The following is a 230,686-nucleotide window of genomic DNA, read 5'->3' on the forward strand; positions in this document are numbered from 1 at the left end:
TTATAAAGGGAGAATTTTCTGAAAAATCGTGATATAATGGAAGAGACTATAGATAAAGGATAGAGATTCATGACATTAGTTTATCAATCAACGCGTGATGCCAATAATACAGTAACTGCCAGCCAAGCTATTTTGCAAGGTTTGGCGACGGATGGTGGTCTGTTTACACCACTTACTTATCCAAAGGTGGATTTGGACTTTGACACATTAAAAGATGCTTCTTACCAAGAAGTGGCTAAATTAGTTTTATCAGCCTTTTTAGATGACTTTACGGCTGAGGAGTTGGACTACTGTATCAACAATGCCTACGATAGCAAGTTTGATACTCCAGCGATTGCGCCATTGGTGAAACTGGATGGGCAATACAACTTGGAATTGTTCCATGGTTCAACGATTGCCTTTAAGGATATGGCCTTGTCTATCTTGCCATACTTTATGACGACAGCCGCTAAAAAGCATGGTTTGGAGAACAAGATTGTCATTTTGACAGCAACATCTGGTGATACTGGAAAAGCTGCTATGGCAGGGTTTGCGGATGTGCCTGGAACTGAGATTATTGTCTTTTATCCAAAGGATGGTGTTAGCAAGGTACAAGAGTTGCAAATGACTACTCAGACTGGAGACAATACTCATGTTATCGCTATTGATGGAAACTTTGATGATGCGCAAACAAACGTGAAACATATGTTTAACGATGTAGCTCTTCGTGAAAAGTTAGCTTCCAATAAACTGCAATTTTCATCAGCTAACTCTATGAACATTGGTCGTTTGGTACCACAGATTGTTTATTATGTTTATGCCTACGCTCAGTTGGTCAAGTCTGGTGAAATTGTAGCTGGTGATAAGGTCAATTTCACAGTACCAACAGGAAACTTTGGAAATATTTTGGCTGCCTTTTATGCTAAACAAATCGGTCTTCCAGTTGGCAAATTAATCTGTGCTTCAAATGACAACAATGTGTTGACAGACTTCTTTAAAACCCGTGTTTACGACAAGAAACGTGAGTTTAAAGTGACAACTAGTCCATCTATGGATATCTTAGTATCTTCAAACTTGGAGCGTTTGATTTTTCATCTTTTGGGGAATAATGCGGTTAAGACAGCTGAACTCATGAATGCCTTGAGTACACAAGGACAATATGAATTGACAGACTTTGATGCAGCGATTCTGGAACTCTTTGCAGCTGAATATGCGACTGAGGAAGAAACTGCGACAGAAATTAAACGTGTTTATCAAACAGATGCCTACATCGAGGATCCACATACGGCGGTTGCCTCAGCTGTTTATAGAAAATACCAAGTGGCTACTGGGGATGCGACTAAGACAGTGATTGCTTCAACAGCTAGTCCATACAAGTTCCCAGTGGTTGCCGTAGAAGCGGTAACAGGAAAAGCAGGCTTAACTGACTTTGAAGCCTTGGCTCAATTACATGACATTTCAGGAGTGGCAGTGCCACCAGCGGTTGATGGCCTTGAAACAGCTCCAGTTCGTCATAAAACAACAGTGGCAGCTGCTGACATGCAAGCAGCGGTGGAGGCTTATCTAGGACTTTAAGACAGAGGGAGTAAACTCGGTTGGGAAACCAACTGAGTTTCTTTTCATCAGGAGGAGAGATTGTTTAAGAAAAATAAAGACATTCTTAATATTGCATTGCCAGCTATGGGTGAAAACTTTTTGCAGATGCTCATGGGAATGGTGGACAGTTACTTGGTCGCTCACTTGGGCTTAATCGCCATTTCAGGTGTTTCAGTTGCTGGCAATATTATCACCATTTACCAGGCGATTTTTATCGCTCTAGGAGCTGCTATCTCCAGTGTTATTTCAAAAAGTTTGGGGCAGAAAGATCAGTCCAAGTTGGCTTATCACGTGACAGAGGCTCTCAAGATAACCCTATTGCTGAGTGCACTTTTAGGCGCCTTATCGCTCTTTGCTGGGCAAGAGATGATAGGACTCTTGGGCACGGAGAGGGATGTAGCCGAGAGTGGTGGGCTCTACCTATCTTTGGTGGGTGGGTCGATTGTTCTCTTGGGCTTGATGACGAGTCTAGGTGCCTTGATTCGTGCAACGCATAATCCGCGTCTACCTCTCTATGTTAGTCTTTTATCCAATGCCTTGAATATTCTTTTTTCAAGTCTAGCTATTTTTCTCCTTGATATGGGCATAGCGGGTGTTGCTTGGGGGACTATCTTGTCTCGCTTAGCCGGTCTTGTGATTTTGTGGTCGCAATTAAAGCTGCCTTTTGAGAAACCGACTTTTGGTTTAGATAAGGAACTATTGACTTTGGCTTTGCCAGCGGCAGGAGAACGTCTCATGATGCGGGCTGGAGATGTAGTAATCATTGCCTTGGTTGTTTCTTTTGGGACGGAGGCAGTTGCGGGGAATGCAGTCGGAGAAGTCTTGACCCAGTTTAACTATATGCCTGCCTTTGGCGTCGCTACGGCGACGGTCATGCAGGTAGCTCGAGCAGTTGGAGAGGATAACTGGGAAAGAGTAGATGATTTGAGCAAGCAAACCTTTTGGCTTTCCCTGCTTCTCATGTTGCCCTTAACTCTCAGTATCTATGCCTTGGGGACACCATTGACTCATCTCTATACGACCAATCCTGTAGCAGTCGAAGCGAGCGTTTTGGTGGCACTGTTCTCTCTACTAGGAACCCCCATGGCGACAGGGACAGTTATATATACGGCAGTTTGGCAGGGATTGGGAAATGCTCGCCTCCCCTTTTATGCGACAAGCATTGGGATGTGGTGTATCCGCATTGGAACAGGATATCTGATGGGGGTTGTTCTTGGTTGGGGCTTACCTGGTATTTGGGCAGGGACTATCTTGGATAATGGTTTTCGCTGGTTATTTCTACGTTACCGTTACCAGCGTTATATGAGCTTGAAAGGATAGGAAATGCAAAAAACAGCATTTATTTGGGATTTAGACGGGACTTTATTGGACTCTTACGAAGCGATTTTGTCAGGGATTGAGGAGACCTTTGCTCAGTTTTCTATTCCTTATGATAAGGAGAAAGTGAGAGAGTTTATCCTCAGGTACTCTGTGCAGGATTTGCTGGAGCAGGTGACAGAAGAGAGAAACCTGGATGCGGAAGTACTCAATCAGGTGCGTGCCCAAAGTCTGGCTGAGAAAAATGCCCAGGTAGTTTTGATGCCAGGTGCGCGTGAAGTGCTAGCTTGGGCAGACGAAGTAGGGATTCAGCAGTTTGTCTATACTCATAAGGGGGACAATGCCTTTACCATTCTAAGAGACTTGGGATTGGAGTCCTATTTTACAGAGATTTTAACCAGTCAGAGCGGTTTTGAGCGGAAGCCAAGTCCACAAGCGGCTAACTATCTGTTAGACAAGTATCAGCTGGATCCTAATAATACCTATTATATAGGGGACCGGACTTTGGATGTGGAATTTGCCCAGAATAGTGGGATTCAAAGCATTAATTTTTTAGAGTCGTCTTATGAAGGGAATCACAGGATTCAAACACTGGCAAATATTCCTCGTATTTTTGAGGATTAGTGACGAGAAAATTGTGTCAGTTTTGTGACAGAAACCTAACAAACTATTTCAAGTAATCGAGTTTGTTACAAGGAATAGACAGTTCTGTTAAATAGGCCCGAGAGGGCTTTTTTTCTGCTTTTTTTGTGTTATGATAGACAGGTACTCATTTGAAAGGAACATGAACGAATGAAGAAAAGAATTATTTTAGCCTCAACAGTAGCCTTGTCTCTTGCTCCCGCATTAGGAGCTAAAGCTCAAGAAATCTCTTGGACAGCACGTAGCGTTGAGCAAATCCAAAATGACGTAACTAAAAACGAAAACAAAAACAGCTATACAGTTCAGTATGGTGATACCCTGAGCACGATTGCAGAAGCTTTGGGAGTAGATGTGACGGTTCTTGCTAATTTGAACAAAATCACTAATATGGACTTGATTTTCCCAGATACTGTCCTCACTACAACTGTCAATGAGGAAGAAGAGGTAACGGAAGTTGAAATCCAAGCTCCTCAAGCAGATGCTAGTGAAGAAGTGACGACTGCGACAGCTGATTTGACGACGAATCAAGTGACAGTCGATGAACAAACAGTTCAAGTAGAAGACCTTTCTCAACCAATTGAGGAAGCTCCAACTGCAACAGAGACTGAAAAACCAGCAGAAGTAGCGCCAAGTTCAGAAGTTTCTGAGACAGCGACAGTTGCTGAAGAGACACCATCTACAGAAACATCTGTAGCTGAAGAAACAGCTGAAACGACTCCAGCGGAAGCACCAGTAGCAGAAACAACTAGTCCAGTTGAAGAAGATCCACAAGCAGCGACTCCAGCTACCGAAGAAACGGCAGCAACAACTCCAGCAGAAGCCCCAGTAGCAGCTGCTCCAGCAACTGAAACACCTGCTGATACAACAGGATCAAGTGCAACAGAAGAAGCAGCATCAACAGCAACTTCTGACACTGCAACTTCGACTTATCAAGCAGAGCAAAGCCAAACTCCTTCAAGAACATATTCAGCTCCAGCGGCTCCTGACTATGCAGGACTTGCTGTAGCTAAGTCTGAGAATGCTGGTCTTCAACCACAAACTGCAGCCTTTAAAGAAGAAGTAGCCAACTTGTTTGGGATTACATCCTTTAGTGGCTACCGTCCTGGTGACAGTGGGGACCATGGTAAAGGTTTGGCCATCGACTTCATGGTTCCAGTGAGTTCAGCACTTGGTGATCAAATCGCGGAATATGCAGTCAAAAATATGGCTAGCCGTGGTATCAACTATATCATCTGGAAACAACGTTTCTACGCTCCATATGATAGTAAATATGGACCAGCCTATACGTGGAATCCAATGCCAGACCGTGGTAGCGTAACCGAAAACCACTATGACCACGTTCACGTTTCAATGAACTAATCATTAAAATGGAAGTTGGGAACTGATTGAGTTCTCGCTTCTTTTTTTGTGTCATTCCTTTAGGATAAAAGGGATAAATATGAGGAAGTGAGTAATATTTCAAGAGAATGTAAGCATATTACTTGATTTTTCTTTTGCCTTAGATTATACTTGATAAGTCAATAATTGATGAATCAATTTTAAAGGAGAAAGATTTATGGTAGCAATCCATGATTTACTGTATCAACTACGATTAGCAGATCAGTCTATGACACAACTATTTGAACGCCAATTGGGAATTAGTCTGACTCGTTATCAAATCTTATGTTTCTTAATCGATCAGTCTCCGTGTAATCAAATAGCAGTTCAGGATAGATTGAAGATTGATCAGGCTGCCTTGACACGGCACTTTAAAATTTTGGAAAAGGAAGGTTTGGTTAATCGACGTCGGAATCCTGAAAACCAGAGGGAGGTTTTGGTGGAAGTCACAGACTTTGCGAGAGAACAACTAATAACCAACTCTCCCCAACACCATATAAACGTAAAGAGTCAGATGGAGAGTGTACTTACACAAGGAGAGCGAGAAGAGTTCAGTCGCTTGTTAGAAAAGTTGATATCTGGCTTAGAAGAGATAAAAATTTAAGGAGAAGAATATGTCTATTTTTACAATTGTTTTAGCAACTATCGTTGCCTTGGAGCATTTTTACATTTTTTATTTGGAAAGTGTGGCTACGCAATCAGACGCTACTAGTCGAGTGTTTAATGTGTATAAGGAAGAACTGGCTCGTCCTTCAGTGAGTTCATTATTTAAAAATCAAGGAATTTATAATGCTTTGATAGGTGTGTTTCTCTTGTACGGGATTTATTTTTCGCAAAGCTTGGAAATTGTGACCATCTTTGTTTTATTTGTGCTTGGTGTAGCGACCTACGGTTCTCTAACAGCAGACAAGAAGATTATTCTGAAGCAAGGTGGGCCTGCTATTTTGACTCTGCTGAGTATGTTACTTTTGAAATAAGAAAACCAGCGTCCTGAAGACGCTGGTTTTTGTATGCTCTTATCCATTTCGACGTTTACGGGCTAGTAGGACTCTGTAAAAGAAGATGTGATTGTTTTGGATATAGGGAAGGATTGAAAAGCTAGCAATTCCAAAAGTGAGCCAGTTGAGGAAGTACCAAGGGAGTAGTTGTAGATCGAGAACAAAGCGTTGAAATTTGTAACCCTTCATCAAGAAACGGCTGGTTTTCAGGATTTGACGGGGTTTAGCCTGTCCTAAATCCAGAGTGTCGCAGAGGAGGAATTCTACCTGCGAGTAGGCATAATGTTGTGGAACGTAGAGGATGTTCCCTACAATCATCAAGATGAGACTCGCGAAAAAGTAGAGGCCAAAGGTCATAAGGAATTGTTCTGTTTCAAGGGATGAGAGGTCTAATTTTGGAAATTCAGGATGTAGGGAGACAAATCTCCGAGCCAAGAGATTGCTATAAAAGAGAAAATAAACGCCTACTAAGTTTGGAATGCTCCATAAAAAGAGGTAGAAACGTTTGAGGAGCAGAGTTAGGAAGGTTTGCGAGAAGCGCTCTTCAGCAAAGAGGGCCAGGCTTGATTTTACTGAGAGTTCTGTATCAGGATCCTTGAGGAGTCGGAGTGTCGCAAAAGCAGCACCTGCTAGAAAAATCGTGCTCATAAAAGAAACCACTAGCGGGAAGAGATAGGCTTGGAGCACTTGTGCTAGCATGCTGAAAAATGATTGCTCTAAAACACTTTCTTGGAGACGAGCCAAGGGGTTGAGAAAGCCTGATAAGATGACCAGTATACTAGGTAAGAGATAGACGAGAAAGAGGCGGGGATTTTCAGCCTGAAATTGCCTCGTCTGCAGACGAATGGTTTTTAAATCAATTTTTGGGTATTTCATTCTCTCATTATACCATAGTTCGTGACAGTTCCTAGTTTTTTTGATAAAATCATACAGTATGCCTTTGGGCACAAAGTATGAACTGGGACTGTCTTTCCCAGCTTCGGAGGTAGAAAATGTCAGATTCACCAATCAAATACCGTTTGATTAAGAAAGAGAAACACACGGGAGCTCGTCTGGGAGAAATCATCACTCCGCACGGTACCTTTCCAACGCCTATGTTTATGCCAGTTGGGACCCAAGCTACTGTCAAGACTCAGTCACCAGAGGAGTTGAAGGAGATGGGATCAGGAATTATCCTGTCTAATACTTATCATCTCTGGCTTCGCCCTGGAGATGAACTCATCGCACGCGCAGGTGGTCTCCACAAATTTATGAACTGGGACCAACCAATTTTGACAGATAGTGGTGGTTTCCAGGTCTATTCCCTAGCTGATAGCCGAAATATCACCGAAGAAGGAGTAACCTTTAAAAACCATCTCAATGGCTCCAAGATGTTCCTATCACCAGAGAAAGCCATCTCTATTCAGAACAATCTAGGCTCCGACATCATGATGTCTTTTGATGAATGTCCTCAGTTTTACCAACCCTATGACTACGTTAAGAAATCAATCGAGCGTACTAGCCGTTGGGCTGAGCGTGGTTTGAAGGCTCACCGTCGCCCACATGACCAAGGTTTGTTTGGGATTGTACAGGGAGCGGGATTTGAAGACCTTCGTCGTCAGTCAGCTCACGACCTTGTTAGCATGGACTTCCCTGGCTACTCTATCGGTGGTTTGGCAGTAGGAGAAACGCACGAAGAAATGAATGCAGTCTTGGACTTCACAACTCAACTTCTTCCTGAAAACAAACCTCGCTATTTGATGGGTGTGGGAGCGCCAGATAGCTTGATTGATGGGGTCATTCGTGGTGTGGATATGTTTGACTGTGTCTTGCCGACTCGTATCGCTCGTAACGGAACTTGTATGACCAGCCAAGGTCGTTTGGTTGTCAAGAATGCCCAATTCGCTGAAGATTTTACGCCACTGGATCCTGAGTGTGATTGCTACACATGTAAGAACTATACACGCGCCTACCTTCGTCACCTGCTCAAGGCTGATGAAACCTTCGGTATCCGCTTGACTAGTTACCACAATCTCTACTTCTTGCTTAACCTGATGAAGCAAGTGCGTCAAGCCATCATGGATGATAATCTCTTGGAATTTCGTGAGTATTTTGTAGAAAAATATGGCTACAACAAGTCAGGACGCAATTTTTAAAGTGTAAAAATAGAATGCCAAAATCCTAAGTTTTCTCTTAGGATTTTTCCTATTTTTTTGATAGAATAGGGAGTATAATGGAATGGAAATTAGGTGGTGTTTTGCTTCCTAATTTAATGGAGAATAGACTCGTATGCGTATTAAATGGTTTTCCTTGATTAGGATTACAGGTTTACTTTTGGTGCTTTTGTACCACTTCTTTCAAACGATCTTTCCTGGAGGATTCTTTGGGGTAGATGTCTTTTTCACTTTTTCAGGATTTTTGATCACCTCCCTCCTTTTAGAGGAATTTTGGAAGGCACGCCAGATTGATTTACTTGGATTTTTTAAGAGACGGTTTTATCGTATCGTACCACCTGTGGTGCTGATGGTTTTAGTGACCATGCCTTTTACTTTCTTGGTTCGTCAAGACTATGTTGCTGGAATTGGTGGCCAGATTGCTGGAGTTCTCGGTTTTATGACCAACTTCTACGAAATGTTAACAGGGGGAAGTTATGAATCCCAGTTCATTCCGCATCTCTTTGTTCACAACTGGAGTCTAGCTGTTGAGGTTCACTACTATATCCTTTGGGGCTTAGCGGTTTGGTTCTTATCGAAACGTTCAAAATCTAGTAGTCAATTGAGAGGGATGGTCTTTCTCCTTTCTGCTGGAGCTTTTATCATTAGCTTTTTCTCCATGTTTATTGGTAGTCTAATGGCGAGTTCCTATTCATCTGTCTACTTTTCAAGTTTAACCCATGTTTATCCCTTCTTTTTAGGAAGTATTTTGGCGACAGTTGTGGGGGTTCGTCAGACGAGCGATTTAGTCAAGCAGTTTGACCGGATGTGGGATCTTCGTCAGAATCTACTGGTATTTGCTGCAGGGTTTTTGGTGTTAGTGCTCTTGACTTTCTTTGTCAAGTTCACCTACCTGTTTGCGTACTTATTTGGCTTCTTGCTAGCAAGTTTAGCGGCAGTGACCATGATTTTTGCTGCGCGTGTCTTGCATGAGAAAACGCCTGAGATACAAGAACCTCGGATCATTACATTTTTAGCGGATACCAGTTATGCGGTTTATCTCTTCCACTGGCCTTTTTATATTATCTTTTCTCAGTTGATGAGTAATCTGCCTGCTGTTATTCTGACAATCATCTTTTCTTATTTCTTTGCTATCCTATCCTTCTATATTATTGAGCCATTAATTGCTGGTAAATCTAATCCTTTAATACGGAAGATTAGTCTATTGCCTCATATTAAACCAATTAGTGCTGGTGCTGCTGGCATTCTTACCCTGATTGCCTTGATTATCATAGCTGTGGCTCCTCAAGTTGGAGCTTTTGAGACAGACTTGATGGTCAATGGTTTCAAACAAGCCCAGACCAATATAGGACAAACCAAGACTCTTGCTGAACAAGCTGAACTGAGTCGTCTAGGAATTTCTGATGGAACAAGCCTAATAGGTGATTCGGTAGCCTTGCGTGCCAATACAGCCTTACAAGAGGCACTTCCTGAAGCGAATATCAATGCCCAGGTTAGTCGAACGACCAAGCAAGCCAATGACATTATGCTCAATAACAGTCAGAACAAGGCGCTGCTAAAAACAGTTGTCATTGCAACGGGAGTCAATAATCCTGAAGGCTATAAGAATGATTTGGACAGCATCGTGAACAATCTACCGAAAGGACACCATCTGATACTGGTGACACCTTATGAGGGAGACAAGAGCAAGGACACTTACACATCAGTGGAGCAGTATGCGGCTTATGCACGGGAATTAGCTGAAAAGAATCCTTACGTGAGCATAGCTGACTGGAATAAGGTTGCTAAGGAACACCCTGAAATCTGGGCTGGAACCGACCAAGTCCACTTTGGGAATGACAATAGCAAGCTCGAAGAAGGTGCTAAGCTATACGCAGAAACGATTGCAGCTGCTGTTAAGGCTGCTCAAGAACTGCCTGTAAAATCAAAATAAAATTAAAGAGTTGGAGAAATCCAGCTCTTTTAAAATATCTCTAGAAAATAGGTCTATACCATTTACAAATGAAAAAGAAAGGTTTATAATGTAATTGACATAATAAATTCTAGAATCAATCTATCAAGGAGGTTATCATTATGCCTAATTATATTAAAGCGGATCAGTTTTTCTACCCACACGGAGTTCGTCGTGGCGGTTACTTGGAACTTGTGGATGGCAAGTTTGGCAAACATGTAGAACAGATTCCTGAAGGAGCTGAGGTGATTGACTATACAGGTTATAGCATTGCCCCAGGACTTGTGGATACCCACATTCATGGATTTGGCGGTGTCGATGTCATGGACAATAACATCGAAGGGACCCTTCATACCATGAGTGAAGGTCTACTTAGCACGGGTGTTACCAGCTTCTTGCCAACGACGTTGACTTCCTCTTACGAGCAGTTGCTTGCGGTAACTGAAAATATCGGTGCTCGTTACCAGGAAGCAAGTGGAGCCAAGATTCGTGGGATCTATTTTGAAGGGCCTTATTTCACAGAGAAATACAAGGGAGCTCAAAACCCTGCCTATATGAAAGACCCCCGTATGGATGAGTTTCGTGCTTGGCAAAAAGCAGCCAATGGCTTGCTCAATAAAATCGCCCTTGCGCCAGAACGCGAAGGTGTAGAAGACTTTGTTCGTACGATTACGGGCGAAGGAGTGACTGTTGCTCTGGGACATTCCAATGCGACTTTTGATGAAGCTAAAAAAGCAGTAGATGCTGGAGCGAGTGTTTGGGTACATGCCTACAACGGAATGCGTGGGTTGACTCACCGTGAGCTCGGTATGGTGGGAGCCATGTATGAATTGCCACATACCTATGCAGAGTTGATCTGTGACGGTCACCACGTAGATCCAAAGGCCTGTGACATTTTGCTCAAGCAAAAGGGAACTGAAAATATTGCCCTTATCACAGACTGTATGACAGCTGGTGGTTTGGACGACGGTGACTACATGTTGGGAGAATTCCCGGTAGTAGTTGCTAATGGAACTGCTCGCCTCAAATCGACAGGCAATTTGGCAGGTTCTATCCTCAAACTCAAAGATGGTTTGAAAAATGTGGTCGAATGGGGCATTGCGAATCCGCATGAAGCCGTCATGATGGCTAGCCTCAACCCAGCAAAATCTGTTCACATCGATGATGTCTGTGGTCAAATCCGTGAAGGTTATGACGCTGACTTTATCGTACTGGATAAAGATTTGGAATTGGTAGCAACCTACCTAGATGGTGTGAAACGTTATCAAGCCTAAGAAGATAAAAAATAGGGGTCAATAAAGGACTCCTATTTTTATGATAGGCTGAAAAGGTATTTAAAGAAGTCTTCCTGATGGGAAAGGCAAGCAAAATCCTTTCATTGTTCTAGAAAATTCGTTATAATATACGGTACAAAGGAAGTAGTGAAAATGTATCGTGTTATAGAAATGTATGGGGATTTTGAACCGTGGTGGTTCATAGAAGGTTGGGAAGAAGATGTCATCATGAGTCAATCTTTTGACAAGTACTATGATGCTCTAAAATATTATAAATCATGCTGGTTTGAGCTGGAAAAGAAGAATCCTCTTTATAAGAGTCGGAGTGATTTGATGACTATTTTTTGGGATCCTGCTGATCAGCGCTGGTGTGATGAGTGTGATGAGTATTTGCAACAGTACCATTCTTTGGCACTTTTGCAGGATGAGCAAGTCATCCCCGATGAAAAGCTACGTCCAGGCTACGAAAAACAAACAGGTCAAGAAAAACACCGTTCTTGCCGTATGAAATGGAGATAAAAAAGTAACTTTTTAAGTTGCTTTTTTTATTTTTTTGCGAATAGTTAGATAAGGAGGGCGATATGGTACAAGAAATTGCACAGAAAATTATTGCTACTGCGAAAGAAAAGAAGGCCCAGGATATCTATCTTATCCCCAAGGAAAAGTCCTACGAGCTTCACATGCGGGTTGGAGACGAACGGTGTCTAGTTGACTCCTATGAGTTTGATGTTTTAGCTGCTGTGATTAGTCATTTTAAATTTGTGGCGGGTATGAACGTAGGAGAGAAGAGGCGTAGTCAGCTGGGGTCTTGCGACTATCAGCATGGGGAGAAGAAGTCTTCTCTGCGTTTGTCTACCGTGGGAGATTATCGGGGATATGAGAGTTTGGTCATTCGTTTGTTGCACGATGAGGAACAGGACCTGCATTTCTGGTTTCAGGATATGAACGAACTGGGTGAGCAGTACAGGCAACGGGGGCTCTACCTTTTTGCGGGTCCAGTTGGAAGTGGCAAGACGACTCTGATGCACGAATTAGCCAAGTCTCTGTTTAAAGGACAGCAGGTTATGTCCATTGAAGATCCTGTCGAGATCAAGCAGGACGACATGCTCCAGTTGCAGTTGAATGAGGCGATTGGATTGACCTATGAAAATCTGATCAAACTGTCTCTTCGGCATCGTCCTGACCTCTTGATTATCGGTGAAATTCGTGATAGCGAGACAGCGCGTGCAGTGGTCAGAGCCAGTTTGACAGGGGCGACGGTCTTTTCAACCATTCATGCCAAGAGTATCCGAGGTGTTTATGAACGCCTTCTGGAGTTGGGTGTGACGGAGGAGGAACTAGCAGTTGTCCTGCAAGGAGTCTGCTACCAGAGATTAATTGGGGGAGGAGGAATCGTTGACTTTGCAAACAAAGACTATCAAGAACACCAGCCAACTAGCTGGAATGAGCAGATTGATCAGCTTCTTAAAGATGGACATATCACAAGTCTTCAGGCTGAAACGGAAAAAATTAGCTACAGCTAAGCAGAAGAAAATCATTACCTTGTTTAACAATCTCTTCTCCAGTGGCTTTCATTTGGTGGAAATTATTTCTTTCTTGGGCAGAAGTGCTTTGCTGGAAAAGGACTATGTGGCCCAGATGCACCAAGGCTTGTCTCAGGGGAAATCCTTCTCAGAAATGATGGAAAGTTTGGGCTTTTCAAGTGCTATTGTGACTCAATTATCTCTAGCTGAAGTTCATGGAAATCTCCATCTGAGTCTGGGGAAGATAGAAGAATATCTGGATAATTTGTCCAAGGTCAAGAAGAAGTTAATTGAAGTAGCGACTTATCCCCTGATTTTGCTGGGATTTCTCCTGCTAATCATGTTGGGGCTCAGGAATTATTTGCTCCCCCAACTGGACAGTAGCAATATCGCCACTCAAATCATCGGCAATCTGCCACAAATATTTCTGGGACTAGTGTTGGTTTGCTCTCTATCTTTACTTTTAGCCCTCACTTTTTACAAAAGAAGTTCCAAGATGCGGGTCTTCTCGATGTTAGCGCGGATTCCCTTTCTAGGAATCTTTGTTCAGACCTATCTGACGGCCTATTACGCGCGTGAATGGGGCAATATGATTTCACAGGGGATGGAGCTGATGCAGATTTTTCAGATCATGCAGGAACAAGGTTCCCAGCTCTTTAAAGAAATTGGTCAAGATCTGGCTCAAGCCCTGCAAAATGGTCGGGAATTTTCTCAAACCATAGCAACCTATCCTTACTTTAAAAAGGAGTTGAGTCTCATCATCGAGTATGGGGAAGTCAAGTCCAAGCTGGGGAGCGAGTTGGAAATCTATGCTGAGAAAACTTGGGAGGTATTTTTTACCCGAGTCAACCGCACTATGAACTTAGTACAGCCACTGGTTTTTATTTTTGTGGCCCTGATTATCGTTTTACTTTATGCGGCAATGCTTATGCCCATGTATCAAAATATGGAGGTAAATTTTTAAAATGAAAAAACTCATGACAAAATTAAAAAAAGTCAAGGTTCAAGCTTTCACTCTGGTAGAAATGTTAGTCGTTCTTTTAATCATCAGCGTTCTTCTCTTGCTCTTTGTACCCAATTTGACCAAGCAAAAGGATGCCGTCGATGACAAAGGAAAAGCTGCTGTTGTCAAGGTTGTGGAAAGCCAGGCAGAACTCTATCGTTTAGATAAAAATGATGATGCCAGCCTCAGCAAATTACAAGCGGACGGTCGTATCACAGCTGAGCAAGCTAAAGCTTATAAAGACTACCATGCAAAACAAAAAACAAGTCAAACTGTTGCAGATTAAGGCCTTTACTATGCTTGAGAGTCTCTTGGTTTTGGGACTTGTGAGTATCCTTGCCTTGGGCTTGTCCGGTTCTGTTCAGTCCAGTTTTGCAGTGGTGGAAGAGCAGATTTTCTTTATGGAGTTTGAAGAACTCTATCGGGAAACACAAAAACGCAGTGTAGCCAGTCAGCAAAAGACCAGCTTGAACTTAGATGGACAGACGATCAGCAATGGCAATCAAAACTTGACCGTTCCTAAAGGGATTCAGGCACCATCGGGACAAAGCATTATATTTGACCGAGCTGGGGGCAATTCATCCCTGGCTAAGGTTGAATTTCAGACCAGCAAAGGAGCGATTCGTTATCAATTATATCTAGGAAATGGAAAAATTAAACGCATTAAGGAAACAAAAAATTAGGGCAGTGATTTTACTAGAAGCAGTAGTTGCTCTAGCCGTTTTTGCCAGCATTGCAACCCTCCTCTTGGGACAAATTCAGAAAAATAGACAAGAAGAGGCAGAAATCTTGCAAAAAGAGGAAGTCTTGCGTGTGGCGAAGATGGCTCTGCAGACAGGTCAAAATCAGGTAAACATAAACGGAGTGGAGATTCAGGTGTTTTCTAGTGAAAAGGGATTGGAGGTCTACCATGGTTCAGAGAAGTTGCTCAACCTTAAAGAGCAGTAAGGTAAGAGCGTTCACTCTTTTAGAATCTCTGATTGCCCTTATCGTCATTAGCGGAGGCTTGCTCCTCTTTCAAGCTATGAGTCAGCTCCTCATTTCAGAAGTTCGTTACCAGCAGCAAAGCGAGCAAAAGGAGTGGCTCTTGTTTGTGGACCAGCTAGAGACTGAGTTAGAGCGTTCGCAGTTTGAAAAGGTGGAAGCCAATCACCTCTATGTGAAGCAAGATGGCAAGGATATCGCTATGGGCAAGTCCAAATCAGATGATTTTCGGAAAACCGATAGCAGCGGACGGGGCTACCAACCTATGGTTTATGGACTCAAATCAGCACAGATTATAGAAGAAAATCAATTGGTTCGCTTTCGTTTCCAATTTCAAAAGGGCTTAGAAAGGGAGTTCATCTATCGTGTGGAAAAAGCAAAAAGTTAAGGCAGGTGTCCTTTTATATGCAGTCACCATGGCAGCCATCTTTAGTCTATTGCTACAGTTTTATTTGCATCGGCAGGTCGCCCATCACAAAGACTATACCCTAAACAAAGAAAAGTTTGCTGCTTTTGCCATGGCCAAGCGAAGTAAAGATAAGGCTGAGCAAGAAAGTGGGGAACGAGTCTTCAACTTAGGAAAAGTCACGTATCAAAATACGAAAACAGGTTTTGCAACAAGTGTTCGTATGAATAAGGGCAACTATGAATTTCTCTTTCCTCTGATGAAAATCCAAGAAAAGAAAACAGCTAAAAAGGAAGAGGTAGCGACTGATTCAAGCAATCAAGCAGGGAAGAAAAAATCAGAAGAAAAGCCTGAAAAGAAAGCCAATTCCTAGGCAATTCAACTTCTTTGTGTTACACTAAAAGCATGAAACACGATTTTAATCACAAAGCAGAAACCTTTGATTCGCCCAAAAATATCTTTCTTGCAAACTTGGTTTGTCAGGCAGTTGAAAAACAGATTGATTTTCTATCAGACAAGGAAATATTGGATTTCGGTGGTGGGACGGGTCTGGTAGCTTTGCCCCTGGCCAAGCAGGCTAAGTCTGTTACCCTTGTAGACATCTCGGAGAAAATGCTGGAGCAAGCCCGTTTGAAAACAGAAGAGCAAGAAATCAGGAATCTTCAACTTTTGGAGCAGGATTTACTGACAAATCCCTTGGAGCAGCAATTTGACTTAATTGTTGTCAGTCGGGTTCTTCATCATATACCTGATTTAGATGCGACTCTTGCCATGTTTCACCAACACCTTAGAGAGAATGGACAAGTCCTCATTGCTGATTTTGTCAAGACAGATACCAACCATCATGGCTTTGAATTGCCTGAACTGGAAACCAAACTCGACCAGTTTGGTTTTTCGAGCATTGACAGTCAGATCCTCTATAGTGCTGAAGGTCTTTTCCTAGGAAATTACGCAGAGCTCTTTTTAACTGTAGCCCAAAAATCACTCGCTGACTAAAGCAGTGATTTTTTCTCTTCAGATGGAAAAAATAGGGGAATTTTGATAAGATAGGAATATGGATTTTGAAAAAATTGAACAAGCTTATACGTATTTACTAGAGAATATCCAAGTCATCCAAAGTGATTTGGCAACCAACTTTTATGATGTCTTGGTAGAGCAAAATAGTATCTACCTAGATGGCGAGACTGAGCTAGAGCAGGTCAAGGAGAACAATCAAGCCCTTAAGCGCTTAGCGCTTCGCAAGGAAGAGTGGCTCAAGACCTACCAGTTTCTCTTGATGAAGGCAGGACAAACGGAGCCTTTACAGGCCAATCACCAGTTTACACCGGATGCCATTGCTCTCCTCTTGGTACTTATTGTGGAAGAGTTGTTTGGACAAGAGGAAATTAGCATCCTCGAAATGGGTTCTGGTATGGGGATTTTGGGGGCTACTTTCTTGACTTCTCTTGCTAAAAAAGTAGATTACTTGGGAATCGAAGTGGATGATTTGCTAATTGATCTGGCAGCCAGTATGGCAGATGTGATTGGTTTGCAGGCTGGTTTTGTTCAAGGAGACGCCGTTCGTCCGCAAATGCTTAAAGAAAGCGACGTGGTCATCAGCGATTTGCCTGTTGGCTATTACCCAGACGATGCCATCGCTTCGCGCTATCAAGTGTCTTCTAGTCAAGAGCATACCTATGCCCATCATTTGCTGATGGAACAAGGCCTCAAGTACCTTAAGTCAGATGGCTATGCTATTTTTTTAGCTCCGAGTGATTTATTGACCAGCCCTCAAAGTGATTTGTTAAAAGGGTGGCTCAAAGACGAAGTGAGTCTGGCTGCTGTCATCGCTCTGCCAGAGGATATTTTCTCAACTGCAAGCCAAGCTAAAAGTATTTTTGTTTTACAGAAGAAAAGAGATAAGGAAATAGAACCCTTTGTCTACCCTCTTACTAGCTTGCAGGATCCGTCAGTTTTGTTGACCTTTAAAGAAAATTTTCAAAATTGGAGCAAAGGTACTGAAATATAAAAGAGATTTTGTTATAATAGATGAAAACGCTTAAAAAGAGGTATCATCTTATGACAAAAACAATTGCAATCAATGCAGGAAGCTCAAGCTTGAAATGGCAACTTTATCAAATGCCTGAAGAGAAAGTTTTGGCTAAAGGCTTGATTGAACGTATTGGATTGAAAGATTCAATTTCAACAGTAAAATTTGACGGTCGTTCGGAGCAACAAATTCTTGATATCGAAGACCATACACAAGCCGTTAAAATTTTATTGGATGACTTGATTCGTTTTGACATCATTAAAGGGTACGATGAGATTACAGGTGTCGGACACCGCGTCGTTGCAGGTGGTGAATATTTCAAGGAATCAACAGTTGTTGAGGGAGATGTGTTAGAAAAAGTTGAGGAATTGGGGCTCTTGGCTCCTCTTCACAATCCAGCTAACGCAGCTGGAATCCGCGCATTTAAGGAATTGCTTCCAGATATTACCAGTGTTGTCGTATTTGATACCTCATTCCACACAACCATGCCAGAGAAGGCTTATCGCTACCCTCTACCAACTAAATACTACACAGAAAACAAGGTTCGTAAATATGGTGCCCACGGGACAAGTCACCAGTTTGTCGCAGGAGAAGCAGCGAAACTTTTGGGTCGTCCTCTAGAAGACTTGAAATTGATTACCTGCCATATTGGTAACGGGGCTTCTATCACAGCTGTTAAGGGTGGGAAGTCTGTAGATACTTCTATGGGATTCACACCACTTGGCGGTGTGATGATGGGAACTCGTACAGGAGATATTGACCCTGCTATCATCCCTTATCTCATGCAATATACAGAGGACTTTAACACGCCTGAAGATATTAGTCGCGTTCTCAATCGTGAATCAGGCCTTATGGGAGTTTCTGGTCAGTCAAGCGATATGCGTGATGTGATTGCTGCCATGGAAGCAGGAGACCATGATGCGACTTTGGCTTATGAAATGTATGTCGATCGTATCCAAAAACATATCGGTCAATACCTTGCAGTCCTAAATGGAGCAGATGCGATTATCTTCACAGCAGGTATCGGTGAAAATGCAGCTTTGGTTCGTGAGGATGTCATTTCAGGTATCTCTTGGTTTGGTTGTGATGTGGATCCAGAAAAGAACGTCTTTGGCGTAACGGGAGACATCTCAACTGACGCAGCGAAAATCCGTGTCTTGGTTATTCCAACAGATGAAGAATTGGTGATTGCACGCGATGTTGAGCGCTTGAAAAAATAAGTAAATACATGTAAAATTTGATTGTAAAAAGAAGTTGGGAAAGAGATTTTCCAGCTTTTTTTATGTAGAAAATGTCTAAAACCTTGCTGTTATTGGCTTTTTCAAAAAATATGGTATAATAGTAGTAATTTAATAGATGGAGTTGAGTTTTGAAGAAAAGCTTTCGTGTAAAAAGAGAGAAAGATTTTAAGGCGATTTTCAAGGACGGAACAAGTTTTGCCAATCGAAAATTTGTTGTCTACCAATTGGAAAACCAGCAAAACCATTTTCGAGTAGGACTGTCCGTCAGCAAAAAGCTGGGGAATGCAGTTACCAGAAATCAAATCAAGAGACGAATCCGGCACATTCTACAAAGTGTAAAAGGGAGTTTAGTAGAGCATGTTGATTTTGTCGTGATTGCCCGAAAAGGGGTGGAAACCTTGGAATATGCAGAGATGGAGAAAAACCTACTCCACGTATTAAAGTTATCAAAGATTTACCAGGAAGGAAATGGGAGTGAAAAAGAAACTACAGTTGACTAGTTTGTTGGGCTTGTCCTTGTTTATCATGACAGCCTGTGCAACAAATGGTACAGCTAGCGATATAACAGCAGATTCGACAGACTTTTGGAGCAAATTCGTCTATTTTTTTGCTGAAATTATCCGCTTTTTGTCCTTTGACATTAGTATCGGAGTGGGGATTATCCTCTTCACGATTTTGATCCGGACGATTTTATTGCCGGTCTTTCAGACACAGATGGTTGCCTCTAGAAAAATGCAAGAGGCTCAACCACGCATCAAGGCTTTGCGAGAGCAATATCCGGGTCGTGATATGGAAAGTAGAACCAAGCTAGACCAGGAGATGCGTAAGGTTTATAAAGAGTTAGGGATCAAACATTCCTCCTCTCTCTGGCCGATTTTAATACAAATGCCGGTTCTCTTGGCACTCTTTCAAGCCTTGAGTCGAGTAGACTTTTTGAAAACAGGTCACTTTTTATGGATTAATTTGGGAGGAGTAGATACAAGTTTTGTCCTTCCGATTTTGGCGGCAGTCTTTACCTTCTTGAGTAGCTGGTTATCGAATAAAGCTTTGTCTGAAAAAAGTGGAGCTACGACAGGGATGATGTATGGTATGCCCGTATTGATCTTTGTTTTTGCCATCTCCGCCCCAAGTGGTGTAGCCTTGTACTGGGCTGTATCCAATGCTTACCAAGTTCTGCAAACCTATTTCTTGAACAATCCTTTCAAGATCATTGCTGAAAGAGAAGCAGTGGTGCAAGCAGAAAAAGATTTAGAAGGCAAGAAGAGAAGAGCCTTGAAAAAAGCACAGAAAAAGAAAAAATAAGGAGGAATCTGGTAATGGTATTATTTACAGGTTCAACGGTTGAAGAAGCAATCCAAAAAGGATTGAAAGAATTAGACATTCCAAGAATGAAGGCCCACATCAAGGTCGTTTCAAAAGAGAAAAAAGGATTCTTAGGCTTGTTTGGTAAGAAGCCAGCTCAAGTTGATATCGAAGCGATTAGTGAAACGACAGTGATCAAAGCCAATCAGCAGGCCATTAAAGGGGTTCCCAAAGAAGTTAATGAAAAAAATGAACCCGTGAAAACAGTAAGTGAAGCAACTGTTGATTTGGGTCATGTAGTGGAAGCGATTAAGAAGATTGAAGAAGAAGGTCAAGGTGTTTCTGAAGAGGTCAAGGCTGAAATCTTGAAAAATGAAAAGCACGCCAGCACGATTTTGGAAGAAACAGGCCATATTTCAATTTTAAATGAATTGGAACCAGAGGATACTGCCGAGGAAGTGGAATCTGCTCCAGAAAAAGAAACTGAAACGCAGGAAGCAACAAGCCAATCTTTGGAAGATTTAGGCTTGAAAGTAGAACCAAGTTATGACATCGAACAAGTGGCAACTGAAGTAGCTAACTACGTTCAAACCATTGTAGATGATATGGATGTTGAAGGGACGATTTCAAGTGACTACAATCGCCGCACCATCAATCTTCAAATTGACACGAATGAACCAGGCCGTATTATCGGCTATCACGGAAAAGTCTTGAAAGCTCTTCAACTATTGGCGCAAAATTACCTTTATAATCGCTATTCAAGAACCTTCTACATCACAATCAATGTCAATGATTACGTTGAACACCGTGCAGAAGTCTTGCAAACCTACGCTCAAAAATTGGCGACTCGCGTTTTAGAAGAAGGGCGTAGCCAACAAACTGATCCAATGTCAAATAGCGAACGCAAGATTATCCATCGCATTATTTCACGCATGGATGGCGTGACGAGTTACTCTGAAGGTGACGAGCCAAATCGCTATGTTGTCGTAGATGCAGAATAAGCAAAGCAAAATCAGGTTCATCCTGATTTTTTGCTAGGAAAGGAAAGATTCAGATATGCTGAAAGCAGTTAGAGAATACCTATCATTTGCAGGAGTTCAGTACCGTAATCCTGATAAAGCTGGCGATGAAAGAGAAAAGATGTTGGATTTGCGGCAAAAAGGTCAAGAGGCTCGGAAGTCTTTTACAGAACTTGCCAATACCTTTCAAGCTAATCATCCAGAATGGCAACTGCAACAGACTAGTCAGTGGATGAACCAAGCGCAACGCTTGCGGCCGCATTTCTGGGCCTATCTACAGAGAGACGGACAAGTGACAGAACCTATGATGGCTCTTCGTTTGTATGGAACACCTGCTGACTTTGGGATTTCTTTGGAAGTCAGTTTCATCGAGCGCAAGAAAGACGACCAGACCTTAGACAAACAAGCCAAGGTTTTAGAACTTCCAGTGGTAGAAGGAATTTATTATCTAGTCTACTCAAATGGGGAAAGTCATAAGGTGGAGGCTACTGAGGAGAATCGTCGTACTTTACGCGAGAAGGTGAGAAGTCAGGAAGTCCGTAAAGTTTTGGTTAAGGCAGATGTTTCCTTCATTGCAAATCAGTCAGTAGAAGCGATATTGGAGAAGCTAGAAGAGGCTTATGCGCGCTTGCTTCCGTACTATGAAGTGACGAGGGAATAGAAAATCAAATGTGTTAGATGAACGCAAATTGTTTTATTGCTATTCTATGCATTTTTTCATATAATAGTAAAATAGGATGTGTGATTTATTAATCACCTCAAAGAGAAAGGAAATTCTATGTCAAATCTATCTGTTAATGCAATTCGTTTTCTAGGTATTGACGCCATCAACAAAGCAAACTCAGGTCACCCAGGGGTGGTTATGGGGGCTGCTCCTATGGCCTATAGCCTCTTTACAAAGCAACTTCGTATCAATCCAGCTCAACCAAACTGGATCAACCGCGATCGCTTTATTCTTTCAGCAGGACACGGCTCTATGCTCCTCTACGCCCTTCTTCATCTCTCTGGATTTGAAGATGTGAGCATGGAAGAAGTCAAGAACTTCCGCCAATGGGGTTCAAAAACACCAGGTCACCCAGAATTTGGTCATACAGCAGGGGTTGACGCTACAACTGGTCCTCTAGGTCAAGGGATTTCTACTGCTACTGGTTTTGCCCAAGCAGAACGTTTCCTTGCAGCGAAGTATAACCGCGAAGGCTTCAATATCTTTGACCACTATACTTATGTGATCTGTGGAGATGGAGACTTGATGGAAGGTGTCTCAAGTGAGGCGGCTTCATATGCAGGCTTGCAAAAACTTGACAAGTTGGTGGTTCTTTATGATTCAAATGACATTAACTTGGATGGTGAGACAAAGGATTCCTTTACTGAAAGTGTTCGTGATCGCTACAATGCCTACGGCTGGCATACAGCCTTGGTTGAAGATGGAACAGACTTGGAAGCTATCCATGCTGCTATCGAAACAGCTAAAGCTTCAGGCAAGCCATCTTTGATTGAAGTGAAGACTGTTATTGGATACGGTTCTCCAAACAAACAAGGAACTAATGCGGTACACGGTGCTCCTCTTGGAGCAGATGAAACTGCGGCTACTCGCCAAGCTCTTGGTTGGGACTATGAACCATTTGAAATCCCAGCTGAAGTTTACGCTGATTTCAAAGAAAATGTTGCAGATCGTGGCGCATCAGCTTATCAAGCTTGGACTAAATTAGTTGCTGATTATAAAGAAGCTCATCCAGAACTGGCTGCAGAAGTAGAAGCCATCATCGACGGCCGTGATCCAGTTAAAGTGACTCCAGCAGACTTCCCAGCCTTAGAAAATGGATTTTCTCAAGCAACTCGCAACTCAAGTCAAGATGCTTTGAACGTTGTAGCTACTAAATTGCCAACCTTCCTAGGTGGTTCAGCTGACCTTGCTCACTCAAACATGACTTATATTAAGACTGATGGACTTCAAGACGATGCTAATCGCTTGAACCGCAACATTCAGTTTGGTGTTCGTGAATTTGCAATGGGAACGATCTTGAACGGGATGGCCCTTCACGGTGGACTTCGTGTATACGGTGGTACTTTCTTCGTCTTTTCTGACTATGTGAAAGCAGCTGTCCGCTTGTCAGCCTTGCAAGGACTTCCTGTGACTTATGTCTTTACCCACGATTCGATTGCAGTTGGTGAAGATGGTCCAACTCACGAACCAGTTGAACACTTAGCAGGTCTCCGTGCTATGCCAAATCTCAATGTTTTCCGCCCAGCAGATGCGCGTGAAACTCAAGCGGCTTGGTACCTTGCCGTGACAAGCGAAAAAACACCAACTGCCCTTGTCTTGACACGTCAAAACTTGACTGTCGAAGAAGGAACAGACTTTGACAAAGTTGCGAAAGGTGCCTATGTTGTCTATGAAAATGCAGCAGACTTTGATACAATCTTGATTGCAACAGGTTCAGAGGTGAATTTGGCGGTCGCAGCTGCCAAAGAATTGGCTAGCCAAGGTGCAAAAGTCCGTGTAGTCAGCATGCCATCAACAGATGTCTTTGACGCACAAGATGCAGCTTACAAGGAAGAAATCCTTCCAAATGCAGTTCGCCGTCGTGTTGCAGTTGAAATGGGTGCAACTCAAAACTGGTACAAGTATGTTGGTCTTGATGGTGCAGTTCTCGGTATTGATACCTTTGGAGCATCTGCCCCAGCACCAAAAGTATTGGCAGAGTACGGATTTACAGTTGAAAATCTAGTCAAAGTCGTTCAAAACTTGAAATAATCACAAAAATCAGAGTGAAAACTCTGATTTTTTATAACCATAAAAACAAGGCACAATCTTGTAAAAGTAGCTGAAATTTGATATAGTAGTCCTATGTAAAATACAAAGGAGAAAACAATGGATCCAAATATTACTTTTTTAATCATGCTTGTAGGTATGTTTGCCTTGATGTTCTTTATGCAACGTTCTCAAAAGAAACAAGCTCAAAAGCGTATGGAAAGCTTGAACAAGCTTCAAAAAGGCTATGAAGTGATCACAATCGGTGGACTCTACGGAACAGTGGATGAAGTCGATACTGAGAAACAAACAATCGTACTAGACGTAGATGGTGTTTATTTGACTTTTGAATTAGCTGCTATCAAGACAGTGTTGCCACTCAAAGAAGCTGTGACACCAGAAGGAACAGTTATCGACGAAAGTGGAGCAATTGAAGAATAAAACGGGACCTGTCACTCCCGTTTTTCTATGAGATGAGAGGAAAAGGGATGAAAAAAATAGTATTTGTTTGCTTAGGAAATATTTGCCGAAGTCCCATGGCAGAGTTTGTGATGAAGTCCATGACGAGCGATTACCACATCGAGAGTCGGGCGACGTCATCATGGGAACATGGCAATCCGATTCATAAGGGAACGCAAGGAATTTTCCAGCAATATCAGATCCCGTATGACAAAGATAAAACATCGCTTCAGATTGGCAGGGAAGACTTTGAATCGTTTGATTACATTATCGGTATGGATGCTTCAAACCTTTCAGATCTGCGTCACATGTGTCCTCAGGAACTACAGTACAAGATCTACTCTTTTGCGGCTGAAAATGTCCCAGATCCTTGGTATACAGGAGATTTTGAGGAAACCTATGCTCGTATCACAAGTGGATGTCAAAGCTGGTTAGACCGTTTAGAAAATGAGAGTGACAATGGAAAAGTTTAAAGAAATTTTTGAAAAATATCGAGTATATCTAACTCGCCCGCGTATAGAGATTGCAACCGTTCTTCTAATCGCTATCTGCGCCGTATCAGTTTTTCTACTAAACACTCCTAAAAAGGGTGTCCTGACACTTGATGGTGGAGCTCTTGTTTATGATGGCACCTTGGTACGAGGGAAAATGAATGGTCAAGGAACCTTGACCTTTGAAAATGGAGACCAATATACAGGTGATTTCAATAATGGAGCCTTTAATGGAAAAGGGACTTTCCAATCAAAAGATGGCTGGAAATACGAAGGTGATTTTGTAAATGGCCAGGCTGAAGGTCAAGGGAAGTTGACGACAGAGCAAGAAGTTGTTTATGAAGGGACCTTTAAACAAGGCGTTTTTCAGCAAAAACAGTAGTCTCCAAGTTAGGAGACTATTTTTCAAAATCATAAAGAAAACGCTTTCTTTGCTTAAATTCGATAAATAACCATCAACTAGAAAAACTTTGTGAAATAAAAAAATTTTCTCCATAATTTCACAATCGTCCAGACAAAACTCTATTGTATAGATATATTGAGAAAAAAATCACAATCTCAGAAAAATTCTTTGTGAAATGCTTATGAAACTGTTTACAAAGCATAAAAAAAGAGTTATAATAAACTTGTGAAAAAATTAACAAAGGATAACATCCTTAAAGGCTATGGAGGATAATATGGCTGATAAAAAAACAGTAACACCAGAGGAAAAACAACTTGCTGCTGAAAAGCATGTCGATGGTCTCGTGAAAAAAGCCTTGGTTGCGCTTGATGAAATGCGCAAGTTGAACCAAGAGCAAGTTGACTATATCGTGGCAAAAGCTTCGGTTGCAGCACTTGACGCACATGGTATCCTTGCACAACACGCAGTTGAAGAAACTGGTCGTGGGGTATTTGAAGACAAGGCAACAAAAAACCTATTTGCCTGTGAGCACGTAGTGAACAATATGCGTGGAGTTAAAACAGTTGGAGTTATCGAAGATGATCCAATTACAGGTTTGACAAAGATTGCGGAGCCTGTCGGTGTAATCTGTGGTGTCACTCCGACAACAAACCCAACTTCAACAGCGATTTTCAAATCATTGATTGCTTTGAAAACACGTAACCCAATCGTTTTTGCTTTCCATCCATCAGCTCAAGAATCATCAGCACACGCAGCACAAATCGTTCGCGATGCAGCGATTGCAGCCGGTGCTCCTGAAAACTGTGTGCAATGGATTACAAAGCCATCTATGGAAGCAACTGGAGCGCTAATGAACCACGAAGGTGTTGCAACTATTCTTGCAACTGGTGGGAATGCTATGGTTAAAGCTGCATACTCATGTGGAAAACCAGCTCTTGGGGTAGGTGCCGGAAACGTTCCTGCCTATGTAGAAAAATCTGCTGACCTTCGTCAAGCTGCTCATGACATCGTTATGTCTAAATCATTTGATAATGGGATGGTCTGTGCATCAGAACAAGCGGTTATCATTGATAAAGAAGTGTATGATGAATTTGTAGAAGAATTCAAATCATATCACACTTACTTTGTAAACAAGAAAGAAAAAGCCCTTCTTGAAGAATTCTGTTTCGGTGTGAAAGCAAACAGCAAAAACTGTGCTGGTGCTAAACTAAATGCAAACATTGTTGGTAAACCAGCAGCATGGATTGCAGAACAAGCAGGATTTAGTGTTCCAGAAGGAACAAACATCTTGGCTGCAGAATGTGCAGAAGTAGGACCGAAAGAACCATTGACTCGTGAAAAATTGTCACCAGTTATCGCTGTCCTAAAAGCTGAAGATACAGAAGACGGTCTTACAAAAGCTCGTCAAATGGTTGAGTTTAACGGACTTGGTCACTCAGCAGCCATCCATACAAAAGACGAAGCTCTCGCTAAACGCTTTGGTACAGAAATCAAAGCAATGCGTATTATCTGGAACTCTCCATCTACTTTCGGTGGTATCGGTGACGTATACAATGCCTTCATTCCATCATTGACACTTGGATGTGGTTCATATGGACACAACTCAGTCGGTGATAACGTAAGTGCGATCAACCTTCTAAACATCAAGAAAGTAGGGAAACGTAGAAATAATATGCAATGGTTTAAAGTTCCTTCAAAAATTTACTTCGAACGCAATTCTATCCAATACCTTCAAACATGTGAAGATATTGAACGCGTTATGATTGTTACAGACAAATCTATCGAAAAACTTGGCTTTGTTCAACGTGTTATCGATCAATTGAACGCACGTAGCAACCGTGTAACTATTCAAGTCTTCTCAGATGTTGAACCAGATCCAGACATCACAACTGTAGAACGTGGTGCTGAAGTGATGAAAGCATTTGAACCAGATACAATTATCGCTCTTGGTGGTGGTTCTCCAATGGACGCGGCCAAAGTAATGTGGCTCTTCTACGAACAACCAGAAATCGACTTCCGTGACTTGGTTCAAAAATTCATGGACATCCGTAAACGTGCCTTCCGCTTCCCATCACTTGGTAAGAAAGCGAAATACATCGGTATTCCAACAACTTCAGGTACAGGTTCAGAAGTAACACCATTTGCCGTTATCTCTGATAAGAAAAACAACCGCAAATACCCATTGGCTGACTACTCATTGACACCAACTATTGCCATTGTTGACCCTGCTTTGGTTGAATCAGTTCCAGACTTCATCGCTGCTGATACAGGTATGGACGTCTTGACTCACGCGACTGAAGCCTACACTTCAAACTTTGCTAACGACTACACAGACGGTATTGCGCTTCAAACAATCAAACTTGTCTTTGAATGGTTGGAAAAATCTGTTAAGACAGCTGACCCAGAAGCACGTGAAAAAATGCATAATGCGTCTACAATGGCTGGTATGGCCTTCGCCAATGCCTTCCTTGGTATGAGCCACTCAATGGCCCACAAGATTGGTGGTGTTCACCATACTGTTCACGGACGTACAAATGCAATCTTGCTTCCATACGTTATCCGTTACAACGGTACTCGCCCATCTAAGACAACTACATGGCCTAAGTACAACTACTGGAAAGCTGATGAGAAATTCCAAGACATCGCGAAAATGCTTGGCTTGCCTCACTCAACTCCAGAAGAAGCGGTTGAAGCGTATGCCAAAGCAGTTTACGATCTTGGTGAAGCAGTTGGAATCACAATGAACTTCAAAGGCTTTGGAATCGATGAAAAAGCTTGGAAAGACAGCTTGCATGAAATTGCCTTGCTTGCTTATGAAGACCAATGTTCACCTGCTAACCCACGCTTGCCAATGGTAGCTGACATGGAAGAAATCATGGCAGATGCTTACTATGGTTATGCAGAACGACCAGGACGTCGCAAATAATCGTTTATCAGCCTAGAGACAGGAGTGATCCTGTCTCTTTTTTGTAAACTCTGAAAGAGTTGAAATTGTAGTTTCACCTTGATAATGAAGAGAATATGCAGATATTATAAAAATTCTAGAGATATGCTTTGAGAATAAAAGAATGGATGAATAAAAAGGGGGAGAAAAAGTAGAAAAGCAGGAGAGAAAATCAACGCCCGTACTTGCAATTAAACTCAAATAGTTATATAATAGTTTTGTTGAAAGGTGATTTGTAGTGATTCAAGTTACTCTTTTCACAATAAAATTTTCATGATTTTCATAAGGAGGAAATCACTAATGGTAGTTAAAGTTGGTATTAACGGTTTCGGACGTATCGGTCGTCTTGCTTTCCGCCGTATCCAAAACGTAGAAGGTGTTGAAGTTACTCGCATCAACGACCTTACAGATCCAGTTATGCTTGCACACTTGTTGAAATACGACACAACTCAAGGTCGTTTCGACGGTACTGTAGAAGTTAAAGAAGGTGGATTCGAAGTTAACGGTAAATTCGTTAAAGTTTCTGCTGAACGTGATCCAGAACAAATCGACTGGGCTACTGACGGTGTAGAAATCGTTCTTGAAGCAACTGGTTTCTTTGCTAAGAAAGATGCAGCTGAAAAACACCTTAAAGGTGGAGCTAAGAAAGTTGTTATCACTGCTCCTGGTGGAAACGATGTTAAAACAATCGTATTCAACACTAACCACGACGTTCTTGACGGTACTGAAACAGTTATCTCAGGTGCTTCATGTACTACAAACTGCTTGGCTCCAATGGCTAAAGCTCTTCAAGACAACTTCGGTGTTGTAGAAGGATTGATGACTACTATCCACGCTTACACTGGTGACCAAATGATCCTTGACGGACCACACCGTGGTGGTGACCTTCGCCGTGCTCGCGCTGGTGCTGCAAACATCGTTCCTAACTCAACTGGTGCTGCTAAAGCTATCGGTCTTGTAATCCCAGAATTGAACGGTAAACTTGACGGATCTGCACAACGTGTTCCAACTCCAACTGGATCAGTTACTGAATTGGTAGCAGTTCTTGAAAAGAACGTTACTGTTGATGAAGTGAACGCAGCTATGAAAGCAGCTTCAAACGAATCATACGGTTACACAGAAGATCCAATCGTATCTTCAGATATCGTAGGTATGTCTTACGGTTCATTGTTTGACGCAACTCAAACTAAAGTTCTTGACGTTGACGGTAAACAATTGGTTAAAGTTGTATCATGGTACGACAACGAAATGTCATACACTGCACAACTTGTACGTACTCTTGAATACTTTGCAAAAATCGCTAAATAATTCTTGAGTCGATAAAAGCAAGGCCTTCTGGTCTTGCTTTTATTATATAGAAAAATGGATGATGCTATCATCCATTTTGTTTTAATTCGGTTTCGAAAGTATCTGAGAGGGCAGTAAAACTCAATTGTTCTAAGGTGAGTGGATGAGTAAAGGAAAGTCGGAAGGCATGGAGCATGAGCCTGCTTACTTTTGAACTAGAGTTATAGAGAGGATCGCCCAGAATAGGGTGCTTATGATGAGAGAGGTGAATACGGATTTGATGTGTTCGACCGGTCTTTAGTTTGCAACGGACAAGGGTAGTCTTGTTTGGAAATTGCTTTAATCGACTGATATGTGTTTCAGCATATTGTCCATTTTTGGCATCGACTATTCTTTTTCTACGATCGTGTCGATCACGACCAATTTTATCTCGAAAGACAAGTTCTTTACTTTCTACTCGCCCTTCTATAAGTGCCCAGTACTCACGAGCGATTTCCTTTTTCTCCAACAAACGATTGAGGATGGGTAAGATAAAAGGATTTTTAGCAAAAAGCACTAAACCACTTGTTTCCATATCCAGACGATGAACGACATAACAGGTTTGGCCAACGTAGGCAGAGACATGGTTGAGAAGGGCAATTTCACCAGGTTGATTTCCGTGAGTTTTCATTCCCTCTGGCTTGTTGACGATAATGAGATGTTGGTCTTGATAAACCTCTTGAACGAGGTCTGGGTTGCCCCAAAGGATTTCTTTTTTGGGATAATCTTCCTCGTCAAAAGTCAACTGGCAAATGTCCCCTGGCTTGACCATCTCGTTCCAGTGCACTTCTTCGTGGTTAATTAAGATGTTCTTCTTGATTCTCAAAAAATGGCGGATTTTTCTAGGGATGAGGAGTTGTTCCTCTAGAAATTGTTTGACCGTCATTTGAGGTAAGGATTCGGGTAATGTAAATGTGAATTGCATACAGATATTGTAACAAAAAAAGCCCTATTTGGATAGGGAATAGCTAAATTCTTGAGTTCCTATGGTGAAGATGATAAAATAAACGCATGAAATTAGATAAATTATTTGAGAAGTTTCTTTCTCTCTTTAAAAAAGAAACGAGTGAATCAGCAGAGTCTGATTCTACTAGTATGCGTCGTTCTCGGAGCGATAGAAAAAAACTAGGCCATGTAGGTCCGATTCGGAAATTTTGGCGTCGTTACCATCTGACAAAAATCGTCATCATTTTAGGGTTAAGTGCAGGTTTGCTAGTAGGAACCTACCTATTTGCCATAGCCAAATCTACCAATGTTAATGATTTGCAAAATGCCTTGAAAACACGAACTCTGATTTTTGACCGCGAAGAAAAAGAGGCAGGCGCCCTATCAGGTCAAAAGGGAACCTATGTTGAACTGACAGATATCAGTAAAGACTTGCAGAATGCTGTCGTCGCGACAGAGGACCGTTCCTTTTATAAAAATGATGGGATTAACTACGGTCGTTTCTTTCTAGCCATCCTTACAGCGGGTCGTTCTGGAGGGGGGTCTACCATCACTCAACAGTTGGCGAAAAATGCCTATCTTTCTCAGGACCAAACCGTTGAACGGAAGGCCAAGGAGTTTTTCCTTGCCTTAGAGTTGACAAAGAAATACAGCAAGGAGCAAATCCTTACTATGTACCTCAATAACGCCTACTTTGGAAATGGGGTATGGGGTGTTGAAGATGCAAGTAAGAAATATTTCGGTGTATCAGCTTCACAGCTAACGCTTGATCAGGCGGCCACTCTAGCAGGGATGCTCAAGGGACCAGAATTGTATAATCCATTAAATTCTGTTGAAACTTCGACCAACCGTAGGGATACTGTATTACAAAATATGGTTGCAGCGGGCTATATTGATAAAAATCAAGAGACCGAAGCGGCTGGAGTAGATATGGCTTCTCAACTGCAAGATAAGTATGAAGGCAAAGTTTCGGATTATCGTTACCCGTCCTATTTTGATGCAGTTGTCAACGAAGCGGTTTCCAAGTACAATCTCACAGAAGAAGAGATTGTCAACAACGGCTATCGAATCTACACAGAGCTTGACCAAAACTACCAAGCAAACATGCAGGTTATTTATGAAAACACTTCGCTATTTCCAACAGCAGAAGACGGAACGCATGCAGAATCGGGTAGTGTCGCTCTAGAACCCAAGACTGGTGGAGTGCGTGGAGTTGTTGGTCGTGTAGCTGGTGATGACAAACCAGGCTTCCGCAATTTTAACTATGCCACTCAGTCTAAGCGTAGCCCAGGCTCAACCATTAAACCTTTAGTTGTTTATACACCCGCAGTAGAAGCAGGATGGGCCTTGAACAAGCAACTGGATAATCATACGATGCAGTACAACAGTTATCAAGTAGACAACTATGCGGGCATTAAGACATCTCCAGAAGTGCCTATGTATCAGGCCTTGGCGGAATCACTCAACCTACCGGCAGTTGCGACTGTAAATGAATTAGGTATTGACAAAGCTTTTGACGCTGGGGAGAGATTTGGCCTGAATATGGAAAAAGTTGACCGAGTTCTTGGAGTTGCTCTTGGTGGAGGTGTGGAGACGAATCCTCTCCAGATGGCGCAAGCCTATGCAGCCTTTGCCAATGGAGGTCTAATGCCTGAAGCTCATTTCATCACTCGTATTGAGAATGCCAGCGGTCAGGTCATAAAGAGTCATAAAAATTCCCAAAAACGAGTGATTGATAAGTCGGTAGCTGATAAAATGACCAGTATGATGCTAGGAACATTTACCAATGGTACAGGAATTAGTTCGTCACCAGCGGATTACGTTATGGCTGGTAAAACAGGTACGACTGAAGCTGTTTTCAACCCAGAATATACCAGTGACCAGTGGGTGATTGGCTATACTCCAGATGTTGTAATCAGCCACTGGCTCGGTTTCCCAACAACAGATGAGAGTCATTATCTAGCAGGTTCGACCTCAAATGGAGCAGCCCATGTCTTTAGAAGTATGGCTAATACCATTTTGCCCTACACTCCAGGTAGCACTTTTACAGTTGAGAATGCTTATAAACAAAATGGGATTGAACCAGAAAATACGAAAAAGCAGGCCGTTGAAAATGAGACAAACCAGTCTGAGGATCCGATAGGAGATATTCGTAGTCGTGCTCAAAATCTTGTAGATGAAGCAGGTCGGGCGATTTCAGAAGCCAAGATAAAAGAAAAAGCCCAGACAATATGGGACTCAATCCTTAATCTATTTCGTTAAGAGGCTTGTCAAAGCCTAGGTTTCTTGTTATAATAGATAAGATGGAGGCGTTATGGCACTAAAAAAAGCAAGCCTAGCTTGTGCAGTTTGTGGTTCAAGGAATTACTCAATCAAAATTAGTGGGAACCCCAAGCCAACACGACTAGAAGTAAATAAATTTTGTAAACATTGTGGAAAATATACGACACATAGAGAAACGAGATAGGAGAGAACGATGGGTTTTATTAAGGATATTTTTAAACTTCTTAAAGAAACAACTTGGCCAACTCGCAAAGAAAGCTGGAGAGATTTTCGCTCTATTATGGAATACACAGCCTTCTTTGTGGTCATCATTTACATTTTTGACCAGTTGATTGTTTCAGGTTTGATTCGATTTATTAACATTTTTTAGAAGAGAAGCGGAGAACTTCTGCTAACTTTCTTCTATATATGTATGAAAGGAAATATCATGGATAGTTTTGACAAGGGATGGTTTGTTCTACAAACTTATTCTGGCTATGAAAATAAGGTAAAAGAAAATCTATTGCAACGTGCGCAAACGTATAACATGTTGGATAATATTCTACGGGTTGAGATTCCAACACAAACCGTGCAAGTTGAGAAAAATGGAAAGAAAAAGGAAATTGAAGAGAATCGCTTTCCAGGTTATGTCCTTGTAGAAATGGTCATGACCGATGAAGCATGGTTCGTCGTTCGAAACACACCTAACGTAACAGGATTCGTCGGCTCACACGGTAACAGATCAAAACCAACTCCACTATTGGAACAAGAAATTCGTGATATTCTGGTTTCAATGGGACAAACTGTTCAAGAGTTTGATATTGACGTTGAAGTTGGCCAGACAGTCCGCATCATTGATGGTGCTTTTGCAGACTACACAGGTAAAATTACTGAAATTGATAACAACAAAGTGAAGATGATTATCTCTATGTTTGGTAATGACACGATTGCAGAAGTGAATCTCAACCAAATTGCAGAATTATAACCCCAGAGAGGCTTTGCCTCTCTTTTTATGTGCTGTTGAGGGAGGAAGAAGTATAAAACAGAGGAAGTAGACCCAGGGGCTCGCGCATTTTGCTAAACTAAATGCAGAAAGGAGAGGTCTATGAATCTAAAAGACTTATATGAAGAAATTAAGGGAATCGTCCATAAGTGTCGCAAAGATTATCATTTGCATCTGTGGGAGAAAGAGGACTGGGATCAGGAAGGCATGTTATGTCTGTATGAGCTGGTGAGTCGCAATCCAGAGTTACTAGAGGGCGAGCGCCATCGACTTTATGTCTGCTTTAAAACAAAGTTTAGAAATCGTATCCTAGATTACATCCGTAAACAGGAAAGCCACAAACGCCGTTTTGACAAAGAACCCTATGAAGAGGTGAGTGAGATTAGCCATCGTCTAGGAGAAAAAGGACTCAGGCTGGACGATTATTATCTCTTTCACGAACTTCTAAAGAATTACAAATCAAAACAGAGTATGGAAAAACAAGAATTAATAGACCGTCTCATGGGAGGGGAAGTCTTTAGAGGACGGAAAGCTCTCCTGAGAGAACTTTCCCTAATCTTTTCAGAATTTCGATAAAGAGGAAAAAAGTCCTTGACAAAGGTAAAAAAGTAGGTATAATAGAAAGAGTTGAAAAGCTCAGGTCCGTTGGTCAAGGGGTTAAGACACCGCCTTTTCACGGCGGTAACACGGGTTCGAATCCCGTACGGACTATGTTGTATTGCGGCTAAAAAAACTTGAAAAAAGTTTAAAAAATCTGTTGACAGAGACAGGTGGCTGTGATATACTAATATAGTTGTCGCTCGAGAGAGAATGAGTGACAAAGACCTTTGAAAACTGAACAAGACGAACCAATGTGCAGGGCACTATAACTGAAGTTATAGTACTGAACAATGAAAAAACAATAAATCTGTCAGTGACAGAAATGAGTGAGAACTCAAACTTTTAATGAGAGTTTGATCCTGGCTCAGGACGAACGCTGGCGGCGTGCCTAATACATGCAAGTAGAACGCTGAAGGAGGAGCTTGCTTCTCTGGATGAGTTGCGAACGGGTGAGTAACGCGTAGGTAACCTGCCTGGTAGCGGGGGATAACTATTGGAAACGATAGCTAATACCGCATAAGAGTAGATGTTGCATGACATTTGCTTAAAAGGTGCAATTGCATCACTACCAGATGGACCTGCGTTGTATTAGCTAGTTGGTGAGGTAACGGCTCACCAAGGCAACGATACATAGCCGACCTGAGAGGGTGATCGGCCACACTGGGACTGAGACACGGCCCAGACTCCTACGGGAGGCAGCAGTAGGGAATCTTCGGCAATGGACGGAAGTCTGACCGAGCAACGCCGCGTGAGTGAAGAAGGTTTTCGGATCGTAAAGCTCTGTTGTAAGAGAAGAATGAGTGTGAGAGTGGAAAGTTCACACTGTGACGGTATCTTACCAGAAAGGGACGGCTAACTACGTGCCAGCAGCCGCGGTAATACGTAGGTCCCGAGCGTTGTCCGGATTTATTGGGCGTAAAGCGAGCGCAGGCGGTTAGATAAGTCTGAAGTTAAAGGCTGTGGCTTAACCATAGTACGCTTTGGAAACTGTTTAACTTGAGTGCAAGAGGGGAGAGTGGAATTCCATGTGTAGCGGTGAAATGCGTAGATATATGGAGGAACACCGGTGGCGAAAGCGGCTCTCTGGCTTGTAACTGACGCTGAGGCTCGAAAGCGTGGGGAGCAAACAGGATTAGATACCCTGGTAGTCCACGCCGTAAACGATGAGTGCTAGGTGTTAGACCCTTTCCGGGGTTTAGTGCCGCAGCTAACGCATTAAGCACTCCGCCTGGGGAGTACGACCGCAAGGTTGAAACTCAAAGGAATTGACGGGGGCCCGCACAAGCGGTGGAGCATGTGGTTTAATTCGAAGCAACGCGAAGAACCTTACCAGGTCTTGACATCCCTCTGACCGCTCTAGAGATAGAGTTTTCCTTCGGGACAGAGGTGACAGGTGGTGCATGGTTGTCGTCAGCTCGTGTCGTGAGATGTTGGGTTAAGTCCCGCAACGAGCGCAACCCCTATTGTTAGTTGCCATCATTTAGTTGGGCACTCTAGCGAGACTGCCGGTAATAAACCGGAGGAAGGTGGGGATGACGTCAAATCATCATGCCCCTTATGACCTGGGCTACACACGTGCTACAATGGCTGGTACAACGAGTCGCAAGCCGGTGACGGCAAGCTAATCTCTTAAAGCCAGTCTCAGTTCGGATTGTAGGCTGCAACTCGCCTACATGAAGTCGGAATCGCTAGTAATCGCGGATCAGCACGCCGCGGTGAATACGTTCCCGGGCCTTGTACACACCGCCCGTCACACCACGAGAGTTTGTAACACCCGAAGTCGGTGAGGTAACCTTTTAGGAGCCAGCCGCCTAAGGTGGGATAGATGATTGGGGTGAAGTCGTAACAAGGTAGCCGTATCGGAAGGTGCGGCTGGATCACCTCCTTTCTAAGGATAAGGAACTGCACATTGGTCTTGTTTAGTCTTGAGAGGTCTTGTGGGGCCTTAGCTCAGCTGGGAGAGCGCCTGCTTTGCACGCAGGAGGTCAGCGGTTCGATCCCGCTAGGCTCCATTGGTGAGAGATCACCAAGTAATGCACATTGAAAATTGAATATCTATATCAAATAGTAACAAGAAAATAAACCGAAACGCTGTAGTATTAAAAGAGTTTATGACTGAAAGGTCAAAAAATAAGGTTAAGTTAATAAGGGCGCACGGTGGATGCCTTGGCACTAGGAGCCGAAGAAGGACGTGACAAACGACGATATGCCTTGGGTAGCTGTAAGTAAGCGATGATCCAGGGATTTCCGAATGGGGGAACCCAACAGGTACTACCTGTTACCCGCATCTGTTAAGGATGTGAGGAGGAAGACGCAGTGAACTGAAACATCTAAGTAGCTGCAGGAAGAGAAAGCAAAAGCGATTGCCTTAGTAGCGGCGAGCGAAACGGCAGGAGGGCAAACCGAAGAGTTTACTCTTCGGGGTTGTAGGACTGCAATGTGGACTCAAAGACTATAGAAGAATGATTTGGGAAGATCAGCCAAAGAGAGTAATAGCCTCGTATTTAAAATAGTCTTTGTACCTAGCAGTATCCTGAGTACGGCGGGACACGTGAAATCCCGTCGGAATCTGGGAGGACCATCTCCCAACCCTAAATACTCCCTAGTGACCGATAGTGAACCAGTACCGTGAGGGAAAGGTGAAAAGCACCCCGGGAGGGGAGTGAAATAGAACCTGAAACCGTGTGCCTACAACAAGTTCGAGCCCGTTAATGGGTGAGAGCGTGCCTTTTGTAGAATGAACCGGCGAGTTACGATATGATGCGAGGTTAAGTTGAAGAGACGGAGCCGCAGGGAAACCGAGTCTGAATAGGGCGCCTTAGTATCATGTCGTAGACCCGAAACCATGTGACCTACCCATGAGCAGGTTGAAGGTGCGGTAAGACGCACTGGAGGACCGAACCAGGGCACGTTGAAAAGTGCTTGGATGACTTGTGGGTAGCGGAGAAATTCCAAACGAACTTGGAGATAGCTGGTTCTCTCCGAAATAGCTTTAGGGCTAGCGTCGACATAAAGATTCTTGGAGGTAGAGCACTGTTTGGGTGAGGGGTCCATCCCGGATTACCAATCTCAGATAAACTCCGAATGCCAATGAATTATGGTCGGCAGTCAGACTGCGAGTGCTAAGATCCGTAGTCGAAAGGGAAACAGCCCAGACCACCAGCTAAGGTCCCAAAATAATTGTTAAGTGGAAAAGGATGTGGGGTTGCACAGACAACTAGGATGTTAGCTTAGAAGCAGCTATTCATTCAAAGAGTGCGTAATAGCTCACTAGTCGAGTGACCCTGCGCCGAAAATGTACCGGGGCTAAAACAATTTACCGAAGCTGTGGATACCTTTATAGGTATGGTAGGAGAGCGTTCTATGTGTGAAGAAGGTATACCGTGAGGAGTGCTGGAACGCATAGAAGTGAGAATGCCGGTATGAGTAGCGAAAGACAGGTGAGAATCCTGTCCACCGTAAGACTAAGGTTTCCAGGGGAAGGCTCGTCCGCCCTGGGTTAGTCGGGACCTAAGGAGAGACCGAAAGGTGTATCCGATGGACAACAGGTTGATATTCCTGTACTAGAGTATGTAGTGATGGAGGGACGCAGTAGGCTAACTAAAGCAGACGAATGGAAGAGTCTGTCTAAGCAGTGAGGTGTGATATGAGTCAAATGCTTATATCTATAACATTGAGCTGTGATGGGGAGCGAAGTTTAGTAGCGAAGTTAGTGACGTCACACTGCCAAGAAAAGCTTCTAGCGTTTAAACATACTCTACCCGTACCGCAAACCGACACAGGTAGTCGAGGCGAGTAGCCTCAGGTGAGCGAGAGAACTCTCGTTAAGGAACTCGGCAAAATGACCCCGTAACTTCGGGAGAAGGGGTGCTGACTTTACGTCAGCCGCAGTGAATAGGCCCAAGCAACTGTTTATCAAAAACACAGCTCTCTGCTAAATCGTAAGATGATGTATAGGGGGTGACGCCTGCCCGGTGCTGGAAGGTTAAGAGGAGTGCTTAGGAGTAATCCGAAGGTATGAATTGAAGCCCCAGTAAACGGCGGCCGTAACTATAACGGTCCTAAGGTAGCGAAATTCCTTGTCGGGTAAGTTCCGACCCGCACGAAAGGCGTAATGATTTGGGCACTGTCTCAACGAGAGACTCGGTGAAATTTTAGTACCTGTGAAGATGCAGGTTACCCGCGACAGGACGGAAAGACCCCATGGAGCTTTACTGCAGTTTGATATTGAGTGTCTGTACCACATGTACAGGATAGGTAGGAGTCTATGAGATCGGGACGCCAGTTTCGAAGGAGACGTTGTTGGGATACTACCCTTGTGTTATGGCCACTCTAACCCGGATAGGTTATCCCTATCGGAGACAGTGTCTGACGGGCAGTTTGACTGGGGCGGTCGCCTCCTAAAAGGTAACGGAGGCGCCCAAAGGTTCCCTCAGAATGGTTGGAAATCATTCGCAGAGTGTAAAGGTATAAGGGAGCTTGACTGCGAGAGCTACAACTCGAGCAGGGACGAAAGTCGGGCTTAGTGATCCGGTGGTTCCGTATGGAAGGGCCATCGCTCAACGGATAAAAGCTACCCTGGGGATAACAGGCTTATCTCCCCCAAGAGTTCACATCGACGGGGAGGTTTGGCACCTCGATGTCGGCTCGTCGCATCCTGGGGCTGTAGTCGGTCCCAAGGGTTGGGCTGTTCGCCCATTAAAGCGGCACGCGAGCTGGGTTCAGAACGTCGTGAGACAGTTCGGTCCCTATCCGTCGCGGGCGTAGGAAATTTGAGAGGATCTGCTCCTAGTACGAGAGGACCAGAGTGGACTTACCGCTGGTGTACCAGTTGTCTTGCCAAAGGCATCGCTGGGTAGCTATGTAGGGAAGGGATAAACGCTGAAAGCATCTAAGTGTGAAACCCACCTCAAGATGAGATTTCCCATGATTTTATATCAGTAAGAGCCCTGAGAGATGATCAGGTAGATAGGTTAGAAGTGGAAGTGTGGCGACACATGTAGCGGACTAATACTAATAGCTCGAGGACTTATCCAAAGTAACTGAGAATATGAAAGCGGACGGTTTTCTTGGTATTTGATAGATATTCAATTTTGAGTAGGTATTACTCAGAGTTAAGTGACGATAGCCTAGGAGATACACCTGTACCCATGCCGAACACAGCAGTTAAGCCCTAGAACGCCGGAAGTAGTTGGGGGTTGCCCCCTGTGAGATATGGAAGTCGCTTAGCAGAATAGGAAGTTTAGAGACTTCCTTTTTGGGAGTTTAGCTCAGCTGGGAGAGCATCTGCCTTACAAGCAGAGGGTCAGCGGTTCGATCCCGTTAACTCCCATAGGTCCCGTAGTGTAGCGGTTATCACGTCGCCCTGTCACGGCGAAGATCGCGGGTTCGATTCCCGTCGGGACCGTTTAAGATAACGGAAGTTATTTTAGACTCGTTAGCTCAGTTGGTAGAGCAATTGACTTTTAATCAATGGGTCACTGGTTCGAGCCCAGTACGGGTCATATTTGCGGGTTTGGCGGAATTGGCAGACGCACCAGATTTAGGATCTGGCGCTTAACGGCGTGGGGGTTCAAGTCCCTTAACCCGCATAATAGAAATCAGCCGGCTTAGCTCAGTTGGTAGAGCATCTGATTTGTAATCAGAGGGTCGCGTGTTCAAGTCATGTAGCCGGCATTTTTTTATATAGAATAAGAGGTCGATGCGAACGTAGTTCAGTGGTAGAACACCACCTTGCCAAGGTGGGGGTCGCGGGTTCGAATCCCGTCGTTCGCTTAGAGAGGCCGGGGTGGCGGAACTGGCAGACGCACAGGACTTAAAATCCTGCGATTGGTAACGATCGTACCGGTTCGATTCCGGTCCTCGGCATATAATGATGAGCACCCTTAGCTCAACTGGATAGAGTACCTGACTACGAATCAGGCGGTTAGAGGTTCGACTCCTCTAGGGTGCATTTTTTTATTTAACGCGGGAAGTAGCTCAGCTTGGTAGAGTACTTGGTTTGGGACCAAGGTGTCGCAGGTTCGAATCCTGTCTTCCCGATTGATTACGAGGATACTATAGGGTATCTTTTTTTATTTACTAAGGAGATTCTGAGAGTCTTCTTTTTTGTTCATGGAACAAATTTGTGTAAACTAGCAGTGCTTAAGGAATGGTACTAGTCATATATTTTCTTTAATTATGGTAAAATAGTAAGAGAATAATGTGAGGAAAATGAATGTCAAGTAAGTTTGAAATTTTAATGAATCAACTAGGAATCTCTGATCGATTGAGACGGGATCCTGCTCTTGTTGATGCCAGAATTGAGCGTGTTGTGGTTCATAAAATTAGTAAGATTTGGGAATTTCATTTTGTATTTTCTAAAATTTTGCCTATTGAAATCTTTCTGGAGTTAAAGAAAGGGCTTGGTGAAGAATTTTCTAAGACAGGGAATCGAGCTGTTTTCGAAATCAAGGCTCTTTCTCAAGAATTCTCTAATGAACTCTTGCAGGCCTACTATAGAGAGGCTTTTTCTGAAGGTCCATGTGCAAGTCAGGGGTTTAAATCTCTTTACCAGAATTTAAACGCTCGTGCGGAGGGAAATCAACTCATTATTGAAGGTTCAGAGGCGATTGATAAGGAGCACTTTAAGAAGAATCATCTTCCTAATTTGGCAAAGCAACTCGAAAAGTTTGGTTTTCCAGCCTTTGTATGCCAAATAGAAAAGAAAGATGCTCTTACACAAGAGCAGGAGGAAGCCTTTCATGTGGAGAATGAACAAATCGTCCAGGCTGCCAACGAAGAAGCTTTACGAGCTATGGAGCAACTGGAACAAATGGCTCCTCCTCCAGTAGAAGAGAAGCCAGCCTTTGATTTTCAGGCTAAAAAGGCTGCGGCCAAGCCTAAACTAGATAAGGCTGAAGTTACCCAGATGATCGACGTGACGACTGAGGAAAATCGCCTGGTCTTTGAAGGGGTCGTTTTTGATGTGGAGCATAAGGTGACCAGAACTGGTCGCGTTTTGATCAACTTTAAAATGACAGACTACACTTCAAGTTTTTCAATGCAAAAATGGGTTAAGAATGAAGAAGAGGCTCAGAAGTTTGACATCATTAAGAAGAATTCTTGGCTCCGAGTTCGTGGGAATGTGGAGATGAATAACTTCACACGTGATTTGACCATGAACGTCCAGGATGTGCAGGAAGTTGTTCACTATGAGCGGAAGGATTTGATGCCAGAAGGTGAGCGTCGGGTTGAGTTTCATGCTCATACCAACATGTCGACCATGGATGCTCTACCAGAGGTAGAGGAGATCGTTACGACAGCTGCTAAGTGGGGACACAAGGCGGTTGCCATCACCGACCATGGAAATGTTCAATCCTTTCCACATGGCTACAAGGCAGCTAAGAAAGCTGGAATCCAGCTGATCTATGGAATGGAAGCCAATATCGTGGAGGACCGTGTCCCTATCGTTTACAACGAAGTGGAGATGGACTTGTCAGAAGCGACCTATGTGGTCTTTGACGTGGAAACGACGGGACTTTCAGCTATCTATAATGACCTGATTCAGGTTGCGGCTTCTAAGATGTATAAGGGGAATGTTATTGCCGAATTTGATGAATTTATCAATCCTGGGCATCCCTTGTCAGCCTTTACTACTGAGTTAACAGGTATTACAGACGATCATGTCAAAAATGCCAAACCACTGGAACAAGTTTTGCAAGAATTCCAAGAATTTTGCAAGGATACAGTCTTAGTTGCTCACAATGCCACCTTTGACGTTGGCTTTATGAATGTCAACTATGAGCGTCATGGTCTGCCTAAGATTAGCCAGCCAGTTATCGATACGCTGGAGTTTGCTAGAAACCTCTATCCTGAGTATAAACGTCATGGTTTGGGGCCTTTGACCAAGCGTTTTGGTGTAGCACTGGAACACCACCACATGGCCAACTACGATGCGGAAGCTACTGGTCGTTTGCTTTTCATCTTTATCAAAGAGGTAGCAGAAAAACATGGTGTGACTGATCTGGCTAGACTTAACATTGATTTGATTAGTCCAGACTCTTATAAAAAAGCTCGGATCAAGCATGCGACGATTTATGTCAAGAATCAAGTTGGTTTAAAAAATATTTTTAAGCTGGTTTCTTTGTCTAACACCAAATATTTTGAAGGGGTGCCACGGATTCCGAGAACAGTTCTAGATGCCCATCGGGAGGGCTTGATTTTGGGGTCGGCTTGCTCCGAGGGCGAAGTTTTTGACGCAGTTGTTTCCCAAGGTGTGGATGCGGCGGTTGAGGTGGCCAAGTATTATGACTTTATCGAGGTCATGCCACCAGCTATCTATGCTCCCTTGATTGCTAAAGAGCAGGTCAAGGATATGGAGGAACTCCAGACTATTATCAAGAGTTTGATAGAAGTGGGAGACCGCCTTGGCAAGCCTGTTCTAGCTACGGGAAATGTCCACTATATCGAACCGGAAGAAGAGATTTACCGTGAAATTATTGTCCGTAGTTTGGGTCAGGGGGCTATGATTAACCGAACCATCGGTCATGGTGAACATGCCCAACCAGCACCGCTACCGAAGGCTCATTTTAGAACGACCAATGAAATGTTGGATGAGTTTGCTTTCTTGGGAGAAGATTTAGCACGCAAATTAGTCATTGAAAACACCAATGCCTTGGCAGATATCTTTGAACCTGTTGAGGTTGTTAAGGGTGACTTGTACACACCTTTCATTGACAAGGCGGAAGAAACGGTCGCCGAGCTGACCTATAAGAAAGCTTTTGAGATTTATGGAAATCCGCTGCCAGATATCGTTGATTTGCGGATTGAAAAAGAATTAACTTCCATTCTGGGGAATGGATTTGCCGTGATTTATCTGGCATCGCAGATGCTGGTGCAACGTTCCAATGAACGGGGCTACTTGGTTGGTTCTCGTGGGTCTGTTGGGTCCAGTTTTGTTGCGACTATGATTGGGATTACGGAGGTTAATCCTCTCTCTCCACACTACGTCTGTGGTCAGTGTCAGTATAGTGAGTTTATCACGGATGGTTCTTATGGTTCAGGTTTTGATATGCCCAATAAGGATTGTCCAAACTGTGGTCATAAACTCAGCAAAAATGGGCAGGATATTCCGTTCGAGACCTTCCTTGGTTTTGATGGAGACAAGGTTCCCGATATTGACTTGAACTTCTCGGGAGAAGACCAGCCTAGCGCCCACTTGGATGTACGTGATATCTTTGGTGAGGAGTATGCCTTCCGTGCGGGAACGGTTGGTACAGTAGCTGCCAAGACTGCCTATGGATTTGTCAAGGGCTATGAGAGAGACTATGGGAAATTTTATCGTGATGCAGAGGTGGAACGTCTTGCCCAAGGTGCTGCCGGTGTCAAGCGGACTACAGGACAACACCCAGGAGGAATCGTTGTTATTCCGAACTACATGGATGTCTACGACTTTACGCCTGTCCAGTATCCAGCGGATGACGTGACGGCTGAATGGCAGACGACTCACTTTAACTTCCATGATATCGATGAGAATGTCCTCAAACTCGATGTGCTGGGTCATGATGATCCGACCATGATTCGGAAACTTCAGGACTTGTCTGGTATTGACCCCAATGAAATTCCTATGGATGATGAAGGCGTTATGGCTCTCTTTTCAGGGACTGATGTGCTAGGAGTGACTCCTGAACAAATTGGAACGGCGACAGGTATGCTGGGAATTCCAGAGTTTGGAACTAACTTCGTACGTGGGATGGTCGATGAAACCCATCCGACAACCTTTGCGGAATTGCTTCAGCTCTCAGGTCTGTCCCACGGTACTGATGTCTGGTTGGGAAATGCCCAGGATTTGATCAAGCAAGGGATTGCGGACCTATCAACCGTTATCGGTTGTCGGGACGACATCATGGTTTACCTCATGCACGCGGGTCTCGAGCCTAAAATGGCCTTTACCATCATGGAACGGGTACGTAAGGGCTTGTGGTTGAAGATTTCCGAAGAAGAACGAAATGGCTATATCGAAGCCATGAAGGCCAATAAGGTGCCAGAGTGGTATATCGAATCTTGTGGGAAAATCAAATATATGTTCCCTAAAGCCCATGCGGCAGCCTACGTTATGATGGCCTTGCGTGTGGCCTACTTCAAGGTTCACCATCCCATTTATTATTACTGTGCTTATTTCTCAATCCGTGCTAAGGCTTTTGATATCAAAACCATGGGTGCCGGCTTGGATGCCATTAAGCGTAGAATGGAAGAAATCGCTGAAAAACGGAAGAATAATGAAGCCTCTAATGTGGAAATTGACCTCTATACAACTCTTGAGATTGTCAATGAAATGTGGGAACGTGGCTTTAAGTTTGGCAAGTTAGATCTATACCGTAGTGATGCGACTGAATTCATCATTGATGGAGATACCCTCATCCCACCATTTGTAGCAATGGATGGTTTGGGAGAGAACGTTGCTAAGCAGTTGGTGCGTGCGCGTGAAGAGGGTGAGTTCCTCTCTAAAACAGAACTGCGCAAGCGTGGCGGACTCTCATCTACCTTGGTTGAGAAGATGGATGAAATGGGAATTCTCGGTAATATGCCAGAGGATAATCAGTTGAGTTTGTTTGATGATTTATTTTAAGAATTAGAACGGAGAACATTTTTTATGAAACTTAGAATCTTTGCGGAAGATAAACCAGCTGAAAAGGTTTTTGACTATCAGCTAGAGCTGGCAGATGAAACAATTATTCTATCGACAGCGCTCTTGTCTGGTGCCATTGCTTTAGCAGGATTATTTTCTGCTTTGAAGGAAAAATAACAAAAGAAAAGGAAGAATAGAATGGTTTTACCAAATTTTAAAGAAAATCTAGAAAAATATGCGAAATTGTTGGTTGCGAATGGAATTAACGTGCAACCTGGTCACACTTTGGCTCTCTCAATCGATGTGGAGCAACGTGAGTTGGCGCATTTGATCGTGAAAGAAGCTTATGCCTTGGGTGCGCATGAGGTTATCGTTCAGTGGACAGATGATGTCATCAACCGTGAGAAATTCCTCCATGCGCCGATGGAGCGTTTGGACAATGTGCCAGAATACAAGATTGCTGAGATGAACTATCTCTTGGAGAACAAGGCTAGCCGTCTCGGTGTCCGTTCATCTGATCCAGGTGCCTTGAACGGAGTGGATGCGGACAAGCTTTCAGCTTCTGCAAAAGCGATGGGACTCGCTATGAAGCCAATGCGTATCGCAACTCAGTCCAACAAGGTTAGCTGGACTGTAGCAGCCGCTGCTGGACTTGAATGGGCTAAGAAAGTCTTTCCAAATGCTGCGAGCGATGAAGAAGCAGTGGACCTTCTTTGGGATCAAATCTTCAAAACTTGCCGTGTCTATGAAGAAGATCCAGTTAAGGCTTGGGAAGAACATGCAGCCATTCTTAAGAGTAAGGCAGAAATGCTCAATAAAGAACAATTCTCAGCCCTTCACTACACAGCTCCAGGGACCGATTTGACACTTGGTTTGCCGAAGAACCACGTTTGGGAATCAGCTGGTGCTATCAATGCACAGGGAGAAGGATTCTTACCAAATATGCCGACAGAAGAAGTCTTTACGGCTCCTGACTTCCGTCGTGCAGAGGGCTATGTAACCTCTACAAAACCACTTAGCTACAACGGAAATATCATCGAAGGCATCAAGGTGACCTTTGAAAATGGTCAAATCGTCGATATTTCAGCTGAGAAGGGTGATCAGGTCATGAAGGACCTTGTCTTTGAAAATGCGGGTGCGCGTGCCTTGGGTGAATGTGCCTTGGTACCAGATCCAAGCCCAATTTCTCAGTCAGGCATTACCTTCTTCAACACGCTTTTCGATGAGAATGCTTCAAACCACTTGGCTATCGGTGCAGCCTATGCGACTAGCGTTGTTGGTGGAGCGGAGATGAGCGAAGAAGAGCTGGAAGCTGCAGGACTCAACCGTTCAGACGTTCACGTTGACTTTATGATTGGTTCGAACCAAATGGATATCGATGGTATCCGTGAGGATGGAACACGCGTACCACTCTTCCGCAATGGAGATTGGGCAATTTAAGGAGAAACTATGATTGGAAGTATGTTTGTCGGTCTTTTGATCGGACTATTAGCTGGAGCTATCACCAATCGTGGAGAACGGATGGGATGCTTTGGGAAAATGTTCCTGGGTTGGATTGGTGCTTTCCTGGGTCAAATGCTTTTTGGAACTTGGGGGCCTATTTTAGCTGATACGGCTATTATCCCATCAGTTTTAGGAGCTATGATTGTCTTAGCTATTTTCTGGAGACGAGGAAGTTAATTTCTTAAATCTGATACTCAATGAAAATCAAAGAGAAACTAGGAAACTAGCCGCAGGCTGCTCAAAGCACTGCTTTTCGGTTGTAGATAGAACTGACGAAGTCAGCTCAAAACACTGTTTTGAGGTTGCAGATGGACGTTGACGCGGTTTGAAGAGATTTTTGAAGAGTATGAAACGAAAAGGAGGTTGGTCATTGTACCAGCCTCCTTTTGAGTATGATATAATAGTTCTATGAGATTAGATAAATTTTTAGTTGCCTGCGCTGTAGGGAGTCGGACAGAAGTCAAAAACTTGCTTAAGGCTGGGCGCGTGACGGTAAATGGTAAAAAAGAAAAGTCAGCTAAATTGCAGATCAATGAAGAAAGAGATGAGATTCGCTTTGATGGCCAAGTGCTGGAGTATGAAGAGTTTGTCTACTACATGATGAACAAGCCCCAAGGAGTTATTTCAGCGACTGAGGATTCTAAACACAGAACAGTGTTGGACTTGTTGGATGATATTGCTCGGACCAAGGAAGTTTTTCCAGTAGGGCGCTTGGATATTGACACGCATGGCCTCCTGCTTTTGACCAATGACGGCCAGCTTTCCCATGCTCTTCTTTCACCAAAACGTCATGTGGATAAGACCTATTTGGCTCAAGTCAAAGGTATTATGACCCAAGAAGATGTGGAGACATTTGCCAAGGGCATTCCTCTCAAAGACTTTACCTGTCAGCCTGCTAGACTGGAGCTTGTATCGGTAGATCCAGAAAAAAATCAAAGTCTGGTTCGTGTGACCATTGCTGAAGGGAAGTTTCATCAAGTCAAACGCATGGTAGCCTACTGTGGCAAGGAAGTGGTGGACCTACAACGTTTGACGATGGGAACTCTAGTCTTGGATGAGAACTTAGAACAAGGAGAATGGCGTCGCTTGACCAAGGAGGAGTTAGAGAATCTCCTTGCTAGTATTGCTTAGTTTGGATTATGTTAGAAAAGGTGAGGGAGAATGTCCTTACCTTTTTCGTTTTTCAGTTGCTTCCTTTGTGAAAAGAGTTATAATAGACAGTAGAATAAAAGGAGGAATCTATGAACGCGATTCAAGAATCATTTACAGATAAATTATTTGCCAACTATGAAGCAAATGTCAAATACCAAGCTATCGAAAATGCTGCAAGCAATAACGGAATTTTTGCAGCCCTAGAACGTCGCCAAAGCCATGTAGATAATACACCTGTTTTCTCATTGGATTTGACTAAGGACAAGGTAACCAACCAGAAAGCATCTGGTCGTTGCTGGATGTTTGCAGCCCTTAATACCTTCCGTCACAAACTCATCTCTCAATACAAGCTCGAAAACTTTGAACTGTCACAAGCCCACACCTTCTTCTGGGACAAGTATGAGAAATCAAACTGGTTCTTGGAGCAAGTGATTGCGACTGCAGACCAAGACTTGACGAGCCGCAAGGTTAGCTTCCTACTCCAAACACCCCAACAAGACGGTGGTCAGTGGGATATGGTCGTTGCCCTCTTTGAGAAATACGGTGTCGTGCCCAAGTCTGTTTATCCTGAGTCTATCTCATCTAGCAACAGCCGTGAGCTAAATGCTATTCTCAACAAATTGCTTCGCCAAGATGCCCAAATCTTGCGTGATTTACTAGCATCTGGTGCAGACCAAGCGACTGTTCAAGGCAAGAAAGAAGAGCTTTTGCAAGAGATCTTTAATTTCCTTGCCATGTCCTTGGGTCTTCCACCACGTCAGTTTGACTTTGCTTATCGTGACAAGGATGATAACTACCAAAGTGAAAAGGGCATCACACCACAAGAGTTTTACAAGAAATATGTCAATCTTCCTCTAGAAGATTATGTTTCTGTTATCAATGCTCCAACTGCTGACAAACCTTACGGTAAATCATATACAGTTGAGATGTTGGGAAATGTCGTCGGTAGTCGTGCAGTTCGCTATATCAATGTTCCAATGGAACGCTTGAAAGAATTGGCCATTGCCCAAATGCAGACAGGAGAAACTGTTTGGTTTGGTTCAGATGTCGGTCAGCTCAGCAACCGTAAAGCTGGAATCCTTGCGACAGATGTTTATGACTTTGAATCAAGCATGGATATTCAACTGACTCAAGACAAGGCTGGACGTTTGGATTATAGCGAAAGCTTGATGACACACGCCATGGTCTTGACAGGTGTTGATTTGGACGAAAATGGGAAGTCAACTAAGTGGAAGGTTGAAAACTCTTGGGGAGATAAGGTCGGTACAGATGGTTACTTTGTTGCCTCAGATGCTTGGATGGATGAATACACTTACCAAATTGTTGTCCGTAAGGAATTGCTGACAGCAGAAGAACAAGCCGCATATGAAGCAGAACCAATCGTGTTAGCACCATGGGATCCAATGGGTGCCTTGGCAGAATAAAGCATAAAGAAAAAAGGTTAGGGGAATCCTAGCCTCTTTTGTTTTTAAGTGCTTCTTAAAGTAGTGATAGATAATGCTTGCCAAGGGAGTTCTTCTTATTTTGAGTCTTTAAGTGACAGAGAAAAAGATATGTGTTATTATAGTAGTACAAAAGGATATCGGAGTAGAAATGAAGTATTTAAGCAGCCAAGACATCAAGGATCGTCAACGAAACATCAGTGACATTAAACCTTATAAAACAAGCAAGGAAATCGTCGTTTCAAATATCTTTACATTTTTTAATGCCATAAACTTGGCTCTGGCAGTTCTGGTAGCCACAACCTTGCGATTTGAAAATATGCTCTTTTTAGGTGTGATTGCTATCAATACAGCCATTGGGATTTTCCAAGAAGTGCGTTCAAAAAATGCTTTAGAAAAACTAAGTTTGCTTGGTAAAAGTAAGTACAAAGTCAATCGAGATGGTCAAACGATTGAGATTGATCCGGAGGACATCGTTCTAGGGGAGTATCTGCATCTCAATCTGGGTGATCAGGTGCCTGTCGATGCAGAAGTCCTTGAAGGGAATATTGAAGTTGATGAGTCCTTGCTGACGGGTGAGAGCGATTCGGTCTTTAAAACGGTTGGTGATAAGCTGATGAGCGGAAGCAATGTCGTTAGCGGTACTTGTCTGGTCACGGCGACGGCGGTCGGACCCGATAGTTATATCAACAAACTCGCAAAATCCAGCAAGGAATTCAAAAAATATCCTTCTCAACTGCGCGATTACATGGATAAGATTTTAAAAATCGTCTCCATCTTGCTGGTGCCAGTTGCCATTCTGCTTTATGTCAGAGGTTTTAGTCTAGGACGGTCTTATGTTGAAATTGTTTTGGGAAGTTCAGGTGCCTTGGTCGGCATGATTCCAGAGGGCTTGATTCTCCTGGTCAGTGTATCCCTTGCGGTAGCGGCCATGAAGCTGGCTAAAAAGAAGGTTCTGGTGCAGGAGCTATACTGTGTGGAAACTTTAGCGCGAGTAGATGTTCTTTGTTTTGATAAGACAGGTACCATCACGACTGGTAATATGAAGGTTCAAGAAATGGATGCTAATGTAGAAGAGAAACTGTCTTCTTATCTAGCCTATTTTGACGATGAAAATGCAACTTCCCGAGCTCTGAAGACTTACTTAACCTGTGAGAAAAAGTGGGAAGTTCAAGAAGTCGGTGCCTTTTCAAGCAAAAACAAGTATTCCTTTGTTCAAGTAAAAGATGGTGGGACCTATTTCTTCGGAGCCTATGAATTTCTAGGCTTTACCCAGCCGATGGATGCCTACTATGAGCATCTGAAACAGCAAGGTTTTCGAATCTTAACACTCGCTCATAGCAAGGACCAGATTACGAGTCCAGCTAATATGGAACTACTAGGCCACGTCGTTTTGTTAGATGAGATTAAGGACAATACCAAGGAAACCTTTGACTATTTCGAATCTCAAGGTGTTGAAGTGAAGATTATCAGTGGTGATAATCATGTAGCTGTATATGGGGTGGCTCGTAAGGCAGGTTTTAAGGAAGAAGCCCGTGCGATTGATATGACCAAGGTGAGTGAACAAGATTTTGAAAGAGTGGTCTTGGAACACGAAATCTTTGGACGTGTTACACCTGAACAGAAGCAAAAGATGGTATCTATTTTGCAAAATGCGGGTAAGACAGTTGCCATGAGTGGTGACGGGGTCAATGATGTTCTGGCTCTCAAGAAAGCAGCTATCAGTTTTGCTATGAATGGTGCTACTAGCGCAGCCAAAAGTGTATCCAATATTGTTTTTTTGACCGATGATTTTGCGGTATTTTATGATATCTTGATGGAAGGTCGCCGGGTCATCAATAACATCCAAAAGGTAGCCTCTCTCTTTCTGACAAAGACCTTCTTCTCCATCGTGTTTGCCATTTTGAGTGTGGTATTTGGTTTGGAATTTGCCTTTATCCCCATTCAGTTTACAATCATTTCAGCCATTACGATTGGGATTCCATCTTTCTTCCTAACTTTTGAGTCCAATAAAGAAAAGGTCAGCACACATTTTATGCGAGATATTTTGACCAATGCTGCGATTGGTGGTGGCATTCTAGTCGCTAGTGTACTCTTGACGAACTTCTTTATCACTGTCCCTGGTCAGGTCAAATTTATTTGCTTCCTCCTTGCCCTGATCAATGGTCTGTGTCTAGTTGCCAAGGTCAGTCTGCCATTTAATCGATACAAACTAGTCTTGCTCGCATTTTTGAGCCTTGTAGCCCTTGTAGGAGTGCTTGCCAACACCTTTATCCTGCAAGGAGCGTATGTGCCTTTAGAAACCACCCAAGTCGTCTATGTAGCCATCCTAGCAGTGGTGATTGGAGGCTTGCATTATCTGACTAGAAGAAAAAGTTGATACACAAAAAGAATCAGGATTTAATCCTGATTCTTTTTTATTTATATTCTCGATGTTTTACATGATACCGAAGAAACGAGCTGCAATACCTACTGCAAAGAGAGCAAGGATGATTGCGATTGGTGATACTTTTTTCTTAAGCAACCACATGCAAAGGAAAGTAAGGAGAAGTCCCATCAATCCTGGAATCAATGAGTTCAACTGACCTTGAAGAGTTTGTGGTTGAATCTTATCTAGGCTCAATCCTCCAAGTGCATCAGCAAGAATTCCTTTCAATTCAGCACCAGTAACAGCACCTTCTGGGAAGTTAATGTAGGCTCCTTCAGCCAATTGTTTACCTGGAAGGTTCACAGTAAAGTTGATAGATACCCAACGTTGTACAAGAACGGCAAGGATGAACATACCAAGGATAGATGCTCCTTTAGTGATGTCTTTCAAGATACCACCAGACATGTCTTTAGTGATTTCAGATCCAGCTTTGTAACCGAACTCTTGTGTATACCATAGGAAGGCCATACGGATAGCATTCCATCCAAAGAAGAAGAGAAGGGGACCAACAAGGTTACCAGATGCAGCAAGTGATGCACCAAGAGCTCCAAGGATAGGACGAACTGTAAACCAGAATACTGGGTCACCGATACCAGCAAGAGGTCCCATCATACCGATTTTAACCCCTTGGATAGCTGCGTCGTCGATTTCAACACCGTTAGCGCGTTCTTCTTCAAGAGCAAGAGTAACCCCCATGATTGGAGCAGCTACGTATGGGTGAGTGTTGAAGAACTCAAGGTGACGCTCAAGAGCAGCCGCTTGGTCTTCTTTTTTAGTGTAAAGTTTCTTGATAGCTGGGATCAATGAGTAAGCCCAACCCAAGTTTTGCATACGCTCATAGTTCCAAGAACCTTGAAGGAATTGTGAACGCCACCAAACTTTTTGACGATCTGATTTTGATAATTGAATTTTTTCAGCCATGATTGTTCCCCTTTCTAGTAGTCTTCTAGGATATCACCGATTGGGTCGTTAGAAGTTGCAGCTCCGCCGCCACCGTTTCCACCTTGTTTTGTAAGGTTAAGGTAGATGAAGGCAAGGGCAACACCGATGACACCAAGGGCAATCAAAGTCAATTGAGAAATCGCAGCAAGTGCAAAACCGATAGCGAAGAATGGCCATACTTCACGAGTTGCCATCATGTTGATAACCATGGCGTAACCAACGGCAACGACCATAGCACCACCGACAGCCATACCACCGTTCAACCAGTCTGGCATCAAACCAAGAGCGTCTTTGACGGCAGAAGCAGGGATAGCAATAAGGAAGGCTGCAGGAATAGCAATACGAAGACCTTGAAGAAGTAGAGCGATAAAGTGAGCACGCTCAACAGCTGCAATGTTTCCGTCTTTAGCAGCAGCATCAGCTGAGTGAACTAAGACAACTGAGATTGTACGAACAATCATTGTCAAGAAAAGTCCAGCTACAGCGAGAGGGATAGCTGTTGCAGTTGCAACGGCGATACCTTCAGTAGTAAAGTTCCCACCTTTGATCAAGATGATCGCTGCAGCAACAGATGCAAGAGCAGCGTCAGGAGCTACGGCAGCTCCGATGTTTGCCCAACCAAGGGCGATCATTTGAAGAGATCCACCAAGCATAACACCTGCTTCGAGGTTACCAGTTGCAAGTCCGATAAGGGTACATGCGACGATTGGTTGATGGAATTGGAATTGGTCGAGGATACCTTCAAGACCTGCAAGGAAGGCAACAACTACAACCAAGATAGCAGAAATGATTGAAATATCTGACATGGTTTTATTCCTTTTCTATTTAATTATATAAAGTGTAAAATCTTTCTTCCAAGAGTTTGAGAGAAGAAGATACTAATTATTGAACGTTCGCTTTGTTAATCAAGTCAAACAAATCTTTTTTCGTGTCGTTTGGTACTTTACGTACGTCAAATTCAACACCGAGGTCACGCATTTTTTCAAAGGTTGCAACGTCTTCTTTGTCCATAGACAAAACGTTGTTAATCATTGTTTTACCTGTTGAGTGAGCCATAGAACCAACGTTAAGAGTCTTGATTGGCACGCCACCTTCGATTGCACGAAGTGCATCTTGTGGTGTTTCAAACAAGATAAGGGCATGAGTGTCACCGAAACGTGGGTCTTTTGCAACGTCAATCAATTTTTGAATTGGAACAACGTTGGCTTTTACTCCGTTTGGAGCTGCTTGTTTAATCAATTCTTTACGCAAGTCGTCGTTAGCAACGTTATCTGAAGCAACGATGATACGGTTTGCTTTTGAATCTGGAGTCCAAGCAGTCGCAACCTGACCGTGAAGTAGACGAGTGTCTAGACGAGCAAGGTTGATTTTCAGTTTACCGTCACCGATAACAGTTCCTTCTGGAATAGCAGCTTGTGCAACTGGAGCAGCTGCAGCAGTTGCAACTTCCTCAACTGGGTTAAGCTCTTCTGGAAGAGCCTTGATGCCATCTTTGGCTTCTTTAATGATATTCGCAGCGACTTTATCCACACCTGCATTCGCGTCCATAAGGCGCTCTGTGTAGGCTTGGATCAACATCGGCAAGTTCAGTCCTGTGATGATGGCAAACTTACGTTCTGGATTTTCTCCCATCACGCGGCTAGCTTGGTTGAATGGAGATCCACTCCAAAGGTCAGCCAATACTAGAACCTCATCTTCTGCGTCAAATGCAGCCACAGCGTTGTTGAATTTAGCGTAAAGGTCATCTGGACCTTCATTTGGCATAAAGGTTACAACTTGAACCTTTTCTTGTTCACCAAAGATCATAGATCCTGACTGATGAATACCCGCAGCAAATTCGCCGTGGCTCGCAATAATGATTCCGATACTCATTATTGTCATTCCTCCTTATAAAATGTTTGACTGTATGTTTAAGAAAACTTTAAGCCTAACTTTAAGTATAAACCGTTTTCATATAAAAATCAACTACTTTTTCTAAAAAGATGTAAAAGTTTTCATAGAATGACTTTTTAAAAATATTAATATATAAATGTTTTTGAGAGATAAATGAAAATGGTAATAGAAAATTTAATATAAAAATACAGAAAATAAGCCGCTTTTGTGAAAACAAAATGAAAATAAAAGGAAAGATTGCGACCCTGCAATCTTCCCTTTTATAGGAATAAATTTTGTAAAGCGTGGGCAACTCCATCTTCTTCGTTGGTCAGAGGAAGTTGTTCGTCTGCATATGGAAGAAGAGCAGGATTGGCGTTTTTCATAGCATATCCCTTGCCTGCAAATGCCAACATTTCAGTGTCATTATGCTCATCACCAAAGGCGATTAAGTCTTTTTTATCACGATTCATCACATTGAGCAAGTACTCTAGAGCAAAGGCCTTGTTTACACCCTTGGGAGTACACTCGAGGATGTTGAGGGGCCCGCCCCAGGTATTGATGGATAGTTGGTGTTGATAAAAACGATTCATCTCGTCCGCTAAAGCGTATTTGTCTTCAGCCCTTGTTTGCAAGAGGATGCAGTTGGGATCTTTGGTTACTCGTTCGGGTTTGAATTGATTTTCCGGCCGGAAGTTCTCTACGCCAAATAGTTTAGGATCCGCAATTTCTTCATTCGGAGTCGTGATATAGAATTTTTTTCGATATTCTCCTGCAATAAAATCAGCCTGGATGTCCTCCGTGCGCTTGACCATGTCTAGGAGATATTTTTTGTCCAAAGTTAAGCACTTTTCATGCTCCCAAGCCTGTCCTGGTAGATGGGTAAGGGAACCATTAAAGTTAATCATGGGAGTATGCAATTCTAGCTCACGGTAGAAGTCTTTTGCCATACGATACGGACGGCCTGTCGTGATGATGACATGGTGGCCTTTTTCTGAAATTTTTTTAATCGTCTTTTTGGTGAAATCGGAGAGCTTGCTTTCACTATTCAGCAGGGTTCCGTCCAAATCGACTGCGATAATTTTTTTAGTCATATAAACCTTCCTAGTCGTTTCCAGATAAGATGTCTACTATTATATCAAAAAGAAGGAAGAAAAGCAGATAAGAACAAAAACTACAGTTGCTTTGATTTATTAAATAAATCAAACAAACATATTGAAAAGGTGAATGATAAATGATATAATACTGATATTGTTCGTAAAAAACAAAAGGAGATTAAAGATGGACAAACTATTTAAACTAAAAGAGCACGGGACAGATGTCCGTACAGAGGTGCTTGCTGGTTTAACAACATTCTTTGCAATGAGTTATATTCTCTTTGTAAACCCTCAAATGCTTTCCCAAACGGGTATGCCTGTTCAAGGTGTGTTCTTGGCAACGATTATCGGTTCTGTAGTCGGTACCTTGATGATGGCTTTCTATGCTAATTTGCCCTACGCACAAGCACCAGGTATGGGACTAAATGCCTTCTTCACATTTACAGTTGTATTTGGGATGGGCTATACTTGGAAAGAAGCTCTTGGTATGGTCTTCATTTGTGGAATTATTTCACTGATTATTACCTTGACAAATGTTCGTAAAATGATCATCGAATCTATTCCAACAACACTTCGTTCAGCTATTTCGGCTGGTATTGGTGTTTTCCTTGCCTATGTTGGGATTAAGAATGCCGGCCTCTTGAAATTCTCAATCGATCCAGGTACTTATACGGTAGCAGGTGAAGGAGCAGACAAGGCTCAAGCTGCACTTACTGCAAACTCCGCAGCCGTTCCAGGTTTGGTTGACTTCAATACTCCAGCAGTATTGGTGGCTCTTGCTGGTTTGGCTATTACCATCTTCTTTGTTGTTAAAGGCATCAAAGGTGGAATCATTCTTTCTATTTTAACAACGACTGTCCTTGCCATTGCTGTTGGTGTTGTCAAATTGTCAGGGATTGACTTTGCTAGCAACAATCTTTCAGCAGCGGTTAATGATTTAGGAACTTTGTTTGGTGCTGCTCTTGGTTCAGAAGGTTTAGGATCTTTGATTTCAAACACTTCGCGTTTACCAGAAACCTTGATGGCTATTCTTGCCTTCTCACTAACGGATATTTTTGATACAATCGGTACTCTTATCGGTACTGGTGAAAAAGTTGGTATCGTTGCGACAAGTGGGGAAAACCATGAGTCAGTTAAATTGGACAAGGCTCTATACTCTGATTTGGTGGCAACATCAGTAGGTGCCATTGCAGGTACTTCAAACGTTACAACTTATGTTGAGTCAGCAGCCGGTATCGGTGCTGGTGGACGTACTGGATTGACAGCCTTAGTTGTTGCTATCTGTTTTGCTCTATCTAGCTTCTTTAGCCCACTTCTAGCGATTGTTCCGACAGCTGCAACAGCACCAATTTTGATCATCGTCGGAATCATGATGCTTTCTAACTTGAAAAATATCCCTTGGGATGATATGGCTGAAGCGGTTCCTGCCTTCTTCACATCTATCTTTATGGGATTCAGCTACTCTATCACACAAGGGATTGCTGTTGGTTTCTTGACATACACCTTGACAAAAGTTGTCAAAGGTCAAGCCAAGGATGTGCATGTGATGATTTGGATTTTGGATGCCTTGTTTATCCTTAACTATATCAGTATGGCGCTATAAATGGTATAATAAAAAAAGGGGAGTCTCCCCTTTTTAATTATAAGGAGGTACATCATGAAAGATAAGACGGTTTGGCAAGAGGTTTTAAACAGAGGGAAATGGGTGCTCATCCTTTTGGTAGCTTTTGTTCTATCTCAATTTCCCATAGGACTTGCTTTGTTTTTAGCAAACAAACAGTTTCCGATTTTACAGTCAGGGCTCTTAGTTGGTGCCCTATCCATAGTCGTTTTGATTGTATTCATTATTGGTGCACGAAAAACACAACTTGCTACTTTTAATCTATCCTTTTTTAAGGCAAAAGACTTGGCTCGCTTGGTACTGAGTTATCTGGTGATTTTTGCGACAAATCTCTTGGGTTCACTCCTGCTTCGACTAACAAATGAGGCAACAACCAATAACCAATCAATACTGAATGGTTTGGTTCAGAATAGTTCCTTGATTTCAACTTTCTTCCTACTAGTCTTGATTGCGCCGATTTGTGAGGAAATTTTGTGTCGCGGAATTATTCCTAAAAAGATCTTCCGTGGAAAAGAAAAACTAGGCTTTGTTGTTGGTGCAATCGTCTTTGCCTTGCTCCATATGCCAACCAATCTACCTTCTGTGATTATTTATGGAGGAATGTCAACGGTTTTGACTTGGACAGCCTATAAGACTGAGCGTTTGGAGATGTCCATTTTGCTTCATATGATTCTCAATGGTATTGCATTTTGTTTGTTGGCCTTATTGGTGTTGATTAGTAGAAATCTAGGTCTATCATTCTAAACCATTAGCCCGCTTGGAAAAGATGAATACTAGCGTGTTCATCTTTTTCTTTTTATGGTAAAATAGAAAGATAATATGGTGAAAAACCTTGAGGGAGTGACCGATATGTCAAGTAAAGCTAATCATGCAAAGACAGCTATTTGCGGAATTATCAACGTAACCCCAGATTCTTTTTCGGATGGTGGGCAGTTTTTTGCTCTTGAGCAGGCACTCCAGCAGGCTCGTAAATTGATAGCAGAAGGAGCGAGCATGCTAGATATCGGTGGAGAATCGACTCGGCCGGGCAGTAGCTATGTTGAGATAGAAGAGGAAATCCAGCGTGTTGTTCCAGTGATTAAAGCTATCCGTGAGGAAAGCGATGTCCTCATTTCTATCGATACATGGAAAAGTCAGGTGGCAGAGGCTGCTTTGGAAGCTGGTGCCAATCTGGTAAATGACATCACGGGTCTTATGGGTGATGAGAAAATGGCGGATGTGGTTGCTAAGGCTGGTGCGAAAGTAGTCATCATGTTTAATCCAGTCATGGCTCGACCTCAGCACCCTAGTTCGCTCATATTTCCTCATTTTGGTTTTGGGCAAGCTTTTACAGAGGAAGAGTTAGCTGACTTTGAAAAAATGCCAATTGAAGACTTGATGGAGGCTTTCTTTGAACGAGCACTAGCGAGAGCCAATCAAGCTGGGATAGCAAGAGAAAACATTTTGCTGGATCCGGGAATTGGTTTTGGTCTCACCAAGAAGGAAAATCTACTTCTTCTACGGGACCTTGATAAATTGCATCAGCAGGGCTATCCAATCTTTCTTGGTGTTTCGCGCAAGCGGTTTGTTATCAATATCCTTGAGGAGAATGGCTTTGAAGTCAATCCTGAGACGGAAGTCGGTTTCCGAAATCGGGACACCGCTTCGGCTCATGTAACGACTATCGCTTCGAGACAGGGTGTGGAAGTGGTGCGCGTGCATGATGTTGCCAGTCACAGGATGGCAGTTGAAATTGCGTCAGCCATTCGTTTGGCAGATGATGCAGAAAATCTAGATTTAAAACAATATAAGTAATATGAACGAAATTGAAAACAATCAGTGGATTGCCCACTACCGGACGGACCAACCACATTTTGGTTTGGAACGAATGGTGGAACTCCTAGCTCTGCGGGGCAATCCCCATCTCAAACTTAAGGTCATCCATATTGGAGGGACCAATGGCAAGGGGTCTACCATTGCTTTTTTGAAAAAGATGCTGGAAAACCTAGGGCTGAGAGTTGGGGTGTTCAACTCGCCCTATCTCATTCATTATACGGATCAGATTAGTATTAATGGGGAATCCATTCCCGAGGCTAGGCTAGAAGCCCTCATGGCAGACTATCAGTCTTTGCTTGAGGGGGAATCTGCTGACAATTTGCAGGGAACAACCGAGTTTGAGATTATCACAGCTCTAGCTTATGATTACTTTGCCTCAGAACAAGTAGATGTGGCTATCATGGAAGTCGGCATGGGTGGTCTTTTGGATAGTACTAATGTTTGCCAGCCCGTCCTGACAGGAATTACGACTATTGGCTTGGACCATGTAGCTCTACTTGGTGATACTATAGAGGCCATAGCAGAACAGAAGGCTGGTATTATCAAACGAGGCATTCCTTTGGTGACAGGTCGCATTGCTCCAGAAGCCTTGGCTGCTATTGACCGCATTGCGGAAGGGAAAGATGCGCCGAGAATTGCCTATGGGACAGACTATCAGGTTGGTCACCAAGAAAGTGTGGTGACGGGCGAGGTTTTTGACTATACAAGTCCTGTCAGACAAGATCGCTTTCAAACAGGCCTGCTTGGTTTGCACCAGATAGAAAATGCGGGGATGGCGCTTGCTCTCCTAGACACTTATTGTCAGGAGACTGGGCGAGAATTAGCAAGTAATGACTTGGTTGCTCAAGCTTTGAAAGAGACCAGATGGCCAGGGCGTTTGGAGGTCGTGTCTAAAAAACCCTTGATGATTTTGGATGGGGCACATAATCCCCATGCCATAAAGGCTTTATTAGCAACCTTGCAAGAACGCTTTGCGGATTATCATAAGGAAATCCTCTTTACCTGCATCAAAACCAAGGCCTTGGAGGATATGCTGGATTTGCTAGGGGGAATGCCAGATACTGAGCTTACCCTTACACATTTTGATGATAGTCGGGCGACGGATGAAAGCGTGCTGAAAGAGACAGCCAAGTCTAGAAATCTCAATTACCAAAGTTGGCAGGATTTTCTAGAGCAGAAATTGACAGATAAAAATGAAGAGAAACAAACAGTTAGGATTGTCACAGGTTCCTTGTATTTCTTGAGCCAAGTGAGAGCCTATCTGATGGAGAGGAAGAACGAGAATGGATACACAAAAGATTGAAACGGCTGTAAAAATGATTATTGAGGCTGTTGGTGAGGACGCTAACCGCGAGGGCTTGCAGGAAACACCTGCTCGTGTAGCTCGTATGTACCAAGAGATTTTTTCAGGTCTTGGCCAAACTGCTGAGGAACACCTGTCAAAATCCTTTGAGATTATCGACGATAATATGGTTGTAGAAAAGGATATCTTTTTCCACACTATGTGTGAGCACCACTTTTTGCCCTTTTATGGGAGAGCGCACATTGCCTACATTCCAGATGGTCGGGTGGCAGGCTTGTCTAAGCTAGCCCGTACGGTTGAAGTTTATTCTAAAAAACCACAAATTCAAGAGCGTTTGAATATTGAGGTGGCCGATGCCTTGATGGACTATCTGGGTGCTAAAGGAGCCTTTGTTGTCATTGAGGCGGAACATATGTGTATGAGCATGCGTGGTGTCAGAAAGCCAGGCACGGCAACCTTGACGACAGTAGCGCGAGGTGTATTTGAAACAGATAAGGACCTCCGAGACCAAGCTTATCGTTTAATGGGACTATAATACCCTTCGAAAATCAAATTCAAACCACGTCAGCTTCACCTTGCCGTAGGTGCGGTTACTGACTTCGTCAGTTCTATCCACAACCTCAAAACAGTGTTTTTAGCTGACTTCGTCAGTTTTATCTACAACCTCAAAGCAGTGCTTTGAGCAACCTGCGGCTAGCTTCCTAGTTTGCACTTTGATTTTCATTGAGTATAAAAAGAATCCGCTTCATGCGGATTTTTCTAGAAAGGACTAATTATGGATCAACTGCAGATTAAAGATTTGGAAATTTTTGCCTATCATGGTCTTTTCCCTAGTGAGAAGGAATTGGGGCAGAAGTTTGTTATTTCCGCAAGCTTATCTTATGATATGACCAAGGCGGCTACAGAATTGGATTTGACAGCTTCTGTCCATTACGGAGAACTGTGTCAGCAGTGGACGACTTGGTTTCAGGAAAGCACTGAGGATTTGATTGAAACGGTAGCCTACAAACTAGTTGAACGTACCTTTGAGACTTATCCTCTTGTCCAAGAGATTGAGTTGGAACTAAAAAAACCATGGGCTCCAGTGCATTTACCACTAGATACCTGCTCGGTAACCATCCACCGTCGCAAGCAACGTGCCTTTATCGCCCTAGGAAGCAATATGGGCGATAAGGAAGCCAACTTGGAACAAGCTATCGACAAACTGCGAGCTCACGGCATCCATATTCTCAAAGAATCCAGTGTTTTGACGACGGAGCCTTGGGGCGGTGTGGAGCAAGATAATTTTGCCAATCAGGTGATTGAAGTAGAAACCTGGCTACCAGCACCAGTCTTGTTAGAGACCTTGTTAAGCATTGAGGCAGAGATGGGACGGGTTCGAGAAGTGCATTGGGGACCACGTTTGATTGATTTGGACTTGCTCTTTGTGGAGGACCAAGTCATTTATACAGACGAGCTCATCTTGCCTCATCCTTATATAGCAGAACGCCTCTTTGTTCTTGAGCCATTAGTGGAAATAGCTCCCCATTTTATCCATCCAATCCTAAAGCAACCAATTCGTTACTTGGTTGACCAGTTGGAGCAAGGAAATGCCTAAGCTTTCCGAGACCTATAGCAAGTGGAAGAGTATCGGGGAGGGACTACTTGCTATTGTTTTAGGGCTTCTCTTGATTCGTTTTGGACAAGTTATTCCGCGAATGGGGTACCAGTTGCTGATGGGCTACTTTTCCTTATCAGCAGTTTGGCACTTGTTGACTCGCTGGTTTCAGGATAAAAAACGTCGGGAAAATATCTTTGTAACCTTGGGCAAGCTGGTGGTTGCGGTTCTCGTGTTTGACTCTATCATCTTGCAAGACCTTGCCCTCTATCTCCTGGTTTTTATCATTGCGAGCTACCAGCTGTTTACGGGCATCATTAGTCTTGTCACCTGGTCTCTCTATCGAAAAAATGCCATTCATCCTCGGCTCCATCATCTCTTCGATGCTGTATGGATGATAGGATTCGGGCTTTATAGCATCTCTCCTTTTCACGATGCAGCGAATTTTGAATTGCTCTTGCTTGGATTTTACTTGCTCATGCTAGGAGCTAGTAGCCTCCGGGACGGTTTCTTTTTTGAAAGGATAGAAAACAATCCCAAGCTGAAACGACGAATGCGAATGACTCTGCCGATCTTTGTGACGGCTCTGATTCCTATCAGCACCTTGCGAAAACTAAATGAGTGGCTGGCAAATCATGAAAGTCAAGAAGGGGAAGTTCATTCAGAAAGAAAAAACGACCAGACGGTTGATTTGGAAATTTTTGTCCATACCTCAGAAACCTCTTTCTTCCTTGCTATGGGACATGTGGATATTTGTTATCAAGGGACAGTTATTTCCTATGGTTCCTATGATCCCCACTCGGAGCGTTTATTCGGTATGGTTGGAGACGGTGTTTTGTTTAAGGCCAATCGGGAAAAATACATCGAACTCTGCAAGAGGGAAAGTCAGAAGACCTTGTTTGCTTATGGTCTGAGTTTAACGGACCAACAGAAAACAGCTATCCAAGCTCGCCTAGCAGAGATAGAAGACCTGTTAATTCCTTGGGAACCAAGTTCGCAGTTGATGAAAAGAAGAGAGGGAGAGGTCAAGCATACCTACTCCTACCAACTAAAAGAGGAAGCAGATGCGACCCTCTATAAATTCAGCTCATCTGAGTTTAAGACCTACTTTGTTCTCAGTACCAATTGTGTTTTGCTGGCAGACTCTATTGTCGGAAAAGCTGGGACTGATATATTGAGTCCCCAAGGTTTCATTGTGCCAGGGACTTATCAGGATTATCTTGACTTAGAGTATACAAAACCAAACGGTCTAGTTGTTAGTCGCTCCATTTATTAGAAAAAGAAAACTCTAGTTCCTCAGCAGTTTACGCCAAGAAGCTAGAGTTTTTAAAATAGGTCATTTTCTTCTGGGAGGAGGATGGTTTCTCTGCCGTCTAGGTCTAAAACAAGGACCCTAGGCGGGTAAAGCGGGTCGAAAGGATGATTGAAATCAAAATCAATACTAGTCGGAAGGTGCTGACTAGAAAAATGGAAGGTGATGGTTCCCTTATTGTTGAGCAGTTGAAACTCAAGTTCTTCTTCTAGTTCAAAGACATTTTTCAGGAAATGATCGATAATATACCATAAAGAGTCAATGACATCATCAGGCAAGCTGGTCACGACACCAAAACTAGCGGAACGTCTCTGTGTATTTGTAAAAGCCATGTTTTCCTCCCCCTTTTATTTTCCTTATCATACAGCAAAATGTCTTAAAAATCAAGAAATCCTACTTGCTTTTTCAAAATGGGAATAAACTGTGAAATTTTTTCAAAGTTTCTCTAAAAAATACTTGAAAGTGTTTACAATAAGTGATAAAATGGAGTAAGTAGATGCGTGAAAGCGAAATTTTCATTATAGAAAGGAAACGGAATGAACACAGATGATACAGTAACGATTTATGACGTCGCCCGTGAAGCAGGAGTTTCAATGGCAACAGTTAGCCGTGTCGTTAATGGCAACAAGAATGTTAAAGAGAACACTCGAAAAAAAGTCCTAGAAGTGATTGATCGCTTGGACTATCGTCCAAATGCGGTAGCACGTGGTTTGGCAAGCAAGAAAACAACGACAGTCGGAGTTGTGATTCCGAACATTACCAATGGTTATTTCTCAACGCTTGCTAAGGGGATTGACGACATTGCTGAAATGTACAAGTATAACATTGTCCTAGCAAATAGTGATGAGGATGATGAAAAGGAAGTTTCAGTAGTTAACACTCTCTTTTCAAAACAAGTCGATGGGATTATCTTTATGGGCTATCACTTGACTGAAAAGATTCGTTCAGAGTTTTCTCGTTCACGGACACCGGTTGTTCTTGCTGGTACTGTGGATGTAGAACACCAACTTCCAAGTGTAAATATCGACTACAAACAAGCAACGATTGATGCCGTGAGCTATCTTCTCAAAGAAAACGAAAAGATTGCTTTTGTGAGTGGACCACTCGTCGATGATATCAATGGCAAGGTTCGTTTGATTGGTTACAAGGAAGCCTTGAAAAAAGCTGGACATTCTTATAGTGAGGGATTGGTCTTTGAATCAAAATACAGCTATGATGATGGTTATGCCTTGGCAGAACGCTTGATTTCATCACAAGCTACAGCCGCAGTTGTAACAGGTGATGAATTGGCAGCAGGTGTGTTGAATGGTTTGGCTGACCATGGCGTATCTGTGCCGGAAGAGTTTGAAATCATTACGACAGATGACTCTCAGATTGCACGATTCACTCGTCCAAACTTGACTACTATTGCCCAACCTCTTTATGATCTAGGTGCTATCAGCATGCGTATGTTGACTAAGATTATGCATAAGGAAGAGTTGGAAGAACGTGAAGTTCTCTTACCTCATGGTTTGACAGAACGTCGCTCTACACGAAAACGTAAATAGAAAAAATCAGGGAATCGCGAAGATTTCCTGATTTTGCGTTCTAGAGAAGAGGTTTATCCTTCCATATAGTCTTTCAAAGCCTGTCCTTTTAGTCCAGCATTAAGGGCAATTAATAATTTGAGGCGCGCTTTTTGAGCGTTGAGTTCTTTGACAAAGAAAACACCAGCTCGTTGCAACTGCACTCCTCCACCTTGGTAGGCGTAGACAGGTTCAGCAATACCATTAAAACAACGTGAGACCAAGGCGACTGGGATTCCTTTTTGGAGGAGATTTTCCAGCTTTTGAGCTGTTTCTTTGGGAACATTGCCTGCTCCGAAGGCCTGAATAACTAAGCCATCCAGCTGTTCCAAGTCTAACATATCAATCAGCTCATCTGTCATACCTGCATAGGCTGAGATGATGGGAACCAGACCTTGAATATGTTCGAGATCAAACCGGACACGAGGTTCAGCTGTTTTGAAGTAGAGGATTTCTTGCTTCATGATGAGGCCAAGTGGTCCATGTGTTGGGGTTTGAAAGGTGCTGACGTTGGTCGTATGAGTTTTGGTAACATACTTGGCTGCGTGGATCTCATCGTTCATGACGACCAAAACGCCCTTGTCGGCTGCTTTGTCATCGCTGGCAACTCGCAAAGCGCTCAGATAGTTATATACACCGTCGCTACCAAGTTCGTTTGAACTGCGCATGGCCCCTGTTAGAACGATGGGGATGGGCGGAATTTTCATGGTATCAAGGAAGTAGGCTGTTTCTTCTAAGGTATCTGTACCATGTGTGATGACAACTCCATCATAGTTATCAGCTTCCTCTTTAATCTTATGATAGAGTGCAAGCATATGCTTGGGTTTGATATGGGGGCTTGGAAGATTAAAAAAGTCTAGGGCGTGAACCTCAATCCCTTCAAGCGGATTGGAAACATGGTTCATGGGATTTTCCTGGCTAGTTACAACGGCACCAGTGGCGTCTGCTTGCATGGAAATAGTCCCACCTGTATGTAAAACAAGGATTTTCTTAGGCATGATTTAGTCACTCTTTCTGAAATGTGGTATAATCATTGTAACACAAAAGGGGAGAATGGGACAGGATGGAAGTCAAGGCTGTTTTTTTTGATATCGATGGAACGCTAGTCAACGATCGCAAGAGTGTTTTGAAATCCACTAAGGACGCGATTAAGATTGTCAAAGAGCAAGGAGTGCTTGTTGGAGTAGCGACAGGACGAGGGCCGTTTTTTGTCAAGGAATTGATGGAAGACTTGGACCTAGACTTTGCGGTGACCTACAATGGCCAATACATTTTTAATAAAGAAAAGGTGCTCTTTGCAAGTCCGATTGCTAAGTCAAGCCTGCGTCAACTGATTGCTTACGCTAAAAAGGAGCGTAAAGAAATCGCTCTTGGAACCGAGCATGCCGTTGTTGGTTCGAAGATTATGTCATTTGGTCTCGGCTCCTTTTCACAACTGGTTAGTCGTTTTATTCCGACTGTGCTGACAAGAACCGTTAGCCGTTCCTTTAATCGAATGGTCAGCAAGGCAGTTCCTCAAAAGGAAGACGACCTGCTTAACTTGATTAATCAACCCATTTATCAAGTTTTGATGCTGATGACGCCAGAGGAATCTGAGAAGGCAGCAGCTGATTTTGAAGATTTGAAATTAACTCGAAGCAATCCTTTTGCAGCAGATATCATCAACCAAGGAAATTCCAAACTAGAAGGCATTCGCCGAGTCGGGAAAGAATATGGATTTGATCTCAACCAAGTTATGGCCTTTGGTGATTCAGACAATGATCTAGAAATGTTGGCGGGTGTTGGGATGTCGGTTGCTATGGGAAATGGCAGTAGCAGTGTCAAAGAAGTCGCCAAGCATATTACGGCAAGTAATCAACAAGATGGTATCCACAAGGCGCTCGAGCACTTTGGTGTTTTGGCTTCAGAAAAAGTGTTTGTCAGTCGAGACTATCACTTTAATAAGGTCAAAACCTTCCACCACATGATGGATGAACGAACTCAAGAAGAGCCACAGGCATGGGATGCTGAAGGTGCAACCCACCGAGCAGATTTTAAAATTGAAGAATTAGTAGAGTTTGTTCGCGCAGCAAGTTCTTCGGAGGAAGAATTTCAAAACTCCCTTGCAAGCATGCATGAGGCACTTGATAAGGCGGCAGAGAAAGTGGCGAAAAAGACGCCTGCTAAGCAAAATCTGGTCGGTCAAGTGGATGCTTTGATTGACACACTGTATTTTACATACGGTAGTTTTGTTTTGATGGGAGTAGACCCAGAACGCATTTTTGATATTGTCCATGAAGCAAATATGGGGAAGGTTTTCCCTGATGGGAAAGCTCATTTTGACCCAGTTACACACAAGATTTTAAAACCAGATGACTGGGAAGAAAAATATGCTCCAGAACCTGCCATCCGACAGGAACTACAACGTCAGTTTAAAGCTTATGAGCGACATAAAGAAAGAAAAAATAAAAAATAAGAGAAAATTCTTTTCCCTGGATGAAAAATTCGGGGATTTTTTGAGCTGAAAAACCGAACAATTTTATATATATCACTAATTATTATTAGCATATTTATACTAGAAAAAGAAAAGAAAAAATGAAAAGATAGTGAAAATAAAACAACGGGAAATTACATTGCTTACAAAGAATAGTTGAAAAGCTAGATAAATTACTAATATATCTAGCTTTTCTTTTGAAAGAATATCAAAAAAAGACAAGTCAAATTATTTGATATTTGAAAGTTGCTGTGTTAGAATAAATTAAGAAAGCGAATAAATATAAAATCCTCATGCTGCTATAATATGCTCTTTTTAAAGACAGAAAGTCAACTTGTTTATTTCAGGCCTGTTAACAAGTTGATGTGAAGAATTCACTCTAGTTTTGAGGTTTAGTTATAAAATTGTGCACAATTGCTTTCCAAATTTTTATTATTTTAATTTTCAAGTTTAGAAATTAAAGAATTAAGAGGTTGAAATGAAGAAAAAATATACCTATTTGACAGCTTCTGTTTTAACAGCTGTAACAATGCTTCCAACTTTTGCACCAAGTGAAGCTCACGCTGCTTACAATTGGAATGGGAATAATAGCTACTATACAAGAACTAGCCACCGTTCAAGCAATCGTACTTCTAACCGTACTACTGCAAATCGTAGTCGCACATCAAACTATACTGTAAGAAGTTATGGCTACAACAGTTATTACCCAAGCTATAACTATGGCTACAATAGCTACTACCCAAGCTATAACTATGGATATGGTAGCTATTACCCAAGTTACAACTACGGTTACAATAATTGGAATAACTACTATGGCTATGACAACAGTAGCAACTACTATGGTTATAACTATTGGAATAATTACAACAACCTTGCTAGCGATGAAAACTATATTTACTGGAATGGCAATCACTACTACCGTATGAACGATGGTAGCTACCGTATTTATCGTAACGGTCAGTGGAAACCTTTGACAAACAATAGTAATAATAACTCATCTACTAACAACTTGGAAAACGATCCGCACTATCGTTACGAAAATGGGTACCATTACTATGTATTGGACAATGGTGATTATTACTACTACCAAAATGGTAAGTGGGTATTGGTGAAAGATTCTGCTGATACAACAACTCCAGAACAACCGGCAACACCGGCTGAACCAAAACCAGAACAACCAACAACTCCGGTTGAACCAGCACAACCAAGTCAACCTGAAGTTCCTGCTCCAACACCAGCAGAACCAGAGACTCCAACACCAGCTCCTAGTGATAAACCTGAAGAGCCAACAACACCAGCTGAGCCACAACCAGCACAACCAGCAACTCCAAGTGTTGACCTACCAGAAAACCCACCAATTAATGGAGCTGATAGTGAATTTGATCCATTCAAACCATCTACAGAAACGCCAGCGGAACCAAAACCAGCAACACCAGCAACTCCAGCTATCCCAACAACACCAGGTTTGGTAACAACTGATGAACCAAGTGAAAACCAAATCCCTGATTATGTTGAAAAACCAGCTGAAGGATTGGAACACTTGGCTTGGGCACCAAATGGACAAACTCCAAAATTGGTTTACCCACCAGGTAAACCAGGTGATGCAGTCCTCAAAAATGATAAAAACTACTACTTCGACGGTAGTGCACATTACTACTATGTATCATCTAACTCAGAGCGTACAGGTTACTCAGCATACTGGAAGTGGCTTGGAGGAAAATGGAAACTTCAAGGGATGACTGATCCAAACGATCCAGCTCGTGATCCAAAACTTCACGAAAATACTGCTGATGACGAGTACATGTACAGTGACAAGAACTCAAGCGTGAAACTTTACTCAACTAACTTGGTAACGACTGCTAAAGCAGGTCAAGCATTGCCATTCAAGAATGTTGAAGAGTTCAAGAACTACGTTATCGAAAAGATGAATCCTAAGTTCCTTGATAACGCAGGATGGGATGCCAAAGTTGAATGGGAAATCGAAGATCCAGAAATCTTTGAAAAAACCAAAGAAAACCCATATGCTAAGGATTATGTCTTGATTGCAAATCTTAAGAGTGGTGTTGAGGATAAGAAATACAGTGATGTAGAATTTGGTTATGTTAAGTTTGTTTACCGTGTTGAAGCAACAAACGATACAAACTATGACTATGTTTCAAAAGCTAAAGAAGCTTTCGCTAAAATCAATGAAGAGCGTAAAGCTCAAGGCTTGAAAGAGTTGACATGGTCAGAAGACATTTATCAAAATCAAGCACTTCCAAAAGTAAATGAAATCTCACGTCAATACGATAGCTCAGGCTTTGTTGGACGTCGTGATGAAGATGCAGCTGTTGTCGTTAAGAAATGGGCAAACAGTGGTTTGAGAGACTTGCTTCTCGATCCAAATGTCACTGAAGGAGCTGTAGCAGCAGTAGTTGATGGAAACGGTGTATACTACTGGGCATACAGTTACAAATAATTCAATCTTTTTAGATTGACTACTTTCTAAATAAGATAGAGGCTTTAAACAATTGTTTAAAGCCTTTTTGTGACCCAATCAGGACAAACAAAAAGGAGCTCAAGGCTCCCTTTTTTAATGATTACAATGTTTTTTCACTTTCTCTCACGACCAGCAAATCGACTTTTGCATGGCGAAGAATATACTCAGATGAAGAGCCAACCAAGAGGCGTTCAAAGGCATTAAGCCCTGTTGCACCAACGAGAATCAGGTCAACATTTTCTGTGTCTGGAATAGTGCGGGCAAGGAGGGTTTTTGGATTTCCCATTTCGATGACGATGTGAATATCGGTCACACCAGCATCTCTTGCGCGCTTTTCGTACTCCTTCATCAGACTTTCAGCATCGACTTGGAGTTCTTCGTAAACTTCAGCATCAAAGGTAGACACGCTTTGAAGAGCGCGTGTGTCGATAACATGGGCAATGGTGAGCTTGGATTCGTTGCGTAGAGCAGTGTAAACACCTTTGACGAAAGCCAAGTCCGCTTCTTTAGAACCATCAATTGCGACCATAACATTTTGGTAACGTTGTGCCATAATGAAACCTCCTGAAATTTTCTTACTGTTATTGTAGCCCTTTTCACTAAAGAAGTAAAGTAAAAATCATATTTAAATAAATATTATTGGAGATTCAATTTGGTGGAGATATGTTAAAATAACAGAAAACGAGCTAGTAGGAAACACAGTAAAGGGGATGAGAAAGTATGAAAGGGTCTGTTAAAGCTTCTAAAAAAATAAGTTTTCTTTATCATGGAATTATCCTTGCGTCACTTGTAGGTGAAGTAGTGATGCTTTGGCAGCTGGAAAGAGTCATGCCCGTTCTCTATCCAGGATTTGTTGGATTTCTTCTCTTTCACTTGGTCTACCACATCATTTTATTGGTGATTGCAAAGAGAAGTGGTCGCTTGGACTATTTGGTCACGTGGGGGCTCTTTCTCATGTTTAATCTTTTGTATGATTCCTTTTTAGCATTGGTCTTTCTAGGTTTGTCTTTTGGTATGTGAGAAAATACTTCTGTACTCTAGTTGTTTAGACGGTGAGAACCTAGTCGTTGTGAGTTTTTTCTTTGCTTGCTCATTTCAGGAAACTTGTCGCAATCCCTTTCTAGTGGTATAATGTTACTATCTCGATGAATTGAGGAAACAAGATGAAAGAATATAACAAGTCTAGTAAGTTAGAGCATGTTGCTTATGATATTCGTGGTCCGGTTTTGGAAGAAGCCATGCGCATGCGAGCAAACGGAGAAAAGATTTTACGTCTGAATACAGGAAATCCAGCAGAATTTGGCTTTACAGCGCCAGACGAAGTCATTCATGACTTGATTATGAATGCGCGTGATAGTGAGGGATATTCTGACTCCAAAGGGATTTTCTCAGCCCGTAAGGCCATCATGCAGTATTGCCAACTGAAGAAATTTCCCAATGTAGACATTGATGATATCTACCTTGGAAATGGTGTCAGTGAGCTGATTGTTATGTCCATGCAAGGGCTTTTGGATAATGGCGATGAGGTCTTGGTACCTATGCCAGACTATCCTCTCTGGACAGCCGCGGTCAGCCTAGCTGGGGGAAATGCCGTTCACTATATCTGTGATGAAGCTGCAGAATGGTACCCAGATATTGACGATATTAAGTCAAAAATTACTTCCAATACCAAGGCAATCGTCCTTATCAATCCAAATAACCCAACTGGAGCCCTTTATCCTAAGGAACTCTTGTTGGAGATTATTGAGATTGCCCGTCAAAACGATTTGATCATCTTTGCGGATGAAATTTATGATCGCATGGTGATGGATGGGCATGTGCATACGCCTGTGGCGAGCTTGGCACCTGATGTTTTCTGTGTCAGCATGAATGGTCTGTCAAAATCTCACCGTATCGCTGGTTTCCGTGTAGGCTGGATGGTCTTGTCTGGTCCTAAGCACCATGTCAAGGGCTATATCGAAGGTCTCAATATGCTGTCCAATATGCGTCTTTGCTCTAACGTTTTGGCCCAGCAAGTCGTACAAACATCACTAGGTGGGCACCAGTCAGTAGATGAATTGCTCCTTCCTGGTGGACGGATTTACGAGCAAAGAAACTTCATTTACAATGCCATTCAAGATATCCCAGGTTTGTCTGCGGTCAAGCCGAAGGCGGGTCTTTATATCTTCCCTAAAATCGACCGCAATATGTACCGCATTGATGATGATGAACAGTTCGTTCTTGATTTTTTGAAGCAGGAAAAGGTTCTCTTGGTTCATGGTCGTGGTTTTAACTGGAAGGAACCAGACCATTTCCGTATCGTTTACCTTCCTCGTGTGGACGAATTAGCGCAAATCCAAGAAAAGATGACACGTTTCTTGAGTCAGTATCATAGATAAGGCTTTTATAGGGAAAAGCAGGAAACATTTACTTAGAGCTATTGACAAATAGGTCAGAATCAGATAGAATAGTAAAGTATGTTTAGTAACTGATCACTTTATAGCCGGCTAAACGAATACAAAATCTATGAGGAGGTATTCATCGTGAAACGTACTTATCAACCAAGTAAACTTCGTCGTGCGCGTAAACACGGATTCCGTAACCGTATGTCAACTAAAAACGGTCGTCGCGTATTGGCAGCTCGTCGTCGTAAAGGACGCAAAGTTTTGGCTGCATAATCCAAACGAATTCAACAAAGAAGTCAGTAGGAACTCGAGTCTACTGGCTTTTCTTTTTATCTTAAAGGGTGCATTGTCTACGAAATCGGTCATTTCAGATGAAACTCATAGAGGGCTCATTTAAAAGGTCACATACAAAAAACTCAAAACCAGATATAAGTTACTGATTTTGAGTTTTTGTTTATTCTTTTAAGTGATAAGAGTAGCTAGCGACAACGACGTCTTCGTGCCATCTGAGAGCGTATTTTAGTTTAAGGCTCATTTGATTGTGCAGGATATTTTGCCAAGGCTTGTTAGGGATAAACTGTGGTACAAGAACTGTAACGGTGTAGTTTTTTTGCTTAGCTTCTTGGGCGATTCGTTTGACATACTTAACGCTAGGGGTGATGATGTCGCGGTAGCTGGTATTGATATTCTTCAGAGTGATATTTGGGAAGTAATCGGCAAATTCCTGAAGAATTTCTTGGTCTTTATCGGCCGTTTCTTTAGTAGAAATGTGCATGGCTAACACTTCGTCACCGATACTTTGAGCGTAGTTAATGGCTCCGACACTTACTCGAGTAACATTTCCTACGAGGACGAGAACCAGATTGCCGTCGTAAGTGCACTTTTCAATTCCTTCGTAGAGTCGTAGTTGTTTTGCCACTTTTTGGTAATGGCTGTGAATGGACAAAAAGAGGAAGGTTAAAACTAGGATAATTGGGAAGAATGGCCAGATATCACCCAGTCTGAAGAGGAGTAAAATGAGAACGATAGCATAACAAATGATGGCTCCTAGGACATTAGCAAAGGCAGGTTTTAAGAAGTTTGCTCCTTTTTCCTTTTTCCAATGACGAATCATCCCAGTCTGAGAAAGGGCAAAGGGAACGAAGACCCCGATAGTATAAAGAGGAATCAAGCGTTCAGTATTCCCATTAAAAATGAGAAGAAGGATCATAGCTCCAAAGGCCAGAGTTAAGATACCGTTGGAGTAGCCAAGGCGATCCCCTTTTTCCATAAAGAGATGGGGCATGTACTTGTTTTTAGCCATATTGTAAGCCAGCATAGGGAAGGCTGAAAAGCCAGTATTTGCAGCTACAGCTAGAATCAAGGCTGTTGAGAACTGGAAGAGATAGTAGCTAGCATGACCAAAGAATGAATCACCAAGAATGCCCTTGGCCATTTGCGAGAGGATGGTTTCTCCATTTTGAGGTGTGATGCCCATCCAGTAGTTTAGGAAGGTAATGCCTGCAAAAAGAAATCCTAAAATCAAGGACATGATGGTCAAGGTTTGAGCAGCATTCTTTTCTTTCGGAGTTTTGAAAAATGGTACCGCATTTGAAATAGCCTCAACCCCTGTCAGAGAGGCAGAGCCACTGGTAAAGGCTCTCAATAGGAGAACGATGGAAAGGCTCGGAACAGTTTGTCCAATGGTTGAAGTTGCCTGGTAGTTTAGGGAACCTGTGAATAGTTGAAAGAACCCATAAAGCAAGAGAAAGACGGTACTGAAGATAAAGAGGTAGACAGGAATCATCAGAGAGCTGGCAGATTCTTTCAATCCTCTTAAATTCAAGAGCATGAGCAGGCAGACTAGGAAAATAGAGATATGAAGATTGTAGGGATGGAGGGCAGGGATGGCTGCTGTAATAGCATCAGCTCCAGACGCAACGGATACGGCTACTGTCAGCATATAGTCAACAAGGAGGCTGCCCCCTGCAATCAAGCCTAGTTCAGGGGAGAGATTTTCCCGAGTGACCATATAAGCTCCTCCACCTTGAGGATAGGCGTGAATAATTTGACGATAGGAAATGGTCAAACTAGCGAGGAGTAAGAGGACAAAAATACCGATAGGGAGGCTCCACCAAATAGCGAGAGGAGAGAGACTGACTAAAACGAGAATGACTTGTTCGGGTCCATAGGCAATAGAAGACAGGGCATCACTGGATAACATTGCAAGTGCCTGCATTTTTCCCAACAATCCCCCTTCACCGTCTGTGAGAGACTTGAGTGGTCGACCGATAAAGGTATATTTTAATTTTCTAAACATTTTCTTTTCCTTTGCTGAAAATTTCAATAAGTGTTATTATACTGCTTTGAAAAAAGGCAGTCAAGGGAGAATGATCGGTATTAGAATATTTTTACAAGCCGGGGGATGCTATTTTTGGTATAATAGATGGAAGAAAATGAGGTTAGAAGAGATGATTTTTGATACGCACACACATTTAAATGTAGAAGAATTTGCAGGACGTGAGGCAGAAGAAATCGCCTTGGCTGCTGAGATGGGTGTGACACAGATGAATATTGTTGGTTTTGATAAGCCAACCATTGAACGAGTCCTAGAGTTGGCAGATGAGTATGAGCAACTCTACGCAACTATTGGCTGGCATCCGACGGAAGCAGGGACTTACACAGATGAGGTCGAAGCTTACTTGCTTGAAAAACTAAAACATCCCAAGGTTGTTGCCTTGGGGGAGATTGGTCTGGACTACCATTGGATGACAGCACCTAAGGAAGTACAGGAGCAGGTTTTTCGTCGTCAGATTCAGTTGTCTAAGGATTTGAATTTGCCTTTTGTGGTCCATACCCGTGATGCGCTAGAAGATACTTATGAGATTATCAAGAGTGAGGGCGTTGGTCCTCGTGGTGGGATTATGCATTCATTTTCAGGCTCTTTGGAGTGGGCTGAGAAGTTTGTCGAGCTTGGCATGACCATTTCTTTCTCAGGTGTAGTGACCTTTAAGAAAGCGACGGATATCCAAGAGGTTGCTAGGGAACTTCCTTTGGATAAAATCCTCGTTGAGACAGATGCCCCCTACCTGGCTCCTGTTCCTAAACGTGGCCGTGAAAACAAAACAGCCTACACACGCTATGTGGTAGATTTTATCGCGGATTTGCGTGGGATGACGACTGAGGAGTTAGCCGCAGTAACAACTGCAAATGCAGAGCGTATCTTTGGATTGGATAGCAAGTAATGAAAGAAAAAATTTCCCAAGTCATCGTAGTCGAAGGACGGGATGATACAGCCAATCTCAAACGTTACTTTGATGTAGAGACCTATGAAACACGAGGTTCCGCCATAAATGACCAGGATATAGAGCGGATTCGTCGCCTGCATGAACTGCATGGAGTCATTGTCTTTACAGATCCAGATTTTAATGGGGAACGGATTCGGCGCATGATTATGACGGCCATTCCAACAGTGCAGCATGCCTTTCTCAAGCGAGATGAGGCTGTTCCCAAATCTAAGTCCAAGGGACGTTCTCTGGGAATCGAACACGCCAGCTACGAAGATCTAAAAACAGCGCTGGCTCAGGTGACAGAGAAATTTGAAAACGAGAACGAGTTTGACATCAGTCGTGGTGACTTGATTCGCCTAGGTTTCTTAGCAGGAGCAGACAGCCGTAGACGCCGAGAGTATCTAGGCGAACAGCTCCGCATCGGTTATTCCAATGGAAAACAACTCCTCAAGCGCTTAGAGTTATTTGGGGTAACCTTGGCAGAAGTGGAAGAAGTGATGACTAAGTATTCAGTCCAAGGGAGTCAGAAATGAAAAGAGTGATTATTACAGGTGGCAATAGTGGTATTGGCTATCAGGTTGCAAAACAATTAGCTGAAAAGGACTGGTCAATGACTCTATTTTGCCGACGGAAAGAAGCGGCTGAGCAAGCCTGTGAGGAAATTCGTCAGCAGACAGGAAATCCGCATGTAGATTATATCTTGGTTGATTTATCTGAGATGAAAAGTGTCAAGGAAGCGGTAGAACAGTATATCCAAAAAGAAGGGACTTTAGATGTTTTAATTAACAATGCGGCTGATTTTGATTTGTCAGTCAAAAAGCCCATCCTGACTAGGGAGGGATTAGAAAAGCAATTTGCGACCAACGTGGTTGCTCCCTTTTTACTTTCTACCTTGTTGAAAGGTTTGTTGGAAAAATCTGAGAGTGGCCGAATTATTAATATTTCTTCTCAAGGGCTGATGCTTTATCCCTTCATGAAGCTTGATTTTGAAAATTTAGCTGGTCAAAAACATTATAGTCCTGCCAAGACCTATTATCAGAATAAACTGGCCTTGTTGATGCTGTCGCTTTATATGCGGAAACATTGGAAAGGTATCAAGGTTCAGGCAATCCGTGTGACCAATGTCAAAGTTGATATGCGCCGCTATGATCACCTCCGCACTTTTATGAAAAATTTGTATAAAATCAAGTCAAGATTTTCAATTAGTCCGGAAGAAATGGCCAAAGTCTATACAGCCTTATCTACAGAAGATGGATATGACGGGTTTTTGTATGACGAGAAATGCAGGGAAGTAAAAGCAAATGCACCTGCTTACGAAGAAGAGGAGCAAGAAAAACTCTATTCTCTGCTTGAGCACTTGACTTTTTCAAGAGACAATTCATAAAGGATTAGAAAAATAAATTTTATGCTTACATCAATAGTGGAAAGAAATTTAGATATCGAAATCTGTTTGGAGAGTCCTGAAAAGTAATAACAATAACCAGATAGCCCAAAAATACAAAGGGAATGTGTTACAATAGAGGTAATAGCATATGCTTCAACTATGCTCAATACCATGCCTGATAAAAAAGATAATTGATAAAATCTGCATTTGGGTGAAATTAATGAGGAAAAGCGATGGGAATTTTTGATTTTTTTAAAAAGACAGAAGCACAGAAGACAACAGAAGAAACCAAAGGAGATGCTTGTCTAGGAGTTTTGGGTTTCTTTCCAATGAAAGAAAAGAGGGAATTACTGATTGCTGCGACTTTGGAAGGGAGCTTGACAGTTGGTGATCGTCTTCAGTTTTGCAATCCCGATCAAGGTATGGATACTCTTGAAACCGTAGTTGTAAAAAAACTTACTTGCCAAAACAAAGATGTGGAATCTCTTAGAGATGAGGAGTTAGTTTATCTAGAGATCGATATGCTTCCCTCTCTAGCTAAGTTAAAAAAGGGAAGTGTGCTCTATAGTCCTGGTGTAGATGCAAAAAAGCGTTTATCTAGCTATGCTTATGCTCTCTATCGAACTTTTGTGACTATTCAAGAAGGTAAAGTAAGCGATGAGGACTATCAGAATCTTAGTCTTGATGATAGTATCGAAATTTTACAGGCTTTTTTATGGGATTGCCGTCAAAAACCAAAAAGTGAAGAGAGCAATCAAGAAAATACTCGTAAGTCAGAGCGTCTAGCAGAAATTGTCAAGGACAAGTTGCTAGAAGCAGATTCGATTTATGCAGTTTATTCAGAAAATACTGGGGAACCTTATCTTTTCTCAACTACATATGATAGAGGTGACGAAGGCTATCTATGCACTGACCCGATGATTATGCTATTTACCCCTCGTTGGTATCATCAGTATAAGGAAACAATTGAAAACCAATTAAAAGTGGTAAAACGGATTGAAAATACGGAAGATAAAAAAGGAATTGAGAATTTTCTTGGAACAGCCTTTTACTTGAACGGTGCTTTAGGAGCATTCTTTAATACCAAAGAAGTTAGTATAAGTTCTTCTATTTTAGTTCAAAAACCAGATTTTTCAGGCTTGCCAGAGATACAAGTTCCTGTTATGAACCCTGATATTGTGAGATGGATGCTTTTGATGGGACAGATGGATAGACCGATTACAGAAGAGGAAGAATTAATTTATAAACTCTATTATAAGTTCTTTTCAATGGCAATGCCAAAAGCTAAATTCCTTCTTCCTATAAATGCAACATCAGGATTTCCTGAACCTAGTCAGGAAAGTAATGCTCATGTTTTAGAAGAATCCGCTACATTTAATCTTCCAACTAGAGAAGGAAAAAATGGACGAAATTCGGTTTCAGTGTTTACTGATTGGAAACGTTTGCGAATGGTTTTTGATGAAAATTGGAGCGCTATGATTGAAAACGCTGGAGGCATGATTGAAATCTTTGACTATGCCATTAACCAGACTGAGTATTATAAAGCGGGTGTTTATGTCAGTGACAAAGCGTTTAAAGAAATGCAACAGTTCAGTGAGGAACTAGAAGGAAGAGCTAAAGGTTGATCAAGGGATGAAAATAATCGTTGATAGAGAGTCTATCTGTATGGGGGATGATGTTCTGCCTCACAAGGTAGAACTTGAAGTTTCTGAGGACATAACAGTAGAGGAATTTTGTGATTTTCTTCAAAAGGACAGATATTTGCCTAGATTGGATACAGAGTGGCTTCTCCGACATGGTGGGCAGACAATAACAAGCTATCATACAGAAACAAAAGAACTGACGAATCCCAATATCTATTTAAAAGACCTGATTCATCAGAGTTCTAGAGGAAATGAATTTTTTTGGATATATCGCCGTTCCTATTAAAAAAGAGAATAAATGATTTTCTTAAAAGATAATGAATGAAAATTAGAACAATATGCATTGATTTTTTGACAACAAGAGGCAATCTAAACAGTTGGCCCTGTTTGGAGTGACTTTGACGGAAGGCAAAGCCTTCATAAAAATGGTGGAAGGAAACGATATGGCAAATAGAAGCTATATTTATTTAAAAAACGGGAAAGATGTACGTATTTTAACGGAGGGAGTTTACACCATTCCTTATTTTTGGCAATTATTTTGGGATGAAAAAGATGTGCGAATGCCTAATATTCTATGGAAAAAATTTAATATCTTACTTCCTATTGAAAAATTCCAGAAAAAGGCCACCCAAAATCGCTCTTTTTTAGAACAGAACGCTCCTCAGACCTTGCAACTATATGATGATTTTGTTCGCTATATTCTTGCAAATGTCAAAGCAGGTGACATGCTAGGATTTGATGTTTTAGAAGTTGCTGATATGGATGGATTGACTACAGCTTCGCGTAAGCTTATAAAAAATATCCGAGCCATTCAGGAAAATCAACCCCAAGAATTGGATTTTTCTTTAACAGAAAAGAACGTAATTTGGTCTGCTATGGGATTTCCTGATTATTATGCCTCAAAATTATTGCCAGAAGATAATATTCTAGACTCGGTTGCATACCAAGATGAGTTGAAGAAAATGCAAGGCCCAAAAGATAAGCAAGAACAAGAGCAAGAAGATAATCAGGAACAAGACCAAGAAGAAAAACAAGCACAAGGTCAAGAAGAGAATCAAAAACAAGATCAAGAAGAGAACCAAGAACAACGTCAAGAAGACGAGCAAGCACCACGTAAAGAAGATGAGCAAGTGCAAGGCCAAGAAAATAAGCAAGCACCACGTAAAGAAGATGAGCAAGTGCTTGATGAGACTGGTGCCGAATCTAAAGATGACGAGTACCATATTCCTTTGAGATTTTGGTTTCTCTTGGTGTTGGTAATTGTTTGGGTTTATAGATTGTTTTTAGCTAACAAATAGAAAAGAGAATAAATGAGAATTGCAGATTATAGCGTGACTAAGGCAGTGCTGGAGCGTCACGGTTTTACCTTTAAAAAGTCCTTCGGGCAAAATTTCCTGACGGATACCAATATTCTTCAAAAGATCGTGGATACGGCTGAAATTGATGATCAGGTTAATGTCATCGAAATCGGGCCAGGGATTGGTGCCTTGACAGAATTTTTGGCTGAGCGTGCAGCTCAAGTCATGGCATTTGAGATTGACCACCGTTTGGTACCGATTTTGGCAGATACCCTGCGTGATTTTGACAATGTTACCGTAGTCAACGAGGACATTCTCAAGGTCGACCTGGCGCAACATATCCAGAATTTCAAAAATCCAGACCTACCAATCAAGGTAGTAGCTAACTTGCCTTACTACATTACGACTCCTATTCTCATGCACTTGATTGAGAGTGGCATTCCTTTTAGTGAGTTTGTGGTCATGATGCAAAAAGAAGTGGCGGACCGTATCTCAGCACAGCCAAATACTAAGGCTTATGGTAGTTTGTCGATTGCGGTGCAGTATTACATGACAGCTAAGGTTGCCTTCATCGTGCCTCGTACGGTCTTTGTGCCAGCCCCAAACGTGGACTCAGCCATTTTAAAAATGGTGCGCCGTCCAGAGCCGGCTGTAGCAGTGAAAGATGAGAACTTCTTTTTTAAGGTTTCCAAGGCTAGCTTCACTCATCGTCGCAAGACATTGTGGAACAACTTAACAGGCTACTTTGGCAAGACTGATGAAATCAAGGACAAACTGACCAAGGCTTTGGATCAGGCAGGCTTGTCTCCATCTGTGCGTGGTGAAGCTCTCAGCTTGGCAGAATTTGCTAGTCTGGCAGATGCGCTTAAAGGACAAGGACTCTAAGATGCAGGGACAAATTATTAAAGCCTTGGCGGGCTTCTATTATGTGGAGAGTGATGGCCAAGTCTATCAGACACGCGCGCGTGGAAATTTCCGCAAAAAAGGTCATACGCCTTATGTTGGGGATTGGGTAGATTTTTCTGCAGAGGAAAATTCCGAAGGTTATATCCTCAAGATTTACGAACGGGAAAATAGTCTGGTCCGTCCGCCTATTGTCAATATTGACCAAGCTGTGGTGATCATGTCCGTCAAGGAACCAGACTTCAACAGCAACTTGCTGGATCGGTTCTTGGTTCTTCTGGAACACAAGGGCATCCATCCTATCGTTTATATTTCTAAAATGGACTTGCTGGAAGATAGAGGAGAACTGGATTTTTATCAGCAGACTTACGGTGCCATTGGTTATGACTTTGTGACCAGTAAGGAGGAACTCCTGCCCCTGTTGACAGGGAAAGTGACGGTCTTTATGGGGCAGACTGGTGTTGGAAAATCAACCCTCCTCAATAAAATCGCACCAGATCTCAATCTTGAAACAGGAGAGATCTCAGACAGTCTAGGTCGTGGTCGCCATACCACTCGAGCTGTTAGTTTTTACAACCTCAATGGGGGTAAAATTGCGGACACACCAGGCTTTTCATCACTGGATTATGAAGTGTCAACGGCTGAAGACCTCAATCAGGCCTTTCCAGAGATTGCCAGTGTCAATCGAGACTGCAAGTTCCGTACTTGTACCCATACCCATGAGCCGTCCTGTGCGGTTAAGCCGGCTGTCGAAGAAGGAATCATTGCAACCTTCCGTTTTGACAATTATCTGCAATTCCTCAGTGAAATTGAAAATCGCAGAGAAACCTATAAAAAAGTCAGCAAAAAAATTCCAAAATAAGGAGAAACCTATGTCTCAATACAAGATTGCTCCGTCAATTCTGGCAGCAGATTATGCCAACTTTGAACGAGAAATTAAACGCCTAGAAGCAACTGGGGCTGAATATGCCCATATCGATATCATGGATGGTCACTTTGTACCGCAAATCAGTTTTGGTGCAGGTGTGGTTGAAGCTCTTCGCCCTCATAGCAAGATGGTCTTTGACTGCCACTTGATGGTAGCTAATCCTGAGCACCATTTAGAAGACTTTGCGCGTGCAGGTGCAGATATCATCAGCATTCATGTCGAGGCGACACCTCATATCCATGGCGCTCTTCAAAAGATTCGTTCTTTGGGAGTGAAACCTTCTGTTGTCATTAACCCTGGTACGCCGGTTGAAGCTATCAAACACATACTTCACCTAGTTGACCAAGTTTTAGTCATGACGGTTAACCCTGGCTTCGGCGGGCAAGCCTTTCTACCTGAAACCATGGATAAGATTCGTGAGTTGGTTGCCCTTCGTGAGGAAAACGGCTTGAACTTTGAGATCGAAGTCGATGGTGGGATTGATGATCAAACCATTTCTCAAGCTAAAGAAGCTGGTGCGACCGTTTTTGTAGCAGGTTCCTATGTCTTTAAGGGAGATGTCAATGAGCGAGTACAAACTCTCAGAAAACAACTGGACTAGGGTTGCCGTTTTTGCAGGCGGAGATCGCGGTCATTATCGGACAAATTTTGATTGCTTTGTCGGTGTGGATCGAGGCTCGCTCTGGGTCTTGGAAGAAGACCTTCCTCTGGCTCTAGCAGTTGGGGATTTTGACTCTGTGACTGTGGAAGAGCGACAGGTGATTCATGCACGTGCCCAGCACTTTGTCCAAGCCCAGCCAGAAAAGGATGATACGGATCTGGAATTAGCTCTCTTAACCGTCTTTGAGCAAAATCCTCAGGCTCAGGTGACCATTTTTGGTGCCCTAGGTGGTCGCATCGATCATATGCTGGCCAATGTCTTTTTACCTAGCAATCCCAAGTTGGCCCCCTATATGCGCCAGATAGCGATTGAGGATGGGCAAAATGTGATTTCCTATTGTCCAGAAGGGACCAGTCAACTTGAACCACGTTCGGACTACGATTATCTAGCTTTTATGCCAGTTCGGGATAGCCAGCTGACTATTCTTGGTGCCAAGTATGAGTTGACAGAGGAAAATTTTTTCTTTAAAAAAGTGTACGCTTCTAACGAATATATAGATAGGGAAGTTTCGGTGACTTGCCCAGATGGCTATGTCGTCGTGTTGCATAGCAAGGACAGGAGGTAGGATGGAGACTGTATTATTACTATTATTAATTGTCAACCTAGCTGGACTCTTTCTGATTTGGCAAAGGCAGGATAAGCAAGACAAGTACCTAGGCAAGAGTTTGGAGGATCAAGCAGATAACTTGTCAGATCAGTTAGATTATCGTTTTGACCAAGCTAGGCAAGCCAGTCAGCTAGATCAAAAAGACTTGGAAGTAGCTGTCAGCGATCGCTTGCAGGAAGTGCGAATGGAGTTGCACCAAGGCTTGACTCAAGTCCGTCAAGAAATGACAGATAATCTTTTGCAAACTAGGGACAAGACTGACCAACGCCTCCAAGCACTGCAAGAATCAAATGAGCAACGTTTGGAACAAATGCGCCAGACAGTCGAGGAAAAGTTGGAAAAGACATTGCAGACGCGCTTGCAGGCCTCCTTCGAGACAGTTTCCAAGCAACTAGAGTCTGTCAATCGAGGTTTGGGAGAAATGCAGACAGTTGCCCGCGATGTTGGCGCACTCAACAAGGTTCTCTCTGGGACCAAGACGCGAGGGATTCTAGGAGAATTGCAACTGGGGCAAATCATCGAAGACATCATGACTCCTGCCCAGTACGAACGAGAATTTGCAACTGTTGAAAACTCCAGTGAACGAGTGGAGTATGCCATCAAGTTACCCGGACAAGGCGACCAGGAATACGTCTATCTACCAATTGATTCCAAGTTTCCACTGGCAGATTATTACCGCCTAGAAGAAGCCTATGAAGCGGGCGACAAGGACGAGATTGAACGCTGTCGCAAGTCACTCTTGGCAAGTGTTAAGCGTTTCGCCAAGGATATCAAGAGCAAGTATCTAGCGCCACCTCGGACGACCAATTTTGGAGTCTTGTTTGTTCCGACAGAAGGTCTTTATTCAGAGATCGTTCGCAATCCGGTCTTCTTTGATGATTTGAGACGGGAGGAGCAGATTATCGTTGCAGGACCAAGTACCCTATCAGCCCTGCTCAACTCCCTATCGGTTGGCTTCAAAACTCTCAATATCCAAAAGAGTGCCGACCATATCAGTAAGACCCTTGCTAGCGTTAAGACCGAGTTTGGCAAGTTCGGAGGCATTCTGGTCAAGGCACAAAAGCATCTCCAACATGCCTCTGGCAATATTGATGAATTATTAAACCGTCGTACTACAGCTATCGAGCGGACGCTCCGTCACATTGAGTTATCAGAAGGTGAGCCTGCGCTTGATCTACTCCATTTCCAAGAAGATGAGGAAGAATATGAAGATTAGTCACATGAAAAAAGATGAGCTGTTTGAAGGTTTTTACCTGATTAAATCAGCTGACCTGAGACAGACGCGTGCTGGGAAAAACTACCTAGCCTTTACCTTCCAAGACGATAGCGGCGAGATTGAAGGGAAGCTCTGGGATGCCCAACCTCATAACGTTGAGGCCTTTACCGCAGGGAAAGTAGTCCACATGCAGGGACGTCGAGAAGTTTATAACAACACTCCTCAAGTCAATCAAATTACTCTCCGCTTGCCTCAGCCCGGGGAACCCAATGATCCAGCTGACTTCAAGGTCAAGTCACCAGTTGATGTCAAGGAAATCCGTGACTACATGTCGCAAATGATTTTCAAGATTGAAAATCCTGTCTGGCAGCGTATCGTTCGTAGTCTCTACACCAAGTATGATAAGGAATTCTACTCCTATCCAGCTGCCAAGACTAACCACCATGCCTTTGAAACAGGTTTAGCCTATCATACAGCAACCATGGTGCGCTTAGCAGATGCCATTAGCGAGATCTATCCTCAGCTCAACAAGAGCCTCCTCTATGCTGGGATTATGTTGCACGACTTGGCTAAGGTTATTGAGTTGACGGGACCAGATCAGACGGAGTATACAGTACGAGGCAATCTCCTTGGCCATATCGCTCTCGTTGATAGTGAAATTACCAAGACAGTCATGGAACTCGGCATCGATGATACTAGGGAAGAAGTGGTGCTACTGCGCCATGTCATCCTCAGTCATCATGGCTTGCTGGAGTATGGAAGTCCAGTCCGTCCACGCATTATGGAGGCAGAGATTATTCATATGATTGATAATCTAGATGCCAGCATGATGATGATGTCAACAGCTCTAGCTTTGGTGGACAAAGGAGAGATGACCAATAAAATCTTCGCTATGGACAATCGTTCCTTCTATAAACCAGATTTAGATTAATAATTTAAGAAAAACGAGCATTTTTTACGCAATAATGTTCGTTTTTTTATGTGAATATGGTATAATGGATAAAATATCAAAATTAAATGGAATGGTAAATAAAAATGAAATTAAGAAGAAGTGATCGAATGGTTGTCATTTCCAACTATTTGATTAATAATCCATACAAACTAACAAGTCTCAACACCTTTGCAGAAAAGTACGAATCTGCTAAATCATCGATTTCTGAGGACATTGTGATTATCAAGCGTGCCTTTGAGGAAATCGAAATCGGCCATATCCAGACTGTGACTGGAGCAGGTGGTGGCGTTATCTTTACACCATCAATTTCTAGTCATGAAGCCAAAGAAATGATCGCAGACTTGCGTGACAAACTTTCAGAAAGCGACCGCATCTTGCCAGGTGGCTATATCTATCTGTCTGATCTGCTTAGTACGCCTGCCATTTTGAAAAATATTGGTCGTATCATTGCCAAGAGCTTTATGGACCAAAAAATCGATGCCGTTATGACAGTAGCAACAAAAGGTGTGCCACTCGCAAATGCAGTTGCCAATGTCCTCAATGTTCCGTTTGTCATTGTGCGTCGTGACTTAAAAATTACCGAAGGTTCAACGGTCAGTGTCAACTATGTTTCAGGTTCAAGTGGTGACCGTATTGAGAAAATGTTCCTTTCAAAACGCAGCCTCAAGGCAGGCAGTCGTGTCTTGATTGTGGATGACTTCTTGAAAGGTGGCGGAACTGTCAACGGGATGATTAGTCTCTTGCGTGAGTTCGATTCTGAACTAGCTGGTGTCGCAGTCTTTGCAGACAATGCCCAAGAAGAACGTGAAAAGCAGTTCGATTACAAGTCACTCTTGAAAGTAACCAATATTGATGTTAAGAACCAATCCATCGATGTTGAGATTGGAAATATTTTTGACGAAGACAAATAAGAGATAGAACTAAAGGTTGGAACGATTGTCCCAGCCTTTCTTTGCAAACAGAATAGAAGGAAGCTTATGAAAACACCATTTATCAGCCGAGAAGATTTAGAAACAATTGTTGCAGAGTTCCCGACTCCCTTTCACTTATATGACGAGAAGGGGATTCGCGAGAAAGCGCGAGCAGTCAACCAGGCCTTTTCTTGGAACAAGGGCTTTAAAGAATATTTTGCAGTCAAGGCCACCCCAACCCCAGCCATCTTGAAAATCCTCCAAGAGGAAGGTTGTGGTGTGGACTGTTCTAGTTATGTAGAGCTCTTGATGAGCCATAAACTGGATTTTCCGGGTTCTGAGATCATGTTCTCTTCTAACAATACCCCAGACCAAGAGTACACCTATGCGCGTGAATTGGGCGCAACCATTAACTTGGATGCCTTTGAAGACATTGAGCATCTGGAGCGAGCGGCAGGCATTCCCAAAACTATTTCTTGCCGTTACAATCCAGGCGGAGTCTTTGAGCTAGGAACAGATATCATGGACAATCCTGGGGAGGCCAAGTTTGGTATGACCAAGGATCAACTCTTTGAGGCCTTTGCTGTTTTGAAGGAAAAAGGAGCCAAGACATTTGGGATCCACTCTTTCCTAGCATCCAATACTGTCACCCATCTCTATTATCCAGAGTTGGCACGTCAGCTCTTTGAATTGGCTGTTGAAATCAAGGAAACGTTGGGCATTTCGCTAGACTTTATCAATCTTTCTGGCGGAATCGGAGTCAATTACCGTCCAGACCAGGAGCCAAATGACATCGCTGTGATTGGTGAAGGGGTGCGTATGGTTTATGAAGAAGTCCTCACACCTGCAGGACTTGGTCAGGTCAAGATTTTCACCGAATTGGGTCGTTTTATGTTAGCCCCTCATGGAGCTCTCGTCACAAAAGTCACCCATAAGAAGAAAACTTACCGTACCTATCTAGGTGTGGATGCATCAGCAGTCAACCTCATGCGCCCAGCCATGTATGGGGCCTACCACCATATCACTAATCTGACCCATCCAGACGGACCAGTTGAGATGGTAGATGTGGTCGGTTCACTCTGCGAAAACAATGATAAATTTGCCATTAATCGCGAACTACCTCATACAGAAATCGGTGATTTGCTAGTGATTCATGATACAGGTGCACATGGATTCTCCATGGGTTACCAGTACAATGCCAAACTACGCTCTGCAGAAATCCTCTATACCGAAGAAGGCAAAGCCCGCCAAATCCGCCGTGCAGAGCGTCCTGAGGACTATTTCGCAACCTTGTATGGTTTTGATTTTGAATCGGATCATTAAAAGAAATTGAAAATGAAAGTGAAAAACAGATTGCTTTCTAAAAAATAGACAAAAAAACCTTGTTTTTCACCTTACTCGTGATATAATAAAACTATAAAACGGTTTCAAGGAAGGTGACGATATGTCTGAAGAAACAATTGACTATGGACAAGTGACAGGAATGGTGCATTCGACAGAGAGTTTTGGGGCGGTAGATGGCCCTGGGATTCGGTTCATTGTCTTTTTGCAGGGTTGTCACATGCGTTGCCAATACTGTCATAACCCCGACACATGGGCTATGGAGACCAATAAATCACGCGAACGAACAGTAGACGATGTCTTGACAGAAGCCCTTCGCTACCGTGGTTTCTGGGGAGACAAGGGAGGAATCACTGTTAGTGGAGGAGAAGCCCTCTTACAGATTGATTTCCTAATTGCCCTCTTTACCAAGGCCAAGGAAAAAGGAATCCACTGTACCTTGGATACCTGTGCCCTTCCGTTCCGTAATAAACCACGTTATCTCGAAAAGTTTAATAAACTCATGGCGGTGACAGACTTGGTTCTCCTGGATATCAAGGAAATCAACGAAGAACAGCACAAGATTGTCACAAGTCAAACCAATAAAAACATTTTGGCCTGTGCCCAGTACCTGTCAGATATTGGGAAGCCTGTTTGGATTCGCCACGTGCTGGTTCCGGGATTGACAGACAGAGATGAGGACTTGATCGAACTTGGTAAATTCGTCAAAACCCTCAAAAACGTTGATAAGTTTGAAATCCTACCTTATCACACGATGGGAGAATTCAAGTGGCGTGAACTTGGGATTCCTTATTCGCTCGAAGGGGTCAAACCTCCAACAGCAGACCGTGTCAAGAATGCAAAGGAATTGATGGATACAGAAAGCTACCAAGACTACATGAAACGTGTTCATGGATAAAAAAGAAGCCTGATGGAGACATCGGGCTTTTGTAATGCATAAAAAGCCTAGCCTTTCAGCTAAGCTTTTTTCTTATTTTCTAGAATGTTGTTTACCAGCATTGCGTTTTTTATGTTTCTTGTTAGTCATGATCGCAGTTGCTTGGTTTGGAGTGACATCTTTGCGTCCGCCTCCAGTTGAAAATGAACGTGCTTTTGGTGGATTTTTGGCAAATTCTTCACGAACTTTTTTGCGAAGTTTTGGACGAACAACATAGTTAACGATGAATTGTTGGAGAATCATCATGAAACCACCGACAACCCAGTAAAGTGTCACACTTGCTGGTGCGAAGAAGGAGAAGACGACAATCATGAGTGGGCTCATGTAAATCATTTTCTTGAGCTGTTCTCTTTGCATCTCGTCTTCTACTCCATGAAGTGAGAGGAGTGATTGGAGATAGTAGAGGATACCAGCGAAGGCAACAAGGAGCATACTTGGTGAACCAAGATCGATACCCAAGAAGGTAGAGCTAGCTACCCCATCAGTGTATTGGGCTGCAAAGTAGATAGCAGAGAAGAAAGGCATTTGAATGAGGATAGGGAAGCATCCTACACCACCTAACATGCTGATGCCGTGTTCTTTCTGAGCTGCAAAGAGAGCTTGTTGAGCCTCTAGTTTTTCTTCCTGAGTTGTTGCTTCTTTGAGACGTGTTTGATGCGGTTCAAGCACGTGTTTGAGGGCGTTCATCTTTTCAGAGTGAAGTGTCGCCTTCCATGATTGGTAGATACCAAGTGGCAAGATAATCAAGCGCACGATAATGGTTACGATAATGATAGCCACACCAAAGCCTAGACCTTTATCAGTAGCGAAGTACTTGATAGCTTCAGCCATAGGTGCTCCGATGGTATTCCAAATCAACCCTGTGGGTTGTCCTGTTGCTTTGTCTACTTGGACACAGCCTGACAAGACGAGTAGCATAGCCACTCCCATAGCAGAGAGGGCAAAACGTTTAATAGATTCCAATGTTTTCATTCCTTCTTTAAAAATTATACCTTTCTATTCTACTGTTTTTTTGTAAAATATACAATAGTTCTGGAGACCTAATTTGCGACTTTGAAGTCTGAATAGGATGAAAAGTTGCTCATTTGCACATCCAGATAGGTAACTTTTGAAAAAGGTGTCGGACCTTTTCGGATTTCTTGGATAAATTTTGCCATAGTGGCAGAGGAGTCTGCCTGAGCAAGAATTTCCACTGTGCCATCGTCATTATTCCAGACACGACCAGTGATGCCACCCATTTCAAGAGCTAAAGTATAAACACCCCAGCGAAAACCAACACCCTGAACCCTGCCTTGGGCAATCATTCTAACCTTTTGCATACCAAACCCCTTTGATTGTGTTATAATGTTTCTATGACTATTATAACCTCAAAAGCCAATTCTGTGGTAAAAAATGCCAAGAAATTACATCAAAAAAAATATCGAAAGTCTGCTTATTTGATTGAGGGCTGGCACTTGTTTGAAGAAGCTGTTCAAGCTGGAGTGACGATTGAAAAGGTCTTTGCCCTAGAAAGTTACCGAGGTCAGCTAGCCGCTTTTCCTCAAACTATCTGGGTTTCAGAGGAGATTTTGCTGGATTTGGCAGATACGCAAACTCCTCAAGGGATTGTTGCGGTGATTCAGAAAGAAGAAGTGGGACTGCCTGAACTCCATCAGGGGAAGTTTCTATTTTTAGAAGACGTCCAAGATCCTGGTAATGTTGGCACCATGGTTCGGACTGCGGATGCTGCAGGTTTTACAGGGGTTATTGTTTCAGACAAGTCAGCGGATATCTACAGTCTTAAGACCCTGCGTTCCATGCAAGGAAGTCATTTTCATTTACCCATCTATCGGATGTCTCTTGCCACCTTTGTAGAGGAGGCAAAGAAGAGCGATTTGCCCATTCTGGCAACGACCTTATCGAGAGAGTCAAAGGATTATCGTGAGCTTTCTCCCTTAGAAAACTTTGCTTTAGTCATGGGAAATGAAGGACAAGGAATTAGTTCTGTCATGGCTGAGAGTGCTGATCAGCTGGTTCATATTGGCATGAAAGGCCGAGCAGAAAGTCTCAACGTAGCAGTTGCAGCAGGAATTTTGATGTTTTATTTTAGCTAATTTATAAAATCTTTGTTATAATCAAGACATATTTATAGAAAAAGGAGAATCAGAATGAATCAAACGATTATTCAAGAACGTTCAGGTCTTAATCAATTTTACGCTAAGGTTTATGCCTTTGTGGGACTTGGGATTGGTCTATCGGCTCTCGTGTCAGCTTTGATGTTGACAGTCTTTCAGTCCCAATTAGTCTACTTTTTAATGCATGGCCGTCTCTGGTTGATGATTGCAACTTTTGCAGAACTTGCTCTAGTCTTTGTTGCAAGTAGCATGGCTGCCAAAAATAGCCCAGCAGCTCTCCCAGTATTTTTAGTTTATTCTGTTTTAAATGGTTTTACCCTTAGCTTTGTCGTAGCCTTCTATACACCTGGGACCGTCTTATCAGCCTTTGTATCCAGCGCCCTTCTCTTCTTTGTCATGGCGGCAATCGGAATTTTCACTAAGAAAGATTTGAGTGGAATGGGCCGAGCTTTGATGGCGGCGCTTGTTGGTCTCATCATTGCCATGGTTGTGAATCTATTTTTAGCCAATAGCTTCTTTGACTACATGATTAGTATTGCCATGGTCTTGGTCTTCTCAGGTTTGATTGCTTGGGATAACCAAAAGATTCGCTATGTTTATGAACAGTCACGAGGACAAGTAGCGACAGGATGGGTCATCTCAATGGCGCTTAGCATCTACCTAGACTTTATCAACCTCTTCCTTAGCATCTTACGAATCTTTGGTCGAAACGATTAATGAATGTCAGAGTCAGTGTTCAAAAGAGCACTGACTTTTTCTTATTTACTCTTTTCTTTTCTTGGAAATAGGTGTATAATGCTTTTAACTAATTTTTGAGGAGCTGTTTATGAAGAAAAGTTTTATTCATCAACAAGAAGAAATTTCCTTTGTTAAAAATACCTTTACCCAGTATTTGAAAGATAAGTTAGAAGTTGTTGAAGTTCAAGGTCCTATCTTGAGCAAGGTCGGAGATGGGATGCAGGACAACCTGTCAGGTGTCGAAAATCCAGTATCTGTCAAGGTTTTGCAGATTCCAGATGAAACCTATGAAGTCGTTCACTCACTTGCCAAATGGAAACGCCACACCTTGGCTCGTTTTGGTTTCGGTGAAGGTGAGGGTCTATTTGTTCACATGAAGGCCCTTCGTCCAGACGAAGATTCGCTTGATGCGACCCACTCAGTTTATGTGGACCAGTGGGACTGGGAGAAGGTTATCCCAAATGGTCAACGCAATATCGCCTATCTCAAAGAAACCGTTGAGAAGATTTACAAGGCTATTCGTCTGACAGAGCTAGCCGTAGAAGCCCGCTATGATATCGAATCCATCTTGCCAAAGCAAATCACCTTTATCCATACAGAAGAGTTGGTAGAACGTTACCCAGACTTGACACCAAAAGAGCGTGAAAATGCAATCTGTAAAGAGTTTGGTGCAGTCTTCTTGATTGGTATCGGTGGCGAGTTGCCTGACGGAAAACCTCATGATGGCCGTGCACCTGACTACGATGACTGGACAACAGAGTCTGAAAATGGCTACAAAGGGTTGAATGGCGATATTCTCGTTTGGAACGAATCTCTTGGTTGTGCCTTTGAACTTTCATCAATGGGGATTCGGGTAGATGAGGATACCCTTCGTCGCCAAGTGGCTCTTACAGGAGACGAAGATCGTCTTGAGCTGGAATGGCATAAAGCCCTGCTTAACGGCCTTTTTCCACTGACAATCGGTGGAGGGATCGGACAGTCTCGGATGGCCATGTTCCTTCTTCGTAAGAAACACATCGGAGAGGTTCAGACCAGTGTTTGGCCTCAAGAAGTTCGCGATACGTACGAAAATATTTTGTAGAGAATCGAACCGCAAGGTTCGGTTTTCTTTCTCTTTTTGCCTATAATTTGGTATAATAAACGGTATGAAAATCGTATCAGGAATCTACGGAGGGCGTCCCCTCAAGACGCTAGAAGGCAAGACGACGAGGCCGACATCAGATAAGGTGCGTGGAGCTATCTTTAACATGATAGGTCCCTATTTTGAGGGTGGTCGTGTTTTGGATCTCTATGCTGGCAGTGGTGGCTTATCCATTGAGGCAGTCTCGCGTGGGATGTCCCATGCTGTCTTAGTGGAACGGGATCGAAAGGCACAAGCTGTCATCGCTGAAAATATCCAAATGACCAAGGAAGCTTCCAAATTTCAGTTCTTAAAGATGGAGGCTGACCGAGCCTTGGAGCAAGTGAAAGGTCCCTTTGACCTGGTCTTTTTAGACCCTCCCTATGCCAAGGAACAAATCGTTGCAGATATCGAAAAAATGGCAGAAAGAAACCTTTTCTCCGAAGAGATCATGGTTGTCTGTGAAACCGATAAGTCTGTAGAACTACCAGAAGAAATCGCCTGCTTAGGTATCTGGAAGGAAAAAATATATGGGATTAGTAAGGTGACGGTCTATGTCAGATAAAATTGGATTATTTACAGGTTCATTTGATCCTATGACAAATGGACATCTGGATATCATTGAACGTGCCAGCAAACTCTTTGATAAGCTCTATGTCGGGGTGTTCTACAATCCCCACAAACAAGGCTTTCTCCCTGTTGAAAACCGCAAACGGGCAGTCGAAAAAGCGGTGGCGCATTTAGATAATGTAGAGGTGCTGGCTTCTCATGATCAACTAGTCGTTGATGTTGCAAGAAGACTGGGTGCTAAGACCCTTGTCCGTGGCTTGCGAAATACCACCGACTTGCAATACGAGTCTAGCTTTGACTACTACAATCATCAACTGGCTCCAGAAATCGAAACCATTTACCTATATAGCCGCCCAGAGCATCTTTATATCAGCTCTTCGGCCGTGAGAGAACTTCTGAAGTTTGGTCAGGAGATTCAGCAATATGTCCCAAACAGTGTTGTGGAGGAATTAGAACATGAAGAAAAAAACTAGATGGCCCTTATATGTCATCCTAGCACTAGTATTGACTTTTTTAGCCTTTGTAGTACCTTTACCTTACTACATAGAAGTTCCAGGTGGAGCGGAAGATATTCGTCGCGTTTTGAAAGTCAATGAAACAGAAGACACAGAAGCAGGAGCTTACCAGTTTGTAACAGTCGGTATTCGACACGCAACCCTATCGCATCTTGTCTATGCTTGGTTAACACCTTTCACAGATATTAGAAGTGCCAAGGAGACTACGGGTGGCTCTACTGATGCAGAATTTATGCGGATCAATCAGTTCTACATGCAAACGTCCCAAAACATGGCCAAGTATCAAGGATTGAAGACGGCTGGAAAGGATATCGAACTCAAGTATCTGGGAGTTTATGTCTTGACCGTGACGGACAATTCAACTTTTAAGGGCATTCTGAACATAGCAGACACCGTGACGGCTGTTAATGACAAAACATTTGACAGTTCAAAAGACTTGGTCGACTATGTCAATTCTCAACAATTAGGAGACACGGTCAAGGTAACCTATGAGGAAGACGGAAAAGTCAAGTCTGCAGAAGGTAAAATTATCACTCTCGAAAACGGGAAAAACGGGATTGGGATTGGCTTGATTGACCGTACGGAAGTGACCAGTGACGTTCCAATTCGCTTTTCAACAGCTGGTATTGGCGGGCCAAGTGCCGGTCTTATGTTTAGTCTAGCTATTTACACTCAGATAGCAGATCCAGGACTTCGTAATGGTCGCGTCGTTGCGGGAACGGGAACCATTGATCGCGATGGAAATGTTGGAGACATCGGTGGAATTGACAAAAAAGTGGTTGCAGCCTCTCGTCAGGGAGCTAACATCTTTTTTGCTCCTGACAATCCAGTCACTGAGGAAGCAAAAAAAGCAGATCCCAATGCGAAAAGCAACTATGAAACAGCCCTAGAAGCTGCTAAAACGATCAAAACAGAGATGAAAATCGTTCCCGTTAAGACCTTGCAGGATGCGATTGATTACCTTAAAAACAATCCCTAATTCGTAGAAAAATTGAAAACTAGCGCGCAAGCGGATAAGATGGTATAATAGTCAAATGGTTCAATTATTATTCACTCTAAGTAGTCATATACTCTTTATTTATTTGAGTTTTTACCTTTTGAAGGATCTTGTGAGATGGGAAAAGGTTTTAAAAGTGACCGCTACTAACACAAAAAAAGTTCGTTTGTTGGTAGGCTTCTTTAGTATTGTGATGGGCTACATCTTGAGTTCATTCTTTATCAGTTTGTACCAACTGTGGCAAGAAGCACTTAGAGGACTATTATAAAATCAAAAGTAAAGGAAACAACTATGGAAAAAATTGTGGTTCAAGGCGGTGATAATCGTCTGGTCGGGAGTGTGACCATCGAGGGGGCAAAGAATGCCGTCTTGCCCTTGTTGGCAGCGACTATTCTAGCAAGCAAGGGTAAGACAGTCTTGCAGAACGTCCCAATCTTGTCAGATGTTTTCACCATGAATCAAGTGGTTCGAGGTCTGAATGCCAAGGTGGACTTTGATGAGGAAGCTCATGTTGTCGAGGTTGATGCGACTGGTGATATCACGGAGGAAGCTCCATACAAGTATGTCAGCAAGATGCGTGCATCCATCGTTGTCTTGGGACCAATCCTTGCTCGTGTAGGCCATGCCAAAGTTTCTATGCCAGGAGGGTGCACTATCGGGAGTCGTCCCATCGACCTCCACCTCAAAGGTTTGGAAGCTATGGGGGCAAAGATTACCCAGACAGCTGGTTACATCGAAGCCAAGGCAGAACGCCTGCATGGCGCTCATATCTACATGGACTTCCCTAGTGTCGGAGCAACACAAAACCTCATGATGGCGGCAACTCTAGCTGACGGTGTGACAGTGATAGAAAATGCTGCGCGTGAGCCGGAAATTGTTGACCTCGCTATTCTCCTTAATGAAATGGGAGCCAAGGTCAAGGGAGCTGGTACCGAAACAATCACAGTGACTGGTGTCGAGGAACTCCATGGTACGACTCATAATGTGGTACAGGACCGTATCGAAGCAGGAACCTTTATGGTAGCGGCAGCTATGACAGGTGGCGATGTCCTCGTTCGAGATGCAGTCTGGGAACATAATCGCCCCTTGATCTCAAAACTACTTGAAATGGGCGTTGAAGTGACAGAGGAGTCAGAAGGCATCCGTGTTCGTTCTCAACTGGAAAATCTCAAGGCTGTTCATGTAAAAACCTTACCACATCCAGGATTCCCAACAGATATGCAGGCGCAATTTACAGCTCTGATGACAGTCGCAAAAGGGGAATCCACCATGGTGGAAACGGTGTTTGAGAATCGCTTCCAACACTTAGAGGAAATGCGCCGTATGGGTTTGCATTCAGAGATTATCCGTGACACGGCTCGTATTGTTGGGGGACAAGCTTTACAGGGGGCTGAAGTTCTATCAACGGATCTTCGCGCTAGTGCTGCTTTGATTTTGACAGGTCTGGTGGCGCAGGGAGAAACAGTTGTCGGTAAGTTAGTCCACCTTGATAGAGGTTACTACCGTTTTCATGAGAAATTGGCTCAGCTAGGAGCGAAGATTCAGCGAATCGAGGCAAATGATGAAGAAGAATAAAAATTTACGCTATGTACTCCGTCGTTTACTGTTGATTTTTATCGTACTATTGCTAGGCTTTTTGGCTTTAGGAATCGGCTTGATGGTTGGTTATGGTATCCTAGGAAAGGGACAGGATCCATGGGCAATCTTGTCTCCAGCAAAGTGGCAGGAATTGATTAGCAAATTTACAGGAAATTAGACTGGGAGACCAGTCTTTTTCTAAAGAAATAAGGAGAAAAATGGACAAAAAAACAAGACAAGCTCTGATAGGGTTACTTCTATTCTTACTCTTGGCTGCTGGAAGCTATTACATCAAGCAGATGCAGACAGCGCCAAACACCCCTAGAACCAAGGTTAGTCAGAAAAAACAAGCTTCAGAAGCTCCCAGTCAGGAGCTTGCTGAAAGTGTCTTAACTGAGTCAATCAAAAACCAAATCAAGGGGGGGCTCGAGTGGAATGGAGCAGGGGCCTTCATTGTCAATGGCAATAAAACCAATCTAGATGCCAAGGTTTCTAGCAAACCCTATGCGGATAATAAGACAAAGATAGTTGGAAAAGAAACAGTTCCAACTGTTGCCAATGCCATCTTATCCAAAGCGACTCGGCAGTATAAAAATCGTGAAGAAACTGGAAATGGATCCACCTCTTGGACGCCACCAGGATGGCATCAGGTCAAGAATCTAAAGGGAGCCTACACACATGCAGTTGATAGAGGACACCTGCTGGGCTATGCCTTGATAGGTGGTTTGGATGGTTTTGATGCCTCTACTAGCAATCCCAAGAACATTGCAGTCCAGACAGCTTGGGCAAACCAAGCACAGGCTGAAGATTCGACAGGTCAGAACTACTATGAGAGTTTGGTCAGAAAAGTCTTGGACCAAAATAAGAGAGTCCGTTATCGGGTGACGCTCCACTATGCGACAAATGAGGACTTAGTTCCATCCGCTTCACAAATCGAAGCCAAGTCTTCAGATGGCGAATTGGAATTCAATGTCCTAATCCCCAATGTTCAAAAGGGAATCCAGCTTGATTACCGAACAGGGCAAGTAACAGTGACAGATTAGAAGTAATAGATACTATAAAAACAGCTCCTTTGTCTTCTAGAGGCAGGGGAGTTGTTGTTTAAATGAAAAATAATGTGAATCCTGAGGGATTTTATGATATAATGGAACACAAGATACTATTTTAGGAGAAGGACTATGGAAGACCCGAGCAGTCAGAATTTGTTGCTACAGTTTGTATTGTTATTTATCTTGACCCTGTTAAATGCTTTTTTCTCAGCCACTGAAATGGCGATGGTGTCACTAAACCGTTCCCGAGTAGAACAAAAGGCAGAAGAGGGAGACAAACGTTACATTCGTTTGTTAAAGGTACTTGAAAATCCTAACCACTTTTTATCAACAATTCAAGTCGGTATCACCTTGATCACGATCTTGTCAGGGGCCAGTTTAGCAGAAACGCTGGGACGCGAAATCGCATCTTGGATGGGAAATAGTGAAACAGCTTATGCTATTGCAAGTTTTCTCTCTTTGGCATTCTTGACCTACATCTCTATTGTTTTTGGTGAACTCTATCCTAAACGGATTGCCCTTAATCTAAAAGATGCCTTAGCCATTCGCTCTGTTCCGATTATCATTGGACTTGGGAAGATTGTCAGTCCCTTTGTCTGGTTGTTATCTGCTTCAACTAATCTCTTGAGTCGTTTAACGCCAATGACCTTTGATGATGCGGATGAAAAAATGACTCGAGATGAAATTGAGTACATGTTGACCAAAAGTGAGGAAACTTTGGATGCGGACGAAATCGAGATGTTACAAGGGATCTTCTCTCTAGATGAGCTGATGGCGAGAGAAGTCATGGTTCCTCGGACAGATGCCTTTATGGTGGATATTCAGGATGATAGTCAAACCATTATCCAAAGTATTCTAAAGCAAAATTTCTCACGTATCCCTGTTTATGATGGGGATAAGGACAATGTGATTGGTTTGATTCATACCAAGCGTTTGCTAAACGCTGCCTATGCAGATGGCTTTGAAAACATTGTCTGGAAGAAGATCTTACAAGATCCACTCTTTGTTCCTGAAACTATTTTTGTGGATGACTTGCTAAAAGAATTGCGAAATACCCAAAGACAAATGGCCATTTTGCTCGATGAATACGGTGGTATGGCTGGACTGGTCACACTGGAAGACCTGCTGGAGGAGATTGTCGGAGAAATCGACGATGAGACAGACCGAGCAGAAATCGAAGTCCATCAAATCGGTGAGGACACCTATATTGCACAGGGAACCATGAATCTTAACGACTTCAATAACTACTTTGGTGTCGAACTAGAAAGCGATGATGTGGATACCATCGCCGGTTATTATTTGACGGGTGTTGGAACGATTCCAACCACTGAGAAAATCAGTTACCAACTGGTTAGCCAAAACAAACAAATTAAACTCACCAACGACAAGGTGAAAAACGGACGTGTTACCAAGGTAAAAGTTCAAATCACAGAACTAGAACCTGAAGAAGAAACAGAATAAAGCAGTGACTTGAGTCACTGCTTTATGTAAACCTATATGGTAGATACAGTTATCCCTATCTATTTGGAATAACAAAAAAGCCCGATTTTACGGGCTTTTCATTTGGTTAATTCCTGTTCATTCAGGTATTGAAAGGCGGTAGACGGATTTGAACCGACGATCAAGCTTTTGCAGAGCCGTGCCTTACCACTTGGCTATACCGCCTCAACGTTTATTATTATACCTTGAAAATCATTTCCCGTCAATAGTTTCTTATTCTAAAATCCAATTTAAGAAAACAGATGATGATTGAAGAAGTGAGAAAAAGCTTGTAAAAATCCCGTTCTGAAGAGGGTCGGACTAGAAAGTATTTCTTGCGGATACAAATAAAGAATGCAAGAATTTTGACAAATAGAAGTTTTTTGAGGAAATGCGCCTAAATATTCTGAAAATTCGTTTACTTTTTAAAAAATATATGTTATAATTTCCAATAAGCCTAAATTTTTCAAGAGGAGTTAAAAACATGAAAAAAAGTAGAGTATTTGTTGCAGCAGGAGTTGCTTTATTAGCAGCAGGAGTACTAGCTGCTTGCGGTTCTTCAAAATCATCTGATTCAACAGCGCCAAAAAATTATGGTTATGTTTATACAGCTGATCCAGAAACGTTGGATTACCTCATTTCAGGGAAACAAAGTACTAAGATTGCCACTTCAAATGGTATCGATGGTCTCTTTACAAATGATCAATACGGGAACCTAGTTCCTGCAGTTGCAGAAGACTGGTCAGTTTCAAAAGATGGTTTGACCTATACCTACAAGATTCGTAAAGGTGTCAAATGGTTTACATCTGACGGAGAAGAGTACGCAGAAGTTACTGCTAAGGACTTTGTAAATGGTTTGAAACACGCAGCTGATAAAAAATCAGAAGCCCTTTATCTAGCAGAAGATTCAGTTAAAGGTCTAGCTGACTATACAGCTGGAAACAATAAAGACTTTTCTTCAGTCGGTGTAAAGGCAGTTGATGATTATACTCTTGAGTATACTTTGAATCAGCCAGAACCATACTGGAACTCTAAGATGGCCTACTCAATCTTCTGGCCATTAAACGAGGATTTTGAAAAATCAAAAGGGGCTGACTTTGGTAAAGCGACTGACCCTACATCCTTGCTTTACAATGGACCATTCTTGCTGAAAGGTTTGACTGCTAAGTCATCTATCGAGTTCGCTAAGAATGAAAACTACTGGGACAAAGATAATGTTCATATTGATAAAGTAGCCCTTGCTTTCTATGATGGGTCAGACCAAGAGTCAATTGAACGTAACTTTACAAGTGGAGCTTATAGCTATGCCCGTCTCTTCCCAACAAGTTCAAACTACTCTAAGGTAGAAGAAACATACAAAGAAAATATCTACTACAATCCATCAGGACCTGGTATTGGTGGTTTGGGTGTGAATATTGACCGTCAAGGTTACAAATACACTTCTAAAACAACTGATGAAGAGAAGACTTCTACCAAGAAAGCCCTTCTTAACAAGGACTTCCGTCAGGCTTTGAACTTCGCCTTTGACCGTACTTCTTACTCAGCACAAATTAATGGTAAAGAAGGTGCTCCTCTTGCAGTTCGTAACCTCTTTGTGAAACCAGGTTTTGTCTCTGCAGGTGAAAAAACTTTCGGTGACTTGGTAACTGAAAAGATGGCAGCTTATGGCGATGAATGGAAGAACGTAAACTTTGCGGATGGTCAAGATGGACTCTTCAACGCCGATAAAGCCAAAGCTGAATTTGCCAAAGCTAAAACAGCATTGGAAGCAGAAGGTGTGAAATTCCCTATTCACTTGGATATCCCAGTAGACCAAACATCTAAAAACTATATTGCACGTATCCAATCCTTCAAACAATCCGTTGAAACAGTACTTGGTGAAGGCAACGTAGTCATTGATATCCAACAAATTTCTAAAGATGAGTTGAACAACATCACTTACTACGCAGCTAGCGCAGCAGCAGAAGATTGGGATCTTTCAGGTGCTGTTGGATGGAACCCTGACTATGAAGATCCATCAACTTACCTTGATATCTTGAAGACAACGAATGCTGAACAAACAAAAACATACATGGGTTATGAAGGTGCAGATAACGCTGCAGCGGCTCAAGTTGGTTTGAAAGAATACGATAAGTTAGTTGATGAAGCTGCTAAGGAAACTAACGACTTAAATGTTCGTTATGAAAAATATGCGGCTGCTCAAGCTTGGTTGACAGACAGCTCACTCTTCTTGCCAGCTATGTCATCAAGTGGTGCTGCACCAATCATTTCTCGTGTTGTACCATTCACAGCATCATACAGCCAATCTGGAGATAAGGGCTCAGACGTATACTTCAAGTATATTCAGTTACAAGATAAGGTTGTAACAAAAGCTGATTATGAACAAGCTCGTGAAAAATGGCTCAAAGAGAAAAAAGAATCAAACGAAAAAGTTCAAAAAGAATTGGCTAATCACGTTAAATAAATAACTCTCAAGAGAACTTTCTCTCCATGAGGAGAAGGTTCTTTTGGGATTTTAAAAGGAAACGATATGAAGAAATATATTTTTATGCGTGTATTGCGTTCATTGTTGTCTATTTTCTTGGTGACAACCTTGACATACACAATTATTTATACGATGGTTCCTCGAAAATTGATTTTCAAGCAGGATACCAACTATAACAAGATTGCAACGACGCCGGACAAGCGGGATAATTATGAAAATACCGTTTATGAACGGATGGGCTATATCGAGTACTACGATACCAAAGAGTTGCAAGAAAGAGCGAGCACAATGGACTCATCTGTAACAGTGGATGCCAATGATACCAATAAGGCAATCTATGAAAAATACATCAACCAACTAGGAAATGGTTGGACACTCGGTGTGTTCTCAGAAAGTGGTCAATTCTATGCTACGCGTGAAATTCCGATTTTTGAACGTGTTTTCAAATTCTATTCCAACTTGATTGATATTGATCATCCAAATAAGATTCAAGACCCTGAAAATCCAAACTTGCAACGTTATCTTCGTTTTGAAAATGACCCTGCTATCGGTTGGTCATTGGTTGGTTCAGGTACAAAACATAAATACCTTTTGTATTTCAACAATCAATTCCCATTTGTACACCAAAACTTTGTGAACATTAACTTGGGAGATTCTTACCCAACTTATGCAAACACACCAGTGCTTCAGGTTATCACACAAGGTCAGGGACAAACTAAGACATCAGAAGTTCAATTCCCTACAGGTAAAAAGACTTCATCAGTAGATATTTACTCTCGTACTTACAAATCTCCAAGTCAAGCAGATGCGCGTGAAGTAGCCAACTATGGTAAAGACGATCCATATACAGCTACAGAAAGCAATTATCAATATCCTTCAATGATCGCAAGCTCAGCGGTTGCTGGTTTGATTGGTTTGATTATTTCGTATGCGATTGCGATTCCACTTGGATCTGCTATGGCTCGCCACAAGAATACTTGGATTGATAGCTTCTCGACAGGTGCTCTAACCTTCTTGCTTGCCCTTCCAACGATTGCCTTGGTTTATATCGTGCGCTTGATTGGATCATCTATCGGTCTGCCAGATTCATTTCCTATCTTGGGAGCAGGGGACTGGCGTTCATATGTCTTGCCAGCAGTCATTCTAGGTTTGCTGGGTGCACCAAGTACAGCTATCTGGATTCGTCGTTACATGATCGACTTGCAATCTCAGGACTTCGTTCGTTTTGCTCGTGCAAAAGGTTTGTCTGAAAAAGAAATTTCAAATAAACACATCTTTAAAAATGCCATGGTTCCTTTGGTTTCAGGTATTCCTGGTGCCGTTATCGGGGTTATCGGTGGTGCAACATTGACAGAAACGGTCTTTGCTTTCCCAGGTATGGGTAAAATGTTGATTGACTCTGTTAAGGCATCCAACAACTCAATGGTAGTTGGTCTCGTCTTCATCTTCACATGTATTTCTATCTTCTCACTCTTTGTAGGAGATATCTGGATGACCATGCTTGACCCACGTATTAAATTGACAGAGAAAGGGGGCAAATAATGTCAACAATCGATAAAGAAAAATTTCAGTTCGTAAAACGTGACGATTTTGCCTCTGAAACAATTGATGCTCCTGCCTATTCATACTGGGGTTCTGTATTTAGACAGTTTCTAAAGAAAAAATCAACAGTCATTATGTTGGGGATTTTGGTTGCCATTATCTTGATGAGCTTTATTTATCCAATGTTCTCAAACTTTGACTTTAACGATGTAAGTAAGGTCAATGACTTTAGCGCTCGTTTTATCAAACCCAATGCTGAACATTGGTTTGGTACAGATAGCAATGGTAAATCCTTGTTTGATGGGGTTTGGTTTGGTGCGCGTAATTCAATTCTTATCTCTGTAATTGCCACTTTTATCAACCTTGTGATTGGGGTTATTGTTGGTGGGATTTGGGGAATTTCAAAATCCGTTGACCGTATCATGATGGAAGTTTATAACATTATTTCAAACATTCCATCTCTCTTGATTGTCATTGTCTTGACTTACTCAATTGGTGCTGGTTTCTGGAATTTGATTTTTGCCATGAGTGTGACAACTTGGATTGGGATTGCTTATATGATTCGTATCCAAATCATGCGTTACCGTGATTTGGAATACAACCTTGCTTCTCAAACACTTGGAACACCAACCTTTAAAATCATCGTTAAAAACATCATGCCGCAATTGGTATCTGTTATTGTTTCTACAATGACCTTGATGTTGCCAAGCTTCATCTCTTATGAAGCCTTCCTTTCCTTCTTTGGGTTGGGATTGCCTGTAACAGTGCCAAGTTTGGGACGTTTGATCTCAGATTACTCACAAAACGTTACGACCAACGCTTACTTATTCTGGATTCCGTTGACAACCTTGATCTTGGTATCCCTATCTCTTTTCGTTGTTGGTCAAAACCTAGCGGATGCTAGTGATCCACGTACACATAGATAGGAGTAGACATGATAAAAGGAAAAAATGTAATTTTGACTGCTCGTGATATTGTCGTGGAATTTGACGTTCGTGACAAAGTTCTGACGGCTATCCGAGGAGTGTCTCTGGACCTGATTGAAGGAGAAGTTCTGGCCTTGGTAGGTGAGTCCGGTTCTGGTAAATCTGTTTTAACAAAAACCTTTACAGGGATGTTAGAAGACAATGGACGTATTGCCCAAGGAAGCATCGACTATCGTGGACAAGACTTGACCTCTCTTACTTCTAACAAGGAATGGGAGAAGATTCGTGGTGCTAAAATTGCGACCATCTTCCAAGATCCTATGACAAGTTTGGACCCAATCAATACAATCGGTAGCCAAATCACTGAAGTTATCGTTAAACACCAAGGGAAAACAGCTAAGGAAGCCAAAGATATGGCAATCGACTATATGAACAAGGTCGGAATTCCAGACGCTGAAAAACGTTTTGATGAGTATCCTTTCCAATATTCTGGAGGGATGCGTCAACGTATCGTTATCGCGATTGCTCTTGCATGTCGTCCAGATATCTTAATCTGTGACGAGCCGACAACGGCCCTTGATGTAACCATTCAAGCGCAAATCATTGATTTGCTTAAAACTTTACAAAATGAGTACCACTTTACCATTATCTTTATCACCCATGACCTTGGTGTGGTAGCAAGTATTGCGGATAAGGTAGCAGTTATGTATGCTGGGGAAATTGTAGAATACGGAACTGTTGAGGAAGTTTTCTACGACCCACGTCATCCATATACTTGGAGTCTCTTATCTAGCTTGCCTCAGCTTGCTGATGATAAAGGGGAATTGTACTCTATCCCAGGAACACCACCGTCTCTTTATACTGAGTTGAAAGGTGATGCCTTTGCCCTTCGTTCAGATTATGCGATGCAAATTGACTTTGAACAGAAAGCACCTCAGTTTTCAGTCACTGATACTCACTGGGCTAAGACTTGGTTGCTTCATGAGAATGCTCCTAAAGTTGAAAAACCTGGGGTCATCGCAGATTTGCATGACAAGATTCGTGATAAAATGGGCTTTGCTCATCTAGAAGACTAGGAGGAAGGAAATGTCTGAAAAATTAGTAGAAATTAAAGATTTAGAAATTTCCTTCGGTGAAGGAAGTAAGAAGTTTGTCGCAGTTAAAAACGCAAACTTCTTTATCAACAAGGGAGAAACTTTCTCTCTTGTTGGTGAGTCTGGTAGTGGGAAAACAACGATTGGTCGTGCCATTATTGGTTTAAATAATACTAGTAAAGGTGAAATCATCTTTGATGGTCATAAGATTAATGGGAAAAAATCTCATAAGGAATCATCAGATTTGATCCGTCGCATCCAGATGATTTTCCAGGACCCTGCAGCTAGCTTGAATGAGCGTGCAACAGTTGACTATATCATCTCTGAAGGTCTTTACAACTATCACTTGTTTAAAGATGAAGAAGATCGAAAAGAAAAAGTTCAAAAGATGATTCATGAAGTTGGGCTTTTGAAAGAACACTTGACCCGTTACCCACACGAGTTTTCTGGTGGTCAACGTCAGCGTATCGGGATTGCCCGTGCTCTTGTGATGGAACCTGATTTCGTTATTGCGGATGAGCCAATTTCAGCCTTGGACGTGTCAGTGCGTGCGCAAGTCTTGAACTTGCTCAAGAAGTTCCAAAAAGAGTTGGGCTTGACTTATCTCTTTATCGCGCATGACTTGTCAGTTGTTCGCTTTATCTCAGATCGTATCGCAGTTATCTATAAGGGAGTTATCGTCGAAGTGGCGGAGACAGAGGAGTTGTTTAACAATCCTGTCCATCCATACACTCAAGCACTTCTATCTGCTGTACCGATTCCAGATCCAATCTTGGAACGCAAGAAGGTCTTGAAAGTTTACGATCCTGACCAACATGACTATGAGACAGATAAGCCATCTATGGTAGAAATTCGTCCAGGTCACTATGTTTGGGCCAATCAAGCAGAACTTGCTCGTTACAAGAAAGCTCTTAAAAAATAAACAGACTAGGAGAGGACCGAAAGGTCTTCTCATTTTTAATAGAAAAATTCCCCTTCTACTAGCTTGTAAAAGGGGAATTGTATTATCATTAGCGTTTAGACCAAGTGCGTTTCATAAAGAGTAGCAAAATTGGGTAAATCTCTAAGCGACCTGCAATCATTGCAAAGGAGAGGAGGATTTTAGAGATGGGACTAAAGATGGAAAAACTCGAGGTTGTACCTAGAATAGGTCCGATATTGTTAAAACAGCTGAAGACAGCACTGGTTACGACTAGAAAATCATTGCTATCAAGACTGACGATAAAGATGAGAGAGAGAATAATCATCATATAGATAGTAAAATATTTAAGAATTTTGTGCTGGGTATCCTTATCAATCACAGTTTTATTGACGTGTAGAGTCAAAACACGGTGAGGGGATAAAGTGGACAAAATCTGATTTTTTGCGATTTTAGAGAGGATAAGTCCTCTGATCACCTTAAGACCACCTGCAGTTGAGCCAGCTGATCCACCGATTCCCATGAGGAAGAGGAGGATAAATTGGGAGAAGAGGGGCCAGTTGGTAATATCTCCGTAACCAAAACCTGTTGTCGTGATGATATTGGAAACCTGGAAGAAGGCCATTTCAACACTCTTAGAGACACCTTGATAGAGGTGGAGCGTATTAAGCGTAATCAAGCCGGTAGAAACTAGAACAATGATGATATATGCTCGTAGTTCTTCATCTCCAAAGAAAGCCTTAACCCGACGGAGCATGAGGTAGTAGTAGAGATTGAAGTTAACTCCAAAAACCAGAACTCCGATACTAACTAGATAGGTGATGAGTGAGCTACCATAGTGGGCAATTCCGTCGTTATAGACGGTAAATCCCCCAGTTCCTGCCGTTCCCATAGCGATGACAAAACTATCATAGAGAGGCATGCCTGCTAGGTAGTAGATAACCACAAAAAGGGAGAAGAGAGCCAGATAAAGCAGATAGAGAATCTGGGCAGTGTTTTTTAGCTTGGATACGACCTTGCCAAAGACAGGTCCAGGGACCTCAGCCTTCATCACTTCCAAGTGGCTATTCTTGGCATTGTCCATAATGGCAAGTGCAAAGACGAGTACCCCCATCCCTCCGATCAAGTGGGTGAAACTTCTCCAGAAGAGGAGGGAACGAGTGAGAACGGAAACATCTGTTAGGATAGTAGCACCAGTCGTCGTAAATCCAGAACTGATTTCAAAGAAGGCATCAATGATGCTGGGGATTTGTCCTGAAAAGACAAAGGGGAGGCCACCAAAGAAAGACCATAGAATCCAACAGAGGGCAACAATTAAGACTCCTTCCTTGGCATAAATCCGTTGATTTTTCGGTTTCCGTAAAACGCCTAGACCACCAAGAAGGACTAAAATTCCAATCGTAGAAAAGAGAGCGATAAATACTTGACTGGATTCTTGGTAATAGATTGCTACACTAACAGGTACTAGGAGAAGAATAGCCTCAATCAAGAGAAGTTTTGAGAGGAGGTAACGAATCATACTCTTATTCATTTTTTACCTCTCAATCAAATCATAAATTTTGGTGATGTTTGGCAATAAGGTCGTCACGAGCAACTTGTCTCCTACCTCAAGCATATCCTCTCCGGTAGGGAAGATTGTTTTTCCTTTTCGGATAATGGCTGCGATGAGAACCCCTTTCTTCAATTTCAGATGTGAAAGAGGTTTGGCAGTCATTTTATTAGCTTCCTTGATTTGGAATTGGAGAGTTTCAATTTGACCGTTTGCTAGATGGTGCATGGCTTGAAGGTCTGAGTACTGAGCGTTTACTCGACCACGGATAAAGTGCATAATGGTATCTACTGCGATGCTTTTTGGTGTGATGATACTTGAAAAATCAGGTGCGTGGATAATCTCTAGAAGGCTTGTTCGGTTGACCTTGGTGATATTCTTATGGACGCCAACACGGTCAAGGAACATAGAGGTGATGATATTTTCCTCATCAACTCCAGTCAAGGTTGCGACTGCATCATAGTGGGGAGCACTTTCTTCCAGCAAAATGTCTTTTGCAGTTCCATCTCCTTGGACAATATAGAGATTGGGGAACTTTTCACTGAAGAAACGAGCTCTTTCAGGATTAATCTCGATGACCTTGGTATCAATACGACTGTCTTTTAAAATGCCAAGCAGATAATAAGCGATCTTTCCAGCTCCAACGATAAGTAAGCTTTTCACTGCACGAGATTTAAAATAGTTATGGAAAAGCATCATATCTACACGATTTCCCGTAACAAAAATCCTATCCTTGTCTTGGATAATAACATCACCGCTTGGAATCATAAGTTGATGATCCCTCTCCATAGCACAGACAATGATGTTACCAAATTTTTTACGAAAGTCTGAGATTGGCATTTGACAAAGACCGCTAGAGTCCTTGACAACAAATTCCATGAGACTGACTCGACCTCCAGCAAATCGTTCGACAGAGAGGGCATTAGGGAAATCAATAATATTTGAGATCGCACGCGCTGCCAGGAGCTCTGGATTAACAATAAGTGAAAATCCAAGAATATTTTTCTCTTTAAAATAGGCATTAGAGTATTCAGGATTTCGCACCCGAACGATGGTTTCTTTAGCGCCCATTTTTTTAGCAAGTACCGCTGAAATCATATTCACTTCATCGTGTTCGGTTAGGGCGATAAAGATATCGCACTCTTGGACACCGGCTTGCTCTAAGATGGCAAAGTCAGCACCATTTCCAAGGAGACCTATGATATCATAGCGACTGACAATGTGATTGAGGACAGCCTCATCTTGTTCGATGAGGACAACGTCATGGTTTTCTGCAACCAGTGAACGACAGAGGGCGAAACCAACTTTCCCTCCACCAACAAGGACAATTTTCATATAAAAAACCTACTTTTTCATGATGTAACTATCATACCCTTTTTTAGCAAAAAATGCACTTGCTAAGGCGATTTTTAGGGGAAGAAAGGCTTTTTTCAAGTTTTGAAGATACATTTGCTTAACTTCTATAACAATGTCTCTGATTTGAAGTAATTTGGCTCTTTTACCATACCTTTTCAGAAAGGAATGACCAAACATGAAAATATTATCAAAAAAAGTAAAAAAATCAAGTCGTTTCTATTGACAATGATTCTGAAAGTGTTATACTAAGGAAGTAGTTTCGCTGATTTACTTCAAACCTGTTGTGAGGTAAGTTAACGACGCCTTAACCACGCTGTTTGCTGAGCTTGACTCCGGGCAGTGTGGCTATTTTTTTGCAATGATAAAAGGAAACCCGTAATGACAAATCACATTGTATTATTCGAGCCTCAGATTCCACAAAATACAGGTAACATTGCGCGTACTTGCGCTGCGACCAATTCTCCCCTCCACATCATTAAACCAATGGGCTTTCCCATTGATGATCGCAAGATGAAGCGAGCAGGTTTGGATTATTGGGATAAGTTAGAGATTCATTTTTATGATAACTTGGCAGACTTTATGTCTCAGAGGAAAGGACAAGTCTATCTGATTTCTAAATTTGCAGAAAAGGTCTATTCTGAGGCGAATTTGGCAAGTGGTGAAGATCAGTATTTTCTCTTCGGACGTGAAGACAAGGGTTTACCAGAGGATTTTATGCGTGAACATCCTGAGAAGGCTCTCCGTATTCCTATGAACGATGAACATGTCCGCAGTCTCAATGTTTCGAATACCGTCTGCATGATTGTTTATGAAGCCCTCCGCCAGCAGAACTTTGCAGGTCTTGAGCTTGTTCACACCTATGAAGCAGATAAATTGAAATAATCAAAATGCTTGCACTTGCAAGCGTTTTTTGTTATGATTAAAGGGTCTTCAGGGCTGGGTGAGATTCCCGACCGGCGGTGACTTTAACTAGCTATTTTGGCTTACTCTTCGTTGTCTTGTCTCGATATACTCAAGTATTATCTTCGACTGCGACGCCTAGATTAATCCAAAATATCTTAGTTAAAGAAGTCCGCGAGCGCAAGCTGATGTGGTGAGATTCCACAACCGACAGTATAGTCTGGATGGGAGAAGACGAGAGAATGGCTTTGTCTGTTCTTATTGGTTTATAGATGAATTGCAACCGCTTGCTCAAAAGAGTGAGAGGGAACTTTTGGGATATAAAAAGTGAGAATAGATAGAGGGATCCTTTCCAACTTCTTCTGATTTTATAGAAAATTGGAGGAACCTGTTATGACAAACACACGTCGAATTTCGACCATTGCAATTTTATCAGCCATTTCATTTGTGCTGATGTACTTTGACTTTCCGCTCTTACCAGCGGCAACCTTCCTCAAGATCGAGTTTAGTATCTTGCCAGTCCTTGTAGGCTTGGTGGTGATGGATTTGCCAGCTGCTCTAGGAATTCTCTTGATGCGCTCACTCTTGAAGTTGCTTCTGAATAGCCAAGGAGTGAACACTTACATTGGCTTGCCAATGAATATCGTAGCTCTGGGAGTTTTTGTTATCGTATTTGCTATGATTTGGAAAAAGGAACGAACACCCCTTCGTTTCCTACTAGGCTCTCTAGCTGGGACTATTGGTTTGACTGTGGCAATGTTGGTTCTCAACTATGTCTATGCGGTTCCTTTGTACGCGCAGTTTGCCAACTTTGATATTAGAGAAATTATAGGACTTTCTAACTACTTGATGACTATGGTTTTACCTTTTAACCTGATTGAAGGTATCATCTTTGCCGTTTCATTCTGGTTGTTATACGTCCTCTTGAAACCAACCTTAAAACATTATGAGAGATAAACAAACATTTTTAATGAAGGGCAGTTTTGCCCTTTTACTTTTCGTCCTTCTTGGCTATATGGTTAAGTTCTATCCTGAGACACTGGTCGGTTTTGATCAACCGATTCAGACTGCCCTTCGTGGGGACTTGCCAGATTATTTGACAGTTCTGTTCCGTGCCCTTACACATTTGATTGATATCCCAGTGATTATCACCTGGGTTGCCATCGCAGCTGTTATCTTTTATCGTAAGCAGTGGAAGATAGAAAGCTACTTCATGGCGGGCAATCTAGCCTTAGCTGGTCTTTTAATCGTGACCTTTAAAAATATTTACCAGCGCCCACGACCAGCTATCTTACATTTAGTTGAGGAGAAGGGATTTTCCTTCCCAAGTGGCCATTCTCTGGCAGTGACGCTGATGGTAGGGACTTTGATTGTCATTCTCAGTCAACGGATTAAAGATCCAGTCTGGAGAAAAATTGTGCAAATCATCCTTGGCTTCTACCTCGTCAGTGTGTTGCTATCTCGGGTCTATCTGGGAGTTCACTACCCATCAGATGTTCTTGCCAGTTTCTGTGTGGGTTTGGGAGTCTTGTTTATCGAATTTCCTTTCTATGACAAGCTTCGCTTCCAATGGCGATTTAAAGGCAAGCAGAAGTGAGATAGGTCTTGCAAGAATGGTAAAAATCTGATAAACTAAGTAGTAATTGAATAGGAATCCGCAAGACTAGTAACTCAAGGGAAGTATATCAGGGAGGAGAGCCGTGACTGCAAGCTCTCTATATGAAAGCTGAGTGAATTCACTTGCGCATGGATTTAGAAATGAAGGTCTGACTTGTCAGATGAAAACGGATGGTACCGCGTGTCAACGCTCCGAGTGGAGTTTTTGACATGTGGTTTTCTTTTTATCTACGAGAGACTGATGGAGGAATTATGTCAACTATTGAAGAACAATTAAAAGCGCTTCGTGAGGAAACGCTGGCTAGCTTGAAGCAGATTACTGCTGAAAATGAAAAAGAGATGCAAGACTTACGTGTCTCTGTCCTTGGTAAAAAGGGTTCGCTTACGGAGATTCTTAAAGGGATGAAGGATGTCTCGGCTGAGATGCGCCCAATCATCGGGAAACACGTCAATGAAGCGCGCGATGTCTTAACTGCTGCCTTTGAAGAAACAGCTAAGCTCTTGGAAGAAAAGAAAGTGGAAGCTCAACTAGCAAGTGAGAGCATTGATGTTACGCTTCCAGGTCGCCCAGTTGCGACAGGTCACCGTCACGTTCTCACTCAAACTAGTGAAGAAATCGAAGATATCTTCATCGGGATGGGTTACCAAGTCGTGGATGGTTTTGAAGTGGAGCAAGACTACTATAACTTTGAACGTATGAACCTTCCGAAAGATCACCCAGCCCGCGATATGCAGGATACTTTCTACATTACAGAAGAAATCTTGCTTCGTACTCACACGTCTCCGGTTCAGGCGCGTGCTATGGATGCTCATGATTTTTCAAAAGGTCCTTTGAAAATGATCTCACCAGGGCGTGTGTTCCGTCGTGATACGGACGATGCGACCCACAGTCACCAGTTCCACCAAATCGAAGGATTGGTTGTTGGGAAAAACATCTCCATGGCAGATCTTCAAGGAACCCTTCAGTTGATTGTCCAAAAGATGTTTGGTGAAGAGCGTCAAATTCGTTTGCGCCCATCTTATTTCCCATTCACAGAGCCATCTGTTGAGGTGGATGTTTCCTGCTTTAAGTGTGGTGGAGAAGGCTGTAATGTATGTAAGAAAACAGGTTGGATTGAGATTATGGGGGCCGGTATGGTTCACCCACGTGTCCTTGAAATGAGTGGAATCGATGCGGCTGTATACTCTGGATTTGCCTTTGGTCTTGGACAAGAGCGTGTAGCCATGCTCCGTTACGGAATCAACGATATCCGTGGATTCTACCAAGGAGATGTCCGCTTCTCAGAACAGTTTAAATAATGATTAGAAAAGTAGAAAAGGCAGATATTGGGGTGTTGTCCAAAATTGCCAAACAAACCTTTCGTGAAACATTTGCTCATGATAATACGGAAGAGCAGTTACAGGAATACTTTGAAGAGGCTTATAGTCTGAGAGTTTTGTCAACTGAGTTGGAAAATCCTGACTCCGAAACCTATTTCATTATGCATGAAGAGGAGATAGCTGGTTTTCTCAAAGTCAACTGGGGAAATGCTCAAACTGAGAGAGAATTAGAGAACGCTTTTGAGATTCAACGCCTCTATGTGCTACAAAAATTCCAAGGATTTGGACTTGGTAAGCAACTGTTTGAATTCGCTCTGGAACTTGCCGAAAAAAATGGTTTTTCCTGGGCTTGGCTAGGTGTTTGGGAACATAATACAAAAGCTCAAGCATTTTATAATCGATATGGTTTTGAAAAATTTAGCCAACATCATTTTATGGTTGGTCAAAAAGTAGATACGGATTGGTTACTGAAAAAGAAATTAAGGTAAGAAGAGGATTCTTCTATATGAAATGATAGGAAAGGAAAAAACTAGAGTGACAACTGTCATTCTGGAGAACTAAATTATGCTTGTATCTTATAAATGGTTAAAAGAATTGGTGGACATTGATGTGCCATCACAAGAGTTGGCTGAGAAAATGTCAACTACAGGTATTGAGGTCGAAGGTGTCGAATCACCGGCTGCTGGTCTCTCAAAAATTGTCGTCGGTGAGGTCTTGTCTTGTGAAGATGTGCCAGAAACTCACTTGCATGTCTGTCAGGTTAATGTGGGTGAAGAAGAAGCCCGTCAAATCGTTTGTGGTGCTCCAAATGTGCGTGCTGGTATCAAGGTCATGGTGGCACTTCCGGGAGCTCGTATCGCGGACAATTACAAGATCAAAAAAGGGAAAATCCGTGGTTTAGAGTCTCTCGGAATGATTTGTTCACTTGGTGAATTAGGTATTTCTGACTCAGTTGTGCCAAAGGAATTCGCAGATGGTATCCAAATCTTGCCAGAAGATGCTGTTCCTGGGGACGAAGTCTTTTCTTACCTAGACTTGGATGATGAAATTATCGAACTTTCCATCACACCAAACCGTGCGGATGCCCTTTCTATGCGTGGGGTGGCGCACGAAGTGGCAGCCATCTATGACAAGGCAGTTAACTTTAAAGAATTTACTCTAACAGAAACAAACGAAGTAGCAGCAGATACCCTTTCTGTAGGGATTGAAACAGATAAGGCGCCATACTATGCGGCCCGTATCTTGGACAATGTGACCATCGCACCAAGTCCACAGTGGTTGCAAAACCTCCTCATGAATGAAGGTATCCGTCCTATCAACAACGTAGTGGACGTGACCAACTATATCTTGCTTTACTTTGGTCAACCTATGCATGCTTTTGACTTGGATACCTTTGAAGGGACTGACATCCGTGTGCGTGAAGCGCGTGCTGGTGAAAAGTTGGTGACCTTGGACGGTGAAGAACGTTACTTGGAAACAAATGATTTAGTGATTACTGTCGCTGACAAACCAGTAGCTCTTGCAGGTGTCATGGGCGGACAAGTTACAGAAATCTCTGAGAATTCTAGTCGCGTTGTCCTTGAAGCTGCAGTCTTCAATGGCAAATCCATCCGTAAGACTAGCGGTCGCTTGAATCTTCGTTCTGAGTCATCTTCTCGTTTTGAAAAAGGTATCAATGTAGCAACTGTTAATGAAGCCCTTGATGCTGCAGCTAGTATGATTGCAGAACTTGCAGGTGCGACGGTGCGTAAGGGCATCGTTTCAGCGGGTGAGCTTGATACTTCAGATGTGGAAGTATCTTCGACTCTTGCCGATGTCAACCGTGTCCTTGGAACAGAACTTTCCTATGCTGATGTAGAAGATGTCTTCCGTCGTCTTGGCTTTGGCCTTTCTGGCAATGCAGAAGCCTTTACAGTCAGCGTACCCCGTCGCCGTTGGGATATCACTATCGAAGCAGACCTCTTTGAAGAAATCGCTCGTATCTATGGATATGACCGTTTGCCAACCAGTCTTCCAAAAGATGATGGTACAGCAGGTGAATTGACTGCAACACAAAAATTGCGTCGCCAAGTCCGTACTATTGCTGAAGGAGCTGGTTTGATAGAAATCATCACCTACGCTCTGACAACTCCTGAAAAAGCAGTTGAGTTTACAGCTCAACCAAGTAGCCTTACAGAACTCATGTGGCCAATGACTGTGGACCGTTCTGTCCTTCGTCAAAATATGATTTCTGGTATCCTTGATACGGTAGCCTATAACGTGGCTCGTAAGAACAAAAACTTGGCTCTTTACGAGATTGGAAAAGTCTTTGAACAAACAGGCAATCCAAAAGAAGATCTACCAAATGAGATCAATAGCTTTGCCTTTGCCTTAACTGGTTTGGTTGCAGAAAAAGATTTCCAAACGGCAGCAGTTCCAGTTGATTTCTTCTATGCTAAGGGAATCCTTGAAGCGCTCTTTATTCGCTTGGGACTAGAAGTGACTTATACAGCAACAGCTGAGATTGCAAGCCTCCACCCAGGACGTACGGCCGTGATTTCACTCGGTGACCAAGTTCTTGGTTTCCTTGGCCAAGTGCATCCGATCACTGCCAAGGCTTATGATATTCCAGAAACGTATGTAGCGGAACTCAACCTTTCAGCCATCGAAGCTGCCCTCCAACCGGCTGCTCCATTTGTGGAAATCACCAAATTCCCAGCAGTTAGCCGTGATATTGCCCTTCTTCTCAAGGCAGAAATTAGCCATCAAGAAGTTGTAGACGCAATTCAAGCTGCAGGTGTGAAACGTTTGACAGATATCAAACTCTTCGACGTCTTCTCAGGTGAAAAACTGGGACTTGGTATGAAGTCAATGGCCTATAGCCTAACCTTCCAAAATCCAGAAGATAGCTTGACGGACGAAGAAGTCGCACGCTATATGGAAAAAATCCAAGCATCACTCGAAGAAAAAGTGAATGCGGAAGTACGTTAACTCATCAATCCATCCTTCGGGGTGGATTTTTAGTTTCAAAAGGACAGTTCAGAAGAGAAAAGCGATAGTTGAGGAGGAAGCCATCTCAGAAAGTTTTTAATGAGTTATACTAAAGATATCACTGAAGCACTTAAAATTTATTAAAGATAGAATACTTTTGCTACTTATAATCCGATAAAATAGACATAAATCGTTGTAAAGGCTATCAAAAAGGAGTATAATAAGTGCAACATATCTCGGAGGTGGAAAATGTTAGAAGTAAGAAATCTAGAGAAAAGTTTCGGTCCCAAGCAAGTCTTGTTTGGTGTCGATTTTCAGGCAAGTCCAGGAAGGATTCTGGGCTTGGTCGGGAAGAATGGTGCTGGGAAAACAACGATTTTCCACAGTATGTTGAAATTTTTAGAGTATCAAGGAGAGATCAGTCTGGATGGGCAGGAGATTCGTCAGGAAACCTATGCTCGGATTGGCTATCTGCCTGAGGAACGCAGCCTCATGCCCAAGCTGACAGTCCTTGAACAAGTTCGCTACTTGGCGACTCTAAAGGGCATGGATGCCAAGGAGGTCAAGGAGAAACTCCCTCAATGGATGGAAAAACTCGAAGTGAAGGGTAAATTGACCGACAAAATCAAGAGTCTTTCCAAAGGGAATCAACAGAAAATTCAGTTGATTATCACCCTGATTCATGAACCAGACTTGATTATCCTGGATGAGCCTTTTAGTGGACTGGATCCAGTCAATACTGAGTTGCTCAAGCAGGTCATCTTGAAAGAGAAAGAGCGTGGTGCGACCATTATCTTTTCAGACCATGTCATGACCAATGTCGAGGAGCTTTGCGATGATATTCTGATGATTCGAGATGGGCGTGTAGTCTTGCATGGACCGGTCCAAGAAGTTCGCAATCAATACGGGAAAACGCGTCTCTTTGTTTCAAGTGAACGAAGTAAGGAAGAATTGGAAAGTCTTCCTCATGTCAAACAGGTGAGCTTGACCAAGCAAGGCAGTTGGAAATTGATCCTAGATGATGAGAGCGCTGGAAGAGAACTCTTCCCAATCCTCACTCAAGGTCAATACATCGCGACCTTTGACCAGCAAGCTCCAACAATCGATGAAATCTTTAAACTAGAATCAGGGGTGGAAGTATGAGAAATATGTGGGTTGTAATGAAGGAAACCTATCTTCGACATGTTAAGTCGTGGAGTTTCTTCTTTATGGTGATTTCGCCGTTCCTCTTTTTAGCCTTATCTGTAGGAATCGGCTTTCTCCAAGGGTCTTCTATGGCCAAGAATAGCAAGATAGCAGTAGTGACAACTGTACCATCTGTGGAAGAAGGGCTCAAGGGTACCAATGGTATCAACTTTGATTATAAGGATGAAGCCAGTGCCCAAGCTGCTATCAAGGATGAAAAAATCAAGGGTTACCTAACTATTGATCAAGAGGATAGTGTCATCAAAGCTGTTTACCATGGTGAAACTTCTCTTGAAACAGGTATCAAGCTAGCAGTAACCAATAAGCTCAACGAACTGCAATACCAACTCAATCGCTCGGCGGCTAATTTGTCTCAAGAACAGGAAAAACGCCTGAGTCAAACCGTTGACTTTACTGAGAAGATTGATGAATCTAAGGAAAACAAAAAAATTGTTCAGACCATTGCGGCCGCAGGGCTTGGTTTCTTCCTTTATATGATTTTGATTACCTATGCTAGTGTCACTGCTCAGGAAGTAGCTAGTGAGAAAGGAACCAAAATCATGGAGGTGGTCTTCTCTAGTATCCGAGCTAGTCATTATTTCTACGCTCGCATGCTGGCTCTGCTTCTTGTGATTTTGACCCATATTGGCATTTACGTCGTGGGTGGACTTGCTGCCATTCTTCTCTTTAAAGACCTACCTATCTTGGCACAATCTGGTATTTTAAATCATATAGGAGAGGCTTTCTCGCTCAACACCTTATTGTTTGTCTTGGTTAGCCTCTTTATGTACGTTGTTTTAGCAGCCTTCTTAGGATCTATGGTTTCTCGTCCTGAAGATGCCGGTAAGGCCTTGTCGCCTTTGATGATCTTGATTATAGCAGGATTTGTCGGTGTGACTTCTCTAGGTGCTGCTGGGGACAATTTAGTTCTGAAAATTGGTTCCTATATTCCTTTCATCTCGACCTTCTTTATGCCATTTAGAGCTATAAATGGGTATGCAAGTGGTCTAGAAGCTTGGATTTCCCTTGCTATAACGGTTGTTTTTGCAGTCACTGCAACAGCCTTTATCGGGCGTATGTATGCCAGCCTAGTCCTTCAGACAGATGACTTAGGTCTATGGAAAAGCTTCAAACGTGCCTTGGCTTATAAATAGGTTTGCGGATTAAAAGAAAATATAAAATAACAAAAGGATAAGATTCAAGTGAAATCTTATCCTTTTTAAGTGTTTTTATCCTAATACTTTCTTTAGAAACAATAACTAAAAATACATAGTACTAGGGAAAAAGGCATAGATCCTTTTTCACCTATACATGCAAAAAATGATTTATTCGTTTAGCTTAATATTTCCACTTTTTGCAGTAATAGTGAGAGTGGCAGTAGGATTTTCAATTTTGTGAACGAGAGTACTACCAGTATGCTTGCTGTCTTTAGTGTATTCTACATTGATGCCGTTAGGGATATCAATATCACCAAGAGTTGTTTTTAGATCGAAGGATAGTTTATTCAAACTATTGGGAACCAGTTGTAGGTTGATATCTCCTAGCTGATTAGTGATGGAGATGTTTCCAACTAAGTCTAATTGCTTGGAACTTATTGAGCCACTAGATATTTTTAAACTAGTGTCGGAAATTTTACTTGAATTTAGATTGATATCGCCCAGAGCAGCAGTGATTTCACCAGTTCCAAAATGACTATTATTTAGTCCGATATTACCCGAAGAATCTTTGATTTCTCCAGAGCTAATTTGACTATTGTTTAGAGTAATATCTCCAAGAGCGTTACGGATTTTGCTAGACAAGAATTGACTATTGTTGATTGTTAGATTTCCCTTGGATAAAGTAATTTCAGTGTTATTTGCTGATAAATTAGATAGTGTAATATCTCCGAGCGAGGAGCTACTACTAAACGTCTCAAGCTTGGTTCCCTTTGGTAGAGTGAGGTAAACAACGTTTTTTTCCTGATACTCGTTACTAAATAAATTGAGGAGAGATTGGATTCCAGAGCTTATACGAAAGCCCCCTGAATTCTCTTCCCTGAGATTTAATTTTCCATTTTCAGAGTTTACCGTGAGTTTTCCAAACGTATCATTGTTAATCTGATAGTTGTGGTCGTGTTGGTAATAGCTTAAATGGACATTATCATCAGAGGATTCATCGACAACGAGGTTTCTCATTGCTAGATTTACAGTTAAAGAAGAAATTTCAGAGAAACTTTCTTCGGTTTTTGTTGCCTTTAATTTATTTTTAGTAGAGTTGATTAAATCATTGAATCCACCTGTTGCAGATCCGATGGCCGTCAAAGCAACGCCTAAGATACAAGCTAAGATAGCTATAGATAAAAATTTTTTCTTCGAGTTCATATTAGCCATGACGTGCTCCTTTCTTTGCGAAAAGTTGAGCTAGTTTGACAAAGCCAGCCTTGCCAAACTGAGTAACAGGAGAAATGCCTGCGTAGAAGATGCCAGACAGTCCCAGAGCTAGAACACTGAGCCCCAGAGTGAACAGGAAGGCCGGGATCGATGTCGTCAGTCCCACTGTCAAAGTGTCCCAGATCAGGCTGATTCCAAAAATAAAGAATGCAAAGGTACCTATAGCCATGACGAGAGCAAAGATAAAGACTAAGAGGAAGAAAACAAAAGTCAAAAGTGCTGCTACTATAAAGAGTGGAATAGCCAAGGGTGCTGCCAAAATGGATAGGATAGCAATCTGGACGATGTTCTTAGTGTTTTTTGATGAACTGCTGTCTTGATTATCTTCCTCGACTTTTTTGTCCAAAAGATTCAACATAATCTCGTGGGCCGCTTCCTTAGGGCTTCCTAAATCAGCAATAGCGGCTACTTCACCTTCAGGTCCTACTTCGTCAAAATACTCAGTGAAATGTTCTATAGTTTCTTCGTAGTCCTTACGTGGTAGTTTTTTTAGATACTTTTCTAGCTCAGCTAGATATTCAGTTTTTGTCATGTCGAATGCTCCCTTCTACGATGCCGTTGATTGTTGTAGTATAAAGTTTCCACTCTTCTTTCAGAGTAAGTAGGTATTCATATCCGTAAGAAGTAAGTGTATAGTATTTTCGTTTACGCCCCTGTTTTTCCTTCGAATAAGTTGCGAGATAATCATTTTGTTCCAGCTTTTTTAGTATGGGATAAAGAATAGACTCTTTGATGTTAGCAATTAGCTTAATGGTCTGACTAATCTCATAACCGTAGGAATCATCTTTTTCAAGAATGGCAAGGATGAGAAATTTTATTAAAGCTGAGGATGTAGGGAAATACATGAACCACCTCCTTATGTAAAAAAAATATATATAATTAATTTATATATAGCTTACCTTCTTTTAGAATAATTGTCAAGTATGATATATAAAAAAAATATATAATTCAACAAAATAGTTTGTAATGATATTACGCAAAAACATATCTACTATAAAATAAGAAGTAGTACATCGATTAAGAATGGGAAAGAAAGCTTATTGAGAATGATTAATATGAAAGCTTCTTTGATGATAAAAGGGAAAAATATTTTCATATCTATTGACTTTTAATAGTAAAATTTGGTATGATAGTAGACGGTATTGTTTACCCCATTTGTAAGGCCCCGGAACCTTTCAAATACCCCGCGGACCGGAACATCCGCCCAGTAAACAAAAACGATATTCATATAGGAGAAATCATGAACAAAACTACATTCATGGCTAAACCAGGCCAAGTAGAACGCAAATGGTACGTTGTTGACGCAACTGATGTACCTCTTGGACGCCTTTCAGCAGTTGTTGCTAGCGTACTTCGCGGAAAAAACAAACCAACATTCACACCACACACTGATACAGGTGACTTCGTAATCGTTATCAATGCTGAAAAAGTTAAATTGACTGGTAAAAAAGCAACTGATAAGATCTACTACACTCACTCAAACCACCCAGGTGGATTGAAACAAATCTCTGCTGGTGAACTTCGTTCTAAAAATGCAGTACGTTTGATCGAAAAATCAGTTAAAGGTATGCTTCCACACAATACTCTTGGCCGCGCTCAAGGTATGAAATTGAAAGTATTCGTTGGAGCTGAGCACACTCACGCTGCACAACAACCAGAAGTTCTTGATATTTCAGGACTTATCTAAGGAAAGGAACAATAAAGTATGTCACAAGCACAATATGCAGGTACTGGACGTCGTAAAAACGCTGTTGCACGCGTTCGCCTTGTTCCAGGAACTGGTAAAATCACTGTTAACAAAAAAGATGTTGAAGAGTACATCCCACACGCTGACCTTCGTCTTGTTATCAACCAACCATTCGCAGTTACTTCAACTGTAGGTTCATACGACGTTTTCGTTAACGTTGTAGGTGGTGGATACGCTGGTCAATCAGGAGCTATCCGTCATGGTATCGCTCGTGCCCTTCTTCAAGTAGACCCAGACTTCCGTGATTCATTGAAACGCGCAGGACTTCTTACACGTGACTCACGTAAAGTTGAGCGTAAGAAACCAGGCTTGAAAAAAGCTCGTAAAGCATCACAATTTAGTAAACGTTAAAACTTATTTAAACTTATTGAAAGTATTTCGTATCAAAAATACGGGATGCTTTTTCTGTTCACCCCAAATTTTTGTAACTAGGTGATACTTGAAATTAATACAAATTTGGTTGTTTTTGATAAATCTAAGCAACACTACATGATGAAGTGAAAGGGGATGAATCTTTGATAGTATTCACTTATTGTGAAATATGATATATTTATTAATTAGATGGATGAATACTTCTAGAGTTAAATATAGTATAATAGGGACATACTTTTTGGTTTATTTTTGTTTGTAGTCGGATTATGAAAGAATATCCAATATTATGCGATAAGATAGAATGTTACAAAAAAGAAAGGGGATGCAATCCGATGAAGAAAGACAGATTAATTGTATTGACAGATGCTGTTCTAGCAATTATTATGACCATCTTGGTTTTAGAGTTAGAAAAACCAACAACACCAAGTCTTGAAGCTTTTTGGGATTTACGGCAAAATTTCTTTGCTTGTTTTCTTTCCTTTTTCTGGTTGGGATCGTTATGGATGGCACTAAACACATTATGGGAAAAGGTTGAGAAAATTTCCTCAGAAATTATTTGGTGGAATTTGTTTCTACTCTTGGAGCGGCAGGAGTTCTCTTTGGAGAATTTCATGCCATCCAAGATACCAGTCTGAATGATGTGGTGGACCGGATCTATATAAATGTCAAGGATTTACCGTTTCAGTCCTTGGGAGCTTTAGCTAATATCCTGTCTGATATTAAGAAGGGACTGATTCAAGACAGTCATATCTGGTCTTTCTTCCAGTCATTTTTCAAACAATATCAGTTGATAATCAGCTTAAATCAGATCTATCAGTTTGTCTATCTTTCTCTGATGGAGATCATGTCCTATCTTCACTTTGATTATTGGAAAAAAACGGCTCGGTCAGGAGCTAGTATGAATAAGGAGAACAAATGAAACGTTTAAAAATGTTATGGCATATTATGCAGGTTACGGGTTTTACTCGGTTTGCTCTGAGTTTTGTGACCTTTGTTTTTGGGTCAGGAGGCGTGCTTTTCCTAGTTGAACCTGCTATCACAAATTACGGAGACGGTCTTTGGTATGCTTTTGTGACTTCGACGACTGTCGGCTACGGGGATCTCCTAGCTGTGACCTTGATTGGAAGGATTACCAGTGTCTTCTTGACGATTTATGGGCTCATATTTTTTGGCTGTTTATCAGCTGTTATTTTTAATTATTATACCAATTTAAATAAGGAAAGAGGAGAGGACAAATGACTGCCAATTATTCAACACGGGAATACCGTGAGAAATTATACGATGACCTTCATGTTCGATTGAGAGATACAGCGATTTTGATGTGTGCAATTTTTATTGCCTCTATCGGACTAAATATGAATTCAACAGCTGTCATTATAGGAGCCATGTTGATTTCACCTCTCATGACACCGATTGTTGGACTGGGATTCGGTTTAGCTATTTTTGATACGCGTTTAATCAAGCAATCTCTAGAGGTTTTATTGACTCAAGTGTTGGTCAGTTTGCTTGTCTCGACTCTGTATTTCTGGATTTCTCCCTTGTCTTATGCAAGTAGCGAGTTGATTGCACGAACCTCTCCAACCATTTGGGATGTCCTCATTGCTATTGCTGGTGGGATTGCTGGTGTGATCGGTTCAAGGAAAAAAGAAGCAAACAATATCGTGCCAGGAGTAGCCATTGCTACAGCTCTGATGCCGCCTATCTGTACTGCTGGCTATGGTTTAGCTAATGGGAATGTACGATTTTTATTGGGGGCTCTCTATCTTTTCTTGATCAACTGTGTCTTTATCATGCTAGCCAACATTGTTGGAACAAGAATTTTGATGAGAAAATCTCCTTTAACTTCATTTAAAGAGCTGAGCATTAAAATGAGAATTGGCTTGATATCTTTGATTGTATTGTTGATTCTTCCAGCTAGCTATTCGGCAGTTACTCTGACAATAGAACAAGCGCGCAAAGAAGGGATCAAACAGTTTGTAGGAAAAGAGTTCGCCAATTATACGGTTATTAATCAAGTCTACAAGTCAAGTAACAATGAATTGGTCTTGACGGTTGTTGGAGATCCGATTTCAGAAGAAGAATTAGAAACACTCCACCAAAAACAAGCCTCTTACGGTATTCAATCTGTTCAATTGAAAGTGAATCAAGTTCAGAACTCGCCAACATTAGATAGTGAAGCGACCAAGGAATTTTATGAAAACATTGACAAGTATATTGATCAAAAACTCTCTGAAAAAGATTCACAAAACGATCTCGTAAAAGAAAATGAAGCAGACAAGGATTGAGGACAATGAACTGAATCGGTTTTTACGCCGTGTTTTTCTTGTATCTTCCTCTTTCTTACTTATAGCAGGTTGTTTTTGCTTGAATAAGAAATAAATTAGAAGTTCTATCATCTAAGAAAAATGATGAACAAAAAATCATTTAACTAATGGTGTGAACGTTTAGTGTTTATCAGCTCCATTCTCTGTAATTTTGGGGGTAAAATCCACACCATTCGGATAAAATTAGTTGAATTTGATTGGAAAAAAGCTTTTATAAAAGCGGAGAAAAGTCTTGATATTACGCTGTTTTTAGTCCAACTGAAATTCATACTTTCCAAACCAGGCTTGAAAAAGGCCCGTAAAGCATCACAATTTAGTAAACGTTAATTCGTTACTGGACAGCAGAATACAAACGAAAACACTTTGCATCTTGCAAGGTGTTTTTTTCTATGAGAACTGGCGGTGCGCAATTAGGATAGCTCTAGCGACTTTAGTCGCATAGAGATATGCTATGCACAGTTGCCTCAAGAAAACAATGCTTCTTGGTCCACCCTGTTAGACAAGCTTCAAAACCAAGGAATCCAACAGATTTCTCTTGTAGTTACAGATGGCTTTAAGGGGCTTGAGCAGATTATCAGTCAGGCTCACCCATTAGCTAAACAACAATGTTGCTTAATTCATATTAGTCGAAATCTAGCTAGTAAAGTGAAACGAGCAGATAGAGCGGTTATTCTGGGGCAATTTATAATGATTTATCGTGCTGAAAATTTAGAAATGGCAGGACAAGCTTTAGAGGACTTTCTCGCCGAATGGAAACCAAAGTATAGGAAAGTCATGGAAAGTCTGGAGAAGACGGATAATCTTTTAACTTTTTATCAGTTTCCCTACCAGATTTGGCACAGCATGTATTCGACAAACCTCATTGAGTCTCTTAACAAAGAAATCAAACATCAAACGAAAAAGAAGGTTCTTTTTCCTAATGAGGAGGCTCTGGAACGTTACTTAGTTACGTTGTTTGAAGATTATAATTTCAAGCAAAGTCAACGAATCCATAAAGGGTTTGGTCAATGTTCTGATACACTTGAAAGCTTATTTAATTAACACTCCGTAACTCTACTTAAGTGTTTACACATAATTATTGACAGTATCAAAAAATAAAGTATATTGTTTTCATCATAATATAATTAAATATCAGTATAGAGAATTTTATCTATATATCAGATATCAGCAATTGCTTTTGCTGTCATTTTTCGCTACAATAGTTACAAGGAGGAAATAAACATGTTAAAAGAAGTATTAAACGTCGCAAAAGTTGCGAAAAAATCATCTCTCTTCTTAGGAGGGGTAGCATTTGGGACGCTTGGCTTGAAAGTCTTAGCAAGTAAAGAAGCTAAGAAAGGCTATTCTAAGGCCTTGGCTAAAGCTTACAAATTGAAAGATGGACTGGATGCATCTGTTTCTGTTGTAAAACAACACGGTGATGATGTTTTACAAGACGCTAAATATTTATACGAACAGGAAAAGAAAGAAGAACAATTAGATAGCCTGACAGGTGAATAATATGTCTTTTAAAGTGCTACACAGAGGATATCAACATATCCGATTATCGTCCTCGTTTTCACTGACCTTGGATATTCAAGATTATCTTCGTTCCTTGGCTAAAGATGAAAAAGGGATCGACTCTATTCAGTTTTATATGGATCAGCAGCACTTTACTCTACGTATGAAAGAAGGCTTCTCTGTATTAGAAAATGCAGAGGCCTTTTTAAAAAAAATTGACAAGGGGAAAGTTTCGGACTTGATGACTCTTCCCATTCGTAGAGAAGAGAGTGCTTATTCAATTGTATCGGGTGCAGCGATTAAGCGTTTGCTGTTTCGAAGTTTTGTACCCTACCCTATTCGTTATATTTGGACTTGTTATCAGGCTTTGGGTTATGTCAAAGAAGCCTATCAAACTTTAGCGCGCAAGGAACTAACCATGGAGGTCTTGGACTGTTCGGCCATTTTGTTGTCCTTGTTTATGAACCAATCCAAGACAGCTAGCAACATCATGTTTATGCTTGATTTGGGTAATCATCTGGATCAGTGGTCTTTAAAAAAAACAGCAACAGATTTGGAACAAAGCCTTCTTGCTAAAGAAAGTGATGTTTTCTTAGTGCGGGGAGACATGGTCATCAGCATCAAGAGTTCTGATGTTCAAGTAGGTGATGTATTAGTTGTCTCCCAAGGGAATGAAATCTTGTTTGACGGCCAAGTGGTTTCAGGATTAGGCATGGTCAATGAGAGTTCCTTGACTGGAGAGAGCTTCCCTGTTGAAAAGAAAGAGGGAGATTCTGTATGTGCGAATACTGTTTTGGAAACAGGAGAGTTAAGAATTCGTGTGACTGATAATCAGATAAACAGTCGTATTTTGCAACTCATCAATCTGATGAAAAAATCTGAAGAGAGTAAGAAGACAAAACAACGTCATTTTATTAGGATGGCAGACAAGGTTGTAAAATATAACTTCTTAGGTGCTGGTTTGACTTATCTGTTAACAGGTTCGTTTTCAAAAGCCATTTCCTTTTTATTGGTGGATTTTTCATGTGCTCTAAAAATATCCACACCTGTAGCCTACCTTACGGCCATAAAGGAAGGTCTAAATCGAGAAATGGTTATTAAAGATGGTGATGTATTAGAAAAATATCTGGAAGTGGATACTTTCTTGTTTGATAAAACGGGTACCATCACGACGAGTTATCCTTTGGTTGAAAAGGTTCTTCCTTTCGGAGATTATACTGAGAAAGATATTTTAAGAATAAGTGCATGTTTGGAGGAACATATCTATCATCCTATTGCCAATGCAATTGTTAAACAAGCTGAAATTGAAGGCATTGAACACGAAGAAATGCATGGCAAGCTTCAGTATGTTGCAAGCAAAGGGATTAAATCGCAAATTGATGGTCAATCGGTTGTCATTGGAAATTATGTACTAATGCAAGACGAACAGGTAAGAATTAGTTCTGAGCAGCTGGCCTTGATTGAGCAATATAAGACTCATTACAATTTATTGTTTTTGGCTTATAAGAAAGAATTAATTGGGATGTTTTGTATCCACACTCCCTTGAGAAGCGAGGCGAAAGTTGCATTGAAAAAGCTAAAGCGCCAAGGGAAAAAACTGATTCTGGCAACTGGTGATACGTTGGCTAGAACAGAAGAGTTGGTTAAAGATCTGCCATTTGACAACGTTTATACTGATTTAAAACCAGATGGTAAGTTTCAGTTGGTTCAGGAATTACAGAAAGCTGGCCGAACTATTTTGATGGTTGGAGACGGGTTAAACGACTCTGCTGCCTTGACGCTTGCAGATATTGGGGTTGTGATGAATGAAAGTGCTGATATTTCTAAGCAGATGAGTGATATTTTATTATTAGATAATCGTTTAGATTTCTTCGAGGAATTGAATTCTTTATCTGAATCGTTGCAGAAATTAATTCAAAGAAATATTCAAGAAACAGTTGTAATAAATGGAAGTTTAATTGGATTTGGGTTGTTAAATTGGTTAAGCCCATCTAATCTTTCGATATTGCACAATCTGACTACTTTAAGAATCGTCCTTCGTAGTCTTTCTATTAAAAGTAGGTAAGAGACCGAGAAGCTGAGGTTATAAAAACTAAAAGGAGTTGTCTCATTTGAGAATAACGGCTCTTTGTCAACTGTAGTGGGTTGATGGAAAATTATACCCTGGAGAGGACCAAATTGGTTCTCTCCTTTTAAATATTGAAAAAACCATTGGCAGTGGACATACTTTAAGACTATATATTTCTGAAACTAGTTTCACAATACAAATATTGACATGCAATTATTAATTGGTGGATTTTAAGTTGACATCTACAAAGGTTAATGTTAGAATACATTCAAAAATATATTTGAATGAGGTGTTTTATGATTCAAAATATTGTTACTTCAATAATCCTGTATTCTGGGACAGCCGTAGACTTACTTATTATCCTAATGTTATTTTTTGCCAAAAGAAAAAGCAGAAAAGACATCATTAACATCTATTTAGGACAGTTTCTAGGCTCTGTTAGTCTAATACTGCTAAGTTTACTTTTTGCATTTGTCTTAAATTATATTCCTAGTAAAGAGATTTTAGGCTTACTCGGTTTGATTCCAATTTTCCTAGGCCTCAAAGTTTTGCTTTTAGGAGATTCTGATGGAGAAGCTATTGCAAAAGATGGTTTGCGAAAAGACAATAAAAACCTGATTTTTCTAGTCGCTATGATTACTTTTGCAAGTTGTGGCGCTGACAATATTGGTGTCTTTGTCCCATATTTTACCACCTTAAATTTAGCGAATTTGATAGTGACTTTACTTACTTTTCTAGTCATGATTTATCTCTTGGTTTTTTCTGCCCAAAAATTAGCACAAGTCCCTTCTGTTGGAGAAACTTTGGAAAAATATAGCAGATGGTTTATTGCCGTTGTCTATTTAGGATTGGGGATGTATATCCTGATTGAAAACAACAGCTTTGACATGCTATGGGCTGTGTTAGGCTAGGAGAAAAAATTATGAAAAAAGATAGTATCTGTCAAGTGGATGTTATAAATCAACAAAATGTTACAACCGCAACGAACTACCTTGAAAAGGAAAAAGTCCAAAAATCACTTCGCATTTTATCAAAATTTACCGATAATAAACAGATAAATATCATCTTTTATCTCCTTGCCGTCGAAGAACTCTGTGTCTGCGATATAGCCTGTTTATTAAATCTCAGTATGGCATCTGCCTCCCACCATCTTCGTAAACTAGCCAATCAAAACATCTTGGACACTAGAAGAGAGGGGAAAATTATATATTATTTTATAAAAGATGAGGAAATCAGAGATTTTTTTAATCAACTAGGATAACAACTATTTTTACTACTTTTCCATGATTATAGGGAGATTATATATGAAATTTTTTGATGAAAATTACTCACAAGAAATACCTGCTCGTATCAAATGTTTAAGAAAAAAGTATAATTTAAAGCAAAGCGACCTAGGTAATGCAGGTCAAGTTAGCCAAGTTGAAAAGGGAGAAATTTGAAAGAATTTGTATCTTTTATTTTTTGTTTCATTTATGCCCTATGCTACTGGAATAGTTAGTAGCATAGGGCACAGCTCTTTTATGGACTGATCGTTATTGTTTCAACGGTAGCAAACTGGTTTTTACATAAAGTAATTGATAAACCCAATATAGATCAGAAAGAAATACTTGAAGCTACCGCACAATATAGGAAGTTATTGATACCTGACTTAATAATTAAAGGAGTGGGATTGATTCTATCCTTAATTCTCTATCCTCCGATTATGATGTATAGTATTTTAATTGCGGCATTTTACATCATAACTTTAAAAACACTATCCGAAAAAAGAGTGAATAACTAAAAAACGGTGACCAAAGTTAGGTGTATTATTTTAATGCTTAGAGACCTAAACTATTCCCCTATTTTAAAAATATTGATTCAGATTTTATGAAATTAAAAAGTAGATATTGTTCAGAAAATCCTTGATATTACGCTGTTTTTAGTCCAACTGAAACTCATACTTTCCAAACCAGGTCTTAAGAAAGCTCGTAAAGCTTCACAATTCTCAAAACGTTAATTCGAAAGAATTACGATACTTACAAAGAGCACCTTTCGGGGTGTTCTTTTTTATCGACACTTTGTAGATTTATAATTGGGAATCTCGTTGAATGGTATCAGGTAAATGAAAAGATTCGTTGATCATATCCTATTTCTTCGTACTTTCGTCTAATACCTATAATGTAAAAAACTCTAGCTATCAGGTAGTTGATAGTTAGAGTTTCTTTCTATTCATATGATTTAATGAGCTTAAATAAGGCTTCTACTTCTGATGACAGTGTAGCTGATTTGAGATAGGCATAATAAACTGTAAATGTTATCTGGTCCTCCGGTATTAGGGGGATTTTTATTAAATCATCATCTTCATCAGAAAGTGCGATATCAGCCAGTAAACTAAGGCCAATCCCTTTCTTTAAAAGTTCTTTAAGAATGACAATGTCATCAGTCTTAAAGAATATTTCTGCCTTGTTTTGATGCTTTTGATTAAGTAGTTCAAAAGCTTTCAGGTGAACAAAGTGTTCGTCTAAGAGTATAAAGGATTGATCTACTAATTCTTCAAAAGCGAGGGAAGGAGCAGTGGCAAGAGGATGGTTCTTTGATAAAACGACATACAGTTCTTTATGAAAGAGTTCATGTGTCTCTATTGAAGGATGATTGAGTGGTTCAATCAATCCGAGTAAGCTCGCATCTAGTTCTCCCTTAAGGAGAAGATTTAATAATTCTACGGATCCACCACGAATAGGACGTACCTTTTTTAAAAAATCAAATTCAGTTTCTTTATTTAAGACAGAGAAAAGATACTGAATGATAATAGGAGGGAATCCTACAGTAGAGCAATGCGCCAAAGAGCGATTAATTTCTTTGCGAGTAGAAATAACCTCAGGTAAAATCAGTTCTGTATGCTTCAGAAGGATTTGTCCTTGATTAGTTAGTTTGAAGGAACGATGCGAGGGATCGTGGTGAATCAATTTGCAGTTAAAGGATTCCTCTAAGCGCTTGATAGCATAAGAAATAGATGGTTGGCTGACTTTGTGTTGTTTTGCCACTTCCGTATAGGATTGAAGCTGGCAGAGGTCATAAAAATATTGTAGATCTTTTAAATTCATATGGGCTCACTTTCATTAGTTGGAGAAGGAAAATAAGTGGAAATCACCAGATAAATACTTTTTATCCGTATCCTACAATTTGACTATACGAGTATTCACCGGTTAAAATGTATGTGAGTCAGGGATATCAAAGATTATCTAAGATACTTTCAAAAATGACCAAGATCTTTTCTCGTTTATCAATAGGGAGCTGTTTAATCTTCATGTTGATTCTTTTGAGTGAAAGATTGTCAGTCTTATCAGAGGTTGATTCAAGGCTATCAAAATTGAAAAATTCCTCTGGGGTCATCTCTAGGGCGACAATCACTTTTTCAAGACTGTGAATGGTCAGATTCACATTTTGGTTTTCAAGTTGATTGATATACTTAAGCCCAAGTCCTGCTTGTTCCGAAAGTTCTTCCTGGCTCATTTTTTTCTGTGTTCGAAAATATTTCACTTTTTGGGAAATATATTGTTGTAAATAGTTTTTATTCGTCATATAAATAGAATACAAGTTTTGCATGACAAAAAAACATCTTAAAAAATACAAAGTATTGTATAACAAACTTATATAATATTTATTTTAATTCGGATTGCCAATTTGTATGATTAGTTTCTTTTACTCGAAACTTTTAGTAAAGAGTGATCATTGAGAGTTTTATGAGTCCAGAACTTTATAAAATATAACAACTTAAAGTGTCATTAACAGTAGTGTTTTAAGTATAAAGGGCTTATTAGAAAATTGTCTTCGTAGACTCATTATAACATATGCGTACACAATTGTATTTTTTAAACAACAAAGTTTTCCAAACAATTCGTTTTAAGTGGTATAATAGAAGTAAAAAGGAGGTTTCACTATGACTGCACATGATATTTTAAACAACCCTTTCCTCAATAAAGGAACTGCCTTTACCTTAGAGGAGCGGAAGGAACTAGGTCTTATTGGTTTATTGCCACCGTATGTTCAAACGATTGAAGAACAAGCGGCGCAAACTTATGCACAAATGCAAACAAAAGCCAATGATTTGGAAAAGCGTCTTTTCCTAATGGAAATTTTTAACACGAACCGGACTCTTTTCTATTACCTCTTTTCTCAACATTTAGAGGAATTCAATCCAATTGTATACGATCCAACTATTGCAGATACCATTGAAGGCTATAGTGACCTCTTTGTAGATCCACAATATGCGGGATATCTTGATATCAATCATCCTGAAAATATTGAAGCCACTTTGAAAAATGCTGCTGGGGGTCGCGAGATTCGTCTCATTGTTGTAACAGATGCAGAAGGAATCCTTGGAATCGGTGACTGGGGAACAAATGGTGTCGATATTTCTGTTGGAAAATTGATGGTCTACACGGGTGCTGCTGGAATCGATCCTTCTATGGTCCTTCCTTTAGTTATTGATGCAGGGACTAACCGTGAAGAACTTCGTAACAATCCTAATTACTTAGGGAATCGTCACGAACGGGTTCGCGGAGATCGTTACTACGACTTCATTGACCAATTTGTTCAAACAGCAGAACGTCTCTTTCCTAAACTCTACCTTCACTGGGAAGACTTCGGCCGCTCGAATGCTGCCAATATTCTTGAAAAATATCGGAAACAAATTCCAACTTTTAATGATGATATTCAAGGTACAGGAATCGTTACCCTAGGTGGTATCTTTGGTTCACTGGATATTAGTGGTGAAAAATTAACAGATCAAATTTATCTCTGCTATGGTGGTGGTACTGCGGGTGCAGGAATTGCCTCTCGTGTTCTTCGTGAAATGGTAAGTGAAGGTCTTTCTGAAGAAGAAGCCTATAAACGTTTCTTTATGGTTGATAAACAAGGTCTTCTCTTTGATGACATGGATGACCTAACTCCTGAACAAAAACCGTTTGCTAAGAAACGTGCTGACTTTAGTAACGCAGACAAGTTGACTGACCTGCTTGAAGTAGTGAAGACTGTGAAGCCAACCATTCTTGTAGGAACTTCGACTCAGCCTAATACCTTCACTAAAGAAATAGTAGAGGCTATGTGTGAAAACACAGAGCGTCCGATGATTTTCCCTTTGTCAAATCCAACCAAACTAGCAGAAGCTAGTGCCAAAGATTTGATTGAATGGTCAGATGGCAAAGCTTTTGTCGCAACAGGAATTCCTGCTGATACAGTTTCTTATAAAGGTGTCGACTATGTGATTGGTCAAGCCAATAATGCCTTGATTTACCCAGGTCTTGGTCTAGGTATGCTGGCTTCTGAAGCAAGTCTTTTGACTGATGAAATGATTGGAGCAGCGGCTCATTCATTGAGTGGTATTGTCAATCCAGGTCAACCAGGAGCTCCTGTCTTGCCACCATTCAAGTATGTAGCAGATGTTTCTATTAAAGTAGCAGAAGCAGTCGCTAAAAAAGCGCAAGAGCAAGGTCTTGCGCGTGCTAAGGAAACAGATATGGCCAAAGCCGTTCGTGATTTGAAGTGGTATCCAGAGTATAAATAATTCATTGTTGCTGCCTATCCTTCGCTAGCGACAGATTTGTATGGGCTGTGGACTTAAGTAATTTAGAAAGGATACCTATGTCACTCTTTTTAACCTCGATTACAAGTATCATTCCGATTATCGCTATTATTGTTTTGGGGTATATTCTTCAGGTGAGGGGATGGTTTGGAGATGACTTTGGTCCCAATCTGTCTCGTTTGATCATGAATGTAGCCTTGCCAGCGTCAATTTTTGTGTCGGTGATGAAATACCTAACACTAGATAAACTAATCAGTCTTTCTGGAGGTCTCCTTTATACTTTTGTGGCATTTATCTTGGGCTATATCGTAGCTTATATTACAGTTATACTTTTCAAGGTCCGTCCAGGACGGCGAGGGACCATGATTAATACCTTTGTGAATGCCAATACTATTTTTATCGGTTTACCCTTAAACGTTGCTCTTTTTGGTGATCAGGCTCTTCCTTATTTCTTAATTTACTATATCACCAATACGATTTCCACCTGGACATTGGGCGTGTATTTGATGACGAGCGACAGTAAATCGGGTCAAAGCAAGGAGACAACTAAATTTGACTGGAAGAAATTGCTACCAGCTCCGCTTGTAGGTTTTCTTGTGGCTCTACTAGTTTTGATTCTCCGAATTCCTATTCCAGATTTCGCAACGAACACCTTAACCTATGTTGGAAATATCGTCACTCCCTTATCTCTGATTTATATTGGTATCGTTCTTGCTAAGGCAGGCTTGAATACCATTGCTTTTGATAAAGATACAATTGTCACTTTAGTTGGACGCTTTATCCTAGCTCCTCTAATCATGCTTCTTGTATTGAAGTTCTTTGCACCAAATATGGCGACAGTAGAATTTAAGACCTTTATGATTCAGTCCGCTACACCAGCTTTAGCTGTTCTTCCGATCCTTGCTAATCAGGGAAAAGGAGATGTGGAATTCTCTACGAATGTGGTGACTCTAAGTACGGTTCTATTTATCGTTGTTATTCCAATAATACAAACTTTATTAGGATAAGAAGGAAGAGGATAGGATTGAAAGTTATGCGTTAAGAAATTTCCCTATTTAAAAAATATTGATTTAAATTTTATGAAATTAATCAGTAGATATCGTTCTGAAAAACCTTGATATTACGCTGTTTTTAGTCCAACTGAAACTCGTACTTTCCAAATCAGGCTTGAAAAAAGCTCGTAAAGCATCACAATTTAGTAAACGTTCTTCGAAAGAATTACGATACTTACAAAGAGCACCTTTCGGGGTGTTCTTTTTGTACTTTCATACTTAAATTGGTGCAATTGACACAGTTGTTGCGACTTTAGTCACTTACAAATGTGGCTGCAATCTGACAAAGTCAGTTGTTTCTTTGTATTCAACTCAGATCCTTCTGGTCAGATTATTAAGAAGCCTTCAAGAAGAGTGATTGGTGAAATAGGATGTTTGAGGCTTTTATGCTATACTAGTTTTAATGACAATCTTCTATTTCTAATGCAACAATAGATCCGTAATTTGTTTTTAATTAAGGAGTTTTGGATTGTAAGAGGGAGATGATATATCTGAAGGAGTATCAATATGAAAAAACGTGCCTTGATTTTACTGGTTTTGTCCATTGTAGTATTTGGAGGAGGCGCATGGCTAGCACAGGAAACAAATCTATTTCTAAGTCCGCGAGCCAAGCAGTTGGCTTATTTAAAGGAGCATCAAAAAGAAATAGAAGATTTTGTAAAGTCTAAAAATTCAAAGATTGAATCTGTTCAAATTGATTGGAGACAGACACAATGGGATAAGGTAGGAAATGGTACACCTCAAGGAGGAGGAGATATTATTGATGTTTATGGAACGTTTAATAACATTGATAATTCTGGTTGGCATGTAATGATAATTGTAGATGATGGAAAAGTTGATTTAGCTTCGATGACATTAGTTAATGGCCTAGGCATTGGAGGGAAACCGTTTGAGTAATAGTAACTTAAAAACCTTTGATAATTTTTATTCAAATTTAACATCATTCATTCCCCACTGACTTTGAATACTTGCCAAAAGTCTTTTTTACATTCATGATATCATAAACTTAGATTCCGCTATATAGGAGGAAAGAAATGAAAAAACGTACCTTACTTTGGCTAGTTTTAGCACTTGTAGTATTCGGAGGCGGCGCATGGATGGCACAGAAAACAAATCTATTTGGAGGAATAACTCTGAGCCCACGGGCTAAGCAGTTGGCTTATCTGAAGGAGCATGAAGAGGAAATGGCGAACTTCGTTAAATCTTGGAATTCAAAAGTTGAGAGTGTCCAATTTGATTGGGATAGTATGGAAGTTGGTCAGGTAGGAAATGGAACTCCTCAAGGCGGAGGTTATATGATGACAGTGAACGGTAGAATCAATAATAATAAGGATACTAAATTTACATTAGGTTTTCCACTAAAACGTAATTTAAATGAAATCCCTGAGAAACTTGTTATTATTCAAATGCAACCAATAAGAATTTTGAAAGGAAATTTATGGGATCTTTATGAGTAACAGTAATTTAAAAACCTTTGATAATTTTTATGCAGATTTAGCACAAGCTGCCTACACTTTTCGCTCAAGTAATTTTCCTCCTCAAAATAGTTCAACGAACGTACAAACATTTGATTTCTCAAATGATGGATATATGTTGGATGAGGATGGTAATGTAAAAGAAATCACCCCTGGAGGCAAACATCTACCCCATAATGGTAGAGTCTACTTGCAGCCGGATCCTGATTTGCGAGATACTTATAAAGTTACATCGATACCAGTTCCTGATGCGAATGGGATGAGGCAGGATATTCATTACAAACGTTATCAAAAAGGACTCTTAACTGATGATGAAGCTGGTTTTAATGCCTACTACTTAACGGATACGCCTACCTTGACTAAAGACACTAAGAAAACCTATATGACCATCCGTGGAAGTGATGCCATCAGTTTGGAAAATTTGAACGACTGGATCGACAACGATGCTAAGTTCGCTCTCAATCATATCCATACACCGCAAGCCAAGTTAGCGACAGTAGGAATGAAAACGAAAATCGCAGAGATGCGCGAAAAAGCTCCGCAAGCTACGATGGACATCACAGGTCACTCCCTAGGAACCATTGTCTCTGCCCAAGGAGTAGCGGGCCTTAGCGATGAGGAGCTTGAGAAAATCGGCAAAGTGGTCCTCTTTGACGGCCCGGACACGACAAAGAGTTTAAAGAAAATGGGCCTCAGTGATGAGAAAATCAAAAAGATTAGCGAAAAAATCGAGTACTATGTCAATCCTTTTGATGTCGTGGGTATGCTTAATCGAGAACACACCATTACCAAATTACCGGGGGACTCCGATGAACCTCTTAAGAAACCTGTCGGTAAAGTCAATGTCCTTGTTCCCCTTCATTATACCCAGATTACTGATACGGAAAGCTCCCATGACTTTGGTGTTTTCCAATCGGATGGAAAGGGAAATTTGTTGACCGCGTCTGAGGATTTTCACCCAGAATTGCTCAGGGCAGGTGAAAAGCTAGCTCGACTGATAGAGACAACCTTGGATGTTTTAAGAAATCTAGGAGTTGATGAAAATGTAGCCTCAAATATTTTAAATGCCATTATGAGGGGGGAAATCGTAAATAAGGCGGCTATCGGATATGGCTTTTATGAGAATTTTAAAACAGAGTATAGTAAAATTGTCGAAGAAGCTCGTCAGGAATCTATAAAGTGGGATCGAGAAGCTATTCCTCGTTACCAGGAACAACTGAGAAATGGTAATCTTACAGGAGAAAAGAGAATTTTGGTCCGAGCTCAGTTGCTTCAGACAGCAGCCCAGTTGGCAAATTTTGACATGGAAGACAAAGTTAAATCTGTGAAAACCTTACTTTCAGATGCTAAGGAAGATATTCAAAACATGATAAAAGAAACAAGACAGACAGCGTTTGACATGGTTGGATATTTGTCAAATTCAGAAGTTACAAATCTACTTTCTGGTTTTGACACAACAAGCTTTTGGGATGAAGGCGTTGCAAGTGACACGAAGACTGCAGCAACATCCTTCCTGACACAAATTGAGCAACTAGGGGAAAGCCTGGTTAAAGCTAGTGGTTCCTTTGAAACCATAGATACAAATAGTGCTGAAGATTTTAACAATCTATTGGCGGATGTAAAACAAACATGGAGGGGGAAAAATGTTAGTCCTAACGGATGAGGATACCTTAATTACAAGAGAGCAACTCGATAGATGCTTCAAAGAAAGAATGAAGGAACAAGAACGCCAAGCAGTCAGGGCCTTGGTAACTGCAAAAGAGTTGTCAATCCTTGCTAAAGGAACTGAGTTAACTAAAAAGTTGCAGGAAGCAGCCGCAGATATGCAAGAGTATGCTTCTAAGACCTATGTAAACAATATTAAGGGAGGATTTGAGGGCAAGGCCGCTGATGCTGCTGAAACTTACTTGACCCAGACCATGCAAACCCCTACTTTACAGAGTCCGATCAAAAGCTAGGAGAAAACTGGTCATGGATAAAAAGGAACTTCAGAAACTAGAGGATGAGCATAATCGTAAATTACGAGACTTAGAACGCTTGGAGATGGATTTGGATGATGATTTCCACAAGTTTAGCAGGGAGACGGATCATCTCCTAGAGTCGCTTTCCTATGCATGTAGAGATAGTAGTTTTGCTGAAATTCAACCATATATCTTTGAGATAGAGAATAATTTAGACAGCTATCATAAACTTTACAAGAGTCGTATAGAGAATGTGCTGGAAGCTCGCCATCAAGAGAATAAAAACTTTTATAGAAAGTTAGAAGAAAAGAACGTTTAACAAATATACCTTATAAAAGAAGGATGATGTGAGTTTGTTATTATAGATAAAATGAGTTTGTTATTATAGATAAAAAAAGAAGTAATTATACAAGAAAAGTAGATAATTTAATCCATCTTACTAGTTTTTAGATGGAAATAGCTCTTATTTTTTTATAAATAGAATAAAAAATGAATTTTAAACTTGCAATTGAGGCAAATTGTTGATATAATGAGGGAGTAAATTAATATAAAGGAGTTTCACATGGCTTTAATTCAATTAACAACAGAAGAATTGCGCACCTCTGCTCAAAAGTACACTCAAGGTTCTGAGGAAGTAAGACAAGTACTTCGTACATTGAGTCAAGAGCAAAATACTATCCGAGACAACTGGAAAGGTGCTGCTTTTGAGAGCTTTGATCGCCAATTCACAGAATTGTCTCCAAAAATTGAGGAGTTTGCAACTTTGCTTGATGAGATCAATGCACAGTTGAACAAGGTTGCTGAAATTGTTGAACAAAACGACCAAGATCTTGCATCACAAATTTAATTTGTTATATAAGTGGCTTTAGGAGGGCGAGAGCCTTCCTATTTTTTATGACGGAGAAGATTTAAAGTAATATGAAGAAGAATAGAATTTTTAAATATATAGGAAGTAGTCTGCTGGCATTAGGATTGCTTGCATTGATTATTTTTTTGAATCTATCTGTTCAAAAAAATACAACGATTAGCAATGAAAATAATGCAAAGGCTAATCAGCAGACAAAATTAAATGTAGCTATCGTAAATGAAGATAAGCCTGTCTACGTAGATACAAAAGAATACAATCTAGGTGCTAGTTATGTAAAAAATATCGAGCGTGATAATTCACAAAACTGGTCCGTTGTTCCTCGAGGAGCAGCTGATTCTGGATTAGAAAGTGGGAAATACCAACTCGTTTTAACAATTCCTAGTGACTTTTCTGAAAAAATACTCGATATTAACAGCATCAATGTTGATAAGACAACCATCAATTATAAGGTGAATGCGCAAGGAAATTTGCAAGTAGAAAATGATGCAAATAAACTAGCGAAAGATATTGTTTCTGATTTGAATGGTCAGTTAGTTGACATGTATATGGCTAGTATTTTGAACAACCTTTATACAGCACAAAAGAATGTTCAAGCTAGCTCACAGATACAAGCAACCAATATCGGAAACTATCGTACGAATTTATATAATACAGCTATCAACTCTAAAAATCTTTTCCCAACTCTCTATAGTATGTCTAGTTCCTCTGTTGACGCCAACACTGCTTTAAAGACAGGTTTGGAGGGCTACTCACAGATTTTTGGTCGTTTTGATGTTTCGCAGATTGCCTATGGCGAGAAGTTTGGAACTCTACTTAAGAATAGAGTAGATGAGAAGAAAAATCATGCGGATGTTATCACTGGGCTCATTTCTCAGAGTCGGGAAGACGTTAAGGGACAAATTGAAACCTATAAGGAATTAATTAAAGCTCAAGGTAGTCTGACTGCGAATATAGATGGAACACCAGCATCCACTGATGGAACGTCACCAGAAGTTGAGGCTTACTATAAAAAAGTAGCAGAAAGCATCAGCACAGAGATTGGTAGCTTACAGAAAAATCTAACAGATGAAAGAACCAAGTTTGAAAATCATAAAAATGATATTCATAACTTTATTGATGAGAAATTAGCCACTTACTATGGAACAAGTGAGAAGAGCAAAATCACTCTTGATCGATTTTTGGATAAAGCTGCAAACAAGGATTTAGAGAAGGTTGAGGAATCTCTAAAAGAGCAGCTGGCTTCTGCAATCTCAGAATTACCCAAAGAAGACTTTAGTGGAAAAGAATTTAGTGGTTTTGGTATGACACCAATCACAATTCCTTCTGTAAACTATACAGATTTAAAAACGATTAAAGAGCCAAGCGACGAGATTTCTTTGACGGACTTGAAGAATCTGGAACATCTGGCAATCACGAGTACGAGTGCTGTTGGACGAACAGGAACAAAGGCTAAGGTATCATGGAAGGCTGGAACAGGAGTGACGGTTCATTCGGTCACTTATGATGGCACACCAGTTGAGTTTGGTCAAGAAATTGATTTGAAGACGGGTGGGACTTTCAAAGTAGCCTATAGTGTTGCAGAGGCAGCTCCGACTCCAACTACAAGTTCAACGGGGGCTTCAAGCCCAACTCCAAAAGCGGAGCCAAAGACTGTTGATATTTCCTTGAATGATGTTCAAGCAGTCAGTGCTCCGATAGATGTCTTAGCCGTTCAGCAAGCAGCAGTGACTTATGGACAAAAGGTTCAGAAAATAGCTTCTGACTACCAAAAGGTGGAAGCACTCAGACAAGCATACAATACTGTCAAAGAGTTACGAAATAGTGATGTAACAGATGCTTTATCAAATATTTGGCTTGAAGCTATTAGTTCAAACCTGAAGAAGTATGAAGACAGTCTGACTGCACCTGCTAGCGATACAGATACAGAGGGTACTAAAGAGAAAGTAGATAAAGCCTTGTCAAAACTGACTACTCTCAAGCCTGTTCTAGAAAAAAATGTGAAGGATGTTTTGACTACCAACCAAGAATTGAATACAAAAATCAATGAACAGTTAGAGTTGTACAAGAAGTTGGAAGAAAATCTAAAGGATTTGGTTGAGAAGCAAGGGAAAGGCAATGATGCTTTTGAAGAGACTAATAATCAATTGGCTACCCTAAATTCGGATTATGCAGCTCTCTTGTCAGAAACTACGGGTGTGAAGGAATCTTCTCAAAGTAATGTCAAAGCTGCAGAGTCTGTGAATGAGACTTTAGGTAATTTCAATCGTGAATTGTCAAACGCTCAAACAAGTACTGAAAAGTTGTCACAAGATGCTGACTCCTTGATGACGCAGTTTAACGAAGAATTAACTAACAATGGAAACTTTGTAGAATCCTTTGTGAAGGTTCTGAATAATGCCTATCAAAATGGGGTACCAAATGAAGTGTTGTTGAACTTCTTATCCAACCCTGTTACCCAAAATGCTACTTCAGTGAAAGCGACTGTCAATGTTTACCGTCCATTTACATGGATTTTACTATTGGAGATTGTTAGCCTCTTTACAGCCTATCTGTTTGCAACTCAAAACGTTATTCGCAAAGTCAAAGATAAGTTCAAACTTGATAAGTTACATGATACAGACTTGATGACAGTAACCATCCTATCTGCTTTAAGTCTCGTTGTCGGATTGGTAGTTGGTGTTGTATCAAGTGTTCAGCTACAGGTTGGTCGTGAATATCAACCATCTTGGGTTCTATTAATTGTTTTAGCAGCATTTGTACTGATTCAAGGACAATATCTATTGCTTAAACATTTCCGAGTGATTGGTATGGGTCTCGCCTTCTTTATGATGATTAGCTTTGTCTACCTATCAAATGCTATTGGGACAACAGCAAGTCTAACTGGTTTCCCAGCATTTATCAAAAATCTCAATGCGTTATCAATATTAGAAGGTTTGCTCTCAGGATACTTTGATGGACATCCAGCAGCAATTATCGCTTTTGTTGTAACGATTGTTGTCATAGCTGTTTTACTTGTTATAAATGTTTTTATCAGAGAAAGTAGTTTGTGGTTTCAAGCAAGCCAAGCTGAGAAAGAATAGAAATTAGAAATATGAAGAAAATCATTCTTTTCCTTCTTACCTTAGTAACATGTGCAGCAGTCTCTGGGGCTGCTGCAGATGATTTGAAGGATAACAGTCTGCAGATTGATGATTCCCGACTTGAAAAGAAAGAGGGATTGAAATTTGGTCTACAGTCTGAACAAACCAAGGAGCTTTTTAATGAAGCGACTCAAAAGAGGTTGCAGGACATGCAACAGCATCAAGAGGAACAGTTGATCACAGAAAGGGGCCAACTGTTTTCTGCTATACAGAGACCAGTGAAAAAATCTTCTGAAGAACAGTTGTTTCAGCCCAATGCTCAAAAAACAATCAAGTTCCAAACAAATATAGGCCATGTAGAAAAAGGTGGTCTGAATGACTTTCTTCCAGAGATATTCTATGTGGTGTTGATTTTCTTGCTTTTTGGAGCAACGGCAGTAATGAGTTATCGTGTGATGGTAGAAGGGATGGACTAAGTTTTTAACTAGTCTGTCTAAATAACTTAGAAAAGGATAAACCAGGCATAGGAGGCGTGTAAAAGGTGGAGCAACATATCAATATTACCCTACGTTTGAGAGAAAGAGATGTGGATATTCGCATTCCACGGCGAATTGAAGTGCGCCGGCTGGTGCGAGAAGTGGATACGATTTTTAATCCAGGTATCAAGCGAAAAAAATATCAATTAAGAATTGTCAATAAAGGTTTGTTGATTGATGAAGGGAAACATCTGTCTGATTATCCTATGACGACAGGAGATTTAGTAGAAATTGAGGAGATATAGGTGGCTGAAGAAAAATTTGAATTTGGTGGACAGTCGTTTGTCTATGAAAAAAATGAAACAAACTGGGAATTAAAACTCAAACGTTCAGATGTTGCGAGTCAAGATTTACGGGAACTGTTACTATTGGATTTGCATCATCCATTCTTTTTGGAGCAATCGATGGTGTCTGATGAGGATAGTGTCACCTTCTCCTATCAAGTCGAAGCTCATGGACTGACTTATGAGGAAATAAAGGAACGTACCATTTCGGAAAGAATCCGTTTGGCCCTAAACGTTTTTCGTCTAGAGGACGCCTTGGAGTTACCTGTGACTTTCCTTTTGCACCCAGTAAATCTCTTTATTACCAAGGATGCTCAGGCTAAGATTGCTTATCGTGGAATTCCTGGTCTGATGGTTCCTCAATCAATATCCTCAGAAGATTTTTTACGCCAGGCTAAATGTTTTACAGTAACACTATTTAGCGATTTGGATTTCATGGATCTTTATAATGGTTCCTTGGAATTAGAGACCTTGCCAGACTTCTTAAATGATCTATGTCAGGCAGATGATATAGAGGCTGCAGTAGCTGTTTTGGAGAAGTACTACACGGAGAAGGCTGCGAAAGAACGAGCAGACTTGGTCTTGGTTCCAAGTAGACGCCATCGTGTCTTTAAACTGGCAACGATTTGGTTAACAGCCAGCGTTGTCTTGTTGATCGTTCCACTTATCTATCTGATTTTTGTGCAAAATCCTTTCAAAGAAAAGATGTTGCAGGCAGATACTGCCTTTATTAAAGTGGATTATAGTGGTGTTATTACAGAATTAGAGAGAATTGATCCAGCTAGCTTGCCGAATACGCAAAAGTATGAGTTGGCTTACTCTTATATTCAGGGATTGGAATTTTCTTCTGAACAAAAGAAAGTCATCTTGAACAACGTAACACTCAAGTCAGATGAGCTTTATTTGACTTACTGGATCCAGGTTGGGCGCAATCGTTTTGAAGAGGCTCTTGATATTGCCAAACGGATTAACGACAGTGACTTGATTCTCTACGCTTTGACTCAGGAAATCAAGCAGGTTCGAGAAGATGGTAACTTGTCAGGGAAAGACCGTGAAAGTAAGTTGAATACTTTGGAAAGCGAGTATAAGAAATACTGGGATAGTCGAAGTGAGCTACTAACGAGTGAATCAAGCTCCAATGCTTCTACAACTCCTAACCCTCAAGACAAGGCTTCTGAAAGCAAACCGTCATCTGAGAAGAAACCTGTTCCAAGTAGCTCCTCTAGCAATTAAAGTAGACCAAGGAGAGAAATTATGAAAAAACAAATCATTTTCTACAGCCAAGGTCTACGTTATGAAGTAGAACTGAGTGCAGATAAGACGGTCTTGATCGGGGCGACTGAAAAGGCCCAAGTCTACCTTTCTCAACAGGAAAGACCGATTCAGCTCAAGGTCGATGGTGACGAGGTCTTTTATCAGTACGACGATGAAGCAGGACTCTTGAAAGATGGTCTGCGTTTGGGTGAGGTCGTCTTTTATCTCCGAGAAGGGGAGCCAAGGGTTTATGACCTTTTGGATTTATCAGAGTTTCAGATTGGCTCTCAAAGAGGTGCATTGATCACACTAGATGGAGATGTTGAACTCTTACTCCAAAAATCCCAAAATCAATGGAAGCTAACTCGACTAAAAGGCGCATTTTATCGAAACAATCATCTGGAACAAATGGACCAGCAATTGATTGGTTTTGGAGATGAGTTGAGTCTAGGGGCGGTGACGATCAAGTTCTATCCTGATGAAGTATGGGTCCAGGGTCCTGCCCAAGTTGGGCCACAACTGACTCTGAGAGAACCATCTCGATATGGTTTTTATGAAGATTATCCAGATTATCATCGTTCTCCACGGATCATCTATCGTGGCAGCGAAGATAAAATCTTGATCAATCCCCCAGGCCAGGAACCGGTTAAACCGAGCGATGAACTGTTAAAGCTGATCGTTCCTCCTCTGATGATGGTCGGAGTAACCGTCTTAATCACCTTAATTCAACCTCGAGGGATCTATATCCTTGCGACAGTAGGGATGTCCATAACCACAATGATTTTTTCTATCCGTGGTTTCATAAAAAATCGTAAAAAGTACAAGGCTGATAAGAAGGAACGGGTCGATCTCTATCGTCTTTACCTGAAAGATAAGGTCAAGGAATTGACTCGTCTGGAACGAGAACAAAAAGAAGGGATGCACTATCATTTTCCAACGATTTTAGAATTGACGGACTTGGTTGAGAGTTACAATCACCGGATCTACGAAAAGACTCCCTTGCATTTTGACTTTTTATACTATCGTTTGGGACTCGGGAAAATGCCGACTAGCTATGACTTGAAATACGGTCAACAGGAGCGTAGTGGTAAGAAGGATGCTCTAGAAGAAGAGGGTTACGCTCTCTATAGTCGTCACAAAAAGATCCCAGATATGCCAATCCCGGCAAACCTCAGCCATGGACCAGTGGGTTATATTGGACCTAGAAATCTCGTTCTAGAACAACTGCAACTTTTGGTGATGCAGCTAGCGACTTTCCATTCTTATCATGATGTGCAGTTTATTACGATCCTGCCTGAAGAGGAAAAAGAGCAATGGTCTTGGATGCGTTGGCTCCCTCATGCCAAACTGCAAGAACTCAATGTCCGCGGTTTTGTCTACAATCAACGAACACGGGACCAAGTTCTGAATAGTTTGAACCAAATCTTGAAACTACGCCGTAGTCAAAAGGAAGAAGCATCCCACAAGGAGAGCACCCTCTTCCATCCTCATTACGTGGTTTTAGTGACCGATGAGAAGCTGATTTTGGATCATATCATCATGGAGTTCTTTACTGAAGATCCAACGGAATTAGGCTGTTCTCTCATCTTTGTAGAGGATGTCATGAGTTCCTTGTCTGAGAACATTCAGACAGTGATCAATATCAAGGACCGTAATACAGGCCAACTGGTCATGGAAGAAGGAGTCTTGAAAGAGACGGACTTCCGTTTGGATCATTTCCCAGCAGATTATGATAAGGAGCGGATCGCCCGTACCTTGGCACCACTCAATCACCTCCAAAACCTGAAGAGTTCGATCCCAGATTCTGTGACCTTTATGGAAATGTATGGGGCGGAGACCTTTGAGGATTTGCAGGTATCGAGCCGTTGGAAAAAGAACGCACCTTACAAGAGTTTGGCTGTGCCAATTGGTTTGCGTGGTCAGGATGACCTGGTACAGCTCAATCTGCATGAAAAAGCCCATGGACCTCATGGATTGATCGCAGGGACGACTGGATCAGGGAAGTCCGAAACCATCCAATCCTATATCTTATCCCTCGCTGTTAACTTCCACCCTCATGATGTGGCTTTCTTGCTGATCGACTATAAGGGTGGTGGGATGGCCAATCTCTTTAAAAACCTTCCTCACCTCTTGGGAACCATTACCAACTTGGATGGTGCCCAATCCATGCGGGCCTTGGCTTCGATCAATGCGGAGATCCATCGTCGTGAACGACTCTTTGGAGAGTTCGAAGTCAACCATATCAATCAATACCAGAAGAAATTTAAAAACGGAGAAGCGACAGAACCACTCCCTCACCTCTTTCTCATCTCAGATGAGTTCGCAGAGCTCAAGGTTAACCAGCCAGACTTTATCAAGGAGCTGGTATCCATCGCGCGTGTCGGGCGTTCACTCGGGGTCCACTTGATCCTAGCTACTCAAAAGCCATCAGGTGTGGTGGATGACCAGATCTGGTCTAACTCACGCTTTAAGATTGCCCTTAAGGTGGCGGATCGTTCGGACTCGAATGAAATGCTTCATACACCGGACGCGGCCGAGATCACCCAGACAGGTCGTGCCTATCTGCAAGTCGGAAATAATGAAGTCTATGAGCTCTTCCAGTCTGCCTGGTCAGGCGCGGATTACCAGCCGGACAAGGACGATATGGGAATCGAGGACCATACCATCTACCTAATCAATGAATTGGGGCAATATGAGATCTTGAATGAAGACCTGTCAGGCTTAGAAGATGTGGATGAGATCAAGGAAGTTCCGACAGAGTTGGATGCGATAGTGCACCATATCCAGCTCTTGTGTGAAGAACAAGAAATTCCTCCAGTACCACAGCCATGGTTGCCACCACTTAAGGAGCGCATTACGCTAGACGAGCTGGAAGAAGTGCAACCGACAGTAGCCTGGGGACAAGAGAAACCACTCTCTGTCCTCTTGGGGATGGCGGATATCCCGCAGGCCCAGAAGCAGGAAGCTGTCTCTATCAATCTCTCCAAGGATGGTCATATCCTCCTTTACGGAAGTCCGGGTACAGGAAAGACCACCTTCCTTCAGACTGCTGGTATGGACTTGGCTCGCAAATTCAGTCCAAAGGCTCTTACCATGTACTTGATGGACTTTGGTACCAATGGTTTGGCTCCATTGTCCAAGCTTCCACAGGTGGCAGATACCATGCTTTTGGACCAAACGGAGAAGATCTCTAAGTTTGTACGAATCATGGAGAGAGAACTTAACCGTCGTAAGAAACTCCTTGCGGACTATGGTGTTGGGACCTTAGACCTCTACCGTCAGGCCAGTGGTCAGGAAGAGCCGGCTATTGTCATCCTCTTAGATAGCTATGAAGCCTTCAAGGAAGAAGCCTATGAGGCGGAACTCTTCAAGCTCTTGGTGCGTATCTCTCGTGAAGGTCTCAGTATCGGGGTTCACCTCTTGGTGACAGCTGGTCGCCAGACCAACCTTCGTGCTCAACTCTACTCGAACTTCAAGCACCAGTTGAGCCTACCACAGAATGAGGCAGGTGAAGTGCGAGCTATCGTGGGCTCTACACCACTTGCTATGACTATGGAAGATATCAAGGGACGGGCTCTCATGAAACGTGAAGAAGTGGATGTCATCCAGCTGGCACTCCCGGTTTATGGAGCCAATGACACCCAAGTCCTCAATAACCTGCGTCAGGAAGTCGCTTCCCTCCAAGAAGCCTGGACCGGACAGCGCCCAAGTGCCATTCCGATGGTACCAGAGGAGTTGACAGAGAAAGACTTCTATAGCCGAGCAAGCGTGCAGACTGCCTATGAACACGAACTCGTGCCATTAGGACTTGACTTGGAGACAGTTGAACCTGTTATATGGAACCTGGCTAAAGGAAATCTCCTTTACTTAACAGATAAAGAAGAACAGATGACAGCCTTGGTGAAACACATTGCTAAAGGGAAACAGAAGGTCATCGTCTTGGCACCGAAGTATCATAGTCTACCTGAAATGGAAGGTGTGACGATTATTAGTAACTCCGAAGACTATCTAAGTGCTATCGCAAGTATAGAGAAGCGAATTAATGAGCGTTTAGAGCAAAACGAAAGAGAGCACGTAGCAACAGTAGTTGTCTACAATTTAATTGAATTGGTGAGTGAATTAAACTCAGAAGCGCTTGATACATTGGCTTATGTCCTAGATAAAGGAATACGAGCTGGATATGGTTCAATTGTAATGAGTTCGCCACTAATCACCAAGCATATCGATGTGATCTCAAAAACTGCTCGTTCTTATAAGCAGGCTATTTTAGCACTTCGCTTAAGCGATCAATCAGTTCTGACAGTGATCAACAGACCTGTCCGAGAGTCACAGTTGGAAGAACAAGAACATTACTATGTGGCCGATGGGTTGGCAAGTAAAATGAAAGTATTAATGATATAGAAAAGGAGGAGAAATGGGAAAAGCAGCAATACAAGCTCAGATAGATGCTAAACGTGGAGAAATTACTAATTTGAATAGTCAAATTAGTCGATTGGAAGAATGTAAAAAAGCACTTACAGATTTTTCAACGGATATAGAATATGTACTTACGAGCAATGAACATATTGAAACGACCTATTATTTAGCAGGAACACCATATTTAAATGAAACCAATAATGAAGAGAAAATACTAAAAACAGCTAAACAAAAGCTTTCAGCAAAGAGTGATGACGTAGTGGCCAAATTGACTCAGAAAATTTCTGAATTAGAGACAGAGAAGTCGGGGATTAGCCTTAGTATTAGTTGGTTAGAAATTGAAAAAAGTCTAACAACGGAGGAGTAAAGTATGAGTGATATTATAAAAGTACATGACTTACCGGCCATAGCTCGTTATAGTTCGGCTGTTCAAGAGTTTTCAAAAGGTGTGGACTCGGCTTCTAAACAAACGATGCGTAAATTTAATGAAAAGGCAGGTAAAACAGGAGATTCAGAGGACAAAGGAGAGGCAATAAATGCTTTCTTCACTCGATTGAATACTTTACAGACCCAAGTATTTCAAGAGTATCCTACCACTATTACGCATTTTTCAACAGCTTTATCAACATTTGAAAATGCTGCTACAGCTGCCGGTTTCCAAAATAAAGCATGGACTCAACAAACTGGTAATGATTCTGTCTATAAAAAATTAGATGGCGTGGAGTCTGAACAATATGAGAAGATCAAAACAAAAGTCGATAATCTTCAAACGCTATTAAACGATGCTACTGCTGAACTAGGTATTGAATCAGAAGATTTAACAACTATTAAAACAACTGCGGGAGATGATTTAGCTAGTGCAGCGACTGCACGTCGTGATACTCATAACGCCTTGCAACAAGCACATGATACCTTATCAAAAGATACTACGGATGCAGAAGCAGAACTAAAAACTCTACAGACTAGAATAAAAAATGCCAGTGCAGTATGTAATATTCCGGCTTCTAGTATCTTAGCAGGAATTAAAAATGGTAGTCTTACTAAGAGAAAAATCAGTTATTTGGATAGTATTCAAACAGAAGCAGATGGACGTGCTTTAGGTGCAATACTTAATAAACAGCCAGGAGACATATTAAACGAAAAACCTGGGGATCTTAGTGAAGGATTTTACAGTATTGGTGCTCAGGAAATGATGGAGTGGATTGAATCAGGAGATGCAGCCACTCTGAACCATCTTTTAGACGCTATGGGGAATCGGGATTTTTCTGCTAACCAACCATTTTTGCTAGAGTTTCAAAAGGCTGGAGTTAGGCTAGGTGATACTCTTGAAAAGGTTATGGAAGTTCAATATGCTAAAGACGGCACTTTACAGAGCAACCAGATGGCAGCATATAATAAGCATCTTGCTTTGACGGATAAGTTTGTTAGTTTGATGGAATCTCTTTATGTAATGGAGATAGGACGGACAGAAACATCAAAAGGAAAATTAGCAGTTGGTGACAAACTATATGTCACCGAAACGAGAACAAAAGTTTCAATTTCAGATATATCGGATGCAACATTTTCATTTAAGAATACGGTTGATACAAAGAAAACAACCTTGGAAATGAATATAGGTGGCTACTCTTATCCAACGAGTATTAGCAATACAACCGAAACCAAGGTTTACAAAATGGAAGAATACGCAACCGCTATTGGAAATAATATGGCAGAGAAGCAGGCTCGGATCGGTGAACTTGAGAAATCTCGCGAAGAAGCGAATAAAGATATGCGTGCTGCAATGGGTAAAGCTATAACTTATGCACTGGTTGGTACTTTCATACCTGAAGCAGTTCCTATCGTCTCGATGATTGATGCTCTGGCTACCAGTGATTCTAAGGAATTCAGTAAAGAACTCTTTTCTGCGATTGATAAGGATATAACCGTTAAGGGGAAAGTTGTTGAAAGTGGTTTTACGAAGACGGGTCCATACAATATGGGTATTCAATTACCAACAGCAACCATACAAGCCTATTTGAAGTATGTCGATCAGTTAAAGGGATATGACTTGGAAAAAGAAAAGACACGCATTGAGATGGTGGATGACTTTTTAAATCGAGGGAATACCTATCTTTTCCAGAAAGATGGGAAGAGTTCAGTCGCAATTTCTCGCATGAGAACACATAATTTTTATACAGAGGTCCGCTTGAAAGAGATGGATAATGAAGGTCTTGTTCCTTATGTTGAATATGCGAAGTCGTCCAGCCATTATAAGGTGAATAGTACTAGTAATGATACAAGGGCAATAATCCAAGAAGCAATAAACAAAGAAAATCAACTTAACTCAAATTCTGTAACACCAGAAATGAGCAAGTATCTCTTAGGCGAGGAGACCGATCTTTCTCTAGTCAATATGAGCGTAGACCAGTTGAAAACGTATAAAAATGTATTGGAACATTTATCGATTTCTTCTGACCAAAATGCCAAACATGGCTATGAAGAATATCAGCTCTATCTAAATAGTAAATACTCAGGAGGAAGTCAATGAAACAATACAGGAAAAAAATACTAATCATTCTGGGGGTTTTAAGCCTTCTTGTTGTGGTTTCTGGAGGCTATCCTTTGTATCGCTATTTGACACATGATCGCTATAAAGTTTGGTCAATTGAAGTAGAACCAGCATCTCATGAATTTATAGCTGATAGACAGGGGCTGGTCATTTCTTGGAAAGAGACAAAGAATAGTAATGGGAAAAGAGATAGGGATGAGCCGGTTGACTATAGTTTGGTAATTCATGGGAGACGATTTATAGCCACAGAAAGTATCCGTTTAATCTATGAATCGGGAGATAATCGCTTTGATGTGAAGAATCTAAGTTGGGGGGAGTATTGGAAGATTCAGGTCTATGATACCAGTCAGGATGATTTGCCTCGTAAGGAGTATGATCTTTTGAAGGCTATTGCGGATTATGATGCTTCTTACTTTCCAGTTTCAAGTGCCTATACTCATTTTTTTGCTTACAAAGATCAGGAATACCGGACAGTCGTTCTCCAGAAAACGGGAGGTGAGGATCGTAAGGAAGTCCTCTTTAACATGGCAACAGGTAAACTAGAAGACATCCCTAAGGATGCCGGAAAGGCTCTAGAGAACAGAAATGTTAATATATTTAAAGAATTTACTAATTTAAAAGAATATTATGCAGGTGACCTTTTACATATAGACACTCCAATTAGTTTTTCTCAATCCGTAATTGAACAGTCTTCAGACTGGCGTTTGAAGGAGGAGTATCCTGCAGCCTATGACTTGATGACTAAGAAGAAAGGTGGGCTATTTTTCTTGACCAACGAGACAGATATCAAGCTTCTCTCTGATATATACAGTCTCTTAATCCCTAAGGACAGAGATTTGTTTGATAATCTAACAGTTTATGGAGAGGTGACCAAGGACGGGAAAGACCATGTGGTTCATTCCTATGAAGAGTTTATCAATGTCTTGAAACCAAAGGAGGAATTGAGCAATGTCCGTTAAACAGATCCAACCGATGCGAATTCAAAGTATTAAGGCAAGTATTAAGGTTTCGACAGATGAGATTTCAAAGGGGATGTCGACTATCATTGATGCACCGGTTACAAGTAATCTAGAGTCTTGTGCGGGTCTCGCAAAAACATGTATGGAAAATTTAGTAGAGACGGTAGACTCATTAGATGGCTTTATGAACAAGATTGCGGAAGCTTTTAAAAATATGGATACCGATTTAGCAGGATCTATTGAAACGAATGAGATTTATACAGTTTCACCAGAAGAGTATACAGAAAAGAAACGAATCCAACAGAAGATCTATGATGCCTCTGTTTATAATGAGCTCCCCTAACTATTCGCCACTTGAATCCATTTCAAGTGGTTTTCTTTTGCTTTTCTCATCTTCTCACGGTGTCACGCATATGGTATAATGGATTAAGAGTTTATAATCTTTGTTTATCAGATACAAACAACAAATATTCAGGAGGAAGTCAATGAAACAATACAGGAAAAAAATACTAATCATTCTGGGACTTTTTAGCCTTCTTGTTGTGGTTTCTGGAGCCTATCCCTTATATCGCTACCTAACACATGACCGTTATAAAGTGCGAACTCCTGAGGTAGAACCAGCTTCTTATGAGTTTCTAGCTAATAGACAGGGGTTGGTCATTTCTTGGAAATATGTCAATCATAGCAATGAGCAGGAAGCTAATGAAGAACCACTGGAGTATACCAGTGCAATTTATGGGAAACGTTACCTTTCGACAGACAGTAAACGTTTAATTTACAAATGGGACGATAATCGCTTTGATGTCAAGAATCTGAGTTGGGGGGAGTATTGGAAGATTCAGGTTTATGATACCAGTCAGGATGATTTGCCTCGTAAGGAGTATGACCTTTTAAAGGCTGTTGCGGATTATGATTCGTCATACTTTCCAGTTTCAAGTACTTATATTAATTTTGTCACATACAATGATCAAGAGTATCGTAAGGTAGTTCTCCAAAAAACTGGGGGTCATGACCGTAAGGAAGTCCTCTTTAATATGGAAACAGGTAAGCTAGAGGATGTTCCTAAAGAACTTGGGGTTGCTCTTGAGAATAGGTATACATATTTATTTAACCGTTATACAAGTTTGAAAAATTACTATTATAATGATGATTTTATAGATAACACTACCTGTCTTAATCTCTCACAATCTGTGATTGAACAGTCTTCAGATTGGCTCTTGAGGGAGAAATACCCAAAAGCTTATGACTTGATGAGTAAAGAAAAAGGAAGTCTCTATTTTTTAACTAACGAGACAGATGTTAAGCTTTTATCAGATATTTTTAGCCTCTTAATTCCTAAGGACCGTGATTTATTTGATAACCTCACGGTTTATGGAGAGGTAACTAGGGACGGGAAGGACCATGTGGTTCACTCTTATGAAGAGTTTATCAATGTCTTGAAACCAAAGGAGGAGTTGAGTAATGTCCGTTAAGCGAATTCAGCCAATGCGAATTCAAAGCATTAAGGCGAGTATCAAAGTTTCGACAGATGAGATTTCAAAGGGGATGTCGACTATTATTGACTCATCAGTCACAAGTAGTCTAGAATCCTGTGCTGGTGTCGCAAAAACATGTATGGAAAATTTAGTAGAGACGGTAGACTCATTAGATGGCTTTATGAACAAGATTGCGGAAGCTTTTAAAAATATGGATACCGATTTAGCGGGCTCCATTGAAACTAATGAGATGTATACAGTTTCTCCACAAGAGTATACAGAAAAGAAACGAATCCAGCAGAAGATCTACGATGCCTCTGTTTATAATGAGCTCCCCTAACTATTCGCCACTTGAATTCATTTCAGGTGGTTTTCTTTTGCTTTTCTATTATTACTCTTCTTGTAGTATCATTCATATGGTATAATGGGTTAAGAGTTTATAATCTTTGTTCTTCAGATACAAATAGTAAATACTCAGGAGGTGCTCAATGAAACAATATAGAAAAAAGATACTACTCATTCTGGGACTGTTAAGCTTTTTGGTTATAGTTACGGGAGCCTATCCCTTATATCGCTATTTGACACATAATCGTTACAAAGTATGGTCTATAGAAGTAGAACCAGCAGCATATGAGTTTCTAGCTGATAGACAGGGATTAGTCATTTCTTGGGCAAGGACAGCTAACAGTAATGATATAATAGATAGGGATGAGCCGGTTGACTATAGTTCTGCAATTCATGGACGACGATATATAGCCACAGAAAGTATCCGTTTAATCTATAAATCGGGAGATAATCGCTTTGACGTGAAGAATTTAAGTTGGGGAGAGTATTGGAAGATTCAGGTTTATGATGCCAGTCAGGATGATTTGCCTCGCAAGGAGTATGACCTTTTAAAAGCTATTTCAGATTATGATGCTTCTTATTTCCCGGTTTCAAGTGCCTATACTCATTTTTTTGCGTACAACGATCAGGAATACCGTACAGTAGTATTACAGAAAACGGGGGGCGACGACCGTAAGGAAGTTCTCTTTAACATGGCTACAGGCAAACTGGAGGATATCCCGAAGGATGCCGGAGAGGCACTTGAGGATAGAGATGTTAATATATTTAAACAATCTACGAGTCTAAAAAACTATTATACAGAGAATCTCTTAAATATAGGTTCTCCAATTCGTCTTCCACAATCGGTGATTGAACAGTCTTCAGACTGGCGCTTGAAGGAGGAGTATCCAGCAGCCTATGACTTGATGACTAAGAAGAAAGGTGAACTCTATTTCTTGACTAACGAGACAGATGTTAAGCTTCTATCAGATATATACAGTCTCTTAATCCCTAAAGACCGAGGCTTGTTTGACAATTTGACGGTTTATGGAGAAGTGACCAAGGATGGGAAAGACCATGTGGTTCACTCTTATGAAGAGTTTATCAGTGTCTTGAAACCTAAGGAGGAGTTGAAAAATGGTAGTTAAGCGAATTCAGCCAATGCGAATTCAAAGCATTAAGGCGAGTATTAAGGTTTCGACAGATGAGATTTCAAAGGGGATGTCGACTATTATTGACTCATCGGTCACAAGTAGTCTGGAGTCCTGTGCTGGTGTCGCAAAAACTTGTATGGAAAACTTGGTAGAGACAGTGGATTCATTGGATGGCTTTATGAATAAGGTTGCGGAAGCTTTTCAAAATATGGATACAGAATTAGCAGGCTCCATTGAAACGAATGAGATGTATACAGTTTCTCCACAAGAGTATACAGAAAAGAAACGAATCCAGCAGAAGATCTACGATGCCTCTGTTTATAATGAGCTCCCCTAACTATTTGCCATCTGAATTCATTTCAGGTGGTTTTCTTTTGCTTTTCTCTTCTTCTCTTCTCACGGTATTGTTCATGTGGTATAATGGGAAAGAGTTCTATGATTGTCTAAGAGAAAAATATGATGGGAGAATAGTCAGGTGAAAGCTAAAAAAATTGGTGCTATCTTTCTAATTTTGCTTGGTGTATGTACGCTTTTTGTATTTGGTATTCGAGAGTTTAAAAAGCAAGATTTATCTAAATATAAATATTGGATAGTAGATACAGAAATTACGGATTATGAATTTATTGAAAATGGTAGAATGATTACAGTTGATTGGCACAGTAACAAGGAAGTCAATCAACAAGTAAGTGTTCTTGATGAAAAGCCTAAGTTTGGCTCTCCCGGGCGAATAGCTGGTAGTCGTTTCCTTGTTTCCTATGCGGCGCGATTAAAAGCAAAATCTGCCTGGAGTGCAGTTCGAGATGATTTTCCTATCATAGAACAAAATTATCCAGATGAGGGAGAATATTGGAGAATAAATGTATATGACACTAAGGGTGAAAAGTTAGACAAGAAAGTGTTAGATGTATTTGAGATCACTAGAAATTATAATGAGAACTATTATCCTGCTTTTATATTAAATAAGTATTCGATAGACAGTATAGATGGTAAGGAATATCTAACGATTTCTTTACGGAAAAAAGAAGATACCATCACTGATGTCAGAGACGAATCCAAATTACTTAAGAGATTGATAGACTTAGAGACAGGAAAGATTGTAGATATTGACCCAAACAATCAAAAAAAGAATTCGCCTAAAATAGGACTTAGTTCGATAGATTCCTTTTCACAGCTATTTGAAGATCATGATTTTTATGTTAGCGATAATGCCCTTCATTTTTGGAAACTTGGAGATAATACAAAACACTGGCTCTTAAATAGAAAATACCCGAAATCTATGGAAATAATTTCTAAAAATCCTGAAACAAGCTATATATATAAACTTTCATCTAATGATGATTTGCAAACGTCCATAGATATGATAAAACTCGTTTTCCCAGAAGGTACCAATCTCTTCAAGAATATCACTATTCCAGCAGCTAGTTCAAAAGATGGACAGGAGCATCTGGTTCAAAGCGAAGAAGAGTTCTTACAATATTATAAATCCAGTACGGAGGAAGAATAATGGGACAAGGATATTGTTTCTGTTTGACAACAATTCCAAGACCGATTCCAAGACGACCGTAGGGAAAATCGGGAAGTCTGTAATCGGTGGTACCATTGATACCCTATCTAACGTTGGTCCTTTAGATGGTATGTGGCTAGGAGCTAAGATAGGGGCAAAAGCTGGACCACAGGGGCTAGTAGTTGGAACTCTTGCGGGCCTTGGTTTGGGAACAATTAATCTTGCGGGTTCTCTGTTTTTCCCTGATCAGAAAAAGGCTTTGTATGACGGAGTTAAAAATTTTGCTTATGGTGCTGTGGACGTGGTAGAATCGACGGTGGAGTCTATCGGAAATGGAATCCACCAGGGCTTGGAGACTGTCAAAAGTGTGGGCAAGAATGTTTCAGATTTTTTCAATGGTGGTCTGAAAGCGGCCTCATCCTTGTTTGGGTAATAGGAGAAAATAAATGGATAAGATACAAAAAGATATTAATGATGCACTTGAAACAGCACGAAGATTAAGCTTAGTAAAGGCGATTTTTGGACTATCTCTATATTCTCTTATGGTTATGATTGGTACGTCTTTACCGATAAGTTTATTTCGAATGGCTAGTGAAGCTGGGTATGACCCAGCTATTCCACTGACCTCAATGGTTACACAGCTAACATCAGTGGAAAAAGGGCTCATTCCCCCAGATAGTTTCTTTGGCTTTCTATTTTTTCTTTGTTGCGGTCATTTTACTTGTTTTTATATTATTTCTAAAAGAAATCGTATTAAAGCCTATTTAATGACTCAGATTTTTCAATTGTTTTTGCTCGTAATTACATATTATAGTTGGTTTGTAGCCATCTTGTATTTAATCCCTCTAGTAGCAATTCGTATCGTCTACTGGATAGGTTTTGTCTTATCACTGATTTACCTTATTTATATCCTTGTCACAAAGCAGCGCGCTAGCAAGGATTATTTCTCCTCAGAATATTATAAAAAATTTTTGAATGTCATTTTGTTCTTATGGTTGTTGATGTATGGAATCAATCTCTTCATCAACGGACTCAATCATTTCCTAGCGTATCTCTTGCTTGCTTTATTACCAATTTCACCTATTTTCCTAGGCCTATTTTTGGTATCATTTTTTAAATCCAATGTAGTAACGCTAGAGAACTTGAATACAGTCAATAAAAATCAAGAGAAATACCGTGAAGAGTATGGCTATACCATCGAAGAATGGTATGGAAAGAAGTCAAAAATGTACAAGGAACATATTAAAAAATCTAAAAAGAGATAAAGGTTTATAGATACTATTTCTAGTATCATGAAGCTAACCACCTGAATTCATTTCAGGTGGTTTTCTTTTGCTTTTCTCAACTTCTCACGTTATCTATCATGTGGTATAATAGAACAAGAACATTTTTTCTAGCGCCTTGAAAATTTTATATTATCGCTTGTTTATCTGATCTGCTATTTACAAAAAAATATCCTGTCCCTCGCTGTTAACTTCCACCCTCATGATGTGGCATTTTTGCTCATAGACTATAAGGGTGGTGGGATGGCCAATCTCTTTAAAAATCTTCCTCACCTCTTGGGAACCATTACCAACTTGGATGGTGCCCAATCCATGCGGGCCTTGGCTTCGATCAATGCGGAGATCCATCGTCGTGAACGACTCTTTGGAGAGTTCGAAGTCAACCATATCAATCAATACCAGAAGAAATTTAAAAACGGAGAAGCGACAGAACCACTCCCTCACCTCTTTCTCATCTCAGATGAGTTCGCAGAGCTCAAGGTTAACCAGCCAGACTTTATCAAGGAGCTGGTATCCATCGCGCGTGTCGGGCGTTCACTCGGGGTCCACTTGATCCTAGCTACTCAAAAGCCATCAGGTGTGGTGGATGACCAGATCTGGTCTAACTCACGCTTTAAGATTGCCCTTAAGGTGGCGGATCGTTCGGACTCGAATGAAATGCTTCATACACCGGACGCGGCCGAGATCACCCAGACAGGTCGTGCCTATCTGCAAGTCGGAAATAATGAAGTCTATGAGCTCTTCCAGTCTGCCTGGTCAGGCGCGGATTACCAGCCGGACAAGGACGATATGGGAATCGAGGACCATACCATCTACCTAATCAATGAATTGGGGCAATATGAGATCTTGAATGAAGACCTGTCAGGCTTAGAAGATGTGGATGAGATCAAGGAAGTTCCGACAGAGTTGGATGCGATAGTGCACCATATCCAGCTCTTGTGTGAAGAACAAGAAATTCCTCCAGTACCACAGCCATGGTTGCCACCGCTCAAAGAGCGAATCGCACTAGACGAACTGGAAGAAGTGCAACCAGCAGTAGCCTGGGGACAAGAGAAACCACTCTCAGTTCTACTTGGAATGGCAGATATCCCGCAGGCCCAGAAGCAGGAAGCTGTCTCTATCAATCTCTCCAAGGATGGTCATATCCTCCTTTACGGAAGTCCGGGTACAGGAAAGACCACCTTCCTTCAGACTGCTGGTATGGACTTGGCTCGCAAATTCAGTCCAAAGGCTCTTACCATGTACTTGATGGACTTTGGTACCAATGGTTTGGCTCCATTGTCCAAGCTTCCACAGGTGGCAGATACCATGCTTTTGGACCAAACGGAGAAGATCTCTAAGTTTGTACGAATCATGGAGAGAGAACTTAACCGTCGTAAGAAACTCCTTGCGGACTATGGTGTTGGGACCTTAGACCTCTACCGTCAGGCCAGTGGTCAGGAAGAGCCGGCTATTGTCATCCTCTTAGATAGCTATGAAGCCTTCAAGGAAGAAGCCTATGAGGCGGAACTCTTCAAGCTCTTGGTGCGTATCTCTCGTGAAGGTCTCAGTATCGGGGTTCACCTCTTAGTGACAGCCGGTCGTCAAACCAACCTTCGTGCTCAACTCTACTCGAACTTCAAGCACCAGTTGAGCCTGCCACAGAATGAGGCAGGTGAAGTGCGGGCTATCGTGGGCTCTACGCCCCTTGCCATGACCATGGAAGACATCAAGGGACGTGCCCTTATGAAGCGTGAAGAGGTAGATGTCATCCAGCTGGCTCTCCCAGTTTATGGAGCCAATGATACTCAAGTCCTCAACAACCTGCGCCAAGCAGTCGCTTCCCTCCAAGAAGCCTGGACCGGACAGCGCCCAAGTGCCATCCCGATGGTGCCAGAGGAGTTGACCGAGAAAGACTTCTATAGCCGAGCAAGCGTGCAGACTGCTTATGAAAACGGACTCGTGCCATTAGGACTTGACTTGGAGACAGTTGAACCTGTTATATGGAACCTGGCTAAAGGCAATCTTCTCTACCTAACAGATAAAGAAGAGCAGATGACGGCCTTGGTGAAACACATTGCCAAAGGGAAACAGAAGGTCATCGTCTTGGCACCGAAGTATCATAGCCTACCTGAAATGGAAGGTGTGACGATTATTAGTAACTCTGAAGACTATCTAAGTGCTATCGCAAGTATAGAGAAGCGAATTAATGAGCGTTTAGAGCAAAACGAAAGAGAACACGTAGCAACAGTAGTTGTCTACAATTTAATTGAATTGGTGAGTGAATTAAACTCAGAAGCACTTGATACGTTGGCTTATGTCCTAGATAAAGGAATACGAGCTGGATATGGTTCAATTGTAATGAGTTCGCCACTAATCACCAAGCATATCGATGTAATCTCAAAAACTGCTCGTTCTTATAAGCAGGCTATTTTAGCACTTCGCTTAAGCGATCAATCAGTTCTGACAGTGATCAACAGACCTGTCCGAGAGTCACAGTTGGAAGAACAAGAACATTACTATGTGGCCGATGGGTTGGCAAGTAAAATGAAAGTATTAATGGTATAAGGAGGAGAAATGGGAAAAGCAGCAATACAAGCTCAGATAGATGCTAAACGTGGAGAAATCACTGATTTAAATAGCCAAATTAGTCGGTTAGAAGGCTGTAAAAAAGCACTAACAGATTTTTCGACGGATATAGAATATGTGTTGACGAGCAATGACAATATTGAAACGACCTATTATTTAGCAGGAACACCTTATTTGAATGAAACTAACAATGAAGAAACGATACTAAAAACAGCTAAACAAAAGCTTTCTGCGAAGAGTGATGACGTAGTGGCCAAATTGACTCAGAAAATTTCTGAATTAGAGACAGAGAAGTCGGGGATTAGCCTTAGTATTAGTTGGTTAGAAATTCAAAAAAGTCTAACAACGGAGGAGTAAAGTATGAGTGATATTATAAAAGTACATGACTTACCAGCGATAGCTCGTTATAGTTCGGCCGTTCAAGAATTTTCAAAAGGTGTCGACTCAGCTTCTCAACAAACGATGCGTACATTTAATGAGAAAGCGGGGAAAACAGGTGATTCAGAGGATCAAGGAGAAGCAGTTAATGCATTCTTTGCTCGATTAAATACGTTGCAGAAGCAGGTATTTAACGAGTTTCCTACAACGATTACCCATTTTTCTACAGCTTTATCAAAATTTGAAGAATCCGCAACAGGTGCTGGTTTTAAAACAAAAGCATGGACTCAACAAACTGGTAATGATTCTGTATATAAAAAATTAGATGGCGTGGACTCGGAACAATATGAGAAGATCAAAACAAAAGTCGATAATCTTCAAACGCTATTAAACGATGCTACTGCTGAACTAGGGATTGAATCAGAAGACTTAACAGATATAAAAACAACTTCGGGAGATGATCTAGCTAGTGCAGCGACAGCACGTCGTGATACCCATAACGCCTTGCAACAAGCACATGATACCTTATCAAAAGACACTACGGAAGCAGAAGCAGAACTAAAAAATTTACAGACTAAAATTAAAAATGCTAGTGCAATTTGCAATATCCCAGCTTTTAGTATTTTAAAAGGTATTAAAAACGGTAGTCTTACTAAGAAAAAAATCAGTTATTTGGATAGTATTCAAACAGAAGCAGATGGACGTGCGTTAGGTGCAATATTGAATAAACAGCCAGGAGACATATTAAACGAAAAACCTGGGGATCTTAGTGAAGGATTTTACAGTATTGGTGCGCAGGAGATGATGGAGTGGATTCAATCAGGGGATAAGGAAACTCTCAATCATCTTCTGGATGCCATGGGGAATCGTGATTTTTCTGCTAACCAACCGTATTTGCTGAAATTTCAGAAAGCTGGGATTGGATTGGGTGAAGCTCTTGAAAAGGTTATGGAAGTTCAATATGCTAAAGATGGCACTGTACATAGCAACCAGATGGCGGCATATAATAAGCATCTTGCTTTGACGGATAAGTTTGTTAGTTTGATGGAATCTCTTTATGTAATGGAGATAGGACGGACAGAAACATCAAAAGGAAAATTAGCAGTTGGTGACAAACTATATGTCACCGAAACGAGAACAAAAGTTTCAATTTCAGATATATCGGATGCAACATTTTCATTTAAGAATACGGTTGATACAAAGAAAACAACCTTGGAAATGAATATAGGTGGCTACTCTTATCCAACGAGTATTAGCAATACAACCGAAACCAAGGTTTACAAAATGGAAGAATATGCAACCGCTATTGGAAATAATATGGCAGAGAAGCAGGCTCGGATCGGTGAACTTGAGAAATCTCGCGAAGAAGCGAATAAAGATATGCGTGCTGCAATGGGTAAAGCTATAACTTATGCACTAGTTGGTACTTTCATACCTGAAGCAGTTCCTATCGTCTCGATGATTGATGCTCTGGCTACCAGTGATTCTAAGGAATTCAGTAAAGAACTCTTTTCTGCGATTGATAAGGATATAACCGTTAAGGGGAAAGTTGTTGAAAGTGGTTTTACGAAGACGGGTCCATACAATATGGGTATTCAATTACCAACAGCAACCATACAAGCCTATTTGAAGTATGTCGATCAGTTAAAGGGATATGACTTAGAAAAAGAAAAGACACGCATTGAGATGGTAGATGACTTTTTAAATCGAGGGAATACCTATCTTTTCCAGAAAGATGGGAAGAGTTCAGTCGCAATTTCTCGCATGAGAACACATAATTTTTATACAGCGGTCCGCTTGAAAGAGATGGATAATGAAGGTCTTGTCCCTTATGTTGAATATGCACGCTCATCGAAGGAGTATACACTACGCAGTAAAGGTTCAACTCAAGAAATAATTCAGCAAGCGATTAATGAAGTTAGTAAAGAAAAAATAGATGATGGAGATGCCCAAATCTCTTCGGAGATGAGCAAGTATCTCTTGGGTGAGGAGACAGATCTTTCTCTAGTCAATATGACCACGGACCAGCTAGAAACTTATAAACGCGTATTGGAAAAGTTACCGATTTCATCTGACCAAAATGCCAAACATGGCTATGAAAAATATCAGCTCTATCTAAACAACAAATACTCAGGAGGAAGTCAATGAAACAATATAGGAAAAAAATACTAATTATTCTGGGACTTTTTAGCCTTCTTATTGTCGTTTCTGGAGCCTATCCTTTGTATCGCTATTTGACACATGATCGTTTTAAGGTGCGAACTCCTGAGGTAGAACCAGCTTCTTATGAGTTTATAGCTGATAGACAGGGGTTGGTTATTTCTTGGAAGCAAGCTAGCAATGGTGAGAGTCAGGGCACTAAGGATGAACCTATTGATTATGGCAGTGCGATTTATGGGAAACGTTACCTTGCTACAGAAAGTAGACGTTTAATTTACAAATGGGACGATAATCGCTTTGATGTTAAGAAGCTGAGTTGGGGGGAGTATTGGAAGATTCAGGTCTATGATACCAGTCAGGATGATTTGCCTCGAAAGGAGTATGACCTTTTAAAGGCTGTTGCGGATTATGATCCGTCATACTTCCCAGTCTCAAGTACCTATGTTCATTCTTTAGCTTTCAAGGATCAAGAATATCGTACAGTCGTTCTCCAAAAAACTGGGGGACACGACCGTAAGGAAGTCCTCTTTAACATGGCAACAGGTAAGTTAGAGGATATTCCACAGGAAGTTAGTAAAGCCATAGAAACAAGAATTCTTTATCTATTTCAAGAATTTACTAGTTTAAAGAATTATTATAAAGATGATATTGATAATTCGGATTATTCTATTACCCTCCCACCATCTGTAATTGAACAGTCTTCAGACTGGCGCTTGAGGGAAGAATATCCAGCAGCCTATGACTTGATGACTAAGAAGAAAGGTGAACTCTATTTCTTGACTAACGAAACAGATGCCAAGCTCTTTTCAGATATTTACAGTCTCTTAATCCCTAAGGACCGAGACTTGTTTGACAATCTAACAGTTTATGGAGAGGTGACCAAGGACGGGAAAGACCATGTAGTCCATTCCTATGAAGAGTTTATCAGTGTCTTGAAACCAAAGGAGGAATTGATAAATGTCAGTTAAACAGATCCAACCGATGCGAATTCAAAGTATTAAGGCAAGTATTAAGGTTTCGACAGATGAGATTTCAAAGGGGATGTCGACTATCATTGATGCACCGGTTACAAGTAGTCTAGAGTCTTGTGCGGGTCTCGCAAAAACATGTATGGAAAATTTAGTAGAGACGGTAGACTCATTAGATGGCTTTATGAACAAGATTGCGGAAGCTTTTAAAAATATGGATACCGATTTAGCAGGATCTATTGAAACGAATGAGATTTATACAGTTTCACCAGAAGAGTATACAGAAAAGAAACGAATCCAACAGAAGATCTATGATGCCTCTGTTTATAATGAGCTCCCCTAACTATTCGCCACTTGAATCCATTTCAAGTGGTTTTCTTTTGCTTTTCTCATCTTCTCACGGTGTCACGCATATGGTATAATGGATTAAGAGTTTATAATCTTTGTTCATCAGATACAAACAACAAATATTCAGGAGGAAGTCAATGAAACAATACAGGGAAAAAATACTACTCATTCTGGGCCTGTTAAGTCTCCTGGTTGTAGTTACGGGAGCCTATCCTTTGTATCGTTATTTGACGCATGAACGTTACAAAGTCTGGTCTCTTGAAGTAGAGCCAGCATCTTATGAGTTTATCGCCAATAGACAGGGGTTGGTCATTTCTTGGAAAGAGACCAGCAATAGTAATGGTAAGAAAAATAAGGATGAGCCGATTGACTATAGTTTAGTAATTCATGGCCGACGATATATAGCCACAGAAAGTATCCGTTTAATCTATAAATCGGGAGATAATCGCTTTGACGTGAACAATCTAAGTTGGGGGGAGTATTGGAAGATTCAGGTTTATGATACCAGTCAGGATGATTTGCCTCGCAAGGAGTATGACCTTTTAAAGGCTATTTCAGATTATGATGCTTCTTATTTCCCGGTTTCAAGTGCCTATACTCATTTTTATGATTATCATGACCAGGAATACCGCACAGTAGTACTACAGAAAACGGGGGGCGACGACCGTAAGGAAGTTCTTTTTAACATGGCAACAGGTAAACTAGAAGACATTCCTAAGGATGCCGGAGAACCTCTAGAGAACAGGAATGTTGACATATTTAGACAATCTACGAGTCTAAAAGACTATTATTCGGAAGCTCTTAGGAATATCAGTTCTTCAATTCGTCTTCCTCAATCTGTGATTGAACAGTCTTCAGACTGGCGCTTGAAGGAGGAGTATCCAGCAGCCTATGACTTGATGACTAAGAAAAAAGGTGAACTCTATTTCTTGACTAACGAGACTGATGTTAAACTGCTATCGGATATATACAGTCTCTTAATCCCTAAAGACCGAGGCTTGTTTGACAATTTGACGGTTTATGGAGAAGTGACCAAGGATGGGAAAGACCATGTGGTTCACTCTTATGAAGAGTTTATCAGTGTCTTAAAACCTAAGGAGGAGTTGAAAAATGGTAGTTAAGCGAATTCAGCCAATGCGAATTCAAAGCATTAAGGCGAGTATCAAGGTTTCGACAGATGAGATTTCAAAGGGGATGTCGACTATTATTGACTCATCGGTCACAAGTAGTCTAGAGTCCTGTGCTGGTGTCGCAAAAAGTTGTATGGAAAACTTGGTAGAGACAGTGGATTCATTGGATGGCTTTATGAATAAGGTTGCGGAAGCTTTTCAAAATATGGATACAGAATTAGCAGGCTCCATTGAAACTAATGAAATGTATACAGTTTCACCACAAGAGTATACAGAAAAGAAACGAATCCAGCAGAAGATCTACGATGCCTCTGTTTATAATGAGCTCCCCTAACTATTCGCCACTTGAATTCATTTCAGGTGGTTTTCTTTTGCTTTTCTCTTCTTCTCTTCTCACGGTATTGTTCATGTGGTATAATGGGAAAGAGTTCTATGATTGTCTAAGAGAAAAATATGATGATGGGAGAATAGTCAAGTGAAAGCTAAAAAAATTGGTGCTATCTTTCTAATTTTACTTGGTGTATGTAGCCTTTTTGTATTTGCTATTCGAGAGTTTGAAAAACAAGACTTATCTAAATATGAATATTGGATTGTGGATACAGAAATTACGGATTATGAATTTATTGAAAATGGGAGAATGATCACAGTTGATTGGCATAGTAACAAGGAAGTCAATCAACAAGTAAGTGTTCTTGATAAAAAGCCTAAGTTTGGCTCTCCCGGGCGAATAGCTGGTAGTCGTTTCCTTGTTTCCTATGCGGCGCGATTCAAAGCAAAATCCGCTTGGAATGAAGTGCGAGATGATTTTCCTATTCTGGAACAAAATTATCCAGATAAGGGGGAATATTGGAAAATAAATGTCTACGACACTAAAGGTGAAAAATTAGATAAGAAGGTGTTAGATGTATTTGAGATCACTAGAAATTATAATGAGAGTTATTATCCTGCTTTTATATTAAATAAGTATTCGATAGACAGCATAGATGGCAAAGAATATCTGACGATTTCATTAAGAAGAAAAGACGATATGATTACTGATGTTAGCGACGAATCAAAGTTGCTGAATAGATTGATAGACCTAGAAACAGGTAAGATTGTAGATATTAACCCGAACAATCAAAAAAAGAATTCGCCTAAAATAGGACTTGGTTCGATAGATTCCTTTTCACAGTTGTTTAAAGAACATGATTTTTCTGTTAGGGATAATGGCCTTCATTTTTGGAGACTTGGAGATAATACGAAACAATGGCTCATAAATAGCAAATACCCTAAATCTATGGAAATAATTTCAAAAAGTCCTGAAACAAGTTATATATATAAACTTTCATCTAATGATGATTTGCAAACATCTATAGATATGATAAAACTCGTTTTCCCAGAAGGTACCAATATCTTCAAGGATATCACTATTCCAGCAGCTAGTTCAAAAGATGGACAGGAGCATCTGGTTCAAAGCGAAGAAGAGTTCTTACAATATTATAAATCCAGTACGGAGGAAGAATAATGGGACAAGGATATTGTTTCTGTTTGACAATAATTCCAAGACGACCGTAGGGAAAATCGGGAAGTCTGTGATCGGTGGTACCATTGATACCATATCTAACGTTGGTCCCTTAGATGGTATGTGGCTTGGAGCTAAGGCAGGAGCACTAGGAGGACATCCAGTAGAAGGAGCTCTCATTGGTCTTGGTGTAGGAACGTTTAATCTTATCACTTCTGCAGTCGCACCGGAATTTAAAAAGTCTGTTTATGACGGAGTTAAAAATTTTGCTTATGGTGCTGTGGATGTGGTAGAATCGACGGTGGAGTCTATCGGAAATGGAATCCACCAGGGCTTGGAGACTGTCAAAAGCGTGGGCAAGAATGTTTCTGATTTTTTCAATGGTGGTCTGAAAGCGGCCTCATCCTTGTTTGGGTAATAGGAGAAAATAAATGGATAAGATACAAAAAGATATTAATGATGCACTTGAAACAGCACGAAGATTAAGCTTAGTAAAGGCGATTTTTGGACTATCTCTATATTCTCTTATGGTTATGATTGGTACGTCTTTACCGATAAGTTTATTTCGAATGGCTAGTGAAGCTGGGTATGACCCAGCTATTCCACTGACCTCAATGGTTACACAGCTAACATCAGTGGAAAAAGGGCTCATTCCCCCAGATAGTTTCTTTGGCTTTCTATTTTTTCTTTGTTGCGGTCATTTTACTTGTTTTTATATTATTTCTAAAAGAAATCGCATTAAAGCCTATTTAATGACTCAGATTTTTCAATTGTTTTTGCTCGTAATTACATATTATAGTTGGTTTGTAGCCATCTTATATTTAATCCCTCTAGTAGCAGTTCGTATCGTTTACTGGATTGGGTTTGTCTTATCACTGATTTACCTTATCTATATCCTTGTTACAAAGCAACGCGCTAGAAAGGATTATTTCTCCTCAGAATATTATAAAAATTTTTTGAATGTGATTTTATTCTTATGGTTGTTGATGTATGGAATCAATCTCTTTACTCACGGGCTTAATCATTTCCTAGCGTATCTCTTGCTTGCTTTGTTACCAATTTCACCTATTTTCCTAGGCCTATTTTTGGTATCATTTTTTAAATCCAATGTAGTAACGCTAGAGAACTTGAATACAGTCAATAAAAATCAAGAGAAATACCGTGAAGAGTATGGCTATACCATCGAAGAATGGTATGGGAAAAAGTCAAAAATGTACAAGGAACATGTTAAGAAGTCTAAAAAGAGATAAAGGTTTATAGACACTATTTCTAGTCTCTTGAAGCTAACCACCTGAAACAAATTCAGGTGGGTTTCTTTTGCTTTTCTCGTCTTCTCACGGTATCGCTCGTGTGGTATAATGGCATAAGGATTGTTCGTCATTTCAGACGAGTTTATGGAATTCAGGATAAGTTAGCAGGTGAGATGAGTATTTCTGTCAGTCTCCTATACACCTGTTAACAACTGTCAAAAGTAAAAGGAGAGTGTAGATTGGTTTTATTAGTATTAGTGCTTTTGGGTTTGCTCATTCTAATCTTAAAAAGGAAACAGAAAACTGCTAAAAAATCTGAAGGAAACGCCAAGAAAAGAAATTGGCTATTAATAGGTTGCTTATCCATAGTGATCCCAATGGTAATCTTCACAGTGTTCAGTCCGATTTTTTCTCTAATGGATATGTGGGGGCTGTTTGCCCATGCAAGTCGAACTGAGCTTGAGCAAGCTGTGCATCGTTCTTATCAAAACTACGGTCTTACAGGACAGTTTGAGTTAGAAAAATACGAGAAAAACTATACAAGCGTGGGAGGATTTATAATCCACGGTACCTACAGTGAAAATATAGCTGGAAAAACCTATCAGGCTAAAACTCGATTTAAATACTATACTCGCTTTTCGAAAAGTGAAACATATGGAAAGACAGATGCAGAGGTTGATTACAAAAATGGTAAAAAAATTTATGATGTTTTCCCAGAATTAGCCTATTTAGGGATTGAGGTTAGTCCAGGCACCAGCGAGTTTTTAAAAACACTGGACAGTTCAATCAAAGATCCTAAACTTCCTGATTTGAAGTATCAAGGTATTGGTTTTGAATTTAATAACCAATCTGATAATATCTATCTTTATAATGAAATATTGGAGGAAAATCAAAGCAAGGGCCAAGCTCTGCAAGGGATGTATCCAATGGATGCTCAATATCTTTTCCAAAAAGAGATTTTTATACCGACATTTGAATTTCAATATTTCGTTCCGAAGGAAAAAAGAGATCTCTTGTATGATGACTATCTAAAAGATCTTGAAAGGCTCATGAAGGAATTTTTTGCCAACCAATCCCTACCAAGAGGTCTTTATGCTGTAAAGATTGCTAAGTATGAAGAGGATAAACTTGTCAATGATAGTGGTGTTTACTATGTGAGGATTGATAATCAGCAAGTTGTAAAGCTGTTGCAAAAATTAGAGTAGGAGTTGCTAGGTCTAGTCCAGTTTTTTGTTCATAATTTCCAGTTGTGTCTGTTAAAATTTGATTTTCCCAGTGGACAATCGTCCACTTTTTTTATATAATAAAACTAAACCGAATTGGTTGAGTTTTAGAGGTGTAAGCTCAACCGTCGATTTGTTTTTCTAAGAGAGATATTCTCAATAAAGCATCACACTAGGGGGTGAATCATGTACCAACCAGAAAAACTCAAGGCTCGGAGAAAAGAGTTAAAATTGACACAGAAGGAAATTGCAGAGCAACTTGGGATCAGTTTTCAGGCTTACTCGGCTTGGGAACGTGGAATTAAGGAACCATCCAAGGAGAAGGTTGCCCAGCTAGAAAATATTTTAAAGGTAGCAAAGGGATATTTCACTCAGATCGAGATTGTTCGTCTCTACAATAGCCTCTCCAAGCAAGGGAAGGACAAGGTTGTGCTCTATGCTCGCAACCTAGCTCAAGAGGAACAAACACAGAAGGTGGCGACCATGCCAGAGCGCCTCTACGAGTATCGTGTCTATGAACGCATGTCAGCAGGGATCGGGGCTTCGGTATATGACGATAGAAATTTTGATACCGTTTACTTTAATGAAGAACTAGCCCACGATTTTGCTTCCTGGGTGGCTGGGGACTCCATGGAACCTAAATATCAAAATGGTTCCGTGGCTTTGATTCGAGAGACCGGATTTGATTATGATGGGGCGGTTTATGCAGTGGTTTGCAACAACCAGACCTATATCAAACGGGTTTATCGGGAGGAAGATGGCTTGCGTCTGGTCTCTATCAATCCTAAATACAAGGATATTTTCATCTCCTATGAGGAAGATCCTCGGATTGTGGGGATTATTGTTGGGAATTTTGTGCCGATGGAGGGTTAGCCTATGGGCTACTTTGATTATTCCAGAGAGCCCAAAAGTGATATTGCCTTTGTCGATATGAAATCTTTTTATGCCAGCGTTGAGTGTGTGAAACGGGGCTTGCATCCGCTGAAGACCTCGCTTTGTGTCATGAGTCGCGCGGATAATTCTACTGGCCTTATATTAGCTTCCTCTCCCATGTTTAAGAAGATTTTTGGCAAGTCCAATGTTGGCCGGGCCTATGATCTGCCTTTTGATATCAAAACGCGCAAATTTTCCTATTACAATGCTCGAAAGCAAGGCTTGCCTACTGACTTAGACTATGTTCGCTACATCGAAGATTGGGCTCAAGTGACTTTGGTTGTGCCACCTAGGATGGATGAATACATAGCGGTCAATATGGAAATCCAGCGAATCTTTCAAAACTATGGTAGTCCAGATGATATTTATCCCTACTCTATCGATGAGGGCTTTATCGATCTGACTAGTTCGCTCAACTATTTCATCCCAGACAAGAGTATCTCTCGCAAAGACAAGCTAGATATGCTTTCTGCTCGCATCCAGAGGGATATTTGGAGGCAGACAGGGATCTACTCTACAGTGGGTATGTCCAATGCCAACCCCTTACTGGCCAAGTTGGCTCTGGATAATGAGGCCAAGCACACTCCGACCATGAGGGCCAACTGGTCTTACCAGGATGTGGAAGAGAAGGTTTGGGCCATTCCCAAGATGACGGACTTTTGGGGGATTGGCAGGCGGATGGAGAAACGCTTGCATGCTCTGGGGATTTTTTCCATCAGAGAATTGGCCACCAGTAATCCAGACCAGCTACAGAAAACACTTGGTCAGGCTGGCCTGCGTTTGTGGTTTCATGCTAACGGGATTGATGAGAGCAATGTTCATAAGCCCTATAAAGCCAAGTCTCAAGGGTTAGGAAATTCTCAAATCTTGCCGAGAGACTACGTGAAGCTACGGGATATCGAAATTATTCTCCGAGAAATGGCGGAGCAGGTGGCTATTAGACTGAGAAGGGCGGGCAAGAAAACAACCCTTGTCTCTCTCTATGTTGGTTTCTCTAAACTGGAGGTCAGGTCGTCTATTCACACACAAATGAAGGTCGAACCGACCAATAATACAGCTATCTTAACGGATTATGTTTTGAAGCTATTTCATAATAAATACACTTCTGGAGCGATCAGAAGTGTCGGAGTCAACTATTCAGGATTTGTGGACGAGTCCTTTGGCTTGATCTCCCTCTTTGATGATGTTGACAAGTTAGAAAAAGAAGAAAGGCTCCAGACGGCTATTGATGCCATTCGGGAACAATTTGGTTTTACCTCCCTCTTAAAGGCCAATGCACTGGAAGAAGCCTCTAGGAGTCTTGCCAGAAGCAAGCTGATTGGGGGGCATTCTGCTGGAGGATTAGATGGACTAAAATGATTGATCGTTCTTATTTACCCTTTCCATCTGCGCGTGACTATCAAGATCCAGGGATGCAGAAGTGGATGGGCTTTTTCCTCTCAGAGCATACTAGTTCACTCGGTGAAGAAAGAAATCGGGTTGCTTTTTCGACGAGTTTGAATCCCGTTGAGAAGTTGCTCTTGCTTTCACAGCTTTATGTCGGGCAACTGAAGGGATGCTTTGTAGTCAAGGAAAGAAGGCATAAAACCACGATCATTGGTGAGGTAAGCGAATTATCACCTCAAACTCTATCTATTAGGACCAATGAGGGCTATAGGCTGGTAGAGGTAGTAGATGTCCTCGAAATTCGACTGTGGGAGGAGGGAGTGTATGACTAGAAAAGACTTGTATGAAAACAAACTGCAGATGGATTATTTTTCAGAAGCCTATATTCGTTTTGAAGAGGATTTTCAAAAATACTCTGCTATGAATGTGCCTTTGACTTTTTTGATCGATGACATCCTACGCACTATGGCGATGAATCAGAAAAACTACTTTGTCTTAAACAAGGAAAACGCCAAGGATGGGCGGGAGCATCGCTTTTATTTTAGGGTGGTGACGGAAAAAGAGTGTCCCAGAAATCGAACCTATGCATACGCTGGACTCAAAAATAGTAGTCAGTGACTAGGTGTAGAAGAGGGAAGTTTGATTTAGGAAAGATGGCTTGTGAACGTCAGAAGATCTCATGGTATTGGAATTCGAAACACCATCTTTTATCTGTGGAGTTCTTGCAGAAACTTATAATGGTAGTTCGGATGAGGTAAGACAAGAGGGACTCTCTTTTTTGGATGAGCGTTTATTTGAAAACGTGGTTGGATTTGAGAACAGCTATTCTCAATGATCATCTTATTTTATAGAGTCATACCAAAACATCCATGTATATTTGTGGATGTTTTTTAATTTTACAGATAGAAAAAGAGAAGACCAAATGGTCTTCTCAACGGGGGAACTGAATCATTAGAAAGAATCAATCAAAGAGGGTTATTAGTCTTTGAAATTCTTTTGGAAGATGAGGAGAGACAAGATAGAAGTAATGGCTGCCAAGAAGAGGAAGGCACTTGCTTCTTGTTCCCCAGTTGCAGGGAGTAGTCTTTCCTTGTCTTCTTTGACTGTAGCTGTAACAGGAGCTTTTTCATCTTTTGATGATGAATTATCTGTTACGGCTGGCGCAGGTTTTTCAGTCTCTCTTGGTAGAACATACTCAGGAAGAGTCACAACTGGTGGCGCTTCTGTTCCAACTGAGCTTTGTTTGCTACCTACCTCAATCACTCGATCTTGAGCTGGAGTTGCTTCTGTTTGGAGAACCTTGCGATTGTCACCGTCCACTTCAACATACTCGACTAAGAGACCGTCTTTCCCTTCTGATAGAACTTGCTCTTTTCCTTTGTCTAATTGTGGGTTTTCGCGACGAATCGTCTTGAACGGTACGACCTTATTGACGATTTCTAAGCTTGGAAGTGTAAAGACAAGGTCTTTAACCCCTTCCTCAGGACTTGAAGAAGTAATTGGTTTCTCAGGTTGCGCCGGTTTCTCAGGTTGAGTCGGCTTTTCAGGCTGAGCTGGCTTTTCAGGCTGAGCTGGCTTTTCCGGTTGCGCCGGTTTCTCAGGTTGAGCCGGTTTTTCCGGTTGCGCTGGAGTTTCCGGTTGAGCAGGTTTTTCCGGTTGCGCTGGAGTTTCCGGTTGAGCAGGTTTCTCAGGCTGAGCTGGTTTTTCAGGCTCAGCAGGTTTTTCCGGTTGAACTGGATTCTCAGGTTGCGCTGGAGTTTCCGGTTGCGCCGGTTGTTCAGGTTGAGCCGGTTTTTCCGGTTGAACTGGCTTTTCAGGTTGAGCGGGTTTTTCAGGTTGAGCCGGTTTTTCCGGTTGAACTGGAGTTTCCGGTTGCGCCGGTTGTTCAGGTTGCGCCGGTTTTTCCGGTTGAGTAGGTTTTTCAGGTTGAACTGGTTTTTCAGGTTCAGCAGGTTTCTCAGGCTGAGCTGCTTCGAGTTTGTTGATTTGTTCGAGAGCAGTTTTTAGCGCTTGATTGACTGCTTCCTGAGTTTTAGCTTCCTGGATGGCAGCAATGGCTTGGTCAGCAATTTCTAATAATTTCTTCTTAGCTTCCTTGTTGGATCCAAGCTCAGCGACTTTTTTCTCGATAGCTTTTGTCAAGCTGTCCATAGCCTTATCATACTCAATTTCCGGTTGTTTTGGTTGAGCTGGTTGCTCAGGCTGGCCAGGTTTCTCAGGTTGAACTGGATTCTCAGGTTGAGTTGGTTTTTCAGGCTGAACTGGTTTTTCAGGTTCAGCAGGTTTCTCAGGCTGAGCCGCTTCGAGTTTGTTGATTTGTTCGAGAGCAGTTTCTAGCGCTTTATTGACTGCTTCCTGAGTTTTAGCTTCTTGGATGGCAGCAATGGCTTGGTCAGCAATTGCTAATAATTTCTTCTTAGCTTCCTTGTTGGATCCAAGCTCAGCGACTTTTTTCTCGATAGCTTTTGCCAAGCTGTCCATAGCCTTATCGTACTCAATTTCCGGTTGTTTTGGTTCAGCTGGTTGATCAGGTTTAGAAGGTTCTTCAGGCTGTTCCGGTTGCTCTGGACTAGGTTCCTCTTGGCCTCTTTGATAGTTCTCATCCTTGGATAGGATATCTTGTAGGGCACTGACTGTCAACATGACATCCTGAACATCCACTGCATCAGCACTGAGTTGGTTTCTCAATTTTTCTAGATTTGCTTGGAAAGCTTGGCGTGCAGTGGCCGTATTTTTCAAGCCTGCTGGGTCAAAGTTGGACAGATCGTCTTTCCATTTAGAGATAGACTGGATGATATCTGCCTTGCTGTAGAGTTCGCTACCTTCGCCACGAGTGATGAATTGGTCTACCTGAATACCGATATTTTGAGACAGATCGTTTCGATCAGGATCTAGTTGAAGTGTGACTGCGTGCAAGTTTTCGTCCAGACCTTTTAGGCTAACCAGAGTTTGATTGCCTTGGCGTTGAGCTGCACGACCGCTAAAGTATTTCTTACCATCAATAGTTGAAGCATTTCCCATTCCATCTTGGTAAGGAACTTCTTTGCCATCTAAGAAGACTTTGTAGATACCATGATTTGGATCGACATAGCCCTTGATATCAAGTCCAGTACCGTAGAAGTAGGCTGTGACAGTTGTCTTTTTCTTTTGCTCATCAGTTAAGCGACCAAAGGAAGCCCAAGACTCAGTCTTTTGGTACTTGTCTGCCGAATTGGTTTCATGGTGCCAGCCAGGACTGTAATCCAACTGACTAGCTTGGTCATCATAACTTGTTTGGTCCTTGATTAGCAATTCGGCTTTCATCACTTGGATGGTTGCATCTGTAGCAAAACCGAGCAGGGCACCATCAGTGACAGAAGTGAGCTTGGCTTTGAAGTCAAAGACAGAGTCGGCCTGTTCTGTAAAGTCAATCGTTGGGATGGTAACAGTCTTTTCTGTTTCTCCATCTTTAAAGGTCACATCTTGAGTTGTATCTTGGTAAACTTTACCGTGAACTCCAGTTCCAGGTTCTGTGATGAAGCGAACAGTAGCAGCCCCCTTGCTTCCACCAACACGTTTAATCTTAACAGTGACTGGTTTTCCTTTTTCGACTTCGTAGTTGGTAGACTCAAGTTCAAACATCCCTTTGCTATCATTGTTTAGGGTGTAGATTCCTTCTGTAGCAATTGGTTCGCCTGTTTTGTTCACGAGGGTAATAGTGTGTTGGCCTGGTGCTAAATCGCCTGTCTCAAAGACTTTTTGGCTACGTTTACGGCTAGCATTCTTAGTTTGAACATCTGCAACCTTTTGACCATCAACGTAGACGGACATTTCTCCATGACCTGGATCGACCGTAGAGACGACATAGGCCTTGGTTCCTGTGAAGGAATAGCTTGCTTTGGCATCTTTTTGATTGGTCCACATAGAAGTGCCACGAACCCCTTCAGATTCATTGTACCAAGTTGTTCCGGCTGTATCCGCAGTTGTGTTTGAGTGGTATTCCAGTCCAAGAGGATAGCCATCAGTCTTTTCAATGCTGCTTGGTGTCTTGTAGACTGAGAAGTTAGTCAAGATTGGAGTTGCTTGAGCACCAGTGATGGTTACACGGATTTTTTGTGCTTCAACAGGCTTGCCTTGAACCAAGCGACGGTAACCAACGGTCGAACCTTCGCCGTATGTCACCCAACGTCCGTTGATTTCAACTTCAATCTTGAAACCAGAGATACGTTGACCTTTGGCGATATCTTCCTTGAGTTCAACGACGTCAAAGCGTCTCTTTTGCCCCAAATCGACTGTAAAGCTACCGGTTGTGGCATCATTTGAGAGCGCCCAGCTGGTGTCATCTTTACCGTCTGTGAGGTGGCTTTCCTTGTAAAGGTGGTTTTGACGAGTCGAACTTGCTGTTACGGTGGCACCTTTGGCAAAGTCAGTCGCATACATTTGATCTAGGGTTGCTTTGAATTCCTTCAAGCGAGCCACATCCGCATCTGCGAATTTTCCTTCTTTATTTGGTGGAATATTGAGAAGGAGTGGGGTTCCACGACCAACAGACTTGAAGTAGATGTCCATCAACTCTTTGAGTGATTTCGGCTGTTGATTGTCATGGTAGAACCAGCCCGAACGGATCGAAACATCAGCTTCCCCTACAGAGTACATATCACCATCAGGGTCACCATGGTTGAGGTATTCGTTTTTCACATCGTCTGTGATGTTGGCCCGTTTGACTTTATGCCATACAGGGTCACCTGCGATTCCCCGTTCATTTCCGATCCAGCGAACGCTTGTCGGTTGAGCAGAGAAGATAGCGATATCTCCTTCAGCTTCTTTGATGTATTTGAACCATTCATCAAAAGTGTAGGTCACTTTTTGGGCACCGCTACCACGCGCACCGTCCATCCAAACCTCGATAAATTTCCCTTTATTACCGTATTTTGGATTACCAAGGATTTCTTTCAGCTGGTTGAGATAGTATTGGTTGTATTCTTTTTCGGTTGCAACATGGTATTTTGGATGGTTGGCATCCCATGGTGACAAGTAAACACCCATGTTCATGTCGTATTTGCTAGCAGACTTGGAAACTTCTTCAAGAAGGTCACCCTTTCCATCTTTCCATGGGCTAGCAGCTACGGTATGGTTGGTGTACTTAGATGGATAAGCAACGAATCCGTCGTGGTGTTTAACAACCATAATGGTTCGTTTGAAGCCCGTTTCCTTCAGAGTGCGAATCCACTGGTCAGTATCCAAGTTGGTTGGATTGAAGTATCGGGGGTCTTCTTTCCCATTTCCCCATTCAGAATTGGTATAAGTGTTCATTCCGTAGTGGATGAAAGCTGCCAATTCTTCCTTGTGGTAATCGAGTTGAGCCTTGCTTGGAAGAGGTCCATGATTGCCAATCTCAGTTTCCTTATCTTCTGGATGAGCCACTGGTGGAGTCGGAGTCGTTGGATTAGCTGTATCAGCGACTGGCTCGTATTCAAAGACGACCTCATTCACCCCTTTTTGCTGGATCCTTGCTTCCAAGCTAGCCTTGACTGGACGGTAACCAGCAATGTCTTTTGCATGGAAGGTGTTGACAAAGGAAACGTCATACTCTTGGCCGTCATTGTTATCAACTGTCGCTTCCGCTAGTTCAGTAGTGGTTCCTTTTTGACGGTAGTAAACTTTGAAGGAGCCTTTGTTAACTTTATAGACCACCTTGATGACACGTGTACCGGCAGGCGCTTTGCTGACAACATTGTGATCTTCAGCCCAAGTACCTTTTAGTTGTTTATTGACCGCTACACCATCAATGGATACAATTTCGTATTTGTCTTTATTCTTCTGATAGAAGTCCGTTTTCTCGATTTCTTTTTTGAAATTATAGTCAAATGGCGAATCAACAGCTGTCTGTTCGATAAAGGTGTCATTATCTTTGACAGGATTTCCTTCTTCGTCTTCGTGTTGGATAACCACACGACCGTATTCAACTCCCTTGGTCAAGGTAGCAATCCCATCTTGGTTGAAGGAATATTCGTTGCTTCCGATCACAGCTTTCTCATTCCGAAGCATACGCCCCTCATCAGTAAAATAGTAACGATTTCCGTTATCACCTTGGTACCAGCCTTTCACACCATACTTGGCAATCATGTCCTTCACCCATTTCAGTTGTTCAGGTGAAAGGACGAGTCCGCCACCAAAGCGATCCTTTTCAGCCACACCATTGTCAACGGTTCCGTGTTGGTGAACCCCCAGAACTTTTCCTTGGCTATCGACAATCCCGCCACCAGACAAACCAGATACAGAAGTGGTTTTGTAGGTGATACCAGTCGTTCCCTTATCATCATAGGACTCAACAGATCGGATGGTCCCATCTGCCTTGTAAAGCTGACCAGCTAGGATAGGTTGTTTCAGTTCTTTTGAGCTCGAGTCAGTTGGGTAGCCAATCGTACTGATGGCTTCTCCCGGCTGATGCGTCTTGTAATCCGCTAAAGGTGCAAAGGTTGCTGCTTTGTTTGGACTGGCAATCGGAAGAGGAATAGGAGCTTCTACAAGAGCAAGGTCGTTCTTATAGCCTTTTCCAAACTCTTTCTTGTTCCAGAAATGGATATCTTTTTCTCTGAATAAAACCGTAGTTCCAGAAGATGGCAGTGAATTTTTCTTTTCGCTGTTTGAACCAACGTTATAGTAGAACTGGGCAGATTTTCCACCACGAATGTGACCCTCGCCAGTTTCTTTATTGGCCTCTAAGAAGTTATGAGCAACGGTAAGGATCAGGTTAGGTGCTACGAAGATACCTGAGCCTGAAACGAGGTAGCGTTGTTCCCCTGCATTGTAAGTGCTGTAAACCATAGTGGCAGCAGTAGCAGGTTGTCCCTCGTAGTTGATGTGTTTGAGGTCTTGTCCACCGTTAATGATGGCACGGTTTCCGTTCTCAGTTTCTTTTGGAGCTTCTTCCTTGTCCTTTAGAATGCTCTTAGTTTCTACTTTTGGACTAGCTTTCTGGTCAACGATAGTAGTCGTATCGAGTTCTTTGACAGGTGTGTCGGGATAGGCACGGTCCTGAATGTCTTCAGGGAGCAAGTCAGCACTGTTGGTATCGGCAGCAGGTGTTTCTTGTTTTTCAGCTTCTACACGACCTTCTTCTTTGACTGGTTCAGTCTTGGTCTCTTCTATATCTGCGACTTGTTTCATTTGCTGATCTAAATTGGATGTCGTGGCAGGAGACGTTTCGTCTGCACGCACGGTTCCAGAAGCAAAAAATGCCAGTCCCACGATAACAGACGCCACACCTACAGTCAACTTCCGAATGCTAAATGTTTGCCCTTTTTCAAAAAGGTATCGATTCATAATATACTCCTAGTTTTTAGAAAGGCAGTCAGCTACTGCCCAAGCCCAAGTCTGACTTGGTTACAACTTGATTTAATGAAAAACTCTCTGATAATTTGTAAGCCACCTTACCTCCTGTTTATAAAGCGCTTTCATTTTAAGATAAAAAAATTTAAAAGGTCATTTCTCCCTTAAAATGACTGAAAACTTTTAATATAACAAATATACTAAATTAATGAAAGAATTGCAATAGCAAAAAGCAAAAAAATAAATATAAATTAAAGAAAATCAGTTACTTTTTAAAGAAAAAACGCATCCTTTCAGGGCTCAAACTAAATGAAAGGATACGTTTTAAAAAGAAATTAAAGTATTTTTTGAAGAGACTCTTGGATGGTTTGGGGGTCTGTTTTAGAAGAGAAGCGCTCAAGGACTTGCCCATCTCGACCAATGAGAAACTTAGCAAAATTCCATTCGATTCGTTTTCCTAGCGGGCCAGATTTCTGGTCTTTTAGCCAAACATAAAGAGGATCTGCCTCCTTGCCGTTGACCTTGATCTTGGCAAAGCGAGGAAAAGTTGTCTGATAGTGTAGGCTACAGAAGCTATTGATTTCCTCTGCGCTGCCGGGTGCTTGTCCCATAAACTGATTGCAAGGGAAATCTAGGATTTCAAAGCCCTGATCTTGATAGCGTTCATAGAGTTCTTGAAGTCCCTGGTACTGGGGCGTTAAACCACATCCTGTAGCAGTGTTGACAATCAAGAGAACGTTACCACGATAGCTATCCAGGGGAGTTGCTTGATTATTTTGGTTTAAAACGGAAAAATCATATACACTGGTCATGAGGGCCTCTTTTCTTTTTCTACATTGTAACAGTTTTTACCTTTTTCGTCGAGTTGGATGGAAGATATTGTTGAAGAATAAGCCCTCAATATGATAGAAACCGTTTACAAATAACTTTAAAAATGATATGATTTAATTAAACCGGTTTACTCAGTTGCTATAAATCTCTAATTTGAGATTTAGTTCCTATTGATTTTACAATATGTTTATTGGAGTGTACACATGCAAACAAAAACAAAGAAGCTCATTGTGAGTTTGTCTTCACTTGTTTTATCGGGATTTTTATTAAACCATTATATGACAGTTGGAGCGGAAGAAACGACTACGAATACCATTCAGCAAAGCCAGAAGGAAATTCAGTATCAGCAAAGGGATACCAAAAATTTAGTTGAAAATGGTGATTTTAGTCAGACGGAGAACGGAAGCAGTCCTTGGACAGGAAGCAAAGCTAAGGGGTGGTCAGCTTGGGTAGACCAGAAGAATAGTTCTTCAGGTGCCTCAACTCGAGTCATTGAAGCCAAGGATGGGGCTGTCACTATCTCAAGTTCTGAGAAACTAAGGGCAGTAGTTCACCGTATGGTCCCTATTGAAGCTAAGAAAAAGTATAAACTGCGTTTCAAGATTAAAACAGATAATAAAGTCGGGATTGCCAAGGTTCGTATCATTGAGGAAAGTGGTAAGGACAAGCAATTGTGGAATTCTGCAACGACGTCAGGAACAAAGGACTGGCAGACCATTGAAGCAGACTATAGCCCGACTTTAGATGTTGATAAAATCAAGCTGGAGTTATTCTATGAAACGGGAACAGGGACTGTTTCCTTTAAGGATATTGAGCTAGTAGAGGTAGCAGACCAGCCTTCTGAGGATTCTCAAACAGATAAACAGCTTGAGGAAAAGATTGATTTACCAATTGGGAAAAAACATGTTTTTGCTCTTGCGGACTATACTTATAAGGTAGAAAATCCTGACGTTGCTTCAGTCAAAAATGGAATTTTAGAACCTCTTAAGGAAGGGACAACCAATGTCATTGTCAGTAAAGATGGCAAGGAAGTGAAAAAGATTCCTTTGAAGATTCTAGCCTCTGTTAAGGATGCATACACAGATCGTTTGGATGACTGGAATGGCATCATCGCTGGGAATCAATACTATGATTCTAAAAATGAACAGATGGCCAAATTAAACCAGGAACTGGAAGGAAAGGTAGCTGATAGCCTATCCAGTATTTCAAGTCAGGCGGACCGCACCTATTTGTGGGAAAAATTTTCAAATTATAAAACGTCTGCGAATCTGACTGCCACTTATCGGAAATTAGAGGAGATGGCCAAGCAAGTGACCAATCCTTCTTCTCGTTATTATCAAGATGAAACCGTCATTCGAACAGTTAGGGATTCCATGGAATGGATGCATAAACATGTCTACAATAGTGAAAAGAGCATTGTTGGGAACTGGTGGGATTATGAAATCGGTACACCTCGTGCCATCAACAATACCTTGTCTCTGATGAAAAAATACTTCTCTGATGAGGAAATTAAAAAATATACAGATGTGATTGAAAAATTTGTACCAGATCCCGAACATTTCCGAAAGACGACTGATAACCCATTTAAGGCCCTAGGTGGAAACTTAGTGGATATGGGAAGGGTAAAAGTGATAGCTGGTTTACTGCGCAAGGATGATCAAGAAATTTCTTCTACCATTCGTTCGATTGAGCAAGTGTTTAAGTTGGTAGACCAAGGTGAAGGTTTTTATCAGGATGGATCTTATATTGACCATACCAATGTTGCTTATACGGGTGCTTATGGAAATGTCTTGATTGATGGCCTGTCTCAACTGTTGCCAGTCATTCAAAAGACCAAGAGTCCAATCGATAAAGATAAAATGCAAACTATGTACCACTGGATTGATAAATCGTTTGCTCCTTTGCTGGTGAATGGAGAGCTGATGGACATGAGTCGTGGCCGCTCTATCAGTCGTGCAAATAGCGAGGGGCATGTGGCCGCAGTAGAAGTACTAAGAGGGATTCACCGGATAGCGGATATGTCTGAAGGAGAAACCAAACAACGGTTGCAGAGTCTTGTGAAGACCATTGTTCAATCGGATAGTTATTATGATGTCTTTAAGAATTTGAAGACTTATAAGGATATCAGTTTGATGCAATCCTTGTTAAGTGATGCTGGAGTCGCAAGTGTTCCAAGAACAAGTTACCTATCTGCCTTTAATAAGATGGATAAAACAGCTATGTACAATGCAGAGAAAGGATTTGGATTTGGCTTGTCACTCTTTTCCAGTCGTACCTTGAATTACGAACACATGAACAAGGAAAACAAATGTGGTTGGTATACAAGTGATGGGATGTTCTATCTTTACAATGGCGATTTGAGTCACTATAGCGATGGCTACTGGCCAACAGTTAATCCCTATAAGATGCCTGGTACGACAGAGACGGACGCTAAGAGATTGGATAGCGATACAGGTAAAGTCCTACCGTCTGCTTTCGTTGGAACGAGCAAACTAGATGAGACCAATGCAACAGCAACCATGGATTTCACCAACTGGAATCAAACATTGACTGCTCATAAGAGCTGGTTTATGCTGAAGGATAAGATTGCCTTTTTAGGAAGCAATATCCAGAACACTTCAACAGATACTGCTGCAACTACAATTGACCAGAGAAAACTGGAATCAAGTGATCCATATAAAGTCTATGTCAATGATAAAGAAGCCTCCCTCACAGAACAAGAAAAGGATTATCCTGAAACTCAAAGTGTCTTTTTAGAATCGTCCAATTCGAAAAAGAATATTGGTTACTTTTTCTTTAAGAAGAGTTCAATCAGTATGAGTAAGGCTGTCCAAAAGGGATCTTGGAAGGATATCAATGAAGGACAGTCAGACAAGGAAGTCGAAAATGAATTTCTTACGATTAGTCAGGCTCATAAGCAAAATGGAGATTCTTATGGCTATATGCTCATCCCTAACGTGGATCGTGCCACCTTCAATCAAATGGTAAAAGAGTTAGAAAGTAGCCTCATCGATAACAATGAGACCCTTCAGTCTGTTTATGATGCCAAACAAGGAGTTTGGGGCATTGTGAAATATGATGATTCTGTCTCTACTATTTCCAACCAATTCCAAGTCTTGAAACGTGGAGTCTATACTATTCGAAAAGAAGGGGATGACTATAAGGTTGCCTACTACAATCCTGAAACCCAGGAATCAGCGCCAGATCAGGAAGTCTTTAAAAAGTTAGAACAAGCAGCTCAGCCACAAACTCAGGATTCAAAAGAAAAGGAAAAATCTGAAGAAGAAAAGAACCATTCGGATCAAAAGAATCTCCCTCATACAGGAGAAGGTCAGTCAATCTTGGCAAGTCTAGGGCTCTTGCTACTTGGGGCGGTTTATCTGTTCCGCAGAGGAAAGAACAACTGATTTGTTCATCATCTAGATGAATCACATGAAACTGTGGAAAATAGAAAAAATCCGAAGAAGGTCAAACATCTTCGGATTTTTCTTTTAAAAAAGGATAAGTTAACACTTATCCTTTTTCACTTCATTTTATCTGAGTGTAACATACTGTTGGGCAATCTCGCTGATGCGGTCAAAGTCGCCTTGGGAAGCGAGTTTATTGAGTTCGCCACCAATTCCAACGGCGTCTGCACCAGCAGCGAACCATTGAGGAATGTTATTTAGGCCGACTCCTCCGGTTACCATTACGGAAACTTGTGGGATTGGCGCCTTGACTGCAGAGATATATGATGGACTGAGAGCACTACCTGGGAAGAGTTTGATGATTTCACTACCGGCTTCAAGTGCAGTCGTTATCTCTGTGAGGGTAATACAGCCTGGAATGTACGGTGTGCTGTAAAGATTGCACATTTTTGCAGTTTCAGCATGGAAAGATGGAGAAACAACGTAATTTGCTCCGGCTAGAATGGCATCTCTAGCAGTTACGGCATCAAGCACAGTACCTGCACCGATACAAACACTCTGATCGTCCTGATACAAGTCTACAAGTTCCTTGATGATTTGCCCTGCATACTGATTGGTATAGGCAATTTCAATAGCTTTGATACCGCCCTTGATACAAGCAATCGAGGCTTGTAGTCCTTCTTCCTTTGTATTTCCTCGAATGACAGCGACAATTTTTTGTTTTTTTAGTTCAATAATCGTATCTGATTTGGTCATGTAATTCTCCTAACGAATGATATCTTGTGCATTTTCCAGTAATTTTTCAATACTAGCTGCGGGAGTGGAGAGATGGTCTCCTGGAAGAGTACATTTGAGAGTTGCGCTCGCAACTGCAAAGTCAATGCTAGTTTTTAGGGAGGAATGATGGAGTAGTTGGTAAAGGGCACCAGAGATAAAGGCATCCCCGCTACCAACTCGTTGATAGACTGCAGTTTTTAGTTGGACAGACTCTTCAAATCGTTCTCCCAGAGCATAGGCTTGATAGACATTTTTGTCTTGCTCATCACTAGAGCGGAGGGTATGGAAAATGGCCTTGAAACCATAGGTTTTTTTTAAAAGTTGCATGCGATTTTCCACCTCTTTTAGACTAGCTCTGTCTCTTGGGAACATCTCTAGATTTTGGTCATCAATCATGAGAGGATCAATACCAAAGCAATAATCAGCGAAACGAGCAAACTTAGAAAATTCATACTTAGCTTCTAGGACTGAAATCATCTTTGTTCTCAGATTGAGATCCATTGAAACGATAATCCCTCGGCGCTTGGCTTCTTCCAAGAGTAGGAGAAGGAGCGTACGAACCTCTTGACCGATAGCTACGGTGATTCCACTAAAATGAAAATGGCTAATCCCCTGAAAGAGAGAATCCATATCTAGCATGTTTGGCCGAATCTGGCTGATACTCGTATGCTTACGATCGTAGAAAACTTCACTTTGACGACAACCAAAGCCGTTCTCCAAATAGTAGAGGCCGATTCGATCGCCAAGCCGATAGATTGAACTGGTATCGATTTGGTGCTGTTTCAAGAATGTAATAAAACGATCTCCAATCTCGTTGGCAGGGAGTGCGGTAAAGACTTTCGTTGAGATACCCAGGGCTTGCAAATTACAAGCGATATTAATTTCTGATCCGCCAAAATAAGTCGAACTGGCAACATGATCGCCGATACTGGTGGCATCTAATGGTGAGATTCGAATTAATGGTTCGCCAAACAGTAAGATTTTCGTCATCCATTAGTTCCTTTCTGGTTTAGAATAGCTTTACTTGGCTAATACTTCTTTCAAATAAGCAGCGACTTCATCATCTTGGCAGTTTTCAAAGAAGTATTCTTGGAAGTATTTGCCAGAGATGGTGTCTTTGAGGAAGTCTTGGTCGATTGTTTTAAGGATGGTTATCAAATCATTGTGGGTGATTTGTTTCACCTCGTTTAAGATACGAGCGTTGCGTTGTTCAGGGATTACACGTTCTCTTGGGTAGCCACCGCCCATTTCTTCAGCAAATAAGCGTTCAAACATCAATTTGAGGGTCAGTTCTGCCCCCCAGCCAAATCCTTTGGCATAAGGGATAGACAAGGCGTTACCACCATTGATTTGAGAATAAAGGTAAGCGTCAGTTGGGTCCACTGCTAGACCACAGACAACACCCGGGAAGCTGTTCAAAGCAAGCATAGCCCCTACACCTGTACCACAGCCGGTAACAACAAAGTCGACTGCTTTTGTATTTAAAAGGATAGCAGCCATTAGTCCGTTTTGTACGTATGTTAATGGATTTTCACCTTCTTCTCCACGCATACCATAGTTAAATAATTGGTAGCCTTTTTTATCTGTTGCTTCTTTCAGACTATCGTAAATAATGTGATTCTTGCTAGCCTGACTATTTTCATTGATTAATGCGATTTTCATAAGATCTTCTTTCTATTGTTACTCAGGTTGTTTTCCGATGTAGGCTAAGATACCGCCATCTACATATAGGATGTGGCCATTGACAAAATTGCTGGCATCACTAGCGAGAAAGACAGCAGGGCCCATCAAATCTTCAGGATTTCCCCAACGTGCAGCAGGTGTTTTTGCAATGATGAACTGGTCAAATGGGTGGCGAGAACCATCTTCTTGCAACTCACGAAGAGGTGCTGTTTGAGGAGTGGCAATATAACCCGGTCCAATTCCGTTACATTGGATATTGGCTCCACCGTATTCAGACGCAATGTTGCGGGTCAACATTTTCAAGCCCCCTTTAGCGGCAGCATAAGCGCTAACTGTTTCACGTCCCAGTTCGCTCATCATCGAACAAATATTGATAATCTTTCCATGCCCTTTCTTTATCATAGAAGGAATAACTGCCTTTGAAACGATAAATGGTGCGTTTAAGTCAATATCGATGACCTTACGGAAATCAGCGGCGCTCATTTCGCACATTGGAACTCGGCGGATAATACCAGCATTATTAACGAGGATGTCAATGACACCAACCTCTTGTTCGATTTGCTTGACCATGGCTTGGATACCGTTCTCGTCTGTCACGTCACAGACATATCCATAGGCTTCTATGCCAACTTCACGATAAGCTTCAATCCCTTTATTGACCAGGTCTTGGTTGATATCGTTAAAGACAATAGTAGCGCCGGCCTCAGCGTAGGATTTGGCAATAGCAAATCCAATTCCATAAGAAGCGCCGGTGATGAGAGCGACTTTTCCTTTTAAAGAAAACTGCTCAATTGAGAATGATGTATTTGTCATTTGATACTTCCTTTCAAATTTGTTAAGACTTCTCTATAACCAAATTATATTCTAGTAAACCGGTTTTGTCAACAATTAAATATTTTTATTTCTAAAAATCTTTGTTTTCCTAAAAAAACGGAAGATTTTGAAATTTCTGTCTATTGTAATGGTTAAATAAACAATGAAAGCGCTAATATTTTTTTTAAAAAACTATTGACAAGATAAAAATAAAGGGTTACAATGGGAAATGTAAAGTAAACCGGTAAACTCAAACAAGAAAGGAGAAAAGATGAAAATTGTACTTGTAGGGCATGGACATTTTGCCACAGGGATTTATAGTTCTTTACAATTGATTGCAGGCGATCAAGAAAATGTGGAGGCGATTGACTTTGTGGAAGGAATGTCAGCAGATGAACTCAAGCAAAAAATCTTACTTGCAATTTCAACTGAAGAAGAAGTTTTAATCCTAAGTGACCTCTTGGGAGGAACACCATTCAAGGTTTCTTCTACTATAATGGGAGAAAATCCAGCCAAAACAATGAATGTTCTCTCGGGTTTGAACTTAGCCATGTTAATGGAAGCAGTCTTTGCTAGAATGGCTCATAGCTTTGATGAGGTTGTTAATAAATCAGTAGTGGCGGCCCAGGGCGGAGTCGTAAATGGTAAAGAATTGTTTTCAACGGATGCAGAGGCAGAGGAAGAAGATTTCGAATCGGGTATTTAAAGGGTAAAAGAATGATAAAAAAGGTTACGATTGAAGAAATAAAATCGCCTGAGCGCTTCTTAGAAGTACCACTTCTGACGAAAGAAGAAGTCGGCCAGGCAATTGATAAGGTTATTCGGCAGTTAGAACTCAACCTTGACTATTTCAAGGAAGATTTCCCGACGCCAGCTACCTTTAATAATGTCTATCCAATCATGGATAACACGGAATGGACCAATGGTTTCTGGACAGGAGAACTGTGGTTGGCTTATGAATACAGTCAACAGGATGCATTTAAAAACATCGCTCATAAAAATGTTCTTTCTTTCCTGGATCGTATTAATAAGAGAGTAGAATTGGACCACCATGATCTCGGTTTCTTATACACACCATCTTGTATGGCTGAATATAAGATAAATGGAAATGGAGAGGCTAGAGAAGCGGCCTTGAAAGCTGCAGATAAGTTGATTGAACGCTATCAAGAAAAAGGTGGCTTTATTCAAGCTTGGGGAGATTTGGGCAAGAAAGAGCATTACCGTTTGATTATCGATTGCTTGCTCAACATTCAACTCTTGTTCTTTGCTTATCAAGAAACAGGCAATCAAAAATACTACGATATTGCAGAAAGTCATTTCTATGCTTCAGCTAATAATGTAATCCGTGATGACGCTTCGTCCTTCCACACCTTCTATTTTGATCCTGAGACAGGTCAACCCCTTAAAGGTGTAACGAGACAAGGGTATAGTGATGATTCATGCTGGGCACGTGGTCAATCATGGGGAGTCTATGGTATTCCTTTGACTTATCGTTATCTGAAAGACGAGTCCTGCTTTGACTTGTTTAAGGGTGTAACCAATTATTTCTTGAATCGTCTGCCAAAAGATCATGTTTCTTATTGGGATTTGATTTTTAATGATGGTAGTGATCAATCACGAGATTCTTCAGCAACAGCTATCGCCGTCTGTGGGATTCATGAAATGTTAAAACATCTCCCAGAGGTGGATGCTGACAAAGATATTTATAAACATGCTATGCATGCCATGCTTCGTTCCTTGATCGAACATTATGCAAATGATCAATTTACCCCTGGTGGGACAAGTCTCCTCCACGGTGTGTACTCATGGCATTCAGGTAAAGGAGTGGATGAAGGCAATATCTGGGGTGACTACTATTACCTAGAAGCGCTTATCCGTTTCTACAAAGACTGGAACCTATATTGGTAGGAGGAGAAATATGACAACGCCAAATATTATTATGACCCGTATCGATGAACGGTTGATTCACGGGCAAGGACAACTTTGGGTAAAATACTTAGGTTGTAATACGGTCATTGTCGCCAATGACGAAGTGAGCACGGACAAGATGCAACAAACTCTGATGAAAACAGTTGTGCCAGACTCAGTTGCTATGCGTTTCTTCCCTTTACAAAAGGTGATTGATATCATTCACAAGGCTAACCCTGCTCAAACAATTTTTATTGTTGTAAAGGATGTGAAGGACGCTTTAACCTTGGTAGAAGGTGGTGTCCCTATCAAAGAAATCAATATTGGGAACATTCACAATGCCTCTGGTAAAGAGCAAGTGACACGCTCCATCTTCCTGGGTGAAGAGGACAAGGTAGCTCTTAAGGAATTGAGTCAAACGCATCAAGTAACATTTAATACGAAAACAACTCCAACAGGAAATGATGGAGCTGTTGAAGTCAACATTCTGGACTATATTTAAAAGAGGAGATTGTTATGTCGATTAATGTATTTCAAGCGATTTTAATTGGATTATGGACAGCTTTCTGTTTTAGTGGAATGCTGTTAGGGATTTACACCAATAGATGTATTGTTCTGTCATTTGGTGTCGGAATTATTCTAGGTGATTTGCCTACTGCTCTTGCAATGGGAGCTATTGGTGAATTGGCTTATATGGGATTCGGTGTTGGTGCTGGAGGTACTGTTCCACCAAACCCAATCGGACCTGGTATCTTTGGTACCTTGATGGCTATCACTAGTGCTGGTAAAGTCAGTCCAGAAGCGGCTCTTGCTCTCTCTACTCCGATTGCTGTGGCGATTCAATTCTTACAAACTTTCGCCTACACTGTACGTGCTGGGGCGCCTGAAACGGCGATGAAGCACTTGAAAAACCATAATTTGAAGAAATTTAAGTTCACTCTAAATGCAACAATTTGGTTGTTTGCCTTTATTGGATTTACCTTGGGTTGCTTGGGTGCCCTTTCAATGGATACCTTGTTAAAACTCGTAGATTACATTCCGCCAGTATTGCTTACAGGTTTGACAGTTGCTGGTAAAATGCTCCCAGCTATCGGTTTTGCGATGATCTTGTCAGTGATGGCTAAGAAAGAGTTGATTCCGTTTGTCTTGTTGGGATATGTTTGTGCGGCTTATCTAAACATCCCAACAATTGGTATCGCAATTGTAGGTACTATCTTTGCTTTGATTGAATTTTATAACAAGCCAAAAACAGCGGATCATGTGGTAGAGGAGGAAGCACACGATGACTGGATCTAACAAATTAACAAAACGTGATTATCTTAAAACGTCTTTGCGGGCATTCTTTTTACAAAATGGATTTAACTATAGTAACTATCAAGGGTTGGGATATGCCAATGTAATGTATCCTGCTTTGAAAAAACACTATGGAGCGGATCAGGAAGGTTTCTACCAAGCCTTGGAAGAAAACTGTGAATTCTATAATACCAACCCACACTTCCTGCCTTTTATTACCAGCTTGCACCTTGTAATGTTGGAAAATGGTCGCCCAGCAAAAGAAACACGTAGCATCAAGATGGCCTTGATGGGACCATTGGCAGGTATTGGGGATTCTCTCTCTCAATTTTGTTTAGCTCCATTGTTCTCAACCATCGCAGCTTCGTTTGCTCAAGAAGGCTTGGTTGTCGGTCCAATCTTGTTCTTCCTTGCGATGAATACGATTTTGACAGCTATTAAATTGTCAACTGGTCTGTATGGATACAAACTAGGAACAACTGTGATTGATAAACTAAGCGAACAGATGGCAACGATTTCTCGTATTGCCAATATTATCGGTGTAACCGTAATTGCTGGTTTGGCAGCGACATCTGTTAAGATTATGGTGCCGATTACCTTTGCTGCAGGGGAAGTAAAAGCAGACGCTAAACAAAGTATCGTAAGCATTCAGGGAATGCTTGATAAGGTTGCTCCAGCTCTTCTACCAGCCCTATTTACACTTTTAGTTTACTACTTGATCAAAGAAAAGAAATGGACAACATATAGACTCGTTATTTTAACAGTTATCATCGGAATTATCGGAAGCTGGCTTAAGATTCTAGCTTAATGGATACGACATTGTTTTATGGAATAGTGATTGTCTTGGCAGTGAGCCCCCTTTTACTGTCAAGCTTTCATTCTATTCGTCAGCAAAAGTTGCTTCGCAAACAGATGGAGCAACGACAAGAGTATTTAGCTTCTTTAACATCTGATGATGAAGTGTTGTTGTTGTCTGGAATTCATGGAAAAATCATTTCTATCAAAGATGACTTGATCTCTTTGCAGATTGCAAAAGGAGTCGTCATCTATGTAGAAAAGGAAAGTGTAATGGGAAAGACAAAAGAACTGCTTTTTAAGTAGTTCTTTTTCTGGTAATAGATAATGAAAGAAGAAAGAAGACAATTTTTTGAAAGAGTCGATGGGGACCAATGTCGTGACTATATCTTGTCTCACTGTTCAAAAGACTATGAGAAGGTCAAGCGTTCCCTTGAACGCTTGATGGACAATCGTTTTATGTTTGATAGTCCTTGGGATATGGAACCTTGTTCAAAAATCTATCAAATCCAGCCGATGGTGTGGAATCAAGTATTTGAAGATGATCCAGAATGGGCTTATATGCTCAATCGACAAGAATATCTCTTGCAGTTTATGATAGGGTATCTGGTAGAAGGAGATAAGGGCTATATTCAAAAGTGCAAGTTCTTTCTATTTGATTGGATTGAGCAGGTGAGAGAGTTTTCTCCTCAATCTTTGATGACTAGAACCTTGGATACGGGCATTCGTTCCTTTATTTGGTTAAAATTACTCTTGCTCCTCTTGAAATTTGACTTGCTAGAGGAGGAAGAGCTAGAGAAAATTTTGTTCAGTCTAGGAAAGCAGATTGACTTTATGAGAAGCCACTATCGTGCCAAGTACACTCTTAGTAACTGGGGGATTTTACAAACGATTCCGATACTTGCAATCTATCATTTCTTTTCAGATAAGATGGACCTAGAAGAAGCTTACCGTTTTGCTTCAGAGGAGTTGAAACAGCAAATTGAGACGCAGATTTTAGAGGATGGAAGCCAGTTTGAACAGTCGATTCTCTATCATGTAGAGGTTTATAAAGCCTTGCTAGACTTGTGTATATTGCTTCCAGACTTGCAAGATAGCTTTCAAGAGTTGCTGGAAAAGATGGCGACCTATATTCAAATGATGACAGGTCTAGATGGACGGACCTTAGTTTTTGGTGATAGTGATTCTACAGAAACGACAGAAATTTTGAGCCTGTCTGCTGTGGTTTTGAACAAGGAAGATCTTCTTAACGGTCTGGATGTTAAAGTCGATTTGCTTAGCCTCTTGTTCCTAGGGCGAGAAAAGGTCAAGCAACTGCAGGAATTTGAAAAGAGAGCTTGGCAGCCTAAGTCCATGATCTTTGAAGACTCTGGGCATGTCTGCATTAAGGATGAACATCGTTATCTATTTTTCAAAAACGGTCCGCTGGGAAGTGCTCATAGCCATAGTGACGAGAATAGTTTTTGCTTACAGTATCAAGGCCAACCGATTTTCATAGATGCTGGGCGTTATTCTTATCGGGAGATAGATGAACGTTATCTCTTAAAGAGTGCTTGGAGTCATTCGACCTGTATGGTAGATGGGAAAGCTCCAGAAAGGATCACGGGATCATGGGAATATGAATACTATCCTCACTCCCTGTTTTGTCACCACAAAGAAAGAGAGGGAGTGCATTATATTGAGGGGGCTTATTTGTCAGTAGATCCTGATTTGCCTTATCTTTACAGGAGAAAAATCCTCATGTTGGCAGAGGATGTCTGGCTCTTGGTAGATGATATCAGGTGTCAAGGTCAGCATGAGGCGTTGACCCAGTTTATTCTTGACAAGGATGTGACTTATCAAGATGGGGAAATCAATCAGTTGAGACTATGGAGTGAAGTTGATTTTGATTTAGAAGCTACCATTATTTCTCCTAAATACAATGAACTTGAAAAAAGTAGCAAACTCACCAAGCGCCAATTCTTTGAGAATCAGATGCTGGATTATACCATCATTGCGCATGAGAGTTTTGAAATCATCCTTCATTCTGTCTACCAGACAGATGGTCGTGAAGTGGAAAAGGCTCTGGCTTTTGAAGTGAAAAATGACGAAACAGACAAGCTGATTCTGTTATTAAGCGAGGATATTTGTGTAGGTGAAAAATTATGCCTCGTTGACGGAACAAAAATGCGTGGGAAATGTCTAGTATATGATAAAATAAATGAGAGAATGATTCGCTTGCAGTGCTAGAAATAGGCATTTTGAATGGTGAATATGTTATACTAAGTATTAGTAGGAGGTGTTTTAGATTGGAGAAGAAACTGACCATAAAAGACATTGCAAAAATGGCTCAGACCTCGAAAACAACCGTGTCATTTTACCTAAACGGGAAATATGAAAAAATGTCCCGAGAGACACGTGAAAAGATTGAAAAAGTTATTCATGAAACAAATTACAAACCGAGCATTGTTGCGCGTAGCTTAAACTCCAAACGAACAAAATTAATTGGTGTTTTGATTGGTGATATTACCAACAGTTTCTCAAACCAAATTGTTAAGGGAATTGAGGATATCGCCAGCCAGAATGGCTATCAGGTAATGATAGGAAATAGTAATTACAGCCAAGAGAGTGAGGACCGGTATATTGAAAGCATGCTTCTCTTGGGAGTAGACGGCTTTATTATTCAGCCGACCTCTAATTTCCGAAAATATTCTCGTATCATCGATGAGAAAAAGAAGAAAATGGTCTTTTTTGATAGTCAGCTCTATGAACACCGGACTAGCTGGGTCAAAACCAATAACTATGATGCCGTTTATGACATGACCCAGTCCTGTATCGAAAAAGGTTATGAGCATTTTCTTTTGATTACAGCGGATACGAGTCGCTTGAGTACTCGGATTGAGCGGGCAAGTGGTTTTGTGGATGCTTTGACAGATGCTAATATGCGCCACGCCAGTCTAACCATTGAAGATAAGCATACGAATTTGGAACAAATTAAGGAATTTTTACAAAAAGAAATCAATCCCGATGAAAAAACTCTGGTATTTGTTCCTAACTGTTGGGCCCTACCTCTAGTCTTTACCGTTATCAAAGAGTTGAACTATAACTTGCCACAAGTTGGGTTGATTGGTTTTGACAATACGGAGTGGACTTGCTTTTCTTCTCCAAGTGTTTCGACGCTGGTTCAGCCCGCCTTTGAAGAAGGACAACAGGCTACAAAGATTTTGATTGACCAGATTGAAGGCCGCAATCAAGAAGAAAGGCAACAAGTCTTGGATTGTAGTGTGAGTTGGAAAGAGTCTACTTTCTAAGATGAAAGGGAAATGACTTGTGACCTCTGTTAAGAAATAAAAGAATCCCACCTAGAACGAACTAGGTGGGATTCTTTGCCTATAAAATGAGAAATTAGCGAATCTTGCTCTATTTTTTAACGTGTTCCGATAAAAAGGCATAGGTCATGGTTCCAAAGATGGCACCAATACCCAACCCCAACACTAGTAAAGGGAGCATTTTATCGAACTGGGAGAGATTGTCCCAAAAGGTATCGAGGGGGAGATGCTGAACAAAGAGTTTGTGAAAGGCTGATAAGACAAACAAGCCAATTGGAATACTGATGAATACACCCCAACTACGAAGGTTGATTTGGCTTTTGCTGTAGCTTTTGTGATGGATTTCGGACTGGTCATCCTTGTCCAAATGTAAGTCGCGAACTGCTAGTCTCGACCTAGATGAGAGGACGAAGATAAGTCCAAAATAGAGGTAGGGCATGGCATCTCGAACCAACTCTATGAAGCGTCCAAATAGGAGATAGAACAAGAAGAGTAGGAGGGAGGAGTATTCGATTTGGATCAAGGCACGGGCACAAGCCTTGTAAATCATCTCTTGACGGCATTCATCAAAAGGCCCTTGTATGTGAAAGAATAGTTTGAGTAAGCGAGTGGTGAAATCTTCTTTTTTCATGGGAGTAACCTTCTAAATGAACGATTTTTGATTGACTTCTTTAAAGAGTTGATAGAGAGTATAGAAGTAAACCAAATTAAAAATGATACAGATTATTAGAAATACCAGGTATCTCCAATCCATAGGATTTGTTAAAAGTTGTGGAAAGGATACGAGGATAAAACAGAGAGATGCGTTTAGAAGACGTATTTTTTTTGATTGGATTTTCTGGAATCTCTGTCCCTTGTTCAATACAGGAAGGAATAAAAGAAAGATAATCAAGAAAGGATGCTCAATATGTCCAGAAAGTAGGAAAAAGGTAACAAAGATACTGATAAAAACATGACTGATCAGTAGTCTAGCTAGTGATTTTATAAGGAACCTCCTAGTCGTCTTCTTGGTCTTTCTTGGCTTTTCGAATGCGAAGAGAGACGATAATTTGTATGGTCACTCCGAAGAAGAGGGTAGCTAGGATAGTTGATACAAAATGCCCTGTATTTAAAAGAGAACCAAGATAATCCTTGCTATCATCGGTTAGGACATTCAGAAGCGGTATTCCAAAGAACATGCCCATGCCATAGATTAGACCGGCTTTTAGACCCGGAAGATGTAGCTGTTTGCTTTCTTTTTGACTCAGCATTTCGGGATCAATAGCTGTGATGCCCGTTTTCTTGGTTTGAGAGACCACATAGAGGGCAGCCATCATCGAAATGCCAAACACCACGAGAGGATAGCCGATAGCGACAATTTGTGGGTATTTATAAGCAAGGACAAAGGGGATGAGGTTGCCAAATATCATGAGATAAAAGAGAACGATAAAGACCTGATTCCCGATACGATCGGCCTCGCGCCGTTTGTGTTCGTCAAGGGGACCAGAAATACCGTATATGCGTTTGATGAGTTTTTCAGTGAGAGTTTCTTTTTTCATTTGTTTGCTCCTTTTTTAAAAATCGTCTTCCCAAAAGAGGCTATTGAGGTCAGTTTGGAGGCTGCGGGCGAGGTTGAGACAGAGTTCTAGGGTTGGATTGTACTTGTCATTTTCAATCATGTTGATGGTCTGTCTCGAGACACCGATATCTTTGGCGAGCTCGAGCTGGGAAATACCCAGTTCCTTGCGGAATTCTTTGACACGATTCATAGGGTCTCCTTTCTGATATGTCGTATATATTTGACTATATTATATTCTTTTGGGGATGAGATGTCAAGTATATATGACATATTTTTGAGAATTTTTTTCGAAGAAACTTAGCCTTGTCTGACAAGTGCAAGCTGGTCAGATTTGTGGTAAAATAGATAGGATATGACAAAAGAATTTCATCATGTAACGGTCTTGCTTCATGAAACGATTGATATGCTTGACGTAAAACCTGACGGTATCTACGTTGATGCGACTTTGGGTGGAGCAGGCCATAGCGAATATTTATTAAGTAAATTGAGCGAAAAAGGGCATCTCTATGCCTTTGACCAGGACCAGAATGCTATTGACAATGCGCAAAAACGGTTGGCATCCTATATCGAAAAGGGGATGGTAACCTTTATCAAGGATAACTTCCGTCATTTGCAGGCACGTTTGCAGGAGGCTGGTGTCCAGGAAATTGATGGAATTTGTTATGACTTGGGAGTGTCCAGTCCTCAGTTGGATCAGCGTGAACGTGGCTTTTCTTATAAAAAGGATGCGCCACTGGATATGCGGATGAATCAGGAAGCTCGTCTGACGGCCTATGAGGTGGTCAATCATTATGACTATCATGACTTGGTTCGGATCTTTTTCAAGTATGGTGAGGATAAGTTTTCTAAACAGATAGCTCGTAAGATTGAGCAAGCGCGTGAGGTGAAACCCATTGAGACGACGACGGAGTTGGCAGAGATTATCAAGTCGGCCAAGCCTGCCAAGGAGCTCAAGAAAAAGGGGCACCCTGCCAAGCAGATTTTTCAGGCTATCCGAATCGAAGTCAATGATGAGCTGGGCGCTGCAGATGAATCCATCCAGCAGGCCATGAACATGCTGGCTCTAGATGGTAGAATCTCGGTCATTACCTTCCATTCTCTGGAAGATCGCTTGACCAAGCAATTATTCAAAGAAGCTTCAACAGTGGAAGTTCCCAAAGGCTTGCCCTTCATTCCAGATGACCTTAAGCCCAAGATGGAATTGGTATCCCGCAAGCCAATCTTGCCAAGTGCTGAAGAGCTAGAAGCCAACAATCGTTCGCATTCAGCCAAGTTGCGCGTGGCTAGAAAAATTCACAAGTAAGAGGAAAAACATGGCAGAAAGAATCGAAAAAACAAGCCAGTTATTGCAAACGAAGTTTAAAGGTTTTTCACGTGTGGAAAAGGCCTTCTATGTTTCGATTGCTGCAACAATGATTATCCTGGCAATTAGCGTTGTGTTTATGCAGACCAAGCTATTACAAGTTCAGAATGAATTGACCAAGGTCAATGCTCAAATCGAAGAAAAGAAAACAGAGCTAGACGATGCCAAGCAAGAGGTCAATGAATTGATTCGTTCAGAACGTTTGAAAGAGATTGCAAACTCCAAGGATTTGCAGCTGAATAACGAAAATATCCGAGCAGCGGAGTAAGAAATGAAACAGTGGAAAGAAAAAATCATCCGTTATGCCGTTCGTAACCGTAAGTCTCCAGAAGAAAATCGCCGAAGAGTAGGGAAAAGCCTGAGTTTATTGGCTGTCATACTCTTCGCTGTCTTTTTGGTCAACTTTGCGGTCATCATCGGAACGGGTAAAAAATTTGGTAAGGACTTGGTTCAAGAAGCCAACAAGGTTCACCAAACAACCAAGACGATTCCTGCAAAACGGGGAACCATCTACGATCGTAATGGAACGCCTATTGCAGAGGATGCGACTTCGTATAATATCTATGCCGTTATTGATAAGACCTACAAGTCAGCAACAGGCAAAATTCTCTATGTAGAGGATTCTCAATTTAATAAGGTAGCTGAAATTTTCCATAAGTATCTGGATATGGAGGAGTCTTATGTCAAAGAACAGCTTTCTCAACCAGATCTAAAACAGGTATCCTTTGGGACCAAGGGAAATGGGATCACCTATGCCAATATGATGGCTATTAAAAATGACCTCAAAACTGCTGGTGTTGAGGGAGTTGACTTTACAACTAGCCCTAACCGCAGTTATCCCAATGGACAGTTTGCTTCTTCCTTTATCGGTTTAGCGCAACTCCATGAAAATGAGGATGGGACCAAACGTTTGATTGGGACATCTGGATTGGAGAGTTCTTTAAATAACATTCTGGCGGGTACAGATGGGATCATCACCTATGAGAAAGATCGTCTGGGAAATATTGTTCCGGGTACAGATCAAGCTTCTCAACAAACAGTAGATGGAAAAGATGTCTACACAACCCTTTCTAGTCCCTTGCAATCCTTTATGGAAACCCAGATGGATGCCTTCCAGGAAAAAGTAAAAGGCAAGTATATGACGGCTACCTTGGTTAGCGCTAAAACAGGGGAAATCCTGGCTACGACCCAACGGCCGACCTTTAATGCAGATACCAAGGATGGCATCACAAAAGACTTTGTCTGGCGTGATATCCTCTATCAAAGTAACTACGAGCCAGGGTCAACCATGAAGGTGATGATGTTGGCTTCGGCTATTGACAACAATACCTTCCCTGGTGGCGAGTACTTTAACAGTAGTGAATTGAAAATAGCAGATGCGACCATTCGAGACTGGGACGTCAATGAAGGATTGACGAGTGGTGGCACCATGACCTTCTCTCAAGGATTTGCTCACTCAAGTAATATCGGAATGACCTTGCTTGAGCAAAAGATGGGGGATGCAACCTGGCTGGACTACCTCAACCGTTTTAAGTTTGGGGTACCGACCCGTTTTGGTCTGGCAGATGAGTACACAGGTCAATTGCCTGCTGACAACATTGTCAATATCGCCATGAGTTCATTTGGACAAGGGATTTCTGTTACCCAGACCCAGATGCTTCGTGCTTTTACAGCTATTGCCAACGATGGGGTTATGTTGGAGCCGAAATTTATCAGTGCCCTCTATGATCCAAATGACCAGTCTGTTCGTAAGTCTCAAAAGGAAATTGTCGGAAATCCTGTGTCAAAAACAGCAGCGTCCTCTACTCGGGAGCACATGGTCATGGTCGGAACAGATCCTGTCTACGGTACCATGTACAACCACAGTACAGGAAAACCAAATGTCAATGTTCCAGGTCAGAATGTAGCCCTCAAGTCTGGTACAGCCGAAATCGCTGACGAGAAAAATGGAGGCTACTTGGTTGGTTCTACCAACAACATTTTCTCAGTTGTGGCTATGAACCCTGCCGAAAATCCTGATTTTATCTTGTATGTAACGGTTCAACAGCCTGAACATTATTCAGGTATCCAATTGGGAGAATTTGCCAACCCAATCTTGGAGCGGGCTTCAGCTATGAAAGAATCCCTCAATCTTCAGTCAACTGCCAAGAACTTGGATCAGGTCAGCAAGACGACAAGCTATGCTATGCCGGCTACCAAAGACTTTACTCCGGGTGACCTAGCAGAAGAATTGCGCCGAAACCTGGTCCAACCAATTGTTATCGGAACAGGAACCAAGATCAAGGAACTCTCGGTTTCTGAAGGAGATAATTTGGAAGCCAATCAGCAGATCTTGATCCTGTCAGATAAGGTCGAAGAAATGCCTGATATGTACGGCTGGACAGATGAAAATGTGCAAACATTTGCTAAATGGCTGAATATAGAAGTCGAGTGGGAAGGTAGTGGCAAAACGGTCAAGAAACAAAGTGTCCGTGCCAATACAGCCCTCAAAGACATTAAAAAAATGAAAATAACTTTAGGAGATTAAGATGATTAGTTCCATTAGTGCTGGAGTTCTATCCTTTCTATTGACCTTGATAGGTATTCCAGCCTTTATCCGATTTTATCGAAAAGCACAGATTACAGGTCAGCAGATGCACGAGGATGTCAAGCAACACCAAGCTAAAGCTGGAACTCCAACCATGGGAGGACTTGTCTTCCTGATCGTTGCAGTTGTTGTGAGCTTCCTTGTCGCTCTCTTTACCCAACAATTGACCAACAATGTAGGCATGATTTTGTTTATCTTGGTTTTGTATGGTTTGGTAGGATTTTTGGATGATTTCCTCAAGGTCTTTCGTAAGATTAACGAAGGCTTAAATCCCAAGCAAAAACTTGCTCTCCAGCTCCTTGGAGGAGTGATTTTCTACCTCTTTTATGAGCGTGGTGGCGATATGCTTTCAGTCTTTGGCTACCAAGTTCATCTAGGCATTTTCTATATTTTCTTTGCCCTTTTCTGGCTAGTTGGCTTTTCAAACGCAGTAAACTTGACAGACGGGATTGACGGCTTAGCAAGTATTTCCGTGGTGATTAGCTTATCGGCCTACGGTGTGATTGCTTATATGCAAAATCAACTGGATATCCTTCTTGTGATTCTTGCCATGATTGGTGGTTTGCTAGGTTTCTTCGTCTTTAACCACAAGCCTGCCAAGGTCTTCATGGGAGATGTGGGAAGTTTGGCTCTTGGTGGGATGCTGGCAGCAATCTCTATGGCCCTCCACCAAGAATGGACCCTTTTACTGATTGGGATTATCTATGTCTTTGAGACAAGCTCTGTTATGATGCAGGTTACCTACTTCAAACTTAGTGGTGGAAAACGTATTTTCCGTATGACACCTGTGCATCACCATTTCGAGCTTGGAGGATTCTCAGGCAAGGGCAATCCTTGGAGCGAGTGGAAGGTTGACTTCTTCTTTTGGGGAGTTGGGCTTCTAGCAAGTCTCTTGACCTTAGCCTTTTTATACCTACTGTAAAACTAACTTTTGATGACAAAATAAAACAGGATGAAGGTGATCTTCATCCTGTTTTTGTGTGTTTAAAGGTTAGTTGGAGTCATCCTTTCTCCCTTTTAACATAAAAGTGGCTGTAAGGGCTAGGCTGAGTCCTGCTAAGAAGAGGAGTGGGTTGGACACTTCTCCTGTTGCTGGAAGTTCTTCTTTAGGAGAATGATTTCCAGCTTTAGCAAGGCTCGGACTAGCTGGAAATTGTTCAGCCTCGTGTGCTGAGGTTTCTGCATCTGAAGTACTTGGTTTTTCCTCTGTGTTAGAGCTTGTTCCAGTTGCTTGATAGACGACAGCATAGGTACTGAAATGATTAGTGATGAATTCTACCTTTCCGTCTCGAACGGTGAAATCAAGGACTTGCAACTCCTTGGTTGGAGTGATGTAGTAGATGTTTTCTACGCTAGCTGAAACAGGCAAGCGAACTAAGACAGCGCCTTTTGGCTGTACGCTATGATCTGTTGGATTTTTAAGTTGTAGGTCGTAAGCGTCATAGGTCTTGCCAAAGAGTTCTTGAGCTAGGACACGTCGGCTAGAAACGTGAGAAATTCCTTCTAAGTCGCTGGCTCCACCGATGATTTCTACTCCAGTCTCCTTATCTTTTAAGACTTGAACTGGATAGTCAGGAAGGCTAAGGCTTGGAGCGGCCTGATCTCCGCTAGTTCCGATAGGTTTAGTGTATTCAGGTTTTTCAACAGTAGGAGTTTCCTCTTGACCTGCTGTTCCGATAGGTTTGGTGTATTCAGGTTTTTCAACAGTAGGTGCTTCCTCTTGACCTGCTGTTCCGATAGGTTCGGTGTATTCAGGCTTTTCTACAGTAGGAGACTCTTCTTGCCCCGCCGTTCCGATAGGCTCGGTATATTCAGGAATTTCAACTGTTGGAGCTTCTTGTTCTCCCGCAGTGCCGATAGAATCAGTGTATTCAGGTATTGTCACTGTAGGCGGTTCTTCTTGCCCTGCAGTACCGATAGGCCCAGTGTACTCAGGTTTTTCAACAGTAGGAGCTGGTTCCTCTCCCTTGCTTGTAGTTGGCTGACTCTCGTCAACCTTTTTCTCTTCCTTTTTAGTAAAGACGGCTACGATAGGGCTGCTTGTGGTAGTACCTTGAATGGTATAAGCTTCAATGGCATTTCCAGCTTTGCGATTGGTTTCTTCAGGGATTGGGATTTGAACCTGATTGTCTTGGATTGATAGGATAGTCTGATCTCCACTTGTAACTAGATGCGTTTCATCCACCTTACGCAAAACTAGAGGATCTTTGACACCTGGGAAGGTCACTGCGATGGCTTCCCAATCTCCAGCTGGTAGGCTTAAGGAAATTTCTTTGTCATTTTCCTTAAGAGGCGCGATGCTCGGGCTATCTATACCAACAGCAGGGGCTTTGATGATATCAAAGGAGTCTAGAGAGATTTTCTTGCGACCTTCTGGCGAATCTGGGTCAACTTGTAATGTCAGGGTGTGCGGACCGTTAGTAAGGTTTGTAAATTCGCCAATAAAGGCTCTCTTTTCGGTCGCACCTGAAGTGTAGAAGTCTAGACTTGGCATTTCTTTGCCATCTAGTGTAACACGTGCTCGTCCAAGGGCAAGGCTCTTCAAGCCATAAATACGAATGCCCGTCCCTGTAAAGGAAATAGTTGCCTGAGCTTCTGAAGCTGCACTAGAGTCGCTGTTGTTGATGTCAGCGTATTTTTCCGTACCACCGTAGAGTTCAGGGTCAGACCAGTCCTTAAACTGGGAACCATACTGGATGCGCGAATCACGATCATCCATTTTTTCAATCGTATTTCCTGCTCCTGCTAGGATCTTGAAGTAGTCTAAGGAAATTTTCGAGCGCTCACTACCACGTCCTTTGTGCTCACGTTTAACACGAAGAGTCAATGTGTGAGGTCCGTCAGATAATCCTGCGAAGCGACCGATGAGACTACCTTTTTCAGTTGCCCCAGCAGTATGGAAATCAAGCTCGCCGACTTCTTTGCCATCAATTTTAGCAGTGGCAAGACCTAGTTCAGATGATTTCAGTCCATAGATTTCGATACCAACGCCAGTGAAAGGAATGGTGGCAGTGAGATCTTCGTCTGTGTAGTCTCCTTTTGAAAGGTCAGCAAATTTCTCTGTTCCTCCAAATAATTCTGAGTCTGCCCAGTTTCCAAAGGCAGCTCCGTACTGGATGCGGCTATCTCGGTCGTCCATCAACTCGCTATAGGTTTCGACAGTGGCCTGTTCAGAAACTTGTGTGGAAACTTCGCCCAGCATAGCCTTGACAGTATAAGTATAGGCGAGTTGAGGATTTAGTGATCGGTCAATAAAGTGGGTTTGATTGGTTACAAATTCTCTGGTCGCAGAGGTTTGGCCAGTTTCGTCTTTCACTTGTCTTTGGATGACATAGTGGGTAGCGCCTTCTACTTGGTTGAAGGTAAGTTCGGCAGTGACTCCATTTTGTCGAACGGCTGTCAGACTGGTCACACGGCCAGGGAAATGTTCAAAGGTAATGACGTCACCTTTTTGCGTTGCAAGCTGGATACGATTATCTTTAAGGATCGTTGCCTTGACTGGTTTGCCATTGACCTTGATTTGGCTAGCTTCGATATTTGGATAATCTACAACCAGGTCTCCACCGACATTTGAAAGGAAGGACAAGCTTTGCAGGTTTTTATCTTTCCACTTCATGCTGACTTCAAAGTTACCACGGGCAACCAAGCCAGAAACTTGACCGTCTTTCCATGCATCTGGAAGGGCTGGCAATGGTGCAATATAGCCAGTGTGTGATTGGAGAAGCATTTCTGCCATCCCACTGGTCGCTCCAAAGTTTCCGTCGATTTGGAAAGGCGCGTGGGTATCCCAAAGGTTTTCTAGAGTTGAGTACTTGAGCTGTTCAGCGAGTAAGCGATGGGCACGGTTACCGTCCAGCAGACGAGCCCAGAGGTTGATTTTATTGGCCTTAGACCAACCAGTCCCCCCATCTCCACGGTGATTCAAGGTAGCACGCGCAGCCTCTAGGTATTCAGCCTGGTCCTTGCTAAAGAGCGTACCTGGGAAGAGACCAACTAGATGGGAAACGTGGCGGTGGTGATTTTCAATCCCTTCATTGGTGAATTGGGGACTGTCCTCCTCGTACCATTCCTTGATGCGTCCCTCTTTGTTGATGTGAAGTGGTTTTAGTTTGTCAAATTTAGCCTTGACCTCTGTGACTAAGTCTTGGTCGACATTCAGATGGTTGGCGACTTCCATGTAGTCGTGGAATAACTGCCAGACTAGCGATTGGTCAAAGGTATTTCCGATGGTGATGGTCCCGTGTTCTGGCGAGTAGGATGGGGAAGACACCCAACGGTCGCTTTCTTTGTCGTAGTGCAAGAAGGAGTTCCAGAACTTAGCGGTCTCCTTGAGCATTGGATAAATCTTTTCTTTGAGATAGGTTTCATCCTTGGTGAACTTGTAGTAATCATAGACGTTTTGCATCATCCAAGCGTTAGCAGCTGGAGACCAACCCCAATAGTAATTCCAACCTGGAGTAGTCCAGCCAAATGGTGTCGCCTGGGTGTGGACCAGCCAACCATTTTCTTGTCCGTCTTTGGATTCGATGCCAGCGTATTCCTTGGCAGCAATACGACCATAGTAGCGCATGTCATCAATGTAATTGATCATGGGCTTGGCAGTTTCAGCCAGGTTGCTCATGTAGGCTGGCCAATAGTTCATTTGCAAATTGACATTGAGGTGGTAGTCAGCGTTCCAAGGTGGATTGTCTACAGCATTCCAGACTCCTTGTAGGTTGGCAGGAAGAGCATCTGTCCGATCACGAGACGAACTAATCAATAGATAACGTCCGTATTGGAAGAAGAGTTCTTCCAGTTTTTGTCCTTTTTCTGGGTTATAGCCTTGAAGGGCCTCTTTTGTCGTTTGAGCAGTCTTGTTTCCACCTAGGTTTAGTTTAACGCGGTTAAAGAGACTTTGATAGTCCTTGATATGGTCCTTTTTAAGTGTCTCGTAGTCTTTGGCCTTAGCTGCTTCGACAATCCCTTTAACTGTTTTTTCGAGGTCAATGTCTTTTCGATAGTTGGTTTTTGGATTCTGAGCAAAGTTAGTCTTGGCACTGAGATAGAGAGTTGCATAACTTGCGCCTGTAACGGTCAGAGTTTCGTCCTGAACAGTCACCTTTCCGTCCGTTTTAATTCCTAGATAGGATGCAAATTTGAGGCCGTTATCTTTGACAGTTCCCTTTAGAAGGATTCCGTTTGCATCTGTAGTGACATGACCATTCTTATAGTTGGAATATTCCCAAGAGTAGTTGCCGTTAGCAAGCAAGTCTTCTGTCAAACTGTTCCAAAGGGTAAAGTCAAGTGTCTTGTTTCCTTTTTTGGTCAAGTGGGTCACAGTGACATCATCAGGATAGCTGGAGAAGGTTTCGCGTTTGAAGGTCGTCCCATCTTGGGTGTAGGAAGTGGTCGTAGTGGCTTCTGTGATATCCAGATTACGATGATAATCAGTTACAGTATCTAGTCCTTTCTTCTGGTTATTAAAGACCATGAAGATATCTCCAAAGGCTAGGTAACGTCCATACTGGGCGTTGTTTGGTCCAACTAGATTTTGTTCAGCTAACTGTTTTGCTTTTTGACGGTCTCCAGCTTCGAGGGCTTCACGAATCTCCGCCAAGACCTTGTAGCGATCCTTGTAGTTTCCTCCATTATAGTCGGTGCTATCGGGTTGTGGTCCTCCTGACCAGAGGGTCTTTTCGTTGTACTGGATTCTCTCTTCGCCAATCAGACCGAAAACCTTGGCTCCCATCTCTCCATTTCCGACAGGAAGGGCTTGTTTTTCCCATCCATCATAGGAGGGAGCTGTTGGCTGATCGTAGTTGAGTTGATAGTTTTCTTGCTTTGTCACCGGCTGATCTGCTTTTTCAGGTTCCTTATTTTCTTTAGCTTCTACAATGGCTTCTTCACTAGCTTGACTATTTGTCTTTTGAGTCTCGTTAGCTGGCTTGCTTTCGGAAACTACTGGACTTTCGGCTAGAGACGGATTTGTAGTTTCAGTCGCTTCAGCTGCTTTGGGTTCACTATCAGGCTTAGTGATTGCTTCGACAGAGGTTGGTTCAGTTTGCTTGACCTCAACACTGTCTGCAGCTACAGTGTGGTTGACTAGAAAAACAGCTCCCAGTAAAACAGAAGCAGTCCCAATCGTCAGCTTGCGAATGCTATAGCGACAGGATTTCTCCCAAAAGTGTTTTTTCATAAAACCCTCCTTTGTGTATTCGAAACCGCTTATATTTTATAAAGCAGTTTCGTTTATTTTGTTTCTATTTATCTCCTCACCTCCCATTCTAATGGTCGTTTAGCATTTGTCAAGAGGTTTTTGGTGAAAAACATATTTGAGATTGCTTTTTCTTAAAAAAGTAGAAGAAAGAGAGGAAAGGGTGGAATTATTCGTAATTTCATAATTCATTCTGATTGTAAGACTAACTTAGAATTAGCTTAACCCCCTCCCTGAAAGCGTAAAACAAACTAGTCAGGAAAGTCACTTTATGGTATAATATAGAAGACTCAAAAAGAAACAGGAGAAAAAGAATGGATTTACTTTTAGCAATTATCTTGATTGTGTTAGCTTTTCTAGGAGGAGCTCTTGGAGGGATGTACTTGGTTCGTAAGCAAATCGAAAAAGAATTTGCAGACAACCCACGTTTGAACGCTGAGGCGGTTCGTGCTCTCTTGAGCGCAAATGGTCAAAAGCCAAGCGAAGCCAAGGTACAACAAGTTTACCACCAAATCATCCGCCAACAAAAAGCAGCCCTTGCTAACAATAAAAAGAAAAAATAAATAGGAAAAGTCTGGGATGAAAGTTCCAGACTTCTCACTATGTTCAATAGTTCTCAAGGATAAGACTTTTTCCTTGCATTCTATTGATATTTGATTATGATTAAAAGAGAGGCAGTTGCCATTCTATCAAGCTGTCTATCCGATCGTTCAGGACAAGGAATCATGATGAACTATCAATCAGAAAAAAGACTAGAAAGAAGACTATATGGATAATCGACCAATTGGTTTTTTGGATTCGGGTGTCGGTGGCTTAACCGTTGTTCGTGAGCTCATGCGCCAGCTTCCCCATGAAGAAATCGTCTATATTGGAGATTCGGCACGGGCGCCCTATGGTCCCCGTCCTGCTGAGCAAATCCGTGAATATACTTGGCAGTTGGTCAACTTTCTCTTGACCAAGGATGTCAAAATGATTGTCATTGCTTGTAACACTGCGACTGCGGTCGTCTGGGAAGAAATCAAGGCCCAACTAGATATTCCTGTCCTAGGTGTGATTTTGCCGGGAGCTTCGGCAGCTATCAAGTCCAGTCAAGGTGGGAAAATCGGAGTAATTGGAACCCCCATGACAGTCCAATCAGATATCTACCGTCAGAAAATCCATGATCTGGATCCGGACTTACAGGTGGAGAGTTTGGCCTGTCCAAAGTTTGCCCCCTTGGTGGAGTCTGGTGCCCTGTCAACCAGTGTCACCAAGAAAGTGGTCTATGAAACCCTGCGACCCTTGGTTGGAAAGGTGGATAGCCTGATTTTGGGTTGTACCCATTACCCACTCCTTCGCCCCATCATCCAAAATGTCATGGGACCAAAGGTTCAGCTCATCGATAGTGGGGCAGAGTGTGTACGGGATATCTCGGTTTTGCTGAACTATTTTGAAATCAATCGTAGCCGAGATGCGGGACCTCTTCAACATCGTTTTTACACAACAGCCAATAGCCAAAGTTTTGCCCAAATTGGAGCAGAATGGCTGGAAAAAGAGATTCATGTGGAGCATGTAACTTTATGACAAACAAAATTTACGAATACAAGGATGACCAGGACTGGTATGTCGGTGTCTGGGATGTCTATGGAGGTATCTACAGCCTCATCAAAGATCCTCTCGAGCTTGATTTTATGGATTTAGCGCGGATTTTTCGTGACGAAGAAAATGGCTTTCCGATTACGATAACGGTGATGCGCTGGTCTTCTAACTTCCGTCTGCTCTCCTTTATCGTTGAGATTTTAAATGCTGAAGCAGGTCGCAATCTAGAAGTCATCCAACGTCAGGGAGCCCTGCTCTTGGTTGAAAATGGACAGCTTTTGCATGTCGAATTGCCTAAAGAAGGAGTCGATGTAGAAGCCTTCTTTGAAACTAACAAGGTCAGAGAAACTCTGCTCATTGCGACTCGTAACGAGGGCAAGACCAAGGAATTCCGAGCTATTTTTGACAAGTTAGGTTATGATGTGGAAAATCTCAATGACTATCCAGATCTACCTGAAGTAGCTGAAACAGGCATGACCTTTGAAGAAAATGCCCGCCTGAAGGCAGAAACGATTTCCCAATTAACAGGCAAGATGGTTTTGGCAGATGATTCTGGTCTCAAAGTCGATGTCCTCGGCGGTTTACCAGGAGTCTGGTCAGCGCGATTCGCTGGTGTGGGAGCGTCTGATCGTGAAAATAATGCCAAACTCTTGCACGAATTGGCCATGGTCTTTGAACTCAAGGACCGCTCAGCTCAATTCCACACAACCCTAGTCGTAGCTAGTCCAAACAAGGAAAGCTTGGTGGTTGAAGCTGACTGGCCGGGCTACATTAACTTTGAACCAAAGGGGGAGAATGGCTTTGGCTATGACCCGCTTTTCCTTGTGGGAGAGACAGGTAAGTCAGCAGCAGAATTAACCCTTGAAGAAAAAAATAGCCAATCCCACCGTGCCTTAGCCGTTAAGAAACTTTTGGAGGTATTTCCATCATGGCAAAGCAAACCATCATTGTAATGAGTGACTCCCACGGAGATAGCTTGATTGTGGAAGAAATCCGTGATCGCTATCTGGGGAAAGTTGATGCCATTTTTCACGATGGTGACTCAGAACTCCGTCCAGACTCTCCGCTCTGGGAAGGTATCCATGTCGTCAAAGGAAATATGGACTTTTATGCTGGCTACCCAGAACGTTTGGTAACTCAACTTGGTCCAACCAAGATCATCCAGACGCATGGACACTTGTTTGATATCAATTTCAACTTTCAAAAGTTGGACTACTGGGCTCAGGAAGAAGATGCCGATATCTGTCTCTATGGTCACTTGCATGTGCCAAATGCTTGGATGGAAGGCAAAACACTCTTTTTAAATCCAGGCTCCATCAGCCAACCACGAGGGACCATCAGAGAATGTCTCTATGCTCGAGTGGAGATTGATGACAGCTATTTTAAAGTAGACTTTTTGACACGTGACCATGAGGTTTATTCAGGCTTGTCCAAGGAGTTTGCTCGATGATTGCCAAGGAATTTGAAGCATTTTTACTGGAGCAGGAAGAGACTTTTCTTACCCCTGCTGAGAATCTAGCAGCCTTGATTGATACCCATAACGCTGACCATGCGATTTTAGTGTTGAGCCAAATCACTTATACCCGTATCCCTGTTGTGACCTTTGACAAACGCTTTGTTGGAACCATTGGGCTGAGAGACATTTTGGCTTATCAAATGGAGCAAGGTTTGACGGATGAGCAGATGGCAACGACAGATATCGTTCATATGACCAAGACGGATGTGTCAGTTGTCGCTCCAGACTATAACATCACAGAGGTCCTCCATAAACTGGTAGATGAACCCTTCTTGCCAGTCGTAGATGGTGAAGGAATTTTCCAAGGAATCATCACGCGCAAGTCTATCCTCAAGGCTGTCAATGCTCTCTTACATGACTTTAGTAAGGAATATGAGATTCGATGCAAATGAGAGATAGGATTTCAGCCTTTTTAGAGGAAAAACAGGGCTTGTCTGCCAATTCCAAGCAGTCCTATAAGTATGATCTAGAGCAATTTTTAGACATTGTGGGTGAGCGGATCTCTGAGACCAGTCTTAAGATTTACCAAGCCCAGCTAGCCAATCTAAAAATCAGCGCCCAGAAGCGAAAACTTTCGGCCTGTAACCAATTTCTCTACTTTCTCTATCGAAACGGAGAAGTGGACAGCTTTTACCGTCTGGAATTAGCCAAACAAGCTGAAAAGAAGACTGAAAAGCCAGAGATTCTAAATTTAGACTCTTTTTGGCAGGAAAGTAATTATCCAGAAGGACGCTTGCTGGCGCTTCTTATCTTGGAAATAGGTCTCTTGCCAAGTGAGATTTTAGCCCTTAAGGTTGCAGATATCAATCTGGATTTTCAAGTGCTGCGAATCAACAAGGCTTCCCAACAGAGGATTGTAGCCATTCCTAGGACCTTGCTTTCAGAATTGGAACCCTTGATGGGGCAGACCTATCTCTTTGAAAGGGGAGGGAAAGCCTATTCTCGTCAGTGGGCCTTTCGTCAGCTGGAGTCCTTTGTCAAGGAGAAAGGTTTCCCAGAACTATCAGCCCAAGCCCTACGGGAACAGTTCATTCTAAGACAAATAGAAAACAAGGTCGATTTGTACGAAATTGCAAAAAAATTAGGATTAAAAACAGTCCTGACCTTAGAAAAATATAGATAATGGATATTAAATTAAAAGATTTTGAAGGGCCGCTGGACTTACTCTTGCACCTGGTTTCTAAGTACCAGATGGATATCTACGATGTGCCCATTACAGAAGTCATCGAACAGTATCTAGCCTATGTCTCAACCCTGCAGGCCATGCGTCTGGAAGTGACGGGCGAGTATATGGTTATGGCCAGTCAGCTGATGCTGATCAAGAGTCGCAAGCTCTTGCCAAAGGTAGCAGAAGTGACAGACTTAGAGGATGACCTAGAGCAGGATCTTCTCTCTCAAATCGAAGAATACCGCAAGTTCAAGCTCTTGGGTGAGCACTTGGAAGCCAAGCACCAAGATCGGGCCCAGTACTATTCTAAAGCACCAACAGAGTTGATTTACGAGGATGCGGAGCTTGTGCATGATAGGACGACCATTGACCTCTTTTTGGCTTTTTCAAATATTCTAGCCAAGAAAAAAGAGGAGTTCGCACAGAATCACACGACCATTTTGCGGGATGAGTATAAGATTGAGGACATGATGGGTATCGTAAAAGAATCCTTGACTGGACGAGACCAGTTGCGTTTGCAGGATTTGTTCAAGGAAGCCCAGAATGTCCAAGAGGTCATTACCCTCTTTTTGGCGACCCTAGAGTTAATCAAAACTCAGGAACTGATCCTCGTGCAAGAGGAGAGTTTCGGAGATATCTATCTTATGGAAAAGAAGGAAGAAAATCAAGAGGCACAAAGCTAGACTTGATAGAGAGGAAAGATGAGTACTTTAGCAGAAATAGAAGCGCTCTTGTTTGTAGCAGGTGAAGATGGGATTCGAGTTCGCCAGTTGGCTGAACTCCTATCACTTCCCCCGACAGGCATCCAACAGAGTTTAGAAAAATTAGCCCAGAAGTATGAAAATGACCCAGAGTCAAGCTTGTCCCTGATCGAGACAGGTGGTGCATACAGATTGGTCACCAAGCCTCAATTTGCAGCGATTTTGAAGGAATACTCCAAGGCACCCATCAACCAAAGTTTGTCTCGGGCTGCCCTTGAGACCTTGTCCATCATTGCCTACAAACAACCGATTACCCGAATTGAGATTGATGCTATCCGTGGGGTTAACTCGAGTGGGGCCTTGGCGAAGTTGCAGGCCTTTGACTTGATACGAGAAGATGGGAAAAAAGAAGTTTTGGGTCGCCCTAATCTCTATGTGACTACGGATTATTTTCTAGATTACATGGGGATTAACCATTTAGAAGAATTACCAGTGATTGATGAGCTTGAGATTCAAGCCCAAGAAAGCCAATTATTTGGTGAAAGGATAGAAGAAGATGAGAATCAATAAATATATTGCCCACGCAGGTGTGGCCAGTAGGAGAAAAGCAGAAGAGTTGATCAAGCAAGGTTTGGTGACGGTCAACGGCCAAGTGGTGCGTGAACTAGCAACCACTATCAAAGCTGGCGATAAGGTTGAAGTTGAAGGACAACCTATCTACAACGAAGAAAAGGTCTACTATCTGCTTAACAAACCACGTGGAGTGATTTCCAGTGTGACAGATGACAAGGGCCGCAAGACTGTTGTGGACCTCTTGCCCAATGTCAAGGAGCGCATTTACCCAGTTGGACGTTTGGACTGGGATACATCAGGTGTCTTGATTTTGACCAACGATGGGGACTTTACAGACGAGATGATTCACCCCCGTAATGAGATTGACAAGGTCTATGTCGCGCGTGTTAAAGGTGTGGCCAACAAAGAAAACCTTCGTCCCTTAACTCGTGGTCTTGAGATTGATGGCAAGAAAACTAAGCCAGCTGTTTATGAGATTCTCAAAGTAGATCCAGTTAAAAATCGCTCTGTAGTACAGTTGACTATCCATGAAGGGCGCAACCACCAGGTTAAAAAGATGTTTGAAGCTGTCGGTCTCCAAGTGGATAAGTTGTCTCGGACACGTTTTGGACACCTAGACTTGACAGGCCTTCGTCCGGGAGAATCTCGCCGCCTTAACAAAAAAGAAATCAGCCAACTACACACCATGGCTGTAACCAAGAAATAATGAAACGAATCTTAATAGCTCCAGTACGCTTTTACCAACGTTTTATCTCACCAGCCTTTCCACCCTCTTGTCGTTTTGAGCCAACTTGTTCCAACTACATGATCCAGGCTATTGAAAAACATGGCTTCAAGGGTGTTCTGATGGGCTTGGCTCGGATTTTACGTTGCCATCCCTGGTCGCCAATAGGAAAAGATCCTGTCCCAGACCACTTTTCACTCAAACGGAATCAAGAAAAAAAATAACCCAACATCATTTGATGTTGGGTTTTCTTGCTTATTTCAAAGCTTTTTGTGCGTCTTCAATCATGAGTTTGGTTGATTCAAGACCGCCGCCACTTAGATACCAGAGGTCTGGTGTTAGTTGGATAATTTTACCATTTTTAGCGGCAGGAGTTTCAGCGATGAGGGCATTTTCTAGGACGCCATCGTTGCTTGAGTTGTCCCCACCAATGGCAAGGGTGCGGTTGATGACAAAGAGGATGTCAGGATTGATTTCTTTGACACTTTCAAAGCTGACTTCCTGTCCGTGGCGAGAGTCTTCAAATTGAGTGTCAGTTGGCTTGAATTTCAAAGTTTGGTACAAGAAAGAGAAACGAGATTGGGCACCAAAGGCAGCCATTTTTCCTTCATTGAGGAGGATAGCAAGGGCTTTTTTGTCAGAACTTTCGTTTTTAGTAGCGACTTCTTGGATACTCTTATCCAGGTTTGCCAATTCTTCTTTGGCTTTCTGTGTACCAGTTTCACCAAAGGCACTTGCTAGAGATTCGATGTTGGCCTTGGTAGAAGTCCAGTAGTCGTCCTTACTTGCTTGGAAGAGCACGGTTGGAGCAATCTCTTTGAATTTGTCTACGAATTTTTGGGTACGTGGTGAAGCGATAATTAGGTCTGGTTCAAGAGCAGCGATGGCTTCTAGGTCTGGCTCAACCATGGAACCCACATTGTTGACATTTCCTGCAAGATCTTTTAGGTAAGTCGGCACAGTTTTTGTAGGCATTCCGACGATATTCTTTTCAAAACCTAAAGCGCGAATAGTATCCGCAGCACCGAGGTCAAAAGTCACAATCTTTTCAGGAACCTTTGAAAGTTTGACCTCATCTAGTGAACTTTTAATAGTTATCTCTGTTGGAGCAGAGCTACTTGTCTCTGTCTGGCTAGTGCTTGAGTTTGTATTTGTACTACATGCACCAAGTAAGAGCAAGAAGCTGACAGCTAGGGCAGTGAGATAAAGTTTAAGGGATGTTTTCATGATTTCTCCTTTTTAAAATATAGTAACGATGTAGGGGGTCTCTTAAATAGGTTTGTTAGCTAAGAGACAGAGGGTTCTCTAACATGAGTTCAGAATAGCTAGCTATAGATACAGATCTTTTTGCCATTGATATCAGCCAGTGTGATGGGAATCTCATAGAGTTGACTGAGCAGATCAGCCTGCATGATTTGAGCAGTCGTTCCCTTGCAAAAGACTTGACCGTCTTTAAAGGCAACAATTTCATCCGCATACTGGCTAGCCATATTGATATCGTGGAGGACAATGACAATGGTCTTCCCTAGTTCCTCCACCAGTCGCCGAAGGATCTGCATCATGCTGACACTTTGCTTGATATCTAGGTTGTTGAGCGGTTCGTCCAGCAAGATAAAGTCTGTATCCTGGGCCAGTACCATGGCGATAAAGACACGTTGGAGCTGTCCGCCAGACAGACTATCGATGTATCGGTCTTTTAGGTTGGTCAGTTCCAGATAGTCTAGAGTTTCTTGGATTTTTTCCCAGTCTTCCGCCCTCAGTCGACCACGGCTGTAGGGAAAACGTCCAAAGCTGACCAATTCTTCTACAGTCAATTTGGCTTGGTAATTGATCTTCTGCTTTAGGATGGTGAGTTCTTTGGCCAGTTCTTGCGAATTCCAGCTTTCGATTTCCCGGCCTTTAATACTGAGAATCCCCTGATCTTTCTTGGTCAGTCTGCTCATGATGGAGAGAAGAGTTGATTTCCCGGCGCCGTTTGGACCAATGAAGGCTGTCAGTTTCTGAGGACTGACTTCAAGGGAAATGTCTTGCAAAATATCCTGTTTTTGAATGGATTTGTCAATGTTTTCCAGTTTCACTGACGTGCCCTCCTGTAAAGTAAGATAAAGAATAAGAGACCACCCACACTCTCGATGATCATGCTGATGCGAATTTCCAGCGCAAAGACTCGTTCGATGAGGGCTTGCCCCAAGGTCAAACTAATAAATCCAATCAGAATGGCTACGATAAAGAGCAACTTGTGCCGATAATCTTTGACAATCAGGTAGGTAAGATTGGCTAGCATAAAGCCGAAGAAGGCCATAGGCCCTACCAAGGCAGTCGCTGTTGAGGTCAAGAGCACGATGCCCCAGAGGAGTTCTCTCTGTTCTTTTTCAACATCGAGTCCAAGTATCTGAGCCGTTTCTCTTTGCAGGTGCAAGACATCCAGAACGACTGCTTTTCGAAAGAAAAAGATTGTCAAGGCGAGGATGATCAGAGAACCGATGGCTAGGATGGAAGTGTTGAGATGCTGAAAGGAGGCAAAGAGAGTGTTCTGCAGTTTATCGTATTCATTTGGATCCATCAGGACTTGGAGGAAGGTACTGATATTTCGAAAGAGACTTCCCAGGGCTAGGCAGATTAGCAGAATGAAAACCAGATCTTGCTTCATCAGCGTCTTCAAGTAGCCTTGTAAGGCGAGAAAGAAGAGGGATTGAAGCAGAAGCAAGATTAGAAATTCTAAGACAGGCGACTTTCCAAGCTGTAGAAATTTGCTTTCAAATATTAGTAGCAGGGTTTGTAGCAAGACATAGAAGGATTCGATTCCCAAAATACTTGGCGTCAGAAAGCGATTTTCCGTCAGGGTTTGAAAACTAATGGTCGAAATCCCTGTCGCGACGGCTACCAAGAGATAAACGATGATTTTTTGGGAACGTAGCTTCCAGGCAAAGGAAGATAGATGGGTGATGGGCCAAAAGTAGAGAAGACAAGCTCCAATGGCCAGAATAATGAGAAGGCAGAAGAGCTTGGTATGTTTGCTTTTAAACTGCATCTTTTTGTCCCCCTCTCCAGAGAAGTAGGATAAAGACGAGGCTACCGATGATTCCTAGTAGGAGACTGACAGACAGCTCATAGGGCCGAATCAAGACTCGAGAGAGGATGTCGCAGGCCAGAACCAGATTGGCTCCGACCAGAGCGACCATGAGTTTAGTTTGGCTCAGATTATCTCCATAGCGCTTGCGGACAAGATTGGGAACGATGACCCCGAGAAAAGGCAAGGCGCCCACAGTAATCATGGTGACACTTGTCGTTAGCGCCACTAGAAAGAGGGCCAGCTTTTCAAGTAGGGAGTAAGAAATCCCCAAACTCTCACTGGTTTCCTTGCCCAGATTCATGATGGTGAAGGTTTGGGATAATTTCCAAACGGCTATCAGGATAATGAGGCCTAAGAAGAGCCACTCATACTGATGGGTCTGAATCATGGAGAAGGAGCCCTGGGTCCAAGCAGTCATACTCTGAACCAGATTGAAACGATAGGCGATAACTTCTGTGATAGAACCGACAATCCCACTATAGATGATCCCAATTAAGGGCAACATCCATCTTTCCTTTACAGAAAAAATAGTCATAAAGGCTAGGAAGAAGAGAGTAAATAAGATGGAAGAGCCAAAAGCAAAGAGCATCTTTTGGGTCAGACTCGCAGACGGAAAGACAAAGAGGCTTAACACCATTCCCAGTTTGGCGGCTTCTGTCGTTCCGACTGTGCTCGGAGCAGCAAACTGATTTTGAGTGATGGTCTGCATGAGGAGTCCTGCCATACTCATACTGGAGGCTGCAAGGAGAATGCTGATAGTTCTTGGAAGACGCGACTCTTGAAAGAGAAGCCAAGTCTGTTGGTCAAAAGCAAAGAATTTTTCCCAAGAAAAATCACTGGTTCCAATGGTAATGGAGAGAAAGACCAGGAGTAGAAGTAAGCCTGTTAAAATATGAGAAAGTTTCATGCCCCGTCCTTTCATGTAGATTTGCTATAAAAATACCCTTGGAGATAATGTAACCACGATTTCTTTAATCTGTCAATAAATTTTCTGACAATTTAATGTAAAAAGAAAGAAAAATTTCTGAAATTACATCTGCCCCTCTCTTTTATTGGAAAACTGAGTAAAAACCAATCCACCTTCCCACTATCCTTCTCCTATAAAAAGTGGTAAAATGGAGGACAGAAAGAAGGAACTGATATGACAACATTATTTTCAAAAATCAAAGAAGTAACAGAGCTTGCTGCAATCTCAGGTCATGAAGCGCCTGTCCGGACTTATCTTCGTGAAAAGTTGACACCACATGTGGATGAAGTGGTGACAGATGGCTTAGGTGGTATTTTCGGTATCAAGCATTCAGAAGCTGCCGATGCACCACGCGTCTTGGTCGCATCTCACATGGACGAAGTTGGTTTTATGGTCAGCGAGATTAAGCCAGACGGAACCTTCCGTGTGGTTGAAATCGGTGGCTGGAATCCTATGGTGGTCAGCAGCCAACGCTTCAAACTCTTTACTCGTGACGGTCGTGAAATTCCAGTGATCTCAGGTTCTGTTCCTCCACATTTGACACGTGGAACAGGTGGACCAACTATGCCAGCAATTTCAGATATCATTTTTGATGGTGGTTTTGCAGACAAGGCTGAGGCAGAAAGCTTTGGTATCCGTCCTGGTGACACCATTGTCCCAGATAGTTCTGCTATCTTGACAGCCAATGAAAAAAATATCATCTCAAAAGCTTGGGACAACCGCTACGGTGTCCTCATGGTGAGCGAGCTTGCAGAAGCTTTATCAGATCAAAAACTGGGAAATGAACTCTATCTTGGCTCTAACGTCCAAGAAGAGGTTGGTCTGCGTGGTGCTCATACTTCCACAACCAAGTTTGACCCAGAAGTCTTTCTGGCAGTTGACTGTTCACCTGCTGGTGATGTTTATGGTGGTCAAGGCAAGATTGGGGATGGAACTTTGATTCGTTTCTATGATCCAGGTCACTTGCTTCTCCCAGGTATGAAGGATTTCCTTTTGACAACGGCTGAAGAAGCGGGCATCAAGTACCAATACTACTGTGGAAAAGGTGGAACGGACGCTGGAGCAGCTCACCTGAAAAATGGTGGTGTCCCATCTACAACTATCGGTGTCTGTGCTCGTTATATCCACTCTCACCAAACTCTCTACGCGATGGATGACTTCTTAGAAGCCCAAGCCTTCTTGCAAGCCTTGGTGAAAAAATTGGATCGTTCAACGGTTGATTTGATTAAAAATTATTAAGCATAAGGGAGGTGATCAGGATGGCAGAACCAAACCTAGAAAGCCTTATAAAAGATCTCTATAATCATGCCCGTCAGGGCTTGAGTGAAGAGTTAGTCGCTGCTCTCCTAGAGACTGCTAAGAAACTGCCTACTACAAATGAGCAGTTATTAGCAGTCCGTCTCTCAGGTCTGGTCAATCTTGAATTGTTCAGAAATCCCAAACACCCAGCACCTGAGTTGATCAACTTGGCTCGCTTTATCAAAAGGGAAGAAGCCAAGTACAGGGGCACTGCAGTTTCTGCTATCATGTTTGGAGAACTCTTTAAAATGCTTTGATTCACAATGGAATCAAAGCATTTTTTATATGTCAGAAAAAACATTTTTGATGAGGAAATGAAAAAGCCATCCCATTCAGGATAGCTTCTTGGCACTTATACTCAATGAAAATCAAAGAGCAAACTAGGAAACTAACCGCAGATTGCTCAAAACACGGTTTTGAGGTTGTGGATAGAACTGACGAAGTCAGTAACATATATACGGCAAGGCGACGTTGACGTGGTTTGAAGAGATTTTCGAAGAGTATTAGATTTGTTCAGCAATGACCTTTTCGGCTAGATTCATAGCATGGTCAGACACACGAGTGTAGTGGGAAATGATGTCGATAAAGTTGACTCCAGCTTGTGTAGAACACTCACCTTTGTTAAGGCGTTTGATGTGAGTCTTTCTGAGAACGCGTTCCATATTGTTGATTTCTTTATGGCGTTCAATCAGACTTTGAGCTTTTTCAATATCATTATTTTCCACACTATCAAGGGCATCCTTGATAAATGCAGTTGTTGCTTGATAAATCTCAGCTAATTCCTCTAAAGCAGCATCAGAAAATTGAACATTCTTACGTTGGAGGTAGTCTGTTAGGTTGAGCAAGCCTTCTGCGTGGTCCCCAATCCGTTCCAAATCACGAGATGAATCCAGAATGTTGGTCAAGACTTCACTTTCCTTTTGGCTCAAGGATTCGCTTGAGAGTCTGATGAGGTAACGAGTGAGTTTTTCATCGATGGTATTGATGGCTTCCTCTGTCTTGTGCCCTTTTTCAGCTACCTTTTCATCCAAACCGATGATATAGGTATAAGAAAGGTCAAAAGCTTTGGTTGCATAGTTCCCCAAGTGCAAGAGTTCTTTTTTGGCATTTCCTAGAGCGATGGAAGGAGATTGCTGGATAAGTTGCTCGTCGAGATAGAGGGGCTCGTACTTGACAACCTCGTCTTCACCAGGGATGAGCTTGGTTACAAAGTAGGCCAAGGCTCCGATGAATGGAAATTGTACAATGGTGTTACTTACGTTAAAGGCACCGTGAGAGAAGGCGATTGTCATCTCAGGTGAGAGGTGAAGGAGTGCCTGGAAGTACTCGATCATAGCAGTGAAAGGGCCTAATAAGATTAAGCAAAGAATAGTTCCTAAAACGTTAAAGGTAACGTGGGTTGCCGCAACGCGTTTCGCTGAGACATTGGCTCCAGCTGCCGCAATGATAACGGTTAGAGTTGTCCCGATATTATCCCCGAAGAGAACCGGTAGCGAACCTTTAAGGTCAAGGAAGCCACCTGCATAGAGACCTTGTAGAATCCCGATAGTTGCCGAAGAGGCCTGAATGAGGACGGTAATCACTGCACCGGCTACTACTCCTAAAATAGGATTTTGTCCCAAGGTTACCATATACTCCTTGAATTGTGGTAAATCTTTAAGCGGGCTCATACCGGCACTGATGAGGTTGAGGGCGTAGAAGATTCCCCCGACACCAAACAGGATGCGCCCGATATTGTTTGCTGTTCTGTTTTTTGTAAAGAAGAGGAACATGGTTCCAAGGAAAATCAAGGGTAAAGCATACTCACCAAGCTTGAAACCGATGATAAAGGATGTAACGGTGGTTCCGATGTTGGCTCCCATGATAATTCCGATAGCCTGTCTAAGGGTTAGAAGACTAGCGCTGACTAGCCCAACCGTGATAACTGTAACCCCTGTACTTGACTGAATCAGGGCAGTCACGACGATTCCGACTAGAACACCTAAAAAGGGATTGCTAGTGTACTTGTCAATGTAAAAACGAAGGCGATCTCCAGCAGCTTGTTGCAAACCGTCTCCCATGGTCTTGATACTGTATAAAAACAGTCCTAGACCTCCTAAAAAGTGAAATAAAATTTCCTGCCAATTAATGGACATTTCTTTTTCCTCCGAAAAATAATAACGGAATTTCTCCTATTCTATTTTAAAGGATAAAAGTAAATCTCACAAGTGTTTAGCTGAAATTTTCATAAGAAACAAGAACTTTCGTTTAAAATGAGAGATAGATTACCTATAAGAGAAATGATTTATAGGATTGTGTCCAAATTTTACTGATTATTATCCTAGTTATAGTTTTTATGTTAAATAGATTGACATCGCTTTCATATAGGATAAAATGAAGATGATCCTGTTCTGGTGGTGTGCACTGAGAACAGTTACTTTTTATCAAAAAGTAAAGCGCTTACTTTATATTTTATTAGGAGGATAAGATGAAAGATCTATTTTTTGAAAAACGTTGCCGTTACAGTATTCGTAAGCTGTTAATCGGAGCTTGTTCCTTGATGATTGGTTCAGTTCTATTTGCGAGCCCAGCTCTTGCCGAACAAGTCGCAGTCCCTGAAACAGCTGCAAATACGAGCGCCCAAGCTACAAGAGCTAGTGAAACAGCTAATCCAGATACTGCAGCCCTTGAAAAACAATTAGAGGAAACAGAGAACAAAGTAGCTGAGCAACCAATTTCAGAAAACACTCCAGCAATAACGGATTTGGTCAATGAAAAAGAAGAGGCAAAACCCGCTCCGGCAGATAAAGCTGAAAAACCTGCTCAACCAACTGAAAAAGAAGAAGTCAAACCAGAGGAAGCTCCTCAAGTGGCTGAGAAGAAAGCCGACAAACCGACTCTAGCAGACGTTCCTAAAAATGAGGAAAAGAGTCTCCGACCAAAAGAAATCAAATTTGATACTTGGGAAGATTTATTAAAATGGGAACCGGGTGCGCGTGAGGATGATTCCATCAACCGTTCCTCAGTTGAACTCGCCAAGCGTCATAGAGGCCAGTTGGTTAATGAAAAAGCAAGCAGAAGAGCCAAGGTTCAGGCGCTGGCAAATACCAACTCAAAGGCCAAAGACCACGCTTCTGTTGGTGGAGAAGAATTCAAGGCCTACGCTTTTGATTACTGGCAATACTTGGATTCAATGGTCTTCTGGGAAGGTCTAGTTCCAACTCCAGATGTCATTGATGCAGGCCACCGCAACGGAGTTCCCGTTTATGGAACCCTCTTTTTCAACTGGTCAAATAGCATTGCCGACCAAGAGAAATTTGCAGCTGCCTTGAAACAAGATGCAGATGGCACCTTCCCAATTGCACGCAAACTCGTTGATCTTGCTAAGTACTATGGCTTTGATGGCTATTTCATTAATCAGGAAACAACGGGGGAATTGGTAGCACCTCTTGGTGAAAAAATGCGCCAATTCATGCTCTATACAAAAGAATATGCAGCCAAAGTCAACCACCCAATCAAGTATGCTTGGTACGATGCCATGACCTACAAATACGGTCGTTACCACGAAGATGGTCTAGGTGATTACAACTACCAGTTCATGCAAAAAGAAGGAGACAAAGTTCCTGCGGACCAATTCTTTGCCAATTTCAACTGGAACAAGGAAAAGAATGACCACTCCGTAGAGATGGCCAAATGGCTAGAACGTAGCCAGTATGATGTCTTTGCAGGCTTGGAATTGCAACAAGGTGGTTCTTATAAGACCAAAGTCAAATGGGATGCCCTCTTAGATGAAAAAGGCAAGTTGCGTTTGTCACTTGGACTCTTTGCACCAGATACGATTACCAGTCTAGGAAAAACAGGCGAAGACTACCACAAGAATGAAGACATCTTCTTCACAGGCTACCAAGGAGATCCAACGGCTCAAAAACCAGCAGATAAAGAGTGGTATGGGATTGCCAATTTAGTTGCGGACCGCACACCAGCAGTTGGCCGAACCTTCACGACCTCCTTTAATACAGGTCATGGTAGAAAATGGTTTGTAGACGGTAAAGTTTCTAAGGATTCTGAGTGGAACTACCGTTCGGTTTCGGGTGTCTTGCCAACATGGCGCTGGTGGCAGACTTCAACGGGGGAAAAACTTCGTGCAGAATACGACTTTACAGATGCCTATAATGGAGGGAACTCCCTTAAATTCTCAGGTGATGTAGCTGGTAAGACGAACCAGGATGTGAATTTGTATTCTACCAAACTAGAAGTAACTGAGAAAACCAAACTTCGTGTTGCCCACAAGGGAGGAAAAGGCTCTAAAGTTTATATGGCCTTCTCTACGACTCCAGACTACAAATTTGAGGATGCAGTTGCATGGAAAGAACTGACTCTCTCTGATGACTGGAAGAATGAAGAATTTGACCTCAGCTCACTAGCAGGTAAAACCATCTATGCAGTCAAACTCTTCTTCGAGCATGAAGGAGCTGTAAAAGATTATCAGTTTAACCTAGGTCAATTAACCATTTCAGATAATCACCAAGCACCACAAGCGCCTACAGGCCTTTCTGTGGTGAAACAATCTCTTAAAAATGCCCAAGAAGCTGAAGCAGTGGTCCAATTTGCTGGTAACCAAGATGCGGATTTCTATGAAGTCTACGAAAAAGACGGTGATAACTGGCGTTTGTTGACAGGTTCATCTGCTTCAACCATCTACTTGCCAAAAATTAGCCGTTCTGCTAATGCGACTGGTAGGACTCAGGAACTGAAAGTCGTTGCAGTTGGTAAAAATGGCCTCCGTTCTGAGGCTGCAACTGCGTCATTCAACTGGGGGATGACAGTTCAGGATACAACTCTCCCAAGACCTTTGGCTGAAAATATTGTTCCAGGTGCAAAGGTTATCGGTAGCACTTTCCCAAATACTGAAGGCGGGGAAGGCATCGAAGGCATGTTGAACGGTACGATTACAAGTCTGTCAGATAAGTGGTCTTCAGCTCAGCTGAGCGGTAGTGTGGATATTCGCTTGACCAAGCCACGTACCGTTGTTAGATGGGTCATGGATCATGCGGGAGCTGGTGGTGAGTCTGTTAACGACGGTTTGATGAACACCAAAGATTTTGACCTTTACTACAAGGATACAGACGGTGAGTGGAAACTAGCTAAGGAAGTCCGTGGCAACAAAGCACACGTGACAGATATCACTCTTGACAAACCAATTACTGCCCAAGACTGGCGCCTAAAAGTTATCACTTCAGATAATGGGACACCTTGGAAGGCCATTCGTATATACAACTGGAAGATGTACGAAACACTAGATACAGAAAGTCAAAATATTCCAATGGCTAAGGTAGCGGCCCGTTCACTTGGAAACCATCAAGTTCAACTAGGTTTCTCTGATGTTCCAGCGGGTGCAACTATCGCCGTTTACGACAAGGCAGATTCACAAACACCGATTGCAACTTTGAAGTCTGAAACTGGAGGCGACTTGGCAACAGCACCATTGGGCTTTGACAAGCAACCAACTCTCCTCTACTATCGTACCCAACTACCTGGCAAAGAAATCAGTAACACCTTGGCAGTAGCGATTCCACAGGATGAGAGAAAAATTGCTGCAGTTAGCCTTGAAAAAGGACCTAAGAAGACGGTTTACAAAGAGGGAGAAAAACTTGACCTTAGAGGTGGAACCCTCCGTGTTCAATACGAAGGGGGACAAGCCGATGAGCTGATTAACCTTACTCACTCAGGTGTGACAGTATCTGGCTACAACGCTCATCAAAAAGGGGAACAAAAGCTCACAGTTAGCTATCTTGGACTTCCAGTAAGCGGTGACTTGAAGGTACAAGTGACTGGTCAAGATGAAGGAAAACCAAAGGAAGTAGCAGGTCTGTACATTACTCAGAAACCGAAAACGGACTATCTAGTAGGAGAGCAACTGGATCTTGCAGAAGGGCGCTTCGGCGTTCTCTATGATGATGAGACAGAAGAAAGCCATGCCTTCACAGATCAAGGTGTTGAAATTATGGGCTACGATGCTCAAAAGACTGGTCGTCAGACCTTGACCCTTCATTACAAGGGACACACAGCTGAGTTTGATGTCTTGGTTTCTCCAAAAGCAGCTGTCAACGATGAGTACCTCAAACAAGAAATCACTGCTGCCCAAGGCCGTCAGTCAACTCTTGCCTACACCTTCTCAAGCGAGAACAAACAAGCAGCACTAGTAGAGAAGCTCAATGCAGCGAAAGCTGTTGCAGAAAACCATGATGCCAGTCAAGAAGAGGTCAACAAAGCTTTGAATGAGTTGAAACAAGCAGGGACAGCCTTGGATGGAAATCAACGTTATCAGACTGCTAGAGAAGAGTTGGAAGGCTTGCTCGAATCCGTCCGTGAAAAAGATCCTAAAGCTGAATTGATTGACCAAGCAGAAACTTTGTTGGCTTCAGAGATGCCAACTCCACAGGCTTTTGCGGAAATGAAAGAAAAGCTAAATAAGAAACTAGCTCCTGCAGAAGAAAGCCATCATGTTGGTAGCATGGATCCAAATGAAGTGGCCCCGACGGTTAAGGCCCTCCCTGAACTAGTTATTGAAACTGAAACAATAGCCTATGAACGTCAGGAGCGACCAAATGCAAGCCTTCTAAAAGGTCAACATCAACTTGTCCAAAAAGGAGAAGAAGGTCAAGTTCGCCACTTTGTAGAAGTAGATAGCCAAGGCAAACGCACTCTTCGTTCGACTGAGGTAGTCAAGGAATCAATCCCAGAAATCACCGAAGTTGGTACAAAAGTTCTATCAAGCAACCAACCAGCTGAAGGTGTGAAAGATTTAGTTCTAGAAACTCCGAAACTGGAAGTTGAAGAAGTTTCAGTTGCCTTCGAACATCAGGAACGACCAAATGCAGCCCTTCTCAAAGGCAAACGCCAGCTAGTTCAAGCAGGCGTTGAAGGTCAAGTTCGTCGCTTTGTAGAAGTTGATGCTCAGGGCAAACGCACCCTTCATTCTACTGAGGTTCTCAAGGAAGCCCTTCCAGAAATTGTTGAAGTTGGAACGAAAGAAGAGCAAGTCTCACAAACAAGGGATCAAGCGCTCTCAGCAACACCAGCAAAAGTTGAAGAAACAAACATAGAGCTCCCAAATACGGGAGCGACAAGAGATGCTAGTCTAGTAGCGCTAGGACTCCTCGGCCTAATGAGTGGCTACGGCTTGCTTGCTGGAAAGAAGAGAGAAGACTAATCAGATTTACGAATCTTGGATTTTCTCATAAAAATAAAAAAACAAGGTTTGACTGTAGATTAGTCAGACCTTGTTTTTAGTTTTGAAATTGAAGAGTAAATTTGAAGCTAGATTTTTGTTATTCAATTCCTTGGATAAATTTTTGAAAACGATAGGTGTCGAAATAAATATTGGATGCAACTAATTTATCAAACTCATCGAATTTCAGAAATTCTGCGACATCCAGTTCGAGTTCTTTTCCTTGAGGAGAATGTAGACGGTAGCGATTTAAAGCTGAGACTGTTCGACCATCAACAAGTAATTGCTTCACTTCAAGATGCTGGCTCAAAGCATAGAATTGGCCTGCGCCTTGCAAATAAATATCACGTCCTTGTCGAATTTCTATACTATCGCACATGCCATAATCAAAGTTTTCAGCTACGAAATCTTCCCAGCCTCCCTCATTTACTGCCGTAAAATAGCTTTCTGCAAGTGTTTTTGTATCCATTTGGAACCTCCTGTAAAATAATTGGGCTAAGATGAATATCATGAAATATTTTGCCCACTTAAGAGTATACAAAAGGCAATATGACTACAGGTTGTCATATTGCTGAAGATTTTTTTTGAGAGTACTGACCAGTAGATTTTGTAAGTGACTTGGAGATACGACCTTTACTTGATAACCAAAGCTTAAGAGTAAATCAAAAAATGCGGGAGTTAAAGCTCTGAATGCCTGAACTTTTATTATTTCGTCCTCGACTCTGATTTCTTCTTCCGTGAAGTGATCGTAGATTTTTGGGAGTGCAAATCTTGTAAAAACTAGTTCGATTTCTTCTCTTTGCCCCTCCACTTTATGTTTTGGGGGATTTAAAAAAAGCTCTAACTTTTCTTGAGATAAACGTGGATAATCGAATGGTTTATCTTTTATCTCCACTAGTTCTAGTTCACGAATTCGAGTTAATTTAAAAATACGAAAATCTAATTTTTCTAAGCAGTAACCGATAACATACCAAGCATTCAGTTTATAGATCAATCTGTATGGAATAACTGTTCGCTGACTTTTCTCTTGTTTTTTCGAATAGTAAGAAAAAGAAATCATCTGTTCAGTTTGTATCGCTTCCTCAATTTCTAGTAAATAATTTGTATTAAGAGTCCAGGAACTGAGATCAAAGTAAAAAGGACTGTTTGCTCTTGTAATTTCTTGAGAAGACAGCTTGTGTTCGATACTGTCAAGACTTGAATGACCAACGATTTTACTAACATTTTGGCTCATATTAATGATAAACTGTCTCTCTTCCTCAGTGAAAAAGTTTCTGTCTATCTTATAGTCGCTTGGTATATAGAAACCTCCCTTATCTCCACGTTCCGAATAGATTGGGATTCCCGCTAAACTGAGTGTATCCATGTCCCTATATACAGTTCGAGTAGATATTTCAAACCTCTCTGCAATCTCTTTAGCTGTTATCCTCTTCTTATTTAAAAGAGACAGTAAAATATAGATTAGTCTTTCTAATTTCATGGTAGCAATTCCCCTTCTTTTAATCTCAAATAGCACAAACTGAAGAAACTATTTTAGTTATATTGTATAATAAGAAACCTAGCAATTCAAAAAGAAGGACTGTAGAGTTTGGAATATTAAGGATTAAAATGTTAGAAAAAGAATGGTATAGAAGTAATTAGGCAGATCAATCAAGAAATTTTCCTAAATTATTCCAACCGAATTATGTGAAAATTTCTATTTCCCTTACTGAAATCCTAGGTTTTTAGGTTAATAGATAGAAGAATGAACAAGAAAAGTTTAGGGTTTTTCTATCTCTTTTGAGGATTTTGTGATATAATTAACACGTATAAAAAAAGAAGGAGTCATATCTAATGGCAAAATTGACTGTTAAAGACGTTGACTTGAAAGGGAAAAAAGTTCTCGTTCGTGTTGACTTCAACGTACCTGTTAAAGATGGCGTGATTACCAATGACAACCGTATCACTGCAGCTCTTCCAACTATCAAGTACATCCTTGAACAAGGTGGACGTGCAATCCTCTTCTCTCACCTTGGACGTGTAAAAGAAGAAGCAGACAAAGAAGGTAAATCACTTGCTCCTGTAGCTGCTGACTTGGCTACTAAATTGGGACAAGAAGTTAAATTTATCCCAGGTGTTACACGTGGTGCTGAATTGGAAGCCGCTGTTAACGCTCTTGAAGATGGACAAGTTCTCTTGGTTGAAAACACTCGTTTCGAAGATGTTGATGGCAAGAAAGAATCTAAAAACGATCCTGAGCTTGGTAAATACTGGGCATCACTTGGAGACGGTATCTTCGTAAACGATGCATTTGGTACAGCTCACCGTGCACACGCATCTAACGTTGGTATCTCAGCAAACGTTGAAAAAGCAGTTGCTGGATTCCTTCTTGAAAACGAGATTGCTTACATCCAAGAAGCAGTTGAAGCTCCAGAACGTCCATTCGTAGCGATTCTTGGTGGTTCAAAAGTTTCAGACAAGATTGGTGTTATCGAAAACTTGCTTGAAAAAGCTGATAAAGTGCTTATCGGTGGTGGGATGACTTACACATTCTACAAAGCTCAAGGTATCGAAATCGGTAACTCACTTGTAGAAGAAGACAAATTGGATGTTGCGAAAGCTCTTCTTGAAAAAGCAAACGGCAAATTGATCTTGCCAGTTGACTCAAAAGAAGCAAACGCATTTGCTGACTACACTGAAGTGAAAGACACTGAAGGTGAAGCAGTAGACCCAGGTTTCCTTGGTTTGGATATCGGTCCAAAATCTATCGCTAAATTTGACGAAGCTTTGACTGGTGCCAAAACAGTTGTATGGAACGGACCTATGGGTGTATTTGAAAACCCTGACTTCCAAGCTGGTACAATCGGTGTCATGGACGCTATCGTGAAACAACCTGGTGTTAAATCAATCATCGGTGGTGGTGACTCAGCTGCTGCAGCCATCAACCTTGGCCGTGCAGACAAGTTCTCATGGATCTCTACTGGTGGTGGAGCATCAATGGAACTCCTTGAAGGTAAAGTATTGCCAGGACTTGCAGCTTTGACTGAAAAATAAATAGTTTAACTAAAGGAAGATGGTGTGACCATCTTCTTTTTAATTTAATTTATAAATAGGTGGAATTTTTCTATAAATAAAAAAAGAGTAAATATTTGCATCCTGCCTTGTAAAGTGCTAGTATAAAAAGTAACGACTAAATTTAGATAAGGAAAAGGATTATAATGAAAAATAAAAAAGAAGTCTATGGATTTCGTAAAAGCAAAGTTGCGAAAACGTTGTGTGGTGCTGTTTTAGGAACTGCTTTGATTGCTTTTGCAGACAAAGCAGTATTTGCTGATGAAGTTACAGAGACAACTAGTACAAGTACAGTTGAGGTAGCTACTACAGGGAACCCAGCCACAAATCTACCTGAAGCTCAGGGTGAAATGAGCCAAGTTGCCAAAGAAAGCCAAGCTAAGGCTGGTTCTAAAGACTCAGCTTTGCCAGTAGAAGTATCATCAGCTGATTTGGATAAAGCAGTTGCTGATGCAAAATCTGCAGGAGTTAAGGTGGTTCAAGATGAAACAAAAGACAAAGGAACAGCTACAACTGCTACAGAAAATGCTCAAAAACAAGATGAAATTAAAAGCGACTATGCTAAACAGTCTGAAGAAGTAAAGACAACGACTGAAGCATATAAAAAGGAAGTCGCAGCTCATCAGGCTGAAACAGATAAAATCAATGCTGAAAACAAAGCAGCGGATGACAAGTACCAAAAAGATCTAAAAAGTCATCAAGAAGAAGTTGAAAAAATCAACACTGCTAATGCAACAGCTAAAGCAGAATATGAGGCTAAGCTAGCACAATATCAAAAAGATTTAGCAACTGTCAAAAAAGCAAATGAAGATAGTCAACAGGATTATCAAAATAAACTTTCAGCTTACCAGACAGAATTAGCTCGAGTACAAAAAGCTAATGCTGAAGCTAAAGAGGCTTATGATAAAGCAGTAAAAGAAAACACAGCTAAAAACGAAGCGCTTAAAGCTGAAAATGAAGCTATTAAACAGCGTAATGAAACTGCAAAAGCAACTTATGAAGCAGCGATGAAGCAGTATGAAGCAGACCTTGCAGCTATTAAGAAAGCTAAAGAGGATAATGATGCTGATTATCAAGCTAAATTAGCAGCTTATCAAACAGAATTGGCACGTGTTCAAAAGGCTAATTCTGATGCAAAAGTAGCCTATGAAAAGGCTGTTGAAGAAAACACAGCTAAAAACAATGCTATCCAAGCTGAAAATGAAGCTATTAAACAACGAAATGAAACAGCCAAGGCAACTTATGAGGCTAAAATAGCACAATACGAAAAAGACTTGGCAGCAGTCAAACAAGCGAATGCAGCTAACGAAACAGACTACCAAACTAAGTTAGCGGCTTATCAGACAGAACTAGCTCGTGTTCAAAAGGCAAATGCTGATGCTAAAGCAGCTTATGAGAAGGCTGTTGAAGAAAACACAGCTAAAAATGCAGCGCTCCAAGCTGAAAACGAAGAAATCAAGCAACGGAATGCCGCGGCTAAAACTGACTATGAAGCAAAATTAGCTAAATACGAAGCTGATCTTGCCAAATATAAGAAAGAGTTGGCTGAGTATCCGGCTAAGTTGCAAGCTTATGAAGCTGAGCAGGCCAAAATTAAGGCAGCTATGGCTTTAGCAGAATCAAAGAAGAATGAAGATGGAAACTTGAGTCGCCCAAGTGCTCAAAGTTTGATTTTCAAATCGGAGCCTAATGCTGAACTTTCATTGACTACAACTGGTGAATTTGTTAGCTATACTGGCATGGAAGCAGCTGTGAAGAATACTGCAGAATTTGCCAATAAACTCTTCCAGTTGGATAACTTTAAAGTAACAGACATTCAAAATGCTAACTACCAGACAAACAAACAGGAAAGCTTTGGTACAGTCGGTAAGTATTCTGAGTACAATTCAAATGTAACAAGTGGTAAGGGACCAACTGAATGGTCTTCAGTCCTGCTGAAACGAGGTCAGTCTGCAACAGCAACTTATACGAATCTTCAGGGGACTTACTATCAAGGGAAAAAAGTTTCTAAAATCGTCTATACTTATACTCTTGATCCTAGTTCCAAGTTCCGCAATGATAAGGCTTGGTTGGGAATTTTTAAAGACCCAACGATGGGGGTTTTCGCTTCGGCTTATACTGGTAATACAGAAGATGCTACCTCTCTCTTCGTTAAGACTGAGTTTCAATTCTATGATGAAGATGGTCAAATTATTAATTTTGACAAGGCCTTGATGTCTGTAGCGTCTCTTAACCGCGAAGCAAACTCAATCGAGATGGCTAAAGATTATACTGGGAATTTCATCAAAATTTCGGGTTCTTCAGTTGGTGAAAAGAACGGCCAAATTTATGCGACAGAATCTGAAAACTTCAAAAAAGGAGTTGGTGGTTCCCGCTTCACCATGTATAAGAATAGTCAACCAGATTCTGGTTGGGATAATGCAGATGCACCAAACTCTTGGTATGGTGCGGGAGCAGTGGAAATCTCAGGTCCTTCAAATAGTATGACTATCGGAACAATTTCGTCTTCAGAAGTGTTGGGACAGCCTGCAGCGAATGATCCACGTAGAGCAGAGAAATTATCTCCCAAAAAGCCAAATATTTGGTTTGCGATTAACGGAAATGTTCGAGCAACTAATTTGCCAACCATCACATTAGAAAAACCAACTCCGCCAGTAGAACCAACTGCACCACAAGCTCCTACTTATGAGACAGAGAAACCATTGGAACCAGCTCCAGTAGCACCAAGCTACGAAAATGAGCCAACACCACCGGTAAAAACTCCAGATCAACCAGAGCCATCAAAACCAGAAGAGCCAACATATGAGACAGAGAAACCATTGGAACCAGCTCCAGTAGCACCAAGCTACGAAAATGAGCCAACACCACCGGTAAAAACTCCAGATCAACCGGAGCCATCAAAACCAGAAGAGCCAACATATGAGACAGAGAAACCATTGGAACCAGCTCCAGTAGCACCAAGCTATGAAAATGAGCCAACTCCACCGGTAAAAACTCCAGATCAACCAGAGCCATCAAAACCAGAAGAGCCAAATTATGATCCATTGCCAACTCCGCCGGTAGCACCAACTCCTAAGCAGTTGCCAACACCACCAGCGGTGCCAACAGTTCACTTCCATTACAATCGTCTTTTTGCACAACCTCAGATTAATAAAGAAATTAAAAATGAGGATGGAGTAGATATCGATCGTACTCTAGTTGCTAAGCAGTCTGTAGTGAAGTTTGAGTTGAAAACAGAAGCGTTGACAGCTGGTCGTCCAAGAACAACTTCATTTGTATTGGTAGATCCACTTCCAACTGGCTATCAGTTTGATTTGGAAGCAACCAAGGCTGCAAGCAAAGGTTTTGAAACAAGCTATGACAAAGCTAGTCACACTGTAACCTTTAAGGCTACTGAGGAGACATTGGCAACATACAATGCTGATTTAACTAAACCTGTTGAAACTCTTTATCCAACGGTTGTTGGTCGTGTCTTGAATGATGGGGCGACTTATACAAATAACTTTACCTTGACAGTCAACGATGCCTATGGTGTCAAGTCAAACATTGTTCGTGTAACGACTCCAGGTAAACCAAATGATCCTGACAATCCAAATAACAACTACATCAAGCCTTTGAAAGTTAACAAGAACAAGCAAGGTGTGAATATTGATGGCAAAGAAGTTCTAGCTGGTTCAACGAACTACTATGAACTCACATGGGATTTGGACCAATACAAGGGAGATAAATCTTCTAAAGAAGCGATTCAAAATGGTTTCTACTATGTGGATGATTATCCAGAAGAAGCCTTAACCCTTCAACCAGAATTGGTTAAGATTCGTGATCTAGAAGGCAACCTTGTATCAGGTGTCAGCGTTCAAAAATATGACAGTTTAGAAGCTGCGCCTAAGAAGGTTCAAGAGCTGTTGAAGAAAGCAAACATCACTGTTAAAGGTGCTTTCCAACTCTTCTCAGCTGATAATCCAGCTGAATTCTACAAGAACTATGTAGCAGCAGGAAAATCATTGCTCATCACAGATCCGATGACAGTTAAACCTGAATTTGGTCAAACGGGTGGTAAGTATGAAAACAAAGCCTACCAAATTGATTTTGGAAATGGCTATGCTACAGAAGTAGTTGTCAACAATGTACCGAAAATCACACCTAAAAAAGATGTGACAATCAGTATGGATCCAAGCAGTGATAATATCGATGGCCAAACAATTCCATTGAACCAGTACTTCAATTATCGTTTAATTGGTGGTTTGATTCCACAAAATCATTCTGAGGACTTGAATGACTATAGTTTTGTAGATGATTATGACCAAAAAGGTGATCAATACACTGGAAACTATAAAGTTCTTGCCAAGGTTGATATCCGATTGAAAGACGGTCGTGTTATCAAGGCAGGGACAGACTTAACCGCTGAAACACAGGTTGAACATGTTCAAGATAAGGGAATGATTACCATTCGATTCAAGGAGGAATTCCTTCAAGAGATTCAGTTGGATTCTCCATTCCAAGCTGAGACTTATATTCAAATGAAACGAATTGCAGTCGGAACCTTTGAAAATACCTATGTAAATACTGTGAACAAAGTTGCTTACGCTTCAAATACAGTTCGCACGACAACGCCAGAACCTAAGAAACCAGAGGAGCCAACAACTCCTACTCCAAATCCAAAAGGTAACCCTACTCTACCTCAAACAGGTACAAATGATTCAAGCTACATGCCATATCTTGGTCTAGCAGCTTTAGTAGGAGTTTTAGGACTTGGTCAGTTGAAACGTAAAGAAGACGAAAGCAACTAAGCTCTAAAAGTTAAATAGAAAAGAGGAACTTTGTTTCCTCTTTTTCTTGTAGCTTGAATTAAAAACGCTTCCTATTGATTTTGGTTCATAAAATCAACTAATTTATGTTAAAATGGTAGTAGAAAGTTGAGATTATGAGTTATTTTAAAAAATATAAATTTGATAAGTCACAGTTCAAGCTTGGTATGCGAACCTTCAAAACAGGGATTGCCGTATTTATAGTTCTCTTGATTTTTGGTTTTTTTGGCTGGAAGGGGCTTCAAATTGGAGCGTTGACAGCGGTCTTCAGTTTACGAGAGAGCTTTGATAAGAGTGTCCATTTTGGAACTTCGCGTATCTTAGGAAATAGTATTGGCGGTTTTTACGCCCTTGTCTTTTTCCTCTTAAACACTTTATTTCATGGAGCCTTTTGGGTAACCTTACTAGTTGTTCCGATTTGCACCATGTTAACCATTATGACAAATGTTGCCATGAACAACAAGGCAGGAGTTATCGGTGGTGTAGCGGCTATGTTGATTATTACCCTATCAATACCAAGCGGA

210 protein-coding genes, 12 tRNA genes, 3 rRNA genes, 2 pseudogenes and 1 riboswitch (1 of these 228 running past the window's edge) are annotated in these 230,686 nt (G+C 41.7%); of the genes and pseudogenes, 189 read left to right on the top strand and 38 right to left on the bottom strand.

Annotated features, from left to right (window positions below; translation table 11 throughout):
• Positions 1–69: 69 nt before the first annotated feature.
• The 6 genes from thrC to DG474_RS00790 all read left to right on the top strand — a co-directional run bounded on the left by thrC (position 70) and on the right by DG474_RS00790 (position 5,888).
• Positions 70–1,554, top strand: coding sequence for a threonine synthase (gene thrC, locus DG474_RS00765; protein ID WP_255778304.1), 1,485 nt, complete (start codon positions 70–72; stop codon positions 1,552–1,554).
• Between the two features lie 60 nt (positions 1,555–1,614).
• The gene (locus tag DG474_RS00770; RefSeq protein WP_255778305.1) at positions 1,615–2,895 is read left to right on the top strand and encodes an MATE family efflux transporter; all 1,281 of its coding nucleotides are present in this window, start codon (positions 1,615–1,617) and stop codon (positions 2,893–2,895) included.
• A gap of 3 nt (positions 2,896–2,898) precedes the next feature.
• The gene (locus tag DG474_RS00775; RefSeq protein WP_255778306.1) at positions 2,899–3,516 is read left to right on the top strand and encodes an HAD family hydrolase; all 618 of its coding nucleotides are present in this window, start codon (positions 2,899–2,901) and stop codon (positions 3,514–3,516) included.
• A gap of 168 nt (positions 3,517–3,684) precedes the next feature.
• Entirely contained in the window at positions 3,685–4,893 is a 1,209-nt protein-coding gene (locus DG474_RS00780; protein WP_255778307.1) for a LysM peptidoglycan-binding domain-containing protein, read from the top strand.
• Between the two features lie 196 nt (positions 4,894–5,089).
• Positions 5,090–5,515 (top strand): MarR family winged helix-turn-helix transcriptional regulator, encoded by a 426-nt coding sequence (locus DG474_RS00785; protein WP_255778308.1) that lies wholly within the window; start codon positions 5,090–5,092, stop codon positions 5,513–5,515.
• 10 nt (positions 5,516–5,525) lie between these two features.
• Positions 5,526–5,888 carry a DUF1304 domain-containing protein gene (locus DG474_RS00790; RefSeq protein ID WP_255778309.1) on the top strand — a complete coding sequence of 121 codons (363 nt, stop codon included), beginning with the start codon at positions 5,526–5,528 and terminating at the stop codon, positions 5,886–5,888.
• A 39-nt stretch (positions 5,889–5,927) separates the two neighbouring features.
• Here the strand turns inward: DG474_RS00790 and DG474_RS00795 are convergent, their stop codons facing one another.
• Positions 5,928–6,785 carry a DUF975 family protein gene (locus DG474_RS00795; RefSeq protein ID WP_255778310.1) on the bottom strand — a complete coding sequence of 286 codons (858 nt, stop codon included), beginning with the start codon at positions 6,783–6,785 and terminating at the stop codon, positions 5,928–5,930.
• A 116-nt stretch (positions 6,786–6,901) separates the two neighbouring features.
• On the opposite strand from DG474_RS00795, the gene tgt reads away from it, so the two are divergent.
• The 24 genes from tgt to gap all read left to right on the top strand — a co-directional run bounded on the left by tgt (position 6,902) and on the right by gap (position 29,151).
• Positions 6,902–8,044, top strand: a complete 1,143-nt coding sequence (gene tgt / locus DG474_RS00800; RefSeq protein ID WP_001285237.1) for a tRNA guanosine(34) transglycosylase Tgt — start codon at positions 6,902–6,904, stop codon at positions 8,042–8,044.
• A 133-nt stretch (positions 8,045–8,177) separates the two neighbouring features.
• Complete coding sequence (locus tag DG474_RS00805) at positions 8,178–9,995, top strand: acyltransferase family protein (RefSeq protein WP_255778311.1); 1,818 nt, start codon at positions 8,178–8,180, stop codon at positions 9,993–9,995.
• Positions 9,996–10,135: 140 nt separating this feature from the next.
• Complete coding sequence (gene nagA / locus DG474_RS00810) at positions 10,136–11,287, top strand: N-acetylglucosamine-6-phosphate deacetylase (protein WP_001134441.1); 1,152 nt, start codon at positions 10,136–10,138, stop codon at positions 11,285–11,287.
• Positions 11,288–11,440: 153 nt separating this feature from the next.
• Positions 11,441–11,806 (top strand): DUF1033 family protein, encoded by a 366-nt coding sequence (locus DG474_RS00815; protein ID WP_000286399.1) that lies wholly within the window; start codon positions 11,441–11,443, stop codon positions 11,804–11,806.
• Between the two features lie 62 nt (positions 11,807–11,868).
• Complete coding sequence (gene comGA, locus DG474_RS00820; RefSeq protein ID WP_255778312.1) at positions 11,869–12,810, top strand: competence type IV pilus ATPase ComGA; 942 nt, start codon at positions 11,869–11,871, stop codon at positions 12,808–12,810.
• Positions 12,758–13,774 (top strand): competence type IV pilus assembly protein ComGB, encoded by a 1,017-nt coding sequence (comGB, locus tag DG474_RS00825; protein ID WP_255778313.1) that lies wholly within the window; start codon positions 12,758–12,760, stop codon positions 13,772–13,774. Before comGA ends, comGB begins: the two co-directional genes overlap by 53 nt.
• A 1-nt stretch (position 13,775) precedes the next feature.
• Positions 13,776–14,099, top strand: coding sequence for a competence type IV pilus major pilin ComGC (gene comGC, locus DG474_RS00830; RefSeq protein ID WP_255778314.1), 324 nt, complete (start codon positions 13,776–13,778; stop codon positions 14,097–14,099).
• On the top strand, positions 14,062–14,496 hold the full coding sequence (gene comGD, locus DG474_RS00835; protein WP_255778316.1) for a competence type IV pilus minor pilin ComGD: 435 nt from the start codon (positions 14,062–14,064) through the stop codon (positions 14,494–14,496). The genes comGC and comGD overlap by 38 nt, the downstream gene beginning before the upstream one ends.
• The gene (gene comGE / locus DG474_RS00840) at positions 14,459–14,761 is read left to right on the top strand and encodes a competence type IV pilus minor pilin ComGE (RefSeq protein WP_255778318.1); all 303 of its coding nucleotides are present in this window, start codon (positions 14,459–14,461) and stop codon (positions 14,759–14,761) included. Before comGD ends, comGE begins: the two co-directional genes overlap by 38 nt.
• Positions 14,724–15,185, top strand: coding sequence for a competence type IV pilus minor pilin ComGF (gene comGF / locus DG474_RS00845; RefSeq protein WP_255778319.1), 462 nt, complete (start codon positions 14,724–14,726; stop codon positions 15,183–15,185). The genes comGE and comGF overlap by 38 nt, the downstream gene beginning before the upstream one ends.
• A complete protein-coding gene (gene comGG, locus DG474_RS00850) occupies positions 15,163–15,576 on the top strand; it encodes a competence type IV pilus minor pilin ComGG (protein ID WP_139658263.1) in 414 nt (137 codons plus the stop codon). Before comGF ends, comGG begins: the two co-directional genes overlap by 23 nt.
• A gap of 32 nt (positions 15,577–15,608) precedes the next feature.
• Positions 15,609–16,199 (top strand): class I SAM-dependent methyltransferase, encoded by a 591-nt coding sequence (locus DG474_RS00855; protein WP_255778320.1) that lies wholly within the window; start codon positions 15,609–15,611, stop codon positions 16,197–16,199.
• Positions 16,200–16,257: 58 nt separating this feature from the next.
• Positions 16,258–17,211, top strand: a complete 954-nt coding sequence (locus DG474_RS00860; protein WP_255778321.1) for a class I SAM-dependent methyltransferase — start codon at positions 16,258–16,260, stop codon at positions 17,209–17,211.
• A 50-nt stretch (positions 17,212–17,261) separates the two neighbouring features.
• Complete coding sequence (locus DG474_RS00865; protein WP_000167792.1) at positions 17,262–18,452, top strand: acetate kinase; 1,191 nt, start codon at positions 17,262–17,264, stop codon at positions 18,450–18,452.
• A gap of 149 nt (positions 18,453–18,601) precedes the next feature.
• Positions 18,602–18,973 carry a ribonuclease P protein component gene (rnpA, locus tag DG474_RS00870; RefSeq protein WP_000748120.1) on the top strand — a complete coding sequence of 124 codons (372 nt, stop codon included), beginning with the start codon at positions 18,602–18,604 and terminating at the stop codon, positions 18,971–18,973.
• Positions 18,948–19,775 carry a membrane protein insertase YidC gene (locus DG474_RS00875; protein WP_185756305.1) on the top strand — a complete coding sequence of 276 codons (828 nt, stop codon included), beginning with the start codon at positions 18,948–18,950 and terminating at the stop codon, positions 19,773–19,775. The genes rnpA and DG474_RS00875 overlap by 26 nt, the downstream gene beginning before the upstream one ends.
• Positions 19,776–19,789: 14 nt before the next feature.
• Positions 19,790–20,776 (top strand): RNA-binding cell elongation regulator Jag/EloR, encoded by a 987-nt coding sequence (gene jag, locus DG474_RS00880; RefSeq protein ID WP_139689549.1) that lies wholly within the window; start codon positions 19,790–19,792, stop codon positions 20,774–20,776.
• A 55-nt stretch (positions 20,777–20,831) separates the two neighbouring features.
• A complete protein-coding gene (locus tag DG474_RS00885) occupies positions 20,832–21,455 on the top strand; it encodes a ribonuclease P (RefSeq protein ID WP_255778322.1) in 624 nt (207 codons plus the stop codon).
• A gap of 117 nt (positions 21,456–21,572) precedes the next feature.
• The gene (gene tkt, locus DG474_RS00890; protein ID WP_000067909.1) at positions 21,573–23,549 is read left to right on the top strand and encodes a transketolase; all 1,977 of its coding nucleotides are present in this window, start codon (positions 21,573–21,575) and stop codon (positions 23,547–23,549) included.
• A gap of 117 nt (positions 23,550–23,666) precedes the next feature.
• On the top strand, positions 23,667–23,987 hold the full coding sequence (yajC, locus tag DG474_RS00895; RefSeq protein ID WP_255778323.1) for a preprotein translocase subunit YajC: 321 nt from the start codon (positions 23,667–23,669) through the stop codon (positions 23,985–23,987).
• 47 nt (positions 23,988–24,034) lie between these two features.
• Positions 24,035–24,478: a low molecular weight protein-tyrosine-phosphatase gene (locus DG474_RS00900; protein ID WP_255778324.1), complete on the top strand. Its 444-nt coding sequence runs from the start codon at positions 24,035–24,037 to the stop codon at positions 24,476–24,478.
• Positions 24,465–24,878: an MORN repeat-containing protein gene (locus DG474_RS00905; protein WP_255778325.1), complete on the top strand. Its 414-nt coding sequence runs from the start codon at positions 24,465–24,467 to the stop codon at positions 24,876–24,878. Before DG474_RS00900 ends, DG474_RS00905 begins: the two co-directional genes overlap by 14 nt.
• Positions 24,879–25,173: 295 nt before the next feature.
• Positions 25,174–27,825, top strand: coding sequence for a bifunctional acetaldehyde-CoA/alcohol dehydrogenase (gene adhE, locus DG474_RS00910; protein ID WP_061421821.1), 2,652 nt, complete (start codon positions 25,174–25,176; stop codon positions 27,823–27,825).
• Positions 27,826–28,143: 318 nt separating this feature from the next.
• The gene (gene gap, locus DG474_RS00915) at positions 28,144–29,151 is read left to right on the top strand and encodes a type I glyceraldehyde-3-phosphate dehydrogenase (protein WP_000260679.1); all 1,008 of its coding nucleotides are present in this window, start codon (positions 28,144–28,146) and stop codon (positions 29,149–29,151) included.
• Positions 29,152–29,218: 67 nt separating this feature from the next.
• Here gap and DG474_RS00920 read toward each other — a convergent pair whose 3' ends face one another.
• Positions 29,219–30,094 carry an RluA family pseudouridine synthase gene (locus tag DG474_RS00920; protein ID WP_255778326.1) on the bottom strand — a complete coding sequence of 292 codons (876 nt, stop codon included), beginning with the start codon at positions 30,092–30,094 and terminating at the stop codon, positions 29,219–29,221.
• An 86-nt stretch (positions 30,095–30,180) separates the two neighbouring features.
• Here DG474_RS00920 and pbp2a point away from each other — a divergent pair, with 86 nt between their 5' ends.
• The 26 genes from pbp2a to DG474_RS01050 all read left to right on the top strand — a co-directional run bounded on the left by pbp2a (position 30,181) and on the right by DG474_RS01050 (position 51,065).
• A complete protein-coding gene (pbp2a, locus tag DG474_RS00925) occupies positions 30,181–32,376 on the top strand; it encodes a penicillin-binding protein PBP2A (RefSeq protein ID WP_049478889.1) in 2,196 nt (731 codons plus the stop codon).
• Positions 32,377–32,428: 52 nt separating this feature from the next.
• Entirely contained in the window at positions 32,429–32,581 is a 153-nt protein-coding gene (rpmG, locus tag DG474_RS00930; RefSeq protein WP_001809375.1) for a 50S ribosomal protein L33, read from the top strand.
• Between the two features lie 9 nt (positions 32,582–32,590).
• Positions 32,591–32,767 carry a preprotein translocase subunit SecE gene (secE, locus tag DG474_RS00935; protein ID WP_000505776.1) on the top strand — a complete coding sequence of 59 codons (177 nt, stop codon included), beginning with the start codon at positions 32,591–32,593 and terminating at the stop codon, positions 32,765–32,767.
• Between the two features lie 57 nt (positions 32,768–32,824).
• On the top strand, positions 32,825–33,361 hold the full coding sequence (nusG, locus tag DG474_RS00940; RefSeq protein ID WP_000376728.1) for a transcription termination/antitermination protein NusG: 537 nt from the start codon (positions 32,825–32,827) through the stop codon (positions 33,359–33,361).
• 120 nt (positions 33,362–33,481) lie between these two features.
• Complete coding sequence (locus DG474_RS00945) at positions 33,482–33,955, top strand: sigma-70 family RNA polymerase sigma factor (protein WP_255778330.1); 474 nt, start codon at positions 33,482–33,484, stop codon at positions 33,953–33,955.
• Positions 33,956–34,018: 63 nt separating this feature from the next.
• A tRNA-Glu gene (locus tag DG474_RS00950) sits at positions 34,019–34,090 on the top strand.
• A gap of 230 nt (positions 34,091–34,320) precedes the next feature.
• Positions 34,321–35,867 (top strand): 16S ribosomal RNA (locus DG474_RS00955).
• Between the two features lie 51 nt (positions 35,868–35,918).
• A tRNA-Ala gene (locus tag DG474_RS00960) sits at positions 35,919–35,991 on the top strand.
• A gap of 122 nt (positions 35,992–36,113) precedes the next feature.
• Positions 36,114–39,016, top strand: a 23S ribosomal RNA gene (locus DG474_RS00965).
• A gap of 77 nt (positions 39,017–39,093) precedes the next feature.
• A 5S ribosomal RNA gene (gene rrf / locus DG474_RS00970) occupies positions 39,094–39,209 on the top strand.
• Together the 16S, 23S and 5S rRNA genes with 11 tRNA genes alongside form the textbook arrangement of a ribosomal RNA operon.
• A 29-nt stretch (positions 39,210–39,238) precedes the next feature.
• Positions 39,239–39,311 (top strand) — tRNA-Val (locus DG474_RS00975).
• A gap of 2 nt (positions 39,312–39,313) precedes the next feature.
• Positions 39,314–39,386 (top strand) — tRNA-Asp (locus DG474_RS00980).
• A gap of 24 nt (positions 39,387–39,410) precedes the next feature.
• A tRNA-Lys gene (locus DG474_RS00985) sits at positions 39,411–39,483 on the top strand.
• A gap of 5 nt (positions 39,484–39,488) precedes the next feature.
• A tRNA-Leu gene (locus tag DG474_RS00990) sits at positions 39,489–39,570 on the top strand.
• A 12-nt stretch (positions 39,571–39,582) separates the two neighbouring features.
• Positions 39,583–39,655: transfer RNA gene (locus DG474_RS00995), tRNA-Thr, on the top strand.
• Between the two features lie 27 nt (positions 39,656–39,682).
• Positions 39,683–39,754: transfer RNA gene (locus DG474_RS01000), tRNA-Gly, on the top strand.
• 7 nt (positions 39,755–39,761) lie between these two features.
• A tRNA-Leu gene (locus DG474_RS01005) sits at positions 39,762–39,847 on the top strand.
• An 11-nt stretch (positions 39,848–39,858) separates the two neighbouring features.
• Positions 39,859–39,932, top strand: a tRNA-Arg gene (locus DG474_RS01010).
• A 15-nt stretch (positions 39,933–39,947) separates the two neighbouring features.
• A tRNA-Pro gene (locus DG474_RS01015) sits at positions 39,948–40,021 on the top strand.
• Positions 40,022–40,196: 175 nt separating this feature from the next.
• A complete protein-coding gene (locus DG474_RS01020; protein ID WP_255778333.1) occupies positions 40,197–44,588 on the top strand; it encodes a PolC-type DNA polymerase III in 4,392 nt (1,463 codons plus the stop codon).
• A gap of 24 nt (positions 44,589–44,612) precedes the next feature.
• Positions 44,613–44,765 carry a hypothetical protein gene (locus tag DG474_RS01025; protein ID WP_000776617.1) on the top strand — a complete coding sequence of 51 codons (153 nt, stop codon included), beginning with the start codon at positions 44,613–44,615 and terminating at the stop codon, positions 44,763–44,765.
• A 21-nt stretch (positions 44,766–44,786) separates the two neighbouring features.
• The gene (locus DG474_RS01030; protein ID WP_049519788.1) at positions 44,787–46,028 is read left to right on the top strand and encodes an aminopeptidase; all 1,242 of its coding nucleotides are present in this window, start codon (positions 44,787–44,789) and stop codon (positions 46,026–46,028) included.
• A 9-nt stretch (positions 46,029–46,037) separates the two neighbouring features.
• On the top strand, positions 46,038–46,268 hold the full coding sequence (locus tag DG474_RS01035) for a GlsB/YeaQ/YmgE family stress response membrane protein (protein WP_216728805.1): 231 nt from the start codon (positions 46,038–46,040) through the stop codon (positions 46,266–46,268).
• A gap of 231 nt (positions 46,269–46,499) precedes the next feature.
• Positions 46,500–47,222, top strand: coding sequence for a pseudouridine synthase (locus DG474_RS01040; RefSeq protein ID WP_255778336.1), 723 nt, complete (start codon positions 46,500–46,502; stop codon positions 47,220–47,222).
• A 110-nt stretch (positions 47,223–47,332) separates the two neighbouring features.
• Complete coding sequence (gene pepC / locus DG474_RS01045) at positions 47,333–48,667, top strand: aminopeptidase C (protein ID WP_255778340.1); 1,335 nt, start codon at positions 47,333–47,335, stop codon at positions 48,665–48,667.
• Positions 48,668–48,836: 169 nt separating this feature from the next.
• The gene (locus DG474_RS01050) at positions 48,837–51,065 is read left to right on the top strand and encodes an HAD-IC family P-type ATPase (protein WP_255778343.1); all 2,229 of its coding nucleotides are present in this window, start codon (positions 48,837–48,839) and stop codon (positions 51,063–51,065) included.
• Between the two features lie 57 nt (positions 51,066–51,122).
• Here DG474_RS01050 and DG474_RS01055 read toward each other — a convergent pair whose 3' ends face one another.
• The 4 genes from DG474_RS01055 to DG474_RS01070 all read right to left on the bottom strand — a co-directional run bounded on the left by DG474_RS01055 (position 51,123) and on the right by DG474_RS01070 (position 55,021).
• Entirely contained in the window at positions 51,123–52,034 is a 912-nt protein-coding gene (locus tag DG474_RS01055; protein ID WP_255778344.1) for a PTS system mannose/fructose/sorbose family transporter subunit IID, read from the bottom strand.
• 14 nt (positions 52,035–52,048) lie between these two features.
• Complete coding sequence (locus DG474_RS01060) at positions 52,049–52,861, bottom strand: PTS mannose/fructose/sorbose transporter subunit IIC (RefSeq protein ID WP_255778345.1); 813 nt, start codon at positions 52,859–52,861, stop codon at positions 52,049–52,051.
• A gap of 76 nt (positions 52,862–52,937) precedes the next feature.
• Positions 52,938–53,927, bottom strand: a complete 990-nt coding sequence (locus tag DG474_RS01065; RefSeq protein WP_255778346.1) for a PTS sugar transporter subunit IIB — start codon at positions 53,925–53,927, stop codon at positions 52,938–52,940.
• A 281-nt stretch (positions 53,928–54,208) separates the two neighbouring features.
• The gene (locus tag DG474_RS01070) at positions 54,209–55,021 is read right to left on the bottom strand and encodes a Cof-type HAD-IIB family hydrolase (RefSeq protein WP_255778347.1); all 813 of its coding nucleotides are present in this window, start codon (positions 55,019–55,021) and stop codon (positions 54,209–54,211) included.
• A gap of 187 nt (positions 55,022–55,208) precedes the next feature.
• On the opposite strand from DG474_RS01070, the gene DG474_RS01075 reads away from it, so the two are divergent.
• The 7 genes from DG474_RS01075 to DG474_RS01105 all read left to right on the top strand — a co-directional run bounded on the left by DG474_RS01075 (position 55,209) and on the right by DG474_RS01105 (position 62,636).
• Positions 55,209–56,627 (top strand): NCS2 family permease, encoded by a 1,419-nt coding sequence (locus DG474_RS01075; protein ID WP_000359242.1) that lies wholly within the window; start codon positions 55,209–55,211, stop codon positions 56,625–56,627.
• Positions 56,628–56,681: 54 nt separating this feature from the next.
• The gene (locus DG474_RS01080) at positions 56,682–57,389 is read left to right on the top strand and encodes a CPBP family intramembrane glutamic endopeptidase (RefSeq protein WP_255778348.1); all 708 of its coding nucleotides are present in this window, start codon (positions 56,682–56,684) and stop codon (positions 57,387–57,389) included.
• Between the two features lie 75 nt (positions 57,390–57,464).
• Positions 57,465–58,439 carry a dihydropteroate synthase gene (folP, locus tag DG474_RS01085; RefSeq protein WP_255778350.1) on the top strand — a complete coding sequence of 325 codons (975 nt, stop codon included), beginning with the start codon at positions 57,465–57,467 and terminating at the stop codon, positions 58,437–58,439.
• A gap of 1 nt (position 58,440) precedes the next feature.
• On the top strand, positions 58,441–59,763 hold the full coding sequence (locus DG474_RS01090) for a bifunctional folylpolyglutamate synthase/dihydrofolate synthase (RefSeq protein ID WP_255778351.1): 1,323 nt from the start codon (positions 58,441–58,443) through the stop codon (positions 59,761–59,763).
• On the top strand, positions 59,744–60,298 hold the full coding sequence (folE, locus tag DG474_RS01095) for a GTP cyclohydrolase I FolE (protein ID WP_000380933.1): 555 nt from the start codon (positions 59,744–59,746) through the stop codon (positions 60,296–60,298). The genes DG474_RS01090 and folE overlap by 20 nt, the downstream gene beginning before the upstream one ends.
• Positions 60,299–60,538: 240 nt before the next feature.
• Complete coding sequence (gene folK, locus DG474_RS01100) at positions 60,539–61,360, top strand: 2-amino-4-hydroxy-6-hydroxymethyldihydropteridine diphosphokinase (RefSeq protein ID WP_255778354.1); 822 nt, start codon at positions 60,539–60,541, stop codon at positions 61,358–61,360.
• Positions 61,353–62,636, top strand: coding sequence for a DUF308 domain-containing protein (locus DG474_RS01105; protein ID WP_255778356.1), 1,284 nt, complete (start codon positions 61,353–61,355; stop codon positions 62,634–62,636). Before folK ends, DG474_RS01105 begins: the two co-directional genes overlap by 8 nt.
• Positions 62,637–62,686: 50 nt before the next feature.
• On the opposite strand, the gene DG474_RS01110 is transcribed toward DG474_RS01105, so the two are convergent.
• On the bottom strand, positions 62,687–63,004 hold the full coding sequence (locus DG474_RS01110) for a DUF960 domain-containing protein (protein WP_000886045.1): 318 nt from the start codon (positions 63,002–63,004) through the stop codon (positions 62,687–62,689).
• Positions 63,005–63,208: 204 nt separating this feature from the next.
• On the opposite strand from DG474_RS01110, the gene ccpA reads away from it, so the two are divergent.
• Positions 63,209–64,219 (top strand): catabolite control protein A, encoded by a 1,011-nt coding sequence (gene ccpA, locus DG474_RS01115; RefSeq protein ID WP_001090635.1) that lies wholly within the window; start codon positions 63,209–63,211, stop codon positions 64,217–64,219.
• A 53-nt stretch (positions 64,220–64,272) separates the two neighbouring features.
• On the opposite strand, the gene DG474_RS01120 is transcribed toward ccpA, so the two are convergent.
• Entirely contained in the window at positions 64,273–65,235 is a 963-nt protein-coding gene (locus DG474_RS01120) for an asparaginase (protein WP_061426607.1), read from the bottom strand.
• Between the two features lie 65 nt (positions 65,236–65,300).
• On the opposite strand from DG474_RS01120, the gene DG474_RS01125 reads away from it, so the two are divergent.
• Complete coding sequence (locus DG474_RS01125) at positions 65,301–66,692, top strand: Cof-type HAD-IIB family hydrolase (protein ID WP_000453116.1); 1,392 nt, start codon at positions 65,301–65,303, stop codon at positions 66,690–66,692.
• A 496-nt stretch (positions 66,693–67,188) separates the two neighbouring features.
• On the top strand, positions 67,189–69,168 hold the full coding sequence (locus DG474_RS01130) for a CAP domain-containing protein (protein WP_139689526.1): 1,980 nt from the start codon (positions 67,189–67,191) through the stop codon (positions 69,166–69,168).
• Between the two features lie 121 nt (positions 69,169–69,289).
• On the opposite strand, the gene DG474_RS01135 is transcribed toward DG474_RS01130, so the two are convergent.
• On the bottom strand, positions 69,290–69,742 hold the full coding sequence (locus DG474_RS01135) for a universal stress protein (RefSeq protein ID WP_139689525.1): 453 nt from the start codon (positions 69,740–69,742) through the stop codon (positions 69,290–69,292).
• 167 nt (positions 69,743–69,909) lie between these two features.
• On the opposite strand from DG474_RS01135, the gene DG474_RS01140 reads away from it, so the two are divergent.
• The 3 genes from DG474_RS01140 (at position 69,910) to rpmH (ending at position 71,846) form a co-directional block, all read left to right on the top strand.
• Entirely contained in the window at positions 69,910–70,209 is a 300-nt protein-coding gene (locus DG474_RS01140) for a hypothetical protein (RefSeq protein WP_139689524.1), read from the top strand.
• A gap of 143 nt (positions 70,210–70,352) precedes the next feature.
• Positions 70,353–71,567: a pyridoxal phosphate-dependent aminotransferase gene (locus tag DG474_RS01145; protein ID WP_255778362.1), complete on the top strand. Its 1,215-nt coding sequence runs from the start codon at positions 70,353–70,355 to the stop codon at positions 71,565–71,567.
• 144 nt (positions 71,568–71,711) lie between these two features.
• Positions 71,712–71,846 carry a 50S ribosomal protein L34 gene (gene rpmH, locus DG474_RS01150; protein ID WP_000831905.1) on the top strand — a complete coding sequence of 45 codons (135 nt, stop codon included), beginning with the start codon at positions 71,712–71,714 and terminating at the stop codon, positions 71,844–71,846.
• A 181-nt stretch (positions 71,847–72,027) separates the two neighbouring features.
• On the opposite strand, the gene kimA is transcribed toward rpmH, so the two are convergent.
• Positions 72,028–73,872: a potassium transporter KimA gene (gene kimA / locus DG474_RS01155; RefSeq protein WP_255778364.1), complete on the bottom strand. Its 1,845-nt coding sequence runs from the start codon at positions 73,870–73,872 to the stop codon at positions 72,028–72,030.
• Between the two features lie 151 nt (positions 73,873–74,023).
• On the opposite strand from kimA, the gene DG474_RS01160 reads away from it, so the two are divergent.
• From DG474_RS01160 to pflA, 15 genes are all read left to right on the top strand, one after another.
• Positions 74,024–74,797, top strand: coding sequence for a TatD family hydrolase (locus DG474_RS01160; protein WP_255778365.1), 774 nt, complete (start codon positions 74,024–74,026; stop codon positions 74,795–74,797).
• The gene (gene rnmV, locus DG474_RS01165; protein WP_255778368.1) at positions 74,797–75,375 is read left to right on the top strand and encodes a ribonuclease M5; all 579 of its coding nucleotides are present in this window, start codon (positions 74,797–74,799) and stop codon (positions 75,373–75,375) included. Before DG474_RS01160 ends, rnmV begins: the two co-directional genes overlap by 1 nt.
• On the top strand, positions 75,372–76,226 hold the full coding sequence (locus tag DG474_RS01170; protein WP_255778370.1) for an SDR family NAD(P)-dependent oxidoreductase: 855 nt from the start codon (positions 75,372–75,374) through the stop codon (positions 76,224–76,226). The genes rnmV and DG474_RS01170 overlap by 4 nt, the downstream gene beginning before the upstream one ends.
• Positions 76,227–76,459: 233 nt before the next feature.
• Positions 76,460–77,851 carry an SseB family protein gene (locus DG474_RS01175; RefSeq protein WP_255778371.1) on the top strand — a complete coding sequence of 464 codons (1,392 nt, stop codon included), beginning with the start codon at positions 76,460–76,462 and terminating at the stop codon, positions 77,849–77,851.
• Positions 77,852–77,858: 7 nt separating this feature from the next.
• Positions 77,859–78,155: a hypothetical protein gene (locus tag DG474_RS01180; RefSeq protein ID WP_255778372.1), complete on the top strand. Its 297-nt coding sequence runs from the start codon at positions 77,859–77,861 to the stop codon at positions 78,153–78,155.
• Between the two features lie 157 nt (positions 78,156–78,312).
• Complete coding sequence (locus tag DG474_RS01185) at positions 78,313–79,167, top strand: dimethyladenosine transferase (RefSeq protein ID WP_255778373.1); 855 nt, start codon at positions 78,313–78,315, stop codon at positions 79,165–79,167.
• A gap of 12 nt (positions 79,168–79,179) precedes the next feature.
• On the top strand, positions 79,180–80,052 hold the full coding sequence (rsmA, locus tag DG474_RS01190; RefSeq protein WP_255778375.1) for a 16S rRNA (adenine(1518)-N(6)/adenine(1519)-N(6))-dimethyltransferase RsmA: 873 nt from the start codon (positions 79,180–79,182) through the stop codon (positions 80,050–80,052).
• Between the two features lies 1 nt (position 80,053).
• Entirely contained in the window at positions 80,054–80,932 is an 879-nt protein-coding gene (gene rsgA / locus DG474_RS01195; protein ID WP_255778381.1) for a ribosome small subunit-dependent GTPase A, read from the top strand.
• Positions 80,933–80,942: 10 nt separating this feature from the next.
• A complete protein-coding gene (gene rpe, locus DG474_RS01200) occupies positions 80,943–81,599 on the top strand; it encodes a ribulose-phosphate 3-epimerase (protein WP_255778384.1) in 657 nt (218 codons plus the stop codon).
• Positions 81,562–82,224 carry a thiamine diphosphokinase gene (locus DG474_RS01205; protein ID WP_125391566.1) on the top strand — a complete coding sequence of 221 codons (663 nt, stop codon included), beginning with the start codon at positions 81,562–81,564 and terminating at the stop codon, positions 82,222–82,224. Before rpe ends, DG474_RS01205 begins: the two co-directional genes overlap by 38 nt.
• 1 nt (position 82,225) lies before the next feature.
• Positions 82,226–83,482 carry a DNA recombination protein RmuC gene (locus DG474_RS01210; protein WP_255778390.1) on the top strand — a complete coding sequence of 419 codons (1,257 nt, stop codon included), beginning with the start codon at positions 82,226–82,228 and terminating at the stop codon, positions 83,480–83,482.
• The gene (locus tag DG474_RS01215; protein WP_049478352.1) at positions 83,472–84,413 is read left to right on the top strand and encodes a 3'-5' exoribonuclease YhaM family protein; all 942 of its coding nucleotides are present in this window, start codon (positions 83,472–83,474) and stop codon (positions 84,411–84,413) included. The genes DG474_RS01210 and DG474_RS01215 overlap by 11 nt, the downstream gene beginning before the upstream one ends.
• A gap of 104 nt (positions 84,414–84,517) precedes the next feature.
• Positions 84,518–85,345: a pur operon repressor gene (gene purR / locus DG474_RS01220; protein ID WP_002874197.1), complete on the top strand. Its 828-nt coding sequence runs from the start codon at positions 84,518–84,520 to the stop codon at positions 85,343–85,345.
• Positions 85,346–85,411: 66 nt separating this feature from the next.
• Positions 85,412–86,668, top strand: coding sequence for a diaminopimelate decarboxylase (locus tag DG474_RS01225; protein ID WP_255778397.1), 1,257 nt, complete (start codon positions 85,412–85,414; stop codon positions 86,666–86,668).
• Positions 86,669–86,789: 121 nt separating this feature from the next.
• Positions 86,790–87,584: a pyruvate formate-lyase-activating protein gene (pflA, locus tag DG474_RS01230; RefSeq protein ID WP_001288281.1), complete on the top strand. Its 795-nt coding sequence runs from the start codon at positions 86,790–86,792 to the stop codon at positions 87,582–87,584.
• 72 nt (positions 87,585–87,656) lie between these two features.
• On the opposite strand, the gene yidC is transcribed toward pflA, so the two are convergent.
• Positions 87,657–88,586, bottom strand: coding sequence for a membrane protein insertase YidC (gene yidC / locus DG474_RS01235; protein ID WP_255778952.1), 930 nt, complete (start codon positions 88,584–88,586; stop codon positions 87,657–87,659).
• A 77-nt stretch (positions 88,587–88,663) separates the two neighbouring features.
• Entirely contained in the window at positions 88,664–88,942 is a 279-nt protein-coding gene (locus DG474_RS01240; RefSeq protein ID WP_255778403.1) for an acylphosphatase, read from the bottom strand.
• A 33-nt stretch (positions 88,943–88,975) separates the two neighbouring features.
• Between DG474_RS01240 and DG474_RS01245 the strand changes: the two genes are divergently transcribed.
• The 11 genes from DG474_RS01245 (at position 88,976) to DG474_RS01295 (ending at position 97,765) form a co-directional block, all read left to right on the top strand.
• On the top strand, positions 88,976–89,716 hold the full coding sequence (locus DG474_RS01245) for a TrmH family RNA methyltransferase (protein WP_255778405.1): 741 nt from the start codon (positions 88,976–88,978) through the stop codon (positions 89,714–89,716).
• 54 nt (positions 89,717–89,770) lie between these two features.
• Complete coding sequence (locus tag DG474_RS01250) at positions 89,771–90,454, top strand: Bax inhibitor-1/YccA family protein (RefSeq protein ID WP_001076870.1); 684 nt, start codon at positions 89,771–89,773, stop codon at positions 90,452–90,454.
• A 109-nt stretch (positions 90,455–90,563) separates the two neighbouring features.
• Positions 90,564–91,556: an aspartate--ammonia ligase gene (asnA, locus tag DG474_RS01255; protein ID WP_000747998.1), complete on the top strand. Its 993-nt coding sequence runs from the start codon at positions 90,564–90,566 to the stop codon at positions 91,554–91,556.
• Between the two features lie 64 nt (positions 91,557–91,620).
• Positions 91,621–92,160: a 16S rRNA (guanine(966)-N(2))-methyltransferase RsmD gene (gene rsmD, locus DG474_RS01260; protein ID WP_070656921.1), complete on the top strand. Its 540-nt coding sequence runs from the start codon at positions 91,621–91,623 to the stop codon at positions 92,158–92,160.
• Positions 92,150–92,638, top strand: coding sequence for a pantetheine-phosphate adenylyltransferase (gene coaD, locus DG474_RS01265; protein WP_001280715.1), 489 nt, complete (start codon positions 92,150–92,152; stop codon positions 92,636–92,638). Before rsmD ends, coaD begins: the two co-directional genes overlap by 11 nt.
• Positions 92,622–93,659, top strand: a complete 1,038-nt coding sequence (locus DG474_RS01270) for a SepM family pheromone-processing serine protease (protein WP_049501597.1) — start codon at positions 92,622–92,624, stop codon at positions 93,657–93,659. Before coaD ends, DG474_RS01270 begins: the two co-directional genes overlap by 17 nt.
• A gap of 55 nt (positions 93,660–93,714) precedes the next feature.
• Complete coding sequence (locus DG474_RS01275; protein WP_002892633.1) at positions 93,715–93,945, top strand: DUF1146 family protein; 231 nt, start codon at positions 93,715–93,717, stop codon at positions 93,943–93,945.
• A gap of 23 nt (positions 93,946–93,968) precedes the next feature.
• The gene (gene murA / locus DG474_RS01280; RefSeq protein ID WP_000411918.1) at positions 93,969–95,252 is read left to right on the top strand and encodes a UDP-N-acetylglucosamine 1-carboxyvinyltransferase; all 1,284 of its coding nucleotides are present in this window, start codon (positions 93,969–93,971) and stop codon (positions 95,250–95,252) included.
• Positions 95,239–95,433 (top strand): DNA-directed RNA polymerase subunit beta, encoded by a 195-nt coding sequence (locus DG474_RS01285; protein WP_000739701.1) that lies wholly within the window; start codon positions 95,239–95,241, stop codon positions 95,431–95,433. The genes murA and DG474_RS01285 overlap by 14 nt, the downstream gene beginning before the upstream one ends.
• Positions 95,434–95,473: 40 nt before the next feature.
• Positions 95,474–96,298, top strand: a complete 825-nt coding sequence (locus tag DG474_RS01290; protein ID WP_084917529.1) for a DNA/RNA non-specific endonuclease — start codon at positions 95,474–95,476, stop codon at positions 96,296–96,298.
• Between the two features lie 135 nt (positions 96,299–96,433).
• A complete protein-coding gene (locus DG474_RS01295; RefSeq protein WP_255778434.1) occupies positions 96,434–97,765 on the top strand; it encodes a hemolysin family protein in 1,332 nt (443 codons plus the stop codon).
• Positions 97,766–97,898: 133 nt separating this feature from the next.
• On the opposite strand, the gene DG474_RS01300 is transcribed toward DG474_RS01295, so the two are convergent.
• Positions 97,899–97,969 (bottom strand) — tRNA-Cys (locus tag DG474_RS01300).
• A gap of 298 nt (positions 97,970–98,267) precedes the next feature.
• Here DG474_RS01300 and DG474_RS01305 point away from each other — a divergent pair.
• The 5 genes from DG474_RS01305 (at position 98,268) to DG474_RS01325 (ending at position 104,752) form a co-directional block, all read left to right on the top strand.
• Positions 98,268–100,247: a peptide ABC transporter substrate-binding protein gene (locus tag DG474_RS01305; RefSeq protein ID WP_255778436.1), complete on the top strand. Its 1,980-nt coding sequence runs from the start codon at positions 98,268–98,270 to the stop codon at positions 100,245–100,247.
• A gap of 66 nt (positions 100,248–100,313) precedes the next feature.
• A complete protein-coding gene (locus tag DG474_RS01310) occupies positions 100,314–101,810 on the top strand; it encodes an ABC transporter permease (protein ID WP_000759894.1) in 1,497 nt (498 codons plus the stop codon).
• Positions 101,810–102,736, top strand: a complete 927-nt coding sequence (gene oppC / locus DG474_RS01315; protein ID WP_000103694.1) for an oligopeptide ABC transporter permease OppC — start codon at positions 101,810–101,812, stop codon at positions 102,734–102,736. The genes DG474_RS01310 and oppC overlap by 1 nt, the downstream gene beginning before the upstream one ends.
• Before the next feature lie 8 nt (positions 102,737–102,744).
• Positions 102,745–103,812: an ABC transporter ATP-binding protein gene (locus DG474_RS01320; RefSeq protein ID WP_255778440.1), complete on the top strand. Its 1,068-nt coding sequence runs from the start codon at positions 102,745–102,747 to the stop codon at positions 103,810–103,812.
• Positions 103,813–103,822: 10 nt separating this feature from the next.
• Entirely contained in the window at positions 103,823–104,752 is a 930-nt protein-coding gene (locus tag DG474_RS01325) for an ATP-binding cassette domain-containing protein (RefSeq protein ID WP_071851870.1), read from the top strand.
• Positions 104,753–104,840: 88 nt separating this feature from the next.
• Here DG474_RS01325 and DG474_RS01330 read toward each other — a convergent pair whose 3' ends face one another.
• Together DG474_RS01330 and trkA are read right to left on the bottom strand one after the other, a co-directional pair.
• The gene (locus DG474_RS01330; RefSeq protein WP_255778441.1) at positions 104,841–106,280 is read right to left on the bottom strand and encodes a TrkH family potassium uptake protein; all 1,440 of its coding nucleotides are present in this window, start codon (positions 106,278–106,280) and stop codon (positions 104,841–104,843) included.
• 3 nt (positions 106,281–106,283) lie between these two features.
• The gene (gene trkA / locus DG474_RS01335) at positions 106,284–107,633 is read right to left on the bottom strand and encodes a Trk system potassium transporter TrkA (protein WP_255778442.1); all 1,350 of its coding nucleotides are present in this window, start codon (positions 107,631–107,633) and stop codon (positions 106,284–106,286) included.
• 399 nt (positions 107,634–108,032) lie between these two features.
• On the opposite strand from trkA, the gene DG474_RS01340 reads away from it, so the two are divergent.
• From DG474_RS01340 to DG474_RS01375, 8 genes are all read left to right on the top strand, one after another.
• Entirely contained in the window at positions 108,033–108,536 is a 504-nt protein-coding gene (locus DG474_RS01340; RefSeq protein WP_255778443.1) for a tRNA (cytidine(34)-2'-O)-methyltransferase, read from the top strand.
• Positions 108,537–108,576: 40 nt separating this feature from the next.
• A riboswitch (FMN riboswitch) is annotated at positions 108,577–108,794 on the top strand.
• A 153-nt stretch (positions 108,795–108,947) separates the two neighbouring features.
• Positions 108,948–109,511 (top strand): ECF transporter S component, encoded by a 564-nt coding sequence (locus DG474_RS01345; RefSeq protein WP_255778445.1) that lies wholly within the window; start codon positions 108,948–108,950, stop codon positions 109,509–109,511.
• On the top strand, positions 109,501–110,151 hold the full coding sequence (locus DG474_RS01350) for a phosphatase PAP2 family protein (RefSeq protein WP_255778446.1): 651 nt from the start codon (positions 109,501–109,503) through the stop codon (positions 110,149–110,151). Before DG474_RS01345 ends, DG474_RS01350 begins: the two co-directional genes overlap by 11 nt.
• A 272-nt stretch (positions 110,152–110,423) precedes the next feature.
• The gene (pheS, locus tag DG474_RS01355) at positions 110,424–111,470 is read left to right on the top strand and encodes a phenylalanine--tRNA ligase subunit alpha (protein WP_255778449.1); all 1,047 of its coding nucleotides are present in this window, start codon (positions 110,424–110,426) and stop codon (positions 111,468–111,470) included.
• The gene (locus DG474_RS01360; protein WP_255778450.1) at positions 111,470–111,979 is read left to right on the top strand and encodes a GNAT family N-acetyltransferase; all 510 of its coding nucleotides are present in this window, start codon (positions 111,470–111,472) and stop codon (positions 111,977–111,979) included. Before pheS ends, DG474_RS01360 begins: the two co-directional genes overlap by 1 nt.
• A 76-nt stretch (positions 111,980–112,055) precedes the next feature.
• Positions 112,056–114,461: a phenylalanine--tRNA ligase subunit beta gene (gene pheT / locus DG474_RS01365; protein ID WP_255778451.1), complete on the top strand. Its 2,406-nt coding sequence runs from the start codon at positions 112,056–112,058 to the stop codon at positions 114,459–114,461.
• Between the two features lie 249 nt (positions 114,462–114,710).
• Entirely contained in the window at positions 114,711–115,604 is an 894-nt protein-coding gene (locus DG474_RS01370) for an ABC transporter ATP-binding protein (protein ID WP_132972643.1), read from the top strand.
• Positions 115,601–116,800 (top strand): ABC transporter permease, encoded by a 1,200-nt coding sequence (locus tag DG474_RS01375; protein WP_255778453.1) that lies wholly within the window; start codon positions 115,601–115,603, stop codon positions 116,798–116,800. Before DG474_RS01370 ends, DG474_RS01375 begins: the two co-directional genes overlap by 4 nt.
• Before the next feature lie 171 nt (positions 116,801–116,971).
• Here the strand turns inward: DG474_RS01375 and DG474_RS01380 are convergent, their stop codons facing one another.
• From DG474_RS01380 to DG474_RS01390, 3 genes are read right to left on the bottom strand one after another with little or no spacing between them, the layout of a single operon-like run.
• The gene (locus DG474_RS01380; RefSeq protein WP_255778454.1) at positions 116,972–118,015 is read right to left on the bottom strand and encodes a DUF4097 family beta strand repeat-containing protein; all 1,044 of its coding nucleotides are present in this window, start codon (positions 118,013–118,015) and stop codon (positions 116,972–116,974) included.
• Entirely contained in the window at positions 118,008–118,607 is a 600-nt protein-coding gene (locus DG474_RS01385) for a DUF1700 domain-containing protein (RefSeq protein WP_255778455.1), read from the bottom strand. The genes DG474_RS01380 and DG474_RS01385 overlap by 8 nt, the downstream gene beginning before the upstream one ends.
• A complete protein-coding gene (locus tag DG474_RS01390; protein WP_000273868.1) occupies positions 118,594–118,920 on the bottom strand; it encodes a PadR family transcriptional regulator in 327 nt (108 codons plus the stop codon). Before DG474_RS01390 ends, DG474_RS01385 begins: the two co-directional genes overlap by 14 nt.
• 395 nt (positions 118,921–119,315) lie before the next feature.
• On the opposite strand from DG474_RS01390, the gene rplM reads away from it, so the two are divergent.
• The 12 genes and pseudogenes from rplM to DG474_RS01450 all read left to right on the top strand — a co-directional run bounded on the left by rplM (position 119,316) and on the right by DG474_RS01450 (position 127,525).
• On the top strand, positions 119,316–119,762 hold the full coding sequence (rplM, locus tag DG474_RS01395; RefSeq protein WP_001044624.1) for a 50S ribosomal protein L13: 447 nt from the start codon (positions 119,316–119,318) through the stop codon (positions 119,760–119,762).
• 18 nt (positions 119,763–119,780) lie between these two features.
• Positions 119,781–120,173 (top strand): 30S ribosomal protein S9, encoded by a 393-nt coding sequence (gene rpsI, locus DG474_RS01400; RefSeq protein ID WP_000075973.1) that lies wholly within the window; start codon positions 119,781–119,783, stop codon positions 120,171–120,173.
• 353 nt (positions 120,174–120,526) lie between these two features.
• Positions 120,527–120,829, top strand: a complete 303-nt coding sequence (locus tag DG474_RS01405; protein ID WP_006151097.1) for a TMEM175 family protein — start codon at positions 120,527–120,529, stop codon at positions 120,827–120,829.
• Positions 120,754–121,113 carry a hypothetical protein gene (locus tag DG474_RS01410; RefSeq protein WP_000397555.1) on the top strand — a complete coding sequence of 120 codons (360 nt, stop codon included), beginning with the start codon at positions 120,754–120,756 and terminating at the stop codon, positions 121,111–121,113. The genes DG474_RS01405 and DG474_RS01410 overlap by 76 nt, the downstream gene beginning before the upstream one ends.
• Positions 121,110–121,433, top strand: coding sequence for a potassium channel family protein (locus DG474_RS01415; RefSeq protein ID WP_000825751.1), 324 nt, complete (start codon positions 121,110–121,112; stop codon positions 121,431–121,433). The genes DG474_RS01410 and DG474_RS01415 overlap by 4 nt, the downstream gene beginning before the upstream one ends.
• A complete protein-coding gene (locus DG474_RS01420) occupies positions 121,430–122,479 on the top strand; it encodes a DUF389 domain-containing protein (protein ID WP_000126416.1) in 1,050 nt (349 codons plus the stop codon). The genes DG474_RS01415 and DG474_RS01420 overlap by 4 nt, the downstream gene beginning before the upstream one ends.
• 489 nt (positions 122,480–122,968) lie before the next feature.
• Positions 122,969–123,559, top strand: a pseudogene (locus DG474_RS01425) (IS256 family transposase); the annotation flags it as partial.
• Between the two features lie 180 nt (positions 123,560–123,739).
• Positions 123,740–124,018: a DUF6110 family protein gene (locus DG474_RS01430; RefSeq protein ID WP_002893755.1), complete on the top strand. Its 279-nt coding sequence runs from the start codon at positions 123,740–123,742 to the stop codon at positions 124,016–124,018.
• 1 nt (position 124,019) lies between these two features.
• Positions 124,020–126,083: a heavy metal translocating P-type ATPase gene (locus DG474_RS01435; protein ID WP_002893754.1), complete on the top strand. Its 2,064-nt coding sequence runs from the start codon at positions 124,020–124,022 to the stop codon at positions 126,081–126,083.
• Positions 126,084–126,382: 299 nt separating this feature from the next.
• A complete protein-coding gene (locus DG474_RS01440; protein WP_070587531.1) occupies positions 126,383–126,997 on the top strand; it encodes a CadD family cadmium resistance transporter in 615 nt (204 codons plus the stop codon).
• Between the two features lie 11 nt (positions 126,998–127,008).
• A complete protein-coding gene (cadX, locus tag DG474_RS01445) occupies positions 127,009–127,347 on the top strand; it encodes a Cd(II)/Zn(II)-sensing metalloregulatory transcriptional regulator CadX (RefSeq protein ID WP_000711078.1) in 339 nt (112 codons plus the stop codon).
• Positions 127,348–127,390: 43 nt separating this feature from the next.
• Positions 127,391–127,525, top strand: a complete 135-nt coding sequence (locus DG474_RS01450; protein WP_255778472.1) for a hypothetical protein — start codon at positions 127,391–127,393, stop codon at positions 127,523–127,525.
• A gap of 765 nt (positions 127,526–128,290) precedes the next feature.
• Here the strand turns inward: DG474_RS01450 and DG474_RS01455 are convergent.
• Together DG474_RS01455 and DG474_RS01460 are read right to left on the bottom strand one after the other, a co-directional pair.
• Complete coding sequence (locus DG474_RS01455; protein WP_255778473.1) at positions 128,291–129,169, bottom strand: LysR family transcriptional regulator; 879 nt, start codon at positions 129,167–129,169, stop codon at positions 128,291–128,293.
• 127 nt (positions 129,170–129,296) lie between these two features.
• A complete protein-coding gene (locus DG474_RS01460; protein ID WP_255778474.1) occupies positions 129,297–129,647 on the bottom strand; it encodes a helix-turn-helix domain-containing protein in 351 nt (116 codons plus the stop codon).
• Positions 129,648–130,005: 358 nt separating this feature from the next.
• Between DG474_RS01460 and DG474_RS01465 the strand changes: the two genes are divergently transcribed.
• The 40 genes and pseudogenes from DG474_RS01465 to DG474_RS01660 all read left to right on the top strand — a co-directional run bounded on the left by DG474_RS01465 (position 130,006) and on the right by DG474_RS01660 (position 170,502).
• On the top strand, positions 130,006–131,631 hold the full coding sequence (locus DG474_RS01465) for a malolactic enzyme (protein ID WP_255778475.1): 1,626 nt from the start codon (positions 130,006–130,008) through the stop codon (positions 131,629–131,631).
• A 77-nt stretch (positions 131,632–131,708) separates the two neighbouring features.
• Positions 131,709–132,656, top strand: coding sequence for an AEC family transporter (locus DG474_RS01470; RefSeq protein WP_255778476.1), 948 nt, complete (start codon positions 131,709–131,711; stop codon positions 132,654–132,656).
• Positions 132,657–133,208: 552 nt separating this feature from the next.
• A complete protein-coding gene (locus tag DG474_RS01475) occupies positions 133,209–133,598 on the top strand; it encodes a hypothetical protein (protein ID WP_000745394.1) in 390 nt (129 codons plus the stop codon).
• A 137-nt stretch (positions 133,599–133,735) separates the two neighbouring features.
• Positions 133,736–134,158 (top strand): hypothetical protein, encoded by a 423-nt coding sequence (locus DG474_RS01480; protein ID WP_255778477.1) that lies wholly within the window; start codon positions 133,736–133,738, stop codon positions 134,156–134,158.
• The gene (locus DG474_RS01485) at positions 134,151–135,839 is read left to right on the top strand and encodes a cutinase family protein (RefSeq protein ID WP_255778479.1); all 1,689 of its coding nucleotides are present in this window, start codon (positions 134,151–134,153) and stop codon (positions 135,837–135,839) included. The genes DG474_RS01480 and DG474_RS01485 overlap by 8 nt, the downstream gene beginning before the upstream one ends.
• Entirely contained in the window at positions 135,820–136,134 is a 315-nt protein-coding gene (locus tag DG474_RS01490) for a hypothetical protein (RefSeq protein WP_084881313.1), read from the top strand. The genes DG474_RS01485 and DG474_RS01490 overlap by 20 nt, the downstream gene beginning before the upstream one ends.
• Positions 136,135–136,147: 13 nt before the next feature.
• Complete coding sequence (locus tag DG474_RS01495) at positions 136,148–136,456, top strand: hypothetical protein (RefSeq protein WP_084881312.1); 309 nt, start codon at positions 136,148–136,150, stop codon at positions 136,454–136,456.
• A 243-nt stretch (positions 136,457–136,699) separates the two neighbouring features.
• Entirely contained in the window at positions 136,700–136,984 is a 285-nt protein-coding gene (locus DG474_RS01500) for a WXG100 family type VII secretion target (RefSeq protein WP_084881311.1), read from the top strand.
• Between the two features lie 71 nt (positions 136,985–137,055).
• A complete protein-coding gene (gene esaA / locus DG474_RS01505; RefSeq protein ID WP_255778482.1) occupies positions 137,056–140,085 on the top strand; it encodes a type VII secretion protein EsaA in 3,030 nt (1,009 codons plus the stop codon).
• A gap of 11 nt (positions 140,086–140,096) precedes the next feature.
• Positions 140,097–140,561 carry a type VII secretion protein EssA gene (gene essA / locus DG474_RS01510; protein ID WP_000720508.1) on the top strand — a complete coding sequence of 155 codons (465 nt, stop codon included), beginning with the start codon at positions 140,097–140,099 and terminating at the stop codon, positions 140,559–140,561.
• Positions 140,562–140,626: 65 nt separating this feature from the next.
• Positions 140,627–140,866, top strand: coding sequence for an EsaB/YukD family protein (locus DG474_RS01515; RefSeq protein WP_000434883.1), 240 nt, complete (start codon positions 140,627–140,629; stop codon positions 140,864–140,866).
• Positions 140,867–142,138 carry a type VII secretion protein EssB gene (gene essB, locus DG474_RS01520; protein ID WP_000796944.1) on the top strand — a complete coding sequence of 424 codons (1,272 nt, stop codon included), beginning with the start codon at positions 140,867–140,869 and terminating at the stop codon, positions 142,136–142,138.
• Between the two features lie 21 nt (positions 142,139–142,159).
• Positions 142,160–146,560, top strand: a complete 4,401-nt coding sequence (gene essC, locus DG474_RS01525) for a type VII secretion protein EssC (RefSeq protein ID WP_255778489.1) — start codon at positions 142,160–142,162, stop codon at positions 146,558–146,560.
• A 13-nt stretch (positions 146,561–146,573) separates the two neighbouring features.
• Positions 146,574–146,942, top strand: coding sequence for a DUF5082 family protein (locus tag DG474_RS01530; protein WP_070567800.1), 369 nt, complete (start codon positions 146,574–146,576; stop codon positions 146,940–146,942).
• Between the two features lie 3 nt (positions 146,943–146,945).
• A complete protein-coding gene (locus DG474_RS01535; RefSeq protein ID WP_001279978.1) occupies positions 146,946–149,102 on the top strand; it encodes a hypothetical protein in 2,157 nt (718 codons plus the stop codon).
• Positions 149,099–150,082 carry a hypothetical protein gene (locus tag DG474_RS01540; RefSeq protein WP_000816351.1) on the top strand — a complete coding sequence of 328 codons (984 nt, stop codon included), beginning with the start codon at positions 149,099–149,101 and terminating at the stop codon, positions 150,080–150,082. The genes DG474_RS01535 and DG474_RS01540 overlap by 4 nt, the downstream gene beginning before the upstream one ends.
• Positions 150,072–150,425 carry a hypothetical protein gene (locus tag DG474_RS01545; protein WP_049519867.1) on the top strand — a complete coding sequence of 118 codons (354 nt, stop codon included), beginning with the start codon at positions 150,072–150,074 and terminating at the stop codon, positions 150,423–150,425. The genes DG474_RS01540 and DG474_RS01545 overlap by 11 nt, the downstream gene beginning before the upstream one ends.
• 142 nt (positions 150,426–150,567) lie before the next feature.
• On the top strand, positions 150,568–151,554 hold the full coding sequence (locus DG474_RS01550) for a hypothetical protein (RefSeq protein WP_000816347.1): 987 nt from the start codon (positions 150,568–150,570) through the stop codon (positions 151,552–151,554).
• A complete protein-coding gene (locus DG474_RS01555; protein WP_049519866.1) occupies positions 151,544–151,897 on the top strand; it encodes a hypothetical protein in 354 nt (117 codons plus the stop codon). Before DG474_RS01550 ends, DG474_RS01555 begins: the two co-directional genes overlap by 11 nt.
• A 148-nt stretch (positions 151,898–152,045) precedes the next feature.
• Positions 152,046–153,029 (top strand): hypothetical protein, encoded by a 984-nt coding sequence (locus tag DG474_RS01560; RefSeq protein ID WP_247936413.1) that lies wholly within the window; start codon positions 152,046–152,048, stop codon positions 153,027–153,029.
• On the top strand, positions 153,019–153,372 hold the full coding sequence (locus DG474_RS01565) for a hypothetical protein (RefSeq protein WP_247936412.1): 354 nt from the start codon (positions 153,019–153,021) through the stop codon (positions 153,370–153,372). Before DG474_RS01560 ends, DG474_RS01565 begins: the two co-directional genes overlap by 11 nt.
• A 138-nt stretch (positions 153,373–153,510) precedes the next feature.
• A complete protein-coding gene (locus DG474_RS01570) occupies positions 153,511–154,539 on the top strand; it encodes a hypothetical protein (RefSeq protein ID WP_247936411.1) in 1,029 nt (342 codons plus the stop codon).
• Positions 154,540–154,552: 13 nt separating this feature from the next.
• Positions 154,553–154,972: a hypothetical protein gene (locus DG474_RS01575; RefSeq protein WP_225904235.1), complete on the top strand. Its 420-nt coding sequence runs from the start codon at positions 154,553–154,555 to the stop codon at positions 154,970–154,972.
• A 13-nt stretch (positions 154,973–154,985) separates the two neighbouring features.
• Positions 154,986–155,804, top strand: coding sequence for a hypothetical protein (locus DG474_RS01580; protein ID WP_255778494.1), 819 nt, complete (start codon positions 154,986–154,988; stop codon positions 155,802–155,804).
• Between the two features lie 177 nt (positions 155,805–155,981).
• Positions 155,982–158,369, top strand: a pseudogene (essC, locus tag DG474_RS01585) (type VII secretion protein EssC); the annotation flags it as partial.
• Between the two features lie 9 nt (positions 158,370–158,378).
• The gene (locus tag DG474_RS01590) at positions 158,379–158,747 is read left to right on the top strand and encodes a DUF5082 family protein (protein WP_000513530.1); all 369 of its coding nucleotides are present in this window, start codon (positions 158,379–158,381) and stop codon (positions 158,745–158,747) included.
• 3 nt (positions 158,748–158,750) lie between these two features.
• Positions 158,751–160,916 carry a hypothetical protein gene (locus DG474_RS01595; protein WP_255778495.1) on the top strand — a complete coding sequence of 722 codons (2,166 nt, stop codon included), beginning with the start codon at positions 158,751–158,753 and terminating at the stop codon, positions 160,914–160,916.
• Positions 160,913–161,896 (top strand): hypothetical protein, encoded by a 984-nt coding sequence (locus DG474_RS01600; RefSeq protein ID WP_215805039.1) that lies wholly within the window; start codon positions 160,913–160,915, stop codon positions 161,894–161,896. The genes DG474_RS01595 and DG474_RS01600 overlap by 4 nt, the downstream gene beginning before the upstream one ends.
• Positions 161,886–162,239 carry a hypothetical protein gene (locus tag DG474_RS01605; protein WP_070683547.1) on the top strand — a complete coding sequence of 118 codons (354 nt, stop codon included), beginning with the start codon at positions 161,886–161,888 and terminating at the stop codon, positions 162,237–162,239. The genes DG474_RS01600 and DG474_RS01605 overlap by 11 nt, the downstream gene beginning before the upstream one ends.
• Before the next feature lie 142 nt (positions 162,240–162,381).
• Positions 162,382–163,365, top strand: a complete 984-nt coding sequence (locus DG474_RS01610) for a hypothetical protein (protein ID WP_255778497.1) — start codon at positions 162,382–162,384, stop codon at positions 163,363–163,365.
• Positions 163,355–163,708 carry a hypothetical protein gene (locus DG474_RS01615; RefSeq protein WP_000260585.1) on the top strand — a complete coding sequence of 118 codons (354 nt, stop codon included), beginning with the start codon at positions 163,355–163,357 and terminating at the stop codon, positions 163,706–163,708. The genes DG474_RS01610 and DG474_RS01615 overlap by 11 nt, the downstream gene beginning before the upstream one ends.
• 141 nt (positions 163,709–163,849) lie before the next feature.
• Positions 163,850–164,878 (top strand): hypothetical protein, encoded by a 1,029-nt coding sequence (locus tag DG474_RS01620; protein WP_000644799.1) that lies wholly within the window; start codon positions 163,850–163,852, stop codon positions 164,876–164,878.
• Positions 164,879–164,891: 13 nt separating this feature from the next.
• On the top strand, positions 164,892–165,293 hold the full coding sequence (locus tag DG474_RS01625) for a hypothetical protein (RefSeq protein WP_033605410.1): 402 nt from the start codon (positions 164,892–164,894) through the stop codon (positions 165,291–165,293).
• Between the two features lie 13 nt (positions 165,294–165,306).
• The gene (locus tag DG474_RS01630; protein WP_000357944.1) at positions 165,307–166,125 is read left to right on the top strand and encodes a hypothetical protein; all 819 of its coding nucleotides are present in this window, start codon (positions 165,307–165,309) and stop codon (positions 166,123–166,125) included.
• Positions 166,126–166,364: 239 nt separating this feature from the next.
• Positions 166,365–167,330: a hypothetical protein gene (locus tag DG474_RS01635; RefSeq protein ID WP_000243694.1), complete on the top strand. Its 966-nt coding sequence runs from the start codon at positions 166,365–166,367 to the stop codon at positions 167,328–167,330.
• Positions 167,331–167,534: 204 nt separating this feature from the next.
• Positions 167,535–168,221 (top strand): XRE family transcriptional regulator, encoded by a 687-nt coding sequence (locus DG474_RS01640; RefSeq protein WP_000284670.1) that lies wholly within the window; start codon positions 167,535–167,537, stop codon positions 168,219–168,221.
• Positions 168,222–168,224: 3 nt separating this feature from the next.
• Positions 168,225–169,640, top strand: a complete 1,416-nt coding sequence (locus DG474_RS01645; RefSeq protein WP_000540275.1) for a Y-family DNA polymerase — start codon at positions 168,225–168,227, stop codon at positions 169,638–169,640.
• Positions 169,637–169,999 (top strand): hypothetical protein, encoded by a 363-nt coding sequence (locus DG474_RS01650; protein WP_000567204.1) that lies wholly within the window; start codon positions 169,637–169,639, stop codon positions 169,997–169,999. The genes DG474_RS01645 and DG474_RS01650 overlap by 4 nt, the downstream gene beginning before the upstream one ends.
• A complete protein-coding gene (locus DG474_RS01655) occupies positions 169,992–170,285 on the top strand; it encodes a DUF5960 family protein (RefSeq protein WP_000196988.1) in 294 nt (97 codons plus the stop codon). The genes DG474_RS01650 and DG474_RS01655 overlap by 8 nt, the downstream gene beginning before the upstream one ends.
• 61 nt (positions 170,286–170,346) lie before the next feature.
• The gene (locus DG474_RS01660) at positions 170,347–170,502 is read left to right on the top strand and encodes a hypothetical protein (RefSeq protein WP_000242235.1); all 156 of its coding nucleotides are present in this window, start codon (positions 170,347–170,349) and stop codon (positions 170,500–170,502) included.
• A 143-nt stretch (positions 170,503–170,645) separates the two neighbouring features.
• Here the strand turns inward: DG474_RS01660 and DG474_RS01665 are convergent, their stop codons facing one another.
• Positions 170,646–176,972, bottom strand: coding sequence for an alpha-L-fucosidase (locus DG474_RS01665; protein ID WP_255778502.1), 6,327 nt, complete (start codon positions 176,970–176,972; stop codon positions 170,646–170,648).
• A gap of 341 nt (positions 176,973–177,313) precedes the next feature.
• Complete coding sequence (locus tag DG474_RS01670) at positions 177,314–177,790, bottom strand: glutathione peroxidase (protein WP_255778503.1); 477 nt, start codon at positions 177,788–177,790, stop codon at positions 177,314–177,316.
• 222 nt (positions 177,791–178,012) lie between these two features.
• On the opposite strand from DG474_RS01670, the gene DG474_RS01675 reads away from it, so the two are divergent.
• Positions 178,013–181,216 carry an LPXTG-anchored hyaluronate lyase gene (locus DG474_RS01675; RefSeq protein ID WP_255778504.1) on the top strand — a complete coding sequence of 1,068 codons (3,204 nt, stop codon included), beginning with the start codon at positions 178,013–178,015 and terminating at the stop codon, positions 181,214–181,216.
• A 126-nt stretch (positions 181,217–181,342) separates the two neighbouring features.
• Here DG474_RS01675 and DG474_RS01680 read toward each other — a convergent pair whose 3' ends face one another.
• The 4 genes from DG474_RS01680 to DG474_RS01695 are packed head-to-tail and all read right to left on the bottom strand — an operon-like array spanning position 181,343 to position 184,489.
• The gene (locus DG474_RS01680) at positions 181,343–181,972 is read right to left on the bottom strand and encodes a bifunctional 4-hydroxy-2-oxoglutarate aldolase/2-dehydro-3-deoxy-phosphogluconate aldolase (protein ID WP_000167290.1); all 630 of its coding nucleotides are present in this window, start codon (positions 181,970–181,972) and stop codon (positions 181,343–181,345) included.
• A gap of 9 nt (positions 181,973–181,981) precedes the next feature.
• Complete coding sequence (locus tag DG474_RS01685) at positions 181,982–182,983, bottom strand: sugar kinase (protein ID WP_000161467.1); 1,002 nt, start codon at positions 182,981–182,983, stop codon at positions 181,982–181,984.
• A gap of 30 nt (positions 182,984–183,013) precedes the next feature.
• On the bottom strand, positions 183,014–183,655 hold the full coding sequence (locus DG474_RS01690) for an RpiB/LacA/LacB family sugar-phosphate isomerase (protein ID WP_000684780.1): 642 nt from the start codon (positions 183,653–183,655) through the stop codon (positions 183,014–183,016).
• Between the two features lie 18 nt (positions 183,656–183,673).
• Positions 183,674–184,489, bottom strand: coding sequence for a gluconate 5-dehydrogenase (locus DG474_RS01695; RefSeq protein ID WP_255778508.1), 816 nt, complete (start codon positions 184,487–184,489; stop codon positions 183,674–183,676).
• A gap of 271 nt (positions 184,490–184,760) precedes the next feature.
• Here DG474_RS01695 and DG474_RS01700 point away from each other — a divergent pair, with 271 nt between their 5' ends.
• From DG474_RS01700 to DG474_RS01735, 8 genes are read left to right on the top strand one after another with little or no spacing between them, the layout of a single operon-like run.
• Entirely contained in the window at positions 184,761–185,195 is a 435-nt protein-coding gene (locus DG474_RS01700) for a PTS sugar transporter subunit IIA (protein WP_255778510.1), read from the top strand.
• An 11-nt stretch (positions 185,196–185,206) separates the two neighbouring features.
• A complete protein-coding gene (locus tag DG474_RS01705; RefSeq protein ID WP_255778513.1) occupies positions 185,207–186,397 on the top strand; it encodes a glycoside hydrolase family 88 protein in 1,191 nt (396 codons plus the stop codon).
• A gap of 10 nt (positions 186,398–186,407) precedes the next feature.
• Positions 186,408–186,899, top strand: coding sequence for a PTS sugar transporter subunit IIB (locus DG474_RS01710; RefSeq protein ID WP_084944043.1), 492 nt, complete (start codon positions 186,408–186,410; stop codon positions 186,897–186,899).
• A 14-nt stretch (positions 186,900–186,913) separates the two neighbouring features.
• Positions 186,914–187,693: a PTS mannose/fructose/sorbose/N-acetylgalactosamine transporter subunit IIC gene (locus DG474_RS01715; RefSeq protein WP_000026610.1), complete on the top strand. Its 780-nt coding sequence runs from the start codon at positions 186,914–186,916 to the stop codon at positions 187,691–187,693.
• On the top strand, positions 187,680–188,498 hold the full coding sequence (locus tag DG474_RS01720) for a PTS system mannose/fructose/sorbose family transporter subunit IID (protein WP_255778523.1): 819 nt from the start codon (positions 187,680–187,682) through the stop codon (positions 188,496–188,498). The genes DG474_RS01715 and DG474_RS01720 overlap by 14 nt, the downstream gene beginning before the upstream one ends.
• Positions 188,498–188,791 (top strand): preprotein translocase subunit YajC, encoded by a 294-nt coding sequence (locus DG474_RS01725; protein WP_000381735.1) that lies wholly within the window; start codon positions 188,498–188,500, stop codon positions 188,789–188,791. The genes DG474_RS01720 and DG474_RS01725 overlap by 1 nt, the downstream gene beginning before the upstream one ends.
• Positions 188,792–188,812: 21 nt before the next feature.
• Complete coding sequence (locus tag DG474_RS01730; RefSeq protein WP_255778528.1) at positions 188,813–190,714, top strand: alginate lyase family protein; 1,902 nt, start codon at positions 188,813–188,815, stop codon at positions 190,712–190,714.
• Positions 190,715–190,773: 59 nt separating this feature from the next.
• Complete coding sequence (locus tag DG474_RS01735; protein ID WP_255778531.1) at positions 190,774–191,775, top strand: LacI family DNA-binding transcriptional regulator; 1,002 nt, start codon at positions 190,774–190,776, stop codon at positions 191,773–191,775.
• A gap of 109 nt (positions 191,776–191,884) precedes the next feature.
• Here the strand turns inward: DG474_RS01735 and DG474_RS01740 are convergent, their stop codons facing one another.
• Genes DG474_RS01740 through DG474_RS01755 form a run of 4 tightly spaced genes read right to left on the bottom strand, consistent with a single transcriptional unit; the run spans position 191,885 to position 193,541 of the window.
• Positions 191,885–192,424, bottom strand: coding sequence for a DUF3278 domain-containing protein (locus DG474_RS01740; protein ID WP_000711213.1), 540 nt, complete (start codon positions 192,422–192,424; stop codon positions 191,885–191,887).
• A gap of 12 nt (positions 192,425–192,436) precedes the next feature.
• Positions 192,437–192,778, bottom strand: coding sequence for a hypothetical protein (locus tag DG474_RS01745; protein ID WP_000838129.1), 342 nt, complete (start codon positions 192,776–192,778; stop codon positions 192,437–192,439).
• A gap of 10 nt (positions 192,779–192,788) precedes the next feature.
• On the bottom strand, positions 192,789–193,331 hold the full coding sequence (locus DG474_RS01750) for a DUF3278 domain-containing protein (protein ID WP_255778534.1): 543 nt from the start codon (positions 193,329–193,331) through the stop codon (positions 192,789–192,791).
• A gap of 15 nt (positions 193,332–193,346) precedes the next feature.
• Entirely contained in the window at positions 193,347–193,541 is a 195-nt protein-coding gene (locus DG474_RS01755) for a helix-turn-helix transcriptional regulator (RefSeq protein WP_001082470.1), read from the bottom strand.
• A 162-nt stretch (positions 193,542–193,703) separates the two neighbouring features.
• Between DG474_RS01755 and rsmH the strand changes: the two genes are divergently transcribed.
• The 4 genes from rsmH to mraY are packed head-to-tail and all read left to right on the top strand — an operon-like array spanning position 193,704 to position 198,223.
• Positions 193,704–194,654 carry a 16S rRNA (cytosine(1402)-N(4))-methyltransferase RsmH gene (gene rsmH, locus DG474_RS01760; RefSeq protein ID WP_042768033.1) on the top strand — a complete coding sequence of 317 codons (951 nt, stop codon included), beginning with the start codon at positions 193,704–193,706 and terminating at the stop codon, positions 194,652–194,654.
• A 10-nt stretch (positions 194,655–194,664) separates the two neighbouring features.
• Positions 194,665–194,982, top strand: a complete 318-nt coding sequence (ftsL, locus tag DG474_RS01765; protein ID WP_000840795.1) for a cell division protein FtsL — start codon at positions 194,665–194,667, stop codon at positions 194,980–194,982.
• Between the two features lie 3 nt (positions 194,983–194,985).
• Positions 194,986–197,241: a penicillin-binding protein PBP2X gene (gene pbp2x / locus DG474_RS01770; protein WP_255778541.1), complete on the top strand. Its 2,256-nt coding sequence runs from the start codon at positions 194,986–194,988 to the stop codon at positions 197,239–197,241.
• Position 197,242: 1 nt separating this feature from the next.
• The gene (mraY, locus tag DG474_RS01775) at positions 197,243–198,223 is read left to right on the top strand and encodes a phospho-N-acetylmuramoyl-pentapeptide-transferase (RefSeq protein ID WP_084942793.1); all 981 of its coding nucleotides are present in this window, start codon (positions 197,243–197,245) and stop codon (positions 198,221–198,223) included.
• Between the two features lie 69 nt (positions 198,224–198,292).
• On the opposite strand, the gene DG474_RS01780 is transcribed toward mraY, so the two are convergent.
• Positions 198,293–203,476 (bottom strand): SIALI-17 repeat-containing surface protein, encoded by a 5,184-nt coding sequence (locus tag DG474_RS01780; protein WP_255778548.1) that lies wholly within the window; start codon positions 203,474–203,476, stop codon positions 198,293–198,295.
• Between the two features lie 332 nt (positions 203,477–203,808).
• Here DG474_RS01780 and DG474_RS01785 point away from each other — a divergent pair, with 332 nt between their 5' ends.
• The 10 genes from DG474_RS01785 (at position 203,809) to yidD (ending at position 209,978) form a co-directional block, all read left to right on the top strand.
• Positions 203,809–204,057, top strand: coding sequence for a YneF family protein (locus DG474_RS01785; RefSeq protein WP_000364981.1), 249 nt, complete (start codon positions 203,809–203,811; stop codon positions 204,055–204,057).
• A 205-nt stretch (positions 204,058–204,262) separates the two neighbouring features.
• Positions 204,263–205,057, top strand: coding sequence for a glutamate racemase (racE, locus tag DG474_RS01790; protein ID WP_000370379.1), 795 nt, complete (start codon positions 204,263–204,265; stop codon positions 205,055–205,057).
• The gene (locus tag DG474_RS01795; protein ID WP_255778553.1) at positions 205,054–206,025 is read left to right on the top strand and encodes a nucleoside-triphosphate diphosphatase; all 972 of its coding nucleotides are present in this window, start codon (positions 205,054–205,056) and stop codon (positions 206,023–206,025) included. Before racE ends, DG474_RS01795 begins: the two co-directional genes overlap by 4 nt.
• Entirely contained in the window at positions 206,001–206,522 is a 522-nt protein-coding gene (locus tag DG474_RS01800; RefSeq protein WP_125414242.1) for a metallophosphoesterase, read from the top strand. The genes DG474_RS01795 and DG474_RS01800 overlap by 25 nt, the downstream gene beginning before the upstream one ends.
• The gene (gene cbpB, locus DG474_RS01805; RefSeq protein ID WP_217971062.1) at positions 206,519–206,980 is read left to right on the top strand and encodes a cyclic-di-AMP-binding protein CbpB; all 462 of its coding nucleotides are present in this window, start codon (positions 206,519–206,521) and stop codon (positions 206,978–206,980) included. The genes DG474_RS01800 and cbpB overlap by 4 nt, the downstream gene beginning before the upstream one ends.
• Positions 206,977–207,711 carry a site-specific tyrosine recombinase XerD gene (gene xerD, locus DG474_RS01810; RefSeq protein WP_304665623.1) on the top strand — a complete coding sequence of 245 codons (735 nt, stop codon included), beginning with the start codon at positions 206,977–206,979 and terminating at the stop codon, positions 207,709–207,711. Before cbpB ends, xerD begins: the two co-directional genes overlap by 4 nt.
• Complete coding sequence (locus DG474_RS01815; RefSeq protein ID WP_255778566.1) at positions 207,711–208,439, top strand: segregation/condensation protein A; 729 nt, start codon at positions 207,711–207,713, stop codon at positions 208,437–208,439. The genes xerD and DG474_RS01815 overlap by 1 nt, the downstream gene beginning before the upstream one ends.
• 18 nt (positions 208,440–208,457) lie before the next feature.
• Positions 208,458–209,027, top strand: coding sequence for an SMC-Scp complex subunit ScpB (scpB, locus tag DG474_RS01820; RefSeq protein ID WP_049520621.1), 570 nt, complete (start codon positions 208,458–208,460; stop codon positions 209,025–209,027).
• Positions 209,014–209,736 carry a pseudouridine synthase gene (locus DG474_RS01825; protein WP_001222214.1) on the top strand — a complete coding sequence of 241 codons (723 nt, stop codon included), beginning with the start codon at positions 209,014–209,016 and terminating at the stop codon, positions 209,734–209,736. Before scpB ends, DG474_RS01825 begins: the two co-directional genes overlap by 14 nt.
• A complete protein-coding gene (gene yidD, locus DG474_RS01830; protein WP_033606311.1) occupies positions 209,736–209,978 on the top strand; it encodes a membrane protein insertion efficiency factor YidD in 243 nt (80 codons plus the stop codon). The genes DG474_RS01825 and yidD overlap by 1 nt, the downstream gene beginning before the upstream one ends.
• Positions 209,979–210,009: 31 nt before the next feature.
• Here yidD and DG474_RS01835 read toward each other — a convergent pair whose 3' ends face one another.
• From DG474_RS01835 to DG474_RS01850, 4 genes are all read right to left on the bottom strand, one after another.
• Positions 210,010–210,981, bottom strand: a complete 972-nt coding sequence (locus DG474_RS01835; protein ID WP_033629342.1) for a siderophore ABC transporter substrate-binding protein — start codon at positions 210,979–210,981, stop codon at positions 210,010–210,012.
• Between the two features lie 98 nt (positions 210,982–211,079).
• Positions 211,080–211,832, bottom strand: coding sequence for an iron ABC transporter ATP-binding protein (locus DG474_RS01840; RefSeq protein WP_125389147.1), 753 nt, complete (start codon positions 211,830–211,832; stop codon positions 211,080–211,082).
• Positions 211,829–212,785: an iron chelate uptake ABC transporter family permease subunit gene (locus DG474_RS01845; RefSeq protein WP_001159839.1), complete on the bottom strand. Its 957-nt coding sequence runs from the start codon at positions 212,783–212,785 to the stop codon at positions 211,829–211,831. The genes DG474_RS01840 and DG474_RS01845 overlap by 4 nt, the downstream gene beginning before the upstream one ends.
• Positions 212,775–213,734, bottom strand: coding sequence for an ABC transporter permease (locus DG474_RS01850; protein WP_255778586.1), 960 nt, complete (start codon positions 213,732–213,734; stop codon positions 212,775–212,777). Before DG474_RS01850 ends, DG474_RS01845 begins: the two co-directional genes overlap by 11 nt.
• 234 nt (positions 213,735–213,968) lie before the next feature.
• On the opposite strand from DG474_RS01850, the gene pepA reads away from it, so the two are divergent.
• Together pepA and DG474_RS01860 are read left to right on the top strand one after the other, a co-directional pair.
• On the top strand, positions 213,969–215,033 hold the full coding sequence (gene pepA, locus DG474_RS01855; protein ID WP_255778589.1) for a glutamyl aminopeptidase: 1,065 nt from the start codon (positions 213,969–213,971) through the stop codon (positions 215,031–215,033).
• 20 nt (positions 215,034–215,053) lie between these two features.
• Positions 215,054–215,350 (top strand): bacteriocin immunity family protein, encoded by a 297-nt coding sequence (locus DG474_RS01860; RefSeq protein WP_255778590.1) that lies wholly within the window; start codon positions 215,054–215,056, stop codon positions 215,348–215,350.
• Between the two features lie 246 nt (positions 215,351–215,596).
• On the opposite strand, the gene DG474_RS01865 is transcribed toward DG474_RS01860, so the two are convergent.
• A complete protein-coding gene (locus DG474_RS01865; RefSeq protein WP_049501505.1) occupies positions 215,597–217,228 on the bottom strand; it encodes a Na/Pi cotransporter family protein in 1,632 nt (543 codons plus the stop codon).
• 332 nt (positions 217,229–217,560) lie between these two features.
• Here DG474_RS01865 and DG474_RS01870 point away from each other — a divergent pair, with 332 nt between their 5' ends.
• Positions 217,561–222,285, top strand: coding sequence for an endo-beta-N-acetylglucosaminidase (locus DG474_RS01870; RefSeq protein WP_255778593.1), 4,725 nt, complete (start codon positions 217,561–217,563; stop codon positions 222,283–222,285).
• Positions 222,286–222,403: 118 nt separating this feature from the next.
• Here DG474_RS01870 and DG474_RS01875 read toward each other — a convergent pair whose 3' ends face one another.
• Together DG474_RS01875 and DG474_RS01880 are read right to left on the bottom strand one after the other, a co-directional pair.
• The gene (locus DG474_RS01875; protein WP_025168475.1) at positions 222,404–222,772 is read right to left on the bottom strand and encodes a hypothetical protein; all 369 of its coding nucleotides are present in this window, start codon (positions 222,770–222,772) and stop codon (positions 222,404–222,406) included.
• Positions 222,773–222,856: 84 nt separating this feature from the next.
• Positions 222,857–223,783 (bottom strand): helix-turn-helix transcriptional regulator, encoded by a 927-nt coding sequence (locus DG474_RS01880; RefSeq protein ID WP_084938854.1) that lies wholly within the window; start codon positions 223,781–223,783, stop codon positions 222,857–222,859.
• A 353-nt stretch (positions 223,784–224,136) separates the two neighbouring features.
• Between DG474_RS01880 and DG474_RS01885 the strand changes: the two genes are divergently transcribed.
• The 3 genes from DG474_RS01885 to DG474_RS01895 all read left to right on the top strand — a co-directional run.
• On the top strand, positions 224,137–225,336 hold the full coding sequence (locus DG474_RS01885; RefSeq protein ID WP_001096776.1) for a phosphoglycerate kinase: 1,200 nt from the start codon (positions 224,137–224,139) through the stop codon (positions 225,334–225,336).
• 164 nt (positions 225,337–225,500) lie between these two features.
• Positions 225,501–230,144, top strand: coding sequence for an antigen I/II family LPXTG-anchored adhesin (locus DG474_RS01890; RefSeq protein ID WP_255778610.1), 4,644 nt, complete (start codon positions 225,501–225,503; stop codon positions 230,142–230,144).
• A 134-nt stretch (positions 230,145–230,278) separates the two neighbouring features.
• Positions 230,279–230,686, top strand: the 5' portion of a protein-coding gene (locus DG474_RS01895; RefSeq protein WP_255778619.1) for an FUSC family protein. Its footprint extends 120 nt past the window's final position; only the first 408 of its 528 coding nucleotides appear in the window; the start codon lies at positions 230,279–230,281; its stop codon lies off the right edge, out of view.

This window comes from Streptococcus oralis, from assembly GCF_024399415.1.
GTDB classification, from domain to species: domain Bacteria; phylum Bacillota; class Bacilli; order Lactobacillales; family Streptococcaceae; genus Streptococcus; species Streptococcus oralis_CS.

Excerpts from the sequence above, each read along its gene's own strand:
- thrC (WP_255778304.1), top strand. The coding sequence starts at position 70 with ATGACATTAGTTTATCAATCAACGCGTGATGCCAATAATACAGTAACT.
- DG474_RS00775 (WP_255778306.1), top strand. The coding sequence starts at position 2,899 with ATGCAAAAAACAGCATTTATTTGGGATTTAGACGGGACTTTATTGGAC.
- DG474_RS00780 (WP_255778307.1), top strand. The coding sequence starts at position 3,685 with ATGAAGAAAAGAATTATTTTAGCCTCAACAGTAGCCTTGTCTCTTGCT.
- DG474_RS00785 (WP_255778308.1), top strand. The coding sequence starts at position 5,090 with ATGGTAGCAATCCATGATTTACTGTATCAACTACGATTAGCAGATCAG.
- DG474_RS00790 (WP_255778309.1), top strand. The coding sequence starts at position 5,526 with ATGTCTATTTTTACAATTGTTTTAGCAACTATCGTTGCCTTGGAGCAT.
- DG474_RS00795 (WP_255778310.1), bottom strand. The coding sequence starts at position 6,785 with ATGAAATACCCAAAAATTGATTTAAAAACCATTCGTCTGCAGACGAGG.
- tgt (WP_001285237.1), top strand. The coding sequence starts at position 6,902 with ATGTCAGATTCACCAATCAAATACCGTTTGATTAAGAAAGAGAAACAC.
- DG474_RS00805 (WP_255778311.1), top strand. The coding sequence starts at position 8,178 with ATGCGTATTAAATGGTTTTCCTTGATTAGGATTACAGGTTTACTTTTG.
- nagA (WP_001134441.1), top strand. The coding sequence starts at position 10,136 with ATGCCTAATTATATTAAAGCGGATCAGTTTTTCTACCCACACGGAGTT.
- DG474_RS00815 (WP_000286399.1), top strand. The coding sequence starts at position 11,441 with ATGTATCGTGTTATAGAAATGTATGGGGATTTTGAACCGTGGTGGTTC.
- comGA (WP_255778312.1), top strand. The coding sequence starts at position 11,869 with ATGGTACAAGAAATTGCACAGAAAATTATTGCTACTGCGAAAGAAAAG.
- comGB (WP_255778313.1), top strand. The coding sequence starts at position 12,758 with ATGGACATATCACAAGTCTTCAGGCTGAAACGGAAAAAATTAGCTACA.
- comGC (WP_255778314.1), top strand. The coding sequence starts at position 13,776 with ATGAAAAAACTCATGACAAAATTAAAAAAAGTCAAGGTTCAAGCTTTC.
- comGD (WP_255778316.1), top strand. The coding sequence starts at position 14,062 with ATGCAAAACAAAAAACAAGTCAAACTGTTGCAGATTAAGGCCTTTACT.
- comGE (WP_255778318.1), top strand. The coding sequence starts at position 14,459 with ATGGAAAAATTAAACGCATTAAGGAAACAAAAAATTAGGGCAGTGATT.
- comGF (WP_255778319.1), top strand. The coding sequence starts at position 14,724 with ATGGTTCAGAGAAGTTGCTCAACCTTAAAGAGCAGTAAGGTAAGAGCG.
- DG474_RS00855 (WP_255778320.1), top strand. The coding sequence starts at position 15,609 with ATGAAACACGATTTTAATCACAAAGCAGAAACCTTTGATTCGCCCAAA.
- DG474_RS00860 (WP_255778321.1), top strand. The coding sequence starts at position 16,258 with ATGGATTTTGAAAAAATTGAACAAGCTTATACGTATTTACTAGAGAAT.
- DG474_RS00865 (WP_000167792.1), top strand. The coding sequence starts at position 17,262 with ATGACAAAAACAATTGCAATCAATGCAGGAAGCTCAAGCTTGAAATGG.
- jag (WP_139689549.1), top strand. The coding sequence starts at position 19,790 with ATGGTATTATTTACAGGTTCAACGGTTGAAGAAGCAATCCAAAAAGGA.
- DG474_RS00885 (WP_255778322.1), top strand. The coding sequence starts at position 20,832 with ATGCTGAAAGCAGTTAGAGAATACCTATCATTTGCAGGAGTTCAGTAC.
- tkt (WP_000067909.1), top strand. The coding sequence starts at position 21,573 with ATGTCAAATCTATCTGTTAATGCAATTCGTTTTCTAGGTATTGACGCC.
- yajC (WP_255778323.1), top strand. The coding sequence starts at position 23,667 with ATGGATCCAAATATTACTTTTTTAATCATGCTTGTAGGTATGTTTGCC.
- DG474_RS00900 (WP_255778324.1), top strand. The coding sequence starts at position 24,035 with ATGAAAAAAATAGTATTTGTTTGCTTAGGAAATATTTGCCGAAGTCCC.
- DG474_RS00905 (WP_255778325.1), top strand. The coding sequence starts at position 24,465 with ATGGAAAAGTTTAAAGAAATTTTTGAAAAATATCGAGTATATCTAACT.
- adhE (WP_061421821.1), top strand. The coding sequence starts at position 25,174 with ATGGCTGATAAAAAAACAGTAACACCAGAGGAAAAACAACTTGCTGCT.
- gap (WP_000260679.1), top strand. The coding sequence starts at position 28,144 with ATGGTAGTTAAAGTTGGTATTAACGGTTTCGGACGTATCGGTCGTCTT.
- DG474_RS00920 (WP_255778326.1), bottom strand. The coding sequence starts at position 30,094 with ATGCAATTCACATTTACATTACCCGAATCCTTACCTCAAATGACGGTC.
- pbp2a (WP_049478889.1), top strand. The coding sequence starts at position 30,181 with ATGAAATTAGATAAATTATTTGAGAAGTTTCTTTCTCTCTTTAAAAAA.
- rpmG (WP_001809375.1), top strand. The coding sequence starts at position 32,429 with ATGGCACTAAAAAAAGCAAGCCTAGCTTGTGCAGTTTGTGGTTCAAGG.
- secE (WP_000505776.1), top strand. The coding sequence starts at position 32,591 with ATGGGTTTTATTAAGGATATTTTTAAACTTCTTAAAGAAACAACTTGG.
- nusG (WP_000376728.1), top strand. The coding sequence starts at position 32,825 with ATGGATAGTTTTGACAAGGGATGGTTTGTTCTACAAACTTATTCTGGC.
- DG474_RS00945 (WP_255778330.1), top strand. The coding sequence starts at position 33,482 with ATGAATCTAAAAGACTTATATGAAGAAATTAAGGGAATCGTCCATAAG.
- DG474_RS01020 (WP_255778333.1), top strand. The coding sequence starts at position 40,197 with ATGTCAAGTAAGTTTGAAATTTTAATGAATCAACTAGGAATCTCTGAT.
- DG474_RS01025 (WP_000776617.1), top strand. The coding sequence starts at position 44,613 with ATGAAACTTAGAATCTTTGCGGAAGATAAACCAGCTGAAAAGGTTTTT.
- DG474_RS01030 (WP_049519788.1), top strand. The coding sequence starts at position 44,787 with ATGGTTTTACCAAATTTTAAAGAAAATCTAGAAAAATATGCGAAATTG.
- DG474_RS01035 (WP_216728805.1), top strand. The coding sequence starts at position 46,038 with ATGATTGGAAGTATGTTTGTCGGTCTTTTGATCGGACTATTAGCTGGA.
- DG474_RS01040 (WP_255778336.1), top strand. The coding sequence starts at position 46,500 with ATGAGATTAGATAAATTTTTAGTTGCCTGCGCTGTAGGGAGTCGGACA.
- pepC (WP_255778340.1), top strand. The coding sequence starts at position 47,333 with ATGAACGCGATTCAAGAATCATTTACAGATAAATTATTTGCCAACTAT.
- DG474_RS01050 (WP_255778343.1), top strand. The coding sequence starts at position 48,837 with ATGAAGTATTTAAGCAGCCAAGACATCAAGGATCGTCAACGAAACATC.
- DG474_RS01055 (WP_255778344.1), bottom strand. The coding sequence starts at position 52,034 with ATGGCTGAAAAAATTCAATTATCAAAATCAGATCGTCAAAAAGTTTGG.
- DG474_RS01060 (WP_255778345.1), bottom strand. The coding sequence starts at position 52,861 with ATGTCAGATATTTCAATCATTTCTGCTATCTTGGTTGTAGTTGTTGCC.
- DG474_RS01065 (WP_255778346.1), bottom strand. The coding sequence starts at position 53,927 with ATGAGTATCGGAATCATTATTGCGAGCCACGGCGAATTTGCTGCGGGT.
- DG474_RS01070 (WP_255778347.1), bottom strand. The coding sequence starts at position 55,021 with ATGACTAAAAAAATTATCGCAGTCGATTTGGACGGAACCCTGCTGAAT.
- DG474_RS01075 (WP_000359242.1), top strand. The coding sequence starts at position 55,209 with ATGGACAAACTATTTAAACTAAAAGAGCACGGGACAGATGTCCGTACA.
- DG474_RS01080 (WP_255778348.1), top strand. The coding sequence starts at position 56,682 with ATGAAAGATAAGACGGTTTGGCAAGAGGTTTTAAACAGAGGGAAATGG.
- folP (WP_255778350.1), top strand. The coding sequence starts at position 57,465 with ATGGTGAAAAACCTTGAGGGAGTGACCGATATGTCAAGTAAAGCTAAT.
- DG474_RS01090 (WP_255778351.1), top strand. The coding sequence starts at position 58,441 with ATGAACGAAATTGAAAACAATCAGTGGATTGCCCACTACCGGACGGAC.
- folE (WP_000380933.1), top strand. The coding sequence starts at position 59,744 with ATGGATACACAAAAGATTGAAACGGCTGTAAAAATGATTATTGAGGCT.
- folK (WP_255778354.1), top strand. The coding sequence starts at position 60,539 with ATGGATCAACTGCAGATTAAAGATTTGGAAATTTTTGCCTATCATGGT.
- DG474_RS01105 (WP_255778356.1), top strand. The coding sequence starts at position 61,353 with ATGCCTAAGCTTTCCGAGACCTATAGCAAGTGGAAGAGTATCGGGGAG.
- DG474_RS01110 (WP_000886045.1), bottom strand. The coding sequence starts at position 63,004 with ATGGCTTTTACAAATACACAGAGACGTTCCGCTAGTTTTGGTGTCGTG.
- ccpA (WP_001090635.1), top strand. The coding sequence starts at position 63,209 with ATGAACACAGATGATACAGTAACGATTTATGACGTCGCCCGTGAAGCA.
- DG474_RS01120 (WP_061426607.1), bottom strand. The coding sequence starts at position 65,235 with ATGCCTAAGAAAATCCTTGTTTTACATACAGGTGGGACTATTTCCATG.
- DG474_RS01125 (WP_000453116.1), top strand. The coding sequence starts at position 65,301 with ATGGAAGTCAAGGCTGTTTTTTTTGATATCGATGGAACGCTAGTCAAC.
- DG474_RS01130 (WP_139689526.1), top strand. The coding sequence starts at position 67,189 with ATGAAGAAAAAATATACCTATTTGACAGCTTCTGTTTTAACAGCTGTA.
- DG474_RS01135 (WP_139689525.1), bottom strand. The coding sequence starts at position 69,742 with ATGGCACAACGTTACCAAAATGTTATGGTCGCAATTGATGGTTCTAAA.
- DG474_RS01140 (WP_139689524.1), top strand. The coding sequence starts at position 69,910 with ATGAAAGGGTCTGTTAAAGCTTCTAAAAAAATAAGTTTTCTTTATCAT.
- DG474_RS01145 (WP_255778362.1), top strand. The coding sequence starts at position 70,353 with ATGAAAGAATATAACAAGTCTAGTAAGTTAGAGCATGTTGCTTATGAT.
- kimA (WP_255778364.1), bottom strand. The coding sequence starts at position 73,872 with ATGTTTAGAAAATTAAAATATACCTTTATCGGTCGACCACTCAAGTCT.
- DG474_RS01160 (WP_255778365.1), top strand. The coding sequence starts at position 74,024 with ATGATTTTTGATACGCACACACATTTAAATGTAGAAGAATTTGCAGGA.
- rnmV (WP_255778368.1), top strand. The coding sequence starts at position 74,797 with ATGAAAGAAAAAATTTCCCAAGTCATCGTAGTCGAAGGACGGGATGAT.
- DG474_RS01170 (WP_255778370.1), top strand. The coding sequence starts at position 75,372 with ATGAAAAGAGTGATTATTACAGGTGGCAATAGTGGTATTGGCTATCAG.
- DG474_RS01175 (WP_255778371.1), top strand. The coding sequence starts at position 76,460 with ATGGGAATTTTTGATTTTTTTAAAAAGACAGAAGCACAGAAGACAACA.
- DG474_RS01180 (WP_255778372.1), top strand. The coding sequence starts at position 77,859 with ATGAAAATAATCGTTGATAGAGAGTCTATCTGTATGGGGGATGATGTT.
- DG474_RS01185 (WP_255778373.1), top strand. The coding sequence starts at position 78,313 with ATGGCAAATAGAAGCTATATTTATTTAAAAAACGGGAAAGATGTACGT.
- rsmA (WP_255778375.1), top strand. The coding sequence starts at position 79,180 with ATGAGAATTGCAGATTATAGCGTGACTAAGGCAGTGCTGGAGCGTCAC.
- rsgA (WP_255778381.1), top strand. The coding sequence starts at position 80,054 with ATGCAGGGACAAATTATTAAAGCCTTGGCGGGCTTCTATTATGTGGAG.
- rpe (WP_255778384.1), top strand. The coding sequence starts at position 80,943 with ATGTCTCAATACAAGATTGCTCCGTCAATTCTGGCAGCAGATTATGCC.
- DG474_RS01205 (WP_125391566.1), top strand. The coding sequence starts at position 81,562 with ATGAGCGAGTACAAACTCTCAGAAAACAACTGGACTAGGGTTGCCGTT.
- DG474_RS01210 (WP_255778390.1), top strand. The coding sequence starts at position 82,226 with ATGGAGACTGTATTATTACTATTATTAATTGTCAACCTAGCTGGACTC.
- DG474_RS01215 (WP_049478352.1), top strand. The coding sequence starts at position 83,472 with ATGAAGATTAGTCACATGAAAAAAGATGAGCTGTTTGAAGGTTTTTAC.
- purR (WP_002874197.1), top strand. The coding sequence starts at position 84,518 with ATGAAATTAAGAAGAAGTGATCGAATGGTTGTCATTTCCAACTATTTG.
- DG474_RS01225 (WP_255778397.1), top strand. The coding sequence starts at position 85,412 with ATGAAAACACCATTTATCAGCCGAGAAGATTTAGAAACAATTGTTGCA.
- pflA (WP_001288281.1), top strand. The coding sequence starts at position 86,790 with ATGTCTGAAGAAACAATTGACTATGGACAAGTGACAGGAATGGTGCAT.
- DG474_RS01240 (WP_255778403.1), bottom strand. The coding sequence starts at position 88,942 with ATGCAAAAGGTTAGAATGATTGCCCAAGGCAGGGTTCAGGGTGTTGGT.
- DG474_RS01245 (WP_255778405.1), top strand. The coding sequence starts at position 88,976 with ATGACTATTATAACCTCAAAAGCCAATTCTGTGGTAAAAAATGCCAAG.
- DG474_RS01250 (WP_001076870.1), top strand. The coding sequence starts at position 89,771 with ATGAATCAAACGATTATTCAAGAACGTTCAGGTCTTAATCAATTTTAC.
- asnA (WP_000747998.1), top strand. The coding sequence starts at position 90,564 with ATGAAGAAAAGTTTTATTCATCAACAAGAAGAAATTTCCTTTGTTAAA.
- rsmD (WP_070656921.1), top strand. The coding sequence starts at position 91,621 with ATGAAAATCGTATCAGGAATCTACGGAGGGCGTCCCCTCAAGACGCTA.
- coaD (WP_001280715.1), top strand. The coding sequence starts at position 92,150 with ATGTCAGATAAAATTGGATTATTTACAGGTTCATTTGATCCTATGACA.
- DG474_RS01270 (WP_049501597.1), top strand. The coding sequence starts at position 92,622 with ATGAAGAAAAAAACTAGATGGCCCTTATATGTCATCCTAGCACTAGTA.
- DG474_RS01275 (WP_002892633.1), top strand. The coding sequence starts at position 93,715 with ATGGTTCAATTATTATTCACTCTAAGTAGTCATATACTCTTTATTTAT.
- murA (WP_000411918.1), top strand. The coding sequence starts at position 93,969 with ATGGAAAAAATTGTGGTTCAAGGCGGTGATAATCGTCTGGTCGGGAGT.
- DG474_RS01285 (WP_000739701.1), top strand. The coding sequence starts at position 95,239 with ATGAAGAAGAATAAAAATTTACGCTATGTACTCCGTCGTTTACTGTTG.
- DG474_RS01290 (WP_084917529.1), top strand. The coding sequence starts at position 95,474 with ATGGACAAAAAAACAAGACAAGCTCTGATAGGGTTACTTCTATTCTTA.
- DG474_RS01295 (WP_255778434.1), top strand. The coding sequence starts at position 96,434 with ATGGAAGACCCGAGCAGTCAGAATTTGTTGCTACAGTTTGTATTGTTA.
- DG474_RS01305 (WP_255778436.1), top strand. The coding sequence starts at position 98,268 with ATGAAAAAAAGTAGAGTATTTGTTGCAGCAGGAGTTGCTTTATTAGCA.
- DG474_RS01310 (WP_000759894.1), top strand. The coding sequence starts at position 100,314 with ATGAAGAAATATATTTTTATGCGTGTATTGCGTTCATTGTTGTCTATT.
- oppC (WP_000103694.1), top strand. The coding sequence starts at position 101,810 with ATGTCAACAATCGATAAAGAAAAATTTCAGTTCGTAAAACGTGACGAT.
- DG474_RS01320 (WP_255778440.1), top strand. The coding sequence starts at position 102,745 with ATGATAAAAGGAAAAAATGTAATTTTGACTGCTCGTGATATTGTCGTG.
- DG474_RS01325 (WP_071851870.1), top strand. The coding sequence starts at position 103,823 with ATGTCTGAAAAATTAGTAGAAATTAAAGATTTAGAAATTTCCTTCGGT.
- DG474_RS01330 (WP_255778441.1), bottom strand. The coding sequence starts at position 106,280 with ATGAATAAGAGTATGATTCGTTACCTCCTCTCAAAACTTCTCTTGATT.
- trkA (WP_255778442.1), bottom strand. The coding sequence starts at position 107,633 with ATGAAAATTGTCCTTGTTGGTGGAGGGAAAGTTGGTTTCGCCCTCTGT.
- DG474_RS01340 (WP_255778443.1), top strand. The coding sequence starts at position 108,033 with ATGACAAATCACATTGTATTATTCGAGCCTCAGATTCCACAAAATACA.
- DG474_RS01345 (WP_255778445.1), top strand. The coding sequence starts at position 108,948 with ATGACAAACACACGTCGAATTTCGACCATTGCAATTTTATCAGCCATT.
- DG474_RS01350 (WP_255778446.1), top strand. The coding sequence starts at position 109,501 with ATGAGAGATAAACAAACATTTTTAATGAAGGGCAGTTTTGCCCTTTTA.
- pheS (WP_255778449.1), top strand. The coding sequence starts at position 110,424 with ATGTCAACTATTGAAGAACAATTAAAAGCGCTTCGTGAGGAAACGCTG.
- DG474_RS01360 (WP_255778450.1), top strand. The coding sequence starts at position 111,470 with ATGATTAGAAAAGTAGAAAAGGCAGATATTGGGGTGTTGTCCAAAATT.
- pheT (WP_255778451.1), top strand. The coding sequence starts at position 112,056 with ATGCTTGTATCTTATAAATGGTTAAAAGAATTGGTGGACATTGATGTG.
- DG474_RS01370 (WP_132972643.1), top strand. The coding sequence starts at position 114,711 with ATGTTAGAAGTAAGAAATCTAGAGAAAAGTTTCGGTCCCAAGCAAGTC.
- DG474_RS01375 (WP_255778453.1), top strand. The coding sequence starts at position 115,601 with ATGAGAAATATGTGGGTTGTAATGAAGGAAACCTATCTTCGACATGTT.
- DG474_RS01380 (WP_255778454.1), bottom strand. The coding sequence starts at position 118,015 with ATGGCTAATATGAACTCGAAGAAAAAATTTTTATCTATAGCTATCTTA.
- DG474_RS01385 (WP_255778455.1), bottom strand. The coding sequence starts at position 118,607 with ATGACAAAAACTGAATATCTAGCTGAGCTAGAAAAGTATCTAAAAAAA.
- DG474_RS01390 (WP_000273868.1), bottom strand. The coding sequence starts at position 118,920 with ATGTATTTCCCTACATCCTCAGCTTTAATAAAATTTCTCATCCTTGCC.
- rplM (WP_001044624.1), top strand. The coding sequence starts at position 119,316 with ATGAACAAAACTACATTCATGGCTAAACCAGGCCAAGTAGAACGCAAA.
- rpsI (WP_000075973.1), top strand. The coding sequence starts at position 119,781 with ATGTCACAAGCACAATATGCAGGTACTGGACGTCGTAAAAACGCTGTT.
- DG474_RS01405 (WP_006151097.1), top strand. The coding sequence starts at position 120,527 with ATGAAGAAAGACAGATTAATTGTATTGACAGATGCTGTTCTAGCAATT.
- DG474_RS01415 (WP_000825751.1), top strand. The coding sequence starts at position 121,110 with ATGAAACGTTTAAAAATGTTATGGCATATTATGCAGGTTACGGGTTTT.
- DG474_RS01420 (WP_000126416.1), top strand. The coding sequence starts at position 121,430 with ATGACTGCCAATTATTCAACACGGGAATACCGTGAGAAATTATACGAT.
- DG474_RS01430 (WP_002893755.1), top strand. The coding sequence starts at position 123,740 with ATGTTAAAAGAAGTATTAAACGTCGCAAAAGTTGCGAAAAAATCATCT.
- DG474_RS01435 (WP_002893754.1), top strand. The coding sequence starts at position 124,020 with ATGTCTTTTAAAGTGCTACACAGAGGATATCAACATATCCGATTATCG.
- DG474_RS01440 (WP_070587531.1), top strand. The coding sequence starts at position 126,383 with ATGATTCAAAATATTGTTACTTCAATAATCCTGTATTCTGGGACAGCC.
- cadX (WP_000711078.1), top strand. The coding sequence starts at position 127,009 with ATGAAAAAAGATAGTATCTGTCAAGTGGATGTTATAAATCAACAAAAT.
- DG474_RS01450 (WP_255778472.1), top strand. The coding sequence starts at position 127,391 with ATGAAATTTTTTGATGAAAATTACTCACAAGAAATACCTGCTCGTATC.
- DG474_RS01455 (WP_255778473.1), bottom strand. The coding sequence starts at position 129,169 with ATGAATTTAAAAGATCTACAATATTTTTATGACCTCTGCCAGCTTCAA.
- DG474_RS01460 (WP_255778474.1), bottom strand. The coding sequence starts at position 129,647 with ATGACGAATAAAAACTATTTACAACAATATATTTCCCAAAAAGTGAAA.
- DG474_RS01465 (WP_255778475.1), top strand. The coding sequence starts at position 130,006 with ATGACTGCACATGATATTTTAAACAACCCTTTCCTCAATAAAGGAACT.
- DG474_RS01470 (WP_255778476.1), top strand. The coding sequence starts at position 131,709 with ATGTCACTCTTTTTAACCTCGATTACAAGTATCATTCCGATTATCGCT.
- DG474_RS01475 (WP_000745394.1), top strand. The coding sequence starts at position 133,209 with ATGAAAAAACGTGCCTTGATTTTACTGGTTTTGTCCATTGTAGTATTT.
- DG474_RS01480 (WP_255778477.1), top strand. The coding sequence starts at position 133,736 with ATGAAAAAACGTACCTTACTTTGGCTAGTTTTAGCACTTGTAGTATTC.
- DG474_RS01485 (WP_255778479.1), top strand. The coding sequence starts at position 134,151 with ATGAGTAACAGTAATTTAAAAACCTTTGATAATTTTTATGCAGATTTA.
- DG474_RS01490 (WP_084881313.1), top strand. The coding sequence starts at position 135,820 with ATGTTAGTCCTAACGGATGAGGATACCTTAATTACAAGAGAGCAACTC.
- DG474_RS01495 (WP_084881312.1), top strand. The coding sequence starts at position 136,148 with ATGGATAAAAAGGAACTTCAGAAACTAGAGGATGAGCATAATCGTAAA.
- DG474_RS01500 (WP_084881311.1), top strand. The coding sequence starts at position 136,700 with ATGGCTTTAATTCAATTAACAACAGAAGAATTGCGCACCTCTGCTCAA.
- esaA (WP_255778482.1), top strand. The coding sequence starts at position 137,056 with ATGAAGAAGAATAGAATTTTTAAATATATAGGAAGTAGTCTGCTGGCA.
- essA (WP_000720508.1), top strand. The coding sequence starts at position 140,097 with ATGAAGAAAATCATTCTTTTCCTTCTTACCTTAGTAACATGTGCAGCA.
- essC (WP_255778489.1), top strand. The coding sequence starts at position 142,160 with ATGAAAAAACAAATCATTTTCTACAGCCAAGGTCTACGTTATGAAGTA.
- DG474_RS01530 (WP_070567800.1), top strand. The coding sequence starts at position 146,574 with ATGGGAAAAGCAGCAATACAAGCTCAGATAGATGCTAAACGTGGAGAA.
- DG474_RS01535 (WP_001279978.1), top strand. The coding sequence starts at position 146,946 with ATGAGTGATATTATAAAAGTACATGACTTACCGGCCATAGCTCGTTAT.
- DG474_RS01540 (WP_000816351.1), top strand. The coding sequence starts at position 149,099 with ATGAAACAATACAGGAAAAAAATACTAATCATTCTGGGGGTTTTAAGC.
- DG474_RS01545 (WP_049519867.1), top strand. The coding sequence starts at position 150,072 with ATGTCCGTTAAACAGATCCAACCGATGCGAATTCAAAGTATTAAGGCA.
- DG474_RS01550 (WP_000816347.1), top strand. The coding sequence starts at position 150,568 with ATGAAACAATACAGGAAAAAAATACTAATCATTCTGGGACTTTTTAGC.
- DG474_RS01555 (WP_049519866.1), top strand. The coding sequence starts at position 151,544 with ATGTCCGTTAAGCGAATTCAGCCAATGCGAATTCAAAGCATTAAGGCG.
- DG474_RS01560 (WP_247936413.1), top strand. The coding sequence starts at position 152,046 with ATGAAACAATATAGAAAAAAGATACTACTCATTCTGGGACTGTTAAGC.
- DG474_RS01565 (WP_247936412.1), top strand. The coding sequence starts at position 153,019 with ATGGTAGTTAAGCGAATTCAGCCAATGCGAATTCAAAGCATTAAGGCG.
- DG474_RS01580 (WP_255778494.1), top strand. The coding sequence starts at position 154,986 with ATGGATAAGATACAAAAAGATATTAATGATGCACTTGAAACAGCACGA.
- DG474_RS01590 (WP_000513530.1), top strand. The coding sequence starts at position 158,379 with ATGGGAAAAGCAGCAATACAAGCTCAGATAGATGCTAAACGTGGAGAA.
- DG474_RS01595 (WP_255778495.1), top strand. The coding sequence starts at position 158,751 with ATGAGTGATATTATAAAAGTACATGACTTACCAGCGATAGCTCGTTAT.
- DG474_RS01600 (WP_215805039.1), top strand. The coding sequence starts at position 160,913 with ATGAAACAATATAGGAAAAAAATACTAATTATTCTGGGACTTTTTAGC.
- DG474_RS01605 (WP_070683547.1), top strand. The coding sequence starts at position 161,886 with ATGTCAGTTAAACAGATCCAACCGATGCGAATTCAAAGTATTAAGGCA.
- DG474_RS01610 (WP_255778497.1), top strand. The coding sequence starts at position 162,382 with ATGAAACAATACAGGGAAAAAATACTACTCATTCTGGGCCTGTTAAGT.
- DG474_RS01615 (WP_000260585.1), top strand. The coding sequence starts at position 163,355 with ATGGTAGTTAAGCGAATTCAGCCAATGCGAATTCAAAGCATTAAGGCG.
- DG474_RS01630 (WP_000357944.1), top strand. The coding sequence starts at position 165,307 with ATGGATAAGATACAAAAAGATATTAATGATGCACTTGAAACAGCACGA.
- DG474_RS01640 (WP_000284670.1), top strand. The coding sequence starts at position 167,535 with ATGTACCAACCAGAAAAACTCAAGGCTCGGAGAAAAGAGTTAAAATTG.
- DG474_RS01645 (WP_000540275.1), top strand. The coding sequence starts at position 168,225 with ATGGGCTACTTTGATTATTCCAGAGAGCCCAAAAGTGATATTGCCTTT.
- DG474_RS01650 (WP_000567204.1), top strand. The coding sequence starts at position 169,637 with ATGATTGATCGTTCTTATTTACCCTTTCCATCTGCGCGTGACTATCAA.
- DG474_RS01655 (WP_000196988.1), top strand. The coding sequence starts at position 169,992 with ATGACTAGAAAAGACTTGTATGAAAACAAACTGCAGATGGATTATTTT.
- DG474_RS01660 (WP_000242235.1), top strand. The coding sequence starts at position 170,347 with ATGGTATTGGAATTCGAAACACCATCTTTTATCTGTGGAGTTCTTGCA.
- DG474_RS01665 (WP_255778502.1), bottom strand. The coding sequence starts at position 176,972 with ATGAATCGATACCTTTTTGAAAAAGGGCAAACATTTAGCATTCGGAAG.
- DG474_RS01670 (WP_255778503.1), bottom strand. The coding sequence starts at position 177,790 with ATGACCAGTGTATATGATTTTTCCGTTTTAAACCAAAATAATCAAGCA.
- DG474_RS01675 (WP_255778504.1), top strand. The coding sequence starts at position 178,013 with ATGCAAACAAAAACAAAGAAGCTCATTGTGAGTTTGTCTTCACTTGTT.
- DG474_RS01680 (WP_000167290.1), bottom strand. The coding sequence starts at position 181,972 with ATGACCAAATCAGATACGATTATTGAACTAAAAAAACAAAAAATTGTC.
- DG474_RS01685 (WP_000161467.1), bottom strand. The coding sequence starts at position 182,983 with ATGACGAAAATCTTACTGTTTGGCGAACCATTAATTCGAATCTCACCA.
- DG474_RS01690 (WP_000684780.1), bottom strand. The coding sequence starts at position 183,655 with ATGAAAATCGCATTAATCAATGAAAATAGTCAGGCTAGCAAGAATCAC.
- DG474_RS01695 (WP_255778508.1), bottom strand. The coding sequence starts at position 184,489 with ATGACAAATACATCATTCTCAATTGAGCAGTTTTCTTTAAAAGGAAAA.
- DG474_RS01700 (WP_255778510.1), top strand. The coding sequence starts at position 184,761 with ATGAAAATTGTACTTGTAGGGCATGGACATTTTGCCACAGGGATTTAT.
- DG474_RS01705 (WP_255778513.1), top strand. The coding sequence starts at position 185,207 with ATGATAAAAAAGGTTACGATTGAAGAAATAAAATCGCCTGAGCGCTTC.
- DG474_RS01710 (WP_084944043.1), top strand. The coding sequence starts at position 186,408 with ATGACAACGCCAAATATTATTATGACCCGTATCGATGAACGGTTGATT.
- DG474_RS01715 (WP_000026610.1), top strand. The coding sequence starts at position 186,914 with ATGTCGATTAATGTATTTCAAGCGATTTTAATTGGATTATGGACAGCT.
- DG474_RS01720 (WP_255778523.1), top strand. The coding sequence starts at position 187,680 with ATGACTGGATCTAACAAATTAACAAAACGTGATTATCTTAAAACGTCT.
- DG474_RS01725 (WP_000381735.1), top strand. The coding sequence starts at position 188,498 with ATGGATACGACATTGTTTTATGGAATAGTGATTGTCTTGGCAGTGAGC.
- DG474_RS01730 (WP_255778528.1), top strand. The coding sequence starts at position 188,813 with ATGAAAGAAGAAAGAAGACAATTTTTTGAAAGAGTCGATGGGGACCAA.
- DG474_RS01740 (WP_000711213.1), bottom strand. The coding sequence starts at position 192,424 with ATGAAAAAAGAAGATTTCACCACTCGCTTACTCAAACTATTCTTTCAC.
- DG474_RS01750 (WP_255778534.1), bottom strand. The coding sequence starts at position 193,331 with ATGAAAAAAGAAACTCTCACTGAAAAACTCATCAAACGCATATACGGT.
- DG474_RS01755 (WP_001082470.1), bottom strand. The coding sequence starts at position 193,541 with ATGAATCGTGTCAAAGAATTCCGCAAGGAACTGGGTATTTCCCAGCTC.
- rsmH (WP_042768033.1), top strand. The coding sequence starts at position 193,704 with ATGACAAAAGAATTTCATCATGTAACGGTCTTGCTTCATGAAACGATT.
- ftsL (WP_000840795.1), top strand. The coding sequence starts at position 194,665 with ATGGCAGAAAGAATCGAAAAAACAAGCCAGTTATTGCAAACGAAGTTT.
- pbp2x (WP_255778541.1), top strand. The coding sequence starts at position 194,986 with ATGAAACAGTGGAAAGAAAAAATCATCCGTTATGCCGTTCGTAACCGT.
- mraY (WP_084942793.1), top strand. The coding sequence starts at position 197,243 with ATGATTAGTTCCATTAGTGCTGGAGTTCTATCCTTTCTATTGACCTTG.
- DG474_RS01780 (WP_255778548.1), bottom strand. The coding sequence starts at position 203,476 with ATGAAAAAACACTTTTGGGAGAAATCCTGTCGCTATAGCATTCGCAAG.
- DG474_RS01785 (WP_000364981.1), top strand. The coding sequence starts at position 203,809 with ATGGATTTACTTTTAGCAATTATCTTGATTGTGTTAGCTTTTCTAGGA.
- racE (WP_000370379.1), top strand. The coding sequence starts at position 204,263 with ATGGATAATCGACCAATTGGTTTTTTGGATTCGGGTGTCGGTGGCTTA.
- DG474_RS01795 (WP_255778553.1), top strand. The coding sequence starts at position 205,054 with ATGACAAACAAAATTTACGAATACAAGGATGACCAGGACTGGTATGTC.
- DG474_RS01800 (WP_125414242.1), top strand. The coding sequence starts at position 206,001 with ATGGCAAAGCAAACCATCATTGTAATGAGTGACTCCCACGGAGATAGC.
- cbpB (WP_217971062.1), top strand. The coding sequence starts at position 206,519 with ATGATTGCCAAGGAATTTGAAGCATTTTTACTGGAGCAGGAAGAGACT.
- xerD (WP_304665623.1), top strand. The coding sequence starts at position 206,977 with ATGAGAGATAGGATTTCAGCCTTTTTAGAGGAAAAACAGGGCTTGTCT.
- DG474_RS01815 (WP_255778566.1), top strand. The coding sequence starts at position 207,711 with ATGGATATTAAATTAAAAGATTTTGAAGGGCCGCTGGACTTACTCTTG.
- scpB (WP_049520621.1), top strand. The coding sequence starts at position 208,458 with ATGAGTACTTTAGCAGAAATAGAAGCGCTCTTGTTTGTAGCAGGTGAA.
- DG474_RS01825 (WP_001222214.1), top strand. The coding sequence starts at position 209,014 with ATGAGAATCAATAAATATATTGCCCACGCAGGTGTGGCCAGTAGGAGA.
- yidD (WP_033606311.1), top strand. The coding sequence starts at position 209,736 with ATGAAACGAATCTTAATAGCTCCAGTACGCTTTTACCAACGTTTTATC.
- DG474_RS01835 (WP_033629342.1), bottom strand. The coding sequence starts at position 210,981 with ATGAAAACATCCCTTAAACTTTATCTCACTGCCCTAGCTGTCAGCTTC.
- DG474_RS01845 (WP_001159839.1), bottom strand. The coding sequence starts at position 212,785 with ATGCAGTTTAAAAGCAAACATACCAAGCTCTTCTGCCTTCTCATTATT.
- DG474_RS01850 (WP_255778586.1), bottom strand. The coding sequence starts at position 213,734 with ATGAAACTTTCTCATATTTTAACAGGCTTACTTCTACTCCTGGTCTTT.
- pepA (WP_255778589.1), top strand. The coding sequence starts at position 213,969 with ATGACAACATTATTTTCAAAAATCAAAGAAGTAACAGAGCTTGCTGCA.
- DG474_RS01860 (WP_255778590.1), top strand. The coding sequence starts at position 215,054 with ATGGCAGAACCAAACCTAGAAAGCCTTATAAAAGATCTCTATAATCAT.
- DG474_RS01865 (WP_049501505.1), bottom strand. The coding sequence starts at position 217,228 with ATGTCCATTAATTGGCAGGAAATTTTATTTCACTTTTTAGGAGGTCTA.
- DG474_RS01870 (WP_255778593.1), top strand. The coding sequence starts at position 217,561 with ATGAAAGATCTATTTTTTGAAAAACGTTGCCGTTACAGTATTCGTAAG.
- DG474_RS01875 (WP_025168475.1), bottom strand. The coding sequence starts at position 222,772 with ATGGATACAAAAACACTTGCAGAAAGCTATTTTACGGCAGTAAATGAG.
- DG474_RS01880 (WP_084938854.1), bottom strand. The coding sequence starts at position 223,783 with ATGAAATTAGAAAGACTAATCTATATTTTACTGTCTCTTTTAAATAAG.
- DG474_RS01885 (WP_001096776.1), top strand. The coding sequence starts at position 224,137 with ATGGCAAAATTGACTGTTAAAGACGTTGACTTGAAAGGGAAAAAAGTT.
- DG474_RS01890 (WP_255778610.1), top strand. The coding sequence starts at position 225,501 with ATGAAAAATAAAAAAGAAGTCTATGGATTTCGTAAAAGCAAAGTTGCG.